This is a genomic window from Gordonia sp. NB41Y (assembly GCF_030718915.1).
GTDB classification, from domain to species: domain Bacteria; phylum Actinomycetota; class Actinomycetes; order Mycobacteriales; family Mycobacteriaceae; genus Gordonia; species Gordonia desulfuricans.
In genome coordinates this window covers 230,686-461,371 of record NZ_CP132196.1, presented here as the reverse complement: position 1 = coordinate 461,371, position 230,686 = coordinate 230,686, and the positions used below count along the sequence as shown (strand labels likewise).

Sequence of the window (230,686 nt, the reverse complement as noted above, 5' to 3'; positions counted from 1 at the left end):
AGGCCGACGTCGCGGGGCTACCGCGGCTCGATCCGGCGCAGGTCGGGGCGGTCGCCCACGCGGTGGAGCGGATCCTCGCCGAGCTGCCTGCGGAGACCGCGCTGATCGGCTTCGCCGGGGCGCCGTTCACCCTCGCGTCATATCTGATCGAGGGCGGTCCGAGCCGCAACTACGTCAACACCAAGGCCCTCATGCGCGGTGCGCCGGAGGTATGGAATGCGCTGATGGGCCGGCTCGCCGACATCACCATCACCTTCCTGCAGGTGCAGCTCGAGGCCGGGGTGGACGCGATCCAGGTCTTCGACTCGTGGGCCGGGGCCCTCTCCGAGGCCGACTACCGCACCTACGTCGCCCCGCACACCGACCGGGTGTTCGCCGAGGTCGCCGGCTATGGCGTACCCCGCATCCACTTCGGTGTCGGCACCGGTGAACTGCTCGCCGCGATGGCCGCCCCCGCCGACGTGATCGGCGTCGACTGGCGGGTGCCGCTGACCGAGGCGGTGCGCCGCGTGGGTCCGGGCAAGGCCGTGCAGGGCAACCTCGACCCGACGGTGCTGTTCGCCGGGCCGCAGGTGATCGAACGTGAGATCCGCCGCGTCCTCGACGACGGGGCGACCGCGATCGCCACCGGCGCCACCGGCCACATCGTCAACCTCGGGCACGGCGTGCTCCCCGACACCGACGCGAAGGTGCTCACCCGCGCCGTCGAACTGATCCACACACTCTGATGTCCGCCCGGATCGCTGTCGTCGGTGCCGGTGTGTCCGGCCTCGTCGCCGCACTCCGGCTGCGGCAGGCACTCGGCGACGACGCGGTGATCGACATCCTCGAGGCGGGGGAGTCGACCGGTGGCATCCTGCAGACCGTCGAGGTGGGCGGCCGGCCGGTCGACGTGGGCGCCGAGGCGTTCATCGTGCGCCGCCCCGAGGCGGTGGACCTGGTCGCCGAGCTGGGCCTGACCGACCGGGTGGTGGCGCCGACCGGCGCACGACCGGCGATCTGGGCGAACGGCGGCCTGCACCCGCTGCCGTCCCCGGCTCTCATGGGCATCCCGGCATCCGCCGACATCGTCGCCGGTATCGCCGACCCGGCCGACGTGGACCGCATCCGCGGCGAGGCCGACCGGCCGCTGTCGTGGCGCCCGGGTACCGACGTGAGCGTCGGGGAACTGGTGGCCGACCGGTTCGGGCCGTCGGTGGTGGCCCGCTGCGTCGACCCGATGCTCGGCGGCGTCTACTCGAGCCTGGCCGGCGACATCGGGCTGCGCGAGGCACTGCCGGCGCTGGCCCTGCGTCTGGATCAGGGCGCGACCAGTCTCACCGGGGCGGTCACCGACATCCTCGCCGCATCCACCGGCACCGGGCCGGTGTTCGGCACCCTCGTCGGCGGGTACCGGGTGCTGCTCGACGCGCTCGTCGACGCCGCCCGCCCCACCGTGCATCTGGGCGCCCGGGTCACCGGACTCTCCCGTACCGGCGACCGCTGGGCGGTACACGGGCCGGTCGAGGCCACCTACGACGGTGTGATCCTGGCGGTCCCCGCCTGGATCGCCGGCGAGTTGCTCGCCACGCAGGCACCCGACCTGGCGCCCACGCTGCGCGCAGTGGAACCGGCGTCGTCGGTGGTGCTGTCCCTGGCCCTGGCTCCGGGCACCGACCTGCCCGCCCATTCGGGCGTGCTGGTGGCGACCGGAGAAGACCTGCACGCCAAGGCGTTCACGCTCAGCTCCCGCAAGTGGGCGCATCTGGGCCGACCCGACCGGCCGGTGTCGGTGCGGGCGTCGTTCGGCCGTTACGGCGCCCCGATCGCCGACGACGCCCTCGACTCGCTGCGCGGCCAGGCCCTGGCCGACCTCGACCGGATCTGCGCGGCCGCCGGCGTCGCGCCGGCATCCGGGCACGTGATCGACGTGTGGCAGCAACGCTGGACCGGGGGACTGCCGCGGTACGCGCCCGGGCATCTGGCCCGCATGGCCGAGGTGCTCGGCCACCGGCCCACAGGGCTGGCGCTGGCCGGGTCGTCCTACGCCGGTGTCGGGGTGCCCGCATGTATCGGGCAGGCCGGTCGTGCGGCCCGGGACCTGCTCACCGACCTGCACTGAGACGGTGGCACGATGGGGTCATGAGCCGCTTGGACTATGCCGAACTGAACTCGACCATCCGCTACCTGATGTTCTCGGTGTTCGCCGTCCGACCCGATGGGATCGGCGACGATCGTGACGCGGTGAAATCCGACGCCACGGATTTCTTCAAATCCCTCGCCGACACCGACGTCGTGGTCCGCGGTGTCTACGACGTGTCCGGCCTGCGCGCCGACGCCGACTTCATGATCTGGTGGCATGCGGAGAAGATCGAGGACCTGCAGGCCGCCTACAACCGGTTCCGCCGCGAGACCCAGCTGGGCCGCGTCTGCGAGCCGGTGTGGAGCAACGTCGCACTGCACCGCCCCGCGGAGTTCAACAAGAGCCACATCCCGGCGTTCCTCGCCGGGGAGGAGCCGGGCAACTACATCTGCGTGTACCCGTTCGTGCGGTCGTACGAGTGGTACCTGCTGCCCGACGAGGAGCGTCGCAAGATGCTCTCCGACCACGGCAAGCAGGCCCGCGGCTACAAGGACGTCCGCGCCAACACCGTCGCCTCGTTCGCCCTCGGCGACTACGAATGGCTGCTGGCCTTCGAGGCGCCGGAACTGCACCGCATCGTCGACCTGATGCGTGACCTGCGCGCCACCGAGGCCCGCATGCACGTGCGCGAGGAGACCCCGTTCTTCACCGGCCCGCGGGTCGAGGTGGACGCCCTCGTCGAGGCCCTGCCGTGACGCACTGACCGACCCGATTGACAGAAGGGGCCGGTCCGGACATGACGTCCGGACCGGCCCCTTCTCGCGTTCGAGGTGGTCACCGACACCGTCGGGTCACCGGGTCTCGACACGGGTCCTCGCCCTTCGGGCTCGGTCCCGGCTCGACCACCAAATGGTCGACCACCGAATACGGCTGCGGTTCGACCACCAAATACTCGACCACCGAATACGGCTGCGGCTCGACCACCGAATGGTGGTCGAGCCGCAGCCGGGCGATGCCTCGCCGGTTCAGTCCTCGGTGGGTTCCAGCGACAGGCTGATCGAGTTGATGCAGTACCGCAGGTCGGTGGGAGTGGGGTAGCCCTCACCCTGGAAGACGTGACCGAGGTGGCTCTCGCAGTTGGCACACAGCACCTCGGTGCGGCGCATACCCAGCGACGTGTCGGAGCGTTCGATCACCGCCTCGCCGGCCAGCGGGGAGAAGAACGACGGCCATCCGCAGTGCGATTCGAACTTCTGCTCGCTGCGGAACAGCTCGGAGTTGCAGGCCCGGCAGCGGTAGACGCCGACGGTCTTGGAGTCGGTGTACTCGCCGGTGAACGGGGCCTCGGTACCGGCCTGCCGCAGGACGCGGTATTCGGCCGGGGTCAGGCGTTCGCGCCACTGCTCATCGGTGAGATCGGCCAGCTCGGCCGGGGTGTCAGCGGGGGTCTCGGCGGGTGTATCGGTCATGGTTCCCACCGTACGAGTCCCCACCCGCACACGCCACAGGACCTCGCCCCCACAGCGGCCCTTCTGTGGCGTGTGAGACTTCTGTGATGTCCGATTCCGTGGCTCTCTCACCGGGCGTTCGACGTCCGGGCTCGCAGAAGTCAGGGCGCCCAGACCGCCCGGCGGTCAGACGGCGGGGGTCTCGGCCTTGCGGGTGTCCAGTTCGTCCGGGGACGGCGTCGTCGCCGGGATGGTTGCGGCGGCCGGCGCCGACCATTCGTTCCAGCGGCCGGCCACCCCGGCCTTGCGCAGGTCCAGGTAGCGGAACAGCAGCGAGCAGAACACCGCGATCATCAGCAGCGACCAGCCCCAGGTCACCTTGTTGTACTCGAGGGCGCGGCCGAAGTGCTCCCAGCGATCGGAGTAGAACGCGTCGAAGGTGAAGCAGCCGTACACACCCAGCCACGCCGGCCAGTTGCGCATCGTCGAACCGGGCAGCAGCACCGTCATCAGCAGCGGGAACAGCAGCATCGAGTAGTAGCCCTGGCCGAGTGAGCCCACCAGGAACGTGGTGCACAGCAGCACCCCCGACGAGGTGGTCATCCACAGCAGTTCGTCGGTGTGCCGGTAGTAGCGGTACAGGAACCACAGCGAGAACACCGCCATCAGGGTGAACGCGATACGCAGCAGCACGATCAGCCAGTCGGCGACACCGAAGTACATGCCGTTGCCGACGATCGAGCTGTTGTAGTAGTCGCGGGCCTCCATCAGGTACGGCAGCGTGTTGGAGACGAACGACTTCGGGTCGTCGGAGATCGGCCACGCCAGGATGTTCAACAGCAGCGGAACACCGATGGCGCCGACGAAGATCCGCCATTGACGGGTCAGCAGCGGCAACAGCAGGAGCGGGGCGAGGACCGGTTTGACCGCCAAGGTCAGTCCGATCGCGATCCCCGCCCACCAGTCGTGGCGGCCGCGCATCAGGATCATGAACGCCAGCATCCCGAGCAGCACGAACGAGTTGAAGTTGGTGAAGATCAGGGTGTGCGCGACGGTCTCGGTGCTGAAGAAGAAGAACAGCACGGTCGGCAGGACCCAGGTGTTGGCGGCGTAGCCGAACAGCCGGGTGATCAGGTAGGCGCAGACGACGAGCGCCACGACGCTCGCGGCGATGAACAGCCAGCGGGACCGTTCCGGGTCGATCGCCGCCAGCGGGGACATCAGCAGGGTGCCCGACGGCGGGTACAGGTAGTGCGGATCGACGGTGTTCAGGTTCTCGCCGTAGACCGGCTGGCGGTTCAGGAATGCCAGCGCGGCCTGGTAGACGGGCCGGAAGTCGTCGGTGCGGTCACCGTTGACGCCGAGGATGACCGACCGGTGGAACATCATCAGGATGGTGATGGGCCAGAGCACCAGCGGGACGATCCGCTGCACGCTCATCTGCGGGTAGAGGTACCTGTCGAGAAGGGGCACCCGCGCACCGTACTACGTGGCCCCGACCACGTTCGACAAACCCCTGTTCACGCCGGGCAGCCGCGGTCGGCGGGACCTTCCAGCGGGGAGTGCGCCACATACTGGGCGACGACGTCGGCGGCGCAGGTGCTGCGGGCCAGCACCGAGTAGCCCAGGCCGTTCCAGTCGACGGTCACCGGGGTGGTGCCGGCGCGCGCGAACAGCGGCGACAGGCCTTTGACGCCCTCTCCGCCGTTGATCGGGTCACCGCTGTTGAGCAGCACCAGCGGTGCCACCGGGAACGACTCCGGCGGGTTCACCGGCTCGCTCGACGCCCAGCCGTTGCAGCGGACCAGCGAGAGCGCGGTGTCGGTTCCGGTGAGCGGGTTCTGCTTGGTCCAGGCGGTCACCAGGCCGGCGACCTCGTTCTGGCCGACCGGGCCGGTCACGTCGTTGCACACCGACACCACCTGGCCGTCGGTCAGGCGCAGTTCCTCGGCCTGGTTCGCGAGGTCGGTGAGGGCCTTGACGTCGCCGTTGTCGGCGGCGGCGATCGCCGAGGCGACGGAGGTCAGTCCCGCGGTGTCGTTGGGTGCCAGGGCCAGTCCGGTGGTGATCGCGGCGAGCGCCTGGGTGTCGGAGAGCCCGCCGAGTGCGCCGGTGCGGCCCTTGGTCAGGACGTCACCCATGGTGGCGACGCCGGCGGTGCCGAGCGGGCAGCCGGCGCCGAGGGCGCCGCAGCGCTGGGCGAAGGTCACCAGGGCCGCCTGGACGCCCGAGGCGCGCACGGCCCCGGCGTCGCGGGCGTTGGCCCCGAACGGGGTGGGTGTGTCCAGGACGAGCCGGCCGGTGCGCCCGCCGTAGAGCGCGGTGTAGGCGATCGCGACGTCGGAGCCCTCCCCGAGACCGATCAGCCCGAGGGTGGGGACGTTCCAGCGCTGACGCAGGGTCTCGATGTCGGAGGCCGCCGCGGTGATGCCGAACTGCAGCTGATCCGGGGTGAGGGTCTCGGTGCAGCCGTCGGATGCCGACGACGCGGCGTCGGCGAGGTCGGTGATGCGCTTGGCGGTGTCGGCGCCGGCGGTCAGGCCGTTGTCGGCGAGGGTGACGCGTTCTGATCGCGTCAGGCAGTCCAGTGGCGTGCTGTCGGGGATACCGCGGCGGTCGACGGCGACGATCGGGTGTTTGTCCAGCAGGCTGCGGCCCGGGCCGTCGGCGAGCAGTCGCAGCGCCCGAGAGGACGGCATGTCGGTGCCCGCGGTGAGGACCAGCGGCGCGGCGTCGGCGGGGGTGTCGGCGACCGATGCCCGGGTGAAGTGCACCGTCAGCGTCGACCGCGGGTTGTCGGGGTTGACCGGTGAGTCGAGCTCGGCGCATTGCAGGGTGACCCCGGCCGGTGCCGCGGGTGCCCCGGCGCAGCCACCCCAGGCCAGGTCGGTGCCGGGCTTCTGCAGGGTGGGTGCCTGGGCGGGGGTGCTCGACGTGGTCGACGCGGCCGGGCCACCGCCGTTGCCGCCACCGGGGACCAGGGCGGGGCCGGGGTCGGGTCCGACAGCGCAGCCGGCCAGACCGAGCGTGACGACGAGGCCCGCGGTGGCGACGAGCCGTGCGGGCACGACGGACCGTGCAGGTGCCGTACCGCGCGAGGAGGGGACGCGCGAGGAGAGGGGGTTCCGTGCCGACCGCATGATGGCGAGGGTAGTCAACCGGGCGCGGTTGGCCGGTCGTGCGGTCACCGGGCCGCCCGTGTCCATCGGGTGAAGACGTAGCCGTCGTCGTCGGACAGGATCTGCGTGGGCGTGAACCGTGGCAGATGCGGCAGGTCGGGGCCGAGCGCGATGCGGGGTGCATCACCGGCGGCGAGCATCGGCGAGGTGCTGATGCACAGTTCGTCGAGCAGATCGGCGGCGATCATCGATCCGAGCAGGCGGGGACCGCCCTCGCACAGCACACGCGTCAGACCGCGCTCGCCCAGATGACGCAGGGCCACCACGAGGTCGACGGTGCCCTCACCGCAGTCGACGAGGGTGGCCCCCGACGCGGTCAGGGCGTGCCGTCGTTGTGGGTCGGCGGCCGCGCAGGTGAGCACCAGCGTGTCGGGGTGGGCGAGCGGGGGGTAGGCGGGGTCGATCGCCAGCGACCGGCTGACCAGCGCCAACACCGGTGCGGCGGGCCGGCCGGCGCCACGGTGGGCGCTGAACTGCGGGTCCGGCTGCGGTTGGTGGTAGGTCTCGGCGAGCGCGGTGGCCGCACCCACGAGCACCACGTCGGCGAGCCCGCGCAGGGTGCGGAACACGGCGCGATCGGTGGGTCCGCCGAGCTGACCGGAGCGTCCCGACACCGAGATCGCGCCGTCGATCGTGGCGATCATGTTGGCGCGGACGTACCGCTCGGGGTGGGGGTAACGGTCGGCGAGGACGCGGTAGAGGTCCGTCTCGTCGGCGTCGTCGGGTGTGACGTGGATCGCTTTATGCTGGTAGAGCATCATTCCCCGGGGTAGGCACTGGTTAGGCTGCCCACCATGGTGGCACGTCTTTCCGACCGGAACCCGGTCGTCTCTCCCGAACAGCTCATCCAGGAGATGGTTCCGCCGTCCACCTTCGATGAGGTCAGCTTCGACAGCTACATCCCCGACCCCAACGAGCCGTCACAGGCGCAGGCCGTGGCCAAGGCACGTGACTTTGTCGTGCGAGCGCGCAAGGCGCGGGGTGGCAAGAAGGGGCTGTTCTCGCGCAAGCAGGCCACGCAGGGGATCGGCCTCTACCTCGACGGCGGATTCGGTGTGGGTAAGACCCACCTCCTCGCCTCGATCTACCACTCGATGCCCGAACCCAAGTCGTTCGCGACCTTCGTCGAGGTCACGCACGTGGTGGGCGCGCTGGGCTTCGTCAACGCCGTCGAGCGGCTGTCGCGGCACACCGTGCTGTGTATCGACGAGTTCGAGCTCGACGACCCGGGCGACACCATGCTGGTGTCGCGGCTGCTGACCGAGCTGACCGCCAAGGGCGTCTCGATCGTCGCCACCTCCAACACCCTGCCCGGGCAGCTCGGTGAGGGTCGCTTCGCCGCCCAGGACTTCCTGCGCGAGATCCGCAAGCTGTCGGCGGTGTTCGAGACCATCCGCGTCGACGGCCCCGACTACCGTCACCGCGATCTGCCGCCGGCCCCCGCACCGCGTTCGGACACCGAGCTCGAGGAGCTGGCCGAGTCCACCCCGGGTGCCACCCTGGACGACTTCGACGAGCTGTGCACGCATCTGGCCAAGCTGCACCCGTCCAAGTACAAGGCCCTCGTCGACGGGATCTCGCTGGTCTGCATCGAGGGTGTGCATCCGGCGCAGGACCAGTCGGTGGCGCTGCGTCTGGTGGTGCTGGCCGACCGTCTCTACGATGCCGACATCCCGGTGACCGTGTCGGGCAGCAAGCTCGACGAGATCTTCACCGACGAGATGCTGCACGGCGGCTACCGCAAGAAGTATCTGCGTGCCACCTCGCGTCTGCTGGCGCTGTCACGGTTCGCCGAGACGGCGGTCTGAGCCGCACACGCACCCACACCTGACACGGGCGCCCCACCACCTGGTGGGGCGCCCGCTGTGGTTCTGTGCCCGCTGTGGCTGTGTGGTCGGTCTGTCGTCCCGGGCCCGGCCGGTGTGTGGTCCGCCGGTGTGTGACTCGCCGCTGTGCGGTCGCGTGGGTGCGGGTGCGGGTGCAGGTTCGATCAGGTCAGGGACTGGCGCAGGACGTAGTCGTGTTCGACCCTGCCGTTGAGGTCGAAGGTCTTGACCCCGGCGCGGTGGAAGCCCATCTTCGCGTAGAAGCGCTGGGCGCGTTCGTTCTCCTGGTTGACCCCGAGCCACACCACGGCGCTGCCACGTTGCCGTGCGCGGTCGATCGCCGCGCGCATCAGCAGGTGCGACGGTGGGGCTGTACGCGTCTCTGACGGCCGGATGTGGGCGTGGTGGCCGGGCAGGACGTACATCTTGGAGATCTCCGACGACGGGCGTTCGGTGATCACCGCGGCGACGTCGGCGTCGGCGGGGGCACGATGATGCACCAGGGCGTACCCGGCGAGGGTGCCGTCGTCGGCCCGGGCGACGAGCACCTCGGATTCCGACGACGCGATGTAGGCGGCGAAGTTGGCCGGCCCGAGGTTCTCGCGGATGAACGCCGCGATGTCCTCGGGTCGTGAATGTGGCGGGCACGCAAGGGGAAAGGTGGCAGCGGCGACGTCGGCGACGGCCGGCGCGAGCGCCGGATCCGTGGCGGTCTCGATGGCGAAGCCCGGTGCGGAGAACTCGTCGACCGATGCCGCCATACTGCTCAACTCCTCGTGTGGACTACTTCTTGCCGCAGGTGCAATTCTCTCCGCACTTGCAGTCGGGACCACAGGTGCAGTCGGGATTGTCACAGCCGGGGGCGCTCATATAACTCGTCATGCATCTGACGCTAGCCCGCAAGCTTGGGGCCTGATAGGGACTTCCGACTTGCCGCATGCATCGAGTGAAGAGGAGGGCGTCTCGGGAACCGAGGGGGGATCGACCGAACCGGGGTCGGGGGAGTTGTGGAGCGGATGACGGGATTCGAACCCGCGACCCTCACCTTGGCAAGGTGATGCGCTACCAGCTGCGCTACATCCGCATCGGTCCCGGGCGGTCTTGTGGACCTTGTCTGTGCTCGGGACGCGAGGAGAAACATTATTCGGTGGACCGTCGTTTCGCCAAATCGGCTGGTCAGGGCTGTGTGGATGCCGAGTTGTCGGGTGCTGTGTTCTTGGACACCGCCACGGTGCCCGATGCGGTGTTCTTGGATGCGGCGACGTCGCGGGAGACGGCCTCGGCGATCATCTGGCCGCCGGAGGTCAGCATGGCCCGCCGCCACGGCAGGACTCCCTCGAGTTCGATCTGGATGGACATCGACAGCACCGTCCGGATCACCACGATCAGGCCCAGGATCAGTGCGTCCTCCACCGACGGCTTGGAGGTGATGGTCCGCAGCAGGTCGGCGGCCACGAGGATCTCCAGGCCCAGCAGGATGGCCGAGGCAAGGGTGGAGCGCAGTACCGAGAAGGCCTGGGCGCCACCTTCTTTACGGTTCAGTGAGCGGGCGCTGAGCACCACTGCGATCACGAAGCCCACCACCATCGCGAACGCGCCGATGGCCTCGAAGGCCACGGCCACGTTGGCGAACACTTCCTCGATGTCCATATCGAGAAGATTACGGGTCATCGTCCCCGGATTCCCGCCGACGGACACCGACTCATGGAAACCCCGGTCGATGGCATTCGCCGAGACATCCGCAGACGACGATGGGCCCGGCAAGAATGCCGGGCCCATCATCAGGTGCGCGATACAAGGATTGAACTTGTGACCTCTTCCGTGTCAGGGAAGCGCTCTCCCACTGAGCTAATCGCGCGTGGTCATCTTCGATTGTCGAATTCTGACTCCGAGCGGATGACGGGATTCGAACCCGCGACCCTCACCTTGGCAAGGTGATGCGCTACCAGCTGCGCTACATCCGCATTGTTCCCCGAACCCGATCTTGTGGATCGTTGTCGTTCGTGGTGCGGGACAGAACATTACGTGACAACGGTGTAATTTCCAAAACGCCTGCGCGGACTCTGTTTCAGGGCCTCCGAAAGGGGTGGCATCGCCGCGGGGGAGATGGCCGGCGGCATTTCCGGACCGGGGGAGACGAAAAAAGCAGGGCCCGGCTGATCTGCCGGGCCCTGCTTTCAGGGTGCGCGATACAAGGATTGAACTTGTGACCTCTTCCGTGTCAGGGAAGCGCTCTCCCACTGAGCTAATCGCGCGTGTTCTATTCAGTTGTCTAGAGGTGGCGACGGGAATCGAACCCGTGTACACGGCTTTGCAGGCCGTTGCCTCACCACTCGGCCACACCACCCGACGCGAGTTCACTCGCTTCGAGCGGATGACGGGATTCGAACCCGCGACCCTCACCTTGGCAAGGTGATGCGCTACCAGCTGCGCTACATCCGCACGCTCCACGAGCGATCTTGTGGATCGTTGTGCTCGCGGTGCGGGACAGAACATTACGTGACTGTGTCGCGGGATGCCAAATCGGCTGGTCACAGGCCTGCCGGACGCTGATGGCCAGGTGATGGCCGGCCGGTGGGCGGAGGATGAAACCTCGTCGGTGATGCATGAGCGGGCGGTGAACCAGGCGTGTGCAGGCGATTTTGGTTCTGGCGGTCAGTGTGTGTAATGTTCTGGCTCGTGCAAGGGAGCCAAGCGCTCCTGCGACACGGTCCCGTGGCTCAGTGGAAGAGCGTCCCGTTCACACCGGGAAGGTCGCTGGTTCGATCCCAGCCGGGACCACAACGAAACCCGCAGGTAACTGCGGGTTTTCTTCGTTTCAGGCCCTATCCGGATCGATGGGCAACCAGATCGTGATGGGTACACGCCGATACGGGCATCACCGGCTGGCCCAGCCGCTCGCGACGACTGGGTGGAAATCCGGCTCGCCGGGTGTCGGCAACGGTGGCGCGACCTCGGTCGAATCGGGTTCACACTGTCGAACCTGTTGTAGCGCAGTGGTTCTCCTTTGGCGACGATTGCGGTGCGATCGTGCGCCGAGGGCTGTGATTCGACCAGACGACATCGAGGGACCGGATGTCCCGTCTGTGATTCACTGTGGCGAATCGCTCGTGTGAAGCGGTGTCCAGATGTCGAGCTTCGGGGGAAGACGATGAATTCAACGTCGGGTAACACGACGGTGTTGGCACTCCTGGCCACCGCCGTGGTCCTGGTGTCCGCGCTGGTCGTGGCGGTGATCCTGGTGGTCGATGCCGAGGGCGACGATCGGGCCGCAGCGCCGAGTGCCGTAAACGGCGACCCGACCACCGTCGAGACGTCGACGTCGTCTGTCGTGGCGGACTCGAGCCCAGCGGGCAGTCCCGCGAGTCCTGGTCAGGCGACGCCGCCGGTCCCGGGTGCCGATGTGGGTGCGGGCGGGCCGCGGCCGGCAACCGCGCAGCCACTGCCGACGTATGTGAGTAGGTACGGCAAGCTCCGTTCGGCACACCTCGTGACGCCGACCGGCCGGATCGGCTGCGACTTCAACCAGCCCGACGCCGAGGGTGCGCAAGGCCTGTGCGGCATCACGAGCTTCAACAAGTCGAGCAGTCCGCTCGGCTGCGTGACCCGGTCGGGGACGTGTAAGGGCAGGTGGATCTTTCCGCTCGCCGCCAACCGTGTCGACGCTCCGACCGACGGCTCGGGCACCACAGGCTGGATGAACCAACCCGCCACTGACGGCTACCAGGTTCCCGTCGCTGCATACGGCAATCAGTACTACTTCGACGACTGGGTCTGTGCTTCCGAGAGCAATGGCCTCACCTGTTGGAACACCACGACGGGCTCCGGGGTGTTCCTCGCGGTGGAGCAGGCCGTGCGCTTCGACGGACCCTGACGGCGCGATCGAATCCGTTCACGTCACGTGAACCATCGTCGGCGAACGGGATCGACCGTCGGCGGCTCACCGATAGCAGCCCTGCCACCCCTGACTGCGCAGCACGTCGACCTGGCAGTAGGTGCCGCGTGGGTAGTACGCGCCCATCGACGTGGCGGGATCGGAGTGGTCGGCCTGCGACGCCTGGACCGACCGCGGATAGAACCCGGCCGACGGGAGCATGTTCCGCATGATCAGCACCTTGTCGGCGACGGCGGTGCTGCCCCAACCGATCAGGGTCTGGCTCGCATCGATCGGCGCGGCCAGGTCCTGGGGCGCGGCGATCACATAGGTGTAGTAGCCGTCGGCGTCGAGCGCGGTCTGGTGGTCGGCCGCACAGGTGACGACGGGGTAGGGGCTCACCCTGTCGTTCTGACACATCGACCAGTACCGCAGATCCCGGGCGGCCGCCGGCGACGTCCCGGCGGTGGTGTCGGGGAACGAGGGCGCCTTTCCGCGGACCACGACCACCCGGCCGGGCCGATAGGTCACCGGAGCGGCGAGATACTTGTTGTCCCCGTTCGGGAACAGGCCGCCGGTCGTCGTCGGATTGGTGAAGACGGCCTCCGTCGCCGAGCCGCCACCGGTGGTGACGAGGCGGTCGAACAGTGCCTTCATCGGCGCCGAGTCCCCGGAGAGGGAAAGTGGGGATGCGCACGGGCGCAACGGGATCGTCGCGCCGCCCAGGTGCATCGTCATCGTGGGCAGGGCGACTCCACCGTTGGGTGAGTTCGGGTCGTCGGGGACGTACACCCGCACGATGAGGAAACCCACCGGGACGCGTTGAGTCCCCGAGGTGGGCAGTCCGCTGATCTGGTTGCGCGAGGCATCGGCCGGCCCGGGAACCACCGCCGCGTGCCAGCTGCGGCCGGCCTGCGCCGGCGACACCTCGGCGAACGGATTGGAACTGCCGCGATCGGGCGTGATCTGGTTGTCGCGCAGGGTGTCGATGGTGTCGAAGTCGGTGCCGTAGGTGTTCAGCGAGAAGTATCGGGCCTGGGGGAACTGTCCCGACAGGCTGATCGAGTCGCCGGGGCCGAGTGCATACGGCATCACCCAGTAGGTGGCGTTGCTGTCCGGGAACGCGACGTTCAGATCGTTGGCATTGGACATGAACTGCCAGGCGCACACCGGCTCGGGTGCACTGCCCTGCGGTGTCGGCGCGGCCAGGGCGCTCGACGCGCCCAACACGGTGAGCAGGACCGCCGCCGACAGCACGCGGAGAAGCCGGAATGTGCGAATCACCTGCACAGTCTCACAGAGCCGACCCGGATACACCGGGCACTTGGGCGACTCGGATCCCGGCGTCCGCGGTGGTGCGGCCACGATTTCGACGGGGCCGGGCCCACGTATCCTGGACAGAACGGGTGTCACCGGCCCGGATCAGTGCCAGGGGAGTGGTCGAGGATGTCGGCGTGGAAGCGAATCCGGATCTGGGCGCGCAAGCGGCGCTACGTGATCCGGCGTCGACCGGAGTTGAATCTCACCTACCGCATCACGGTCGGCGTGGTGGGTGCGCTCGTGCTCGCCGGCGGTGTCGTCGCCATCCCGTATCCGGGGCCGGGCTGGCTGATCGTCTTTCTCGGACTGGGTATCCTGGCGTCGGAGTTCTCCTGGGCGCACCGGTTGCTGCGGTTCGCGCGCACCCGATACGACGCGTGGGTGGAATGGTTCCGGCATCAGCACTGGTCGGTGCAGGGCGTGTTCGGGCTCGGCACCTGTCTGGTGGTGCTGGCCTCGATGTGGATGCTGGGTGTGTTCGGCACCGTGGCCGGCTGGGTCGACGTCGACGCGGAGTGGGTACGCAGCCCGATCCTGTGACGTGGGCGCACCCGAAACGTGTCGGGTGTAGCTGATCGTGGGGGTCTAGAGCCGGGGGCCGTCGCGCAGGAACCCGTGCAACGCGGCGCGATACCCGCGGGAGTAGCTCGACGCGGCCAGGTCCGACTCGGCGTCGTGTACGTCTGTGGTCGACGCCTCGCCGGGGCCACGCTCGGCGGCATGCTGGGGCGGGCCGACGTCCCGGGGTGGTTCGGCCAGGGTGCTCACCGCATGATGGCGCGCCCACGGGATCGGCAACGCCCCGAGGTAGGCGTACGCGGCCTCGATACCGCGCCGGAACTCCAGGGCGTCGAGATGGGCGGTGTCACACACCGCCGTGATACTGATCACCGTGCCTCCTTGGTGGCGAGGGTGCGGTACAACGTCGCGCGGCTCACCCCGAGTGCCGCGGCGATCCGGGGCACGGGTTCGCCGTTCGCGCGCATGCGTTCGGCCTGTGCGATCTGGTCGGGGGTGAGCGCGCGGGGCCGGCCCACCGTGCCGCCGGCACGGCGTGCGCCGCCGGTCGACACCCGCCGACCGGGGGACTGCTCGTCGTCGAGCTCCGACAGTGACGCGAGCACCCCGACGATCATGTGGCCGGCCGGTTCGGTGGTGTCGATCCGTTCCCGCAGCGAGCGCAGCCGAAGGCCACGTTCATCCAGGTGGCGGACGGTGGACATCACCTCGGGCGTCGAACGGCCGAGCCGGTCGATGCCCACCACGACGACGGTGTCGCCGCGACGGGCGTAGTCGAGCAGGGCGGTCATCCCGGGTCGCTCGGCCTCGGGCAACACGGTGGTGTCGGTGTAGATGCGGTTGGCGGCGACGCCTGTCTCGGTGAGCAGGTCGATCTGCTCGTCGAGGGAACCGGCACGGGGCCGGGCGCGCGCGTACCCGAGCAGGGTCGCGGTCGATGCGTCGGAAGGCATTGACCGAATCTATCTCGAAACTGCCTTCGGTGTCGGTATTGAGATCAGGTGTGTTGTGAGACGGATTGTGGAACGCGCTCATCGATCGCGTTGGATCGGCAAACAGCCAGGGCGTGCGGTCTCGAAACGATTCGCGAAACGGTCTCGATAGTCTCGAAATCGAGGAGGACGCGCCGAGAGGGGGAACCGGCGACCCGGAATGTCGGGTCAACTCGATACGATCGACGTCGGAAAACCCGTTTTGCCGACGGGCGCCGTCTGGTGTCCAGAGGCCGATCCCCCGGAGGAGCGTTCGCCGTGCCCGACGAAGTCAAGGTGAGTTACCCAGCCACGATCCGTGTGCCTGCTGGGACCACCGCGGGCACCGCGCTGCGGGAGCACGATCTGCCGAACAAGGGCCCCGAGGCCATCGTCGTCGTCCGCGACGCGTCGGGCATGCTGCGCGACCTGTCGTGGGCACCCGACCTCGAGACCGAGGTGGAGCCGGTTGCGGCCAACACCGAGGCCGGCCGCAGCGTGATCCGCCACTCCACCGCACACGTCCTCGCACAGGCCGTGCAGGACCTGTTCCCAGATGCCAAGCTCGGCATCGGGCCCCCGATCAAGGACGGCTTCTACTACGACTTCGACGTCGCCGATCCCTTCACGCCCGAGGACATCGCCGCCCTCGAGAAGAAGATGAAGCAGATCATCAAGTCGGGGCAGAAGTTCTCCCGCCGTGTCTACGCCTCCAAGGCCGAGGCCAAGGTCGAGCTGTCGAACGAACCGTTCAAACTCGAGCTGATCGACGACAAGGGCAGCTTCGACGAGAAAGAGGTCATGGAGGTCGGCGGCAAGGAGCTGACCGTCTACGACAACCTCAATCCCCGTACCGGAGAACGCATCTGGTGCGACCTGTGCCGTGGCCCGCACGTGCCCACCACCAAGTACATCGCCGCGTTCAAGCTCACCCGCAGCTCGGCCGCCTACTGGCGCGGCGACCAGGACAACGCCGCCCTGCAGCGCATCTACGGCACCGCATGGGAGTCGGCCGACGCCCAGCAGGAGTACCTGGACCTGCTCGCCGAGGCCGAGCGCCGCGACCATCGCAAGCTCGGCGCCGAGCTCGACCTGTTCAGCTTCCCCGACGAGCTCGGCTCGGGTCTGCCGGTGTTCCACCCCAAGGGCGGCATCATCCGTCAGGAGATGGAGAACTACTCGCGCAAGCGGCACGTCGAGGAGGGCTACGACTTCGTCTACTCGCCGCACATCACCAAGGGGCATCTGTACGAGGTCTCCGGTCACCTCGACTGGTACCGCGACGGCATGTTCCCGGCGATGCACATCGACGAGGAGCTCAACGAGGACGGCACGGTCCGCAAGCCGGGCCAGGACTACTACCTCAAGCCGATGAACTGCCCGATGCACAACCTGGTGTTCGGGTCGCGTGGACGCTCCTACCGGGAGCTGCCGCTGCGCCTGTTCGAGTTCGGTTCGGTGTACCGCTACGAGAAGTCCGGCGTGATCCACGGACTCACCCGCGTCCGCGGCATGACGCAGGACGATGCGCACATCTACTGCACCAAAGATCAGATGCGCGACGAGCTCACCACCACCCTGAACTTCGTGCTGGCGCTGCTCAAGGACTACGGCCTCGACGACTTCTACCTCGAGCTGTCGACCAAGAACCCCAACAAGTTCGTCGGCGACGACGCACTGTGGACCGAGGCCACCGACACGCTGCGCGAGGTCGGCGAGGCGTCGGGCCTGAACCTCGTGCCCGATCCGGGTGGTGCCGCGTTCTACGGCCCCAAGATCTCGGTGCAGGTGCAGGACGCGCTCGGCCGCAGCTGGCAGATGTCGACCATCCAGCTTGACTTCAACCTGCCCGAGCGTTTCCAGCTCGAGTACACCGCACCCGACGGCACCAAGCAGCGCCCGGTGATGATCCACCGCGCGCTGTTCGGATCGATCGAGCGGTTCTTCGGTGTGCTCACCGAGCACTACGCCGGCGCGTTCCCGGCCTGGCTCGCACCCGTGCAGGTGGTGGGTATCCCGGTGGCGGAGGCCTTCGCCGATCACCTGCAGGGTGTCGTCGACGCTCTCCGCAAGCAGGGCATCCGCGCCGAGGTCGACTACTCTGACGACCGCATGCAGAAGAAGATCCGCACCCACACGACCGGGAAGGTGCCGTTCATGCTGCTGGCGGGCGAACGCGACGTCGAGGCGGGTGCGGTGAGCTTCCGATTCCGTGACGGCACCCAGGTCAACGGGGTGCCGGTGGCGGAGGCGATCGAGACCATCGTCGAGTGGGTCGGCTCGCGTCGCAACGAGTCGCCGAGCAAGGAACTGGTGAGCCCCGAGTCCGTGAGTGCGGCCGCGGGGAGCAGCGATGGCTGACGGCCCGGACGCGCTGGAGACCGAGATCCGCGACTTCGGGACCGGCGATGCCGATCGGCTCCAGCGTCTGTGGACCCCGCATCGGATGACCTACATCACCGCGGAGGCACCCCAGAACCGGGATGCCCCGAGTGGGGATCCGGGGTCGGGGACCGCCGACACCGGTGAGTCCGAGGCCACCGACCCCAAGACGTCGGGCCATCCCTTCCTCGACATCCCGCGGATGTCGGACGAGGACGGGCTGGTCGTCGCCCGCGGCGAACATGTCTACGCGGTGCTCAACCTGTATCCGTACAACCCGGGCCACACCATGGTGGTGCCCTACCGGCAGGTCGCCGACCTCGAGGAACTCACCCCGGGCGAGTCGGCCGAGCTGATGGCGTTCACCCAGCAGATGATCCGCACCATCAAGGCGGTGTCCAACCCGAACGCGTTCAACGTCGGACTCAACCTGGGTTATGCGGCCGGCGGATCGCTCGCCGAGCACCTGCACCAGCACATCGTGCCGCGGTGGGTGGGAGACGCGAACTTCATCACCGTGGTCAGCGGCACCAAGGTGATGCCGCAACTGTTGCGCGACACCCGCGCACTGCTCGCCGACGCCTGGCACCGATTCGACGACGTCACGGCCGGTGGGCCGGAAGGAGCAGATCGGTGCTGAGCATTCGGGGCCGCGCCTCGGTGTCCAAGGTGACCCTCCCGATCGGCCGGGCCCTGCTGCGCACCGGGCTGACCCCCGACATGATGACGCTGATCGGCACGGTCGCCACCGTGGCCGCGGCGCTCACGCTGTTCCCCATGGGCCACCTGTTCTGGGGAACGATGGTCATCTGGCTGTTCGTCATGTTCGACATGCTCGACGGTGCGATGGCCCGCGCCCGCGGCGGCGGCACCCGGTTCGGGTCGGTCCTCGACGCCACCTGCGACCGGATCGCCGACGGCGCGATCTTCGCCGGTCTCGCCTGGTGGTGTGCCTGGAACGATCCGCACCAGCTGCTGTTCGTCGCGACCCTGATCTGCCTGGTCACCTCGCAGGTCATCTCGTATGCCAAGGCGCGCGCCGAGGCCGCCGGACTCTACGGCGACGGCGGACTCATCGAGCGCCCGGACCGGCTGATCATCGTGCTCGTCGGCGCCGGCCTGACCGGTCTCGGCCTGTGGTGGGCCATCCACGTGGCGATGTGGTTGCTCGCCGTCGGCAGTGTGATCACCGTCGGCCAGCGCATGTGGTCGATCGCGTCGTCCCCGGGTGCCCGCGACCTGATCCCGCTGGCCACATCCACCGACTCCGATCCGGGCACCGAATCCGACCCCGACGAGGCGGCCCGGTGAGCATCGGTGAGCAGTTCGGACGGCTGAAGGAGTCGGCCACCGACCTCGGGTACCGGGCGGGCTGGGCGGGTGTCCGCCATGCACCGGACGGTCTCGCCCGCGCGGCGTTCGACCGGATCGGCGGCTACGCCGGCCGTCGTCACGGCGGCCCGGAACAGTTGCGCCGCAACCTCGCCCGGGTCGTCGGCACCACGCCCGAGCAGGTGCCCGACGACCTCGTCGCCGACGCCATGCGCTCCTATGCCCGCTACTGGTACGAGGCCTTCCGGCTACCCGCCCAGGACCTCGCCGAGACCGCGGCCACCGTCGACGTCCCCGCGCCGGACCGTGCCCGCCTCGATGCGGCGCTGTCGCGCGGCAAAGGCGTGATCCTGTCGCTGCCGCACACCGGCAACTGGGACATGGCCGGGGTGTGGCTGGTGCAGAACCGCGCCAGTTTCGCGACCGTGGCCGAGCGTCTGCGCCCGGAATCGCTGTTCAACCGGTTCGTCGAGTACCGCGAGAGCCTCGGCTTCGAGATCTTCCCGCTCAGCGGGGGAGAGCAGCCGCCGTTCGGTCAGCTCGCCGCGCGACTCCGTGAGGGCAAGATCGTCTGCCTGCTCGGCGAGCGCGACCTGGCCCGCCACGGTGTGCCGGTGACGTTCTTCGGGGAGAAGACGCGGATGCCCGCCGGTTCGGCGCGGCTGGCGATCGAGACCGGCGCGGCCCTGCTGCCGGTCCACCACTGGTTCACCGACGCACCCGGTTCGATGATCAGCTGCGGCGAGGAGATCGACGTGTCGGTGGGGGTGGAGGCCGCCACCCAGGCCCTCGCCGACGCATTCGCGGCGAACATCGCCGCACATCCGGCCGACTGGCACATGCTCCAACCGCTGTGGGAGTCGGACTGGACCGACCGGCAACGTGCCCGGATCGTGGGTGACGCATGAGGATCGGGATGGTCTGCCCGTACTCGTTCGACGTGCCCGGCGGCGTGCAGGCCCACGTCGTCGAGCTCGCACAGGTCTACCTCGAGCGGGGCCATCACGTCAGCGTGATCGCACCCGCCGACGCCGACACCCCGCTGCCCGAGTACGTCGTCTCGGCGGGACCGGCGCTGGCACTGCCGTACAACGGGTCGGTCTCGCGGGTGAACTTCAGTCCGCGCGGATACCGCAGGCTCCGCCGCTGGATCGACGAGAACGACTTCGACGTGCTGCACGTGCACGAGCCCAACTCGCCGAGTCTGTCGATGATGGCGTTGATGGTGGCACTCGGACCGATCGTCACCACATTCCACACGTCGACGTCACGATCGTTGTGGCTCACCGTCTTCCAGGGAATCCTGCGGCCGTACCACGAGCGGATCTCCGGCAAGATCGCCGTCTCCGAACTCGCCCGGCGCTGGCAGATGGAGGCCCTCGGCTCCGACGCGGTGGAGATCCCCAACGGCATCAACTATCCGTTCTTCGCCTCCGCCGAACCGCTCGAGGGATACCCGTGGCCGGGACGGTCGATCCTGTTCCTCGGCCGCTTCGACGAGCCGCGCAAGGGCATCGACATCCTGATGCGTGCCCTGCCCCGCGTGGTCGCCGAGTTCCCCGACGTCCGGGTACTCGTCGTCGGCGGCGGCAACGAGAAGGCACTGCGCCGCCGGGCCGGGGAACTCGCCGACCACCTGGTGTTCCTGGGTCGCGTCGACGACGTCACCAAGGCCCGGGCCTTCGCATCCACCGACGTCTACGTGGCACCCAACCTCGGCGGTGAGAGTTTCGGCATCGTGCTGGTGGAGGCGATGGCCGCCGGCGCCGCGGTGATCGCGTCCAAACTCGACGCCTTCCGCCGGGTCCTCGACGACGGCCGCGCCGGGATGCTGGTGGGGGTGGGGGCCGCCGACGAGCTCGCCGACGCCATCATCACCCTGCTCGGCGACGACGCCGCACGCACCGAACTGGTCACCGCCGGACAGGCCCGCGCCGAACGCTACGACTGGTCGCGGGTGGCCGATCAGATCATGCGGGTCTACGAGACCGTGACCGTCGGCGCCGGCCCCGTCGTCGTGTCCGACTGACCGAACCGCCATCGGGCCGGTGCCGCCCCGATGCCGTGTGCCGACCGAACCCGAGCCGACCGAACCCGAGCCGACCGAACCCGTGTGGCAGATGAACCGATGGATGAGCAGGAGATGACGACGTGACCGATTCAACAGTGATCGTGATCGTCGTGGCCGTCGTGGTGGTGGCGCTGATCGTCGGCGGCTGGCTCTACGGCCGCGCCAACCGGCTCGACCGGCTCAACGTCCGGGTCGACCTGGCCCGGCAATCCCTCGAGTCGGCCCTCGACCGCCGCACCGTGGTGGTCCGGGCGATCGCCGCATGGATGGCGACCAACGGCGACCCGCAGGCACGGGCGGCCGCACGGGAACTCCTCACCTGCGCCGATGCCGCCGAACACGCGCCGTGGGAGGCCCGTGAGGACGTCGAGAACGCGCTGTCGGCGGCGTTGGCCCGGGTCGAGGCCGACAGTCGGCCGGCTGCGCTCGTCGGCGAGCTCGCCGATGCCGAGACCCGGGTGATGATGGCGCGCCGGTTCTACAACGACGCGGTCCGCGACACGCTCGCCCTGGCCGACCGGTTCCTGGTGCGGGCCCTGCGACTCGGTGGCCGTTCGACCCGCCCGCACTACTTCGAGATCGTCGAACGCATGACCCCGGGGCAGGGCGACGCACCCGAATGACGGGGCCGAGCGGGGTACCGACGCGAGGGTGCCGGGCAACGCACCTGTGACCGGGCGCGACCTGCCGGAACGCGGTGGATCTGCTCACCTATCCTGATACCAGGACGGTCCGCACCCCATGCGGATCGGAAGCAATGCGAGAACCAGGAGACTTTCAGTGAGCCAATCCCAGTCAGGCAACGTTCCCGGGTCGGACATCGGTCAGGGCACAGCGCGAGTAAAGCGCGGGATGGCCGAGATGCTCAAGGGCGGCGTGATCATGGACGTGGTCACCCCCGAGCAGGCGAAGATCGCCGAGGACGCCGGTGCGGTCGCGGTGATGGCGCTCGAGCGTGTGCCGGCCGACATCCGGGCCCAGGGGGGCGTGTCGCGGATGTCGGATCCGGACATGATCGACGGCATCATCAACACCGTGTCCATCCCGGTGATGGCCAAGGCCCGGATCGGTCACTTCGTGGAGGCACAGATCCTGCAGAGCCTCGGCGTCGACTACGTCGACGAGTCCGAGGTGCTGACCCCGGCCGACTACTCCAACCACATCGACAAGTGGGCGTTCACCGTTCCGTTCGTGTGTGGTGCCACCAACCTCGGTGAGGCCCTGCGCCGGATCACCGAGGGTGCGGCGATGATCCGGTCCAAGGGTGAGGCCGGTACCGGTGACGTGTCCAACGCCACCACCCACATGCGTAAGATCCGCGACGAGATCCGTCGGCTGACCTCGCTGCCCGAGGACGAGCTGTACGTGGCGGCCAAGGAGCTGCAGGCGCCGTACGACCTGGTCGTCGAGGTCGCCAAGGCCGGGAAGCTGCCGGTGACGCTGTTCACCGCCGGTGGCATCGCCACCCCCGCGGATGCGGCGATGATGATGCAGCTCGGCGCCGAGGGCGTGTTCGTCGGCTCGGGCATCTTCAAGTCGGGCAACCCGGCGCAGCGTGCGGCGGCGATCGTGCAGGCCACCACCTTCCACGACGATCCCGACGTGCTGGCCAAGGTGTCGCGCGGTCTCGGTGAGGCGATGGTCGGCATCAACGTCGACGACATCCCGCAGCCGCATCGTCTGGCCGAACGCGGCTGGTGACCCCACCGACGGCAGACCACACGTGAACCGCTCGAATGAACCTGGGCGCACCGGTGTGGTCTGCCGTTGTCCGGCGGGTGCTCGCCGGTAGTATCTGCTGATCATGGATTCGGTGAGTATCGTCCGCGACGAATCGACCTCGGGGACGCACTTCGTCGGCAACCTGCGACTGGAGTGGGCGGTGCGGTGCAGCGTCGGCATGGTCCGGGAGACCAACGAGGACGCAGCACTGGCGCTGCCCGGCACCTATCTGCTCGCCGACGGCATGGGCGGACACGACAGCGGTGAGGTGGCCAGCGAGGCGGCACTGCTCACCCTGGCCGGGGTGGAGAGCTCCGGCGAACTGATCGAGACCCAGAAGTCGCTGATCGACCTGCTCGACCAGGCGCAGACCCGGATCTCGGAGATCGAGACCGCCACCGAACGGCGTGCGGGCACCACCGCGACCGGCGCGGTCCTGGTGACCGTGGAGGAAGAGCCGCACTGGCTGATCCTCAACATCGGCGACTCCCGCACCTACCGCTTCCAGCACGGCACGCTGCAACAGCTGACCCGCGACCACTCGCAGGTCCAGGACTTCATCGACGCCGGTTTCCTCACCCCCGAGGATGCGCGCACCGACCCGCGCCGCAATGTGATCACGCGGGCGCTCGGCGCCGGGATGATCGACCCGGTCGCCGACTACTTCTCCACCGTTGCCCTGCCCGGTGACGTCCTCCTGATGTGTTCGGACGGCCTGACCGGCGAACTGCCCGACGACGAGATCGCCCGCATCCTCGGTGAGGGGGAGGGCGCGGTGCAGACCGCCGACGACCTCGTCGAGGCGGCCCTCGCACTCGGAGCCCACGACAATGTGACCGTGATCGTCGTCGACGTCCACGAATCGGTGTCGACCATCCGCATGCCCGCCGTCGACGACGTCGAGACCGTCACCGTCGACGACGTCGAGACCGTCACCGCCGACGACGTCGTCTCCGCCGAGGCGCCGGTGCCGACCGGCGAGTCCGCCGAACCTGCCGAGCCCGCCGCGGCGGCCGCCGCACCCGAACTCGGCGCAGAGGAAGCGGGCGACCCAGCCGGGGATCGATGATGGCCGCATCCGTTCCGGCCGGGATGACCTACGTCGAGTTCTGCGGCGAACGGTTCCCGCTGAGCGGCGAGCGCCGGTTCACCATCGGCCGTGAGGCCGATCTGTCGGTCGATGACAACCCCTACCTGCACCGCCAGTTCCTGGTGCTGCACAACGAGAACGGCCTGTGGTGGCTGAGCAATCTCGGCAGCCACCTGTCGGCGACGGTGTCGGCCGGCGACGTCGGTTTCTCGGCGACCCTCGGTCCCGGTGCCCGGATGCCGCTGGTCTTCGGCGAGACCACCATCGTGTTCACCGCCGGACCCACCACCTACGAGCTGAGCGTCTACGCGACCGCCCCGCAGGTCCGGCCGGTCACTCAGCAGTCGTTCGCCGGGGGCCGCACCACCCAGGGCGTGCCGACGCTCACCGAGAGCCAGAAGCTGCTCATCATCGTGCTCGCCGAGGAGGCATTGCGGCGCGAGGGGAGCGGATCGAGTTCCATCCCGTCGTCGGCGCAGGCGGCCGCCCGCCTGGGGTGGCCGATCACCAAGTTCAACCGCAAACTCGACAATGTCTGCGACAAGCTCGATCAGCTCGGCGTCAGCGGCATGCGGGCCGGCGGCGGCAAACTCGCCAGCAACCGTCGCGCCAAGCTCGTCGAGTACGCCGTGGCGTCCCGGATAGTCACCCGGGCAGATCTCCCCCTGATCGATGCGGAGGCTGCGCGCAACGCCGCGAGCTGACCCCTCTGACCTGCGACGATGGCATGGGTAGTTCTCCCCGTGGGGAGGGGAGTTCTCCCCATCGACCCACCGTGGAATCCCTCATAACGTTGCGTGCAACACCGGAGATCGCACACCGGGTCGCACCGAACGGAACACGAGGAGAACACGATGACCGCCGTCGCCACCCCCATCTCGCAGAGCCGCATCGCCCACGCCCCCGGCGCCTTCACCTCCCGCCCCGGCGGGCCCGGCTCCCTCACCCCCGGCGCCGTCACCCCCGATGCGCGCCGTCGCGCCGAGGCCGACCGTCGCCGGACCGAGGCCCTCGCCCGTCTGGCCGCCCGCCGCATGCCGCTGCCCGGACAGCAGATCGCCGCCCCCGCACCGGCCCGCCCGCTGTGCGCGGTGCCCGCCCCCGAGCCCGAGGCCCCGGCCGTCCCCGAACTGCCGCGGCCGAGCCTCACCACCCGCGAGATCGAGGTGCTGCGCACCTGGCTGATGGTCGACTCCAAGCCGGCCGTGGCCCAGGAGCTGTTCATCTCGCTCGGCACCGTCAACACCCACCTCACCCGGATTCGCGCCAAGTACGCCGAGATCGGTCGCGCCGCCCCCACCAAGGCCGGCCTCGTCGCCCGCGCCGTGCAGGACGGGCTGGTCTCCCTCGACGAGCTCTGAGCGATGGGTGGGGGATACTGTTCCGGTGGCAGACATCGAGGACATCCTCCGCGTCGAGCGGATCGAGACCGACATCTACCGTGGCGGCGCCTTCGAGAGCTATCTGCGCCGCACCTTCGGCGGACAGGTCGCCGGGCAGGCCCTGGTGTCGGCGACGCAGACGGTGGGAGAGGAGTTCGCCGTCCACTCGCTGCACGGCTACTTCCTGCGGCCCGGTAACCCCGACATCCCGGCGGTCTTCCTGGTCGACCGCATCCGCGACGGCCGGTCCTTCGTCACCCGCCGCGTGACCGGTATCCAGGACGGCGAGGCCATCTTCATGATGTCGGCGTCGTTCCACGTCACCCAGGACGAGGGCATCGAACACCAGGACCGGATGCCGCCCGCCCCGGATCCCGAGACCCTCCCGGACCGCATCGAGGAGTACGGCGACGACGCCAACGCCGTGCTCAAGGAATGGGCCAACTTCGATCTGCGGGTGGTCCCGCCCGATCAGATGGTCACCTCCGACTACTTCGCCGCCCAGCAGCGCGTGTGGTTCCGCTACCGCAAACCGCTGCCCGACGACCAGTCGATCCACGTCTGCACCCTGGCCTACATGAGCGACATGACCCTGCTCGGGTCGTCGAAGGTGCCGCATCCGGGCGTCGAACCGCAGGCCGCCTCCCTCGACCACGCCATGTGGTTCATGCGTCCCTTCCGCGCCGACGACTGGCTGCTCTACGACCAGACCTCGCCGTCGGCCGGTGCCGGACGCGCGCTGACCCAGGGCCGGATCTTCGACCGCAACGGCCGGATGGTCGCCGCGGTCACCCAGGAAGGGCTGAGCCGCACGGGCCGTCTGATGCCCGCCGACCAACACGCCCGGACGGATCGGTGAACGCGCGCATGACCCCCACCCCCCGGATCGGTGTCCTCGCCCTGCAGGGCGACGTCCGCGAGCATCTCGCCGCGCTCGACTCCGCAGGCGCCGAGGCGATCACGGTTCGCCGCGCAGCCGAACTGGAATCGGTCGACGGCATCGTCATCCCCGGCGGCGAGTCGACGACGATGAGTCACCTGCTCGGCGTCTTCGGACTCTACGAACCGCTGCGGGCCCGGCTCGCCGACGGCCTGCCGGCCTACGGATCGTGCGCGGGCATGATCATGCTCGCGTCGAACATCCTCGACACCCGCCCCGATGCACGCGACCTCGACGCCCTCGACATCACCGTGCGCCGCAATGCGTTCGGCCGTCAGGTGGAATCCTTCGAGACCGACCTGGAGATCGCCGGCGTCACCGACGAGGTGCCGATGCGCGCGGTGTTCATCCGCGCACCGTGGGTGGAGAAGGTCGGCGACGGGGTGGAGGTGCTGGCCAAGGTGCCCGACGGCCCGGCCGCCGGACGCGTCGTCGCGGTCCGTCAGGGGCAGGTCCTGGCCACGTCGTTCCACCCCGAGGTGACCGGAGATCGGCGGGTCCACGCATATTTCGTCGACATGGTGCGTCACCGACGGCACCCGGCGCCGTAGACTGGACTGTCGACGTCAGGAATTTGGTTTGCCCGTGACCGGTCGTACATCGGTGGTCGCGGTGCACGGGAAGGATCGGAACACGTATGAGCGGCCATTCCAAATGGGCCACCACCAAGCACAAGAAAGCGGTCATCGACGCCAAGCGCGGCAAGATGTTCGCGAAACTGATCAAGAACATCGAGGTGGCGGCCCGTACGGGCGGTGGTGACCCGGCCGGAAACCCGACGCTCTACGACGCGATCCAGAAGGCCAAGAAGACCTCGGTTCCCAACGACAACATCGAGCGTGCGCGCAAGCGCGGCGCCGGTGAAGAGGGCGGTGGCGCCGACTGGCAGACCATCATGTACGAGGGCTACGGCCCCAACGGTGTGGCGATCCTGATCGAGTGCCTCACCGACAACCGCAACCGTGCCGCCGGTGAGGTGCGCACCGCGATGACCCGCAACGGCGGCAACATGGCCGACCCGGGCTCGGTGGCGTATCTGTTCACCCGCAAGGGTGTGGTGACCCTCGACAAGAACGACCAGAGCGACGACGACGTCCTCATGGCCGTGCTCGATGCCGGTGCCGAAGAGGTCACCGACCTCGGCGAGCAGTTCGAGATCGTCAGCGAGCCCACCGACCTCGTCGCCGTGCGTACCGCACTGCAGGAGGCCGGGATCGACTACGACTCGGCCGAGGCCAGCTTCCGTGCCTCGGTGGAGGTCGCGGTGGACGCCGAGGGCGCCCGCAAGGTGTTCAAGCTGATCGACGCCCTCGAGGACTCCGACGACGTGCAGAACGTCTACAGCAATGTCGACATCAGCGACGAGGTCCTCGCCGAACTCGACGACTGACATCGTCTCGCACGCCGCGCGATCACCGCACGGCGCGGGATCACCGCACGGCGATCGCCGGCCGCGCCGGATGGTCGTAGCGGACCTCGATGTCGGCGGGCCCGGCGGCCGCGGCATGGTCGAGCAGGGGATCGATGGTCCAGTGCTCGTCGTCGGGCAGCCGGCGCCGTAGCGCCGCCGCCGACATCCGCAGCGCGAGGGTCACCTCCGCGTCGTGACCACGACCGAGCAGCATCGGACCGCCGACCAGCACGATCTGGTCGGCGGTCGCTGTCTGTGGGGAGTCGCGAAACGAGCGGTCCCGCTGTGCATCCCACAGTCGCGGCAGCCAGCGGCCGTGTCGGCGCAGGGCGTCGATCACCTCGCGGTCGATGCCCGCGTGGTCGACGAATCCGTCCCGGAAGGTCAGCGGATCGGTACGGCCGTACTCGAAACGCAACGACGCCGGCCTCAGGTAGTCGTCGGCGCGGACCACCCCCGCGGCCCGTCCCTCGGCGCGCAGCCGCCGGGCGATGGCGTCGGCGAACTCGCCCGGACGGGTCGGGGAGGGACCGTCGACGATCACCACACCGACCCCGGCGATCGCCCGGATCCGGGTCAGGCACGCGTCGACGAGTCCATCCGGGGTGCTCGGCTGGAAGGTGGTCATATCCGATCCAGTCTGCCCGTCGCGCCGTGTCGGTGCGCGCAACCGTCGGACCCACTCGGTAAGATCTCGAACAACTGTTCGTTGGAAGAGGGGTATGGTCTTGCGGGTGATGGGTGTCGACCCCGGCCTGACCCGGTGCGGTATCGCACTGGTCGAGTCGGGCAACGGTCGGCAGGTGACGGCGCTCGACGTCGACGTGGTGCGTACGCCCAGCGACATGGATCTCGCCGAACGCCTGCTCGCGGTCTACACCGCTGCATGTCACTGGCTCGACGTCCACCAGCCCGACGTCGTGGCGATCGAGCGGGTGTTCGCCCAGAACCAGGTGTCCACCGCGATGGGCACCGCCCAGGCCGGTGGCGTGATCGCCCTGGCGGCCGGGCAGCGCAACATCCCCGTGCGGTTCCACACCCCGTCGGAGGTCAAGGCCGCGGTCACCGGCAGCGGCCGCGCCGACAAGGCGCAGGTCACCACCATGGTCACCCGTATCCTCGGGATGCAGACCAAGCCGCGTCCGGCCGACGCCGCCGACGCACTGGCCCTGGCCATCTGTCACTGCTGGCGCGGGCCGATGATCGAACGGATGGCGGCCGCCCAGCGCAAGGCCGACGAGATGGCCAGGATCCACAAGCAACGGGTCGCCGCGGCCCGGGCCGGTCGCACCACCGGCGACGAGGGGAGAAGTGCATGATCGCGTCGGTACGCGGACCGGTCGTCGAGGTGGCCCTCGATCACGTCGTGATCGACTGTGCCGGTGTGGGTTACCGCGTCCTGGCCACCCCCGACACCCTCTCCCGGCTGCGTCGTGGTGAGGAGACCACGCTGCTCACCACGATGATCGTGCGTGAGGACTCGATGACCCTCTACGGGTTCACCGAACCCGATGCCCGCGCACTGTTCGCCCTGCTGCAGACGGTGACCGGGGTCGGACCACGTCTGGCCATGGCCACCCTCGCCGTCCTCGTCCCCGATGCGCTGCGGCGTGCCCTGGCCGACTCCGACGTCAAGGCGCTGACCACCGTGCCGGGCATCGGCAAACGGGTGGCCGAGCGCCTGGTCGTGGAACTGCGCGACAAGGTCGACCGGCCGGTGTCCGAGGCCGCGAGCGGGTCCGGACCGGCCGGACTGGGCGGGATCGGCCCGCAGGTCACCGAGGCGCTGGTCGGCCTCGGCTTCACCGCGGCCCCGGCGGAGAAGGCGGTGGCCGCGGTCCTCGCCGAGCATCCCGACGCCAACGCCTCCGAGGCGTTGCGACATGCACTCAAGCGGCTGGGCAGGACGGCATGAACGAACCGGGCGACCTCCCCGGCGCCGTCGAACACGATGATCTCGAGCACGACGACCGAGAGGTCAGCGCCACCCCGGTACGGGCCGACGGCGACTTCGACGCGGGCCTGCGGCCGCGCTCGCTGGCCGACTTCATCGGTCAGCCGCGCGTCTGTGAGCAGCTCGAACTGGTCCTGCACGGCGCCAAGAAGCGTGGCGGGACCCCCGACCACATCTTGTTGTCGGGGCCCCCGGGTCTGGGCAAGACGTCGCTGGCGATGATCATCGCCACCGAGATGGGGTCGGCGATCCGCGTCACCTCGGGTCCGGCACTCGAACGTGCCGGAGACCTCGCGGCGATGCTGTCGAACCTGATCGAGGGTGACGTCCTGTTCATCGACGAGATCCACCGGATCGCCCGTCCCGCCGAGGAGATGCTCTACCTCGCGATGGAGGATTTCCGGGTGGACGTGGTGGTGGGCAAGGGGCCCGGCGCCACCTCGATCCCGCTCGACGTCGCACCGTTCACCCTGGTCGGGGCCACCACCCGGTCCGGATCGCTGACCGGACCGCTGCGTGACCGGTTCGGCTTCACCGCGCACATGGAGTTCTACGACACCGATGAGCTGGTGCTGGTGCTCCGGCGTTCGGCCGGCATCCTCGGCATCGATCTGCGCCCCGACGCCGCCTCCGAGGTCGCGAGCCGGTCGCGGGGCACCCCGCGTATCGCCAACCGGCTGCTGCGCCGGGTCCGTGACTACGCCGAGGTACGCGGCGACGGGGTGATCACCGTCGACATCGCCCGTGCCGCGCTGGCGGTCTACGACGTCGACGAACTCGGCTTCGACCGGCTCGACCGCGCCGTCCTCGACGCTCTGATCAGGGCATTCGGTGGTGGCCCGGTCGGTGTGTCGACGCTGGCCGTGGCGGTCGGGGAGGAGCCGGCGACGGTCGAGGAGGTGTGTGAACCGTTCCTGGTGCGAGCCGGGATGATCGCGCGCACGCCCCGCGGCCGCGTCGCCACCGCCGCAGCCTGGCATCACCTCGGGCTGACGCCGCCGGCCGGTGCGATGAACGCCACCTTCGGGGTCCGGCCCCGCGAAGTGGACACCAGAACGGTGTTCGGCGACATCTGATCGGGCAATTCGGACGCGGTTCGAACGGTGGGCTTGCCCTCGCATGGCACACTGGAAGAAGTGTGTGTGCGGCCCGACGTGGCCGCACCGAAGTGATGAAGGAAGACGTCTCCCCATGGAATCCCTGTTTTTCCCCGTGCTGCTAGTCCTGCTGGTCGCATTCATGTTCTTCTCGGTGCGCAAGCAGAAGAAGCGCGCGACCGAGATGCAGGACATGCAGAACTCGGTGCAGACCGGTACCCGGGTGCAGCTGACCTCGGGTCTGTTCGGCACCGTGATCGACTCCTCGTCGTCGGATTACGTCGACGTCGAGATCGCCACCGGTGTGGTGACCCGCTGGAACCGCCTCGCGATCATGCGTGTGGTCCTCACCGAGGATGCCGCCGCGACCTACCCGGGCTTCACCCCGATCGAGACCGACGACGACGATCTCGACACCCCGCCGCTCGACGGCCCGAACCTGAACAAGTCGGGTGGCGACAGCTCGGCCGATTCGGACAAGTGATCGGCCCGTCGGCCAGACGAATCGGACAGCTCACCTGAGCTGTCCCGCATCTCCGCCCCCGGTGCCGCCGGGGGCGGAGGCATGTCGGTTGCCGACACGCATCTGACGGAGCAGTAGAGTGGCGGCGCCGGTGTTGACCGTCAGAGCCGGTGTAGACCGTCAGTGTCGGAGTCGACCGTCAGTACAGAGGAGATCGAGAACACCGTGACAACCCCCCGCCGGGCCGCCCAGAAGGGTGCTGCGCAGAAGCGGTCCACCTCACGTGAGGTCCCACCGTGGCAGCCACTCTCGGCGTTCATCGCGCTTCTGGCCTTGGTCTATCTCCTGATCTTCTTCACCGGCGGCGGCTCCCTGGAGCCCAAACTCGGCATCGACCTGCAGGGCGGCACGCGCGTCACGCTGACCGCGCGCACCGAGAACGGCCAGCAGCCCAGCCGTGACCAGCTCAACCAGGCCAAGCAGATCATCGAACAGCGCGTCAACGGCCTGGGTGTGAGTGGCTCGGAGGTGGTGGTCTCCGGCAGCAACCTGATCATCACGGTGCCCGGCCAGGACGGTTCGCAGGCCAAGTCGCTGGGTCAGACCGCGCGCCTGTACGTGCGTCCGGTGCTCACCTCGGTGCCGGCGACACCGCAACAGCAGACCGAGCAGAACGCCGGCGACGAGACCGAGAACCTGCCTGCCGACCAGGTCGCCGCGGCGATCGCCGAGCAGAAGAAGCTGCGGCAGGCCCCGGCCGGTGCCAACACCGAGGCGTTGCAGCAGTACATGGCCAAGATGGACTGCGCCCCCGGTTCCAACGACCCGTTGCTGGGCAACGACGACCCGAACCAGTACCTGGTGGCGTGTTCCACCGACGGTAAGACCGTCTACCTGCTCGAACCGAAGATCATCGACGGCCGCGACATCAAGTCGGCCAGCTCGGGCACCCAGCCGGACACCGGCGAGTGGGTCGTCAGCCTCGAGTACAAGGGCGACGCCGCCAAGACGTGGCCGCAGTACACCGCCAACAACGTCGGCAAGCAGACCGCCTTCACCCTCGACACCCGCGTCGTGTCGGCCCCGGTGATCAACCAGGCGATCACCGGCGCCACCCAGATCACCGGCAACCCGTTCACCGAGGCCGAGGCCACCGATCTGGCCAACGTGCTGAAGTACGGTTCGCTGCCGCTGTCGTTCTCCACCTCCGACGCCGAGACCGTGTCGGCCACCCTGGGCCTGTCGTCGCTGCGCGCCGGTCTGATCGCCGGTGCGGTCGGCCTGATCGCGGTGCTGATCTACGCGCTCGCGTACTACCGGATGCTCGGCTTCCTGACCGTCCTGTCGCTGTTGCTGTCGCTGGTGATGGTCTACGGCATCATCGTGCTGCTCGGACGCTGGATCGGGTTCACCCTCGACCTCGCCGGGATCGCCGGTCTGATCATCGGTATCGGCATGACCGCCGACTCCTTCGTCGTCTACTTCGAACGCATCAAGGACGAGATGCGTGAGGGACGAAGTTTCCGGTCCGCCGTACCACGCGGCTGGGCATCGGCCCGCCGCACCATCTGGTCGGGTAACGCGGTCAGCTTCATCGCCGCCGCGGTCATCTACATCCTGGCCGTCGGTGAGGTGCGCGGCTTCGCGTTCACCCTGGGTCTGACCACCATCCTCGACATCGTCGTGGTGTTCCTGGTCACCCATCCGATGGTCGTCCTGGCCAGCCGCTCGGAGTTCCTGTCCCGTCCCAAGATCAACGGTCTCGGTGCGGTCAGCGAGGTCGCCCGGCAGCGTCGGATCGAACGCGCCGATCGCGTCGCGAAGATGCAGAAGTCCACCGAGGCCACCACCGAGCCCGCGCCCGCGGAAGGATCGTCGAAATGACCAGCGGTAACGGCGCGAACACGCGCACCTCGGCCGGCCCGGCGGATTCCGTGGCCGATGCTGCGGCCGATCCGACCACCGGTTCGGACGCGGATTTCCGCGCCGACACCTCACGCTCGTTCCTGTCGCGGCTCTACACCGGTACCGGCGCCTTCGAGATCGTCGGCAAACGCCGCATGTGGTACCTCGTCACCGGCGTGATCCTGGCGATCTGCATCCTGTCGATGGCGATCCGCGGCTTCACCTTCGGCATCGACTTCGAGGGCGGCACCCAGATCTCCATCCCGGTGTCGCAGGGTGTCACCAGCCAGTCGGTCGAGGACGTCGTCGGCAAGGCCATCGACAAGGCGCCGGACTCGGTGCAGACCGCCGGCTCCGGTTCCAGCCAGACCGTGCAGGTGCGCACCGACGCGCTGAGCGTCGAGCAGGCCCGCGCCGTCACCGTCGCGCTGACCGACGCGTTCCCGTCGGTGCAGACCGCCGATGTCAGTATCTCCGAGGTCAGCTCCACGTGGGGCAAGGAGATCACCCAGAAGATGCTGATCGCCCTCGTGGTGTTCCTGGTGATCGTCTTCGTCTACATCGCGGTGCGCTTCGACCGGGAGATGTCCCTGGCGGCGCTGGCATCGTTGCTGTTCGACATCGTGTGCACCGCAGGCGTGTACTCGCTGGTCGGCTTCGAGGTGACCCCGGCGACCGTCATCGGTCTGCTCACCATCCTCGGCTTCTCCCTGTACGACACCGTCGTCGTGTTCGACAAGGTGTCGGAGAACACCCGCTCGGTGTTGCAGACCACCCGCCGCACCTACGGTGAGCAGGCCAACCTGGCGATCAACCAGACACTCATGCGGTCGATCAACACCACCGTCATCTCGGTGCTGCCGATCATCGCGCTGATGGTGATCGCGGTGTGGCTGCTCGGCGTGGGCACGCTCAAGGACCTGGCGCTGATCCAGCTCGTGGGCGTCGTGGTGGGCACCTACTCGTCGATCTTCCTGGCCGCGCCGCTGCTGGTGACGCTCAAGGAACGTCGCGCCGACATCTCCAAGCACACCGCACGCGTGCTGGCCCGTCGTGCCGCCATCGACGCGGGGGAGAACCCCGACGCGGTGCGGGCGGCCGCGGGTCCGGCCCGCTCGCGCCGGGCACGCGCCACCGACGACGACACGACCGCGGTGCCCACCGGGAAACGGCGTCGCAAGCGCTAGGGTCGGCAGACGTGACTTGGATCGGTCGGCAGCGCATCCGCATCGCCGCCGCGGTGACGGCGTGCGCCGCCGTCACCGGGCTGGCCTCGGCCTGTGGTGAGGACATGCCGCCGACCGTCAACTACGTGGTCGACGCCGACATCAGCAGCTACAACGCGAACAGCGTCGACGGCAACGCCGACGGTGTGCTGATGGCCACCACCCGTGTGCTGCCCGGATTCAGCCTGCTCGGCAACGCCGGACAGGTCACCCCCGACCGCGACATCGGTACGGTCACCCCCGAACCCGGTAACCGGCTGACCTTGCGGTACGAGTTCACCCCGCAGGCCGCGTTCTCCGACGGGCAACCGCTCGACTGTGACGACCTGGTCCTGGCCTGGGCGGCGATGAGCGGCCGGTACCCGGGTTTCACCCCGGCCACCACCGCCGGCTACCGCGACATCGACGACGTCGCGTGCAACCCGGGTGACAAGGCCGCGACCGTGACGTTCGCCGCCGGCCGGGACTACCGCGACTGGTTGTCGCTGTTCGGTGCGGGCACCCTGCTGCCCGCGCACGTGGTGGCCCGGACCGCGGGCATCGGTGACGTGATCGCGCCGATCCGCTCCCGCAACGCGCCGACCGTCAAGAAGATCGCAGCGGCCTGGAACACCGGCTTCGACCTGAAGCCCGGCCCGATCGACACCGCGACGTTCCCGGCGTCGGGTCCGTACCGGATCGACCGGTACTCGATCTCCGAGGGACTGGTCCTGGTCCGCAACGACGCGTGGTGGGGAGATCGGGCCGCCACCGACCGCGTCGTCGTCTGGGGGCGCGGCTCGGATCCGGCGCGCCGGCTGTCCGAGGGCGGCCACGACGTCGTCGACGTCACCGCGGGCATGATTCCCCAGGACGACGACACCGACACCGGGACCGCCGCGGTCAACGCCTCGGCCACCGGGGCACCCGGTGATGCGCTCGGCGTCGAGGGACTGGTGTTGTCGGGCAAGGGTGTCTTCGGTGACGTCCGGGTGCGCCGGGCCTTCGCCTCCTGCGTACCCCGCGACGCCCTGGCCAGGCAGTTCGGGCAGGGCGCCCAGATGTGGAATCTGCGTACCCTGGCGCCCGCCGACGACCTCGCCGGCAGCCTCAACGGCGAGTTCGGCCGGCAGTACCTGCGGCCCGACCTCGAGCGCACCCGCACGCTGCTCGCCGACGCGGCCGGCACCGCCGACGACGGCACCGCCCGACCGGCGGCCCGGACCGTGCGCATCGCATATCTGGCACCCACCCCGAGATGGCAGCAGATGGTCACCGCGATCGGGGAGTCGTGCAAACGGGCCGGCATCACGGTGACCGACGTGTCCTCCGACACGATTGCGCCGGGTGCGCTGGGCACCGCGGCCGACGCGCTGATCGTGGCGAACGGGGCATCGTTTGCCGCCGCGGGCGCCGCCGACCCCATCCGCGATGCCTACCAGTTGCGTGGCGGAGACCCTCTCGACCTGGGCAGTTACCGCAATGCCGATGCCACCCGCGCGATCGACGAGCTGGCGGTGGCCAGCCTGGAATCCGAGCGGCTCGGCCTGGTGCGCACGATCGAACGTGCGGCATGGGATCAGGTCCCGTCCATCCCCCTGTTCGCATCCCCTCGGGTGCACCGGTGGAATGATCGGGTCGGCAATGTCGTCGCCGGCCTCGGCCGGAACGGAACAGGATGGAACATGGATCGGTGGGTACTCAGGTGACGCGTGAACCGCGGACATCGGAATCGTCGGACCCGGGCTCGATGGTGGCGCACGACGTCACCGCCGACGCCCTGGCACGGGCGCGGGCGGCGATCGCCGATCGGGCACGACGCGTCGCCGACTTCCCGAAGCCCGGCATCGCCTTCAAGGACCTCACCCCGGTCCTGGCCGACCCGGAGGGACTGTCGGCGATCGTCACCGCCCTGACCCACGGGTGCAGCCGCGTGGACCTGGTCGCCGGCATCGACGCCCGCGGCTTCCTGCTGGGCGGCGCCGTCGCCCGCGAACTGCAGGTCGGTGTGCTCGCCGTGCGCAAGGGCGGCAAACTGCCCCCGCCGGTGATCGCGATCGACTACCAGCTCGAGTACGGCACCGCCCGCCTGGAGATCCCGGCCGACGGCATCGAACTCGTCGGACGCCGGGTGCTCGTCGTCGACGACGTGCTGGCCACCGGCGGCACATCGGTGGCCGCCGCCCGGCTGCTCGAACAGGCGGGTGCCGAGGTGATCGGCTTCGCGGTGATCATGGAGCTCGCCGGCCTCGGCGGCCGCGAGACCATCGCCGCCGGACTCGGCGACGTCCCGGTGCACAGCGTCACCCTGGACTGAGCGTCCCGGCCGGATCACGCTCACCTGGATCGATGCCGGCGCGTGATGTGGACGGCGTCGGGGCCGGCCGGTCGCCTGCCCCATCCGAGCGGGGACGGATGAGGCAGCGGACTAGAATCGGATGGGTCCGGTGTCATGCAGATGACTGCATCCGTGACCGACGTTGGGAGGTCCCATGGCCGACGAGCCGAACTCCGCAGGCCGTCTCGCCGCGCCCGGCGCGCCCGAGAACGGGGTCACACCGGCAACACCTGCCACTGCGCCCCCGGTCACGACCGCACCGGGTACAGCATCCACGGGTAGGTCCGCAGGCGCCGACACCGACGCTGTGAGCGGCAACGGTGTGGGTACCGGCGGTGCGGTCCCGCAGCATTCGTCGGCGTCACGGCGCGTGCGGGCGCGGCTGGCCCGCCGGATGACGGCCACCCGGGGACCGGTCCGGCCGGTGCTCGAACCGCTGGTCGCCCTGCATCGCGAGATCTACCCGAAGGCCGACGTCGCCACCCTGCAACGGGCCTACGACGTCGCCGAGGAACGCCATCGCGGGCAGAACCGCAAGTCCGGTGATCCCTACATCACCCATCCGCTCGCGGTGGCCACGATCCTCGCCGACCTCGGGATGGACACCACGACGCTGGTCGCGGCCCTGCTCCACGACACCGTCGAGGACACCGGCTACGGACTCGACGAGCTCGAGAAGGACTTCGGTGCCGAGGTGGCACACCTGGTCGACGGGGTGACCAAACTCGACAAGGTGGCGCTCGGCAGTGCCGCCGAGGCCGAGACCATCCGCAAGATGATCATCGCGATGGCCCGTGATCCGCGGGTGCTGGTGATCAAGGTCGCCGACCGGTTGCACAACATGCGCACCATGCGGTTCCTGCCGCCGGAGAAGCAGGCGCGCAAGGCCCGCGAGACCCTCGAGGTGATCGCACCGCTGGCGCATCGCCTCGGGATGGCGACCGTCAAGTGGGAGCTCGAGGACCTGTCGTTCGCGATACTGCATCCCAAGCGGTACGAGGAGATCGTGCGGCTGGTCGCCGACCGTGCGCCCTCACGCGACACCTATCTGGCGCGGGTGCGGGCCGACATCAACAACGCGTTGGGCGCGGCGAAGATCTCGGCCACCGTCGAGGGCCGGCCCAAGCACTACTGGTCGATCTATCAGAAGATGATCGTCAAGGGCCGCGACTTCGACGACATCCACGATCTGGTCGGCATGCGCATCCTGTGCGACGAGGTCCGCGACTGCTATGCCGCGGTGGGCGTCGTGCACTCGCTGTGGCAGCCGATGGCCGGCCGGTTCAAGGACTACATCGCCCAGCCGCGGTTCGGTGTCTACCAGTCGCTGCACACCACCGTGATCGGCCCCGAGGGCAAACCCCTCGAGGTGCAGATCCGGACCCACGACATGCACCGCACCGCCGAGTTCGGCATCGCGGCGCACTGGCGGTACAAGGAGAGCGGCTACAAGGACCGCAAGGGCCGTCGTTCCGACTCCGCCGAGATCGACGACATGGCGTGGATGCGGCAGCTGCTCGACTGGCAGCGTGAGGCCGCCGACCCGGGGGAGTTCCTCGAGTCGCTGCGCTTCGACCTCGCGGTCAAGGAGATCTTCGTGTTCACCCCCAAGGGGGATGTGGTCACGCTGCCCGCCGGGTCCACCCCGGTCGACTTCGCCTACGCGGTGCACACCGAGGTGGGGCATCGATGTATCGGTGCCCGCGTCAACGGCCGGCTCGTCGCACTCGAACGACAGCTCGAGAACGGTGAGGTGGTCGAGGTGTTCACCTCGAAGGCCGCCAACGCCGGACCGAGCAAGGACTGGCAGAACTTCGTCGTCTCGCCGCGGGCCAAGGCCAAGATCCGGCAGTGGTTCGCCAAGGAACGCCGCGAGGAGGCGCTCGAGACCGGCAAGGAGGCCATCACCAAGGAGGTGCGGCGCGGCGGACTGCCTCTGCAGCGTCTGATGAGTGCCGATTCGATGGCGGCGGTCGCCAAGGAACTGCGCTACGCCGACGTCACCGCGCTCTACACCGCCATCGGCGAGAACCATGTGTCGGCACGGCACGTGGTCAACCGCCTCGTCGCCGCACTCGGCGGGATCGACGAGGCCACCGAGGCGATCGCCGAACGGTCCACCCCGTCGACGATGACCGCACGACCCCGCCAGGGCGGTGACGCCGGTGTGGTGGTCGAGGGCGTCGACAACGTGATGATCAAACTCGCCAAGTGCTGCACCCCGGTGCCCGGCGACGAGATCCTCGGATTCGTCACCCGCGGCGGTGGGATCAGCGTGCACCGCACCGACTGCACCAACGCGGCGTCGTTGCAGGACCAGGCCGAACGGATCATCCCGGTGTCGTGGGCGCCGTCGCCGGAGTCGGTGTTCCTCGTCGCCATCCAGGTGGAGGCGCTCGACCGGCATCGTCTGCTGTCGGATGTCACCAAGGTGCTCGCCGACGAGCGGGTCAACATCCTGTCGGCGTCGGTGACCACCAGCCGTGACCGGGTTGCGGTGTCCAAGTTCACCTTCGAGATGGGCGACCCCAAGCACCTCGGCCATGTCCTCAACGTGGTGCGCAACGTCGAGGGTGTCTACGACGTGTACCGGGTGACGTCGGCGGCGTGAGGCCGGCGGGGAGGTAGGCGGGCGTGACGCCCTGATCGGACCCGAACAGACGAGAGCGCCGGTGACCGTGGAGGTCACCGGCGCTCTCGCTTGTCCGGGGGTGTGTCCGATCAGGGCACGGTGGCGCTGTTGATCGTCACCGGCAGCTTCGGGGTGCCGTCGGAGGTGGCCGGCTCGATCGCACCGGTGGTCTGGTTGGTGGTCAGACCCGGATTGATACCGCCCTTGAACACCTTGTCGACGATCTCCATACCGGCCGGCTCCACATGGCCGACCACCGCATAGCTCGCGGGGAGCGTGGAGTCCTGGATCATGACGAAGAACTGGGCCGCGCCGCCGGAGTTGCTCTCACCCTGCTGTGCCTGACCGCTGTTGGCGATGGCGACGGTGCCGCGCGGGTAGATGACCGGCTGCTGCCCGGTCATCGGGTTGGCGTCACCGGCCGACTTCAGGTTGGTCGGCGGCTCGTCGGGGCTGGTCCAGCCCGGGCCACCGGCACCGGTGCCGGTGGGGTCGCCGCACTGCAGCACCTTGAGCTCGGCGGTCGTCATCCGATGGCAGGTGGTGCCGTCGTAGTACTTGTTGTCGGCCAGCGAGATCACCGCGCCGGTGTTACACGGTGCGCCGCTGCGGTTGAGCTCGATCGGGATGACGCCCTGGGTGGTGTCCAGGGTCAGCGTCGACGTGCCGTCCTTGGCCTGCGTCGCGTCGGGCTCGGGCGAGGTCTTCTGCTTGCCCTTGCCGGCGAGCAGCTTGTCGATCTGCTGCTGGTAGAGCTTGCGCTGCGCGGGATCGGTGATCTGCTCGGGGACCTCGGTGTTGATCTGGTCGAACCGGCTGGGCACCTTGGTGTAATCACACGTCACGTGCGCCGCGTTGAAGCGGTCGGTCTGGATCTTGTCGACGATGAAATAGGTGGCCACGGCGACGATCGCGACGACGACCACCCCCGACACCGATCCGATGACGATCTTGCGCTTACGTGCCGCCTGGTGCTCCCGTTCGAGACGCTCCTCCAGCTTTCGCTTGGCGGCCTCGCGGCGTTCCTCGTTGGTGGACACGCTGGTGGATCCCTCCTGAACCTCGACGGTATCGACTCGCAAGTGTGCCAGTTCTTTCTGAGAGTTCGCTCACCAGGGTGTCGGCGCGTCGGCTGTTCGGATGCCGCCGGGCGGCACCCAACCCCGACCACCACGCAAGCCGAACCGGACGTTGCGCCACAATGGAGGGATGGTGATCACGGGGTTCCCGGCGGGAATGTTCCAGACGAACTGCTACATCGTGGCCGCCGACCGGGGCAGTGACGCCCTGATCATCGATCCCGGCCAGGACGCGGCCCCCAAGGTGCGTGAACTGCTGGCCGAGTACGAGCTGACGCCGGTGGCGGTCCTGCTGACCCACGGACACCTCGATCACACGTGGAATGCCACCGAGCTGTGCGACGAGTACTCCATCCCCGCCTACATCCACCCCGACGACCGCCCGATGCTGGCCGATCCCGGGGTGGGGCTGGGGCATGCGCTGGGCAATCTGATCGGGTCGATGGTGTTCCGGGAACCGGAGAAGGTCGTCGAGTTCGTCGACGGTGAGGACGTGGAGATCGCCGGCCTGCGAGTGGCCGTCGACCATGCTCCCGGCCACACCCAGGGGTCGGTGCTGCTGACCCTCGACGTCGAGGTGCCCGCCGAGGCCCCGGATGCCGGTGACGTCGCCGACTCGGCGGAGACCACCACGGTCCCGGTGTGTTTCAGCGGTGACGTACTGTTCTCCGGGTCGATCGGACGCACCGACCTGCCCGGCGGCAACCATCAGCAGCTGCTCGACTCGATCGCGCAGCGCCTGCTGCCCAGGCCCGACCACACGCAGGTGTTGCCCGGGCACGGCCCGCAGACCTCGATCGGTCAGGAACGTGCGACCAATCCGTTCCTGACCGGATTGACCCCGGGCCCCGCCCAGACCGGCCAGACCACAGACACGTCGAAGAAGGGACGATTCGGACTGTGAGCGCAGAATTCGCGGCACCCCGCGGTATCCCGGACTACTACCCGCCGAACTCCGCGGACTTCCGCAAGGTGCGCGACATGCTCACCGACGCCGCCCGCCGCGCCGGCTACGGGCACATCGAGCTGCCGGTGTTCGAGGACACCGCGCTGTTCGCTCGCGGTGTCGGCGAGTCCACCGACGTCGTCAGCAAGGAGATGTACACCTTCGCCGACCGCGGTGACCGTTCGGTGACGCTGCGTCCCGAGGGCACCGCCGGGGTGATGCGTTCGGTCATCCAGCACGGCCTCGATCGGGGACAGCTGCCGGTGAAGCTCTGCTATGCCGGACCGTTCTTCCGCTACGAGAAGCCGCAGACCGGCCGGTACCGGCAGTTGCAGCAGGTCGGTGTCGAGGCGATCGGCGTCGACGATCCGGCCCTCGACGCCGAGGTCATCGCGATCGCCGACGAGGGTTACCGCCGTCTCGGGTTGTCGGGGTTCCGGCTGGAGATCACCTCACTGGGCGACGACGAGAGCCGTCCCCGCTATCGGGAGGCCTTGCAGCAGTTCCTGTTCGGACTCGACCTCGACGCGCCGACCCGCAAGCGCGCCGAGATCAACCCGCTGCGCGTGCTCGACGACAAGCGCCCGGAGATCAAGGAGGCGACCGCCGACGCCCCGTTGCTGCTGGACTACCTCGGCGACGACGCCCGCGCACACTTCGACACCGTGCTCACCCACCTCAAGCGGCTCGGTGTGCCCTATGAGCTCAACCCGCGTCTGGTGCGCGGCCTGGACTACTACACCAAGACCACCTTCGAGTTCGTGCACGACGGTCTCGGCGCACAGTCGGGGATCGGTGGCGGTGGTCGCTACGACGGTCTGATGCGTCAGATCGGCGGCAAGCAGGACCTGTCGGGCATCGGCTTCGGCATCGGCGTGGACCGCACCATGCTGGCGATGGAGGCCGAGGGTGTGGCCGGCGCGGATGCCGCACGATGCCAGGTGTTCGGCGTCCCGCTCGGATCCGACGCGAAGGCCGAGTTGGTCGGCGTGGCAGGTCAATTGCGCAGCGCCGGGATCAGCGTCGACCTCGCCTACGGCGACCGCGGCCTCAAGGGCGCGATGAAGGCCGCCGACCGTTCCGGCGCGCGCATCGCGCTGGTCCTCGGTGACCGCGAGCTCGAGGAGCGCACCATCGAGGTGAAGAACCTCACCAACGGCGAGCAGCACAGGGCGTCGTTGGACGGCATCGTCGACGAGGTCCGCGGCCTGCTCGGGTGAACCGAAACCCTGCCGAATAGGCAAGTCGGAGACGGCGGTTGAGCCGATGGGCGCGGAGGGTCGACGTCGTCGACGCCGGCACCTCCGAGGTGGTTGCCACCCGACGCCGGCTGCGGAGATTTCGACACGGGTCCTCGCCCTTCGGGCTCGGTCCCGGCTCAATCAGCAACGGGTAGTGGGTGATTGAGCCGATGGGAGCGGAGGGTCGACGTCGTCGACGCCGGCACCTCCGAGGTGGTTGCGTCGCTTTTACGGTGGTTGAGCCGATGAGGAGCGTAGCGACGAGGCGTGTCGAAACCTTGGTGGGGTGTGCTCGGGTGGTGGCCACCTCGTGGGGTTGGTTGCCGACATTGTTGTCTTGCGGGGTCTCGACTCGGGTCCTCGCCCTGGGGCTCGGTCCCGGCTCGACCATCGAAGAAAGCCCGGCTCGACCATTGGAAGAAGGCCGCTCGACCATCGAAAACCCGGCTCGACCATCGGAAGTGGTTGCGTCGGTTTTACGGTGGTTGAGCCGATGAGGAGCGTAGCGACGAGGCGTGTCGAAACCTTGGTGAGGTGTGCTCGGGTGGTGGCCACCTTGTGGGGGTGGTTGCCGGCATTGTTGTCTTGCGGGGGTCTCGACACGGGTCCTCGCCCTTCGGGCTCGGTCCCGGCTCGACCATCGAAAAAGCCCGGCTCGACCATCGAAAACCCGGCTCGACCATCGGAAGTGGTTGCGTCGGTTTTACGGTGGTTGAGCCGATGAGGAGCGCAGCGACGAGGCGTGTCGAAACCTCGGTGAGGTGCGCTCGGGTGGCGACCACCTCAGAGGCCGGTCACCCACACACTCGACCGAGACGCTACGACATCTCCGCGGCGAGGACGTCCAGACCGACCCCGCCGAGTGCGAGTGCGTGCGTGTGGAAGTCCTTGAGCGACCAGTCCGGATGTGCCGCGAGCGAGGCCGAACGGATCTGCTGCCACACCCGCTGACCCAGCGCATACGACGGCGCCTGGCCCGGCCAGCCCAGGTACCGGTCGAGCTCGAACCGCAACACCGTACGGTCCATCGCGACCGACTCGGTGAGGAACTGCCACGCCTTGTCGGCGTCCCAGATCCCGCCGCCGACGGCGGCCGGGGCGGGCAGACCACAGTGCACACCGATGTCGACGACGACGCGTGCGGCCCGAAGCCGTTGGGAATCCAGCATTCCCATCCGATCGCCCGGGTCGTCGAGCCAACCGAGCTCGGCCATCAGGCGTTCGGCGTAGAGCGCCCAGCCCTCACCGTGTCCGGACGTGAACGACGCCAGTTTGCGCCACGAGTTCAAGGTGTCGTCGGTGATCGCCGACCCCAGCTGCAGGTGATGGCCGGGCACGCCCTCGTGGTAGACGGTGGTCTTCTCCTGCCAGGTATGGAAGACGGTCTGGCCGGGCGGAACCGCCCACCACATCCGGCCCGGACGGGACAGATCGGCGCTCGGCTGCGTGTAGTAGATGATCCCCGTCGACGACGGCGCGAGCCGGCATTCCAGGCGGGTCAACCGGGCCGGGATGTCGAAATGGGTTCCGGCCAGCCCGGCGACCGCGGCGTCGGACGTCTCCTGCATCCAGTCGACGAAGAGGTGTTTGTCGGTGATCTGGTAGCGGGGGTCCGCGTCGAGATGGGCCAATGCGTCGGGGATGGTGCCACCGGGCACCAGTTCGGCGGCGATCGCACGCTGCTCGGCGGTGATCTCCTCGAGCCGCCCCAGCGCCCAGGCGTACGCCTCGTCGGGATCGATGTCGGTGCCCAGATAGTGCGCCAGCTGGGGGAGATACCTCTCGCGGCCCACCGCGTCGGTCTCGGTGGCCTCCGGCAGCACCCGGACGCGCAGATGCTCGGCCAGGGCCGAGAACGCCGCACCGGCACGCGCGGTGGCGGCGGCCAGATCGGCCGACACCGCCGGATCGTCGGCGAACGGGGCGGTGTTCACCGACACCGCACCGATCGCGTCGTCGGCCTGTCCCGCAACGAGTTCCACCTGACGGCGGGCGAACACCGGGCCGTGCGCCAGGCGGTGGTCGAGACCGGCGATCACCGTCTCCACGCAGGCGGGCACCGCATCGAGGCGGGCGACCATGTCCCGGCGGCCCTGCTCGGTGTCGGCCGACATCAGATCGAACACGTCGCGGATCGCCTGCAGGGGAGAGGCGATCACATTGCATGCGCCGGTCACCTCACCGGCGTCGACGAGGGCCAGCTCGCGGCGCACCGACGCCGACATGGTCGCGACGGTCACGCGGTCGACATCGTCGACCACCGTGACCGAACCCAACGCCGACAACACCGCCCGGGCATGCCCGGCACGTTCGGCGACGGCGTCGGGGGAGAAGTCGGGGAGTTCCGCATCGTGGCCGGCGAAGCCGAGTTCGGTCGAGAGCACCGGATCGTGGGCGGCCGTCGTCTGCAGGTACTCGTCGGCGATCGCGTCGACCGCGCTGGGATGTCGGGACACGGTCACAGGTCGTTGGTGGCGAAGGTGTCGCAGCGCTTGGGATCGCCGCTCTGGTATCCGACCATGAACCAGCGTGCGCGCTGCTCGGCCGACCCGTGGGTCCAGCCCTCCGGGTTGGAGTTGGAACCCTGGATGGTGTCGTCGCCGATCGCCTTCGCGGTCTGGATCACGCCCTGGATCTCCTGCTGCGAGATCGTCTGCAGGCCGAACTGTCCGTCGCTCACGTCGTCGGCGTGGTTGGCCCACACCCCGGCCAGGCAGTCGGCCTGCAACTCCACCCGCACCGACCCCGACCGCGGGCCCTGCGAGCCGAGCTGCTGTCCCTTGCGCAGGGCGCCGGTGAGATTCTGCACGTGATGCCCGTACTCGTGGGCCACCACGTACTCCTGGGCGAGGGCGCCGTTGCTGCCGCCCATCTGCTCCAGCGTGGCGAAGAAGCTCGGGTCGAAGTAGGCGGTCTGGTCGGCCGGGCAGTAGAACGGGCCGGTCGACGACGACGCCGCACCGCATGCGGTGTTCACCGAACCGTCGAAGATGATCGTCTGGGGCGGGGTGTAGTTCGACATCAGCGTCGGCCACACGTCGTCGAGGCTGTTGGTGGTGGCCACGATCCGGCAGATCTCGTCACCCTGATTGGCCTTCTCGACGGTGCACGCCGCGATGTGCTGATCGATCTGCGACGTCGAGGCGCTGTTCGTCGACGACCCGGTCCCGCCACCCATGATGTCGCCGGGATTGATCCCGAACAGCAATGCCACGATCGTGATGATCAGACCCGCACCGCCGCCGAGTGCGATCCGTCCGCCCCCGCCACCGCCCCCGCCGCCACCGGAGACGTTCCCGGTGTCGAGTGGACCGCTGCCCTGAAAAGTCATGGCGCAAGAGTACCGAGATGCACCCACGCGACCGGGACATTGCAACCGATCGAAACGGACGCGTCGCGCACCACCGCCGAAGCGTGTCGGCAGGCCCGGACGACCGGGTGACCGGACGACTTGAGGGGCTACGTACGATTGATCGCGGGTGCGTGCGCCCACCACCCGGTGTCAACCGGGGTGTCGGTGTCGCCCCACGTCGATTGTCCCGCCCCGAAAGGACTCCAGTGCTCCGCACGCATCTCGCCGGTTCCCTGCGTCGCGCCGACGCCGCGCAGACCGTCACCGTCGCCGGCTGGGTTGCCCGCCGCCGCGACCATGGTGGTGTGGTGTTCATCGACCTTCGGGACAGCTCCGGGCTGGTCCAGGTGGTGTTCCGCGACGAGTCGGTCGCCGCCGTCGCCCACCGGCTCCGCGCCGAGTACTGCATCGCCGTCACCGGTGTCGTCGAGGTCCGTCCCGAGGGCAGCGAGAACGCCAACCTGCCGTCCGGCGAGATCGAGATCAACGCCGTGTCCCTCGAGGTGCTCAACGAGTCCGCGCCGCTGCCGTTCCAGCTGGACGAGCAGCCCGGCGAGGAGGCACGCCTGCGCTACCGCTACCTGGATCTGCGCCGTGAGCGCCCGGGCGCCGCGCTGCGTCTGCGTTCCAAGGTCTCCGCCGCCGCCCGCGGGGTGCTGCTGGCCCGCGACTTCGTCGAGATCGAGACCCCCACCCTCACCCGGTCCACCCCCGAGGGTGCCCGCGACTTCCTGGTCCCGGCGCGTCTGCAGCCCGGCAACTTCTACGCCCTGCCGCAGAGCCCGCAGCTGTTCAAGCAGCTGCTGATGGTGGCGGGGATGGAGCGCTACTTCCAGATCGCCCGTTGCTACCGCGACGAGGACTTCCGCGCCGACCGCCAGCCGGAGTTCACCCAGCTCGACCTCGAGATGAGCTTTGTCGACCAGGACGACGTGATCGGCGTCGCCGAGGAGATCCTGGTGGCCCTGTGGCGCCTGATCGGCGTCGAGCTGACCACCCCGATCCCGCGGATGACCTACGCCGACGCCATGCGCCGCTACGGCAGCGACAAGCCCGACCTGCGTTTCGACATCGAGCTGGTCGAGTGCACCGAGTACTTCGCCGACACCCCGTTCCGCGTGTTCCAGGCCCCCTACGTGGGTGCCGTGGTGATGGCCGGCGGCGCCTCGCAGCCGCGCCGCACCCTCGACGCCTGGCAGGAATGGGCCAAGCAGCGCGGCGCCAAGGGCCTGGCCTATGTGCTCATCGGTGAGGACGGCACGCTCGGCGGCCCGGTCGCCAAGAACCTGTCCGACGCCGAGCGTGCGGGTCTGGCCGCCCACGTCGGCGCCAAGCCCGGTGACTGCGTCTTCTTCGCGGCCGGACCGGCCAAGGCGCAGCGCGCACTGCTCGGTGCCGCCCGCGGTGAGATCGCCACCCGTCTGGGCCTGATCCCGCCGGCCGGTGAGCCGGTCGACCCGGCCACCGCCGACTGGGCGTTCGTGTGGGTCGTCGACGCCCCGCTGTTCGAGCCCGCCGACGACGCGACCGCCTCCGGTGACGTCGCCGTCGGCTCCGGCGCCTGGACCGCGGTGCACCATGCGTTCACCGCACCCACCCCGGATTCGCTCGAGCACCTCGAGTCCGACCCCGGCGCCGCCTTGGCCTATGCCTACGACATCGTCTGCAACGGCAACGAGATCGGTGGCGGATCGATCCGTATCCACCGTCGTGACGTGCAGGAACGGGTCTTCGAGATCATGGGTATCGGCCACGAGGAAGCACAGGAGAAGTTCGGCTTCCTGCTCGACGCCTTCGCCTACGGTGCCCCGCCGCACGGCGGCCTCGCCTTCGGCTGGGACCGCATCACCGCGCTGCTGGCCGGGGAGTCGTCGATCCGTGAGGTCATCGCCTTCCCGAAGTCCGGCGGCGGTATCGACCCGCTGACCGACGCCCCGGCGGCGATCACCCCGCAGCAGCGCAAGGAGTCGGGTATCGACGCCAAGCCGGTGATCCGCGGGGCACAGGCCGCCGACGGTGCACCCGGGGCCGACGGTGCCGCCGACGCCGAGCCCGCGGCCACCAAGGCCTGATCGGCACCCGGCCTGACATCATCGCGGGTCTGATCCCCGCATCGTTTCACCGCCTCACCGGTGTCGGACACCTCGTCCGGCACCGGTGACGCATCTCTCCCGGCAGGCGCCCGGACGGTATCTGTGATGAGATCTTTCGTCATGGGGATTCGTATGTCCGAGACCACATCCGGGAGGCCCTCATGACCATCAAGGTGGCTCTCGAGCACCGGACCAGCTATGCCTTCGACCGTCCGGTCAAGATCTTCCCGCACGTCGTGCGGCTGCGACCGGCGCCGCACTCGCGTACGCCGATCGAGGCCTACTCGCTGAAAGTCGAACCGGCAGAACACTTCCTGAACTGGCAGCAGGACGCGTTCAGCAACTACCTCGGTCGTCTGGTGTTCCCGAAACCGTCGACGTCACTGTCGATCACGGTCAACCTGATCGCCGATCTGACCGCGATCAACCCGTTCGACTTCTTCATCGAGGAGTGGGCCGAGCACTACGGGTTCGCCTACCCCGACGACCTGCTCACCGATCTGGAGGCCTACCTGCGGCCGATCGGTGTCACCACCGGCGAGTTCGCCGGGGCACCGATCCATCCGGAGGTCGCCGCCTTCGCCGCCGAGCACAAGCCCACCCGCAGGATCCGGACCATCGACTTCCTGGTCGCGATCAACCAGGCCGTGCAGCAGGCGGTCGGATACACCGTACGGCTCGAGCAGGGGGTGCAGACCCCCGAGCACACGCTGACCTCGGCGATCGGGTCGTGCCGCGACTCGGCCTGGCTGCTGGTCGCGCTGCTGCGGGAACTCGGCCTGGCCGCCCGGTTCGTCTCCGGCTACCTGGTGCAGCTGACCTCCGACATCCGTTCGATCGACGGGCCGTCGGGCCCCGACGCCGACTTCACCGACCTGCACGCCTGGACCGAGGTGTACCTGCCGGGCGCGGGCTGGGTGGGTATGGATCCCACCTCCGGGCTGTTCGCGGGGGAGGGCCACATCCCGCTCGCCGCGACGCCGAGTCCGGGTGCGGCGGCACCGATCTCGGGGGCCACCGGCAAATGCCATGCCACCCTGGACTTCTCCAACACCGTCACCCGGTTCCACGAGGATCCGCGGGTCACCTTGCCCTACACCGATTCCCAGTGGGCCGGCGTGGTGTCGCTGGGGGCGCAGGTGGATGCGACGATGGCCGCGAACGACGTACGCCTGACGATGGGCGGCGAACCGACGTTCGTCTCCATCGACAACCAGACCGACGCCGAATGGACCACCGCCGCCGACGGCCCGCACAAGCGCGAACGTGCATCGGCATTGACCGCCCGCCTGTACGAGGACTATGCCCCGCAGGGGCTGGTGCAGCGCAGCCAGGGCAAGTGGTATCCGGGAGAACCGTTGCCGCGCTGGCAGATCGCCATCATGTGGCGCGCCGACGGCCGGCCGGTCTGGACCCGCCCCGAACTGCTCGCCGACCCGTGGGCGAGCCGCGCCGACGCCGTCGAGTCGATCGCCACCGAGACCGCCGGTCCGGCCCCCACCGCGGCTGCGGCGGTCGCCGCGGAGAAGCTACTCGGTGTGATCGCCGCCCGGCTGGGGCTGCCCGACACCCAGGTGATGCCCGCCTACGAGGATCCGCTCGTCCGGATGCGTGAGCTGTCGGCGATGCCGCCGGGCGATCCCGGCATGGACCCCACCACGCCCACCGCCCGGGCCTTCGCCCGGGCCTTCGCCCGCGCCGAGGCCGCCGTCGAGATCGACGACCCCGACGCCGACATCCCGCCGATCGCCGACGACACGCAGGCCCGCCGCGCGCTACTGGCCCGCCTGGACGCCTCGGTCGCCGACCCGACCGCCTACGTGTTGCCGCTGAGCCGCTCCGAGGACGGCACCGCATGGAACAGTGCGCGCTGGACCACCCGCCGCGAGCGGCTGGTACTCACCGCGGGCACCTCACCGGCCGGTCTGCGGCTGCCGCTGAACTCGCTGTCGTGGGGTCCGGCGCCGGTGATGTTCGAGGCCGATCCCTCGGCCCGTCACGACGCGCTGCCCGACGACCCGACCGCGGCACTGGGCCACACCGTCATCGCCATGGACCCGGCGGCGTTCATCCCGCGCACCGCGGTGGTCGCCGAACAGCGCGGCGACACCATGTTCGTGTTCCTGCCGCCGACGTCGACACTCGAGGAGTACCTCGCGATCATCGGGATGATCGAGGACGCCGCCGCGCAGACGTCGACCCCGGTGGTGATCGAGGGTTACGGTCCGCCCGCCGACCCGCGTCTGACCACCCTCACCGTCACCCCGGACCCGGGCGTGATCGAGGTCAACATCCAGCCGACGTCGAGCTTCGCCGAACAGTCGGAGCTGCTGGCCTCGCTCTACGAGCACGCCCGGCATGCGCGGCTGGGCACCGAGACCTTCGATCTCGACGGCAGCCACGGCGGCACCGGCGGTGGCAACCACATCACCCTCGGCGGCACCACCCCGGCCGACTCGCCGATGCTGCGGCGCCCGGATCTGCTGGTGTCGATGCTGACCTACTGGCAGCGGCATCCGGCGCTGTCCTATCTGTTCAGCGGCAAGTTCATCGGCACCACCTCGCAGGCGCCGCGGGCCGACGAGGGCCGCGAGTCGGCGCTCTACGAGATGGAGATCGCCTTCGCCGAGATCGACCGGCTGGCGGCCACCGCAGCCGACGGCGGGGTCGCCGACGCGCCGCCGAACCCGTGGGTCACCGACCGCGCGCTGCGGCATCTGCTCACCGACATCACCGGCAACACCCACCGCGCCGAGTTCTGTATCGACAAGCTCTACAGCCCCGACTCGCCGCGCGGGCGGCTCGGGCTGCTGGAGCTGCGCGGCTTCGAGATGCCGCCGCATCACCAGATGGCGATGGTGCAGTCGCTGCTGGTGCGGGCCCTGGTGTCGTGGTTCTGGGAACGTCCGTACCGGGCACGGCTGATCCGGCACGGCGCGGATCTGCACGGCAAATACCTGCTGCCGCACCACATCATCTCCGACATCGCGCAGGTCGCCGAGGAACTGCGGATCGCCGGCTACGGCTTCGACACCTCGTGGCTCGACCCGTTCACCGAGTTCCGCTTCCCGCGCCTGGGCACCGTGCAGATCCGCGACCACGAGGTGGAGCTGCGCGGGGCGATCGAACCCTGGAACACCCTCGGCGAGGAATCCACCGGAACCGGCACCGCCCGCTACGTCGACTCGTCGATCGAACGGGTCCAGGTGCGGGTCACCGGCAGCACCGACGAGCGGTTCCTGCTCACCTGCAACGGATACCCGGTACCGCTGGCCGGAACCGGCCGCGCCGGTGAACGGGTGGCCGGGATCCGGTTCCGGGCATGGCAGCCGCCCAGTGCACTGCACCCGACCATCAGCATCGACACCCCGCTCACCTTCGACCTGGTGGATCTGGCCACCGGGCGGTCCGTCGGCGGCGCCACCTATCACGTGGTGCACCCCGGCGGCCGCGCCTACGACCGGCCGCCGGTCAACGCCGTGGAGGCCGAGTCACGCCGCAACGGACGCTTCGAGGCCACCGGATTCACCGGCGGCAGCATCGACGTCGGAGTGCTGCGGGAGCGTGCCGCACGCGCCGCCGTCGACGCCGGGGTCCCGGCGATCCTCGATCTACGTCGGGCACGTACAGTTCTCCGGTGACCGTTTCTGCGGGTGGCCGGCTACCCGCGGTGTTCGACAGATACCGCTCCGACGGCTACGCGTTGTTCGACCTCGAGCAGCTCGACGGGGCCGGTCTGCCGGCCGCCGCAGGTGGGACGCACTACGACGAGATGCTCGACGCGTCCGGGGCGATCCGTCCCGCGTGGGACGAGCTGGTGGCCGGGTACGGCCTGCGCGGTGACGCGCGACTGCGGGCCGCGGCCGCCTCGCTGGCGACCGCCGCCAGCGACGAGGGTGTCATCTACAACGCCGTCGTCGACGAGCAGACCGTGCCGCGGCCGTGGCAGATCGACGCCGTGCCGCTGATCGTCGACGGCGTCGAGTGGGCGGGCCTGGAGAAGGCCATCATCCAGCGGTCGATGCTGCTCGACCGCATCCTGCGCGACATCTACGGCGATCAGCGTCTGATCAGCACCGGACTGATCCCGCCCGAGATGGTGTTCGCCCACCCCGGCTACATCCGCAAGGCCGCCCGGCTCGAGGTCGCCGGGCCGCACGCCCTGTTCCAGCACGCGGTGGACGTGGGCCGGCTGCCCGACGGCCGATTCGTCGCCTACGCCGACCGCGCCCAGGCGCCGTCCGGGATGGGCTTCGCGATCATCGACCGGCGGCTGGTGTCGCGGAGTTTTCCGCAGCTGTTCCAGGCGTGCGCACCGCGGCCGATGGCGACCTTCGCCGGCACCCTGCGGCTGGCGCTGTTCGACTACGCCCCGCCCGGCGTCGACGACCCGACGGTCGCCGTACTGAGCCCCGGGAGCATGTCCGAGACCGCCTTCGACCAGGCGTATCTGGCTGCGGTGCTCGGTTTCCCACTGGTCGAGGGCGCCGATCTGATCGTCCGCGACGGCACCCTCTACATGCGGTCGCTGGGCAAGTTCAAACGTGTCGACGTGCTGCTGCGCCGTGTCGACGCCGCCTACACCGACCCGCTCGACCTGCGCACCGACTCCCGGCTGGGCGTCGCCGGTCTGGTCGAGGCCATCTCACGGGGCACCGTCACCGTGCTCAACACCCTCGGCAGCGGGGTCCTGCAGAACCCCGCCCTGCACACCGTGCTCGACCGGGTCGCCCCGGTGCTGCTCGACGAGGAGCTGGCGCTGCCGTCGGTGCCGACCCTGTGGGGCGGCGAGGAGTTGCAGCTGTCGAAGATCGTCGCCGACCTCGACACGCTGGTGCTGACCAACATCCGCACGGGCGAGGAGATCATCGGACCGGCGCTCGACGCCGCGCGCGCCGAGACCACCCGCGCCCGGGTGCGCGCACACGGCGGGGAGTGGGCCGCCCGGCGCGTCGAATGCTATTCGGTGGCCCCCACCCTCACGCCCGGCCGGACCGGGGGACGCGCACCCGGCACGCTGCGGGCCGCACCGGTGTCGATCCGCGCGTTCAGCGTCGCGCAGGGTCCCACCTATGCGGTGATGCCCGGCGGGCTCGGCGCGGTCCTCGCCGACGGGATCGACGGCGCGGCCATGCACACCGTCGCCGCCAAGGACGTGTGGGTCACCAATTCCGATGTCGGCGGCCATGTCTCGCGCCGTTCGGAGTCGCGTGTCGAACCGGCCGACGAGGTCATCGCGATCGGCGGCGACCCGCAGGCGGTGTCGCAGTACTTCGACGCGGTCGCCGCGACCAGCCCGCGTGTGCTGGCCGACATGTTCTGGTTCGGTCGCTACGGCGAACGCACCGAGATGGTGACCCGGCTGACCAAGGTCGCCCGGGAGCGATACCAGGACTTCCAGTACCGCCCGTGGATGAACGGCACCGCCGCCGTCCCGCTGCTGCTGCACGGTGTGGCCACCGTCACCGGCACCGCCGAGCACCTGCACACCGCCGACCTCCTCGTCGACGACCTCACCCGCCAGCCCGCACCCGAACAGGTCGACGACGCGATCGAGAAGATCACCGCGCTGACCATCGACGCCGAGGTGCCCGGGACGGTGGCGCATGCCGTGGACCATGTGATCGCCGCCGCCCGCGCGGTCCGCGACCAGATGTCGACGTCCACCTGGATGGTGCTCACCCCGATGGAGCGCAGCCTGCAGACCCTGTCGCGGCAGGTGTCGCGGGCCGGCGGGCCGGGCACCCAGGGCGGCGGGCCCGGCGATGCCGCACTCGACCTCACCCCGGATCTGGCGCGCACCCACGAGGAGATCCTGCACGGGGCGCTCGGGCTGTCGGGGTTGCAGGCGGAGTCGATGGTGCACGACGCGGCCTGGCTGCTGATGGACCTCGGCCGCCGGATCGAACGGACGATCACGCTCGCCGACCTGGCCGCCGCGCTGTTCGCCGCCGAACAGTCGGCCGCCGTCGAGCAGGGGCTGATGGAGTCGTTCCTGATCGCCAACGAGTCGGCGGTGATCTACCGGCGACGCAGCCGCGGCCTCTACCAGTTGATGTCGGTGGTGCAGCTGGTGTTCTTCGACGAGTCCAACCCGCGTGCCATGATCTATCAGCTCGACCGCATGCGGCAGGATCTGGTCGCGCTGCCCGAACCGTTGCGGTCGGCGTCGGCCGAGCGCACCCTCGAGGACATGACCGCGGCGCTGCGTCGGTCGGACCCGGCCGACCTCGTCGCCCTCGACGACGGGCAGCGGTCGGACCTGTTCGAGCTGATGACCGGACTGCGTGAAGGAGCCCGTGAGCTGTCCGAGACGATGAACCGCACGCGCTTCGCCCCGCCGCCGCCCGCGCAGCCGATCTGGGGTTTCGGTGGTGGTGATTCGTGAGCGTGCCCAGTACCGGTGCGGCGCCGACCCGGCGATACCGGGTGATCCACACCACCCGCTACACCTACGACGGCGTGGTCTCGTCGTCCTACGGCCGCTGTTATCTGACGCCGCGTGAACTGCCCGGTCAACGGGTGGTCCGCTCGGAGGTCCGGATCGACCCCGAACCCGACGACCGCTCCACCGGCCTGGACGTCTACGGCAACATCGACACCTACTTCCACGTGCGCACCCCGCACAGCGTGCTGGAGGTCTCCGGGGTCTCGGTGGTCGACGTCGACCCGATCGATCAGGGACTGCTGGTGTCGGCGGCCGCCCGCACCCCGTGGGAACAGGCCCGCCCGGCGGTGCTCGGCGCCGGGGTGGCCGCCGAGTTCACCTACGACCTCGACCCGCCCGAGATCACCCCGGCCGTCGCCGACTACGCCCGTGCGGTGTTCACCCCGGGGCGGCCCCTGGTGGAGGCCGTCACCGACCTGACCTCGCGGATCTTCCACGACTTCACCTACCGGTCGGGGTCGACGGCCATCTCCACCCGCGTCGACACCGTGATGGCCCGCCGCGAGGGGGTGTGCCAGGACTTCGCCCGCGTCGCGCTCGCCTGCCTGCGGTCGGTGGGGCTGGCCGGCCGCTACGAGTCCGGATATCTGGCCACCGACCCGCCGCCCGGCCGGGAACGGATCTTCGGGGCCGACGCCAGCCATGCCTGGGCGGCGGTCTGGCTGCCCGACGACCGGTGGCTGCCGTTCGACCCGACCAACGACAAACTCGTCGACGAGCGGCATGTCACGGTGGCGTGGGGGCGTGACTACGACGACGTGCCGCCGCTGCGCGGGGTGATCTACACCGATGCGACGAGCAGCGAGATCGAGGTGTCGGTGGACGTGTGCCCGCTCGCCGAGGGCGACCCCGGAACACCGGCCGTCGGTGCCGGTGGGGTGCCGGACGCGCCGGTCGCCGATCCCGTTCCCGACGGCGATCCCGGCCTGGTCGACGACGCCGCCGCGGGCCCGGTCACGGGCTGATCGCGAGCCGATCGCAGGACGCTCACACGTCATCCGATCGAGCGTGAAAGTCCGTGCGCCGTGTCGTTTGTCGGCGCGATTGGGTACCGTGGGGGATGCCATGACGGTCATCACAGAGAGCCGCACCACGAGCGTGGTGCGAGCCGCAGAGGCCCTGCTGTCCCATCGAGCCGGATCCCCGGTCGTCCTCGCGGACCCGGAGGACCTCGGTGGAAGTGGTCGTACCACCGTGATCCGGGCCCGGGTGGCCCAGAACCCGCTGTCGCTCGACCGCACCCTGGTGATCAAGGCCCTGCCCGAGCACGAGGATCCGCGCGCCTTCCACCGCGAGATCGCGTCCTACAAGTACGCCACCGCACTGCCCACCGAGTCCCGGCCGGGACCGCAGCTGATCGCCTCCGATCCGGATGCGCTGCTGATGGTGCTGTCGGATCTGGGTCGCGGGAACGCGATGACCGCCCTGCTGTCGGGCACCGACGTCGTCGAGATCTCCCGGGCGCTGAGCGCGTGGGGACAGGCGCTCGGCCGGATGCATGCGGCGACCGTCGGTGGTGAAGGTGACTTCCAGGCGCTCGTACGGCGCGGCCCCAAGGGTGCCCAGGGACGCGACATCCTCCGCGACGAGGCGCATCGCGCGGTGCGGGTGGCCCACAGCCGGGCCGCCGACCTCGGGGTCGACCTCGGTGCGGCGGTCGGTGCGGCCTTCGACGAGGCCTGCGAACTGTTCGACGGTGGCGAGTACCGGGCGTTCAGTCCGTCGGACGTCGGCCCGGAGAACATCCTGCTCAACGACGCGGGCGTGCAGTTCATGGACTACGAGTGGGGCGGCTTCCGCGATGCCGGCCTCGACATCGCCTATGCGCTGGTCACCTTCCCGGCCGGACTCGGCCCGCAGGCCCTCGACCGTCGCCGCGATCTCGAGACCGCCGTGGTGGAGGCCTGGCGGTCGGAGGTCATCGCGATCTGGCCCGCCCTGCAGCGTGACCGCGAGGTGGAGCGCCGCATCCTGATCGCACGCCTGCTGTGGGTGTGGCTGTCGACGGTGTGGATGCTGCCCGACGACGTCGACGACGATGTGGCCGACACCGAGGACGCCGTCGAGCCGGCGATGGCCCATCTCGACGCCGCCGACGATGCGATGCCGTCGCGCTATGCCCACGACTGGGCTCTGCACACCAACGACCCGCGTGTGCTGGTGGCCCGCTGGACCGACCTGGCGGCATTCGCCCGCGGACACGACGACGCGATCGCCGAGTTCGCGGCGGCGGTCGGGGTGGCCCTGCACCGGACCTGGCTGTCCTGACGCAGGTGATGGACGGACTCTTCGACTCTCCCGACCCGACCGGACCGGCCGCCGCGGGTACCCCCGCGCCGGCAGCATCGTCGGCCACCGCACTCACCACGCCACCACCGCCGACGGCGCCGCTGGCGGTGCGGATGCGGCCACGGTCGCTCGACGAGATCGTCGGGCAGAAGCATCTGCTCGGCACCGGGTCGCCGCTGCGACGACTGATCAGCGGTGCGGGTGCCGCGTCGGTGCTGCTGTACGGACCGCCGGGCACCGGCAAGACCACCATGGCATCGCTCATCTCGATCGCCGCCGGCGGACGGTTCGAGGCGCTGTCGGCGCTGTCGGCCGGGGTCAAGGAGGTCCGCGCGGTCATCGAGGTGGCGCGCCGGCGTCTCGTCGACGGCGAACAGACCGTCCTGTTCATCGACGAGGTCCACCGTTTCTCTAAGACCCAGCAGGACGCCCTGCTCGACGCCGTCGAGAACCGGATCGTGCTGCTGGTCGCCGCGACCACCGAGAACCCGTCGTTCTCGGTGGTGTCGCCGCTGCTCTCGCGCTCGCTGGTGCTGCGGTTGCGGTCGCTGACCGACGACGACATCCGTGAGGTGCTGGTCCGGGCGGTGGCCGACGAGCGTGGACTGGGTGGTTCGGTGCAGGTCACCGACGCCGCCTACGACCATCTCGTCGCCGTCGCCGGGGGCGATGCCCGACGTGCGCTCACCGCCCTCGAGGCCGCCGCCGACGTCGTCTCGCGGGATGCCGACTCCACCGCCGGGAACCCGGACGCCGCCGAGCACCCCGATGACACCGAGGCGTCCGACGGCACCGAGAACCCCGGCACCGAGCCGGATGTCCCGGTGGTCGACCTCGCCGACGTGGAGGCCGCGATCGACCGGGCCGCGGTGCGCTACGACCGTGCCGGTGACCAGCACTACGACGTCACCTCGGCGTTCATCAAGTCCATCCGCGGCTCCGACGTCGATGCCGCACTGCACTACCTGGCCCGGATGATCGCCGCGGGGGAGGACCCGCGGTTCATCGCACGCCGGCTGATGATCCACGCCAGCGAGGATGTCGGCATGGCCGACCCCACCGCCCTGCAGACCGCGGTGGCCGCCGCCCAGGTGGTGGCGCTGGTCGGGATGCCCGAGGCACGACTGGCCCTCGCCCAGGCCACCATCCACCTCGCCACCGCACCGAAGTCGGCGGGGGTGGTCTCGGCCATCGGGGCGGCGATCGCCGACGTCGAATCGGGCAAGGCGGGCGCGGTACCCCCGCATCTGCGTGACGCGCACTACGCCGGTGCCAAGAAGATGGGCAGCGGCGTCGGCTACCGGTACCCGCACGACCATCCCGACGGGGTCGTGCCGCAGCAATATCCGCCTGACGACCTCGTCGGGACCGACTACTATCAGCCCACCGACCACGGCTTCGAACGCGAGATCGGGGCGCGCCTGGGCAAGCTCCGATCGATCGTGCGCGGGGTTCGGCGACGCCGGTGACCGGTCGCCGGGTGCCCCGGCGGTAGTCTGGAGTGTCGCAGTGGCAGACCACCGATACCGATACCGAATTCTCACCGAGGACGACAACGTAGTGCAGACGCATGACATCCGGAAGCGGTTTCTGGATCACTTCATCAAGGCCGGACACCTCGAGGTCCCCAGCGCATCACTGATCCTCGATGACCCCAACCTGCTGTTCGTCAACGCCGGCATGGTGCCGTTCAAGCCGTTCTTCCTGGGCGAGCAGACCCCGCCGTCGCCGCGCGCCACGAGCGTCCAGAAATGTGTGCGCACCCTCGACATCGACGAGGTCGGCATCACCACCCGCCACAACACCTTCTTCCAGATGGCGGGCAACTTCTCCTTCGGTGACTACTTCAAGCGGGAGGCCATCGGCTTCGCGTGGTCGTTGCTGACCAACAGCGTCGCCGACGGCGGCTACGGCATCGATCCGCAGAAGCTGTGGCCGACGGTCTATCTCGACGACGACGAGGCCGAGAGCATCTGGCGTGACGAGATCGGTGTACCCGCCGAGCGCATCCAGCGTCGCGGCCTCAAGGACAACTACTGGTCGATGGGCGTGCCCGGGCCGTGCGGTCCGTGTTCGGAGATCTTCTACGACCGTGGCCCCGAGTACGGCGTCGAGGGTGGCCCGGAGGCCGACGAGGACCGCTACATCGAGATCTGGAATCTCGTGTTCATGCAGAACGTCCGCGGGCCCGGCGGCGGCAAGGAGGGCTACGAGATCCTCGGCCCGCTGCCCAAGAAGAACATCGACACCGGCATGGGTATCGAGCGTGTCGCCTGCCTGCTGCAGGGCGTCGACAACGTGTACGAGACCGACCTGCTCAAGCCGATCATCGACCTCGCCGCCGAGGTCACCGGCCGCAGCTACGGTGCGGGTGTCCACGACGACGACGTGAAGTTCCGCGTCATCGCCGACCACACCCGGACCGCGGCGATGCTGATCGGCGACGGCGTGCTGCCGGGTAACGACGGCCGCGGCTACGTCCTGCGTCGACTGCTGCGTCGTGTGGTGCGCTCGGCACGTCTGCTGGCCGGCACCGGCAGCGGACCGACCGGCGCAGACTCGGCGATGGGCCAGTTCATCGGCAAGGCGATCGACCTGATGGCCCCCTCGTATCCGGAACTCGCCGAGCAGCGCGAGCACATCCTGACCGTCGCCGAGGGCGAGGAGAACTCGTTCGGCAAGACCCTCGAGGCCGGGTCCAAGCTGTTCGCCGACGCCGCCGCGGCGACCAAGGCGGCCAGCCGGTCCACGCTGTCGGGCACCGACGCGTTCACCCTGCACGACACCTACGGCTTCCCGATCGACCTGACCCTGGAGATGGCGTCGGAGGCCGGACTGAAGGTCGACGAGGCCGGGTTCACCGAGCTCATGAACGAGCAGAAGGCCCGCGCCAAGGCCGACGCCACCGCGCGCAAGACCGGCCACGCCGACGCCGGGGTGTACCGGGAGTTCCTCGACCGCGGACCCACCCTGTTCACCGGCTACGACGAGCTGGTCTCCGAGGCCAAGGTGCTCGGCCTGGTCTCCGACGGGCAGCGCATCACCAGCGCCGCCCCCGGCCAGGAACTCACCGTGATCCTCGACCGCACCCCGCTGTATGCGGAGTCGGGCGGTCAGATGGCCGACACCGGCACCATCACCACCGGTGACGGCGTCAAGCTGTCGGTGACCGACGTCCAGCGTGTCGGCAAGTCGGTCTGGCTGCACAAGGTGGTCGTCGACGAGGGCGAGATCGCCGAGGGCGACGAGGTGCTCGCCGCGGTCGACCGGTCCTGGCGGCACGGTGCCACCCAGGGCCACTCGGGCACCCACATGGTGCATGCCGCGCTGCGGCAGGTACTCGGCCCCGGCGCCACCCAGGCCGGTTCGCTGAACCGGCCTGGTTACCTGCGTTTCGACTTCCATTCCGGCAAGGCGTTGTCGGAGGCCCAGCGTCGCGAGATCGAGGAGATCTCCAACACCGCGGTCGAGGCGAACTACACGGTCAACACCTTCGAGACCGGTCTCACCGAGGCCAAGGCGATGGGTGCGCTGGCGCTGTTCGGCGAGAACTACGGCGACCAGGTGCGCGTCGTCGAGATCGGTGGTCCGTTCTCGATGGAGCTGTGCGGTGGCACCCACGTCGCGTCGTCGGCGCAGATCGGTCCGGTGACCCTGATCGGTGAGTCGTCGGTCGGTTCCGGTGTCCGTCGTGTCGAGGCCTACGTCGGGATGGACTCGTTCCGCTACCTGTCCAAGGAACGCGCCCTGCTCGCCGGGCTGGCGTCGTCGCTGAAGGTGCCCTCCGAAGAGGTCCCCGGACGTGTCGAACAGCTCGTGACGCGTCTGCGTGACGCCGAGAAGCAGCTCGAGAAGATCCGTGCCGAGGCCGCCCGCGCCGCCGCATCCGGTCTACTCGACACCGCCATCACGGTCGGCGACACCCTGCTCGTGCAGGGCACACTGGCCGGTCTCGACGCCAACGGCCTGCGTTCGGTGGCCGGTGACCTGCGCGGCAAGGTCGCCGACCGGGCCGCGGTGGTCGCCCTGTTCTCGCAGACCGGCGAGGGCGAGGAGACCAAGGTGCCGTTCGTGATCGCCACCACCGATGCCGCCCGTGCAGGCGGACTCAAGGCCGGCGACATCGTCAAGGAGATCGCCCCGCTGGTGGGCGGTCGCGGCGGCGGCAAGCCCGACCTCGCACAGGGATCGGGGACCGAGCCGGCCGGCCTGGACGCCGCGGTGCGCCGGATTCGCGAGCTGCTCGCCTGATGGCATCGGAGCGAGGGCGACGCCTCGGGATCGACGTCGGCAGTGTCCGCGTCGGGGTCGCGGTGTGCGATCCCGACGGCATCCTGGCCACGCCGGTGGAGACGGTCCGTCGGGACATCGGCGGCGGCACCGACATCGCCCGGATCGCCGAGCTGGTGGCCGAGTACGAGGCCATCGGTGTGGTGATCGGTCTGCCCAAGACGCTGCGCAACACCGACGGTCCGGCCGTCGAGGCGGCCCGCGGGTTCGGCGACGCGCTGGCCCCGGTGATCGATCCGGTCGCCATCGAGTACGCCGACGAGCGTCTGACCACGGTGACCGCAGCGCAGGCGTTGCGGGCCAGTGGCCGTTCGGCGAAGTCGTCGCGTGGTGTGATCGATCAGGCCGCCGCGGTCGCTATTCTGCAGGGATGGCTGGACGCGCGTCGATGATCTCGCGCGCCGTGAAGAGGGGCCGTCCGGTCGGGATCTCCGACCGGGTCGGCCACACAGTGGTGCACAGGTCGTGCACGTACCGAGCGGCGGCCGGGAGCAGTCCTGCGCCGACGCCTCCGGGGGACCAGGGAAGGGATCATCCGCGGTGACCGACGATCGTCATCGGAACCGGCATCGGGAGCATCCCGGGAACGCCGATGGGGGAATGGACCCGGAGCGGCTGCGGTATTTCACGCAGCCGCAGGGGGAGCGTCCCAGCACCCGGCACCGCCGGCGTCGTGCCGACGGTGGGACGGGCGGATTCCCGGCGTCGCCACCGGCGGACACACGGCCCGCCGATCCCGGCACCCGTGCCGAGTCCACGCCGCCGGCCGCGCCCGTCGCCCGGGTCGCACCCGTCGCCGACAGCCCACCGCAATCGATGCGCAGGCGTGGCGTCCGGGCCCCGGCTCCCGTCGAGACCACCGCACCGGTCGAGACCACCGCATCGGTGGAGACGACAGCACCGGTGGAGACCGTTCCGGCGGTACCCACCGAGTCGTTCCAACACGACCACAACCCCACCGTGGCCACGATCGAGACGGGCGCCCTCGATCCGAGTGCCCTCGAGACCACTGCCGTCGACATCACCGCTGTCGACATCACCACTGCCGTCGACACCACCGCTGTCGACATCACGGCCGTCGAGACCACCGACACCGTCGAGACGGTCGAGCCGGAATGGCCCACCGAGCCCGTCATCGGGACTCCGGCGGTGGAATCGGAATGGAGCGAGGCGGCCTGGCGCGCCGACGCCGACCGTCGTTCCGGCGTCGCCCCGGGAGCACTGGTCGCCGCCGCCGACCCCACCCGGACGGCCGACCGTCGCGACCTCGGGGCATCGGGCTATGGGTACTCGGGATACGGGGACTCGGGATACGGGGACTCGGGATACGGGGAACCGGGGTACGGGACCACCGGATTCGACACCCCTGATCCCGACATCGATTCCCCCGACCACGACGCCGGCGGCTTCGACACGATCGACGACGAGGATCGCGCGCTCGCCACCCTCGACGACGACATCATCGACCATCCCGAGCGGACCCCGGCAGCCGAACGTCGTCGCCGACGCCGCCGGATCGGCATGATCATCGCCGCCTCCGTGCTGGTCGTGATCGTGGTGACGGTCGGTCTGATCGGCGCCAACATGGCCGGTCTGTTCGATTCCCGCAAGGACTTCACCAACGCCGCGGGCACCTCCGACGTGCTCGTGCACATCCCCGACAACTCGTCGATCAAGCAGATCGGGACCATCCTCACCGACGACGACGTGGTCGGCAGCACCCGTGCGTTCATCGACGCCGCCGGCGGCGCCGCACTTCCCGGCGGCTACTACAAGCTGCGCACCGAGATCCCGGCCAAGACCGCGGTACAGATGATCAGCGACCCGGACTCCACCCATCGGGTGGGCCGGATCGTGGTACCGGCCGGTCTGCAGCTGGACTCCAAGAAGCTGCCCGACGGCACCACCACATCAGGGATCTTCCAGATGATCTCCAATCAGACCGCCGTCCAGATCAACGGTGACCGGATCGGCGTCAGTGTCGAGCAGCTGCAGCAGGCGGCCGCCGATGCGAGCGTCACCGAACTCGGGATCCCGGAGTGGGCGCAGAGCGCGGTCACCGGTCTGGCCGGCGATCATCGTCGGATCGAGGGTCTGATCGCACCGGGCACCTGGGAGTCGATCGATCCGCATCAGTCCGCCACCGCGATCCTCAAGTACCTGATCACCGAGAGCGCCCACCGTTACGAGCAGTGGGGGCTGTTGACCAACAACCAGTCGAGTCTGACGCCGTATCAGACGATGGTCGCCGCGTCACTGGTGCAGGGCGAGGTCAACCAGCCCGCCGACTACGCCAAGGTGGCCCGGGTGATTCTCAACCGGCTGGCGAAAGGCCAAGAGCTGCAGTTCGATTCGACAGCCAACTACACCGCCGCGGTGACCGACATCGACGTGCACTCCGACGACCTCAAGGCCGACACCCCGTGGAACACCTACGTCCACAAGGGACTGCCGCCGACCCCGATCGGGGCGGTCGACGAGCAGGCGCTCGAGGCGATGGAGCATCCGGCGGACGGGGACTGGCTGTATTTCGTGACCGTCGACGCGAAGGGGACCACCCTGTTCACCGCCGATTTCGACCAGCACCGCCGCAACATCTCCAAGGCGTGCGCCAACAAGTTCATCACGTGCCGGTGACCATGGGCATCGATCGACGTCTGCCGCTGGGCCCGCCGCCGCTCGTCGAACCGTTCGGCGGGCGCGATGCGCGCCGCGCCGCCGTCCTGGGTCTGCCGGTGTCGCATTCGCGGTCGCCGGACCTGCACCTGGCCGCCTACCGGGCGCTGGGTCTGCAGGACTGGACCTACGTGCGCCGGGAGTGCAGCGCCGAGGCACTGCCCGGCCTGGTCGACGATGCCGGAGCCGACTACGTCGGGTTCTCGGTGACCATGCCCGGCAAGCTCGCCGCACTTGCCCACGCCGACATCCGGACCGAACGCGCCGTCCTGGTGGGTTCGGCCAACACCTTGGTGCGTACCGCCGACGGATGGCGCGCCGACTGCACCGACATCGACGGCATGATCGGCGCACTCGCCGAACTCGGCGTCGACACCGGCACCGTCGGATCACCGCTGCCGTCCTCGGCGGTCGTGGTCGGTGCCGGTGGCACCGCACTGCCGACGGTCGCCGCACTGGCCGCCGCCGGGATCACCGCGCTGACCGTCGTCGCCCGCGACGCCGGTCGCGCCACCTCGGTACTGGAGCTGGCCGACCGGCTCGGCATGCGCGCCGAGGTGGTGCCGTTCACCGACACCCCGGTGTTGCGGAACCGGTGTGCGGAGTCCGCGGCCACCGTGTCGACGGTCCCCGGCGACGGCACCGCGGTGCTGATCGATGCGCTGGCGAGAGCGCCGCGCGTCGTGGACGTCATCTACAACCCGTGGCCGACACCGCTGGCCGCCGCGGTCACCGCCGCAGGCGGCCGAGTGGTCGGCGGATTGGTGATGCTCCTGCACCAGGCCTTCAGCCAGGTGGAACAGTTCACCGGCTTCCCCGCACCCCGAGAGGCCATGGCCGCCGCCGTTGCGTAACGGGCACCGTGTGGCCGGGCGCGCCGGGGGTGTGCGCGCCGCTGTGGGTGGTTGAGCAGGTCGTCGTCGCGATAGCGACGCCGGCCGGCCGTCGAAACCTCTGTTGGGTCGCGATGGGTGGTGGCCGCTTGTGTGTTCGGGTTGCGGGGATTTCGACTCGCCTTGTCGCTGCGCTCCTCGGCGGCTCAATCATCGTGTGGGGTGCGCTGCTGTGGGTGAGTTGCGTTGTTGTGGGTGGTTGAGCAGGTCGTCGTCGCGATAGCGACGCCGGCCGGCTGTCGAAACCTCTGTTGGGTCGCGATGGGTGGTGGCCGCTTGGGGGTGGTTGCGTGGTGTGCTCGGGTTGCGGGGATTTCGACTCGCCTTGTCGCTGCGCTCCTCGGCGGCTCAATCATCGTGTGGGGTGCGACGCTGTGGGTGAGTTGCGCTGTTGTGGGTGGTTGAGCAGGTCGCCGTCGCGATAGCGACGCCGGCCGGCTGTCGAAACCTCTGTTGGGTCGCGATGGGTGGTGGCCGCTTGGGGGTGGTTGCGTGGTGTGCTCGGGTTGCGGGGATTTCGACTCGCCTTGTCGCTGCGCTCCTCGGCGGCTCAATCATCGTGTGGGGTGCGACGCTGTGGGTGAGTTGCGCTGTTGTGGGTGGTTGAGCAGGTCGCCGTCGCGATAGCGACGCCGGCCGGCTGTCGAAACCTCTGTCACGATCCGCTGGAACGCACGCACATCGCCCGACCACCGATCCACAGAACCGCCGACGTCCACATCGGTCGCGGCGGCGGAACCACGGCGGGCAGCAACTCGTCGACACTGACCGGGTGACCGTCATCGCGCTCGCCGTCATCGCAGGGTGGCTGGCCCTGATCGCCGACACCGACCGCCGGAAGGCGACCATCCCCAACCGGCTCGTCGTCCCCGGTGTGCTCGCGGTGATGGTGGGTGCCCTCGTCCACCCGATGGCCGCGGCCGGCGCGCTGATCGCGGCCCTGCCGTACGCCGTCGCCTTCACCGCGCGACTGTCCGGCGGCGGCGACGTGAAACTGGCCGTGGTGCTCGGCGGCCTGCTCGCCGACACCGCGTCGACGTTGCTGATGGTGTTCCTCGCACAGGTCCTGCACCTGCTGGCGCATCTGGCTGCGCGGTCCCCAGGTGTGCGCCGACCGCACGCCCCGGCACTGGTCGCGGCGTGGGCGACGGTGGTGATCCCGGCGGCCGTGTTCGGCTAGGGCGGGAGCTGTTCGCGGCCGGGATCGCGTGCATGGAAGAATCGACCATTGTGTTGCGCTGGATAACCGCCGGAGAGTCTCATGGCCCGGCACTCGTGGCGATCGTCGAGGGAATGGTCGCCGGAGTCGAGATCACGTCGTCGGACATCGCCGAGCAGCTGGCCCGCCGCCGGCTCGGCTACGGCCGAGGTGCGCGAATGAAGTTCGAGGCCGACAAGGTCACCGTCATCGGCGGGCTGCGTCATGGCCTGACGCTGGGCGGGCCGGTCGCCATCGAGATCGGGAACACCGAGTGGCCCAAGTGGGAGACGGTCATGGCCGCCGACCCGGTGGATCCCGAGGTCCTCGCCGGGAGTGCCCGCAATGCGCCGCTGACCCGGCCACGCCCGGGACACGCCGACTACTCGGGCATGCTCAAGTACGGCTTCGACGACGCCCGTCCGATCCTCGAGCGCGCCAGCGCCCGGGAGACCGCGGCCCGGGTGGCCGCCGGTACCGTCGCCAAGGCGCTGCTGCGTCAGGTGTTCGGCATCGACGTGTTCTCCCATGTGATCTCGATCGGGGCGAGCACCCCGTACGACGGGCCGACCCCGCAGTTCACCGACCTCGAGGCGATCGACGCCAGCCCGGTGCGCGCCTACGGCAAGGACGCCGAGGCCGAGATGATCGGTGAGATCGAGGCCGCCAAGAAGGACGGGGACACCCTCGGCGGTGTGGTCGAGGTGGTCGCCACCGGTGTGCCGGTCGGTCTCGGGTCGCACGTCAGCGGTGAGACCCGCCTCGATGCCCGGCTGGCCGCCGCGCTGATGGGAATCCAGGCGATCAAGGGTGTCGAGGTGGGCGACGGCTTCCAGACCGCCCGCCGCCGCGGCAGCGCCGCCCACGACGAGATGGTCCCCGGACCCGACGGTGTGCTGCGCTCGACCAACCGGGCAGGTGGCCTCGAGGGCGGCATGACCAACGGCGAGAGCCTGCGGGTGCGTGCGGCGATGAAGCCGATCTCGACGGTGCCGCGCGCGCTGTCCACGGTCGACATGAGCACCGGCGAGCAGGCCAGCGCGATCCACCAGCGGTCGGATGTGTGCGCGGTCCCGGCGGCGGGTGTGGTCGCCGAGGCGATGGTGGCGCTCGTGGTGGCCCAGGCCGCGCTGGAGAAGTTCGGTGGCGACTCGGTCACCGAGACCGCCGACAACCTGCAGGCCTACCTCAAGCGCATCGAGTCGCGCCCGCCGCAGCCGTGATCATCGTCGGACGCCCCGCGGTGGTCCTGATCGGGTTCATGGGTGCGGGCAAGTCGACGGTCGGGCGGGTCCTCGCCGGTCTGATCGGGGTGGACTTCATCGACACCGACACCGAGATCGAACGCCGTGAGGGCCGCACCATCCCGGAGATCTTCACCGCCGAGGGTGCTGCGCGGTTCCGCGAGATCGAGCGGGACGTGGTGACCGACGTGCTGGCCACCCACCGTGGTGTGGTGGCACTCGGCGGGGGAGCGGTCACCACCCCGGCGGTCGCCGAGGCCCTCGACGGGCACCGTGTGGTGCACCTGCGGATCGGTCCCGAGGCCGGGTTCGCGCGGGTCGCCGGAACCGATCGCCCGATGCTGGCCACCGACGACCCGGCCGCCCGCTACCGCGAGCTGCTCGCCGAGCGTGCCGAGACCTACCGCGATGTCGCGACCATCGAGGTGGATGCCGGTGCAGGGGACGCGGAGACCGTCGCCGACCTGATCCTCGCCGAGATCGCCCAGAACAACACCGTCTCCGGGGACGGCACCCGCCGCCCCGCCGACAGCCGTGTGAACGAGAGGACCGCATGAGCGAGCAGACCGCAGCAACCGAGCCGGTACGCATCCGGGTCGCCACCGCTTCCCCGTACGACGTGATCATCGGCCGGGGGCTGCTCGGCGAGCTCGCCGAGGCTGCCGCCGGTGCCGACCACATCGCGATCCTTTATCAGCCGACCCTCACCGCGACTGCCGAACAGATTCGGGAGTTCTTGTCGGAGAGGGGTTTCGACGCGCACCGTATCGAGATCCCGGACGCCGAGGCGGGTAAGGACCTCTCGGTCGCGGCGTTCTGCTGGGAGGTGTGCGGCCGGATCGGCCTCAAGCGCAACGACAAGATCATCTCGCTGGGTGGCGGCGCGGCCACCGACCTCGCCGGCTTCGTCGCGGCCACCTGGATGCGCGGCATCGGCGTCATCCATGTCCCGACCACCCTGCTCGCGATGGTCGACGCCGCGGTCGGCGGCAAGACCGGCATCAACACCGACGCCGGCAAGAACCTGGTGGGGTCGTTCCACGAGCCCGACGCGGTGCTGATCGACATCGCCACCCTCGAGACCGTTCCCCGCAACGAGGTGATCGCCGGACTCGCCGAGGTGATCAAGACCGGTTTCATCGCCGACCCGGTGATCCTCGACATGATCGAGGCCGACCCGGTCGCCGCGACCGATCCCACCGGTCCGGTGCTGCCGGAGCTGATCCGCCGCTCGGTGCAGGTCAAGGCCGATGTGGTGGCCGCCGACCTCAAGGAGTCGTCGCTGCGGGAGATCCTCAACTACGGTCACACCCTCGGCCACGCGATCGAGCGTCGCGAGCGGTACCGCTGGCGTCACGGCGCCGCCGTCTCGGTGGGCCTGGTGTTCGCCGCCGAGCTGGCCCGTCTGGCGGGCCGTCTCGACGACGCCACCGCCGACCGTCACGCCGCGATCCTGAAGCTGGTCGGCCTGCCCACCACCTACGACGCCGACGCGCTCGGCGATCTGATGAAGGGTATGGCCGGCGACAAGAAGAACCGCTCCGGCGTGCTGCGCTTCGTCGTCCTCGACGGTCTGGCCAACCCGGGCCGTCTCGAGGGCCCCGACCCGTCGCTGATCGCCGCCGCATACTCGGCGGTCGCCGCCGACACCGCGCCGAACGGCACCACCCTGCTCTGACCGGATCGCCCCCGGGCGTCCCGACAACGAAGAACCGCCGCGTCCCGATGATCGGGATGCGGCGGTTCTCGGTTGGGCCGAAGTGGGCGGAGCGGACGGGCTCAGGAGGCGCTGATCTCCTCGGTCCGGGCCTCGTGCACCGACCAGTCGGAGGTGTCGGGCTCGTTCTTGCGCTGGTCGCGACGGACCAGGAAGCGGCCCACCGCGGCACCGACGAAGGCGGGCACGAAGATCAGCAGGGCGGTGAACGAACCGCCGGCGAACAGTTCCACCGCGAAGTTCGCCTGGCCGATGCCGGCGAACCAGAACGTCCCGATCGCCCACGAGACCACGCCGGCCACCACACCTGCGAACACGCCGGCCTTGAGCCAGCGCACGGTGAGGTCCTGGTAGTCGTCGGGGTCGGGGTTGGCCCGCGCATCGGCGATACCGTCCACGCCGCCCCACAGCAGGGCGATCAGCACGACGACGGCGACCACCACGGTCTTCCATGTCGTCGAGTGCAGCGGGGAATGGATCACGGCGACGCCGAGCAGGACGCGGGCGAGCACGTGTACGACGGTCATCACGCCGCCACGAAGCAACCACGAAGAAGCCATGGCGGACAGCGTACTAGACAGTAAGTCCCGTCAAGTGCTCTCGACCACACTTTCTGTCCCCGGGTGGCCGAGCACCACCTCGGCGGGGGTGGAGTCGTAGCCTGGATCCGATGAGCACCACTGCACCGCCGGCCACCGCCGCCCGTCGTGAACGGTTGCGCGAACTGCTGCGTTCGGCCGAGACCCCCGTCGACGCGCTGATCGTCTCCGATCTGGTCAACCTGCGCTATCTGACCGGGTTCACCGGGTCCAACGGGGCGCTGCTGGTCTCGGCCGGCGGTCCCGACGCCGACCGCATCTGCACCGACGGCCGCTACACCACCCAGGTCGGCGCGCAGGCCGGTGACCTGGTCGCGGTGATCGCCCGCGACACCCCGGCCGCCCTGCTCGAGGTGGCCGTGCGCGCCGGGGCGCGTCGGATCGGCTTCGAGGCCGACACGCTGACCGTCGCCGCACATCGGGGCCTGAGTGCCGGCCTCGACGCCACCACCGAACTCGTCGCCACATCGGGGCTGGTCCTGGGCCTGCGTGCGGTCAAGGACGCGGGGGAGATCGCCCTGCTGCGCCGGGCATGTGCGATCGGTGACGAGGCGCTCGCCGCGATCATCGCCGGCGGGGTGATCCGCGCCGGCGCCACCGAACGTGCCGTCGCCCGCGCCCTGGAATGGGAGATGTACGCCCGCGGCGCCGACGCCATCGCCTTCGAGACGATCGTCGCCGCCGGGGCCCACTCGGCCATCCCGCACCATCGGCCCACCGACGCCGTCCTCGCCGACGGCGACCTGGTCAAGATCGATTTCGGGGCGGTGTTCGGCGGCTACCACTCCGACATGACCCGCACCTATGTGTTGCATCACGCCCAGGACTGGCAGCGTGAGATCTACGACCTCGTGGCGACCGCGCAGGCCGCCGGGCGCGCCGCCCTGACTCCGGGCGTCGACCTGCGGGCGGTCGACGCCGCGGCCCGCGACGTGATCGATGCGGCCGGTCACGGCGAGCACTACGTGCACGGTCTCGGGCACGGTGTGGGACTCGAGATCCACGAAGCGCCGGGAATCGGCAAACTCGCTGCGGGTACACTGCCATGCGGCGCAGCGGTGACCGTGGAACCCGGCGTCTACCTCCCGGGACGAGGTGGCGTCAGGATCGAGGACACGCTCGTCGTCACCGACGGCGAACCGGACCTGCTGACCGCCACCGACAAGGCATTCACCGTCATCTGACGGTCACTCTTCGACGTAGAGGGAAAAGGGAAACACCATATGGCGACCACCGCCGACTTCAAGAACGGCCTCGTGCTGCGCATGGACGACCAGCTCTGGCAGATCCAGGAGTTCCAGCACGTCAAGCCCGGCAAGGGCCCGGCCTTCGTGCGGACCAAGATCAAGAACATCCTGAGCGGCAAGATCGTCGACAAGACCTTCAACGCCGGCATCAAGGTGGAGACCGCGACCGTCGACCGTCGCGACATGACCTTCCTGTACAACGACGGCACCGACTACGTGTTCATGGACGCGCAGGACTACGAGCAGTTCTCGATCCCGCCGGCCACCGTCGGTGACGGCGCCCGCTTCCTGCTGGAGAACATGACCGTGCAGGTGTCGCTGAACGAGGGCAACCCGCTGTTCGTCGAGCTCCCGGTGACGGTCGAGCTGATCGTCGAGCACACCGATCCCGGCCTGCAGGGCGACCGCTCCACCGGTGGCACCAAGCCCGCCAAGATGGAGACCGGTGCCGAGATCCAGGTGCCCCTGTTCATCAACACCGGCGACAAGCTCAAGGTCGACTCGCGCGACGGCAGCTACCTCGGCCGCGTCAACAGCTGATCACCGCTCGTATCGTGAAGAAACCCGGAACCCGGCACAAGGCGCGGCGTCGCGCCGTGGACCTGCTGTTCGAGGCCGAGGCCAAGCAGGTCAGCCCCGCCGACCTCGTCGCCGAGCGCCGTGTACTGGTCCACACCGATGAGAGTGTCGGCCAGATCCATCCCTACACCGCCCGCGTGATCGACGGCCTCGTGGCCGATCAGGCGCAGATCGACGCCGTCGTGTCGTCGCACCTGCGCGGGTGGACCCTCGAACGGCTTCCCGCGGTGGACCGGGCGATCCTGCGCCTGGCCACCTGGGAACTGTTCAACGCCACGGACGTCGATCCGGTCGTGATCGTCGACGAGGCGGTCGAATTGGCCAAGGAGTTGTCCACCGACGAGTCACCGTCGTTCGTCAACGGCGTACTCGGCCGGATCGCCGATCTCGCACCGCAGGTGCGGTCGGCGGCCGCGGTCGAGCTGCCCGGCGACGCCGAGGACTGACACTCTGCGCCGCCGGCCGGCGGTGTAAAGTGTCGCGGAGACAGACGTCCTTTAACGATCCGTCCGGTGAGGCGGAGAAGGAGGTCGGCGTGGTCACGCCCACCACAGGGTCACAACCCAACAGGCGCGTCCTGCTCGATGCCGGCGATGTAGCCCGGACCATCGCGCGGGTCGCGCATCAGGTGATCGAGAAGAACGCTCTCGACGCCCCCGACGCACCGCGCGTCATCATCATCGGAATCCCCACTCGCGGAACCACTCTGGCGGACCGTCTGGCCGCAAAGGTCAGCGAGTTCGCAGGCCGCGACATCCCGGTCGGCTACCTCGACATCACGCTCTACCGTGACGATCTGCGAGCCAAGCCGCACCGCCCGCTCGAACGCACCGTGGTCCCGGCCGGCGGTGTCGACCACGCGATCGTGGTGCTCGCCGACGACGTCCTGTACTCGGGGCGCACGGTGCGCGCGGCACTCGACGCGCTGCGTGACCTGGGGCGCCCGGCGGCGGTGCAGCTGGCCGTGCTGATCGACCGCGGCCATCGCGAATTGCCTTTGCGCGCAGACTATGTCGGCAAGAACATCCCCACCTCTCGCGACGAGAGCGTCTCGGTGCACCTCGTCGAGCACGACGGGGTGGACGAGGTGGTCCTGTCCGGCCCGGTGACCGAGGCGGCGGGGGAGGAGAACTGATGCGGCACCTGCTGTCCACCCAGGATCTCTCCGCCGACGCCGCCACCGAATTGCTCGACGAGGCAGAACGTTTCGAGCAGGCCCTGGCCGGTCGCGAGGTGCGCAAGCTGCCCACCCTGCGCGGCCGCACGGTGATGACGGTCTTCTACGAGAACTCCACCCGCACCCGGGTGTCGTTCGAGGTCGCCGGCAAGTGGATGAGCGCCGACGTGATCAACGTGTCGGCGTCGAGTTCGTCGGTCGGCAAGGGGGAGTCGCTGCGCGACACCGCCAAGACGCTGCGCGCGGCCGGTGCCGATGCGCTGATCGTGCGGCACCCGGCGTCGGGTGCGGCCCACCAGATCGCCGCCTGGACCACCGAGGCCGACGGCAGCGGCCCGGCGGTGATCAACGCCGGCGACGGCACCCACGAGCACCCCACCCAGGCGCTGCTGGACGCGCTGACGCTGCGTCAGCGGCTCGGTGGCCTCGCCGGTCGCCGGATCGCGCTGGTCGGCGACGTCCTGCACTCGCGGGTCGCCCGCTCCAACGCCCACCTGCTGGCCACCCTCGGTGCCGAGGTGGTGCTCGTCGCACCGCCCACGCTGCTGCCGGTCGGGGTGGAGCAGTGGCCGGTCACCGTCTCCGGCGACCTCGACGCCGAACTCGCCGCCGTCGACGCGGTGATGATGCTGCGGGTGCAGGCCGAACGCATGAACGGCGGTTTCTTCCCGAGCTCACGTGAGTACTCGGTGCGCTTCGGGCTCAACGAGCGTCGCCTCGCCCTGCTCGACGACAAGGCGGTGGTGCTGCACCCCGGACCGATGCTGCGCGGCATGGAGATCGGGTTCTCGGTCGCCGACGCCCCGCAGGCCACCGTCCTCGACCAGGTCCGCAACGGTGTGCACGTCCGCATGGCGGTGCTCTTCCGCCTGCTCGTCGGCACCGAACAGACAGGAGACTCACTGTGAGCGCCCACGCCGGAACCGCCGATGCCACCGGAAGTGCCCGGTCCGGATCGGTTGTCCTGCATCAGGTCAGGCCCTACGGCGAGGGTGACCCCGTCGACGTCGTGGTCACCGACGGGCAGATCACCGAGATCGGCGCCACGGTCACCGTCCCGGCCGGCGCCGAGGAGATCGACGGCAACGGCGGCATCCTGCTGCCCGGCTTCGTCGACATGCACACCCACCTGCGTGAACCCGGCCGCGAGGACACCGAGACCATCCGGTCCGGCTCACGTGCCGCCGCGCTCGGCGGCTACACCGCGGTGTTCGCGATGGCCAACACCAACCCGGTCGCCGACAACTCGACCATCACCGACAACGTCTGGCGCACCGGCCGCGAGGTCGGCCTGGTCGACGTCCACCCGGTGGGTGCGGTCACCGTCGGCCTCAAGGGCGAGCAGCTCGCCGAGATGGGCATGATGGCCGCCGGGGTCGGCAACGTGCGGATGTTCAGCGACGACGGCAAATGCGTGCACGATCCGCTGATCATGCGGCGCGCCCTGGAATATGCGAAGGGCCTCGGCGTCCTGATCGCCCAGCACGCCGAGGAGCCGCGGCTGACCGTCGGTGCGATCGCCCACGAGGGACCCACGGCGGCGCGCCTGGGCCTGGCCGGCTGGCCGCGTGCCGCCGAGGAGTCGATCGTGGTGCGCGATGCGCTGCTGGCCCGCGATGCCGGTGCCCGCGTGCACATCTGCCATGCCTCCACCGAGGGCACCGTCGAACTGCTCCGCTGGGCCAAGGACCAGGGCATCTCGGTGACCGCCGAGGTCACCCCGCATCACCTGCTGCTCACCGACGCCCGCCTGGAGGGCTACGACCCGATCAACAAGGTCAACCCGCCGCTGCGTGAGGAACGCGACACCCTCGCGCTGCGTCAGGCGCTGGCCGACGGCATCGTCGACTGCGTCGCCACCGACCACGCCCCGCACGCCTCGCAGGAGAAGTGCTGCGAGTTCTCGGCCGCCAAACCCGGCATGCTGGGCCTGCAGACGGCCCTGCCGATCGTGGTGCAGACCCTGGTGGAGCCGGGACTGCTGGACTGGCGCGGCGTGGCCCGGGTGATGAGCGAGCGGCCCGCCCAGATCGTCGGGCTCACCGACCAGGGCCGGCCCATCGCGGTCGGCGAGCCGGGCAACCTGACCGTCGTCGACCCGGACACCCCCTGGGTGGTCCACGGTGACGAGCTGGCCAGCCTGTCGTCGAACACGCCGTACGAGGCGATGTCGATGCCCGCCACGATCACCGCCACGGTGCTGCGCGGGGTGGTCACCGCCGCCGGCGGGCAGGCACGGGCATGAACGACATGTGGTTCGACCTGATCATCGTGATCGCGGTGCTCGCCTTGTGGCTGGTGCTGATCTCCCTGGTCCTGCGCGGTTGGCGCAATCGTGGCCGACGACAGGTCGACGCGGTCGGCGAGCTCCCCGTGGTGCCCGATGATCCGGGACCGGTCACGCTGGGCCCCGACACCGGGATGTACCTCGGTGCGACCTTCGCGCCGAGCTGGCAGAACCGGGTCGCCGTGGGCGACTACGGCGACCGTGCGGCGTCGTCGATCGGTCTGCACGCGAGCGGCATCCTCGTCGAACGCGACGGGGCGAGCGCGGTCTGGATTCCGCGGGAGTCGATCACCGCGGTGCGCACCGAACGCGGCCACGCCGGCAAGGTGATGACCGCCGACGGTGTGCTCGTGATCCGCTGGGCACTGCCCAACGGGACCGAGCTCGACACCGGGTTCCGCGCCGACGACAAGTCCATCTACCCCGGCTGGGTCGCCGAGTTCGATCCCGACGGCGGGCGTGACAGCTCCGCGCCCGAGTCCACCCAGCCCGATATCGAACAGAGGAAAGATCAATGACCCCAGCGGTTCTGGTGCTCGAGAACGGGCAGGTGTTCACCGGCCGGGCATTCGGTGCCGTCGGTGAGACCCTCGGCGAGGCGGTCTTCTGCACCGCCATGACCGGCTATCAGGAGACCCTCACCGATCCCAGCTATCACCGGCAGATCGTGGTGGCGACCGCCCCGCAGATCGGCAACACCGGCTGGAACGACGAGGACGGCGAGTCCACCGGCAGCGCGGGCAGCCAGGGCGTCGACGGCGACTCCGGCAAGATCTGGGTCGCCGGATACGCCGTGCGCAACCCCACCCGCCGAGTCTCCAACTGGCGTGCGACCACCTCCCTCGAGGACGAGCTGGTGCGTCAGGGCATCGTCGGGATCTCCGGCATCGACACCCGCACCGTGGTGCGGGTGCTGCGCGACCACGGCTCGATGCGCGCCGGGGTGTTCTCCGGCGCCGCCCTCGCCGACACCGACGAGCTGCTCGCCCGGGTCCGCAACCAGCCGTCGATGAAGGGCGCCGACCTCGCCGGCGAGGTCACCACCGACACCGGCTACCTGGTGGAACCGGCGGCCGAGACCCGCTTCCGGGTGGCCGCCATCGACCTGGGTATCAAGACCAACACCCCGCGCATGTTCGCCGAGCGCGGCGTCGCGGTGCAGGTGCTGCCGTCCACGGCGACCTTCGAGCAGATCCGCGACCTCGGCGTCGACGGTGTGTTCCTGTCGAACGGCCCCGGCGACCCGGCCACCGCCGACACCGCGGTGGCACTGACCCGCGAGGTGCTGGGTGCGGACCTGCCGTTGTTCGGCATCTGCTTCGGCAACCAGATCCTGGGCCGGGCGCTCGGTCGCGGCACCTACAAGATGACCTTCGGGCACCGCGGCATCAACATCCCGGTGATCGACCACGCCACCGGCAAGGTGTCGATCACCGCACAGAACCACGGCTTCGCGCTCGAGGGCGAGGCCGGCGAGGAATTCGACACCGACTTCGGGCGGGCCCGGGTCAGCCATGTCTGCGCCAACGACGGCACCGTCGAGGGTGTGGAGCTGGCCTCCGGCCGCGCGTTCTCGGTGCAGTATCACCCCGAGGCGGCCGCCGGACCCCACGACGCCGCGTACCTGTTCGACACATTCGTCACCCTGCTCGAGGGTGACCGCGCACGAGGAGCGAGGGCCTGATGCCGCGCCGCACAGATCTGTCCCACGTCCTGGTCATCGGTTCCGGTCCGATCGTGATCGGCCAGGCCTGCGAGTTCGACTACTCCGGCACCCAGGCATGCCGCGTCCTCAAGGCCGAGGGCCTGCGGGTGAGCCTGGTCAACTCCAACCCGGCCACGATCATGACCGACCCGGAGTTCGCCGACGCCACTTACATCGAGCCGATCACCGCCGAATACATCGAGAAGGTGATCGAGGCCGAGCGCGACGCCGGCCACCCGATCGACGCCGTGCTGGCCACCCTCGGTGGGCAGACCGCACTCAATGCCGCTGTGGCACTGCATGATCGCGGTTCGCTGGAGAAGTACGGGATCGAGCTGATCGGCGCCGACTTCGACGCCATCCAGCGCGGTGAGGACCGCCAGAAGTTCAAGGACATCGTCGCCGAGGTCGGTGGCGAGAGTGCCCGGTCGGCCGTCTGCCACACCATGGAAGAGGTCCGCGCGACCGTCGCCGAACTCGGCTACCCCGTCGTGGTGCGGCCGTCGTTCACCATGGGCGGGCTCGGCTCGGGTATGGCCTACGACGAGACCGACCTGGAGCGGATCGCCGGTGGCGGCCTGGCCGCGTCGCCGACCGCCAACGTCCTGATCGAGGAGTCCATCCTCGGCTGGAAGGAATACGAGCTCGAGCTGATGCGCGACCACCGCGACAACGTCGTGGTGATCTGCTCCATCGAGAACGTCGACCCGGTCGGTGTGCACACCGGCGACTCGGTGACCGTCGCCCCGGCGATGACCCTCACCGACCGCGAGTACCAGAAGATGCGTGATCTCTCGATCGCCATCCTGCGTCAGGTCGGTGTCGACACCGGCGGCTGCAACATCCAGTTCGCGCAGGACCCGAGCGACGGACGCCTGGTGGTCATCGAGATGAATCCGCGTGTGTCGCGGTCGTCGGCGCTCGCCTCGAAGGCCACCGGCTTCCCGATCGCCAAGATCGCCGCGAAGCTGGCCATCGGCTACAGCCTCGACGAGATCACCAACGACATCACCGAGGAGACGCCGGCCTGCTTCGAGCCGACGCTCGACTACGTCGTGGTGAAGGCGCCGCGGTTCGCGTTCGAGAAGTTCCCCGGCGCCGACGACACCCTGACCACCACGATGAAGTCGGTCGGCGAGGCGATGAGCCTGGGCCGCAGCTTCGCCGAGGCCCTCGGCAAGGTGATGCGGTCGCTGGAGACCAAGGCCGCCGGGTTCTGGACCGAACCGCACCGCCCCGATCCGGCGACGCTGGATCTCGACGAGCTGCTCGAGTCGCTCAAGACCCCCAAGGACGGCCGGCTGTACGGGCTGATGCTGGCCTTCGACGCCGGTGCCACCATCGAGCAGGTCTACGAGGCCACCGCCATCGACCCGTGGTTCCTGGCCGAGATCGCCGGGATCGGCGCGCTGGGCAACGAGATCCGCGACGCCGACGAGCTGACCGTGGATCTGCTGCGGGAGGCCAAGTCGAGCGGTTTCTCCGACCGCCAGATCGCGGCGTTGCGCAGTGAGTTCGCCGACCAGGACGAGGTCCGCGCGCGCCGTCACGAGCTCGGTGTGCGGCCGGTGTACAAGACCGTCGACACCTGTGCGGCCGAGTTCGAGGCCAAGACGCCGTACCACTACTCGACCTACGAGCTCGATCCCGCCGCCACCAGCGAGATCGCCCCGCAGACCGAGCGGCCGAAGGTGCTCATCCTCGGTTCGGGTCCCAACCGCATCGGGCAGGGCATCGAGTTCGACTACTCGTGTGTGCACGCGGCGCTGACCTTGAGCGAGGCCGGGTACGAGACCGTGATGGTCAACTGCAACCCGGAAACCGTGTCGACCGACTACGACACCGCCGACCGCCTCTACTTCGAGCCGCTGACCTTCGAGGACGTCCTCGAGGTCTACCATGCGGAATCGCAGTCGGGCACCGTGGCCGGCGTGATCGTGCAACTCGGCGGGCAGACCCCGCTGAGTCTGGCGCATCGACTCGAGGCGGCAGGCGTGCCGATCGTCGGCACCAACCCCAAGGCCATCGACCTCGCCGAGGACCGTGGCGAGTTCGGCAAGGTGCTCACCGCCGCCGGACTGCCCGCCCCCGCGTTCGGTACCGCGACCAGTTTCGAGGAGGCCCGCGACACCGCCGCCCGCATCGGTTACCCGGTGCTGGTGCGTCCGTCGTATGTCCTCGGTGGTCGCGGCATGGAGATCGTTTACGACGAGAAGTCGTTGGCCGACTACATCTCTCGCGCCACAGAGCTCACCCCCGATCACCCGGTGCTGGTGGACCGCTTCCTGGAGGATGCGGTCGAGATCGACGTCGATGCGTTGTGTGACGGCGACGAGGTGTACATCGGCGGGATCATGGAGCACATCGAGGAGGCCGGCATCCACTCCGGCGACTCCGCGTGCGCGCTCCCGCCGGTGACCCTGGGCCGTGCGGATCTGGCGATGGTGCGCGCCTCCACCGAAGCCCTGGCCAAGGGCATCGGGGTGCGGGGTCTGCTCAACGTGCAGTACGCGCTCAAGGACGACGTCCTCTATGTGCTCGAGGCCAATCCGCGGGCGAGCCGCACCGTACCGTTCGTGTCCAAGACCACCGCGGTGCAGCTCGCCAAGGCCTGTGCCCGCGTGATGCTCGGCACCTCCATCGCAGAGCTGCGCGAGCAGGCGATCCTGCCCGCCACCGGTGACGGCGGGACGATGCCGACCTCGTCGGCGGTCGCGGTCAAGGAGGCGGTGTTGCCGTTCAACCGGTTCCGCCGCCATGACGGCACCGGCATCGACTCGCTGCTGAGCCCGGAGATGAAGTCCACCGGCGAGGTGATGGGCATCGACTCCGATTTCGGTCGCGCCTTCGCCAAGTCGCAGACCGCGGCCTACGGGTCGCTGCCCACCGAGGGTGCGGTGTTCGTGTCGGTGGCCAACAAGGACAAACGGGCACTGCTGTTCCCGGTCAAGCATCTCGCCGATCTCGGGTTCACCATCCTGGCCACGGAGGGCACTGCGGATGTGTTGCGCCGCAACGGCGTCGAGTGCACCACGGTGCGTAAGCACTTCGAGGCCGCGCCGGGGGAGAAGACCGTCATCGACGCGATTCGTGCGCACGAGATCGCGATGGTGATCAACACTCCGTTCGGCCAGTCCGGACCGCGTGTCGACGGTTACGAGATCCGTAGTGCCGCAGTGTCGGTCGGTATCCCGTGCATCACCACGGTGCAAGGTGCCAGTGCTGCGGTGCAGGGTATCGAGGCCGCACGCAACGAGCAGATGGGTGTCGAGTCCATCCAGCGTCGCCACGCCGCACTGGTGAACGAACGATGACCGGGTTCGGGGACCGCTACCGCGCGTCGGTCGACGCGCGGGGCCGGCTGTGTGCCGGCATCGACCCGCACACCGAACTCCTCGAGGCCTGGGGGCTGTCGGTGGATGCCGACGGCCTCGGCCGGTTCGCCGACATCTGCATCGAAGCGCTCGGTCTCGCCGCCGCGGTGATCAAGCCGCAGGTCGCGTTCTTCGAGGCGTTCGGGTCGGCCGGGTTCGCGGTCCTCGAACGGGTCATCACCGGCTGCCGGGGGGCCGGTGCGCTGGTCCTGGCCGACGCCAAGCGCGGTGACATCGGCTCCACCATGGCCGCCTATGCGCAGTCATGGCTGGGTGACGCATCCCCGCTGGTATCCGACGCGGTGACGGTGTCGCCGTACCTCGGATTCGGTTCCCTCGCACCGGCTGTCGACGCCGCCCGGGCCGGCGGTCGGGGAGTGTTCGTGCTCGCCCGAACCTCCAACCCGGAGGGCGCGCAGGTGCAGCTCGCCGATGCCGACGGGCGCACCGTCGGCCAGCGCATCGTCGACGACGCCGCCGCGGTGAACGCCGACGGTTCGGCAACCGTCGGCGTGGTGGTCGGCGCGACCCGCGCCCACGGGCTGGATCTGAGCGCATTGCGCGGCCCGATTCTCTCGCCGGGGCTGGGCGCTCAGGGCGCCACCGCAGCGGACCTTCCCGAGGTCTTCGCCGACGCCGACTCGTCGTGGCTGCTGCCCGCGAGTTCGCGCGGCGTGCTGCGTGCCGGTCCCGACGTCGCCGCCATTCGCGCCGCCTTCGAACGAACCCGCGACGAGGTCGAGTCGGCGTTGTAGGCGGCAGCGGCCGCGACACGGACGGAACTGCCGTTCTCTCGACTCCGCGCAACCTGTCGTGTCCCGGTGTCCCCCGCCAATCCCGGCGGCGGCTGCCGGCGGAGCGGGGTGCGGGCAGGAACCCGCGTCGAGACCACGTCCATCGAGTGTTCGGGCGGGCTGAGGCGAGCGCGGTGACCGGATGAGCTCGGGCCTGCTCGACCCGGGATCCTCACCGGGGGTCACACCGTCGTCGCGCCCAGCGATCGCATATCGGCCACCATCGGCTGGTGTGACAGGAGACCGGCGTCGACCTTGATCTCCTGTCCGTTGATGCCGGCGGAGTCGTCGGAGGCCAGGAACGCGAATACCTTGGCCTGCTGCTCCGGCGAGGGCATCTCGGGGTTGAGGTTCTGCCGGCGGAAGATGTCCTTGATCTCCTCGGGGAGCTGCTGAGCAGGTGGCGACGTCGTGGTTCCTGGGCTGACGGCGTTACACCGGACCCCTTCCAGCCCGTACTGGGTGGCGAGGAACTTGGTGAGTGCGATCACGCCGGCCTTGGATGCGCCGTACCCACTCAGGCTCGTGTCGCCTGCCGATCCGTGTGTGGATGCCGTGCTGACGATTGTCCCGCCTGCCTTACGCAGGTAAGGCAGTGTGTGCTTGCTCAGCAGCATGACGCTTCGGAGATTCACCGCCATGACGTTGTCCCAGGCCTCGACCGTCATCGTGGCGACCTCGGTGTCATCAGGCGGGAACACGCCTGCGATGTTGATCACGATCGTCGGTTCGCCGAGCTGCTCGACAGTGGTCGCCACGAGCTGCTCGATCTGCTGCTCGGATCGGACATCGGTGTGGACCGCGATCGCCACGCTGTGACCGGCACGCTCGTTGAGCTGTTTGGCCAGTGCCTGCGCGCCTTCGATGTTGATATCGGCGAGCGCGACCTTCGCCCCACCTGCAACGAGTTCGGTTGCGGTGGCGCCTCCGATGTTGAGCCCGCCCGGGTCGACGGTGGTCGCCCCGGTGACTATCGCTGTCTTGCCGTCGAAACTCGGCATGCTGCTACCTTCTCCCATTGGTTGAGGACTGGTTCCCTGCGGCATGTGCCGAGGTCGAGGTCTTCGTCGAATCTGCTGCCAGCCAGGATGGAAAGCACAGAACCAGTTGCTCAACGACCTGTTCCTGTGACCCTTTCGATTCCTCGTCGTCCAGCCAGCGTCCGACGACTCCGAGCACTCCGTGCGCCAGGAAGGGCGCGAGCACCGCCGTGTCCACTTCTGGTGGACGGGTGGTCATCTGGTCGAGCGCGGTGGCGGTCAGTTCTGTGAAGGCCTCCGTGATCCGGCGCACGGCGCCCGCCGGCGCGTGTGATCCGAGCAGCGGCGCATAAACTGCCCGACGCGCATCGATGAATCCGACGAAGGCCGACATTGCACTCCGACTCGCCGCGAGTCCGTCCACCGCGAACAGGCCACGCATCCGGACATCGGCGTCACTGAGCGCGGTGAACAGGTCGCGCAGCATGTAGACGGCCAGGTCATCCGGTGACGCGAAGTGCTTGTAGAAGACGGAGCGATGCACACCTGCGGCGCCTGTCAGGGCCGCAACCGTGACCGGTCCCGAGTCGGCGAGCCGGGTGAATGCTTCGACCAGCTTCGTACGAGTACGCATCGCACGTGGATCTTCGCTGGTCACTGTGATGCGCCCCTTGCGCGGAATCGACTGTTGTGAAGAACTCATTTCCCGCGATGCTAGCACTAAACGACAGGTGTCGACGAAGTCCTCTCGTGCCTGCATCGGATCGTTGATCGACCAGGACGAGTCGACGTCGCAACGATCCGCGGTATCCCTGGACCCGTCGGCGTCGTCGGCGACCAAACGGTCGCCGCCGCTGCCAGAACCGGTACCGTGGGCGCCGCAGTGCTTGTCGATCGAACCGTCGCCCGAGAGGGTGCGGTGGCCCGGTCCGGGCGTTCCCGGCCGCGCGTCGGGGTGCGGACAGCGCGCAACGCCGCACGGTGTCGGCTGCGGTCGGTGGTGGGCGTGGTTGCGGCGGGGGGAGACGGCGTACGCCGGACCAGCCGGGCCGTCGAACAGTGCCTGGGCGCGCTGCTCGACCCGCATCCGATCAGTGGTATCGCCAGGACGTATCGCGCCCATGCGGTCGACGAGGTCACCGCGATCAGTCGGATCGACGAGACCCGGATCCGATCCGGGTGCAGCAGCCATTGTGAGCCCGGTTGGGAATGTCCGATTAGCATGTCACCGGTGAGTGAACGGTCCGGGGCCCTGTTGGCCGAGCGGTCACGTCCCGACGTCGTCGCCGGACTCCGCGAGAGCCTTCTCACGGCCCTCGAGACCCGACGCGGCACCTCGATCGTCATCGAGGGCCCACCGGGTATCGGCAAGAGTCACCTCATCTCGACCCTGCTCGCCGACGTGTATCTCGGCGTCCCTGAACCCGCCACCTCCGATCGGGGTGCTCCCATCGTCCTGCGTTCCCGTGGCGACGAACGCCGCCGCACCGAGGCGTTCTCGGTGGTCACGGCGCTGATGGGCGGGGTCGCACCCGACATTCATCCCGGTGAGTACGTTCTCGAGCGCATCGACGATCTCGCCGCGACCGGACCGGTCCTCGTGTGGGTTGACGACGCGCACAACGCCGACGAGGCCAGCCTGACGGTGCTGCGACGGCTGGTATGGACCTCGCAGGTGTTGCCGCTGATCGTGATCGTCTCCGCCCGGCCGATCCCCGGCCGTACCCGCCTGGATTCGCTCGTGGAGCAGGCCGATATCGCGATCAGGTTGCCTCCGTTGACCCCTGAGATGGTGCGCCAGATCGTCACCGACATGGTCGGCGGGGCACCGGGACCCGCGTTGACCCGCGCCGTCTCCATCGCCCAGGGCAATCCGCTCTTCGTCTGTGAGCTCGTACGTGCGTGGCAGCAGGCGGGTGCGCTTCGGTCCACCACCGGGCTCGAGGGGGCCGGCGTCGAACTCGACGACGAAGCTCGCGTGGTTCGTCCGGGGCATCTCGACCGTGTGGTGCGAGATCACCTCGGCGGGCTCGACGACGCGACACGCGATGTCCTCGCGACCCTCGCGGTTTGTGGCACCCGCGTTTCCCTGGAATTGCTCGCCGAGCTGATGTTCTACGACCCGGCCGATCTCGACATCCCGCTCGCACACGCGGACCGGGCCGGAATGGTCACCCTGCGCACCGAGGGAGAACTCACCGTCGACTTCGCTCACGACGTCTTCCGCGAGGTCGCTTACGACGGCTTGTCGCAGGGATTCCGGCGTGCGACCCACCACCGACTGGCGCGCCTGGCCGAGCAGCGCGGCATGTCCGCCGCTGTGGTCGCCGGACACCGGATACGTGCGGGTGGCGGCCGAGACCGCACCGATCGGCATCCCGGCACCGATGACACCGCGCTGATCCTCGATGTACTGCGTACCGCGGTTGCCGAAGCCGAGGAGCTCGCCCCGGAGGTGGCCGCGGATCTGCTCGAGATGGCCGAGACCCAGGCAGGCACCGCCGACGCCGACCGCATGCTGGTGCATCGTGTCCACAATCTGATCCGAGCGGGCCGGGGGCCGGTCGCCGAACGCCTCATCCGTACGCGCATCGACACCGTCGCCGACCCGAGGATCGCCGCCCGGTTGCAGGCGGAGCTGGTCCGGGCCCTCGTGAGTCGCGCCGACGCCGACGGTGCGGTGGCGATGATCGATCGTGCCCTGTCGATCGGCGGACTGCCGCGGGGAGTGCGCGACACGATGACCATTCGCCGGGCATGGATTCGTCAGCTCGCCGGTCACGTGGTGGGCGACGACGAGATCCCTTCCGGCGTCGCCGACTTCGCCGGGACCGATCCGCAGGCCGCCGAGGCCCGGGCGACGCAACTCGTGCTCCGGTCGAGCCAGGCGCTCTTCGGTGGCGCACCCGGCCGTGCCGTCGCACTGCTCGCGGAACTCGACACCGCAGGGGCCCGCGCGGCCAGCGGCTCGTCGGGGTCGTCGATCGCCGACGACCTCGCGCCGGTGTACCGGCTGTGGGCGACCCTCGCGCACAGCGGACCCATCGCCGTGGTCGAACGCGTGGACCGGATCCGCCACCGTTCCGGCGGTGAATTCCGTTGGTCTGATTCGTATCTGGGTTTCCTCTGCGGGGATGCGCGGGCCGCCGAGGCGGAATGGGACGATGCCGTCGCCGAGTTCGATACCGCGTTGGAGTCGGCGGCCGAGACCGGCACCGGGTGGATCTCGATCGCGGTGGGCAATCGTGCCTACCTCGACGCCCATCGCGGTGACGTGGCCCGTGCACGGAGCCGGTTGGATGCTTTTCGACATCGAGGCCTGCCATTGCAGTTCGGGATCGACTATCCCGGGGTGGCCGAACTCGCCGCGCTCGAGGCAGACGGCGACCTCGACCGGGCCGCGGTTCTGGTGCGGTCGCTGTGGGCGGCTGCGCGGATCCGGCCGGGTCGCGGATTCGCCGATCGGGTTCTCGACATCGCCCGCACCGCCCGGCTCACCGGGCAGGAACGCCTCGTCCGTCAGATCGCCGACGATCTCGCCGACGACCTGCGCATGGCGCGGTCGGGATCGCGCGGGCCGGAACCGACGGTGCGGCTGCAGGCGACGGCGGCCTGTGTGACGGCGATGGCTGTGGGCGACGTCACGGCGCTGGTCGCGGCCGCCGACCTGTTCGGGTCGCAGGCATGGGGATGGCCGGCCGCGCAGGTCAGGGAGGAGGCTGCGTGCGCGGCGGCGTCGGCGGGGGACCGGGCGCGTGCGCTCTCCTTGCTCGACGAGGCGCTGGCCGTCTATGAGTACTGCGGTGCGCGACTCGACCGCGACCGCGCGCTGGCCCGGGTCCGTGCGCTCGGCGTGCGGCGCGGCTCCCGGGAATCCCATCGATCGGCGACGAGCGGATGGGAGGCGTTGACCGCCACCGAGACACGCGTCGTCGGTCTGGTGTGCGAGGGGTTGACCAACAAGGAGATCGGGGCCCGCATGTTCGTCTCCCCGCGCACCGTGCAGACCCATGTCTCCCACATTCTCACCAAGACGGGTCTGCGCTCGCGGGTGGAGGTGGCCACCGCGGCACGCGAGCAGCAGACGTGATTCCACGGACGTGAATCGACGGACGCATGTGGATTCGGTGACCGACGACACAGGTCCGTCCATACACGGGTGGCGGGGTGACGGTTCACCCCGTCACCCCGCCACCCGTGTCGGCTGCCTTCAGGTCACATTCTCGCGGCGTCGTCCCCATGCAGGTCTCCTGGCCGGCGGCTGCGCCGCGTGTGTGCCTGCCCCATCTCTGGCTGCCCCGTTCAGATCACCAGAGGTCGTAGCCGGCGTTGGCATGCGGGAAGCCTGTCGAGACGTTGGCATTGATCCAGTAGTGGCCGCCGGTGACGCCGGTGGCGTTGGTGTTGGTGCCGCCGGCGACGTTCACCAGCTGGTACACCGCGTGCGGGCCGACCGCACCGATCCGGTAGTTGATCGTGACGGTCTCGTGGTTGCCGTGCGTGGATGCGGTGACGATCTCCGACGCGCCGGGGGCCAGGGTGCCGCGCGGGGCGTTGATCCAGCTACCGGCGCCCGGGTCGGCACTGGTGAGGTACTCGGTCTTGTCGGTGTGGTTGGTGATGGTCATCGCGGTGGTCGCCTGACCCACCGGCAGGGTTCCGGCACTGGCCAATCCGGCACCACCCGCCGCAAGCGCCCCCACGGCACCGACCCCGGCGAGCACGGCCAGGAGACGGCCCTTGCGGCTGCGCAGACCCTTCCGGCCGGTGTTCTCGGCGGCAGTGTTCTCGGCTGCAATTCCGGTGACGTGGGTGCCGTTGATCGTGGTGGTGTCGGTGGTGATCATGGTGGGTCTCCTTCGACCGGTGACCTCGTCCTTGTGGGGCTTGGTCGTCGTTGTTTCTGACATGTATGACTTTGCCGGTCAGGGTGGGTTTCCGGATTCGGCCGACCCGGCGATCGGGTGGGGGAACGTGTCCTCCCCCGATCGGGGGAGGAGTCGGCAGATCGGCGGATGTCTCCGACAGCGTGCGCAGATACCGTCCAGGCGGTACAAGGAGACCGACCGGCGTCGTCGAAGTGACACCGGCGAATCGGAGGAGGGTGCTCGATGGCCACTGGCAGGCAGGGATCAGGACGGATGAGGTGGATGATCGCCGTCCTCGTGGCGGTGTCGGTGGTGGTCGGTCTCACCGGGGCCCTCGACGCCCGCGCGGTCGCCGACACTCCGGCCGCGGGCGATCCGAGTCCGTCGGCCGACCCGTTCTACCGGTCGCCGCGGCCCCTCGACTCCGTCGTTCCCGGCACGGTCCTGCGGACCCGCGAGGTGAGCATCGGAATCCTCGGCACACCGACACCGTTGCGCGCCACGCAGGCGCTGTATCGCACCACCGACCACCGTGGGGCCCCGACCGCCACGGTCACCACGATCATCCGCCCACCCGGCGGGGCCCCGACGCCACGCCTGGTGAGCTTCAACATGGCCTACGACGGTCTCGGACCGGTCTGCGTTCCGTCGTACACCTTGCGCGGCAACAATCCGAGTCCGCTCACCACCGTCGAACAGGTCGCCATGTCCGGCTACCTTGCCACCGGTCACACCCTGGTCGTCACCGACTACGAGGGCCCGGACAACGAGTGGACCGTCGGCCGGCTGTCGGGATACGCCGCCCTCGACGGTGTCCGCGCCGCGCAGTCGGTGTTGTCACTCCCGCGGTCCACCCCGGTCGGCATGGTGGGGTACTCCGGGGGCTCGGTGCCCACCGACTTCGCCGCCGAACTCGCGCCGGGGTACGCACCCGAGTTGCGTATCGTCGGCGCCGCCGCGGGCGGTCTGCCGGTGGACCTGGCCCACAACCTGCCGTATGTCAGCGGGACCAAGGACTGGGCCGGCGTCATTCCCGCCATCATCGTCGCTTATCAGCGCGCGTACCCGATCAACAGTGCGTCGTTCCTGTCAGCGCGCGGCAGCCAGTTGACCGCCACGGTCGCCGACCGGTGCATCGCCGACTTCGCCTCGAAGTACCCGGGCCTCACCGACGCCGACATGGTCCGTGCGCCGTACCACTCGCTGCTGGACGTGCCGTCGGTCGTCGAAGCGCTGAACGACAACATCATGGGCACCGCGGGCACCCCGCGCATCCCGATGCTGCTGGGGATCGGGCAATCCGATGCGATCGGCGACTCGGTGATGATCGACGCCGACGTCCGGGGCCTGGCCCGCGACTACTGCGCCCGCGGCGTCCGCGTCGACTTCCGCCACTATCCCGGCAAGTCCCACGGCGGCGCATATCAACCGTTCCAGACCGACGCCTACGGCTTCCTCGCCGACCGGTTCGCCGGTCGTCCGACCGCGAACAGCTGTGGCACGATCCCGCCGGGCGCTGCGCTCGACCCGATCCCGGTGCCCGGAGGGGCCGGATGAATCGTCAGATCAGCGTCGTCGTGGTGGACGACCATCCGTTCTTCCGTGACGGGCTCTCGCGCGGGCTGGCCGCCAGCGGGCGCATCCGGGTACTCGGTGAGGCCGACGACGGACGCAGCGGCATCGCGATGATCGCCGACCTGAAACCCGACGTCGCCGTCGTCGACCAGCAGATGCCCGACCTCACCGGCACCGACGTGGTGCACGCGGTGATCCGCGACGGCCTGCCCACCAAGGTGCTGTTGCTGTCGGCGGTCACCGACTCGGTGGTGGTCTTCGACGCGCTGCGCGAGGGTGCGGCCGGCTATGTGTCGAAGAACTCCGACCGCGACGCGATCATCGGCGCGGTCGAACGCGTGTCGAAGGGGGAGACGGTGGTACCTCCCGAACTCGCCGGCGGGCTGGTCGCCCAGATCCGGGCGCACGCCCAACCCGATGCGCCCGCGTTGAGTGAGCGGGAGAGCCAGGTGCTCAACGGTTTCGCGCGGGGACTGTCGATCCCGCAGATCGCCGCCGAACTCTACATCGGGGCGTCGACGGTCAAGACGCACGCCGCCAACCTGTATCAGAAGCTCGGCGTCTCCGACCGTGCCGCCGCCGTCGCCGAGGGCATGCGACGCCGACTCATCGAATGAGGGCTCCGGTGGTGCGGACCGGGGTCGACGGGGTGCGTGCGCAGGTCGGGATGCGACTGATCCTGGCGGTGTTCCTGGTGCTGGTGATCGCCTGCGATCCACCCGAGCAGTTCCTGGCCGCAACGTGGGCGGTGGTCGGCGTGTACCTCGGATGGACCGCGTCCACCCTGCTCCTGGCCCGTCGCCCGGACCTGCGGGTGCAGGAGTGGGCGTGGGCGGCGCTGTTCGTCGATCTCGCCGCGCTCACCGCGGTGGCCGTCCTCGCCGCCCGGTCCGATGCGACCAGCTGGACCTCCGATGTGCTGCTCACCGGCTTCGCGCTGATCCCGATGGCCGCCGCCACCGGACTGCGGCCCGGGGTGTGCGTGGCCATCGCCGTCCCGACCACCGTGGTGTTCCTCGCGGCGTCGGCGGCGGCACGCCCGGCCAACGGGGAACCGTGGTCGTCGGTGCTGCTGCACACCCTGGTGATCGGCGGGCTCGGCGTCGGCAGCGTCGCATTGTCGGCGATCGCGCGGTCGCGGGTGCAGACCATCGCAGCGTTGGCCCGTGATCGCGCGCAGTTGCTCGACGACGTGACCACCGTCGACCGCCGTGCCCGCCGCGAGCTCGCCGACCACCTGCACGACGGCGCCCTGCAATACGTCCTGGCCGCCCGCGGGGAGGTGGCCGCAGCCCGGCGTGGGGACGGCGCGGCGATCGACCGGATCGAGGCCGCCCTGCGCGAGTCGGGGGATCTGTTGCGGTCGACGCTCACCGCACTCAACCCGGCTGTCCTCGACCACCATGGGCTGGGCGTCGCGGTGACCGAACTCGGCCGTTCCACCGCCGCCACCACCGGGCTCACCGTGATCGTCGACACCGCGGCCTGGCCCGGGTGTCCGACCCCGGCCGACGAACTGCTCTACGCCACCGCCCGTGAACTGCTCACCAATGCCGTCAAACATGCCCATGCGACCCGCATCGAACTGACCCTCGAACTCGAACGCGACGGCGTCGACGACGACCCTGACGCCGACGACACAGACCCCGACGACACCGCCGCCACCGGAGACACAGACGCCACCGGAGACACAGACAACACCGACATCGTGGACACCGACATCGTGGACACCGACATTCTCGGACGGGCGCGGTTGGTCGTCGTCGACGACGGGGTGGGTATCCCGCCCGGCGCGCTCGACCCGGGCCGGCTGACCGAGCGACTGGCCGCGGGCCACCTCGGTCTGGCGTCTCGGCAGGTCCGGCTCGCCGCGGCCGGAGGCACGCTGATCTTCACCGCGCGGGCCGGTGGCGGGACCGTCGCGATCGCGACGATCCCGACTGTCGTCTGATCGATGGACAGGGGTCGGGCCGGGTCGCCGGACCGGTCCGAAGGCCGTGCGACACGCGCAACGTGCGCATCGACTTCCGAATTTTCGGTTCTGGTCCCAGTTGTCACACAGGTCTCAGTCGTTCGGCACCCCTCGTCGCGTCTCACCGGCCACCACGCAGCCCGTTGATCTCGCGACACGCCTCTCACCAGGCACTTTGTTCGCAACCCGGTACCGGGATGGGGTAGCGTCGGGATCGACCGGACCCGATCCGCACCGACGTTCGACGGCGTGTGTACATCACGGCCGTCGCGGCGTTCACCAGGGGTGGGCCTCGCAAATGCCAGCTCACGTGGGTACGGTCGCTTTCGCCGCACCAATCGGCGAGTGCCGGGCAACCAACCCGCTGCACCCACGCCGAGCGGCCACACGCCACCGGGCACCACTTGGTGCCGGTGCAGTCCAGATGATCGAGAACGAAAGACGGAGGACCCCGTGGCGCTTCCCCAGTTGACCGACGAGCAGCGCGCCGCTGCGTTGGAGAAGGCCGCTGCCGCCCGCCGAGTGCGCGCCGAGCTCAAAGAGCGCCTCAAGCGTGGTGGCACCGACCTCAAGCAGGTGCTCAAGGACGCCGAAGAAGATGAGATCCTGGGCAAGATGAAGGTCTCGGCCCTGCTCGAGGCCCTGCCGAAGGTCGGCAAGGTCAAGGCACAGGAGATCATGACCGAGCTGGAGATCGCTCCGACCCGCCGCCTGCGTGGTCTCGGCGATCGTCAGCGCAAGGCGCTCCTCGAGAAGTTCAGCTCCTGATCGACGCCGAGACAGGCAGCGTGAACGGAGCAATACAGCCCGCACGGGCGAGGGGTCGACTGGTTGTTCTGGTCGGCCCCTCTGCCGTGGGCAAGTCCACCGTGGTCGCCCGGGTCAAGGACCTCGTCCCCGACCTGTGGTTCAGCGTCTCGGCGACCACCCGCGACCCGCGACCCGGTGAGGTCGACGGACGCGACTACCACTTCGTCACCCGCGCGGAGTTCGACCGGATGATCGACGCCGACGAACTCCTCGAATGGGCCGACATCCACGGCGGCCTGCAGCGGTCGGGAACCCCGCTGCGCCCGGTCTCCGATGCCCTCGACTCGGGGGTTCCGGTACTGCTCGAGGTCGACCTCGTCGGTGCCCGCAACATCCGCCGGCGCCTGCCCGAGGCGATCCTGGTGTTCCTCGCACCGCCGAGCTGGGACGTCCTGGTCGCCCGGCTGACCGGCCGCGGCACCGAGACACCCGAGGCGATCGAGCGTCGACTGGCCACCGCGCGCACCGAGATGGCCGCCCAGGACGAGTTCGACCACGTCCTCGTGAACAGCCGAGTCGACCAGGTGGCCGATGAATTGGTATCCTTGCTGGTCGGACACGATCAGCTCGATCCGGCGCCTGCCCTGGAGCACAGCAGCGGCGACCGCCCCGACTGATCCGATCCACCGACCACCGTCGGACGCGTCTGTTCTCGCCCGACCCATCCACGACCAATGCAGGAGTTCGCGTGAGCACGCCGACCAACTTCGAATCCACCGAGATCACCGACGCACCGGTCTACGACACCCCGCTGGGTATCACCAACCCGCCGATCGACGACCTCCTCGAGCGTGCGTCGTCGAAGTACGCGCTGGTGATCTACGCGGCCAAGCGTGCCCGTCAGATCAACGACTACTACAACCAGCTCGGCGACGGCATCCTCGAGTACGTCGGCCCGCTGGTGGAGCCGGGTCTGCAGGAGAAGCCGCTGTCGATCGCCATGCGTGAGATCCACTCCGACCTGCTCGAGCACACCGAGGGCGAGTAACGAGAACGCGGCGGGGCGCGCACATGACCGCACAGTCGGCAACCACGCCGGCCCCGGTGACCCGGGGTCGCAAGCGCATCCTGATCGGTGTGGGCGGCGGTATCGCCGCCTACAAGGTGTGCTCGCTGATCCGGCATTTCACCGAGGCGGGCCACGACGTCCACGTCGCCCCCACCCGGGCGGCGCTGGAGTTCATCGGCGCGGCCACCTTCGAGGCGCTCAGCGGTAACCCGGTCAGCACCGAGGTGTTCGACGCCGTCGACGAGGTGCGCCACGTCCGGCTCGGCCAGGAGGCAGACCTCGTCGTCATCGCGCCGGCCACCGCCGACCTGATGGCCCGCGCCGCCGCAGGCCGCGCCGACGACCTGCTGACCGCATCCCTGCTGGTGGTCCGATGTCCGGTGCTGTTCGTGCCGGCGATGCACACCGAGATGTGGCAGCATCCGGCCACCCAGGCCAATGTCGCGACCCTGCGTGAGCGGGGCACCACCGTGATGACCCCGGCGTCGGGCCGACTCACCGGCGCCGACAGCGGTCCCGGACGGCTGCCCGAACCGCAGGAGATCGCGCTGGTCGCCGAGCTGCTGCTCGACCGCCCCGACGCCCTCCCGTACGACCTCGCCGGCCTGCGTGTGCTGATCAGTGCGGGCGGTACCCGCGAACCGCTCGACCCGGTCCGCTTCCTCGGCAACCACAGTTCCGGCAAGCAGGGTTATGCCCTCGGCCGGGCCGCCGCACAACGCGGCGCCGAGGTCACCATCGTGGCCGGTACGGTCAGCGCCGCGGGCGATCCGGCAGGCGTCGACATCGTCGGTGTCGGCAGTGCCGAGCAGATGGCCACCGAGATGACCAAGCGGGCCGCCGACGCCGACGTGGTGATCATGGCCGCCGCGGTCGCCGACTTCCGGCCGGTCTCGATGGCCGACGCGAAGATCAAGAAGGGCGATCAGGGGCCCGCCCCGATCGAACTCACCACCAATCCCGACATCCTCCGCGGCCTCGTCGAGGCCCGCACCGAGGGGTGGATCGCGGCGTCGACGGTGATCGTCGGATTCGCCGCGGAGACCGGCGACGAGACCGGTGGGGTCCTCGATCACGGTCGCGCCAAGTTCAAGCGCAAGGGATGCGACCTGCTCGTCGTCAACGCGGTCGGCAACGGCAAGGCGTTCGGCACCGAGGACAACACCGGCTGGCTGCTGTCGTCGGGCGGTGAGGAGACGGCACTTCCGCCGGGATCCAAAACACTCATGGCGAGCCGAATCCTTGACGAGATCCGCACGCTCGTGCCTGATGAGACCGAGAACTGACACGCGTTCTCGTTCTGCCACTCCCGGCAGCGCAGGCTGCGCTGCCACTGTGTACGTTTGAAGCCACGACCGGCGACGCGGACGTCGCCGACACCACCCTGAGAGGATCCGATGACCAGCTCCGCGTCACGCCTTTTCACCAGCGAGTCCGTCACCGAAGGGCACCCGGACAAGATCTGTGACGCGATCAGCGACTCGATCCTGGACGCGATCCTCACCGAGGACCCCAAGGCCCGCGTGGCAGTGGAGACCCTGGTCACCACCGGACAGGTGCACGTCGCCGGTGAGGTCACCACCACCGCCTACGTCGACATCCCCGGCATCGTCCGCGCCAAGATCCTCGACATCGGCTACGACTCGTCCACCAAGGGCTTCGACGGTGCCTCCTGCGGCGTGAACGTCGCCATCGGCGCCCAGTCGCCGGACATCGCCGGCGGCGTGTTCAACTCGCACGAGAACCGCAGCGGCATCTCCGAGGACGAGATCGACGCACAGGGTGCGGGCGACCAGGGCCTGATGTTCGGGTACGCCACCAACGAGACCCCCGAGCTGATGCCGGTCCCGATCGCGCTGGCCCATCGCCTGTCGCGTCGCCTGACCGAGGTCCGCAAGAACGGCACCCTGCCGTACCTGCGCCCGGACGGCAAGACCCAGGTCACCATCGAGTACCAGGACGACAAGCCGGTCCGGCTCGACACCGTGGTGGTCTCCACCCAGCACGCCGCCGACATCGACCTCGAGAACATGCTCACCCCCGACATCCGCACCGAGGTGCTCGAGTCGGTGTTCGCCGAGCTGGAACTGCCCACCCTCGACACCTCCGACGTGCGGCTGCTGGTCAACCCGACCGGCAAGTTCGTCCTCGGTGGCCCGATGGGTGACGCCGGCCTGACCGGCCGCAAGATCATCGTCGACACCTACGGCGGCATGGCCCGCCACGGTGGCGGTGCGTTCTCCGGCAAGGACCCGTCGAAGGTCGACCGCAGCGCCGCGTACGCGATGCGCTGGGTGGCCAAGAACGCCGTCGCCGCCGGTCTCGCCGACCGCATCGAGGTGCAGGTCGCCTATGCCATCGGCAAGGCCGCCCCGGTGGGTCTGTTCGTCGAGACCTTCGGCACCGAGAAGACCGACCCGGTCAAGATCCAGCAGGCGATCGCCGAGATCTTCGACCTGCGTCCGCTCGCGATCATCCGCGACCTGGACCTGCTGCGTCCGATCTACGGGCCGACCGCCGCCTACGGTCACTTCGGCCGCACCGACGTCGATCTGCCGTGGGAGCGCACCGACCGCGCCGAGAAGCTGCGCGCGGCAGCCGGACTCTAAGTCCCGGGCCGTTCGTGGCCGATACCGCGAAGGGCAGTCGTACCGGCGAGGCCGAGATCGCGACGGACCCCGAGGCCGTGACGGACCTGGACGCCGTGACGGACCTGGACGCCGTGACGGATCAGGACACCGCACCCGGCAGCACGACCGACCCCGACAGCACGACCGACAGCACCGGCGGTACGCGCAAGCGTGCCGCCGGTGCTCGTGCGCGTGCCCCGCAGGCGCCGATCGCCAAGGTCCTGCCGATGCTGGGTCTCACCCACCTCGACCGGCCGTTCGACTACCTCGTCGACGCCGAGCAGGACGAGTCCGCCGTCCCCGGCGTGCGGGTGCGGGTGCGGTTCTCCGGACGTCTGGTCGACGGCTTCCTGCTCGACCGGGTCGACCACTCCGACCACAAGGGACGTCTCGGCTGGCTCGACCGGGTGGTCTCCGCAGAACCGGTGCTGTCCACCGAACTGGCCGGGGTGTGCCGTGCGGTCGCCGACCGCTACGCCGGGACCATGTCCGATGTGTTGCGCCTGGCGGTGCCGCCGCGGCATGCCCGCACCGAGGCGCAGCCCACGCCCGAACCCACCACCGACATCGTCGTCCCGGATCGCAGCGCCTGGCAGCGTTACCGCGCGGGGGCGTCGTTCCTGGAATCGCTGACGAGCGGACATCCGCGTGCGGTGTGGCAGGCGCTGCCGGGGGAGGACTGGCCGCAACGGCTCGCCGACCTGGCCGCGATCACCGCGGCCGCCGGTCGCGGGGTGGTGATCGTGGTGCCCGACCAGCGTGATCTCGACCGCCTGTCGGCTGCCTGCGAACCACTGCTCGGCGACCGGTGTGTCACGTTGTCGGCCGGGCTGGGACCCACCGCCCGCTATCGGCGGTGGCTGTCGGTGCGCCGGGGGGCCGCCGATGTCGTCCTCGGTACCCGCAGCGCGATCTTCGCGCCCGTCCACGACCTGGGGCTGATCGTCGTCTTCGACGACGGCGACGACTCGCTCAACGAACCGCGCGCCCCGTACCCGCATCCCCGCGAGGTGGCGGTGTTGCGCGCCCACCACCAGCAGGCGGCGCTGGTGATCGGCGGATTCGCCCGCACCACCGAGGCACAGTCGCTGGTGGCGTCGGGCTGGGCGCACGACCTCGTCGCCGACCGCCCGCTGGTTCGCGACCGCATGCCCGCGGTGGAGGCCATCTCCGACGAGGACGTGCGGATCGCCCGCGATCCTCTCGCCCGTACCGCCCGCATCCCCGCGACCGCCTTCGACGCCGCCCGTAAGGCCGTTGCCGCCGACGCGCCGGTGCTGTTCTCGGTACCCCGTCGCGGCTACATCCCGTCGCTGGCGTGCGCGAAATGCCGCTCCCACGCGCGTTGCCGTGCCTGTCACGGACCGCTGCAGATGGACGCCGACGGCGGCCTGACCTGCCGGTGGTGCGGCCGGCACGAAGCCCGGTTCCGGTGCCCGGAATGCGGCGCCACCACGATCCGCGCACTCACCCTCGGTGCCCGCCGCACCGCCGAGGAGCTCGGCCGTGCCTTCGCCGGGGTGCCGGTGGTGACCAGTGGCGGATCGACCATCGTCGACGTCCTCGAGCCCGGCGCCCGGGTGGTGGTGGCCACGCCCGGGGCCGAGCCGGAGGCGCCCGGCGGCTACGGTGCCGCGGTGGTCCTGGACACGTGGGCGCAGCTCGACCGCGCCGACCTGCGGGCCGACGAGGACACCGTCCGACGCTGGATGGCGATCGGTGCGCGCGTGCGGCCCCGCGGCGACGGCGGTCGGCTGATCATCGTCGCCGACGCGGGACTGACGCCCGTGCAGGCGGTGATCCGGTGGGATCCGGTCGGCTTCGCCGCCGCCGAACTCGACCACCGAGGCGAACTGGGCTTCCCGCCGGCGGTGACGATGGCGTCGGTCGACGGCCCGGCCGCGCTGGTCAGCGGCTTCATCGACCTGCTCGAACTGCCCGACGGCGCCGACACCCTGGGTCCGGTCCCGCTGCCCGACGGTGTCCGCCCCCCGGCAGGCAGCGAGGACTGGGAACGTTCGGCGGCCGCGGGCAGCGTCGGCGGAGGCGGTCGGGGTGGCCCCGGTACGGCGGCCGGTGGCGGCGGATTCGGGGGCGGTGGATTCGGTGCAGGTGGCGGCGAGATCGAACGCGTGCTGGTGCGCACCGACCGCAGACACGGACGCGCCCTCGCCCAGGCGCTCACCGCGGCACAGGTGCGGCGGAACGCGGCGCACGAGACCGGGCCGATCCGGGTGCAGATCGACCCGCCTACCATCGGATGAGCCCCCGAACCCAGGTTCCGGGGTGGACAATCGTGCACAACCAGGCCAAGTGGAGGCAGACAGCGTGAGGATCGTGTTCGCGGGCACACCCGAGGTGGCCGTACCGTCGTTACGGCGACTCGTCGAGGGACCCGAACACGAGGTGGTCGGCGTGATCTCCCGGCCCGACGCGGTGTCCGGCCGGGGGCGCAAGGTGCATCGTGCCCCGGTCGCCGAACTCGCCGACGCCCACGGCATCCCGGTGATCACCCCGCGCCGTCTCGGCGAGCCGGAGGTCCTCGAGACCCTGACCGCGTGGGCGCCCGACGCCGGGGCGGTCGTCGCCTACGGCGGGCTCGTCCCGCCGTCGCTGCTGGATCTGCCCACCCACGGCTGGATCAACCTGCACTTCTCGGTGCTACCCGCCTGGCGCGGTGCGGCGCCGGTGCAGGCGTCGATCGCCGCCGGCGAGACCACCACCGGCGCCAGCACCTTCCGGCTGGAGAAGGGCCTCGACACCGGCCCGGTGTACGGGGTGCTCACCGAGACCATCCGCGACACCGACACCTCCGGGGACCTGCTCGGCCGCCTCGCCGACGTCGGATCGGGTCTGCTGGTGGACACGTTGTCCGGGATCGAATCCGGCACGCTCGTCCCGGTTCCGCAGCCCGCCGAGGGCGTCAGCCACGCCGCCAAGGTGGAGGTCGACGACGCCCGCGTGCGCTGGGATCTGCCCGCCCACATCGTCGATCGCCGGATTCGTGCGCACACCCCGGCACCCGGCGCCTGGACCACCCTGGGCGATGCCCGGCTGAAGCTGGGTCCGGTCACCCCGTCCACGGGCGAGCCGCAGGCACCCACCGAGCTCGCCCCGGGCGCGCTCGCGATCACCAAGAAGGCCGTCTACGTCGGCACCGCGACCGTCCCGGTGCGGTTGGGATCGGTTCAGGCGCCGGGTAAGAAACCGATGCCGGCCACCGACTGGGCACGTGGGGCCCGTCCGGATGAGGGGAGTGTGCTCGGATGAGCAGGCCAGGGAGTTCACGTTCGTACGGGTCACGATCGGAGGGTGCGCGATCCGGGGGGCGTCCGGCGCGAGGTGGGCGAGATGCCAAGCGCGACCCCAAGGTCCGCGACAAGACGGTCGATCCGGTGCGCGAGGCCGCCCGCGACGTGCTGCGTGCGGTCCGCGAGCGCGATGCCTATGCCAACCTGATCCTGCCGAAGATGCTGCGAGAGCGGCACATCAGCGGCCGGGACGCGGCGTTGGCCACGGAACTGACCTATGGCACCGCCCGCGCGCAGGGCACGCTCGACGCGGTGATCGCGGCTGCGGCCAACCGGCCGGTCGACGAGATCGACGGCAAGTTGCTCGACGTGCTGCGGCTGGGTACCTATCAGTTGCTGCGAACCCGGATCGGTGCGCACGCTGCGGTCGACACCTCGGTGGATCTCGTTCGCTCGGAGGCCGGGATCGGGCCGAGTGGCTTCGTGAACGCGGTGCTGCGCAAGGTGTCCCAACGGGACGAGGAACTCTGGATCGACCAGCTGGCCCCGCCGATGGCCGACGACCTGATCGGCAATCTCGCCTTCCGCTACGCCCATCCGCGCTGGATCGCCGAGGTGTTCTTCGAGGCACTGGGCCGTTCGGCCGGACAGCTGCAGGCCGCGCTGGCCGCCGACGACGACCGTCCGCCGGTACACCTGGTGGCCCGCCCCGGCTTCATCACCGCCGAAGAACTGGCGCTGACCAGCGGGGGAGAGGTCGGCAGGTACTCGCCGTACTGCGTGTACCTGCCGGGTGGTGATCCCGGTGACGTGGAGGCGATCCGGCAGGGGTACGCCGGTGTGCAGGACGAGGGATCGCAACTGGTCGCCCGCTCGGTCACCATCGCCGACATCGGCACCGACTCCGGCCGGTGGTTGGACATGTGTGCCGGTCCCGGCGGCAAGGCGGCGCTGCTGGGCGCCATCGCCGACATCGATTCCGCACACGTCGACGCCCTGGAGATCAGCGACCACCGGGCCGACCTGATCCGTGGTGTGGTGCGGGACCTGCCGGTGTCGGTGCACGTGGCCGACGCCCGTGACGTCGTCGGGAACACCGGTCTCGAGCCGGGATTCGACCGCATCCTGCTCGATGCTCCGTGTACCGGACTCGGTTCCCTGCGCCGCCGGCCCGAGGCGCGCTGGCGCCGCAAGCCGAGCGACGTGACCGACCTCGTCGCATTGCAGCGCCAGCTGCTCACCGAGGCCATCTCGCTGGTCCGTCCGGGCGGCATCGTCGTGTACTCGACATGCTCACCGCATCCGGCCGAGACCACCGGCCTGGTCGCCGACGTCGTCGGGTCCGTCGACGGTGCCCGTCAGCTCGATGCGCGTGGCCTGGTCGGCGCCGACGACCTCGGCGACGGTCCGCACGTTCAGCTGTGGCCGCACATCCACGGCACCGACGCCATGTTCCTGGCGGCCATCACCAAGGACTGATCGACCCCGGGCGGCATATGGTGGTTGCGCTGGGATCGGATCGACCCGTAACGGCGGCACCAAGATTGGTGGTTGAGCCGGGATCGGATCGACCCGTAACGGCGGCACCAAGATTGGTGGTTGAGCCGGGACCGAGCCGGAAGGGCGAGGACCGTGTCGAAACCTGGTGGGTCGATGGTGTTGGTGACCACCTCGATCGTGGGTCGCCTTGTGAGCCCGGCCGGCGGAGGTTTCGACTCGACTTGTCGCTAGCGCTCCTCGTCGGCTCAACCATCAATGGAACCAACCGTATTGGGCTGAGATGGGCGGTGTCGAAACCTGGTGGGCCGATGGTGTTGGTGACCCGCTCGACGGTGGATTGCGTTCAGAGGTCGGCCGGCGGAGGTTGCGACTTGTAACGGCGGCAACAAGATTGGGTGGTTGAGCCGGGACCGAGCCGGAAGGGCGAGGACCGTGTCGAAACCCGGTGGGCGGACGGTGTCGGTGACCTGCTCGACTGTGGGTTGCGTCGCGAGGTCGGCCGGCGGAGGTTTCGACTTGTAACGGCGGCAACAAGATTGGGTGGTTGAGCCGGGACCGAGCCGGAAGGGCGAGGACCCGTGTCGAAACCCGGTGAGGCAACGGTGTCGGTGACCACCTCGACGGTGGGTCACCTCGTGAGCCCGGCCGGCGGAGGTTTCGACTCGACTTGTCGCCGCGCTCCTCGTCGGCTCAACCATCAACCGCCGTAGGGTGATTGGAGTTGAACTTGGTGGCTGAGCCGGGACCGAACCCGACTGCTCACATGGCGAGTGGTTCCTCGGTGGTGCCGCGCCAGACGTCGACGGCATCGGTGATCGGCAGTCCGACGGCGTCGCAGATGGCGACGACGGTCCCGAAGCTGGGCGTCGCGATCCGTCCGACCTCGATCTTGCGGAGCGTCTCGGGGGAGATCCCGGCGCTGCGGGCCACGGTCTCGGGATCGCGACCGGCGCGGGCACGGCGCAGCAGGGCGCCGAGTCGTCGACCGGAGTCGATCTGTTCAGGGGTCAGCGGCACACGCACCATGTACCGGAGCATACCGGTATTTGTGTACCGGGCGTGCTAGCGTGGTGTCGGTATTGAAATACCGTGACACCTGAGGAGAGACCACGACGTGATGGAACTGAAGACCCCGGCCGAGATCGACAAGATGGCGGTCACCGGCGCATTCGTGGCGGAGGTGCTCGAGACGCTGTCGGCGAAGGCCGAACCCGGCGTCAATGTCCTCGACCTGGAGAAGCACGCCCGCACCATGGTCGCCGATCGCGGTGCCGAGTCGTGTTACTGGGACTACGCCCCGTCCTTCGGCAGCGGGCCGTTCCGCAACGTCATCTGCCTGTCGGTCAACGACGCCGTGCTGCACGGTATGCCCCACGACCACGTGCTCGCCGACGGCGACGTACTCACCCTCGACTTCGCGGTCTCGATCGACGGCTGGGTCGCAGATGCCGCGGTGACCGTCCAGGTGGGTGATTCGCGACCGGAGATCACCACGCTCATCGATTCCACCCGCCGTGCTCTGGCCGCCGGGATCGCCGCCGCGGTCCCGGGCGGACGACTCGGTGACATCTCCGCTGCCATCGGCGCCGTCGCCGCCGAGGGCGGCTACCGGGTCAACACCGACTTCGGCGATCACGGCCTCGGCCACACCATGCACGAGGACCCGCACGTCCCCAACCGCGGTCGCGCCGGGCGCGGCCTCAAGCTCAAGGCCGGCATGACCCTCGCGCTGGAGCCGTGGTGGGGGACGGGCACCGACGAACTCGTCACCGATCCCGACGGCTGGACCCTGCGCCTGGCCGATGGCACACCCGGCGCGCACACCGAGCACACCATCGCGATCACCGACGACGGACCGCGCATCCTGACCCTGCGGGCCTGAGCTGTGGCGCGGGGCCGGCCGGCGTCCTGAGGTGCCGGTCACCTCGCGTCCGGCCCTGCGTCGGGGCAGACCTCCGACCGCGTAAGTTGTCTGCCATGAGTTCCCAGCTTGCCCCGATGATCGCGCCCTCGATCCTGTCGGCAGACTTCGCCAATCTCGCCGCCGAGGCCACCGCGGTCGCGGGCCCTGGACCCTCGCGCGCCGACTGGTTGCACGTGGACGTCATGGACGCCCACTTCGTCCCGAATCTCACCCTCGGACTACCGATCGTGCAGAGCCTGCTCAAGGCCACCGACATCCCGCTCGACTGCCACCTGATGATCGAGGACCCGGCCCGCTGGGCACCGCCGTACGCCGAGGCCGGTGCCCACAACGTGACCTTCCACGCCGAGGCCACCGACAACCCGGTCGCCGTCGCCAAGGACATCCGCGCCGCCGGCGGCAAGGCCGGCCTCGCGATCAAGCCGGGTACCGCCCTCGAGCCGTACCTGGAGATCCTGCGCGACGTCGACACCCTCCTCGTGATGAGCGTCGAACCGGGCTTCGGTGGCCAGAAGTTCATGCCGCAGGTGCTCGACAAGGTGCGCACCGTCCGCAAGCTGGTCGACTCCGGCGATCTGCGTCTGCTGATCGAGATCGACGGCGGTATCGCCGACTCGACGATCGCCGAGGCCGCCGAGGCGGGCGTGGACTGCTTCGTCGCAGGCTCCGCGGTGTACGGCCCGCAGGATGCCGGTGCCGCGGTCGCCGCCCTGCGCGCCAAGGCCGCCGCCCACCGCGCCCGGTGATCCGGATCGGAACGAGTACCTGCCGATGACCGTCGCCCCCGACCGCCTCGCCACGGCCATGCGTCTGGCGATCGACGAATCGGCCGGTGCGCTCGGTCTGTCGCGTCCCAACCCCTCGGTCGGTGCGGTGATCCTCGCCGATGACGGGACCGAGATAGCGCGTGGTCACACGCAGCGGGCCGGCGGACCTCACGCCGAGGTGATGGCATTGCGCGCCGCCGGGTCCGCGGCGCGGGGTGCCACCGCGGTGGTGACCCTGGAACCGTGCAACCACACCGGCCGCACGGGACCGTGCGCACAGGCGCTCATCGACGCCGGTGTCGCGACGGTCGTCTACGCCGTCGGCGATCCCAACCCCACCGCTTCCGGCGGGGCGGCGCGGCTGCGGGATGCGGGCATCGAGGTGATCGCCGGTCTCGGTGAGCGGGACGCGATGTCGGGGCCGTTGCGGGGTTGGCTGTTCCGGCAACGCCACGGCCGTCCACTCGTCACAGCGAAGCTCGCCGCCACCCTCGACGGGCGCATCGCCGCCCCCGACGGCACCAGTCAGTGGATCACCGGCGCGCGGGCCCGGGCCCGCGTCCACCGACAACGCGCGCAGCTCGACGCGATCATCGTGGGTACGGGCACGGTGGTCCGCGACGACCCGGCGCTCACCGCACGACTCCCCGACGGCGCCCTCGCCGATCGTCAACCCATTCGGGTTGCCATGGGGCACAGGGATATCCACGCTGACGCGCGGATCACGTCGTCGGCCGCGGGAGACTTCAGACACGTCCGAAGCCACGACCCGGCCGACGTGCTGGCGGCCCTGCCCGACACCACCTGGGTGCTCGTCGAAGGCGGCCCGAGGATCATCGGGGCCTTCTTGGACGCCGGGTTGGTCGACGAGATCGAGGCCTATGTCGCGCCGACGGTGCTCGGCGCCGGACAGTCGGCGATCGACCGGGCGGCGGTCACCACGTTGTCCGATGCCTCACGACTGCGGCTCGCCGCGGTCGAGCGGATCGGTGACGACGTCCTCCTCACCGCACGCACACAACGCCTGCCGGACTAGTCCGACAGGCGCGAACCGATCGGTCACCGACGCACGCGGTGCCGGTCACTTCTGGGCGGCGGCCTTGCGCTTGGCGCCGTTGCGTCCGATCACCCAGCCGGCGATCAGCCCGCACAACGCGATGATCGTGTAGATCAGCCACTGCCAGGAGGAGATGCTGAGGAAGAGGAAGTCGACGCTGACCTTCTCGCGGTTCTGCACGATGAAGATGATCGCGACAACAACCAGGATCAGGGGGAGCCAAAACCGTTTCAGGAGATCCACGATCACTCCACCGGCCCCTTTGCCGCCCGCCGTCGCGGGGGAGTTCGCAGTACCGTTCGCCATGGTGGCGCCGCCTTCCGACAGTGGTGGATCGAGCGAGTTGTCGACTGCGACAAATCGTATCCCAGCCCACCCACGGCGGAGGAGTGTCAGGGACTGCCGGTGGTTGCGTGTCCCCGCGACGTGCTAGGTTCGATACGTACGTTCTCGGGGCCGGGGTGAAAATCCCCACCGGCGGTGAGTCCCACGCAAGTGAGACCGAGCCCGCGAGCGCTCATCGAGAGGTGAGGACAGCAGATCCGGTGTGAATCCGGAGCCGACGGTCATAGTCCGGATGCGAGAGAACAAGGCGGCGACCCGCGCCGTCCTGTCGGCTTCGAGAGAGAGCAGGACAGGAGGACTGGGTGTTCACCGGTATCGTCGAAGAACTGGGCACCATCGTCGGGCGCGACGAACTCAGCGACGCCGCACGACTCACCATTCGGGGACCATTGGTCACCTCTGACGCCGGTTTCGGCGACTCGATCGCGGTCAACGGCGTCTGTCTGACCGTCGTCGAATACACCGCCGACGAGTTCACCGTCGACGTGATGGCCGAGACCCTGCGTCGGAGTTCGCTGGACCGTCTCGGACCGGGTAGCCCGGTCAATCTCGAACGGGCGATGCCCGCCGGTGGACGCTTCGGCGGTCACATCGTGCAGGGCCACGTCGACGGCACCGGCACCATCGTCGCGATCAGTCCGTCGGAGAACTGGACGGTCGTACGGATCGGTATCGACCGTGCCCTCAGCCGTTACCTCGTCGAGAAGGGATCGATCACCGTCGACGGTGTGTCCCTGACCGTTTCGGCCGTCAGCTCGCCGGCGGCCCCGGCCGCTTCCGACGGTCCCGGTGAATGGTTCGAGATCTCCCTGATCCCCACGACGCTGGGTGAGACCAACCTCGGATCGGCCGCGGTGGGGGCCGTGGTCAACCTCGAGGTCGATGTCATCGCCAAGTACGTCGAGCGTCTCCAGTCCACAGCCGGCACGACCGTGCCCGGCGCAGCAGAGGTGAAGTGATTACCGATGAGTGACAACAAGAACGCGGCCCCCGCTGCCGACGACACCGTCGTCGACGAACCCGCACCGCGCGTCGAACTCGACACCGTCGAGCGTGCGATCGCCGACATCGCGGCCGGCAAGGCCGTGGTGGTGGTCGACGACGAGGACCGCGAGAACGAGGGCGACCTGATCTTCGCCGCCGAGAAGGCCACCCCCGAACTGGTGGCGTTCATGGTGCGCTACACCTCCGGCTATCTGTGTGTGCCGCTCGCCGGGGACGACTGTGATCGTCTCGGGCTGCCACCGATGTACTCGATGAACCAGGACAAGCACGGCACCGCCTACACCGTCACCGTCGACGCCCGCGAGGGCATCGGCACCGGCATCAGCGCCTCCGACCGCGCCACCACCATGCGGCTGCTGGCCGAGCCGTCGTCCACCGCAAATGATTTCACCCGCCCCGGACATGTCGTGCCGCTGCGCGCCAAGGAAGGCGGGGTGCTGCGCCGCCCCGGCCACACCGAGGCCGCCGTCGACCTCGCCCGCCTGGCGGGTCTGGCCCCGGCCGGCGTCATCTGCGAGATCGTCTCGCAGAAGGACGAGGGCTCGATGGCCCAGACCCCCGAGCTGCGTGTCTTCGCCGACGAGCACGATCTGGCGCTGATCTCGATCGCCGACCTGATCGCCTGGCGCCGTCGCAACGAGAAGCATGTCGTGCGTGTCGCCGACGCCCGGATCCCCACCCGCCACGGTGATTTCCGCGCCGTCGGCTACACCAGCATCCACGACGACGTCGAGCACGTCGCCCTGGTGCTCGGTGACATCGCCGGTGCCGACGGCACCGGCAGCGACGTCCTCGTGCGCGTGCACTCCGAGTGCCTGACCGGCGACGTCTTCGGGTCGCTGCGCTGCGACTGTGGTCCGCAGCTCGACGCGGCGATGGAGATGGTCGCCGCCGAGGGCCGCGGCATCGTGCTCTACATGCGCGGCCACGAGGGTCGCGGTATCGGTCTGCTGCACAAGCTGCAGGCCTACCAGCTGCAGGACGCCGGCTCCGACACCGTCGACGCCAACCTGCAGCTCGGCCTGCCCGCGGACTCGCGCGACTACGGTCTCGGCGCCCAGATCCTGGTGGACCTCGGGGTGACCTCGATGCGTCTGCTCACCAACAACCCGGCCAAGCGGGTCGGGCTCGACGGCTACGGCCTGCAGATCGTCGAGCGTGTGCCGATGCCGGTGCGCGCCAACGAGGAGAACCTGCGGTACCTACGTACCAAGCGTGACCGCATGGGTCACGATCTGATCGGACTGGAGAAGTGGGACGGAGTCCCCGCGACCGGAGAGGCGGACCCCGCATGAGCGGTGCCGGTGAACCCACACTCGAACTCGAGGGCGCCGGCGGGCTGAAGCTCGCGATCGTCTCGTCGCAGTGGCACGAGACCATCTGCACCGCGCTGCTCGACGGCGCGCTGCGGGCCGCCAAGCAGCACGGCGTCACCGATCCGACCGTCGTCCAGGTCGCCGGCGCCATCGAACTGCCGGTGATCGTGCAGGCCCTGGCCCGCACCCACGATGCGGTGGTCGCGCTCGGCGTGGTGATCAAGGGGGAGACCCCGCACTTCGACTACGTGTGCGACGCGGTGACCGCGGGCCTGACCCGGGTGTCGCTGGACGAGTCCACCCCCGTCGGCAACGGCGTGCTGACCACCAACACCGAGGCCCAGGCCCTCGCCCGGGCGGGTCTGCCGGATTCTTCCGAGGACAAGGGCGCGCAGGCGACCACCGCGGCCCTGGCCTCGGCGCTGGTCCTGCGGTCCTTGTCGTGACGGGACGGTCCTCCGGCGTGAGCGGTGAGATCGACGACGCGCAGACGCACGGGGGCGGTTCTGCGGACGACTGGGAGTTCGAGTACCGCTCACGGCGACTGGCGGTGATCGGTGTGGTGATCGCGGTGGTGGTGCTGGTCATCCACATCACCTTCGGGGCGCTGCTGACCATCTCCAACACCGGCCCGGACAACATCGGCTTCGCCGACCAGGCCGCGGTCATCCTGATCGGTGTGGTGATCGCCGGTGCGGTGATGCTGCTGGCCCGTCCGCGGCTGCGCGTCGGACCGCAGGGTGTCGCCGTCCGCAACCTCACCACCGAGCGGGTCTTCGGCTGGGACCAGGTACTCGGCCTGGACTACCCGGAGAAGGGGTTCGGCGGGCAGCTCGAACTGCCCGGCGACGAGCACGTGCCCGTGCTGGCGATCCAGGCCGGGGACGGCGAGAAGGCCGTCGCGGCGATGGAACGCTTCCGGGCGATCGAGGCCCGTCACCGCCCCTGAACACAGCACGCCCCTGAACACGTCACGCCGCTGAGCACGTGACGCCGCCGGACGGGGTCGCCGACCCCGATCGTCGGGCCCATGCGCACCGGCGATCGGCGGCTGTGATCACCTGCGCCGGCGATCACCTGCGCGGTGATCGCCGGCGTCGGGGTGGGGTGCACGGTTCGGCCCGACCGGTGCGCCGGGCACATGTTCGTCGGTACGGGTGACTAGCCTGGAAACGTGGCCGATCCGAGTACCTACCGTCCCGCCCCCGGGACGATTCCCACCGATCCGGGGGTGTACAAGTTCCGCGATCAGCACGCCCGGGTGATCTACGTCGGCAAGGCCAAGAACCTGCGGTCTCGGCTGACGTCGTACTTCGCCGACATCGCCTCGCTGCACCCGCGTACCCGTCAGATGGTCACCACCGCGGCGTCGGTGGAGTGGACGGTGGTCGGTACCGAGGTGGAGGCACTCCAGCTCGAGTACAACTGGATCAAGGAGTTCGACCCGCGGTTCAACGTCCGCTACCGCGACGACAAGTCCTATCCGATGCTCGCGGTGACGATCAACGAGGAGTATCCGCGGCTGTTCGTCTATCGCGGTCCGCGGCGCCGCGGGGTCCGCTACTTCGGCCCGTACTCGCATGCCTGGGCGATCCGGGAGACCGTCGATCTGCTGACCCGGGTGTTCCCCGCACGCACCTGTTCGGCGGGGGTGTTCAAACGGCACGGGCAGATGGGCCGGCCGTGTCTGCTCGGCTACATCGAGAAGTGTTCGGCCCCGTGTATCGGGCGGGTGTCGGCGGCCGAGCACCGTGAGATCGTCGACGACTTCTGCGACTTCCTGGCCGGTCGCACCGACCAGATGACCCGCCGTCTCGAGCGTGAGATGACCTCTGCGGCAGAAGAACTCGACTTCGAGCGCGCCGCCCGGCTCCGGGACGACCTGTCGGCGATGCGGCGGGCGATGGAGAAGCAGGCGGTGGTGCTCGGCGACGGCACCGATGCCGACATCATCGCGATGGCCGGTGACGACCTCGAGGTGTCGGTGCAGATCTTCCACGTCCGCGACGGCCGGGTGCGCGGCGAACGCGGCTGGGTGGTGGAGAAGTCCGAGGACCACTCGCCCGGCGAGCAGGTGGGCCAGTTCCTCACCCAGTTCTACGGTGGCGAGGTCGACCTCGACGCCACCGTGAACGTCGGCGCCGACCGCGCCCGTGGGGAGTCGGTGCCCCGGGAGGTACTGGTGCCCGCGCTGCCCGACGACGCCGACGAACTCACCGAGTTCCTCAGTGATCTGCGGGGCAGCCGGGTCAGTCTGCGGGTGCCGCAGCGTGGCGACAAGAAGGCGCTGTTCGAGACGGTCGAACGCAATGCCGGCGAGGCCCTGGCACGGCACAAGCTGCGCCGCGCGGGTGATCTGACGACCCGCTCGGCGGCACTGACCGAACTGCAGGACGGGCTGGGACTCGACCAGGCGCCGCTGCGCATCGAGTGTGTGGACATCTCGCATGTGCAGGGCACCGACGTGGTGGCGTCGCTGGTGGTGTTCGAGGACGGACTGCCGCGCAAATCCGACTACCGGCACTACTCGATCCGGGAGGCGGCCGGCGACGGGCACTCCGACGACGTCGCCTCGATCGCCGAGGTCACCCGACGCCGGTTCCTGCGTCATCGTGCCGATCAGGAGGCCGGGGCACAGTCGGCCGTGGTCGATCCGGACACCAACCGGCCCAAGCGTTTCGCCTATCCGCCCAACCTCTATGTGGTGGACGGCGGTGCGCCACAGGTGCATGCGGCCGCCGCGGTCCTCGACGAACTCGGCGTCACCGATGTCGCGGTGATCGGGCTGGCCAAGCGGCTGGAGGAGATCTGGGTGCCCGGCGACGACGAGCCGGTGATCCTGCCGCGGTCGAGTGAGGCGCTGTTCCTGCTGCAGCGGGTGCGTGACGAGGCCCACCGGTTCGCGATCACCTTCCACCGGTCCAAGCGCAGCAAGCGGATGACCGAGTCGGTGCTCGACGGGGTTCCCGGCCTCGGCCGTGCCCGCCGCACCGCGCTGGTCACCCATTTCGGGTCGGTCGCGCGGCTGCGGCAGGCGAGTGTCGAGGAGATCGCCGAGGTACCCGGCATCGGCGTCGGCACCGCTCGCACGGTGCACGAGGCGCTGGTGCGAGAGGATCGTCCCTGGGGCGACGAGACGGCCCCGAGCGACGACAGAACGCAGACAGACGAGTCCGTACCGGCGGGAACAACCGTGCCGGTGGGCTCCGCACAGGAGGGCAGCGCATGACGACGAGCAGTGCCGAGACCAGTGGGGGCACACCCGCCGACCGCGACCGGGAGGTCGACGATCTCGACGACCTCGTCGTGCTGTTCGTCGCGGGTCTGTCCGGCGCCGGACGCTCCACCGTCGCCAACGTCCTGGAGGACGACGGCTGGTACGTCGCCGACAACGTGCCGTCGACGCTGATCTCGACGATGGTCGACACCATCCGGGAGAACGACCCGCCGATCCTGCGGCTGGCGATGGTGCTGCGCGCCTCCGACGGGTCGCTCGGTGGTGAGCTGGCCGCGCTGCGCGCCGGTCTCGAGGCCACCGGCACCCGCACCCGACTGATGTTCCTCGATGCCAGCGATCAGGTGCTGGTACGGCGATTCGAACAGGTCCGCCGGCGGCATCCGCTGCAGGGCAACGGCACCCTCGTGGAGGGCATCGCCCGGGAACGGGTGATCCTCGCGCCGCTGAAGGACGCCGCCGATCTCGTCGTCGAGACCTCCACCCTGACCGTCGCGAAACTGCGTGAGGTGGTGGAGGAGTCGTATCCGCATGACGCCGGCTCGCCGCTGAGCGTCGCGGTGCAGTCGTTCGGGTTCAAGTACGGTCTGCCGATCGACTCCGATCTCGTCGCCGACGTCCGGTTCCTGCCCAACCCGTACTGGGTGACCGACCTGCGGGAGCTCAACGGGCGCGACGCGCCGGTCCGCGAGTACGTCCTGGGGCAGGACGACGCCGAGGACTTCCTCTCCCTCTACACCCGGCTGGTCGCCGTGGTGGGGAAGGGGTATCTGCGAGAAGGCAAGCGCTACATGACGATCAGCATCGGCTGTACCGGTGGCAAACACCGCAGTGTGGCGATTGCCGAGGAGCTCTCGCGGCGGCTGCGCCGGGCCGCCGACGACGCCGGCGCCACCCGCTACGACGTGCGGGTCAGCCACCGCGATCTGGGGCGCGAATGACCATGCGGATCGCCGCACTCGGCGGCGGCCACGGCCTGTACGCGACCCTGACCGCGATGCGGTACCTGAGCCCGGAGGTGACCGCGGTGGTCACCGTCGCCGACGACGGCGGGTCGTCGGGCCGGTTGCGGGCCGAGCTGGGGGTGATCCCGCCGGGCGATCTGCGGATGGCGTTCGCCGCCCTGATGTGTGCACCGGCCGCACTGGCCGACGTCGAGCAGCGGTCGGGACCCGACGCCGTGCGCCGCCACCAGCTGTGGGCGGAGACCTTCCAGCACCGGTTCGGCGGCTACGGCGCGCTGGCCGGGCATCCGGTCGGCAATCTGTTGCTGTCGGGGCTCGGTGAGGTGCTCGGCGACCCGATCGCGGGCCTCGACGAGCTGATGCGGGTCTTCGACGTCGACGGCCGCGTTCTGCCGATGTCGACGGTGCCGCTGCAGATCGAGGCCGACGTGTCCGGCCTGGAGTCCGATCCGCGGATCTCCCGGGTCATCCGGGGCCAGGTGGCGGTGGCCACCACCCCCGGCAAGGTGCGCCGCGTGCGGCTGATGCCCCCCGATCCGCCGGCCGCCCCACCAGCGCTCGCGGCGATCGAACAGGCGGACCTGGTGGTGCTCGGACCGGGCTCGTGGTTCTCCAGCGTGATCCCGCACGTCCTGGTTCCCGAGCAGCTGGAGGCATTGCGCCGCAGCGACTCCCGTAAGATCTTGTTCGTCAACCTGGCACCGGAGCCCGGGGAGACCCCGGGATTCTCGGTGGAGCGGCACCTGCATGTGCTGCACGCCCATGCCGATCGACTCCGCATCGACCACGTCGTGGTGGACGAGTCGTCGGTCCCGGCCGGACGCGAACGCGAACATCTCGAACGCGCGGCAGGTCTGTTCGGTGCCACGCTCGATGTCGGTGATGTGGCGGTGCCCGGACGGCACGTCCACGATCCGGTGAAGGTGGCCGCTCTGGTGAACCAACTGTGCGACCGTGAATTGAACCGTTAGGCTGTCCCGACGTGTGTTGCGGACTGCCACACGTTGTGAAGGGGCAGACCCGGTGACGATCGGAGGTCAGGGACCGGTGGCGATGACCGCTGCGGTGAAGGATGAACTGAGTCGACTCACCGTGACGCAGGTGAGCGCCCGAAAAGCGGAGGTCTCGGCTCTGCTGCGCTTCGCCGGGGGACTGCACATCGTCGGCGGCCGGGTGGTGGTGGAGGCCGAGGTGGACCTCGGCAACGTCGCCCGCAGGCTGCGCCGGGAGATCCACGACCTGTTCGGATACAACTCGGAGGTCCACGTGCTCCGGAGTGGTGGACTGCGCAAGTCCGCCCGCTACATCGTGCGCGTCACCCGCGAGGGGGAGGGACTGGCCCGCCAGACCGGACTGCTCGACATGCGGGGCCGGCCGGTCCGCGGTCTGCCCGCACAGGTGGTCGGCGGCAGTGTCGCCGACGCCGAGGCGGCGTGGCGCGGCGCATTCCTCGCACACGGCTCGCTCACCGAGCCGGGCCGCTCGTCGGCCCTCGAGGTCAGTTGTCCCGGACCGGAATCGGCGCTCGCCCTGGTCGGCGCGGCGCGACGGCTGGGGGTGTCGGCCAAGGCCCGTGAGGTACGCGGTGCCGACCGTGTGGTGATCCGCGACGGCGAGGCCATCGGCGCCCTGCTCACCCGGATGGGCGCACACGACACCCGGCTGGTGTGGGAGGAGCGGCGGATGCGCCGTGAGGTCCGGGCCACCGCCAACCGCCTCGCCAACTTCGACGACGCCAACCTGCGCCGCTCGGCGCGTGCCGCGGTGTCGGCGGCCGCCCGTGTCGAGCGCGCACTGGAGATCCTCGGTGACGACGTCCCCGATCATCTCGCCGCCGCCGGGGCGCTGCGCATCACCCACCGGCAGGCCTCGCTCGAGGAGCTCGGCCAGCTCGCCGACCCCCCGATGACCAAGGACGCCGTCGCCGGCCGGATCCGCCGGCTGCTGTCGATGGCCGACAAGAAGGCGCGCACCGAGGGCATCCCGGACACCGAGTCGGCGGTCACCAACGACCTGCTCGACGAGGCCTAGACCCGACGGCGTGTCGTCCGGGCAGGTGATCGCCGGGCCCGCTGTCCGCAAAGTCGGACCCGTCAGGGTGCCCCCGATGTGGCGTCCTACTAGGCTGTGGGGCGAGCCGGTCTGCCACGAGTCGATCGGCGCAGGAGAAGCGGCGTGGCCAGATGGCCGGTAGCCGAGACAACCGCTAAGGAGCACACCAGTGACTGTTCGGGTAGGCGTCAACGGATTCGGCCGCATCGGCCGCAACTTCTTCCGTGCCGTCGAAGCGCAGAAGGCTTTGGGCACCACCGACATCGAGATCGTCGCGGTCAACGATCTCACCGACAACGCCTCGCTGGCGCACCTGCTGAAGTTCGACTCGATCCTGGGTCGTCTCGACAAGGACGTGAGCCTCGAGGGCGACGACACCATCGTCGTCGGCGAGCAGAAGATCAAGGCCCTCGAGGTCAAGGAGGGCCCGGCGGCGATTCCGTGGGGCGACCTGGGCGTCGACGTCGTCGTCGAGTCGACCGGTATCTTCACCGCGCGTGCCAAGGCCCAGGGTCACCTGGACGCTGGCGCCAAGAAGGTCATCATCTCCGCGCCGGCGAGCGATGAGGACATCACCATCGTCATGGGCGTCAACGACGACAAGTACGACGGCAGCCAGAACATCATCTCCAACGCCTCCTGCACCACCAACTGCCTCGGGCCGTTCGCCAAGGTCCTCAACGACGAGTTCGGCATCGTCAAGGGCCTGATGACCACCATCCACGCCTACACGCAGGACCAGAACCTGCAGGACGGCCCGCACAAGGACCTGCGTCGCGCCCGCGCCGCGGCCATCAACATCGTCCCCACCTCCACCGGTGCGGCCAAGGCCATCGGCCTGGTGCTCCCGGAGCTGAAGGGCAAGCTCGACGGCTACGCCCTGCGTGTGCCGATCCCCACCGGCTCGGTCACCGACCTGACCGCGGAGCTCTCCAAGGAGACCACCGCCGAAGAGGTCAACGCCGCGATGAAGGCTGCCGCCGAGGGGCCGCTGAAGGGCATCCTGAAGTACTACGATGCGCCGATCGTCTCCAGCGACATCGTCACCGACCCGCACAGCTCGCTGTTCGACGCCGGCCTGACCAAGGTCATCGGCAACCAGGTCAAGGCCGTCTCCTGGTACGACAACGAGTGGGGCTACTCCAACCGTCTCGTCGACCTCATCGGCCTGGTCGGCAAGTCTCTCTGACCCACCCACTGACCACGACGTACGGAGCAACGCTGCAATGGGTGTACCCACTCTGAAAGACCTTCTGGACGAAGGCGTTTCGGGTCGCGGGGTGCTGGTCCGGTCGGATTTCAACGTCCCGCTCGACGGGTCGACGATCACCGATCCGGGCCGGATTCTCGCCTCCCTCCCGACGCTCAACGCGCTGATCGACGCCGGTGCCAAGGTGATCATCACCGCCCATCTGGGCCGCCCGAAGGGCGAACCCGACCCGAAGTTCTCGCTGGCCCCGGTCGCCGAGCGCCTCGGGCAGGAACTGGGCCGCAATGTCCAGCTCGCCGGTGACGTCGTCGGCACCGACGCGCTCGCCCGCGCCGAGGGGCTGACCGACGGCGACGTGCTGCTGCTGGAGAACATCCGGTTCGACCCGCGGGAGACGTCCAAGGACGAGTCCGAGCGGGCCGCGCTGGCCGCAGCCCTCGTCGAGCTCGTCGGCGAGGACGGGGCCTTCGTCTCGGACGGTTTCGGGGTGGTGCACCGCAAGCAGGCATCGGTGTACGACGTCGCCAAGCTGCTCCCGCACTACGCGGGTGAGCTGGTCGCCGCCGAGGTCGACGTGCTCTCCACGCTGACCACCGATCCGGCTCGTCCGTACGCAGTGGTGCTGGGCGGGTCCAAGGTGTCGGACAAGCTCGGCGTGATCGAGGCGTTGGCCCCCAAGGTCGACACCCTCGTGATCGGCGGCGGCATGGCCTTCACCTTCCTGGCCGCCCAGGGAAACGGCGTCGGTTCGTCGCTGCTGCAGGAAGACCAGATCGAGGTCTGCAAGGACCTGCTGGAGCGCTTCGGCGACGTCATCCACCTGCCGCAGGACGTGGTGGTGGCCGACCGCTTCGCCGCCGATGCGGAGGCGAAAACCGTTGCCGCCGACGAGATCCCGGACGGATGGATGGGCCTGGACGTGGGCCCGGAGTCGGTCAAGCGCTTCGCCGCGCTGCTGACCGGCGCCAAGACCATCTTCTGGAACGGTCCGTCGGGCGTGTTCGAGTTCGAGAAGTTCTCGGCCGGCACCAAGGGTGTCGCCGAGGCCATCGCGCAGGCCACCTCGTCGGGTGCGTTCAGCGTGGTCGGTGGAGGCGACTCCGCGGCCGCGGTGCGCACCCTGGGGCTGCCGGACTCCGATTTCTCGCACATCTCCACCGGAGGTGGTGCCTCACTGGAGTACCTGGAGGGCAAAGAACTTCCCGGTCTCAAGGTTCTGGAGAGCTGAACGATGTCCTCATCACGTAAGCCGCTCATCGCCGGCAACTGGAAGATGAACCTCAACCATCTCGAGGCCATCGCCCTGGTGCAGAAGCTCGCCTTCGCACTGCCGGCGAAGTACTTCGAGAAGGTCGACGTGACGGTGATCCCGCCGTTCACCGACATCCGCAGCGTGCAGACCGTCGTCGACGGCGACAAGCTGCTGCTCACCTACGGTGCGCAGGATCTGTCGGCACACGACTCGGGCGCCTACACCGGCGAGATCAGCGGTGCGTTCCTGGCCAAGCTGGGCTGCACCTTCGTCGTCGTCGGACACTCCGAGCGTCGCACCCTGCACGCCGAGACCGACGAGGTGGTGCTGGGCAAGACCAAGGCCGCGCTGCGCCACGGGATCACCCCGATCGTGTGTATCGGCGAGGGCCTGGAGGTCCGCGAGTCCGGCGAGCACGTGGCGTTCAACGTCGCACAGCTCAAGGGTTCGCTGGCCGGCCTGACCGCCGAGGAGATCGGCAAGGTCGTCATCGCCTACGAGCCGGTCTGGGCGATCGGCACCGGCCGGGTGGCCAGTGCCGCCGACGCCCAGGAGGTGTGCGCCGCCGTGCGTGCGGCCCTGGCCGAGATCGCCGACGAGGCGACCGCGGCATCGGTGCGCATCCTCTACGGCGGATCGGTGAACTCCAAGAACGTCGGCGACATCGTCGGCCAGACCGACGTCGACGGTGCACTCGTCGGCGGCGCGTCGCTCAAGTCGGACGAGTTCGCCACGCTCTCGGCGATCGCCGCCGGCGGGCCCCTGCCCTGATCGGCGACCCGCTACGCGTACACTGGGCGGGTCGGTTCGTCACCTTCTGACGGACCGGCCCGCCCTGGTGCGCGCGGCGACCCAACTCTGCGCCTCCACCCACGACCGGACAGGACCTGCGACTCGTGCTCGAAACCGTGCTGGACATCGGACTCATCGTCACCAGTGTGCTGCTGGTGATCCTGATCCTGCTGCATCGCGGCAAGGGGGGCGGCCTGTCGTCGCTGTTCGGTGGCGGTGTGCAGTCGAGCCTGTCGGGCTCGAGTGTCGTGGAGCGCAACCTCGACCGGCTGACCATCTTCGTCGGCCTGGTGTGGTTCATCTTCATCATCGGGATCGGCGTCGACATCAAGCTCTCCGCCTGATCCTGCCCGGGGGATAGTGCCCCGAGATCTTTCCCTCGCCCCGGCGTCGGCCCCGTGCCCGCCGGGGCGAGGTGTGTCGGTGATCCGATCTTCGGCGGCGCCGCGTTTCCGAGATGCCACATCACCGGGTTGGCGCAATACTGAACGCCATGACCTCATCCGTCCCATCCCACGGTGCCCCGGACTGGCGTCCATCGATCTCGATCGTCGAGCACGTCGTCGTCGACGACGAGGGACGAACCCTCACCGAACCGTTGCGCGAGGACATCCGTCTGCTCGGCGGCATCCTCGGTGACGTGGTCCGCGAGCACTCGGGCGCCGAGACCTTCGATCTGGTCGAGAATGCGCGGATCGCGGCGTTCCGGATCCGCCGGGCGGAGATCGACCGGGACGAGCTGGCCGACATGTTCACCGATCTCGACATCGGGGTCGCGCTGCCGATCATCCGCGCGTTCACCAACTTCGCGCTCCTGGCCAACCTGGCCGAGGACATCCACCGCGAACGCCGCCGCAGCCTGCACGTGCGTGCGGGTGACGCGCCGCAGGACAGCAGCCTCGCCGCCACCTACGCCAAGCTCGCCGCCGCGGACCTGTCCGACGCCGAGGTGGGGCGTGCGCTCGCCGATGCGACCGTGGTGCCGGTGATCACCGCCCACCCCACCGAGACACGTCGGCGGACCGTGTTCGAGGCGCAGAACCGGATCACCGAGCTGATGCGGTTCCGCGGGCGCACCGAACTCACGCCGGACGAGGACGCGGAGGTGGTCGAGGGTATCCGCCGGCAGATCCTCACCTTGTGGCAGACCGCGCTGATCCGCCTGGAACGCCTCACCATCCAGGACGAGGTGCGGGCCGGACTGCGCTACTACGACGCCTCCTTCTTCGACGTCGTCCCCGCCATCAACACCAAGGTGCGGGCCGCCCTGCGCGAGGCGTATCCGGAGGCCGGGCTGGCCGACGACCCGATGATCCGGATGGGATCGTGGATCGGCGGCGACCGCGACGGCAACCCGTTCGTCACCGACGAGGTGGTCACCCTGGCCACGTCGCTGGCCGCGCAGACCGCCGTCGCCCACCATCTGTCGGAGCTGCGGCTGCTCACCCAGGAACTGAGTATGTCGGCGCGCCTGATCGACACCGATGCCGGCCTGCTGGAGCTGGCCGGGGCGAGTGCCGACGACCCGACGGCCGACGAACCGTTCCGGCTCGCCTTGCGCCACATCCGTTCCCGGCTCGGGGCGACCGCGGCGGAGATGTTCGGTGCGGAGTTCCTCGCATCCCTCGACCAGGTGGTGTTCGACGGCACGCAGGCCTATGCGACCGCCGACGAACTGCTCGCCGATCTCGATGTGGTGGACGCCGCCTTGCGCGACAACCGGGACGACAGCATCGCCGACGACCGGCTCGCGCGGTTGCGAGAAGCGGTGCGCACCTTCGGGTTCAACCTGTCCGGGCTGGACATGCGGCAGAACTCCGACATGCACGAGGAGGTGATCGCCGAACTGTTCGCCTGGGCCGGGGTGCACCCGGACTACCGTTCGCTCGACGAGGACGCCCGGGTGCGGGTGCTGTCGGCGGAGCTCACCTCACGCCGCCCGCTGGTGCGGCCCGATGCCGAGTTGTCGGAGTTGGCGACCAAGGAACTCGGCATCGTCCGGGCCGCAGCCGCGGCGGTGGCGACCTTCGGCCCGCAGGCAGTGCCGAACTACATCATCTCGATGTGTACCTCGGTCAGCGACATGCTCGAACCGATGATCCTGCTCAAGGAGGCGGGACTGATCGACGTCGACGCCGAGACCGGCAAGACGGTGTCGACGGTGCGTATCGTCCCGTTGTTCGAGACCATCGAGGATCTTCAGCAGGGCGCCGAAACCCTGCTCGCCGCATTGGATCTGCCGTTCTATCGCGAGCTGGTCGCGGGGCAGGCCGACATGCAGGAAGTGATGCTCGGCTACTCCGATTCCAACAAGGACGGCGGCTACATGGCCGCGAACTGGGCCCTCTACCGCGGCGAACTCGACCTGGTCGAGGCCGCCGAGAAAGCCGGTATCCGGTTGCGCCTCTTCCATGGTCGCGGTGGCACCGTCGGCCGCGGCGGTGGTCCCAGCTATGACGCGATCCTGGCGCAGCCGCCGGGCGCGGTGCAGGGCTCGTTGCGGATCACCGAGCAGGGCGAGATCATCGCCGCGAAGTATGCCGAGCCGGTGATCGCCGAACGCAACCTGGAGACCCTGCTCGCCGCGACCATCGAGTCGTCGCTGCTCGACGTCGAGGGTCTGGGGGAGGAGTCGGAGGACGCCTACGCCAACATGGACGAGATCGCCGCGCTGGCCCGCACGGCGTATTCGGCACTCGTGCACGAGACCCCGGGCTTCGTGGAGTACTTCACCACGTCGACGCCGCTGTCGGAGATCGGTGCGCTCAACATCGGCAGTCGTCCCGCCTCACGCAAACAGACCGAGAAGATCTCCGACCTGCGGGCCATCCCGTGGGTGCTGTCGTGGACGCAGTCGCGGGTGATGTTGCCCGGCTGGTACGGCACCGGCGCCGCCTTCGAGCAGTGGGTGGGCGAGAGCCCCGAGCGTCTGGCCACCCTGCAGCGGTACTACGAGAAGTGGCCGTTCTTCCGCACCGTGATGTCCAACATGGCGCAGGTGCTGGCCAAGTCCGACATGGGACTGGCCCACCGGTATGCGCAGTTGGTCCCGGACGAGACGTTGCGCGACACCGTTTTCGGGATGATCGTCGACGAGCACGAGCGCACCATCGCGATGTACTCCAAGATCACCGGCACCGACGACCTGCTCGCCGATAATGCCGCCCTCAAGCGGTCGGTGTACAACCGCTTCCCCTACCTGGAGCCGTTGAACCTGCTACAGGTGGAGTTGCTGCGTCGGTTCCGCGCCGGCGACGACGAATCCCGTGTCCGCCGCGGTATCCAGCTGACCATGAACGGCCTCGCGACCGCGCTCCGCAACAGCGGATAACAGTTCGGGTGGTGACCGGCTCGATCTTCAACGGGCGGTTGGTGGTTGAGCCGATGAGGAGCGTAGCGACGAGGCGTGTCGAAACCTCGGGTGGCCGGGTTGCCAACCCGGCCACCTTCGAGGTGGTCACTTCTCACCGTGTGCTGCGGAGATTTCGACTCGGGTCCTCGCCTTTCCGGCTCGGTCCCGGCTCAATCAGCAATGGGGAGTCCTCGCTCAATCACCCACTGGGCGTTGGTGGTTGCGAACGTTGTCGGGTTGCGGAGGCTCGCCCTTGGGGATCAATCATCCACTGGGCGTTTGGTGGTTGAGCCGATGAGGAGCGTAGCGACGAGGCGTGTCGAAACCTCGGGTGGTCGGGTTGCCAACCCGGCCACCTCCGAGGTGGTTGCCTCTCACTGTGTGCTGCGGAGATTTCGACTCGGGTCCTCGCTACGCTCGGTCCCGGCTCAATCAACAATGGGGAGTCCTCGCTCAATCACCCACTGGGCGTTGGTGGTTGTGAACGTTGTCGGGTTGCGGAGGCTCGCCCTTGGGGATCAATCATCCACTGGGTGTTGGTGGTTGAGCCGATGAGGAGCGTAGCGACGAGGCGTGTCGAAACCTCGGGTGGCCGGGTTGTCAACCCGGCCACCTTCGAGGTGGTCACCTGTCAGCGTTCGCTGCGGAGATTTCGACTCGGGTCCTCGCCTTTGGGGCTGTTTCAAAATGGCCGACAGCCAGAATGTTGAGGTCGAACGCTCAGTTCGCCGAAGGTGATTTGGTCCCCAAATCGCTTACGCGGCGATTCAGCCCCTCTTTTCCGAGGACCAGCTGGCTATGTTCATGAAAATGAAACAGCCCCCTTTCCGGCTCGGTCCCGGCTCAATCAGCAATAGGGAGTCCTCGCTCAATCAGCAATGGGGAGTCCTCGCTCAATCACCCACTGGGCGTTGGTGGTTGCGAACGTTGTCGGGTTGCGGGGTCTCGACACGGGTCCTCGCCCTGGGGGCTCGGTCCCGGCTCGATCATCGGAGGAGAGGGACCGGCTCGACAACCGGAGTGGTGGCCCGTCTCGATCATCGACCGGGCGTAGGTGGTTGAGTGCGAAACCCGGTTCAGTCAGGCAGGTCCGATGCCGCGGAGCGATCGAGGAACCAGACGGTCTCGGTGGTGCCGTGCGCACCGGCGCACGGCCAGTCGGCGGCGGCCGCACCGGCATGTGCGGCGGCCACGGCCTGCGCCTTGTCGGCACCCGCCACGAGGAACCACACCGATGCCGACCGGTTCACCACCGGCAGGGTCAGGGTGATCCGGCGCGGCGGGGGTTTCGGTGAATCCTCCACCGCCACCACGGTCTTCGTGGTTTCTGCGGTCGCCGGGGTGTGTGGGAACAGCGAATTGATGTGTCCCTCGCCGCCCATGCCGAGCAGGTGCAGATCGAATGCCGGAGACGTGCCGTCGCCGGCCTCGGCGAGTACGGCGGCGTAGGCGTCGGCGGCGGCGCCGATGTCGTCGCCGAAGTCGCCGTCCGACGGCGCCATCGGGTGCACGCGCGCCGGATCCACCGGCACCTTCGACAGCAAGGCGTCGACCGCCTGCCCGTGATTGCGCTCGGGGTCGGCGGCGGGCACGAAACGGTCGTCACCCCAATAGATGTCGACCTTCGACCAGTCGATGTCGCCGCTGTCGGCGGCCAGCGCAGCGAGGATCGCGATGCCGTTGGAGCCGCCGGTCAGCACCACCGAGGCGCTGCCGCGCTCACGTTGTGCGGTGGTGACCAGGTCGACGAAACGACGGGCAGCGGTGTCGACGAGGGTCTTCTTGTCCTCGAACACCAGGGTCTCGACGGTCACGATGCCGCTCCTTCTGCGGCCATCTGCACCGCACCACGCAGGGCCAGCTCGTAGATCTCGTCGGTGTCCAGGCGCCGCAACTCCTCGGCCAGGCACACCGGCAGGTCACGATGCATCATGGCGACCTTGCCGTCCGGCTTGTCGGGCACCGAGATCACCGCGTTGCCGTTCTGGTCGATCGACAGCACCGTCGCTCCCTCTGGACGGTGCATCCGCACCTCGAAGCTGCCGATCTGTCGGGTCGTCGGCACCTCGAGGGTGCCCCGCAACCAGCCGGCGAGCAGATCGATACCAGGGGAGTGGGCGGGACCGGTCACGTCGACCGCGGTGATCGCGCTGTGCGGCGGACGGTCGATCGCCGATGCGAGCAGGGCACGCCAGTGCGTGATCTGTGTCCACGCGATGTCGGTGTCGCCGGGGCTGTAGCCGGCCAGGCGACGTTCCAGCACGGTGTCGGGGTGTGCGGACTTGCTGGCATCGAGGATGCGACGCTTGCCGATGCGGCCCATCGGATCCTCCGACGGGTTCTCCGGCGCGGCGCCGGGCCACCACACCACGATCGGGCAGTCCGGCAGCAGGAACGGGGTGACCACACTGTGCGGCTGGTCGGCGAGCGGGCCCTGCATCGTCAGCACCACGACCTCCGATGCGCCGGCGTCGCCGCCGACACGCACCTGGGCGTCGAGTCGGGACTCGCCTTTGCGGCTGCCCGACGCCAGCACGATCACCCGGCTCGGATGCTCGCTGCTGGCACCGATCGCCGCCTCGATCGCGGCCTCGGTGGGTTCACCACGGTCGGCGACGACGACGAGGGTCAGCACCCGGCCGAGGCTGACGGCGCCGCCGGCCTCCCGGAGCTCGACCATCTTCTTGGCGACGGCATTGGTGGAGGTCTCGGGAAGGTCGACGATCATCGCTGTCCTCTCGGGCGGGGAATGCGGTGGTCACACTCGGAACTGTGGACGGTCACGGACGCCGCCACGTACGGCCGGTTCGGGCCATCATGTCGTCGGCCGACTTGGGGCCCCATGTGCCGGACTCGTAGGTGTCGGGCTTTCCCTCCGCCGCCCAGCGCTCGAGCACCGGGTCGAGGATCTTCCACGACAACTCGACCTCGGCGTTCACCGGGAAGAGCGAGGGCTCTCCGAGCAGCACGTCGAGGATGAGGCGCTCATAGGCCTCCGGGGACGCCTCGGTGAACGCGGTGCCGTAGCTGAAGTCCATGTTGACGTCGCGGACCTCCATGCTCGACGCCGGCACCTTGGAACCGAACCGCAAGGTGATGCCCTCGTCCGGCTGAACCCGGATGACCAGCGCGTTCTGTGACAGCTCCTCGGTCATCGTCTTGTCGAAGGGCAGGTGCGGTGCGCGTTTGAACACCAGTGCGATCTCGGTGACCCGACGACCCAGCCGCTTGCCGGTACGGAGATAGAACGGCACCCCGGCCCAGCGACGAGAATCCACCTCGAGGGCGATCGCCGCATAGGTCTCGGTGGTGGAATCCTGAGCGAACCCCTCCTCGTCGAGCAACCCGGGCACCTGTTCGCTCCCCTGCCAGCCCGGGCCGTACTGGCCACGGGCGGTGTTCTCGTCGAGCGGGAGGATGTTGGTGGTCGCCGACAGCACCTTGATCTTCTCGGCCTGCAACTGCTTGGGCTCGAAGGAGATCGGCTCCTCCATCGCCACCAGGGCCATCAGCTGTAGCAGGTGGTTCTGGATGACGTCGCGGGCGGCACCGATCCCGTCGTAGTACCCGGCACGACCACCCAACCCGATGTCCTCGGCCATCGTGATCTGCACGTGGTCGACGTAGTGTGAGCTCCACAGCGGGTCGAACAGCTGGTTCGCGAACCGCAGCGCCAGGATGTTCTGGACGGTCTCCTTGCCCAGGTAGTGGTCGATGCGGAACACCGACGACTCCGGGAACACCGCGTTCACGATCGAGTTGAGTTCCTTGGCCGACTCGAGGTCGTGACCGAACGGCTTCTCGATCACCACCCGGCGCCAGTGGTCCTCGGACTCGGTGGCCAGGCCGCTGCGCTGCAACTGTTCACAGACCGTGGGGAAGGCCTTCGGCGGGATCGACAGGTAGAAGGCGTGATTGCCGTCGGTACCGCGCGCCGCGTCCAGGTCGACGAGGGTCTTCTTCAACCGGAGGAAAGCATCGTCGTCGTCGAAGGACCCCTGGACGAACCGGAATCCCTCGGACAATCGCTCCCACACCTCTTCACGAAATCCGGTGCGGGCGTGCTGACGGACCGCGTCGTGGACGATGGAGGCGAAATCCTCGTCCTCCCAGTCCCGTCGGGCGAACCCGACGAGGGCGAACGACGGCGGCAGCAGCCCCCGGTTGGCGAGATCGTAGACCGCAGGCATCAGCTTCTTGCGGGCGAGGTCGCCGGTGACCCCGAAGATGACCAGACTGCACGGACCTGCGATCCGCGGGAGCCGCTTGTCACGGCGATCGCGGAGCGGATTCTTCCAGGTCTCGGAGGTGCTGCCGCCCACGCGATCAGCCCTGCTTCGCCGCGTCGAGCTGTGCGGTGGTGGCGTCGAGGAGCTCGTTCCAGGCGTCGGCGAACTTGCTGACGCCCTCGTCCTCGAGGACGGTGAACACGTCGTCGAAGTCGACACCGGCGGCGGCGACCGCGAGGAAGACCTCCTGCGACTCCTGTGCCTGGCCGACGATCGAGTCGGTGTTGACCCAGCCATGGTCGGCGAAGGCGTCCATGGTCTTGCCGGGCATGGTGTTGACGGTGTTCGGCGCCACCAGCTCACTGACGTACAGCGTGTCCGCGTAGTCGGGGTTCTTGGTGCCGGTCGACGCCCACAGCGCACGCTGCGGATTGCCGTTCAGCTTCGCGAAGCGCTCGCCGGTCTCGAAGATCTCCTGGTAGGCGGCGTAGGCGAGGCGGGCATTCGCCAGGGCGGCCTTGCCGCGTAGGGCCAGGGCGGCGTCGGAGCCGATGGCCTCGAGGCGCTTGTCGATCTCGGTGTCCACGCGAGAGACGAAGAACGAGGCCACCGAGTGGATCGTGGACACGTCGTGACCGGCCGCGGCGGCGGCCTCGATGCCGGCGAGGTAGGCGTCCATCACTCCGCGGTAGCGCTCCACCGAGAAGATCAGGGTGACGTTGACGCTGATGCCCTCGGCGAGCACGCGGGTGATCGCGGGCAGACCGGCCTTGGTGGCCGGGATCTTGATCAGCAGGTTGGGGCGATCCACGATCTTCCACAGTTCGATCGCCTGCTCGACGGTGTCGTCGGTCTCGTGTGCCAGCCGCGGATCGACCTCGATCGACACGCGGCCGTCGACGCCGTTGCTGGCGGCGTACACGGGTGCGAGGACGTCGCATGCCGAGCGCACGTCGTCGGTGGTGATGGTCCGGATGGTGCTGTCGACGTCGGCGTCGCGGGCGGCGAGCTCGTTGATCTGCGCATCGTAGGTGCGGGTCTTGGAGATCGACGCCTGGAAGATCGACGGGTTGGTGGTCACACCGACCACCGACTTGGTGTCGATCACTTCCTGGAGACCACCGGAGGTGATCAGGTCACGCGACAGGTCGTCCAACCACACCGAGACTCCGGCGGCGGACAATTCGGCGAGTTTCTCGTTCTGGGTCACGGTTCTCTCCTGATGTTCTCGCCACCGCATCGGGTTGGGCGGCGACGACGATATGGGGACGGACGTGTGTGAAGTTGTGGTGCGGTCCCGGGCCGGCGGACGGATCTCGTCGCCGGCCCGGGACCTGCGGGGCCGGCTAGGCTCCGGTGACTCGCTCGGCGGCGGCGACGACGGCCTCGGCGGTCAGGCCGAACTTCTCGAACAGCACCTTGTAGTCGGCGGATGCGCCGAAGTGCTCGAGCGAGATGATCGCGCCGGTGTCGCCGACGATCCGGTACCACGGCATCGCGACGCCGGCCTCGACGGAGACCTTCGGCAACGACGGCGGCAGCACCGAGTCGCGGTAGGACTGCGGCTGCTCGAAGAACCACTCGAAGCACGGCATCGACACGACCCGGGCGGCGATTCCCTTGTCGGCGAGTGCGGCCTGCGCCTCGACGGCGATCTGCACTTCCGAGCCGGTGCCGATCAGCACGACCTGGGCGTCACCCTCGGGCTCGCTCAGGACGTAGGCGCCGGCGGCGACACCCTCGTAGGAGGTGCCCTCGAGCACCGGCACACCCTGACGGGTCAGGCACAGGCCCACCGGATGGTCGCGACGGGTCAGCAGGTGCTGCCAGGCGTGGGCGGTCTCGTTGGCGTCGGCCGGCCGCACCACGTCGAGGTTCGGGATGGTGCGCAGCGCGGCGAGATGCTCCACCGGCTGGTGGGTCGGGCCGTCCTCGCCCAGGCCGATCGAGTCGTGGGTCCAGACGTAGATCGGGTCGATCTCCATCAGTGCGGCCAGACGGACCGCCGGACGCATGTAGTCGGCGAACTGCAGGAAGGTGCCGCCGTAGGCGCGGGTCGGACCGTGCAGGGCGATACCGGACAGGATCGAACCCATCGCATGCTCGCGGATACCGAAGTGCAGGGTGCGGCCGTAGGGGTTCGCGGTCCAGGTGTCGGTGGAGATCGACGCCGGACCGAACGACTCGGCACCGTCCATGGTGGTGTTGTTGGAGCCGGCGAGGTCGGCCGAACCGCCCCACAGCTCGGGCAGGACCGGGGCCAGCGCCGAGAGCACCTTGCCCGATGCGGCGCGGGTGGCGGTCGCCTTGCTGCCGGGCTCCCAGGTCGGCAGCGCGTCGGTCCAGCCGGCGGGCAGCTCGTGGGCGGTCAGCCGGTCGAAGAGGGCCTTGCGCTCGGGGTTGGCCGCGGCCCAGGCGTCGAAGCCGGTCTGCCACTGCTGATGGGCCTCGGCGCCGCGCTCGACGAGCTTGCGGGTGTGGCCGATCACCGCGTCGGAGACCTCGAACTCCTTCTCCGGGTCGAAGCCGAGCACCTTCTTGGTGGCGGCGACCTCGTCGGCGCCGAGCGCCGAGCCGTGGATGCCGCCGGTGTTCATCTTCTTGGGCGCCGGGTAACCGATGATGGTGCGCAGCACGATCAGCGACGGGCGGTCGGTGACCGCACGGGCCTCGGCGACCGCGGCCTCGATGGCGGTGACGTTCTCGCCGCCGTCGACGTGCACGACGTGCCAGCCGTAGGCCTCGTAACGCTTGGCGGTGTCCTCGCTGAGGGCGATCTTGGTGTCGTCCTCGATCGAGATGTGGTTCTTGTCGTAGAAGACGATCAGGTTGCCCAGTTCCTGGGTGCCGGCCAGCGACGACGCCTCGGAGGTGACGCCCTCCTCGATGTCACCGTCGGAGGCGATGACATAGATGGTGTGGTCGAACGGGCTGGTGCCGGGGGCGGCGTCCGGATCGAACAGGCCGCGCTCGTAGCGGGCGGCATAGGCCATGCCGACCGCCGAGGCGAGACCCTGGCCGAGCGGGCCGGTGGTGATCTCGACACCCTTGGTGTGGCGGTACTCGGGGTGACCGGGGGTCAGCGAGCCCCAGGTGCGCAGTGCCTCGAGGTCACCGAGCTCCAGGCCGAACCCGCCGAGGTAGAGCTGGATGTACTGGGTGAGGCTCGAATGGCCGCACGACAGGACGAAGCGGTCGCGTCCGACCCACTCGGGATCGGACGGATCGTGGCGCATCACCCGCTGGTACAGGGTGTAGGCCAGGGGAGCGAGGCTCATCGCCGTGCCCGGGTGGCCGCTGCCGCATCGCTGCACGGCGTCGGCGGCGAGGATGCGTGCGGTGTCCACCGCACGGGTGTCGACCTCGCTCCAGTCGTCGGGGTGAACCGCCGTGGTGAGTTCGCGGATCTGATCTGTGTCGGCCACTGTCCTGCAGTCTCCTGTGCCTATTCGGATGCGGGTTGCTGGTGATGTGATCGCACGTCGGGGCGGAGCGGTTCGGTCGATGCCGACCGCCGGTGTCCGTGCGGATGGTGGATCGACGTCGACGAAGTTCCGGGTGCATCGACCCGGAGCTCCGGTGGACGTCGGAGAGACCTCACGGGTCCCAGAGTAATGGCCCGGGTCCCCGCCGGTCACGCGGGCGGTTCCAGTGCTGCCGCAATCGTCGTCTCGGCGGCCGGGGTGCCCCGCGATTCTCGGATCGCGAGGGCCACGGTCTACCATGCTCTGTAGTAGCCGCGGCACGCTGTTCTATCGGTTCTGTCAACTGCCTGGACGTGTCGCCGGCCCCGGGTCTACGGCCGTCGGTTGTCCGCCGATCGGCACAGCCAAGACACGCGGGTCGCAACGGCCGGGCAGGCGAGGAGTCGACGTGAGGATTGGGGAACGTGTGAGTGGAGAGGGCGCCGCAGCGTCCCAGCACACCCCCAGCCCCGAGAGCGTGGCGACCGATCCGGGTCCGCAGTCACTGGGTGCGCGCATCCGGGGGACCGTGCTGGCCTACATCGCGTTGACCAAGCCGCGGGTGATCGAGCTGCTGCTGGTGGCGACGATCCCGGTGATGTTGCAGGCCGATCGCGGCCACGTCGACATCGGGGTCATCCTGTTCACCCTGCTCGGCGGCTGGCTCGGTGCCGGTAGCGCCAACACGCTGAACATGGTCGTCGACGCCGACATCGACAAGAAGATGCGGCGGACCGCTCGCCGGCCACTTGCACGTCAGGCCGTGACGACCGGTCACGCACTGGTCTTCGGCCTGGTGCTGTGGGTCGCGTCGTTCCTGGTGTTGTTCTTTGCCGCGAACCTGCTCAGCGCCCTGTTGGTGACCGTCACGATCGGTTTCTACGTCGGCGTCTACACCATGATCCTCAAGCGCCGGACCTGGCAGAACGTGGTCTGGGGTGGCGCAGCCGGCTGTATGCCGACCCTGGTCGGCTGGGCCGCGGTGACCGGTTCGCTGAGCTGGCAGCCGATCGTGCTGTTCCTCGTCATCTTCTTCTGGACGCCGCCGCACACGTGGGCACTGGCCATGCGCTACCGCGAGGACTACCGGGCGGCCGGCGTGCCGATGCTGCCGGTGATCGCCTCCGACGAGCGCGTCACCCGTCAGATGCTCTTCTACACCTGGGCGACGGTGATCGCGTCGCTGGTGCTGGTACCGGCCGCGAGCTGGATCTACGCCGCGGTCGCGGTGCTGGCCGGCGGATGGTTCGTCGAGCGGGTCACCAAGCTCTACCGCGACACCCGCAACGGTGCCGAGGTGGCCCCGCTGAAGATCTTCCTGCAGTCCAACGAGTACCTCGCGCTGCTGTTCTGCGGCCTCGCGATCGATGCGGTCGTCAACCTCCCGACCATCGCGTCCCTGTTCTGATCCGAGACGCGTCCGATCCGACGCGCGTTCTCCGGAACGACTTCGACGACGAGCGGCCGCCGGCAGAAGCCGGCGGCCGCTCGTCGTCGTGAGGGTTCTAGTTGGGTACGAGCACCGTCGACCCGGTGGTGGCGCGTGATTCCAGATCGGCGTGCGCCTGGCCGGCGTCGGCGAGGCGGTAGCGCTGGCCCACCCGCACGTCGAGGCCGTCGGCCACCGCGCCGAGGTACTCCGATGCCCGCCACGCGAGCTCGTCGGGGTCGGCGATGAAGTGCGCGAGGGTCGGCCGGGTCACCGACAACGACCCCTCGGTGTTGAGGCGCTGCAGGTCGAAGGGCGGGACCGGGCCGCTGGCCGCACCGAAGAGCACCACCGTTCCGCGCAGGCGGGTGGCCGCCAGGGACTGGTCGAAGGTGGTGGCCCCGACCCCGTCGTAGGTGACCCGTACGCCCTTTCCGTCGGTGAGTTCGCGTACCTGGGCCACCAGGTCGTCGCCGTAGCGCAGCACGTGGTCGGCGCCGGCCGCCGCCGACAACTCGGCCTTGGCGTCGGTGGACACCGTGGTGATCACCCGGATGCCCTTGCGCTTGGCCAGCTGGGTCAGGATCAGGCCCACCCCGCCGGCGCCCGCGTGCATCAGGACGGTGTCGCCGGCGACGGGATGGGCACTGCCGTCCAGGAGATAGTGGGCGGTCAGGCCGCGCAGCAACGAGCTGCCCGCGACCTCGTCGGGGACGCCGTCGGGGATGGCCACCGCCCGGTCGGCGGACACCGCGACGAGTTCGGCATAGGACCCGTTGGTGTCGCACCAGCAGACCCGGTCGCCGGGCGCGAACGCGGTGACCTCGGCGCCCACCGAGATCACCTCACCGGCGCCCTCGGTACCGGGGACATACGGGGGCTGTGACGGGTAGAGACCCCGCCGCAGATAGGTGTCGATGAAGTTGACGCCGACCGCGCCCGTCCGGACCAGCAGTTCACCGGGACCGGGGATGGGGTCGTCGATGGTGCCGTAGCCGAGGACGTCGGGTCCGCCGTGTCGGGTTACCTGGACAGCGTGCATGTCCCTGTTCTACACGGCCGACCCTGCCCGGCGGGACCGCGGTGGTGGGTGATCACACGGCGGGACCGGGGGTGGGCGGATACGGCGTGGTGGGTGGGCACCTCGTGAGTCGGGGTGCCCACCCCGCCGGGACTAGGCGGTCGGGATCGCGGGTGTGACCGGCGGTTCGACCGACCAGGGGAAGTTGATCCACTTGTCGGTGCTGCGCCAGCAGTAGTCGGGCACGGTGATGGTGTGCGGCTTGCGGTAGATCACCGCATTGCGGACCTCGGCGACGCGGCCCTGCTGCTCGCAGAACTCGTCGACCAGCGCGAGGGTCTTGCCGGAGTCGGCGACGTCGTCGACGACGAGTACCTTCTGGTCGTGCAGGCCGCTGCTCTCCAGCAGGGACGGCAGCATCACCGGCTCGGCGAGGGTCTCTCCGACGCCGGTGTAGAAGGCGACGTTGAGCGAGATCATCAGCTTGCAATCGAGGGCATAGGCGATGGCGCCGGCCGGGATCAGGCCGCCGCGGGCGATGCCGAGGATGATGTCGGGGACGAAGCCGTCGTCGGCGACCTGCTGGGCCAGTTCGCGGCACGCCTGGCCGTTCATCTCCCAGGTGAGGATCTCGCGTTCGGAAAGAGGGGGTGCTTCCATGCGACCACTGTGCCAAGTCCGGTGCCCACACACCGAATCGAGTGACGTATCCGTCCCTGCGGGCACGGTGTCGCTGTGGCCTGGGTCCCGATGACGTCGGTGATCGGCGCTCTGCCTGCGGTGTCGAGGATCGCCGCCGGTATGCTCTGGGACCATGAGCAGCCAGCCCGACACCCAGACCACCGAGGCCGCGCCCGCACCGGTTGCCGTGCCGCGTGAAGTGGTCGCCTCGATCGAGAAGTTCGTGAGCCGCGAGGGCGGATCGGCCACCGCGGTGCTGCAGGCGATCGGTGCCGCCGGTGTCCGGATCACCCTGGTGGGTGAGAAGGGCGGAATCCTGGGCGACCGCGTGGTGGCCGACGAGGCGACCGCCAAGGCCGTCGTCGACGCCGTCGCCGGGGTCGAGGTGGGCGAGTGGGACCGTGACCTCGTGTCGTCGGTGGACGTCAAGCCGGGCCACTACAAGCAGATGGCGGGATGGGTTGCCGGCCAGAAGCGTTTCCCGAAGCCGCGCAACCGCGCGATCCTCTGACGTTCCGACGTGATGGTCCGGCGCCGCCGGGCCCGAGCGACCCCGGATCTGAACCGCGCCGGTCCTCGATCGCGCCCGGTCCGCATCAACGAGTCCACAGCAACGAGAAGGGCGCCTACTCGATCCGAGTGGGCGCCCTTCTCGTCGCTGTGGGGTCTGGAGCTCAGGCTCCGGCGGGGGCCAGGGTGCCCGCATCGTGTGGCGCGCGTTCGCTGAGCCCGAACCACAACACCAGCCAGGTCGCGCCGATGAGCAGCAGTCCGCTGCCGAGCATGTGCAGCAGGACCAGCAGGATCGGCAGGTCGGTGAAGTACTGGACCATGCCGATGATGCCCTGCAGCACCAGCAGCCCGAAGAAGGTCAGTGCGGCCCGCGACTGCGGCATCTGCAACACCCGCGTGAGCACCAGGATGGCGATCGCCACACCGATCAGCACGAACACCGCGTCGGCATGCAGCTGGGTGGTCTGCGACGGGGTGAGCCCGTTGCGCGGCGCCTCGGTGTCGCCGGCGTGCGGCCCGGAACCGGTCACCACGGTGCCCAGGTAGATCGACACCCAGGTGAGCAGGTAGGCGATCCACGACAACGCCCGGCCCAGGCGCGGAAGCGCGCCGGTCGGGCCGAGTTCACGCGGATACGGGCTGGTCCGGAAGACCAGCACGGTGGCCCCGGAGACCAGCACCATCGACAGCACGAAGTGCAGCGAGACGACCCACGGGTTGAGGTCGGTGAGCACCGTGATGCCGCCGATCACGCCCTGGAACGGGATGCCGAGCGCGATCAGGGTGATCAGGGTGCGGTCGCGGCGGGTCGACTCGGTGCGCCGCCACACGGCGGCCCAGGTCGCGATCGCGACGACGATCAGCACCCATGTGAGCATGCGATTGCCGAACTCGATCGCGCCGTGATAGCCGAGTGCCTGATGCGGCACGAACGAGGAGTCGGTGCACTGCGGCCAGGTGGGGCAGCCCAGACCGGAGCCGGTCAGGCGGACCGCACCACCGGTGACGACGATGCCGACGTTGGCGACCAGGTTGGCGATCGTCCAGCGGTGCACGAACCGTGCGGTGGGCCGGCCGAACCCGGGGATCCGGTCGAACCGGCCGGGTGCGGGCGGCGGGGAGTCGGACACCGGGTGCTCGGCACCGGTCTTCTCGGAAGTCGTCATTGGAATCGGAACCACCTCACTGCGAGCGAACCACCGATGGCTGCCCAGATCAGCAACACGACCACGCCGACGACGTCGAAGCCGCCGTGGGTCGCCTGTTCGAGAGTTTCGGTCAGCGCCCCCGACGGGATGCACCGGGCGACCCACCACACCGCGGCGGGCACCCGGTCCTGCATGACCGTGATGCTGCCGACGCCGACCATGGCGAACCAGAGCAGATTCGCCAGGGCCAGGACCACCTCGGCCTTGAGGGTGCCGCCGAGCAGCAGTCCGAGCGTGGCGAAGGTCACGGTGCCGATCGCGATGGCGACCGCACCGAGGACCAGTCCGAGCAATCCGGGCCGCCAGCCGAAGCATGCGCCGATCCCGCCGATGATCAGGGACTGCAGGATCACCACGATCACCACGGCGAGGGATTTGCCCGCGATGATGCCCCAGCGGGGGATGGGGGTGGCACCGAGTCGTTTGAGGGCGCCGTAGCGGCGGTCGAAGCCCACCGCGATGGCCTGACCGGTGAACGCGGTGGACATCACCGCGACGGTCATGATCGCCGGGACGAAGGTCGCGGCACGCTCGGCGGCGGTGGAGCCGAGGCTGGTGTCCAGCGGGAGCAGACACAGACCGATCAGCAGGGTGATCGGGATGAACATGGTGAGCAGCAGCTGTTCGCCGTTGCGCAGCAGCAACCGCAGTTCGAGGCGGGTCTGTGCGGCCAGCATGGCCGGCAGCGGGGCCGGGGCCGGGCGTGGGGTGAACGTGCCGGGCGGGAACCGGGGGGCGGTCGGTTCGGGTGCGCCGCGGTCGGTGACGGCGGTCATCGCAACGCCCTTCCGGTCAGGTCGAGGAACACGTCCTCGAGGCTGCGGGTCTCGACCCGCAGGTCGGTGGCCAGCACATTGATCCGGGCGCACCATGCGGTGACGGTCGCCGGGATCTGCGGCACGATCGCCCCCGCCACCAGATAGTTGCCGGGGGTGGGTTCGGAGCACAGATAGCCCTCGGGAAGGGCCAGCCGCAGCAGGGACAGGTCGAGGCCGCGGGGGGCGGTGAAGCGCAGTTCGTTCTCCGCGCCACGGCTGGTCAGGTCGGCGGGTGTGCCGTCGGCCACCACCCGGCCGCGGTCGATGATCACGACGTGGTCGGCGAGTTCCTCGGCCTCGTCCATCAGGTGGGTGGTCAGCAGTACCGACACCCCGTCGCCGCGCAGGCGGTCGATGATCTCCCACACCACCAGGCGTGCATGGGCGTCGAGGCCGGCGGTCGGTTCGTCGAGGAACACCATCTCGGGGCGTCCGACGATCGCACACGCCAGCGACAGGCGTTGCTGCTGGCCGCCGGAGAGGCGTCGGAAGGGAGTGCGCGCGGCGTCGACCAGGCCGAGCGCGTCGAGCAGCCAGTCCGGGTCGAGCGGGTCGGCGGAGTAGGCGGCGCACAGCCGCAACATCTCCTCGGCGCGGGCACCGGGGTAGGCGCCGCCGCCCTGCAGCATCACACCGATCCGGCGGCGTAGCTCGTCGTTCTCGCGGCGCGGGTCGAGTCCGAGGACGCGGACGGTGCCGGCGTCGGCGGACTGGAATCCCTCACAGATCTCGACGGTGGTGGTCTTGCCCGCACCGTTGGGGCCCAGCAGGGCCAGCAGTGATCCGGGGGCGAGCTCGAGGTCCAGGCCGTCGACCGCGGTGCGGTCACCGAAGCTCTTGAGCAGGCCTTCCACCCGTAGCGCAGGCTCTGCGGCCCGCCGCGACGCACCGGAGGTGACTCCGGCGGAGGTGCGTGCGGCCGGGGAGCCGTCTGGGTGACGATCGGTCATCGGACCGTCGCTGGACGGCGGGGAGGTCGCGCTACGCACACCCGTCAGAGTATTCCCTGCGCTCGCACAAGCGAAAACGCCGCCCGCCGGTGGGCGATGTCACCCCTCAGGTCCCGGAGACGGTTCGGTCGCCGTCGGCGTCGGCCGACCTGCGGCGTCGTAGGCGACGCCACGGCCAGTCCTCGAAGAACAGCGCGGTCATCACCGCGACCATGATCACACCGGCGAGCAGTCCCTGCGCGAGGACCACGCCGCTCGTGTTGGAGCTGGTCGGCATCACCACGATGGCGATGATGGCGGTGACGGCGATAGTGGAGATGCGGAACCACGGCCGGGTGGCCCACGCGGCGAGCGGGATGACCGCCCACAGCAGGTACCAGGCCTGGACGAACGGGAAGAAGACCACCACGGTCGCCATGGACACGCCGAGCGCGCCGAGCGGGTGCAGGCGTCCGGCCAGTGCCGCGAGCATCCACCGGATCACGAAGATCGCGGCGACCAGCTCGCCGAGCGGGCGGACGACGTCGAGCAGGGCCTGGGTCTGGTCACCGAGCCCCAGATAGATCCCGAGCCGGCCCGTCGTCACCGAGGCCAGGGTGGGCAACGACATCCACGACCGCACGATCGCACCGGTCGACGTGGTCGACAGCCAGCCGAAGCCCAGACCGGAGACGAGGGCCACGAGCAGCATCACCACCAGCAGCACCACCGCCATCAGGGCCGCCGACGCGGTCAGGGTGTACACCGTGGTCCGCGAGCGCGACCACCACTGCCGCACCGGTGCCCCGCGCAGCGAGGGCAGGGTGGCGCCCCAGCGTCTGGCCAGGGCGATGCCGAGGAAGCCGAGCGCGAGGATCGAGGTGACCTTGACCAGTGCACTGAGTGCGACGACGGCGGTGCCCGCGAGCAGCAGCCAACCCGCCCGCGACGGCAGCGGCCGGCCCTCGAGGCGTAGCGATTCGGTGCCGTACACCGCCCGGAACGCCAGCTCCAGGCCGACGAGCATCATGCCGAGCATCAGGGACTCGTTGTGGATCCCGCCGACGAGATGCAAGATCACCAGCGGATTCATCGCACCCAGCCAGAGTGCGGCGACGGGCGAGACACCGCACCTGCGGGCCAGGCGGGGTAGTGCCCACACGATCAGTGCCAGACCGATCAGGGCCACGACGCGGTGCAGGAAGATCGCCGCGGTGATGCTGTCGCCGGTGACCGCGGTGATGCCCTTGCCGATCCAGAGGAAGAACGGACCGTAGGGCGCGGGGGTGTCGCGCCACAGATTCGGCACCGACCGGGTCAGGACGTTCTCCACGCCGAGCCCCCGCAGCGGACTCACCTTGTACGGATCCATGCCGTGGTAGGCGATGGCGCTCTGCGCGAGATAGGAGTAGACGTCCTTGCTGAGCAGGGGTGGGGCGACGATGATCGGCGCGATCCACACCAGCAGCGTGCGATCGGCCTGCGCACGCGTCATGCGGCGTTCCGGGCTCCGGCCGTGCAGCACCTCGACACCGAAGCGGCCGACCGCGAACCGCCCGAGCAGCAGCCACGCGACCACGAGCATGATCGTGCCGCCGATGGACAGCGTGAGGGCGGTGCTCCACATCCGGGACGGCAGGGAGAGCACCCGCATCCCGGCGACCGGGTTCTGCAGGACCGGGATCTGTCCGGTGGCCAGCGACCCGATCAGCAGCAGCACCGATCCGGTGGCGCCGAACAGTTTGATCCGCAGCAGCCGGCGGTTCTCGTCGGCGGTCAGCGGCCCGGCGTCGCGTTCTCGATCGTGCAGTTTGGCGACGCTGACGCCGTAGTCGCCGCGTCGGTCGACGCCCGGGGCATCGGACTTGGCCGGCTTCGTCAGTCCCACGTGGTCGAGCACGCGGCGCAGCCTCGGGGCACGACGCATCACTGTGGTTTCTGGCACACGACGACTGTAGTGGGTGGCCCGATGACGTGGATCGATGGTCGGTTCGAGCACGCTCCCGCCGAGGGTCCGCGCCGATCCGGCAGGTGGGCTAAGGGCACCCTTCCTGGAACCGGGGAATCAATTACGTCACACTTGCGTTGTGAAAACCATGCCGAGCGATGTCGAGCCCACAGTCGACGCTGCCCATCATGGTGTCAACCACCCCGATGGGCAGACCCGCGCCGCGGTCGTGGCCCTCCTCGTCGAGGACGGACCGCTCACCGCGGGCGAGATCGGCGAGCGTCTCGGGATCTCTGCCGCGGGGGTGCGCCGGCACCTCGACGCGCTGACCGCGGCCGGCGACGTACAGACCGCCCAGGGCAGTTTCGGACAGCGCGGTGGCCGGGGACGTCCGGCCAAGTGGTTCCAGCTGACGCCGTCCGGGCGGGGCAAGTTGCGCCACGCCTACGACGACCTCGCCGGTGCCGCGATGCGCAAACTCCGTGATGTCGCCGGATCGGATGCCGTCGAGTCGTTCGCCCGCGAACGGATCGAGGGGATCGTCGCCGAGGTCACCCCGGCCGACGGTCCCGACGCGGTACCGACCACGGTGCAGGGCATCGCCGACGCGCTGACCGGTGCCGGGTACTCGGCCAACACGCGGGTCGTCGGATCGGGTATCCAGATCTGCCAGCACCACTGCCCGGTCGCGCACGTGGCCGCGGAGTTCCCCGAACTCTGCGAGGCCGAGACCGCGGTGTTCACCGAACTGCTCGGCACGCACGTCCAGCGCCTGGCGACCATCGCCAACGGCGACTGCGCCTGTACCACCCACGTACCGCTGCCGCATCCGGTACCGCTGTCGGCTCCGGATCCACCGCCCGACGGTGCCACGTCCACCACCCGCACCAACCCCACGAACACCCCAGAAGAACCGAGCGATGCACAGCCCGCATCCGCCCGGACCGCCACGAGTCGAAAGGCCTCGCGATGACAGTCACCGATCCCACCGTGACACCCGGCAAGGCGGCACCGCTGTCGCAGGAGGAGACCATTGCCTCCCTCGGCCACTACGGCTACGGCTGGGCCGACTCCGACGCCGCGGGTGCCAGCGCGCAGCGCGGACTGTCGGACGCCGTGGTCACGGACATCTCCGGCAAGAAGAACGAGCCGGAGTGGATGCTCGAGCAGCGGCTCAAGGCGCTGAAGATCTTCGATCGCAAGCCCATGCCGCACTGGGGCGCCGAGCTCGACGGCATCGACTTCGACAACATCAAGTACTTCGTGCGGTCCACCGAGAAGCAGGCCACGTCCTGGGAGGAACTGCCCGAGGACATCAAGAACACCTACGACCGGCTGGGTATCCCGGAAGCGGAGAAGCAGCGTCTGGTCGCCGGTGTCGCCGCGCAGTACGAGTCCGAGGTGGTCTACCACCAGATCCGTGAGGACCTCGAGGCCAAGGGCGTCATCTTCCTCGACACCGACAGCGGTCTGCGCGAGCACCCGGAGCTGTTCCGCGAGTACTTCGGTTCGGTCATCCCGGCCGGCGACAACAAGTTCTCCGCGCTGAACACCGCCGTCTGGTCGGGCGGATCGTTCATCTACGTCCCGCCGGGTGTGCACGTCGACATCCCGCTGCAGGCCTACTTCCGGATCAACACCGAGAACATGGGCCAGTTCGAGCGCACCCTGATCATCGTCGACGAGGGTGCCTACGTGCACTACGTCGAGGGCTGTACCGCGCCGATCTACAAGACCGACTCGCTGCACTCGGCGGTCGTCGAGATCATCGTGAAGAAGGGTGGCCGCTGCCGGTACACCACCATCCAGAACTGGTCGAACAACGTCTACAACCTGGTCACCAAGCGTGCCAAGGCCGAGGCCGGCGCCACCATGGAGTGGATCGACGGCAACATCGGTTCCAAGGTCACGATGAAGTACCCGGCCGTGTGGCTGACCGGTGAGCACGCCAAGGGCGAGGTGCTCTCGGTGGCGTTCGCCGGCGAGGGACAGCACCAGGACACCGGTTCCAAGATGGTTCACCTCGCGCCGAACACCTCGAGCAACATCGTCTCCAAGTCGGTGGCCCGGGGCGGCGGCCGCGCCTCGTACCGCGGTCTGATCAAGATCAACCACGGTGCGCACGGCAGCCGCTCGACGGTGAAGTGTGATGCGCTGCTGGTCGACACCATCTCGCGCAGCGACACCTACCCGTATGTCGACATCCGTGAGGACGACGTCACGATGGGTCACGAGGCGACCGTCTCGAAGGTCAGTGATGACCAGTTGTTCTACCTGATGAGCCGCGGCCTCACCGAGGACGAGGCGATGGCGATGGTCGTGCGCGGCTTCGTGGAGCCGATCGCCAAGGAACTGCCGATGGAGTACGCACTCGAACTCAACCGGCTGATCGAACTGCAGATGGAAGGAGCGGTCGGCTGATGGCGGACCCCGTGAACACCCAGGCCGAGACCGTCTCCGGTGGGGCACCTGTCACCGACAACGCGGCCGTCGCACTGAACAAGGGTGAGCTGTTCACCTCGTTCGACGTCGACGCCTTCGAGATCCCCAGCCCGCGTGAGGAGGCGTGGCGGTTCACCCCGTTCCGCCGGTTGCGCGGCCTGCACGACGGCACCGCCAAGGCCACCGCACAGGCCGGCGTCACCGTCGAGGGCGTCTCCGACGGCGTGACCGTGGAGACCGTCGAGCGCACCGACGCGCGCCTGGGCCAGGCCGGCGTCCCGTTCGACCGCGTCGCCGCCCAGGCGTACTCGTCGTTCGACGAGGCCACCATCGTGACCGTCGCCAAGGAGACCGAACTCAGCGAGCCGGTGACCGTCACGATCACCGGGGCCGGGGTCGACGAGGTGTCCTACGGGCACCTGCAGATCCGCCTCGAACCGTTCGCCCGCGCCGTCGTCGTGATCGACCAGAAGGGCAGCGGCACCTACGCGGAGAACATCGAGTTCGTCGTCGCCGACCAGGCGTCGCTGACCGTGGTCAACGTGCACGACTGGGAAGACGATGCGGTGCATGTGGCCGCCCACCACATCAAGGTCGGTCGTGACGCGGTGGTCCGCCACTTCGCGATCAGCCTCGGTGGCAACCTGGTCCGGCTCTCGCCGATCATCCACTACGACGCCCCCGGCGGCGACGTGGAGATGTGGGGCCTGTACTTCGCCGACGCCGGACAGCATCTCGAGCAGCGTCTGCTCGTCGACCACAGCCAGCCGCACTGCCGCTCCAACGTGATCTACAAGGGAGCGCTGCAGGGCGACGGCACCGACCGGTCGCGCGAGGCCCACACGGTGTGGATCGGTGACGTCCTGATCCGGCCCGAGGCCGAGGGCACCGACACCTTCGAACTCAACCGCAACCTGGTGCTCACCGACGGCGCCCGCGCCGACTCGGTGCCCAACCTGGAGATCGAGACCGGTGAGATCGTCGGTGCCGGACATGCCAGTGCCACCGGCCGGTTCGACGACGAGCAGTTGTTCTACCTGCAGGCCCGCGGTATCCCCGAGGAGCAGGCCCGCCGCCTGGTGATCCGCGGCTTCTTCGGCGAGATCATCGCCAAGATCGCGGTGCCGGCCCTGCGTGAGCGTCTCGAGGCCGCCGTCGAGGCAGAGCTCGAGAACGCCGGCGCCTGACGCCACCCACACCACCACACACAGCCCAGAGATCAGCAAGGAAACATCCGTGAGCACACTCGAGATCCGTGACCTCCACGTCAACGTCGCCCAGACCGACGCCGACGCCGAACCCATCAACATCCTCAAGGGTGTCGACCTGACCGTGAAGTCCGGCGAGACCCACGCGATCATGGGCCCCAACGGCTCCGGCAAGTCCACCCTGTCGTATGCGATCGCCGGTCATCCCAAGTACGAGGTCACCTCCGGGTCGATCACCCTCGACGGTGAGGACGTGCTGGAGATGAGCGTCGACGAGCGTGCCCGCGCCGGACTGTTCCTCGCGATGCAGTACCCGGTGGAGGTCCCCGGCGTCTCGATGTCGAACTTCCTGCGGACCGCCGCCACCGCCGTGCGCGGCGAGGCGCCCAAGCTGCGCCACTGGGTCAAGGAGACCAAGGAGGCGATGACCGCGCTGGAGATCGACCCGTCGTTCGCCGAGCGCAGCGTCAACGAGGGATTCTCCGGTGGAGAGAAGAAGCGCCACGAGATCCTGCAGCTGGACCTGCTCAAGCCGAAGATCGCGATCCTCGACGAGACCGACTCCGGCCTCGACGTCGACGCGCTGCGCGTGGTCAGCGAGGGCGTCAACCGGTACAAGGAGCGCGAGAACGGCGGCCTCCTGCTGATCACGCACTACACCCGCATCCTGCGCTACATCAAGCCCGACTACGTGCACGTCTTCGTCAACGGCCGCGTCGTGGAGTCGGCCGGCCCCGAGCTGGCCGACGAGCTGGAGGAGAACGGCTACGTGCGGTTCACCTCGGCTGCCGCTGCCGGCTGACCTCACCGCCCTGCAGCACCCAGCCCACTCTCAAGCAGGAGGAACCGTGACCCTTTCGGCCGACACGGTTGGTACGCACCCGGCCACCACGTTCGACGTCGACGCGGTGCGCGCGGATTTCCCGATCCTCGCGCGCACCGTCCGCGACGACAAACCGCTGGTGTACCTCGACTCCGGGGCCACCTCGCAGCGTCCGTTGCAGGTACTCGACGCCGAACGGGATTTCCTGGTCACCCGCAATGCGGCGGTGCACCGTGGTGCGCATCAGCTGGCCGAGGAGGCCACCGACGCCTATGAGCAGGCGCGCGAGAAGATCGCCCGCTTCGTCGGTGCCACCGCCGATCAGCTGGTGTTCACCAAGAACGCCACCGAATCGCTGAACCTGGTCACCTACACCCTCGGCGACGACCGGTCGGGGTCGGTGCTGGGCGGCAAGCCGCTCGGTGCCGGCGACACCGTGGTCATCACCGAACTCGAGCATCATGCGAATCTCGTTCCGTGGCAGGAACTCTGCCGCCGGACGGGTGCCACTCTGCGGTGGTACGGGGTCACCGACGACGGCCGGATCGACCTGGACTCGCTGGAACTCGACGACACCGTCAAGGTGGTCGCGTTCACCCACCAGTCCAATGTGACCGGTGCCGTCGCCGATGTTGCGGAGCTGGTGCGGCGAGCACGTGCGGTCGGCGCGCTGGTGGTGCTCGACGCCTGCCAGTCGGTGCCGCACATGGCGGTCGACTTCACCGCACTCGACGTCGACTTCGCGGCGTTCTCCGGACACAAGATGTTCGGTCCGTCCGGGGTCGGCGTGCTGTACGGGAAGAGTGAGCTGCTCGAGGCACTGCCGCCGTTCCTGACCGGCGGATCGATGATCGAGACGGTCTCGATGGAGGTCTCCACCTACGCCCCGCCGCCGCAGCGGTTCGAGGCGGGCGTGCCGATGACCTCGCAGGTCGTCGGGCTCGGTGCCGCCGTCGACTATCTGTCGGTGCTCGGGATGAATGCGGTCGCCGAGCACGAGCACACCCTGGTCACCCACGCTCTCGACACCCTCGGGGGGATCGGTGGACTGCGGATCATCGGCCCGACGACCACCGAGAACCGTGGCGGTGCCGTGTCGTTCGTGGTCGACGGGATCCACGCCCACGATCTCGGGCAGATCCTCGACGACGAGGGCGTCGCCATCCGCGTCGGGCATCACTGCGCGTGGCCGCTGCATCGCCGGTTCGGTGTCGCCGCGACCGCGAGGGCCTCCTTCGCGGCGTACAACACCGTCGCCGAGGTGGATGCGCTGGCCGCCGCGATCGTGCGGGCCCAGGAGTTCTTCGGGGTGTCGCGCTGATGCGGATGGAACAGATGTACCAGGACGTCATCCTGGATCACTACAAGCATCCGCACGGTCGTGGACTGCGTGCGCCGTTCGGTGCCGAGGTCCATCACGTCAACCCGACGTGCGGTGACGAGGTCACCCTGCGGGTGGCGCTGTCCGACGACGGACGCACGGTCACCGACATCTCCTACGACGGCCAGGGCTGCTCCATCTCACAGGCCTCCACCTCGGTGCTCTACGACCAGGTGGTCGGTGAGCCCCTCGAGACGGCGATGGCCACCCTCGACTCGTTCACCGCGATGATGACCTCGCGCGGCAAGGACGAGGGCGACGAGGAGATCATCGGTGACGGCATCGCCTTCGCCGGGGTCAGCAAGTATCCGGCACGGGTCAAATGCGCCCTGCTGGGATGGATGGCGTTCAAGGACGCGTTGGCACAGACGGTCGATGCGGCCGGAGCGGAACGAGCGGAGACGGCATGAGCGAGAACACCACCACCTCTGAGACCCCGACCACCGAGGCCGGGGTCGCCACCGACACACCGACAACAGACACAGCAACCACGGATCAGGCAACCACGGATCCGGCGACCACCCCTGCCGCCACCCCGGCGCCGGTCAGCACCTCGTTGCCGCTGCTCGAGGACGTGGAGGAGGCGATGCGCGACGTCGTCGACCCCGAACTCGGCATCAACGTGGTGGACCTGGGTCTGGTGTACGGCATCGAGATCACCGACGACGCCGTCGCCAAGATCGACATGACGCTCACCTCGGCGGCCTGCCCGCTGACCGATGTGATCGAGGACCAGTCGCGCGGCGCCCTGGTCAGCAGCGGACTGTGCACGGACATGGAGATCAACTGGGTGTGGCTGCCGCCGTGGGGTCCGGACAAGATCACCGACGACGGCCGCGAGCAGTTGCGTGCCCTCGGGTTCACCGTCTGAACCCCCGGTCGGCGAGTCCCGGGTCGAACGGATGATCCGGGAGGCCACCGAACGCGGCGACTTCGACGATCTGCCGGGACTCGGGAAACCGTTGAACCTGGCCGGTCTCGACGACCCGGACTGGTGGGCCAAGCAGAAGATCCGCGAGGAAGAACTCGACTCGTCGGCCCTGCTGCCGCCCACCCTGCAACTGCGCAAGGAGCGTGACGCGTTCCCGGAGTCGTTGCGGGGTATCGCCGACGAGCAGGCGGTGCGCACGATCCTCGAGGACTTCAACCGCCGGGTCCGTCAGGACCGGCTGCGGCCGTCGATGGGGCCGCAATCGCATGTCATCGCGCGGACGATCGACGTCGGCGAGATGCTCGCCCGATGGCGTGATCTGCGCGGCTGACCGAACGCAACACCGTCCAGCGACCGCTGGCGTCGAGGGCGCCGAACACCCGCGCCATCGTGGTGAGGGTGCCGGCCAGGTCGGCACGGTCGCTGAGGTAGGCGCGCTGCGCGGCCGGTGGTAGTGACAGGAATGCGTCGAAGAAGTCGACGGTCTGGGCCGGATCGAGGTCGAGCAGCACCCCGAGTCCGGCGACCCGCAGCCGCCACACCGCCCGCGCCCGCGCCGGCCACATCACCGACACCGCATCGGAACCGGCGACGATCGCAGCGGCGACGTCGTCGGCGGCGGTGAGCATCGCGGCCACCCCGTATCCGGTGGTCGGGTTCAGCAGTCCACCGGCGGCGCCGTGCCGCAGCGGCCGGCATCGCCACGGACGCAGGGCCGCCCCGAGCATGGGGAACGACACCCGTTCGGTGTGCCCGGCGTGTCGCGAATCGATGCCGGTGCCCGCCAGACGACGCGAGAGCCGTTGGGCCAGTTCGGCGATCGTCACGGCCGGATCGCCGACCAGACATGTCTCCTCGAGCAGTGTCAGATCATCGGCCACCGGGACCGCGTAGAGGAACGACGGTGCCGGACCGCCGGCATCCCATGAATTCTCCGATTGCGGTGCGCGCCAATCCATCAGCACCGCCTCGGCGTCTCCGATCGCCGTTCGTGCCGCCGCCGTGGGCACCACGATGCCGAAGGCCGTCTGGCGTGGGCGAGGGTGCCCGGTCGGCCCGCGGCAGTCGATCACATGTGTCGCACCCAGGACTCGTCCGTCGTCGAGCACCACATGGTGTTCGGCGACCTCCCGTGCCCGGGCGGTGATCACGGTCGCGTCGTCGACGGCCAGGGATCGTTGCAGGCCGTCGGTGTGGAACACGGTGTAGGAGCGATCGATCCGGATCGGGCGGTGCGCGTGGGCGGCGATCGACGCGGTGGTCGCGGCGATCGCCTCGGGGTGCACCCAGCCGGGCAGTTCGTCGGTCCACGCGGCGTAGGTCGGTGTCCACGACCGCGTGGGATGCGGGTCGACGAGGGTGGTCGCGACGCCGTGGCGGATCAGCCGGTGCGTCAGGCTGCGACCGGCGGGTCCGGCACCCACCACGACGACCGTCGGATCGTCGGTGAACCGTGGGTGGCCGGGCACCGTCAGAGTGCGCCGGTGGCGAGCAGGCCGCCGTCCACGCGCAGGGTCTCCCCGGTGATCCACGATGCCTGCTCGCTGACGAGGAAGGCTGCGGCGGCGGCGATGTCCGCGGGGACGCCGAGCCGGCCGAGCGGATAGCGGGCGATGGCCTCGGCCTCTTTGTCGCCGCTGATCAGCACATCGGCGAACTTCGTCCGCACGATGGCGGGTGCGATCGCGTTGACTCGGATGCGCCGCGGTCCCAGTTCCCAGGAGAGTTCTTCGGTGAGTCGGATCAGCGCCGCCTTGGATGCGCCGTAGGCGGCGATCGAGCCGGTCGAGCGCAGCCCGGCCACCGATGCGACGTTGACCACCGCACCGCCGGTCTCGGCCATACCGGCCCGGTAGGCTTCCTGGATATAGCCGAGGGCTGCGACGACGTTGGTGTCGAAGGTCTTGCGGACCGCACCGAGGTCGGCGTCGATCAGGGGGCCGGCGGTCGGGGCGATCCCGGTGTTGTTGATCAGGATGTCGATGCCGCCGTGGGATACGGCCGCGGCCACCGCCTCCGCCCGGTGCTCGGCGTCGCCGGTGTTGCCCGCGACGGCGAGCGCCCGGGCTCCGGGTACGGCGTCGCGGATCTCCTGTACGGCGGCCTCCAGCGGTTCGGGTTTACGTCCGGTGATCACCACGGCGGCGCCGCGGCGGGCGAGTTCGGTGGCGATGGCCAGGCCGATGCCCCGGCTGGCGCCGGTGACGACAGCCGATCGGCCGGTCAGGTCAGGGGTCGGGAGTCCGGTGGTCTCGGTCACGTCGTCACCCTATCCGGCCGCCTCGGGGTGGGTCGCGGATCCATGCGCTGAACCTGTCAATATACTTAGCCTAACCTTATGGCCGAGTCTTGGCCGGTGCGTTCGTGGTAATGGATTTCGCGGTGGCGGAACCGGGGAGGAGTGGCCGAGTGCGGCCGACAGTGGGGGTGGTGATCCCGGTGTACCACAGCGCTCCGTACATTCGGGGATCTGTGGAATCTGTTCTGACGCAGACTTGTCCGGTCGATCAGATCGTCCTCGTCGACGATCGTGGCGACGACGACTCGATCGAGATCGCGCAGCGGGTGCTGGCCGAGTACGGCCGCGAGCACATCTTGATCACCCAGCCGAGCAATGGGGGGCTCGGGCGGGCGAGGAACACCGGACTGGCGGCGCTGACCACCGACCTGGTGTGGTTCCTCGACAGCGACGACGAGGCGGAGCCGGACTTCGTCGACCGGTTGGTGTCGGTACTCGTCGAGGCCGACGCCCAGATCGCGGTGGCACGCACCCGGCGGGTCGACATCGACGGGTACACGCTGGGTATCGACGAGGCCGAGCCGCGGCATGCCGTGCTGAGCGGGGAACGCTACGCCCGCGAGATCCTGTGCGGCCGCGCCAAGGCGTATGCCTGCACCAAACTGTTCCGCCGCGAGATCCTCGGCGAGCGTCCGTGGGCGCAGGACCAGGCCTATGAGGACTTCGCGAGCACGCTGGCACTGGCCCTTTCGGTCCCACGGGTGGCCACCGTCGCCGACCCGCTCTACCGGTACCTGTACCGCGAGGGGTCGCTGTCGACCGCGCTGAGCGAGTCCACCTTCGATCTGTTCACCGTCGAGGACCAGGTACACGACCTCCTGCGGTCGAGGCTGGGGGACCGCCGCTGGAACCGCGAGTACGTCGGCTTCCGGTACCGCGAGGTGCTCACCTCGGTGGCCCATGTCGCCATGCGGGCCGCACACGCGGGTGGGCAGACACCGTTGTCGCGTCGTGCCGTGGACCGGGTGCGCGGTGACATCGCGCTGCGGGATCTGACCGCGCTGTGGGCGGGGCGGCGTTACCGGCAGATGGTGTTCGCGGTGATGGTGAAGTTCACCCCCAAGCTGTATTCGACGGTGCTGCAATGGCGTTGACCGATTCACCGTTGCTGACCGTGCTGATCCCGGTCTACAACGCCGCCCCCTACATCGTGGCCGCGGTGCGCTCGGTGCTCTCGCAGGGCGTCGACGATCTCGAGGTGCTGATCGTCGACGACGGCTCGACCGACGGGTCCGTGGACGCCCTCGCCGAGATCGACGACCCTCGGGTGCGTGTGGTGTCGCAGCCCAACGGGGGACTGGTGTCGGCGCTCAACCGGGGACTCGACGAGGTCCGCGGGGTGTTCCTGGCCCGGATGGACGCCGACGACCTGTGTGCACCCGGTCGGCTGCAGGCCCAACTGGACTGGTTCGCACAGAATCCCGATGCGGTCGTGTGTGGCACCGACTACGAACTGTTCGGCGCGATGTCCGGCCGCGTCCGGATGCCGAGGTCCGACGCCGCCTGCCGGCATCGGCTACTGCTCGCCGGCTGCCTGTGCGGGGCGTCGGCGATGATGCGCACCGAGGTCCTCCGGCGCACCGGAATCCGCTTCGACCCCGAGTTCACCCACGCCGAGGACTACGAGTTCTATGCCCGGCTCTCGGAGTACGGGGAGATCGGCAACATCCCGATGGTCGGCTATCTGTACCGGATTCACCCCGGTCAGGTCAGTGACCGCCACGCCGACGCACAGCGCGCCGCGCACCTGCGGATCGCGGCCGCGCACGCGGTTCGGGTGGGGGCGCGCCCGCTGCCCGATGCGGTGCTGTCGGATCTGCTGTGGCCCGATCGGGGCGGTGTCCTCCCCACCGCCGGTGTCTCGACGCTCGCCGCCGCCCGGGCACTGCTCCGCGACCCGGGCGTCGAGACCGCACGGTTCGGTGCCCGCCGGGTCCTGGAGGCGACCCTCGCCGCGCGCCGAGGCGAATGACGAGGCGTGTCGAAACCTCTGCCGGCCGAACTGGTTGACGTGACCACCTCTGGCGTCGTCCCGGCTCGATCATCGAGTGGTGCACGGTGGTTGAGCCGGTGAGGAGCGGAGCGACGAGGCGTGTCGAAACCTCTGTCGGCCGAGCTCGTCGACGTGACCACGTCGGAGGTGGTTGCCTCCCGGCGCGCGCTGCGGAGATTTCGACTCGGGTCCTCGCTTCGCTCGGTCCCGGCTCAATCAGCAATATCTGGCGACGAGGCGTGTCGAAACCTCTGTCGGCCGAGCTGGTCGACGTGACCACTTCTGACGTAGTCCCGGCTCAATCATCGAGTGGTGCACGGTGGTTGAGCCGGTGAGGAGCGGAGCGACGAGGCGTGTCGAAACCTCAGACGGCCGAGCTCGTCGACGTGACCACTTCTGACGTAGTCCCGGCTCAATCATCGGGTGGTGCACGGTGGTTGAGCCGATGAGGAGCGGAGCGACGAGGCGTGTCGAAACCTCAGACGGCCGAGCTCGTCGACGCAACCACCACGGACGAGTCCCGGCTCGATCAGCAAACACCACCGAGGCGTCAGCCGACCGGCTCGACCGGCCGTTCCACGGTCGCCATCTCACGGATGCCGCGGACGAGCGGCCGGGCGACGATCAGCAGTGCCACCACCGACGCGCTCAGCGAGCCGACGGCGACACCGACGAGTCCCAGCGGTCCCAGCAGCACTGCACTGCCACCCACGGTGAGCACCATGACGACGATCTGTGCCGCCACCATCAGGCGCAGACGCCGTTGCAGCTGGGCGACGAGATAGTAGGTGGTCACGCAGGTCTGCACGATCGAGTCGACGGCCATCACCATCATCAGCGGGGCAGCGGCATGCAGATAGTCGGGGCCGGTGAACCACAGGACCAAGGGTCCGCCGATGGCGAGTCCGCCGGCACCGAGTGCGGTGACGGCGGCGAGCATCCGGCCGAAGCGACGAAGCAGTGCCGGGCGGTCGGCGTCGGGCAGGGCCGCCTCGACCACGAACGCCGACCCGACTGCCGCGCGCAGCAACCCGACCGCCGAGCACATCGTCCAGGCCAGGTTGAAGTAGGCGTTCTGGGTGGTACCGGCCTGGTGGACCACCAGCAGCGGCAGCACCAGTGGGGTGACCGACGAGACCAGCATCATCGCGAAGAACGCGCTCTGGAACGACAACAGTTCCCGTCCCCCGGGCAGCAGCGCGTGGGACTCGTCGCGACGGCGCAGCGCCACCCGGAAGCCGTGGAAGATGGCGATCGCGGTGATCACCGCCGCCGCCACCGCCCAGGAACCGGTGATGACGAAGGCGGTCGGGGTCGCGGTGATGACGACGAGCGGAACGATCTTGATCGCCGACAACCCGATGTTCTTGGCCGCCACCGCCGGCGCCTGCCGTAGGCCGGTGAGGATGGGGTCGCAGATCGCGTACTGCGCGAAGACGATCACCATCGCGACGAAACCCCACCGTTCGCCGGTCGAGAACAGCAGCCGGTCACCGAATCCGAGCAGCACGAATCCCGTGCCGAGCAGGGTTGCGGTCGCGGTGATCAGCAGGTGCCCGCCGAGTAGCAGCCGCACCGTGCGATCGCCCGACACCGGCAGGAAGCGTTGGTAGGCGCCACCGAGCGACAGGCAGGCCAGCGACGAGAGCACCGTGGCCGAACTGATGATCGCCGACGCACGACCCACCTCCGAGGTGGGGAAGTGATGCTCGGCGATGATCCAGTAGACCAGTCCGAGGGCACCGGTGCCGACCGACGACAGCATCAGCGCCGACGCATTGCGCACCAGAAGATCTCGTCCGGAGGGCCTGCGGCTCATGACGGCACCCGCCAGGTCCACCCGGGTCCGACCTTGCGGGCGAACAGTGCGGGGCCGGCGAGTGCCTCGGCCAGCAGTGTGTCGTCGAGTTCCGGCGGAGAGCTGGCGTCGTCGTCGCGCCAGTCGATGAAGTGCTGGGCGTGCAGGATGTGGTCGGCGGCGGGACTCTCGGAGTAGTCCTGACCGATGCGGTCGGCGAGCGGGGATGCCTTGAGGATCGACGGGACGAGGATCTCGTCCGGGCACAATGCGAACCGCAGGTCCGCGCACCAACTCGGGTCGTCGGCGATCGCGGAGCGAACGATCTGCATCGCGTCGTCGGTCAACGACCACCACATCGATCCCTGGTAGAGGGGATGGGTGGGCGGGCGCCGCCGGATGCGCCCCGACATCCGGCGCAGGACCGGACGATCCGGGAAGTGGACGTGCGTCACCTTGTGTGCGTGCGGCGCACCGGGACGCAGGGCGTGGTCGATCCGGACGTACTCGGTGTCGGTGGCCCAGCTCGCGAGCAGGTCCGGAACCGATCGCAGCAGCACGTCACGCCCGGACACCAGGGTGTGCCGCCGATACGGGACATCGGTCGCCGCAGCCGTCTCGATCAGGGAGAGCACCGCCGAGACGACGCTGAAGCCGCCCCAGCGCACGGGAACCCGGTCGGCATCGGCGACGAAGTGCACCCGATCGTCGGTGGCGAGTGCCGCGGCGAACGGTTCGGGTGCGACCCGGGCGTCGATGTGCGCGTACACGTCGATCTGCCGATGTCGCAGCGATGCGACCAGATCGGCGAACAGTCGGGGTTCGTCGTGCGCGATGACGTACACCGCGTGGCGGTCGGTCACGTGCGCACGCCGGTGAGCGCGTCGGTGACCACGGCCGCCGTGTGGTCGACATGCGGTGCACGCAGCATGCCGTTGTGGTCGCCGGGGACCGTGTGGATGCCGTGGTGGGCCGGGGCGACGGTGTCCCACCACTCGTGCGGGTCGGGATTGTCCTGTGCGAGAACGACGGTGGCCGGACCCGCCCAGGGGCGTAGGCGGTGCAGCATCGCGGTGCGCCGCCCCAGTTCGTGGAACAGCGACCACTGCTGCTGTGCCGGTCGCGGCCACCAGCCCGCGGTGAGCAGGTGCAGACGCGTGCGCCACAGATCACCGGCGTCCGCCCCGGCTGCGTCCGGGTCCGCCACCGAATCCGGTTGTGCCGGTGCTTGTTCGGCGGGGTCGACAGATGTGAAGAGGTGTCCGGAACGACGCTGCAGCGGCCCGGAGAGCACCGTGTCGAGGTAGACGACATGCTCGACGGTCTCCCCGTCGGCGGTGAGTATCCGGGCGGCCTCGGTGGCGATCACCCCACCCAGGGAATGTCCGATGAGGCGGTAGGGGCCGTGTGGTGCGATCGCCCGGATGTGGCGCACACCGCGCCGGGCGGCGGCGGTGACCGTCCAGTCGGGGATGCCGCGTGTCTCGAGTCCGTGCGCGTGCAGGCCGATCACCCGGAACCCCGACAACCGGCGGGCCAGCGGTGCGAATGCCAGCGCCGATTCGCCTGCGCCGCCGAAGGCGAACACGATCGGCCGGGTGTCGGTGTGGCCCTCGCCGAGTTCGACGATGTCACCGCCGGTGCGTTCTGGTCCGGCCGCGTCGATCGCGGTGGCCATCGCGGCGAGGGTCGGGTGGGTGACCGGCGCGGAGGCCGGGAGGGTGACACCGAAGGCGTCCTCGACCCGGCGCAGCAGGGTGACCATGGTCAGCGAGTCGGCGCCGAGTGCGACGAGATCGTCGTCGGTGCCCACCTCGTCGACACCGAGCAGATCCGCCCACATCGGTGCCAGCAGTCGTTCGGTGGTGGTGCGCGGCGGCACGTGGTGGGGGCGTCGCGGGGGCAGCGGCAGTGCGGCGCGGTCGATCTTGCCGCGGGCGTTGCGCGGCAACGCCGACAGCAACACGGTGTGCGTGGGCACCATGAACGCCGGGAGCGCGGCGGCCATCGTGGTGCGCACGGTGGCCAGTGACGGCGGCGAGTCGCCGGCCGGGGGAGCGAGGTAGGCGACGAGTGCGGTGCCGCCGGGGGTGCCGTCCTGGGCGGTGCGGTCCAGATCGGTGCGCGCGACCACCACGGCCTCGCCGATCCCGGGGACGGCGCGTGCGGCGGCGGTGACCTCACCGATGTCGACGCGGTAGCCGCGGATCTTCACGGTGTCGTCCACCCGGCCCGCGAGGTGCAGCTCGCCGTCGACGATGCGACCGCGATCGCCGAGCCGGTGGCGTCGCACGCCCGGGGAGACCTCAGGGAAGTCGGTGCACCGACCGTCGACGACGTAGCCGAGCGACAGATACGGGGAGGTGAGTTCGATGATGCCGGTCGCGCCGGGCCCCAGCTCCGATCCGTCGTCGTCGAGGATGCGGAACTGCTTGCCCGCGGCGAGTTTCCCGGCGGGAACCGTTCCCTCGGGCAGCGGTCGCTGCGGCGGGTAGACGCCGAAGGCGAGGTTGCCGGTCTCCGACGAGCCGGACCGGTTGACGAAGGTGACGTGCGGTGCCACGGCGCGCAGTCGTGCGAGGTCGGCGGCGTCGAGCGCCTCTCCGCAGGTCGCGACCAGACGCACCGCGGCGAGGGCCGCCTCGGCACCGGACTCGGCCAGCAGGGGACGCAGCAGCGCCGGTGACAGATGCACCGAATCGGCATGCCACCGGGTGAGGGTCGCGACGGTGTCGGCGACGCCGTCGAGACGTGCGTCGATCAGGTGGAGCTCGCCACCGGCCAGCAGGGTGGTCACGGTGATGTCGAGGCCGCCACCGAAGGCGATCGGCAGTGCCTGTGCCACAGCGGTTCCGGGGACGATCCCGAGCTCCGCGGCCAGTTCGTCGGCCTGGTTGAGCCACAGGGCATGGCCCTGGCGGACGGCCTTGGGGGCACCGGTGGAACCCGACGTGAACGCCAGCAGCGCACATCCGGGCAGCGTGAGCGCCTCGGCCTGCTCCCGGATCACCGCGACCCGGGACCGCGGCGACGACGCATCGATCGCCACCAACGGGTGCGTGGAGAACAGGATCGTCAGCAGATCGAGCACCGCGTCCGGGGAGCCGTCGGCGACCACCGGTACCGGACGATCTGCCGGCAGGTCCCGGGTGAGCACCGGCGTGCGGTCGGCGATCTCCCGGGCGAGCTGTGCGTAGGTCAGGACCCGCTCACCGACGCGCAGCGCCGTCCGGACGGCGTGGGCGCCGACCGTCGCGGCGAAACGGCCGGTGAGTGTCTCAGCGTTCGTCACAGAACTCGGTGATGGGCAAACCCACGTGCCGCGCCTCGGTGGGGACGTATCCGAGCAGCACGTCGCCGGCCTTGAGCTCGGTGACGTTGTTGACGCTGCCGCCGGGGCCCAGCAGCCGCACATGCCAGTCGTCCTGGGCGATCACGTTGATCGTCTTGCCGTCCGGGCTGGTGGCGGTGATGGAGATCAGGGGGCGTCGCTCGATCTTGACGCGCCCGATACGCACCTCACGGGCGGTGCCGTCGGAACGCACGGCCAGGATCGGCTGACCGGCGCGCAGCTCGCTCACGTAACGGGTGCGGTTGTCGGGGGTCATCACGTAGGAGTGCACGGCGCCGGCATTCCAGCGGAAGGGCCGGGTCGGCATGTACGGCAACGGGTGGGTTTCGCTGCACGACAAGAACATTCCGGATGCGAACGAGCCGATCAGGCAGCCCTCGTCGAGTTCGAGCAGCGAGCAGGTGTCGATGCAGGCGCGCTCGCCCATCCCGATGTGCTCGACGGTGGTGACGGTCAGGTGCGACAGCTCGACGCGGTCGGCCGACGGGGTGAGGATCTGGGCGAGTGCGACCACGTCGTCGGCGTGACGCGGGGCCAGCAGCAGGCCGTCGGAGCCGTGCTCGAGGACCAGCTTCACGATCTCGGCGTCCTCGATGTCGTTGACGACGGTGATGGTCTTGCCGCCGGAGTTCTCGGCTGCGGCGATCACGATCTCGAGCGGGATCTTGGTGGGATCGGTGAAGGTCAGCACCGTCCACGGGGTCACCCGCACCAGATCGCAGGCGCGGGTAAGGGTCGGGGCATCGGAGACGATGACGTGCACGGCGGCCGGGTTCGGCGCGGTCGTCTCGGGATCGGTGGCCTCCGACAGCAGGAGCGCATCGTCGAGATCGCCGTGGTCGGCGGCCAGGATGCGACGGATGGTCGGGGGAAGGTCGGACAGGACCGCCGGGTCGTCGGCGACGATGCCGTCGAGGCCCTGGTTGAGCGCGGCGGCGATGACCGCGTCACGCACCGGTCCGGTCAGCCCGCGGACATCGACCCAACCGAAGTGCCCGGCGGTGCGGACGCGGTTGCCGGCGTCGGCTTCCGGGACGATGTGGTCGGTGACGATGGTGGTGGGGGTGCTCGGTGCCATGGTGGTCTCCTGTGAAAGTGAATGGATCGGCCGCTGCGGATCGGGCGGGACGGGCTGGTCAGGCCGATTCGAGGGCGGGCAGGATGTCGGTCGGTACGACGCGCCGGTGGACGAGGTCGGCCAGGGTGTTGACCACTCGGGCCGGGTCGTCGGCGTCGAAGATGTTGCGGCCGAAGCTGAGTCCGGCGACGCCGCCTTGCAGGACCTCGGCACCGAAGGCGATCGCGTCGTCGTCGCTGCGGGTCGCACCGCCGGCGACGTAGATCGGCAGGGGAGTGGTGTCGACGACCCGTTCCATCGACTCGGGGGAACCGGTGTAGTCGAGCTTGACCATGTCGGCACCGAGGTCGGTGGCGATCGCCGCGAGGTGGGCGACGGTCGCGGCGTCGGGACGGGGAGCCTGCCGGGGACCCCGCGCGTACATCATGGCCAGCAGCGGGACTCCGAGGACCTGGCACTCCCGCGACACCGCGGCGAGGTCGGTGAGCTGCTGGGTCTCGGTCTCCGACCCGACATTGACGTGGATGCTCACCGCGTCGGCGCCCGATCGCAGAGCTGCGTCGACGCCGCCGACGATCACCTTGGCATCGGAGTCCAGTGCGAGGGACGTGCTCGCGGACAGGTGGACGATCAGCCCCATGCCGGTGAAGGCCTCCGGAGCGATCTGCGCCACGCGTCCTCGGTGGAGCACCACCGCGTCGCAGGCGGTGCGGGACAGCATCCGCACGATGTTCTCGGTATGGTTGCGTGGTCCGAGCGGCCCGATCGTCACCGAGTGGTCGAGCGGCACGATCTGCGCTCGCCGGGTTGCCGGGTCGGTGATCCGGGACAGTCGGATTGCCTTGCCCCCGTACGCAGGTGGGCGGCGATGACCGTCCGGGATGTTGCTCATCTGATGCTCCTGGCTCCATGGGACTCAGCAGGGAATGTCGGATATGTCGGCAAACGACTCTGGCGACAAAGCATTAGGGTAGGCTACCCTGCAGGATGGACGCAATTCGGGGTACCGTGTGAGTTGGACCACGGTGTCCGATATTGAGGTTTGCTCTTTCTTTTGGTTAGGCTTACCTTCGGTTCAGGTTTGGCGCAAGCTGCCGAGACCCAACTCCCACTGTCCGACCGCAACGAGCGGAGCATTTCATGTACGACCATGCCAGATCCACGGTGACCGGGCTGCACGGGATCTCGGCGGTACCGTCGGCCGACTCGGGTAAGCCCCGGCCGAGTGTGTCGGTCATCATCCCGGCCATGAACGAGGCGAAGAACCTCCCCTACGTTGCGTACCGCATGCCCCTCGGGATCGATCAGATCGTCTTCGTCGACGGGCATTCCGCCGATGACACGGTCGCCGTCGCCCGCAAGCTCTGGCCCGACGCCACGTTTGTCACGCAGACCCGTTCCGGCAAGGGCAACGCCCTGGCCTGCGGTATCGAGGCCTGCACCGGCGACATCATCGTGATGATCGATGCCGACGGGTCCACCGACCCCGCCGAGATCCCGCTGTTCGTCCAGGCTCTGCTCGACGGTGCCGACCTCGCCAAGGGAAGCCGGTTCGTCGGCGCCGGCGGCAGTACCGACATCACCACGCTGCGCCGCTGGGGCAACAAGGCCCTGAACCAGATCGTGAACACCTACTTCCATACGAAGTTCACCGACCTGTGCTACGGCTACAACGCTTTCTGGGCGCGTCATGCCGAGCAGATCGAGCTGCCCCCGACCCACTACACCCGCGCCCAGTGGGGCGACGGATTCGAGATCGAGACCGTGATCAACGTCCGTCTGGCCACTGCGGGGCTGAAGATCAGCGAGGTCGGGAGTTTCGAGGGTCCGCGACTGCACGGGCGCAGCAATCTCAACGCCTACAGCGACGGAATGCGTGTGCTGCGCACCATCAACCAGGAGTTCGCGCACTGGAAGGATCATCGGTCCAAGGTGCGTAGCGGTGTGCGCGCCGGTGCCGCGGTGGAGAAGGCCGCCGACGAGCTCGCGGGTTGAGTGTTCGCGAGCGTTCGTCACTCGCACGTAGTTCCCTGGCGCTGGCGGTCTCCGGGCTGCTGACCGCCGCGATGGGGCTGGTGTACTGGGTGCTGGCCGGCCGGCTGTACCCGGCGCGTGAGGTGGGTGCCGCTGCGGCGGTGATCACCACCGCGACGATGCTCTCCGCATTCGGGAACCTCGGTATCGGTGCCTATCTCGAACGGTTCCTGCCGCTCGCGGGTGACCGTGCGCGATGGCTGCCGGGTATCGGGCTCGCTGTCGGCGCCGGGTGCGGCGCACTGCTCGGCGTCGGTTTCCTCCTGGTGGGTCCCACCGGCGAGATGTTCGACGGCATGGGCGAGATGGCGCTGTTCCCACTGATCGTCGTCGTGCTGTCGATGTTCGCCCTGCTCGACCACCTGAGCATCGCCATGGAGCGCGCCCACTGGGCGGCGGGCAAGAACGTGGTGCATGCGGTGGCGAAGCTCGCCGCGGTCGTCGTCTTCGCCGTGGGCGCCGACCGGATGGGACTGGTCGGTTCCTGGATTCTGCTCGCCGCCATCACCGGCGGGGTGGTGTGGTGGTGGGCCGCACGTGAACTCGCAGAGCGCGCCCGTTCTGTACCCGCCGGACATCTGTTGCCGTCGAAGGGTGTTCAGGGGCGGTTCCTGCTCGGCAACTACGGCGTCTACGTGGCCGGTGCCATCACGCCGTTGATCCTCCCGCCGATCGTGATCGGCAGGGTGGGCGCGGCGCAGAACGCCTATTTCTCCATCGTGTGGTCGCTGGTGAGCGCCGTACTCGTGTTGTTGACCATGCTGATCGGACCGTATGTGGCGGCGACGAGTACGGACTCGGCGACCGCCGACACCTCGGATGGCTCGTCGCTGAGACACACCCGCACCTTCGTCGCGACGCTGATCGGTGGAGCGAGCGCCGCAGCGCTGTGCCTGGCGTTCCTCGGTCCGATCATCCTGCGGATCGCAGGACCCGACTACGCCGAGTTCGGCACACCGCTGCTGCGGGTGGGTGCCCTGGCGCTGCCGCCCGCTGCGGTCGCCCTGTGCTTCGTGGGCGTGTGCCGGGTGCGGTGCAATCTGGCTCCGGCGCTGGCCGTCCAGATCGTCAGCGCGACCATCATGCTGACCCTCACCACCCTCTGGATCGGTGAGTACGGCCTCGTGTCGGCCGGTTGGGCGATGGTCATCGCCGAATCCACCGCCGCCGTCCTGGTGGCCGTGCCGTTGGCCCGGGCCGTGCTGGGCCTGGCTCCGCTGGCGCCTGCAGCATGATTCGGTAGTTGAGTCGGGATCCGCACGACCGTAACGGCGGCACCATGATTTGGTGGTTGAGCCGGGATCATATCGACTTTCAATGGCGGCACCATGATTTGGTGGTTGAGCCGGGACCGAGCCGGAAGGGCGAGGACCCGTGTCGAAACCTGGTGAGTCGACGGTGTTGGTGACCCGGTTGGACGTAGGTTACGTCGCGAGGTCGGCCGGCGGAGGTTTCGACTTGCAAGGGCGGCAACAAGATTTGGTGGTTGAGCCGGGACCGAGCCGGAAGGGCGAGGACCCGTGTCGAAACCTGGTGAGCTGACGGTGTTGGTGACCCGCTTGGACGTGGGTTACCTCGCGAGGTCGGCCGGCGGAGGTTTCGACTCGACTTGTCGCTAGTGGTTCGTTTCTGAAATTGTTTGACGGTTGGCCTTTTTCAGGATTTCATCGGCGGTCTTCGTCCAGACGAATGGATGTTTCCGATTGTTCCAGCCGGTGATGAATTGCCGGATCTTGGCGTTGAGGTCGGTGACGCTGGTGAAGATGCCGCGGCGGATCGCTTGCCGGTCGATGATCGCGAACCACACCTCGACCAGGTTGAGCCAGGAACCCGAAGTCGGGGTGAAATGGGTGTGGAACCTCGGATGCGCCTGTAGCCAGGCCCGTACTTCGGGGGTCTTGTGGGTGGCGTAGTTGTCCATGACCACGTGCAGCTCCTGGTCAGGGTAGGCGCGGTCGATCTGCCGGAGGAACGACAGGAACTCCTGGCGCCGGTGTTTCGGCTTGACCGCTGCGGTGACTTGCCCGGTCGCGATCTCCAACGCGGCGAACAACGTCGTCGTCCCGTGACGCTTGTAGTCATGGGTACGTCGTTCCACATCACCGGGCCGGACCGGCAGCATGGGGGCGGTCCGGTCCAACGCTTGGATCTGGCTTTTCTCGTCCACACACAGCACGATCGCATTGTCTGGTGGGGCCAGATACTCCCCCGACCACGTCGGTGACCTTGGCTACCAACTCCGGGTCGGTGGAGAACGTGAATGTCTCGGCTCGCCAGGGTTGTACCCCGTAGGCCCGCCATGCCCGGGCCACCGTGGCGTTACCGATACCGAGGTGCTCGGCCAGCAACCGTGAGGACCAGTGGGTGACCCCGTACTTCTTCGGTGGTGGCTTCAGAGTTGTGGTGATGATCCGTTCGGGATCGACATGTCGGGGTCGCCCGGACCGAGGGGCATCGTCGAGACCGCATATGCCTTGCTGGATATAGCGTTTACGCCACTTCCATACCGTTGTCGTGGTCGTTGCGGTTGCGTCCGCGATCGGTGCGTTCGCGAGCCCGTCAGCGGCCAGCAACACGATCCGGGCACGCAACGCCAGGCCCGAAGAGATCGTCGTGGCACGCGTCCACGACAACAACACATCCCGATCACCATCCCGAAGGATCAATGCTGGGGCCGGAGAATTAGCCATGCGGTAATTCTCACAAATCCACAAGAATTTAGGAACTAACGACACTAACCACTAGCGCTCCTCGTCGGCTCAACCAGCAATGGCAGCAACCGTATTGGGTTGAGACGGGCGTTGCCGAAACCCGGTGAGCCGACGGTGTTGGTGGCCCGGTTGGACGTAGGTTACGTCGCGAGTTCGGGCGGCGGAGGTTTCGACACGACTTGTCGCTAGCGCTCCGCGTCGGCTCAACCAGCAATGGTTGAACGGTGATCGATAGAAACCAGCACGCAGTGACACGGTGATTTGAGGCTTATGGCCCCAACCATCAACGGCGGCACCATGATTTGGTGGTTGAGCCGGGACCGAGCCGGAAGGGCGAGGACCCGTGTCGAAACCTGGTGAGTCGACGGTGTTGGTGACCCGCTTGGACGTGGGTTACCTCGCGAGGTCGGCCGGCGGAGGTTTCGACTCGACTTGTCGCTAGCGCTCTTCGTCGGCTCAACCAGCAAGGGCTGCAACAAGATTTGGTGGTTGAGTCGGGATCGACTCGCACCGGCGCAGCGTCTTTCGGCGAGTCTCTACTTGATCTGCACTGCGCCCGGTGTGGGTTTGCCGTATCCGGCGGTCAGGAAAGCCTTTTCGTCGTCGACGGGCTCGTAGACGGCGACCCAGTCGATCTCGACCTCGGCGCGCTCGGGGCGCGGTTCGTGGTCGTTGCACGGGTTGAGGCCCCAATCGGCGCGGCGCTCGCACGCACCGGCCTCCACCTGCAGACCCAGCCACATGGGGGTGCTCGGGACCATGTCCGCGGTGCGGACCTCGGCCCACACCTTGCCGTTGTGCAGATATCGGATGAGTCCGGGTAGCCACTCCACGCCGACGGTGTGCCACTCGGCGAAGTCCCCGGTGAGGTCGGCGTGCGCCTTCTCGTTGCTGCCGTCGGCCTTCCAGTGCACGAACGCCGACATCGCGTCGCGTTCGGAGGCGACGCTCTCGGCGAAGTCGATCTCCGGCGGCCACTGCTCGTTCTGCGGCCACAGCAGCATGTGATACGAGAGGTCCGCGGAGTGTTCGGCCCGCATCCGGATCTCCCAGCGCCCGTACTGCTGGGTGACGGGGTAGTTCGACACGCCGCCGGTCACCCAACCCGCCGAGGTGCGCTTGCCCGAGAGGGTGAGCACGCCGTCGCCGACCGACACCATCGTCTTGTCCCAGTGGCCCACCGGGTTTCCGCCGGGCCGGCCGGAGTAGGTGCTCCAGCTCGAGCCCAGGTCGCACCGATCGAAGGTGTCGACGAACGTCGATTTCCACAGCGTCGGGTCGACATCGGTCGGGGCCTGACCCGAGCCCTCCACCGTTCCGGTGCGGACGCAGCGATTGGTGGGCTCGGGGTCGTCGGCGAAGATCGCGCAACCACCGAGGAGCAGTGCGACAACCGCTCCGAGCGCCACTCCCAGCAGGCGTCGGCGAAGGGTCATGAGAGGGCCATGTCGATCAGACGGTGCAGGGTGAGACCTGCGGACAGGATGACCAGGATCGCCAGCACGATGCTGATCCGATGGGCCAGCGGGCCACGGCCTTCGGTGCCGCCGTCGCCGACCTGCACCTCCCGCAACACCATGCCGGCGGCGATCAGCAGTCCGCTGGCGATGAAGAACACGACGGTGAAACTCATCGGGTACCCGCCTCCTCGCGGCCGGTGGCCCGCAGGATCTCGATGCTGTCGGTCCGGGTGATCACCTCGTAGGCGCCCGATGCGACGAGCCCGTCGATCTGCGCCTGCGCCCGATCGGTATCGGCACCGTATTGCAGCGCAGACATTTTCATTCCCTGGTTCGTGATGTAGACGTAGTCGGGTGACCGCTCGGCGACACACTCGCCGAGGTTCTCGAGGCATTCGTTGGAATCGATGTAGGAGAACCGCGGGCCGGTGGGATCGAGGACCCGTCGGGGCGCGATCGTGTGGGGTGCGTGACCGATGCTCATCACCCGCGTCTCGGGTTCGACCGACTGGATGAAGTCCATGCTGAGGACCACTTCGTCACGGGTGGAGGCCTCGAAGGCCGTGTTCAGGCCGCGGTTGGTGGTCTCCAGGCAGCCCAGTGCGACGACGCCGAGCCAGATCAGCACCAGCCCGGCGATACGCGACCAGCGTGCCGGGTGGGGGATGGCGCGACGCACCATCGCGCCGACGGAGGCCAGTGCGAGCGCCGCATACGGGGCGAGCATCGGGGACGCCAGCAGGAACGAACGGATCACCATCTCGCCGCCGTAGCTCTGCAGGACAACGAGGAGAAATGGTGCGGCACTGAGCAATCCGCCGACCAGCCAGGCACGCGAGGAACGGTTCAGGCACCACCCGACAAAGGCGACCGCGGCGAACCCGCCGGAGGCCAGCATGCGGAGATACTGCATTCGCGTGTAGGTGGGGTCACCGTTGAGGCGATCGCTGACACCCGAACCCACCGACTGTCCCACCTGGCCGATGTCGTCGACGATCGACTGCATGTGACCGAACCAGAAGTCGGTGGCGCCGTAGGAGAACCATGCGGCGAAGATCAGGCCGGCCGCGATCCAGAGGGTGCGATAGCGGGTGGTGCCGGTGACGGCGAACGCCACCAGCGCCATCACGGTGAGGATCGGCGTCATCTGGTGAGCGACGACCAGCGCCGTCACGATCAGCAGCAGGACGATCTCCATCGCCAGGGTGCGGCCGGGCCCGTAACCGGGGACTCGCCCCGGGGTACGGCGCAGCAGACCGACGATCCGTCGGACACCGCGGGTGCCGGGGTCGGGCAGCGGGGCCGCGCGGAGTTGCCAGAGCAGCACGCCGATGATCGCGACGTAGCCGATCGTGGCCAGCGCCTGGGGGGCGAAGTAGTCCTGCTGATACCAGTTGAACCCGTGGTAGAGCAGCACCGCTACCCATGCCAGCCGCGCACGGCCGGTGATCGCGACCGCGATCGCGTAGAGCCCGAACGACAACGCGACCCCGGCCACCAGCGGAGCCCACACCAGCAGGTCGACGGTGTCGTCGAGGCCCGCCGCGGTCTGTACGTGCGCGAACAGCGAGAAGAAGCCGGCCCAGCTGAACCGGGCATCGATGTGGTCGGGAAGCCGATGTCCCTCGGCGAGCACGTTGATGAATCCGCGGTGGACGAACGATGTGGGGATCGAGGTCTCGCCGGTGGCGGCGCCGACCAGCATCGTGTTGTACACGACGGCCATCACCACACTCGCCGACAACACGATCGGATCGAGCCGGCGTGCGGTCACGCCGACGACGATCACGGCCGCGAGCAGACCGAGACCGACGAAGTACCAGATCGTGAGGTGGGCGATCACACCGAAGTGTCCGACGGTGAGGATGTCGAGCAGGTCGGCGGCGACGATGAAGCAGACCAGCGACGCGGCCAGACCGGCGAGTGAGAGCCAACGCCGAAGGGTCCAGTCGGCGCGACCGAGCCGCGACGACGGCGACCGGGTGGTCCCGGGCACCGATCGGAACGCCCACAGGCAGCCGAGCAACGATGCGACCGCGATGACCGCCTGGGTGACGAGCGGGTTCCACAGCTCTTGGATGATGGTGCCCTGGGTCACCAGGATCTGCGTGGACGTCGACACCGCGACGATGAGCACCGTCGACAACGCCCGACCCGGGACCCGCAGCGCCACCACGATCGGGATTCCCGGCAGCAGGAGCACTCCGGCGCACACGATCAGGGTCCGCGCCCAGGCCGGGGGTGCGTCGACCCCGGCCGCAACCAGGATGTCGACGACCACCAGGAGCGCGGCGAGGACCGCGCCGATCCACAAGGTGGTGCGAGGGTTCCACCCGTAGGCGACGACGCGGGTGTCGGCCTCGGGGGAGCCGGGACGTTCTGCGGTCTCCAGGGTCGCCGTCACCGCTGTGCCTCGGCGCGTCGGGCCGCGCGGTAGCGCAGGTGTCCGCGGACGAACAGGAACGGGCCGGCGAGATAACCGCGGAGTTCCCGGTGCCGGAGTTCGGCGGGCCACCCGTCACGGGCGAATGCCGACGCGGTCTCCTGGTCGGGGACCAGCAGCAGTTGCACCCCCTTCGGGAGGCGGGCCAGCACCGCGAACACGTGGCGGCTGAACAGCAGTTTGGTCAGGGCCGCCGACATCCCGGTGCCGTAGCCGTAGCTCTGCACGCGCAGGTCGTCCATGTTGTCGCGGTGGTAGTGCACCACGACGGCATTCGGGCGGTAGGCGATGGCGTCGCCGTCGAGGATCACCGCCCGCAGCACGTCGAGGTCCTCCCCGCCGCGGGTCGGGGTGCCGGTGCCCAGCCGTAGGTCGAAGCCGCCGATCCCGTCGAGAACGCCGGCGGCGAAGGCCATGTTGTTGCCGCTGCCGAACTGGCCCGCGGTGTAGGGGAAGAACGCATTGTGCGGTCCGGAGACGCCGGCGGCGAGGTGGGCGGGGTGCGGGTTCAGTGCCCAGATGACGTCGGCGGCGCCCTTGTCGAAGACCTTGGCGTTCTCGAACATCTCCTGCAACTGTGTCGGATCCTCGACGCCGATCACGCGACCGGTGACCACGGCGACGGTCCCGGTGGGGTCGTCGGTGAACGCGGAGACGATCTGGCTGACCCAGTCGCGGCGGGGTCGGGCGTCGTCGTCGGTGAAGGCGACGACCCGGCCGTGGGCGGCGTGGTTGCCGGCGTTGCGGGCGGCGGAGATACCCGGGACGGGTTCGTCGACGATCCGCAGCCGCGGGTCGGTGTGATCGGCGAGCAGGGCACGGGTGTGTCCGCTGGTGGGCCGGTTGTCGACGACGATCACCTCGATGGCCGGGTGATCCTGGGCGAGGGCGGCCTCGACGGTCTCGACCAGCAGGTCACGCCCGACGGTGGGGATGACGATGGACACGAGGTCGTCGCTGCGGATCGCCCCGACCGCGCGGCGGGGTGCGGAGCCGGTGTCCGATGCGGTGGTGCGGCCCCGCGGGGTCAGCATCTGTCGCACGGTGCCCGCGGCGGTACCGGCGACGGTGGCCAGCACGCCGATCAGCATCATGGCCAGCCGGGCGAGTGCGGTGACATCACCACGAACCAGCTGACCGAGGTAGCGGCCGACGCCGGAGCCGATGGTCCGCACCAGATAGGTGGCCTCCGCGGAGAAGGCATCGCCGGAGCCGGCGATCTGGCGCAGGGTGGCCTTGGACTTGCCTTCGTGGCGACAGCGGGAGATGAAGTAGCGCAGCGTCTCCCGTGACGGCGACACGGTGTGGTCGACGGCGAGGCCGGTGGTACGCAGGATGCGCCCGCCGGGGAAGGTGCGGTGCAACTCGATCCCCATCAGGGTCTCCTCGCAGCCGACGGGCAGGTCGTCGACGCGCCCGAGCCGGTCGGTGAACCCGCCGATCTTCTCCAGTTCGACGCGGCGCACCGCCATGGCGGCCCCGATCGGATTGCGGATGTCGGCGCCGTCGGCCGCGATACCGCGATAGTCGCAGCCCACCACCCAGCCGAACTCGTCGGGGAACCACCGCGGTGCGGCACCGGAGGCCCATGCCGGGTCCACCTGACCGCCGATCGCCAGGACGGCGGTGTCGGTGAAGGCGGCGCGGGCGGCGGCCAGTCCGCCGGGGCGCAGCACCGCGTCGTCGTCGAGGAAGACGACGACGTCCTGTGTGGCGTTGGCGACACCGGTGTTGCGGGCCCCCGACAACCCGCGGGTGCCGGTGTTGGCCACCACCGTGGCGCGGTCGTCGCCGGCCAGGCGGGCATCGAGTTCGGTGCGCAGTGCATCGTTGTGGTCGACCACCACCACGAGGCGGTCGCCGTCCTCGGTCTGGGCGAGGGCGGCGTCGATCGCACGGGTCAGCAGGTCGCGGCGGTCAGCCGTATAGCAACAGATGACCACGCAGACGCTGATGGCACGCGGGTGGGCAGAGGGCACCGGGAGGGCTCCAAACATCTCTTCGGAAACAATTCACCTGAACTGGCACTAAGGTGAGGCTAAGCTAGTGTAGTCGAGGCTATCGAATCGGTCATCCGGGGTGTCCGTTCGGGCCTGATCGTGCGCCCGGAGTGTGGCGCCGACCTCACGATTCCGGGGATCGCGACCCCGCCCCGTAGACTCGAACGTCGTGATCACCGCGACCGACCTGGAAGTCCGAGCGGGCGCCCGGACCCTGCTGTCGGCGCCCGGCCCTGCACTGCGCATCCAACCGGGCGACCGGATCGGGCTGGTCGGGCGTAACGGCGCCGGCAAGACCACCACTCTGCGCATCCTCGCCGGCGAGACCGAACCCTATGCGGGCACCGTCGTCCGCAGCGGGGAACTCGGCTACCTGCCGCAGGATCCCAAGGAGGGCGACCTCGACGTTCTCGCCAAGGACCGGGTCCTCTCGGCGCGGGGACTCGATTCGATCCTGCACGAGATGGAGAAGCAGCAGGCCCTGATGGCCGAGGCCGCCGACGACAAGGTGCGCGACCGCGCCGTCGCCAAGTACGGCCGGCTCGAGGAGCGGTTCTCCGCCCTCGGCGGCTACGTCGCCGAGTCCGAGGCCGCCCGTATCTGCAACAGCCTGGGGCTGCCCGACCGCGTCCTGGGCCAGCCGCTGCGCACCCTGTCCGGTGGTCAGCGTCGTCGAATCGAGTTGGCGCGCATCCTGTTCGCGGCCTCCGACGGTTCCGGCAAGTCCACCACGACGCTGCTGCTCGACGAGCCGACCAACCACCTCGACGCCGACTCGATCACCTGGCTGCGCGGATTCCTGCAGAACCACGACGGCGGCCTGATCGTGATCAGCCACGACGTCGATCTGCTCGCCGACGTGGTCAACAAGGTGTGGTTCCTCGACGCCGTGCGCGGTGAGGCCGACGTCTACAACATGGGCTGGAAGCGCTACCTCGACGCGCGTGCCACCGACGAACAGCGGCGTAAGCGCGAACGTGCCAACGCCGAGAAGAAGGCGTCGGCACTGCGGTCGCAGGCCGCCAAGCTCGGCGCCAAGGCCACCAAGGCCACCGCCGCACAGAACATGCTCAAGCGTGCCGAGCGGATGCTCGACTCCCTCGACGACGAGCGGGTGGCCGACCGCACCGCCAAGATCCGTTTCCCGGATCCGGCCCCGTGCGGCAAGACCCCGCTGATGGCGTCGTCGCTGACCAAGGCCTACGGTTCGCTGGAGATCTTCGCCGGCGTCGACCTCGCCATCGACAAGGGGTCACGGGTGGTGGTGCTCGGCCTCAACGGTGCCGGCAAGACCACCCTGCTGAAGGTGCTCGCGGGCGTCGAGACGCACGACACCGGGACCATCGAGCCCGGGTTCGGCCTCAAGATCGGTTACTTCGCGCAGGAGCACGACACCCTCGACGACGATGCGACCGTGTGGGAGAACATCCGCCACGCCGCACCGGATGCGGGGGAGCAGGACCTTCGCGGACTGCTCGGTGCGTTCATGTTCACCGGGCCACAGCTCGAACAGCCCGCCGGCACCCTGTCCGGCGGCGAGAAGACGCGTCTGACACTGGCCGGTCTGGTGTCGTCGGCGGCCAACGTGCTGTTGCTCGACGAGCCCACCAACAACCTCGACCCCATCTCGCGTGAGCAGGTGCTCGACGCGCTGCGCAGCTACTCCGGGGCCGTGGTGCTGGTGACCCACGACCCCGGTGCGGCGGCGGCGCTCGATCCGCAGCGCGTGATCCTGCTGCCCGACGGCACCGAGGACCACTGGAGCGACGAGTATCAGGAACTCATCGAGTTGGCCTGAGGACAGTACGCCTTCTTCAGGATGCCCTTGACGAGCTTGCCGGTGGGGGTGCGCGGCAGGTCGTCGACGAAGTCCACGCTGCGCGGGGCCTTGTACTTGGCGATCTTCGAGACGGTGAAGGCGAGCAGTTCGTCGGCCAGCTCGTCGGTCGGCGAGTATCCGGGGGCGAGCTGCACGCAGGCCATCGCCACCTCGCCGAGTTCGGCGTCGGGCACCCCGATCACGCCGACGTCGAACACCGCCGGATGGGTGACGAGGACGTTCTCGGCCTCCTGCGGGTAGATGTTCACCCCGCCGGAGATGATCATGAACGCCTTGCGGTCGGTCAGATACAGGTAGCCCTCGTCGTCGACGTAGCCCACGTCTCCGGTGGTCGACCAGTTGTCGTGCTGCGGGTGACGGGCCTGGGCGGTCTTGGCCGGGTCGTTGTGGTACTCGAAGGCGGCCTCTTCACGTTCGAAGTAGACCAGGCCGACCTCGCCGGTGGGCAGGTCGTTGCCCGCCTCGTCGCAGATGTGCACCACTCCCAGGAGTGCCTTGCCCACCGAACCGGGTCGTTCGAGCGCCTCCTGCGGGCCGATGAAGGTGGCGCCGGCGGCCTCGGTGGAGGCGTAGTACTCGTGGATCACCGGACCCCACCACTCGATCATCGCCCGCTTGACCTCGGCCGGACACGGTGCCGCCGCGTGCACGGCGATCTTCATGCTGCCGGTGTCGTACTTGGCGCGGATCTCGTCGGACAGCTTCAGCATCCGGATGAACATCGTCGGCACCCACTGGCTGTGGGTCGCGTGGTACTTCTCGATCGCCGCCAGGGCGTCCTCCGGATCGAATCGGTCCAGGAACACCACGGTGCCGCCGACAGAGTTGGTGACTCCGCAATACCGAAGCGGCGCAGCGTGATACAGAGGTGCGGGGGAGAGGTAGACGCTGTTCTCGTCGAAGCCGTACATCGGTGCGAAGATCGCGGTATAGGCGTCGGGGATCTGGTCGACCTGGCCTTGCGGCAGCGGGGTCTGGATTCCCTTGGGGCGCCCGGTGGTACCCGACGAGTAGAGCATGTCGGTGCCGCGCGGCTGATCGGTGCGCGGGGTGCGGTCGGCGGCGGCGAGCACGTCCTCATAGGACGTGAACCCGTCGATCTGTCCACCCCAGGCGATCCGGTGGCCGGGCTGGGCGAGCGTCGCGATCTCACCGGTGCGCGCGACGGCCGCCGCCACCGACGCGCCGGCGAGCACCACCTTCGCCGCGGAGTCGGTGAGGATGTAGTTGGTCTCCTCGTCGGTCAGGTGATGGTTGATCGCCGTGATGTAGAGGCCGCTGCGCAGGGCCGCCCAGTACGCCTCGAAGATGTGCAGATCGTTCTCCGAGACGACGGCGATGGTGTCCCCGGGGCGGAGGCCGAGACCCTCGAGGTGGTTGGCGAGCGCGGTGGAATTCTCGTCGAGTTCGCGATAGGTGAGCTGATCTCCCGTGGCGGCGCGGATCACGGCGGGCTTGTCGGGGGTGCGGGCGGCGAAGACTCCAGGGAACACACTCTCTCCTCACTGGGCGGGGCGACGGTACGGCTGATTCGTGACGTGGATCACCCGTAGTGGAACCCAGGTTATAGCGAGCGCTCAGTCAGTGGCGGGGAATCGCCGATGATGTTGTCCGGCCCGGTGTTCGGCCACGGGTTCTTCCGAATGACCGCGCGTGTCGTCCACTGTCGGACACGCTCGGTTTGGCCCTATTGTTCTCGGCATGCCGATCGATGTTCACGTGTTGGGCGCACTGCGCGTGCAGGTGGACGGTGTCGACGCCGCACTCGGCGGGCCGATGCCCCGGGCACTGCTGTCACGACTGCTGATCGCCGGCGGCGACACCGTCCCGGCCTCGGCCCTGATCGACGAACTGTGGCGTGGTGCACCGCCGCGTTCGGCCTCGGGCACCCTGCAGGGTTATGTCTCCACCCTGCGACGCGGCATCGAACCCGCGCACGGTCGCGAGACCCCGACGGTTCTCGTCCGCACCGGCGCCGGCTATGCCCTGCATCTGCCCGACGACGCCCTCGATGCCGACCGCTTCGTGGCGCAGGCCCGGCGTGGGCACACCGAACTGGCGGCCCGCCGCCCGGAGCAGGCCCGCGACCTGTTCGCCGGGGCCCTCGCCATGTGGACGGGCCGGGCCTACGCCGACGCGGAGGGGTGGGAGTTCGCCGAGGTCGAGGCCGACCGGCTGGAATCGTTGCGCGCCGACGCCGTCGACGGGCACCTCGCGGCGATGTCGGCATGCGGCGACCAGGAACTCGTCATCGCCGAGCTCACCAAACTGCTGCGGACCAACCCGCTGCGGGAGAAGTGGTGGGAGTTGCTGGCGCTCGCGCAGTACCGGGCGGGACACCAGGCCGAGGCCCTGGAGAGTCTCCGGCGTGCCCGTCGCGTCGTCGCCGACGAGCTCGGTACCGATCCCGGGCCGTCGCTGGTGGCCCTGCACACCGCGATCCTGCGACAGGATCCGTCGCTGTTGCCGACCCGACCGATCTCGGCCGGAACCGATTCCGCCGCGGCGGGTGCCGGCGCCGCTCACCCCGGCGCCGATGGCCCGGCCGCAGATCACGTCAGAATCGACCGCGGGACACCCCGACGTCACATCCCGACCGCACTGACCTCGTTCGTGGGCCGCGACGCCGAGGTCGCCGAGGTGACCGCGATGCTGCGCACCGAACGTCTGGTCACCGTCACCGGACCCGGCGGGATCGGCAAGACACGCGTCGCCCTCGCCGTGGCCCAGGGCCGGGCGGCAGACGGCGGGGAGACCGACGGGCCGTGGTTCCTGGAGTTCTCCGGTGCCCACGATCACGATGCCGTCGTCGACACCCTGGTGCGGGTGCTGCGGCTGACCGCCCCCGGCGGCCTCGACACCGTCGCATCCCTGCTCGCCGAACGCGAGACCCTGCTGGTCTTCGACAACTGCGAACACATCGCCGACGAGATCGCCAAGGCCGCCCTGGGTCTGCTCACCGCGTGCCCGCGGCTGTCCATCCTGGCGACGAGCCGGGTGCGGCTGGGCGTACCGGGTGAGTCGGTCTACGTGCTCGCCCCCCTGGCCGACGGTGCATCGCTGTTCGCCGAGCGGGCACCGGCGGCCGCCGGCTTCGAGAACCGCGGCGACATCATCGCCCTGTGCGATGCGCTCGACAACCTGCCGCTGGCCATCGAGCTGGCCGCGGCCCGCAACTCCGTGCTCTCCGTGCGGCAACTGCGTGAACGCCTCGACGACCGGTTCGCGATGCTCCGCCACGATCGGCGCGGGGCACCGGGCGCCGGCGGTGACCGGCACATCAGCATGGAGGCCGCGATCGATGCCTCGTACCGGGCGCTCGACGACTCGCAACGGACCCTGTTCGACGCGTTGTCGGTGTTCGAGGGCAGCTTCGACTTCACCGCCGCGGAGGCGGTGACCGGCCACGGGGTGCGGCTGCTGCCGGACCTCGAGGCGCTGATCGACTCGTCGATGGTGACCGTGATCGGTGGGGACCCGCGTCGCTACCGGATTCTGGAGACCCTGCGCCAGTACGCCCGCGAGCATCTCGCCGCCGACGTCGCCGCCGCGATCGACACGGCACATCTGGAGTGGGTGCGCGAGTTCAGCCGACCGGTGTTCGCCGGACTGCAGGGCCCCGACAGCCTCGGCTGGACCCGTCGGATCGACGTCGAGATGCCCAACATCCATGCGGCCCTTGTCCGCAGCCGCACCGACGACCCGGTGGCCTACCTCGAGATCGTCGGCAACATCGTGTGGTACTGGTACCGCCGCGGGCTGATCGACGAGGGGGTCCGGATGCTCGACCCGGTGGTCGCGGCCGCCGGCGACCCGGCGGTACCCATCGCTGTTCGGCTGCGCGCGCTGACCGGCGCGATGATGATCGCCTACCTGTGTGGCGACCTCGCCTCGCTGCTGTCGACGATGGGAGTCGTCGACGGGCTGATCGCCGACGGCGACCTGGGCCTGGAGACCCGGGAGGACCGGTTCGTCTTCGCCGATGCCACTCTGACGCTGGGCAACTTCCAGGCGGGGGCCGGACTGGTCGAGGAGGGGTCGGCACGGGCACGGGTGGCACTCGAGATCGCCGCCAGCGACGATCAGGGCTGGCTGGAGACGGCCGCCCGGATGGTGCTGGGCGCCGCGGCCTTCCGCGCCGGTGATCACGAGACCGCCGGCGTCGAGTTCACCCGGTCGGTGGAGATCGGTCGCGAGCGCGGACACGACTGGGTGGTCGGGTCGTCGCTGTGGATCCACGCCAAATGCGACATCGCCGGGGGGCGGATCGACGGACCCGCACAACGCAAACTCGCCGGACTCGTCGACATCACCCGCAGTACCGACGACCTCACCTCCTGGATGACCGCGATCGACACCCTGGCCTGTGTGGCGTTCCGCCGCGGTGATCATGCGACGGCCGCCCGGCTGCTCGGTGTGGTCGCCCGGCACACCGAGCGGACCGGGTACCGGCCCGATGCCATGGACATCGTCGACCTCGGTCCGTGGGTGGCGCAGATCCGCGACGAGGTCGACGACGACGTGTTCGCCGAACACCACGCGATCGGACGTGCACTCACCGATGCCGAGGCCGACGACTTCGTCGCCGCCTGCCTGTCCTGACGCCCGACGCGACCCGGACCGGAGCCGGCCGGGCCCACACCGGATCTGGGAGGGCCCGGACCTGACGCACACCCGACCCGACATGGCGGCGAGTATCGCGCCGTCCACTTGGAATCGGCTGGGAACGCCGGGGCCCGCAACCTCAGGCGACTCACAACCGGTGGCGGTGAGACTTCTCGCACCGAGCCGCCGCACCCGGCGGCCACAGTGGGAGAGGAGCCCACGATGGACCGTACCGATGTACACGTGAGCCGACCGGATGTGCCCCGACCGGATGTGCCCCGACCGGATGTGCCCCGACCGGATGTCGACGCGGACCCACGCGACCCCGGCCCGACCGGACCCGGCCGGCGCGGCACCGGGATTGTCCTGGCGGTCGGATCGGTGACCGTGGCCGTCGGGCTGTCGGCGGTCGCCGACACCGAGGGCTTCGGCATCGTGTCGATGCTCGGCGGGCTTGGCGCCCTGCTGTTCCAGATCGCGCTGCTCGCCCTGCTCCGGCTGCAGTACGCCGAGCGGGCGATGACGCGGCCGGGCGCCACGGGTTCGGTGGCGCGGATCGGCTACCTGATCCAGGCGGTACTGCTGTGTGGGGCGATCTGTTCGACCGTCCTCGACGCGTTCTGGCTGATCCACGGTTCGGTGCTGTGGGCGGTCTTCGACACGTGCTGGCCGCTGTCGATGCTGGGCATGGTGGTGATCGGGGTCCGCGTGGCGATCGCCGGCCGCTGGCAGGGATGGCTCCGATGGCAGACGCTGTTCGCACAGAGCTGGCTGCTGTGGGGCGTACCCCTCGCCGCGCTCGGCACCGCAGGGCTCTATGTGGGTGCTGCGCAGTTCGTACTCGGCTACGGGGTGCTCGGTGTCCTGCTGGCCACCCGGGGGCGGGATGTGGTCGCGCCGCTCGGGAACAACCCGGCCCCGGCGGACCGGTCATGACGACGGAGCGGGTCCCCCGGACCCGCGGCGAGGGCGTCGAGCACCCGATCGGTGACCGCGGCATCGGCGACGGTCAGCCGGAAGCCGTGGTCGCCCACCGTCCGCCCGTGCAGACCTGCCGCCGCCAGCAGCCGGCCCGCCGCCCGTCCCTGGGCGCCGGGCAGGTAGACGAAGTTGGCCTGGCTGACCGGCACATGCCAGCCGAGGGCGGTCGAGGTGTGCACCAGCCGGTCGCGCTGCGCACGCGTTGCGGCCACGCGCTGCGCGAGTTCGGTCCGGGCGGCCAACGCCACCGGAAGTGCCGCGGCCGCAGCAGAACTCACCGCGAAGGGCATCTCGAAGCGCCGGGTCTCGGTGATCACCGACGGATGTCCGACGGCATATCCGATGCGGACCGCGGCCAGGCCGTAGGCCTTCGACAGCGTCCGGAGGACGACGAGTTCCGACGACGCCTCGAGTAGTGCGCACAGGTCCGGCGGGTCCGTGCAGTACTCGACGTAGGCCTGATCGAGCAGGATCCGCACACCGTCGGGGCAGTCGGTCGCGTAGCGCCGCAATGCATCGCCGTCGACGCACGCCCCGGTCGGATTGTGCGGGGAGCAGATGATCACGGCGGCCGTCGCCGGTCCGATCGCGGCGCGCAGGGCGTGCAGGTCGGGACGACCCGCCGGGTCGGTACCGACCCCGACCAGCCGGGCGCCGAGCGCATCGGCGATCAACGCGAACCCGTCGAATGTGGGTGTGGCCGTGACGATCTCCGGGAACAGGACCCCACGCCGGGCCGCCCGGTCCACGGCGGCGGCGAGCAGCGTGTGCGCCACGGCGGTGCCGCCCGGTCCGACGGTGACGTGCTCGGGGGTCAGCGGGAATCCACAGGTCCCCGCGCCGTCGGTGTTCGCCCCGTGGGTATTCGGTCGGTGGGTGTTCGCCCCGTGGGTGGTCGGTCCGTCGGCGCGCAGGTGGTCGGCGACGACGCGTCGCGAGCGTTCGGGCCGGAACTCCGGATAGCGGTGGGCGGCATCGGCCGACTGCGCCAGTGCCCGGGTCACCGACGGCAACGGGGGGAAGAACGACTCGTTGAGGTCCAGCCGGACCGGCGGTGCGATGGTCACGACCTCCCGTTCCACCGCAGGGCGGCCGCGGCCGCATAGTCACCGGCGTGGGCGAAGGCCGCGGCCATGACCACCGAACCCGGCGCCACCCGGCCTGCGGTGATGGCCGCATCGAGGGTCATCGGGATTCCCACCGCGAACAGGTTCCCGCACGTGTCGAAGGTGTCGGGGTGTCGTTCCTCCGGGAGTTCGAGGGCCTCACGCCAGTTCCGGAGGAAGATCCGGTTGGGCTGGTTGGTGACCAGCAGGTCGAGGTCGGCGGGCCGGATCCCGATCTCGTCGGCCACCGCCATCGCCACCTCGGGCACCATCCGGTTGCCCCGGGCGAGCACCTTGGTGACCTTGGCCTCGGTGAACCCGACGTGGATCTGGCCGGGGCCGGCCTCCCAGTACTTGCGGTCGGGGTGGGCGACCGACGTCATGTCGCCGGAGTACTCGCCGAAGCTGCGCGAGGCGATGCCGAGTACCGGATTGGCGTCCTCGTCGAGGGTGACGACGGCGACCGCGGCGCCGTCACCGGGAATGGCGGCCTGCGCCTTTCCGCGCACCTGTTCCTGGGTGAAGATCTGGCCGGCGCTGTTCTGCGCCAGGCCGATCAGCGCCTTGCGACCGCGGCCGCCGCGCAACAGCGATCCGGCCACGTCGATCATGTGCACGAACGCCGCACAGCCACCGTTGTGAACGTCGAGGACCAGCGACGGGGTCAGGCCCAGCCGGTGTACCACCTCACCCACACATCCGCGGACCGGCACCTCGGGGAGCTGACTGTGGGTCAGCACGATGTCGACGTCGTCGAGATGGCCGGGCCCGTGCCGATCGAGCAGAACCCGTGCGGCGGCGACGATCATGTCGGCCGACGACTCGCCGTCGGCGGCGTGATGACGGAAGGCCGGCGCCCGGAACATGACGCTGTCGGCGAGGGTGTCGTCCTCGGCGAAGCCGGCGAAATACTCTGCCGGGACCCGATTCTCGGGCAGATAGGTCGCGAGGTCGGCCAACGCCACCGCCGTCGGATCAGGGGAGTGCAAGGCGGTCATGAACGCATCCAATCGGGGGTCAGGGGCAGTCCGGCGCGGTGCCGGTGCTCGGCGATGGCGGTGAGGTTGTCCAACTCGATCTGATGACCGGCCGCGAACATGTCCCACAGGTCCCCGACCCATTCCTCGCGTCCCTCGGGCGCGATCTTCGGGTAGGGGTTGGCGTCGTAGAAGGGATGGCGGCAGTTGTTCCACAACACCACCGATCCGGGCTTGTTCAGCACCAACTGGGCGTCGACCACGCGCATCAGATAGATCATCCACAGGTGCTCGCCCTGGTCCCAGGCGCAGTGGTAGTCGACGGTCATGGCGTCGGGGTTGGCGACGGTGCGGACGTAGAACTCGGTGTCGGTGGACAGCCGGTCACGACCCATCCACAGGTCGGGGGTTCCGGTCGGCCGGAGGTAGCGGGTGCTGTAGGTCCACTCCTCCAGCGAGCGGGTGTCGGCGAGCCACTCGTAGAGCTCGCGCGGGGGAGCGTCGACGTAGCCCTGTACCGGGCAGTAGCTGCCGTAGACCCGTTCGTGCGGATAGACCGACCGCATCATGTCGATCACCGTCGGCGTCATCTCGGCGCGGGTGTGGGTCTCGGCCCGGATCACGCCGTCGAGGGTGACGCCGTCGAGGTCGGCGAGCGGGGTCGACGATCCGGTAGGTGGTGGTGTCGCGGTCATGGGGTCCTCACAGGAAGGGGGCGAAGGGTGGGATCTCGTGTGCCGGGTTGTCGACGACGAGGCAGTTGGGTCCGGGTTCGGCGAACAGCTCGGCTGCGGCCGCGCGGACGGCGGCGGCATCGCCGGCGCGGCGGACCGACATCGTGGCGAACATCGCGTCGAGTCCGGCGGCGATGTCGGCCTCGCCGAATCGGTTGACGGTGGGAGTGCCGGGGAAGTACAGGTTCTCGCGCACCAGACACATGCCGTGGGCGTTGTTGTTCAGCACCACCAGGGTCACCGGTGCGCCGTACTCGACGGCCGTGTGGATCTCGAAGCCGTGCATCAGGAAGGCGCCGTCACCGGCGATGATCACCGTGCGCGGTACCCGCCGATCCCTTTCTCGGGCAGCGGGATCGGGGAGAGGCTCGCGGGCATCGGTGCCGATCGCGGCACCGATCCCGGCGGCGATCGCATACCCCATCCCGCCCATGCCGAGGGCGACGACGAAACGTCCGTCACCGAACGGCAGATGGTGGACGGCACTCGCGCCGGTGTTACCCGCATCGGCAAAAACCGTTGTCCCCGAGGGGAGTACGGCGCCGATGTGTTCGACCACCGTGCGCATGCTCGGGCCGGGCCCGGTGGCCGGGGTGGGGAGGTACTCGAGCGGATACCGGGTGACATGAGACGGGGTGGTGTCAGACGAGGTGCCGTCAGATGTGGTGGTGTGCAATGTGGTGGTGTGCGAGCTGATGGCGCCGGACCGTACCGGGTCCGACGGGATGCGTTCGCGCACGGCCCGGACGAGGGTGTCGAGCGCGGCGCGGAGGTCGTCGACCCCGATGGTCCGGTCGACGCCGGGGAGCCGCGGCGCGTATCGGCCCACATGGGTGATCACCGTGTCGTGCAGCGCCGCGTCCAGACCCGCGCGGTCGGTGGCCGACAGACGGCAGCCGATGGCCAGGCAGACCTCGGCCTCCTCGACGGCCCGGTGCGCCGACGGATGTCCCATCACGCCGGTGACCCGGCGGTGCGGTCGGTGGCGAGATCGCGCCCGCCCGGCGACACCACATGGGCGGCGTCGAGCACCGTGAGCAGCCCGGCGAGCTCGGCGAGCGGTCGGGCGCGCGAGGCCTCCTCACCGGTCCACACGCAGATCCGGGCGCCGTCGGTCACGGCCCGGGCCAGGTCGTCGGCGAGGGAGTCGATCTCGGAATGCGGAAGTCGGGCGTGCGGCGTCGCCGGCGGGGGCGTGCCACCGGACGGCGGCACCGACGGCAGCATCGCCGCCTGCACGTCTTTGGGCAGCACCAGCGCGGCGGGTAGACCCGACCGCAGGACCGCCGACACCTCGTCGTAGGCGTCGTCGATCCGGGTGGGATCGTCGACGACGCGAACCGCCCCCACCACCCCGGACAGCACCCGCGCGATGTCGGGGGTGTCGGGGAACGATGCCATGTCCTGGAACGCCCCACGGCCGACGCCGGGACGTGGCGCCGTACCGACGAGGGCGAGGACCGGAACCCGGCTGTCGTAGGACCCGGCCAGTGCGGCGACCACATTCATCGCGCCACCGCCCGAGGTGGTGACGACGACGGCAGGTGTGCCGGTGATGCGCACCAGGCCGTCGGCCATCGCACCCGCGCCGAACTCGTGTTTGGCGACCACGACGCGGAGGCGGTGCTCGAGTGCCGCTGCGTCGAAGAGGTCTTCGGAGTTGGCGCCGTGCGCACCGAAGATCGTCGTCACCCCACTCGCGGCGAGCCGGGCCATGAGGTGATCGGCGAGCCGCGTCATACCGGGTTCGTCAGGCCCGGAGATGTCGCGGCCGGCAGGCCGGGAGGTGGTGGCGTCCGCCGGCGTCGAGCCGGACCCGGAGGCCGCTCCGATGATCGTCATCGGACCGCTCAGCGTCGGCCCAGGAACCGGTCCATCGTGCGTTCGGCGAGCGCGGTGATGGTCAGCGACGGATTGACCAGGCCGACGGCGCCCGGCGCGAACGATCCGTCCACGACGTAGAGGTTGTCGTATCCCTTCACCGCACCGTCGAGGGTCGCCGCCTGACCGGCCACCACACCGCCCAGGCCGTGGAAGGTGGCACCGGAGCCGAAGCCGGAGGTCCGGTCATGGATCGGAATGCCGTTGTGCGGGCGGCCGAATCGGGACTCGGTGCGCTCGTGGAACTGCTTGGCGAAGGCGATCGCCCGACGGTCCAGGACGCTGGTCTCGGCCGGATGCGGGTAGTTGAGCGTGGTGCCACCGGTCGAGCGGTCGTAGTCGATGGTGCCGCGCTCGTCGGTGTGGACCTGGATGAGGTGGGTGGTGGCCAGCGATCCGGCGGGGGCCGGGAACGGGCTGGCCTGGTAGATCATGGTGGCCGGACCGCCGGGCATCCGCTCCTCACGGATCCGGGCATAGCCGGGACCGCCCTGGATCGGGCCGTGCTGGTCGCGCAGTGCGGTGCGCACGATCAGGAAGTCGCCGTTGCCGCCGAAGCCGTTGCCGATCTTCGGGGAGAGCCGGGGGAGTGTGCCCTGCGCCCGGGCACGGACGAGCAGTGAGGTGGTGTGGAACGAACCGGCCGCCAGGAACAGGTGATCGGCCTCGGCGGTGACGATGCGCACCGTGCGGCGGGCGTCGTCGATGAGCCGTGCCTTCACCACATATCCGGGGCGACGTGAGCGCTCGCGGATCTCGAAGACCTCGTGCATCGGTTTGATGGTCACGAAGCCGGTCCGCTCGGCCGCGGGCAGATAGTTGCGGTCGACGGAGTTCTTGGCGCCGCTGTTGACGCCGTAGGAGATGTCGCCGGTCGACATGCCGGCCGGGGCACGGCCGGCGAGTTCGGCGCGCACACGATCCCAGTCGACGGCGTACTCGACGAACTCCGGTCGAATCCCGTAGCGCGACACGACCTTCAGCCAGGAGCGGGCGCCGACGTAGTTGGGGTGGGCCAGGATGTCGTCGGGGACGCCGCTGGTGCCGAGCACCCCGCGGGCCCGCGGATAGTAGGTCCGGGCGAGCTCGTCGTAGTCGGAGCCGCCGGGGAAGACCTCGGTGAAGTCGTCCTTGTCGGGCTGGAGGGTGAACGCGCCGAACACCAGCGAACCGCCGCCGACGCCCGCACCGTGGACCGATTCGAGACCGTTGCCGCGGATGGTCTCCAGCACGCCGGGATAGGGCTGTACCGGCACGCGGCCGACGCTGGAGATGCCTGCGGAGGTGTCGAACCACGCGGCCCGGCGATCCGGGTTGGTGAAGGTGGCAAAGGTGTTGCCGTCGGGGCGGATCGGCCAGCGCCGGCCCCGCTCGAACACCGTGGTGCGGATGCCGGCCTCGCCCAGACGCAGCGCGGCGACCGCGCCGCCGAAGCCGCTGCCGATCACGATCGCGGTGGGGCCTTCGGCCGCATGCGCGGCGCCGGACATGGCGAGTGGGCCGGAGAGGGCACCTGCTCCGACGCCGGTGGCGCCGAGCACGCCCAGCCCGGCCGCGCCGCGCAGGAGTGCGCGGCGGGCCAGGGAGGGATTCATCGAGAAGTCTGAATGCACCCTGTGAAGTTAGCCAGAAAAACGACTTAGGGGAACCTAAAGTTAGGACCGGCTATGTGATACATGTCACTGGCGTTCAGGGAATGCCGTTCCGGGCGTTCCGACGGGTCAACGCGACACCCGCACCGACTCCTCCACGAGGTCGAGGACGGCGTGGAGATCGTCGGTGGGCTGGCCGGTCGCCAGCCGGGTGATGAGTCCGTCGAGCACCAGGTCGAGGTACTTCACCAGGACCTCGGTGGGTACGTCCTCACGCAGCCGCCCCGACGCCCGGCCGCGTTCCAGCCGGTCCAGGGTGGCCTTCTCCAGATCGGCCGAATGGCCGAGCCAGGCATCGCGAAAGCTCTTGTCCGTCCGTAGTTTTCGTGCGATCTCGAGTCGGGTTCCGAGCCAGTCGAAGTCCTGCGGATGTGCCAGGACGTCCCGCATGACCTGCACCAGACCGGCCTCGGCCGCCACGTCGGCCATCCGTTCGGCGTCTTCCTGCGCAAGCGCGAGGAACAGCGCCTCCTTGTCCTTGAAGTGGTGGAAGATCGCACCCCGGGACAGGCCGGTCGACTCTTCGATCCGTTTGACGGTCGCACCGTCGTATCCGTACTCCGCAAAGCAATGCCGCGCGCCGTCGAGGATTTCCCGACGACGCGCGGCAAGGCGGTCATCGCTGACCTTGGGCACCTACATGCTCCTCGGTCAGCTCTTGATCATGTTGCGCAGCACGTACTGCAGGATGCCTCCGTTACGGTAGTAATCCGCCTCTCCGGGGGTGTCGATGCGCACCTTGGCGTCGAACTCGACGGTCGAACCGTCCTGCTTTGTGGCGGTGACCTTGACGGTCTCCGGGGTCCGGCCCTCGTTGAGCGCGGTGATGCCCTCGAAGTCGAAGGTCTCGGTGCCGTCGAGTCCCAGCGACTTGGCCGACTCGCCCTCCGGGAACTGCAGCGGGATGACGCCCATACCGATCAGATTCGAGCGGTGGATGCGCTCGAACGACTCGGTGATGACCGCGCGGACGCCCAGCAGGCTGGTGCCCTTGGCGGCCCAGTCACGCGAGCTGCCCGAACCGTATTCCTTGCCACCCAGGACGACCAGCGGGATACCGGCCTTCTGGTAGTTCTGCGATGCGTCGTAGATGAACGCCTGCGGTGCACCCTCCTGGGTGAAGTCGCGGGTGTAGCCGCCGCTCACACCGTCGAGCAGCTGGTTCTGCAGACGGATGTTGGCGAAGGTGCCGCGGATCATCACCTCGTGGTTGCCACGACGCGAACCCAGCGAGTTGTAGTCCTTGCGGGCCACACCATGGGAGTCCAGGTACTGCGCGGCCGGGGTCCCGGGCTTGATCGGGCCGGCCGGGCTGATGTGGTCGGTGGTGACCGAGTCGCCGAGCAGTGCGAGCACGCGGGCGCCCTTGATCTCGGTGACCGGGGACGGCTCGAGTGCCATGCCGTCGAAGTACGGCGCCTTGCGGACGTAGGTCGAGTTCTCGTCCCACGCGAAGGTGTCGCCCTCGGGGGTGGCCAGGTTCTGCCAGCGGCTGTCACCGGCGAAGATGGTGGCATAGGACTTGCGGAACATGTCCTGGCTGATCGCCGACTTGATGGTGTCGTCGATCTCCTGTGCCGACGGCCAGATGTCCTTGAGGTAGACGTCGTTGCCGTCGGTGTCCTGGCCCAGCGGGTCGGCTTCGAAGTCGAAGTCCATGGTGCCGGCCAGGGCGTAGGCGATGACCAGCGGCGGCGACGCCAGGTAGTTCATCTTCACGTCGGGGGAGATGCGTCCCTCGAAGTTACGGTTGCCCGACAGCACCGCGGTGGCGGTCAGGTCGTTGTCGTTGATCGCCTTCGAGATCTGCTCGGGCAGCGGGCCGGTGTTACCGATGCAGGTGGTGCAGCCGTAGCCACCGAGGAAGAAGCCGAGCTTCTCCAGGTACGGCCAGAGGCCGGCCTTCTCGTAGTAGTCGGTGACGACCTGCGAACCCGGCGCCATGTTGGTCTTGACCCACGGCTTGGTGGACAGGCCCTTCTCGACCGCGTTGCGGGCGAGCAGGGCGGCACCGAGCATGACCGACGGGTTGGAGGTGTTGGTACACGAGGTGATACCCGCGACCACGACGGCGCCGTGGTCGAGGATGAACTCGCCGCGCTCCTCGTCGACGACCTTGATCGGCTTGGTCGGGCGACCCTCGGAACCGTTGGCGGCCGACTGCACGACCACCGCGTCCTCTTCGGCGAAGGTCAGCTCGGCCGGATCGGAGGCCGGGAAGCTCTCCTCGACGGCCTCGTCGAGATTGGTGTGCTGCGGGGTGTTGCCCTCTTCCACGTAGTTGTGGATGTCCTTGCGGAAGGCGATCTTCGACTCCGACAGCAGGATGCGGTCCTGCGGACGCTTCGGGCCGGCGATCGACGGCAGGACCGAGCTGAGGTCGAGTTCGATGTACTCGGAGTACACCGGCTCACGCTCGGGGTCGTGCCACATGCCCTGTTCCTTGGCATAGGCCTCGACGAGTGCGAGCTGCTCGTCGCTACGACCGGTGAGACGCAGGTAGTTGATGGTCTCGCCGTCGATCGGGAAGATCGCCGCGGTCGAACCGAACTCGGGGCTCATGTTGCCCAGGGTGGCGCGGTTGGCGAGGGGGACCTCGGCGACACCGGCGCCGTAGAACTCGACGAACTTGCCGACCACACCGTGCTTGCGCAGCATGTCGGTGGCGGTGAGCACCACGTCGGTGGCGGTGACGCCGGGCTGGATCTCGCCGGTCAGCTTGAAGCCGACGACGCGGGGGATCAGCATCGAGACGGGCTGGCCCAGCATGGCCGCCTCGGCCTCGATACCGCCGACGCCCCAGCCAAGGACGCCGAGTCCGTTGACCATGGTGGTGTGCGAGTCGGTGCCGACGCAGGTGTCGGGGTAGGCCTGGCCGTTACGGGTCATCACGGTCGGCGCCAGGTACTCGATGTTGACCTGGTGGACGATGCCCATGCCCGGGGGGACGACCTTGAAGTCGTCGAAGGCGCCCTGGCCCCACCGCAGGAACTGGTAGCGCTCGCCGTTGCGCTCGTACTCGAGGTCGACGTTGCGCTCGAGGGCGTCGGAGCGGCCGAAGACGTCGAGGATCACCGAGTGGTCGATCACCATGTCGGCCGGGGACAGGGGGTTGACCTTGCTGGGGTCGCCGCCGAGTGCGGTGACGGCCTCACGCATGGTGGCCAGGTCGACGACACAGGGCACGCCGGTGAAGTCCTGCATGATCACGCGGGCCGGGGTGAACTGGATCTCGGTGTCGGGCTGGGCGTTGGGGTCCCAGTTCGCGAGTGCGTTGACGTGATCGGTGGTGATGTTCGCGCCGTCTTCGGTGCGCAGCAGGTTCTCTGCGAGCACCTTCAGTGAGTAGGGCAGGCGCTCGGTGCCGGGTACGGCGTTGAGCCGGAAGATCTCGTAGGACTTGTCGCCCACCTCAAGGGTGCCTCGGGCGCCAAAGGAATTGATACTCACTTCTATCCACTCTCCTCTGGCCGGCGGGCTGCGCCGGCGATGCTGTTCGGTCCCGGGCGACGGAACCGGGACGGCTGTGGCCGTCACCGACGAACGCGGCCGGGTAGCCCGGTTCGTCGACTCTGACCATCACCCGACGGGCTGCGTCGGGGTCGTGCTGTACTCGGTGTCTCATCCAGCGACCACGGCGCTACCCGTGGCGACGTCCTCATTCTAACAGTACGCTCGTACTGCTAACAAGGCGGACACGCCGATGAAACGCGCCGGGGGTGGCCCCGGATGCTCACGACGATCCCATTTTGTCGTACCGTGCTGAGCGAGGTTCGACTACGGGTCACCTCACCCGGACATTTAATGATCGTGAAACGTCTTCGCCACCCCGACCCGGCGAAACGGCGCACCCGACGAGTGAGGAACCATCGCCGTGAGTCCTGAGCCCCTCGCCGAAGGACCGCTCTCTGGCCGATCACCGTCCGACGGACCGCTGGTGCTCGCCGCGCCGGTGCCCGGCTCCACCTGGGAGCCCCCGGGCGATGTCGACCTCGCCGCGATCGCCGCGACGTTGAAGACCGATCACGTGTGGGGTCCGGCCGATCAGGTGCCGGGTCTGGAGAAGATCGTCTCCGACGCCCGGGCGCAGGGCCACGACATCAACATCGTCGTACTCACCGAGAAGATGCCCCGCTTCACGCTCTATCGCGACATCGCCACCGAGCTCCAGCACGAGGTGGGGGGCACCGTCCTGGTCCTCGGTCCGAATGCGGTCGGCAGCTCGTCGTCGGAGTTCAGCCGTGTGCAGCTGGAGGAGTCCACCGACAACCTCAGCCTGAGCAACCCCACCCAGGCCGCACGCGACATGGTCGACTACATCACCGATCCGGGGGTGAACTACACGCTCGTCACGATCGTGCTGATCGTGGTCGTCGCCATCGGGGCCGTCCTCGGCCGGCTGCGCACAGTGCGTCGGCGCCGGGATGCGGGGGAGCCGGGGGGCCAGACGGCTCCGGTGTCCGTCGGCCCCGCGGGCACCGACGGTGAGACGTCCGACGGGCCGGCCGGGCCGCGCTGACCGATCCCTCCCGCATCCAACCGGTACTCAGCCGGGGTTCACCGTGTGCTTTGCGCAGGATTCGACGGTGCACTTCCGCGGGGTCCGCGCTGCGCTTCGCGCGGGGTGTTCGGCAAGAGCTCGGCGTGGGCCGTCGGTGATCTCGCCGACGACGTCGGATGTTGCGAATTCTTTATCTGAACCGATTCGAGGTTCTTTCGGCAGTTCACGCCGATTTGTGCAGGTAATCACGCCGCTGTAATTCACCACAGTGGTTTTCCCCTGTGGCAAATGTGACGTACGGTTCCAATGTCACTTGTGGTTCGGATGTAGTCCACCGCGTCACATGTGATGTGTGTTGCGCATGGGGGTGCAGCGCTGATCGGGCCGGATGGCGAGGGAGTTCACTAGTGAGGCGACGAACCACTTCAGTGGTCCGCTCGATGCACGCTCGCGTCGTCGTGGCACTCATCGCCGCGGCCACCGCCGCGGTCGGCACCGTCGGACCCGCGTCGGCCGCCCCGTCGAGCGCACCCACATCCCCGGTGTCGTCGTTGATCAATCAGATCGCCCAGGTCAATCAGAACCTCAGCGACCTCGACCAGGCCGTCGCGCTCCGCCAGGAAGAGGTCAATCGCTCGGTCGTCGATTACCAGAACGCCCTGGCCGCCCAGCGCCTGGCACGCGTGGCCGCCGACAACGCCCAGAGCTCGCTGACCAAGGCCACCCAGGCCACCGCAGCCGCCCAGAAGCGGTTCGACGACTACGTGCGATCGATCTACCTGCGGGGCGGCAACCAGGGCACCATGGCCGAGTACCTCTCCTCGGACGACCCGGATGCCGTACTCGGCCGGGTCAGCGTGATCGATCAGGTCGGCCGCGAACAGCAGCAGACCATCCGACGCCTGCAGGTCGCCCGCAACCAGCAGGCCAACGACGTCGCCGCGCTCGAGGCCACACGGCGTCAGACCTCCTTCGCCACCGAGAGCGCCGAACAGCGTCGCGACGCGGCGGTGGCCTCGGTGTCGCAGGCCCGTGAGGCGATCGCCGATCAGCAGAAGAAGCGCGTCGCGCTGATCACGCAGCGCGACGAGACCCAGAAGCGACTCGACGCACTGCGCGGGACCGTCCGGCCGACCCCGGCGGCCGACCCCGCGCCGACAGACCTTCTGACCGGCCTGTTCCGAGCCCTGCCCGGACAGCCCGACCCCGGTCCCGTCGCCCCGGCCCCCAACCAGGCGGCCGGCGACAACGACAGCATGCAGGTCGCCGCCGAGGCCGCCGCCCGACTGGCCCTCGACGTCACCCAGAAGGTGCTCTCGGCGCTCGTCGGACAGGCGCAGGTGCCGCACTCGGAGCTCCTCGACGAACTCGGCGTGGGCGGCGCGGGCCTGGGCAGCGACGGCGGGGACACCCTGAGTTCGCGCCTCGGCACCGGCAGCCTCGGCTCGATCTTCGGCAGCTCGGGTGGCGGCGGCGGCGCGGTCCGCCCCGGACTCCGTGGTCCGCAGGCCGTCGAGATCGTGGTCAACCGAGCGCTCTCGCAGCTCAACGTCCAGTACGCCTGGGGCGGCGGCGACGCCAACGGACCCACCCAGGGCATCCGCGACGGTGGTGTCGCCGACAGCTACGGCGACTACAACAAGATCGGCTTCGACTGCTCTGGGCTGATGATCTACGCCTTCGCCGGTGTCGGCATCGAGTTGCCGCACTACACCGGCTACCAGTACACCTCCGGCCCGCAGTTCCCGCTGTCGCAGATGCAACGCGGCGACATGATCTTCTACGGCCCCAACGCGAGTACCCACGTGGCCCTCTATCTCGGCGACGGCAAGATGGTGGAGGCACCCCAGTCCGGCGACGTCGTCAAGGTCTCGCCGCTGCGTACCGACGGCGCCATGCCCAACGTCGTCCGCCTGCTCTGACGGCCGGCGCGCGCCCACGCGCTTGTTTCACGGCCGACCCCATCGCACGGCCGACCCGATGGCACGGCCCGTCCGGCCCGAATGGCCGGATGACGAGCCGTGGTCGAGGTGTACCCACCGACGGCCCGGTACCCGCCGGCGGCCGTCATCCGGCGCGCCGACGCGCCATCGGGCTTCGTGGCGAGTTCTCAGGCCGCGCGGCTAGGCTGGCACACGATGCCCACGGCACCGGCGACGGTGACCCGCGGCAGTCCAGGTGACGGTGACGTGCGATGCACGGCGTCCGTCGCGCCACGGAAGGACAGGAGCAAGGGTTGACCTCACATCCCAGTGCCGAGTCGCAGGCCACTGCCGTCACGGGCAAGGGTGCCGCGGGCGAGGGGGGCCTCGCACTGAGCGAATCCGACGTGAAGCTGCTCGAGCGGGCCATCTACGAGGTCAAGCGCGTCATCGTCGGCCAGGATGAGCTCGTCGAACGGATCCTGGTGGGTCTGCTCGCCAAGGGGCACATCCTGCTCGAGGGTGTGCCGGGTGTCGCCAAGACCCTGGCCGTGGAGACCTTCGCGACGGTCGTCGGCGGCAGTTTCTCGCGCGTGCAGTTCACCCCCGACCTGGTGCCCACCGACCTCATCGGTACCCGCATCTACCGGCAGGGCCGGGAGGAGTTCGACACCGAGCTCGGTCCGGTGGTGGCCAACTTCCTGCTCGCCGACGAGATCAACCGCGCGCCCGCCAAGGTGCAGTCGGCGCTGCTGGAGGTGATGGCCGAACGGCATGTGTCGATCGGCGGCACCACCTACCCGATGCCCGAGCCGTTCCTGGTGATGGCCACCCAGAACCCGATCGAGAACGAGGGCGTGTACCCGCTGCCCGAGGCGCAGCGCGACCGCTTCCTGTTCAAGGTGCTCGTCGACTACCCGTCGGTGGAAGAGGAGCGCGAGATCGTCTACCGGATGGGCAACGTGCCGCCGAAGGCCTCGCAGGTCCTCGATCCGGCCGCGATGATCCGGTTGCAGCAGACCGCCGCGAACGTCTTCGTCCACCATGCGCTGGTCGACTACGTGGTCCGCGTGATCAACGCGACCCGCCGGCCCGCCGAACTCGGCCTCACCGAGGTCGACACCTGGCTGTCGTACGGCGCCTCACCGCGTGCGACGCTGGGCATCGTGGCCGCCGCCCGCGCCCTGGCGCTGGTGCGGGGCCGCGACTACGTGATCCCGCAGGACGTGGTCGAGGTGATCCCGGACGTGCTGCGTCACCGTCTGGTGCTCAGCTACGACGCGCTGGCCGACGAGGTGTCCGCGGACGCCGTGATCACCCGCATCCTGCAGACCGTCGGACTGCCCCAGGTGGGTGCGCAGTCGGTGCCTGCCCCGGCCGGACCGGTCGCCGGATACCCCCAGAACCCGCCTGTGCAGAACCCGGCTGTGCAGAACCCGGCTGCCCCCGCGGCGCCGAACGGCTATCCCGGCGCGGTGAACCCGACGGCCCCGGCGGACCGGACGTCCGTGCAGTATGGCGGCTAACCGCGATCTGCCGTCGTTCGGCGCAGGTCTGCTCGAGGAGCCGCAGCTGACCGCTGCGTTGCGGATGCTCGAGCTCACCGTCCGACGCAAGCTCGACGGCGTCCTGCAGGGTGAGCACATCGGTCTGATCCCGGGTCCGGGATCGGAGCCGGGGGAGGCGCGCGCCTATCAGCCCGGCGACGACATCCGGCGCATGGAGTGGTCGGTCACCGCACGCACCACCCAGCCGCATGTCCGGCAGATGATCGCCGACCGCGAGCTCGAGACGTGGATCGTCGTCGACGCCTCGGCCAGCCTCGACTTCGGGACCGTCAACTGCACCAAACGCGATCTCGCGGTGGCCGCCTCGGCCGCGCTGGTGCACCTGACCGCCGGTGGCGGCAACCGCCACGGCGCGATCGTCGTGACCGGTGACCAGGTGGTGCGCATCCCGGCACGTGCCGGTCGTGTGCACGACCAGCACCTGCTCAAGGCGATCGCCACGACGCGTCGGGCGGCGCCCGGTGTGCGGGGCGATCTCAAGGCGGGGATCGAGGCCCTGCGCCGGCCCGAGCGGCGCCGCGGCCTGGCGGTCGTGGTCAGCGACTTCCTCGGCCCGATCGACTGGGAACGGTCGCTGCGTGCGATCGGCGCCCACCACGAACTGCTCGCCGTCGAGGTCCTCGACCAGCGTGACCTCGAACTGCCACCGGTCGGTCAGGTGCGTCTGGCCGACCCGGAATCCGGTGAGGTCCGCGAGGTCACCGTCACCGAGACCTTGCGCCGCGACTTCGCCGGCGCCGCCCGCGAACACCAGCAGAAGGTACGTCGCGTCGTGCGCAGCTGTGGCGGTCCGGTGCTGTCCCTGCGTACCGATCGGGAGTGGCTCACCGACATGGTGCGATTCGTCGGCGAACGCCGCCGCGGACTCGCCGCAGGGGTGGGGTAGCCGACGATGTTCTCCAACCCCTGGTGGCTGCTGCTCGCCCTGCCGGTGCTCGCGGTGGTCGCCGTCTACGTCTACATCCTGCGGGAACGCCGCCGGCGCGCCCTGCAGTTCGCCAACCTCGAGGTCCTCGACCGGGTCACCCCGCCGGAGAACCGCTGGGTCCGCCGCCTGCGACATGTGCCGCTGGCCGTGCTGCTCGTGGCGCTGCTGCTGATGGTGGTGGCCGCGGCCGGTCCGCAGGCCGAACGCAAGGTCCCCCGCAACAAGGCCACCGTCATCCTGGTGATGGACGTCTCGCGGTCGATGGAGGCCACCGACGTCGCGCCGTCGCGGATCAAGGCCGCCCAGGCGGCCGCCAAGAAGTTCGCCGACGAGCTCACCGACGGCATCAACCTCGGCCTCATCTCGTTCGCCGGGACCGCGTCGAGCCTGGTCACGCCGACCCCCGACCACGCCGCCACCAAGGCGGCGGTGGACAAGCTGCAACTCGCCGACAAGACCGCGACCGGAGAGGGCATCTTCGCCGCGATCCAGCAGATCCAGACGCTGAACTCGGTCCTGGGTGGGCAGGCCGGGGCGCCGCCGGCACGCATCGTGTTGCTCTCGGACGGCAAGCAGACCGTCCCCGACGACGAGAACGACCCGCGAGGGGCGTTCACCGCGGCCCGCAAGGCGAAGGAGGAGAACATCCCGGTCTCGACCATCTCCTTCGGCACCAAGACCGGCACCGTCGACCTCGACGGCGACCGAGTCCCGGTCCCGGTGGACGACGAGTCGCTGCGGGAGATCGCCAACCTGTCCGGCGGTACCTTCTTCACCGCGTCCAGCCTCGACGAACTGAACAAGGTGTACGAGACGCTGCAACAGGAGATCGGCTACGAGATGCGCAAGGGTGACAACTCCCGCCCGTGGATCATCGCCGGCACGATCCTGGCGATCATCGCGGTGGTCGGGTCCCTGCTCGTCAACCAGCGGGTGCCGTGATCGCCTCGGTCCATGTCCGACCTGGGCGCCGGGCACACAGGTCGGACCGATAGGTTGGTGGCCATGTCTGAGAGCAACGAAACCTCCACCGGGCAGCCGTCCCGGTCGGTGCTGGTGACCGGTGGCAACCGTGGGATCGGGCTGGCGGTGGCCCGGCGCCTGTCCGCCGACGGTCACAAGGTGGCCGTGACCCACCGCGGATCGGGTGCCCCCGAGGGCCTCTTCGGCGTGCAGTGCGATGTCACCGACACCGCCTCCGTCGAGCGTGCCTTCGACGAGGTCGCCGAGCACCAGGGACCGGTCGAGGTACTCGTCGCCAACGCCGGGATCACCGACAACATGCTGCTGATGCGCCTCACCGAGGAGCAGTTCAGCAGCGTCCTGGATGCCAACCTGACCGGCGCCTTCCGTTGTGCCAAGCGCGCCACCAAGGGCATGCAGCGGGCCAAGTGGGGTCGCATGATCTTCCTCGGCTCGGTGGTCGCCACCTCGGGCGTTCCCGGCCAGGTCAACTACGCCGCCTCCAAGGCCGGCCTGATCGGTATGGCCCGCTCGATCGCGCGTGAGCTGGGCTCCCGCAACATCACCGCCAACGTCGTCGCCCCCGGTTTCATCGACACCGACATGACCGCCGAGATGGAGGACAAGTACATCGAGATGGCCAAGCAGGCCATCCCGCTGGGCCGCGTCGGAGCGCCCGAGGACGTCGCCGCGGCGATCTCCTTCCTGGCCTCCGACCAGGGCTCCTACATCACCGGCGCGGTGATCCCGGTGGACGGCGGCATGGGCATGGGTCACTGACCGGCCCGTTCCACCCACACCATCCCATTCGACTTCTCGAACACCCCGACATCCCGAGGAGAACACGTTGAGCGGAATCCTGGACGGGAAGACCGTCCTCGTCACCGGCATCATCACCGATGCCTCTATTGCCTTCCACACCGCACGGGTGGCCCAGGAACAGGGCGCCAAGGTGATCATCACCGGCATCCCGGATCGGCTGCGGCTGATCGACCGGATCGCCAAGCGACTGCCAGAGGAGGTGCCGTCGGCGATCCCGCTCGACGTCACCGACGAGGAGTACCTCGGTGCCCTCGCCGACAAGGTGCGTGAGCTCGCACCGGAGGGTGTCGACGGCGTGGTGCACTCGATCGCCTTCGCCCCCAAGACCCTGATGGGTCCCGACGCCGTGCCCTTCCTCGAGGGTCCCGGCCCCGACGTCGCCAAGTCGTTCGAGATCTCGGCCTGGAGCTATGCCTCGCTGGCCCGGGCCGTGCTGCCGGTGATGAACGAGGGCGGATCGATCGTCGGCATGGACTTCGATCCCCGCACCGCGCTGCCCGACTACAACTGGATGGGTGTGGCCAAGGCCGCCCTCGAGTCGGTCAACCGCTACGTCGCCCGCGAGGTCGGCAACGCCAAGCGGATCCGCTCCAACCTGGTCGCCGCGGGCCCGATCAAGACCCTGGCCGCCAAGGCCATCTCGGGTACCGCCACCGACGACGCCCGCAAGCTCAACATGCTCAACGAGTACTGGGACGGCGCGTCGCCGATCGGCTGGGACGTCAACGACCCGGGCGTGGTGGGTACCAGCGTGTGCGCACTGCTCTCGGACTTCCTGCCGGCCACCACCGGTTCCATCGTGTACGTGGACGGCGGTGCCAGCCACAACACGTGGTTCCCGGAGAACTTCCTGGGTGCCTGACATGCCGGTACGAGCTGACGGGTCGGCGGGCGAGTTCGACGCGATCCTGTTCCTGTCCTTCGGTGGCCCCGAGGGGCCCGACGACGTGATGCCGTTCCTGGAGAACGTCACCCGGGGCCGCGGGGTACCCCGGGAACGTCTGGAAGAGGTGGCCCACCACTACATGCACTTCGGTGGGGTCTCGCCGATCAACCAGCTCAACCGCGACATGATCGCGTCCCTGCGGGCCGAGCTCGACGCCCGCGGCACCGATCTGCCGATCTACTTCGGCAACCGCAACTGGTATCCGCTGGTGGCCGACACGCTCGTGCAGATGTACGACGACGGGCACCGGCGGATCCTTGCGTTCGCGACGTCGGCCTGGGGCGGCTACTCGGGTTGCCGTCAGTATCACGAGGACATCGAACGTTCCCTCGTCGCGTTGCACGAGGCGCGTCCGCAGTCGGTGTCCGCAGACCCGGTGCTGGTGCGCAAACTCCCGCAGTTCTGGGATCGGTCGGCCACCCTGACCGCCGGACGTGACGCCGTCCTGCGTGCCGCATCCCGGTTGCCTGCGGCCGACGTCCCCCCGCGTCTGGTGTGCACCGCCCACTCGATCCCGATCGTCGCCGATGCGGCCTCGGGGCCCGAAGCCGATGGCGGACAACTGTATTCGCGGCAGGTCGCACAGGCGGCCCAGCGGGTGGCCGAAATGGCCGGATTCGCCGGGCATGATCAGGTGTGGCAGTCGCGGTCAGGGCCGCCCCAGGTGCCGTGGCTCGAGCCCGACATCTGTGACCACCTCGAAGCGATCGCCGCACAAGGTGTCTCGCAGGTGATCGTGTTCCCGGTGGGGTTCGTCTCCGATCATGTCGAGGTGGTGTGGGACCTCGACAACGAGGCCGCACAGCTCGCCGACGAACTCGGTCTGGACTATGTCCGTGCCGAGACCGTGGGTACCGACCCTCGGTTCATCGCGATGGTCGCCGATCTCGTCGATGAATATCGGCGTGGCACAGGCGATCTCGATGTACTCGGGGTGGGCGACAGCGGCACCCCCTGTGGTGATGGCTGCTGCGGCCGGTCGGTCCGGCGCCCGGCCACCCGACCCTGACGAACGGGTCCCGGATCACCAGCCGCCGGGCAGGAATTCGCCGATCACGCGGTTGACGGCGGCAGCCCGTGCGGCGTGGGCGAGCCGAACCAGTCGACGCAGTCCGTGATCGCCGGTCTCCCATTGACCGGCGGTCGCGCCGAATCCCGCGCCACCCAGGGTGGCCACCGACACGATCGCCTCGACCTGTGCGGCGGTGCCGAGCAGGCGCGTCGCACGGGCGTCGTCGTGTGGCGGGAGGTCGACGAGGTGACGCTGGGTCTGGGTGCTGATGGTGCCGCGCAGATCCGCCCGGTGCGCCCCGGCCCGTCCGCCGAGCGTCGCCATCAGTTGTGCTGTCTCCGAGACGGCCTCACGCAGTTCGTACTCGATCTCGCCGGCCGAGGCGGTACCGGTGACCGGTACCGGCACGCCGTATCGGTACACCGACCAGCGGCAGGATCCGTCGTGTTCGGTGGGGATCAACGCCAGGGGGGTCGGCGCGCCGTCGTCGACGAGCAGCGTCTCACCGGCGGTCAGGGCCGCGGCCGTCGCCGGGTCCGGTGGGAGGCCTTGCGGGGCACCGGCATCGGGCAGGCGGACCGACAGGTTCCGGGCGCGGCGCAGCACGGCGAGCAGGCCGAGTGTGCCGTCGGTCGGGACGGCATCGATCCCGGTGGTCGGCAGCGCGGCATGATCGTCGATGAGGTGGAGTCCGGCAAAGCCGGCCAGGGTGTCGGCGACGTCGTCGGGGGAGCAGCGTCCGGCCACCCACGCAGCGGCCCAGGCGCCCAACCCGCAGGTCGGCCAGGCCTGGGTGACGGTGTGATCGGTACTGGTCATAGGTCAACCAGAATACTGGTGCGACCGTCATCCCTCGCATCGTGCGGGTGGGCTGTGGATCGGCGTGGCATCGCCACCGTGGGACGGCTGTTAACTACCGTGACTGCTGTGATGGATGATCGATACGGCCGGGATGTGCTGGCCTCGCCGCGCCGGACCAAACCGCGAGCCCCCGAGGTCGCGGCAGAACGCGATCTCGTGGTCGAGGACGCGGCCAGCGGGTTCTGCGGTGCGGTGGTCGGTCTGGAGAAGAGCTATGCCGGGGACCTCGTCCGGCTCGAGGATCGGCACGGCCGTACCCGGGTCTTCCTGATGCATCCGGCGGCCTTCCTGATCGACGGCAAGCCCGTCACGCTGGTGCGACCGCGTGGTCGGGGACCGGTCGCCGCGGCCCGCACCGCATCCGGGTCCCGGATGGCCCCGGTGCGGCGTGCTCGCACCGCCCGTGCCAGCCGTCTGTTCGTCGAGGGCGTCCACGACGCGACGCTCGTCGAGCGGGTGTGGGGGGCCGACCTGCGGGCCGAGGGTGTGGTGGTGGTCAGCCTCGACGGGCTCGACAACCTCGACGCCGCGCTCGCGGAGTTCCAGCCCGCACCGCACCGGCGCGCAGGCGTGCTGGTCGACCACCTCCTGGCCGGCACCAAGGAGGCCCGGCTGACCGAGGAGGTCGGCGAGAACGTCCTGGTGTGCGGGCATCCCTATGTCGACGTCTGGCAGGCGGTCAAACCGGCATCGGTGCGCATCTCGGCATGGCCGACGGTGCCGATGGGCGAGGACTGGAAGACCGGTGTGTGTTCTCGACTGCGTTGGGGTACACCGCAAGACGGGTGGCGACGGGTCCTGGCAGGGGTCGGCGACTTCCGTGATCTCGAGGTGGATCTACTGCGCTCGGTGGAAGAACTCATCGACTTCGTGACCGCCGCGGAGGGCGATCACTGACGGGGTACGCACCGACGAGGCGTGGTCGTTGCGGTGACTGAGCCGACGAGAAGCGCACCGTCGGGCGTGACCCCACGCTGATCGGGCCGACGACGAGCCGAGCGCCAGGCGTGTTCCTACGGTGATTGAGCCGACGACGAGCCGAACGTCGGGCGTGGTCCCCACGCTGATTGAGCCGACGAGGAGCGTAGCGACGAGGCGTGTCGAAATCTCCGCCGGCCGAGTTCGGGACGCAACCCGCGTTCGAGGGGGTTACCGACATCGTCAGGTCACCGGGTTTCGACTCGGGTCCTCGCTGCGCTCGGTCCCGGCTCAACCACCGAATAATGGTGCTGCCGTTGATGGGTGAGCCAACGAGAAGCGCACCGTCGGGCGTGTCCTTACGCTGATTGAGCCGACGACGAGCCGAACGTCGGGCGTGGTCCCCACGCTGATTGAGCCGACGAGGAGCGTAGCGACGAGGCGTGTCGAAATCTCCGTCGGCCGAGTTCGGGACGCAACCCGCGTTCGAGGGGGTCACCGACTTCGTCCGGTCGCCGGGTTTCGACACGGGTCCTCGCTGCGCTCGGTCCCGGCTCAACTACCGAATAGTGCTGCTGCCGTTGATGGGTGAGACGACGAGAAGCACACCGACGGACGCGGTCCTTACGCTGATTGAGCCGACGAGGAGCGTAGCGACGAGGCGTGTCGAAATCTCCGCCGGCCGAGTTCGGGACGCAACCCGCGTTCGGGGCGGTCACCGACATCGTCCGGTCACCGGGTTTCGACACGGGTCCTCGCTGCGCTCGGTCCCGGCTCAACCACCGAATAATGGTGCTGCCGTTGATGGGTGAGCCGACGAGAAGCGCACCGTCGGGCGTGTCCTTACGCTGATTGAGCCGACGAGGAGCGTAGCGACGAGGCGTGTCGAAATCTCCGTCGGCCGAGTTCGGGACGCAACCCGCGTTCGAGGGGGTTACCGACATCGTCCGGTCACCGGGTTTCGACACGGGTCCTCGCTGCGCTCGGTCCCGGCTCAACCACCGAATAATGGTGCTGCCGTTGATGGGTGAGCCGACGAGAAGCGCACCGTCGGGCGTGGTCCTTACGCTGATTGAGCCGACGAGGAGCGTAGCGACGAGGCGTGTCGAAATCTCCGCCGGCCGGCCTCGCCAACGCGACCACGGTCCGCGGTGCCCGAGCACCGGCGAACGACACGCCCGTCGGAGCAGAATCCACCACCCCCGATCCGCCGATCCACCCACCCGCGCAGGCGCGACTGAAGAGATCCGCACGCTCGAAAGGCCGCTCCGGCACGATCGGATTCTCTGGCAGACTGGGTTCATGAGCGCGCTCGTGTGGATCGCGGCGGTGATCGTTCTGGTGATCGGTGAACTGGTCACCGGGGACCTCGTGCTGCTGATGCTCGGTGGTGGTGCGCTCGCCGCCGCCGGCGTCGACTATTTCTTCGGCGCCCCGATCTGGGTGGACGGGGTCGTGTTCGCGGTGGTCTCGATTCTGCTGCTCACCACCGTGCGCCCGGTCGCCAAACGGCATCTGCTCACCCGCCCCACCTATCGCACCAACATCGAGGCCCTCGAGGGCAGGCATGCGACGGTGACCACCCGGGTCGACGAGCACGCGGGACGCGTCAAGATCGGCGGCGACGAATGGTCGGCGCGGGCGATGACGCCGGGCGAGGTGTTCGAGCCCGGCGACGAGGTGACCGTCGTGGAGATCGACGGGGCCACCGCGGTCGTCTGGAAGACGTGAAGAACCACACGAGCGTGGGCGACCTGACAACAGTTCACGAGTACTGACACCAACCGAGAGTGGGGAGTACGTATGGAATACGTCGGTCTGATCATCGCGGTCCTGTTGATCGTGATGGTCGTGGTGGTCCTGGCCCGGGCGGTGGCACTGATCCCGCAGGCCGAGGCCGCGGTCATCGAACGGCTGGGCCGCTACACCCGCACCGTGTCCGGGCAGCTCACCCTCCTGATCCCGTTCATCGATCGCATCCGTGCACGTGTCGACATCCGTGAGCGCGTCGTGTCGTTCCCGCCGCAACCGGTGATCACCGAGGACAACCTGACGCTGTCGATCGACACCGTCGTCTACTTCCAGGTGACCAACCCGCGCTCGGCGGTCTACGAGATCGACGACTACATCGCCGGTGTCGAGCAGCTGACCATCACCACCCTGCGCAACGTCGTCGGCGGTATGACCCTCGAGGAGACGCTCACCTCCCGCGACTCGATCAACGGACAGTTGCGCGGGGTCCTCGACGAGGCCACCGGCCGCTGGGGTCTGCGGGTGGCCCGGGTGGAACTCAAGTCGATCATGCCGCCACCGTCGATCCAGGAGTCGATGGAGAAGCAGATGAAGGCCGACCGCGAGAAGCGGGCGACCATCCTGACCGCCGAGGGCCAGCGCGAATCGGCGATCAAGACCGCCGAGGGCAACAAGCAGAGCCAGATCCTGGCGGCCGAGGGCGCCAAGCAGGCCGCCATCCTGGGCGCCGAGGCCGAACGCCAGTCCCGCATCCTGCGCGCGCAGGGTGAACGTGCGGCGGTGTATCTGAAGGCGCAAGGTGAGGCCAAGGCCATCCAGAAGCGGTTCGCCGCGGTCAAGGCGAGCAAACCGACTCCCGAGGTGCTGGCCTACCAGTACCTGCAGCAGATCCCCGAGATGGCCAGGGGAGAGGCGAGCAAGGTGTGGGTGCTGCCGACCGACTTCGGGTCCGCACTGCAGGGATTCGCACGGTCGTTCGGTGCCCGCGGCGACGACGGGGTGTTCCGGTACGAGCCGACCGACGACGCGGTCCCCGAGATCGACGAGTCCGACACCGAGGGCTGGTTCGACATGTCGACCGACCCGAAGGTCGCCCAGGCGGTGGCCGAGGCGGAGGCGGTGGCCCGCCAGCCCGTCGAGCCCGAACTGCCGCTCCGACGCCCGGAGCCCGCACCGGCTCCCGCGATCACCCCGAGTCCGGAGATCACCCCGGACCAGCCTGCCCGGTTCGCGCCGGAACAGTATGCGGATGCGCCCCGTCCGGCCGGGCCGGCTGTCGGCGGCCAGCATGCCGCGGACCAGGGTCTGCCCCGCCAGGACCCGGGCGGCCAGGACTATACCGGTCAGGGCTATACCGACCATGGCTTCTCGAGTCAGGGTCTTGCCGGGCAGGGTTTGCCCGGCGAGGGTCTCCCGAGCGGGGACCCGGCGGGCAGGTACCAGGCGCCGGAGCAGTACCCCGGTCCGCAGTACCCGGGTGGGGCGCACCCGGGTGAGGGACAGACCCGATGGCCACCGGCGGGCGGTCTTGCGCCCGGCTAGCGCCGACCGGCGTCGTTCTCCGCGCAGCGGCTTCGGTCGCCTGGCCGGTGGTCCCGGTCCGGTGGATCTGGTCCGGTGGATCTGGTCCGGTGGATTCAGTCGGTCGCCGATGCCGGCTGGTCGACCGGCATCCGGACGTCGACGATCAGGCCGATCACGCCGATGGCGAAGAACGTGCCGCTGAGCAGCAGCAGCCACGGATTCTGTGATCCGGTCAGCGCGTCGCCGAGCAGCACCACGGCGGTGGTACCGGGGGCCATCCCGATCACGGTCGCCAGCAGGTAGGGCACGGTGCGCACCGACGACAACCCGGAGCAGTAGTTCAGCAGCCAGAACGGGCACACCGGGATCAGCCGCAGGGACCCGACGGCGAGCCAGCCGCGGTGCGCGAGGCGGTACTCCACGGCCCGGATCACCGGCCGCCGCAGATAGGGCTGGACCCGGGTGCGTCCGGCCCCGCGGGCGATCCGGAACGCCAGATAGGCGGCCAGCGTCGCCGAGATCATCGCACCGACGAGTCCGACGACCGGCCCGAAGAACACCCCCGACATGACGGTGAAGATCGTGCGCGGGATCGGGAACAGGGTCACCACGACGTAGGCGAGGAAGAACACCCACACGAATGCCGGGCCGAGATCCTCACCCCATTCGCGGACGCTGGCCACCGATGGGATCGGCAGCAGGTAGGAGATCCCCAGCAGGGCGCACACCACGATCAGGCCGAGAACCGCGTTCCGGATGCTGCGCCGCCCCTGCCGTTCCGGGGCCGAGTCGTCGACGGGTATCGTCGACGTGTCCGGCGTCACAGCCTCGTCTTCGACTGGGGTCTCGACGACGGGGCGCTGGTCACGTGGCACCCATCCACTGTACCGACGCTTCGTGGTGGCATATCTCACGCCGCGGCCCAACCGGTAGGGGCCGACCGAGCGATCGGCTAAGGTCAACTACGCTCTGATCACCGAGCGCACTATGGAGGTGTGTCCAGCCCGATGCCCGAGCAAACCGTGCATTCAGCAGCATCCGATCCGGCGGGGTCGGCGGACCTGGCCGACGCATACCGGTCGTGGTCGACCGCAGCGGCGGCGGTCCTGGCCAAGTCCCGTCGCATCGAGGTCGATCAACTCCCGGACACCCCCGAGGCGTTGCTGTCGACCACCACTCCCGAAGGGCTGACCGTCCGCCCGCTCTACACGCGGCGTGACGAGACCACCGAACCTGGCGTCCCGGGGCGGTTCCCGTTCGTCCGCGGCGCCGATCCGGCACGCGACGTGCTGGCCGGCTGGCGGGTCACCGAGCGGTTCGGCGACGATCCCGCCGACGGTGAGCAGGACCCGATCGAGCAGATCAACGGCGACATCCTCGACGCCATGATGAACGGCGCCAGCGGGCTGTGGCTCGAGATCGGCGGCACGATCGGTGTCGACGACCTCCCGGCCGTTCTCGCCAACGTCTTCCTCGACCTGGTGCCGCTCACGCTCGACGCCGGCACCCAGGGGATCGAGGCCGCCCGAGCGGTCCTCGCCGTCAAGCAGGCCGGACTGGCCGCCCCCGAGGCCGCCACGCCGACCGCCGCGACCACCCTGTCGTTCGGTTTCTCACCGCTGACCGCCGCTTTCTCCGGTCGCCCCACCGTCGACACCGACGCCGCCACCGCGCTCGCCGCCGAGGTGGCCGGTGCCACCGGTGCGGGATCGGTGCGTGCCTTCCGGGTGGACGGCACCGACTTCGCCACCGCGGGTGCGAACGACGCCCTGGAGCTCGGCCTGATCGTCTCCGCGGCACTGGCACACCTGCGTGACCTCACCGCCGCCGGACTCGACGCCGCGAGCGCCCTCGGCCAGATCTCGTTCGCCGTCTCCGTCGACGACGACCAGTTCGCCGGTATCGCGAAACTGCGTGCGCTACGCCGTGTCTGGGCGCGTGTCGCCGAGGTCGTCGGAGCCCCCGACGCCGGTGCCGCCCTCACCCATGCGGTCACCGACCTGTCCATGTACAGCCAGCGTGATCCGTGGGTCAACATGCTGCGCAGCACCATCGCCGCCTTCGGTGCCGGTGTCGGCGGTGCCGACCAGGTCACCGTCCTGGCCTTCGACGCCGCCATCCCGGCCGAGCAGCGCACCTCCGGTGCCCGCTTCTCGCGCCGGATCGCCCGCAACACCCAGTTGCTGCTGGTCGAGGAGTCCAACATCGGCCGGGTTCTGGACCCGGCCGGCGGTTCGTGGTTCGTCGAATCGCTGACCGACGACCTCGCCGCCTCCGCATGGTCGGTGTTCACCGATGTCGAGCGTCAGGGCGGCTACCGCGGCGCCCTGGCGGCCGGCTGGATCGCCGACCGCATCGGGGAGTCGCTGGCCGCCCGCGACGTCGAGGTCGCCCATCGTCGGGCCTCGGTCACCGGTGTCAACGAGTTTCCGAACCTCGACGAGAAGCCGTTGCGCGGTTCGGTCGCCGGTGCCACCGACGTGGTCGGCGCCACCCCGCGGCTCGCCCGCGTGGGCCGCGCCTTCGAGGACCTGCGCGACCGGTCCGACGCCCAGCTCGCCGCCACCGGAGCCCGGCCGCAGATCCTGCTGCTGCCGCTGGGCAGTGTCGCCGAACACAACGGACGCACCACGTTCGTCGCCAACCTGCTCGCCGCGGGTGGCATCGCCGCAGCCAACCCCGGTCCGCTGACCGCCGAGGAGATCGCCGCCGCGGTCGCCGACACCGGCAGTCCGATCGCGGTGCTGTGCGGCACCAAGGCCCGCTACGGCACCGACGGTCCGGCCGCGCTGGCCGCGGCCCGCGCCGCCGGCCTCACCCGCGTGCTGCTGGCCGGTCCGGACAAGGAGTGGCCCGACGGCGACGACCGTCCGGACGGGTCGCTGCGCGTCGGCATCGATGCGGTGGCCACCCTCACCGAGCTGTCCGACGCGCTCGCCGCGTCGGATAGCGCACAGCCGCAGACACCGGGAGCACAGGAGCGGGGAGAACAAGCATGACCAACACCGAATCCAGCACGGCCATCCCGGATTTCGCCGATGTCACCCTCGACGGCGGGGCGGTACCCGCCACCGGTCTCGACGCCGGTGCGGTGATCTCCGGTCTCGCCGGCGCACACGGTTACACCGACGAGCAGGTGACCTGGTCGACCCCGGAGCAGATCGACGTCAAGCCGGTCTACACCCGGGCCGACCGTGACGCGGTCGCCGCCGACGCCGAGCACCCGTACCCGATCGACTCGATCCCCGGTGCGGCCCCGTTCATCCGTGGCCCGTACCCGACGATGTACGTCAACCAGCCGTGGACGATCCGGCAGTACGCCGGCTTCTCCACCGCCGCCGAGTCGAATGCCTTCTACCGACGCAACCTGGCCGCCGGCCAGAAGGGTCTGTCGGTGGCGTTCGACCTCGCCACCCACCGCGGCTACGACTCCGACCACCCGCGAGTGGCCGGCGACGTCGGTATGGCCGGCGTGGCGATCGACTCCATCCTCGACATGCGGCAGCTGTTCGCCGGGATCGACCTGGGCAACGTGTCGGTGTCGATGACCATGAACGGTGCGGTGCTGCCGATCCTGGCACTCTACGTCGTCGCGGCCGAGGAGCAGGGGGTGCCGCCGGAGAAGCTGGCCGGGACCATCCAGAACGACATCCTCAAAGAGTTCATGGTCCGCAACACCTACATCTATCCGCCGAAGCCGTCGATGCGGATCATCTCGAACATCTTCGAGTACACCAGCCAGAAGATGCCGAAGTTCAACTCGATCTCCATCTCCGGCTACCACATCCAGGAGGCCGGTGCGACCGCCGACCTCGAGCTGGCCTACACCCTGGCCGACGGTGTCGAGTACATCCGGGCCGGCCTCGACGCCGGCCTCGACATCGACAAGTTCGCGCCTCGGCTGTCGTTCTTCTGGGGCATCGGCATGAACTTCTTCATGGAGGTCGCCAAACTGCGTGCGGCACGCCTGCTGTGGAGTGAGCTCGTCGCCCAGTTCGAGCCCAAGAGCGCCAAGTCGCTGTCGCTGCGGACCCACTCGCAGACCTCCGGCTGGTCGCTGACCGCGCAGGACGTGTTCAACAACGTCGCGCGCACCTGCGTGGAGGCGATGGCCGCGACCCAGGGCCATACCCAGTCGCTGCACACCAACGCCCTCGACGAGGCGATCGCGCTGCCGACCGACTTCTCGGCACGTATCGCACGTAACACCCAGCTGCTGCTGCAGCAGGAGTCGGGCACCACCCGTCCGATCGACCCGTGGGCCGGATCGAACTACGTCGAGTGGCTGACCCACCAGCTGGCACAGAAGGCCCGCGCGCACATCGCCGAGGTCGAGGCCGCCGGCGGCATGACCCAGGCGATCAACGAGGGTCTGCCCAAGCTGCGGATCGAGGAGGCCGCGGCCCGTACGCAGGCCCGCATCGACTCCGGTCAGCAGCCCCTGGTCGGGGTGAACAAGTACCAGGTGACCGAGGACGAGGAGATCGAGGTCCTCAAGGTCGAGAACTCCAAGGTGCGCACCGAACAGCTGGAGAAGCTCGACCGGCTTCGCGCAGGCCGTGATTCGGCTGCCGTCGAGAAGGCCCTGGCCGAGCTCACCCGCGCCGCGGCATCGTCCGACGGCGGCATGGAGAACAACCTGATGGCCCTGGCCATCGACGCGGCACGCCGTCAGGCCACCGTCGGTGAGATCTCCGAGGCGCTCGAGAAGGTCTATGGTCGGCATCAGGCCGAGATCAAGACCATCAGTGGGGTGTATCGACATGAGGTGGGCGAGGTGAGTGGCGTCGACTCCGCCATCGAGATCGTCAGGCAGTTCGCCGAGGCGGAAGGCCGACGCCCCCGAGTCCTGGTGGCGAAGATGGGTCAGGACGGACACGACCGAGGACAGAAGGTGATCGCCACGGCGTTCGCCGACCTCGGCTTCGACGTCGACGTGGGCCCGTTGTTCGCCACCCCGGAGGAGGTCGCCGCACAGGCGGCCGACAACGACGTGCACGTCGTCGGCGTGTCGTCGCTCGCAGCCGGTCACCTCACGCTGGTGCCCGCGTTGCGCAAGGCGCTCGAGGAGGTGGGCCGTCCCGACATCATGATCGTCGTGGGTGGTGTCATCCCGCCGGGCGATTTCGACGAGCTCTACGAGGCCGGCGCCTCGGCGATCTTCCCGCCCGGAACGGTGATCGCCGACTCCGCGGTCGAGCTGGTCTCGAAGCTGGCCGACAGCCTCGGGCTGGAACTGGCCGGAGTCGCCTCGGAGTGAGCGCGCACGACGTGAACACCACCGGTGTGCGGGCCGCACCGCGGCCCGCACGCCCGCCACTCGACCTCGATGCCCTGGAGCAGGGCATCCTCGCCGACAAGCGGGCCGACCTGGCGCGGGCGATCACTCTGGTCGAGTCGACCCGGGCCGATCACCGCGCCGCCGCCCAGGACCTGCTGCTGCGGTTGACCCCGCACGCAGGCCGGTCGTTCCGGGTCGGTATCACCGGGGTTCCCGGTGTCGGCAAGTCGACCACCATCGAGGCCCTCGGGATGCATCTGATCTCGATGGGGCACAAGGTCGCCGTGCTGGCCGTCGACCCGTCGTCCACCCGGACCGGTGGGTCGATCCTCGGGGACAAGACCCGGATGGGGCAGCTGTCGGTCAACCCGAACGCCTACATCCGGCCGTCCCCGACCTCCGGCACACTCGGCGGTGTGACCAAGGCCACCCGCGAGACCATCGTGCTGGTGGAGGCCGCGGGCTTCGACGTGGTGCTGGTGGAGACGGTCGGCGTGGGGCAGTCGGAGGTGGCCGTCGCCAACATGGTCGACACGTTCACCTTCTTGACCCTCGCCCGGACCGGGGACTCGTTGCAGGGCATCAAGAAGGGTGTCCTCGAACTCGCCGACGTCATCATGGTCAACAAGGCCGACGGCAAGCACGAGCTGGAGGCCAAGTCGGCTGCGCGTGAGCTGAAGAACGCGCTCAAGCTGATCTATCCGCACAATGCGCTGTGGATGCCCCCGGTGCAGACGATGAGTGCGCTGGAGAACACCGGCGTCGACGACTTCTGGAACGCGGTCCTCGAACATCGCGAAACCCTCACCAGGGCAGGGGAGTTCGAGGGTCGTCGGAGCCGTCAGCAGAGCGACTGGATGTGGGAGATGGCCCGCGACACCGTGCTCTCGCGGCTGTCGCACAGCGCCGGGGTCGCCGGGATCCGCGACGACGTCGAATCCCGTGTCCGCTCAGGCGATCTCACACCGGCGCTCGGCGCGAAGCAGATCATCGACGCGTTCGACGCCGAGCGCTGACACCTGCCGGTCAGTCCGGTCCGCGCAGGATGAGTCGTTCGTAGTTCTCGGGGTTGTTCGGGTCGAAGTGGAACGATCCGTTGCGGCCACCGGTGCCCACGCCGGCCTGCAGATTGTCGACGATGTACTTCCGGTTGACGTCGGGGTCGTCGGCGACGATCTCACGCAGGGCGGTCTCCATGTCCATCAGCAGGTTCTGGCGTGTGGACGTGGTCCCCGACAGCAGGTCGTCGAGCGACTTCAGGGAACCGTTGTGGTAGAGCGGGCCGGAACCGTGGATCTGGTCCTCGCGCAGGATCTGGGCCAGTGCCCCGTAGGTCAGCAGGATCTCGTTGTCGACCGGTGAGTCGCCGTCGATGAGGCCCTTCCCGAGCGACAGTGGAACATCGTCGGCGGCCTCGGGGGACAGCACCCACGGTGTGATGGCCGTGCCGGCGGCCCCGGCGGCGATCGCCACCGGATGCGGCACCGCGGTCAGTCCGGCCGACACCGAGGTCATCAGGTTCTTCACCTTCAGATTCGTTTCGTTCTGGGCGTCGACCCGGTTGTTCTCGTCGAGTTGCAGATCGTATTCCGCACCATAGAGACCCATCTGTGCCAGGTACCGGAGGTTGGTACTGAAATCGCCCAGGCCACGTGCATCGGCGGGATTGTGCGCCGCGGCAGCGCCGTTGAGCTCTATCTGTTGCAGGACGGCGCGATACAGTTCGGCTCCGGCTCGCGTCTGTGGCACCCCGTCCACGTTGTCGCTGGCGATGAGCGTGAACAGTCGTGCGGCCCGCCGTTGGACTTCGTCCGTGCCGTACGAGTGGCCGCCGTTCGACGGGTCGAGGAGTGTCGGGTCGAGGTGGGGGACGGTGTCTCCGCCCGCCGTGGAGCCGGCGAGGACGTTCAGATACGGCAGCGTGGCGTCGAGGAGGGCGTCGGCCAGCAGTGGGTTGATCTTCCCGATCGCGTCCCGGTCCGGATTGGCGTTCATGAGGGTGTCGAAGGTGTTCCCACCCGTTGTGGTGGTGGCGTGGTCGAGCAGGCCGGTGAAGGCGCGATTGGCCAGTGCGACCTGACCGGGATCACCGCTTGCGGCGGCATCGCCGATCCAGCCGACGAGTCCGCCGACGGTCCTGCCGTCGTCGTCCCACTCGTGGGCGTAGAGCCACGTGGTCATCTGATCTCGATCGAAGTGCGGTAATGCCGTGCCGTCGGCATAGTGCCCAGAGAGAAATGCCGCCGACGCCTCGTGGTTCCGGGCACCCACCTCCAGCAGCGACGAAATCGTGAACTGGTAGGTGCGGTCGGCGATCTCGGGACCGAGGTCGTCCTCGGTATAGATGGTCGCTGTGTACATGAGTCCGCTGTCGGCGCCTCGGCTCGCTCCGCCCGCAGCCTTCCGGATCAGTTCGACGCCCAGACGCTCACCGGGCGGAACTCCGTGGGTGCTGCGCAACAACCGCATCAGCGGTATGTCGACGGTCTTGACGCGAGCGCTCTCGTTCGAATTGCGGTTCTCGGCCCAGGTACGTGCCCACTGCGGCAGGTACTCGAATCCGGTGTTGGTCCCCACGTTCTCGTTCGAGAGCACCAGGAGTCCCTGACCGAGGGCGCTGGACCACGAATGGCGGGACGGATCATCGAGCCCGGTCATGGCGGTGTGGAGCGCGAACAGTTCCGCCGGGCCGAGGTTTCCGTAGAACATGTGCAGGTACTGCTGGACACCGAGGGGGACGTCGGTGAGTTGCTCGCCGTTGCGCAGCTTCTCGATCTGCATCGACGTCAGTCCGGCGGCCAGCAGGCTCCGCCCGATCGCGGCCACCTCCGCGGGCGTCCACCCGCCCTCGGCCATCAGTGCGTGACGCCGGCCGTCCTGTGCGCTGAGGGTGAGTTCGGGTGGGGCGACGGTGTGCAGGGCATGGACCGCGCCGCGGATTCGGTCGGCGTGCTCGGCCGCGGTGCCGGCCAGATCGTCGGCCTTTGCCTTGACGAAATCGGTCCATTCGCGTTCCTCGGCCGCCTTCCGGGCGGGTGTCCGTGGTTCGGTACCGCGGCGGGCATACCGCATGGTCCAGGTGGGATCGTTCGAGCCGACCGGGAGGAAGCCCTGGAATGCCGCGGTCATGAGCGCATCGTTGACCACCGCCTTGGAGGCGCTGATCGCCTCGGCCGCCTCGGTGAGCGCGGTCTGCAGGTCCTGAATCCGGCCCGCGACCGCCTTGGCCCACATGCGCTGCTCTCGGGCGCGTGTGTCGGCGGCGGTGCGGGCGGCGCCGCTCCACGACGTCGCCGGGATCTGGTCGACACACCGTTCCGCCGCGGTGGAGTTCTCGACGATGGCCTTCGCCAGCGCGGACAGTTCCGGTCTGGGCAGATCCCACGGCCGCCACTCGTCCATGATCGCCTTGGTGAGTGCGTGACCGGTCATCGCGGCGCCTGTGCGTGCGGCAGCTCGGCCAGATGTGCGAACGTCGTCGCGTTCTCCTCGTCGGCGGACGCGGCGATCGTGCGCACCGCCCGGACTGCTGCCGCGAACGTCTCCCACTGCCCGGAGACCGCGGTCTGCGCCTGGTGCAGGCCGTCGGTGGCCTTCTGCGCGGCGGCGACCATCGGTGAGTGGGGCATCGCCACGGCCATCGTCGTCGTGAGATCGCACCGCGCAACGCTTTCGATGTCGTACGCCATGCTCTCGAGCCCTGCGGCGATACCGTCGACGGCCATCGGGTCGACCACGAAGTCCCCGCTCATCGCTGCCCCTTCAACACTTGTCGCGCCTGTGTGACTTGCGAGGACTCTACGACGCCGCGCGGCGACGTGGCGGAATCCATCCACAGGCCACACCGGTGTGGTCGGCGGCGACGGATTCTGTCGGACCTCGTCTGTATGTTCGGTGCATGACCTCGGGGATGGCGTCAGCACAACCGGCCGGCACGGCCGGTGAGGGCGGGTTGTCGTGGCAGGACCTGGTGGAGTTGCAGCCGTTTACGGTACCGGTGGCCGAACGGTATTGGGGCGATGAGGAACTCGATGCCGGTGACCTGACCGAGATCCTCGCCCACTGCGCGGCGACCCGGGCGACGGCCTGGTACCGGATGTTGCAGGCCGCGTCGTTGCTCTACGAGGACTACGAAGAGTCTCATCACCGGCAGATGGCCGAACACACCTCGGGCGAGATGGACTCGATCGAGGCGTTCGAGGCGGCGGTCACCGCTGCTCGCTGTGGTGAGGATCCACGGGCCCGCTATGGCCCGGATGGTTTGGAACAGGCCATCGCGCATGTGGGTGCGGTGTTGTGTGTTCCGCCGGCGGTGGCCCGTGAGGTGATCACCCTCGGTGATGCGTTGCGGTATCGGGTGCCGTTGACCGCGGCCACCCTGGCGCAGGGTCGGATCGATGAGCAACGTTTCCGGATCGTGGTGGCAAGGACCCGGCTGGTGACTCCGGAATCGATCGAGCAGGTCGACGCCCGGATCGCCGAGCAGATCTATGCCCGTGACCAGATGTCGGTGAAACGGTTCACCACCATGGTCGACAAGACCGTGGCCGTGGTCGATCCGGACGCGGTGAAACGGCGTCGCGCTCATGCGAAGGCCGAACGTAAGGTGACCGTGACCCAGGATCGGTTCGTGCCGGGGCAGTCGCGGATCACCGCGAGTCTGCCGGATGTGGATGCCGCCCTGGTCGATGCCCGGTTGACCGCGATGGCCGAGTCGGTACATGCCGAGGATCCGCGGAGTCTGGCCCAGCGTCGTTCGGATGCGTTGATCGCGAGTTCGGTGCACCAGCAGTTGCGGTGTCTGTGCCCGCAGTGTGTTGCCGCGGCCGAGGTTGCGGTGTCGGAGCCGACCCCGCTCACCGACCCCGATACGAGCGTGGAACCCGATGCGGGCGTGGACCCTGCCGGGAGTACGGTTCCGGCGGTGGGGGTGGTGATCCATGTGATCGCCAATCAGTCGACCCTCGATGGTGATGATGACGAGCCGGGGTTCACCGATGACGGTGGGGTGATCGATGCCGATACCGTCCGGGAGTTGGCGATGCAGGAGTTCACCCGGACCACCGCGATCACCCGGGAGATGATGCAGCGGTCGGCGCGGATGCGGTATCGGCCGGGGAAACAGAAGACCGCGTACGCCTTTGCCGCCGATCTGTGTTGTACGTGGCCGGGGTGTAACAATCGGGCGTGGTCGTCGGATGTCGATCACACCGAACCTTATGATCATGGTCATCCGGAGCGGGGTCCGACGGAGTGGTGGAATCTGAAACCGTTGTGTCGTCTTCATCATCGGATGAAGACGTTCACCGGGTGGCGGGATTTCACCGATGAGTTCGGGCGGGCGGTGTTCGGGTCTCCGACGGGGCATTACTTTGTGGGGAATGCGTATCGGGGTACCGATCTGTTCCTGGGGTTGGCCGAGTTGGTGCCGAAGCCGCCGGATCATCCGGCGCGGGAGAAGATCGCCGAGTTGTATCGGGAGCATCGGCGTCGGGCTGATCTGGCTCGTCGGCGGTGGGATGAGGCTAACCCGCCACCGTTCTGATCGGTGGTGATCGAGTTACGGCTCAATCAGCCACTGGCGGTTGACATAGGAGCGATGAGCCGATGAGGAGCGGAGCGACGAGGCGTGTCGAAACCTCTGTCGGCCGACGACGTCGACGTGACCACTTCTGAGGTGGTCACCATCCGAGGTAGGTTGCGGGGATTTCGACTCGGGTCCTCGCCTTTCCGGCTCGGTCCCGGCTCAATCATCGTGGAGGGTTGCGGCTCAATCAGCCACTGGCGGTTGCTGCTTGAGCCGACGATGCGACGTGACCACCTCAGAGGTGGTCGCCATCCGAGGTAGGCTGCGGAGATTTCGACACGGGTCCTCGCCTTTCCGGCTCGGTCCCGGCTCAATCATCGTGGAGGGTTGCGGCTCAATCAGCCACTGGCGGTTGCTGCTTGAGCCGACGATGCGACGTGACCACCTCAGAGGTGGTCACCATCCCACGTAGGCTGCGGAGATTTCGACACGGGTCCTCGCCTTTCCGGCTCGGTCCCGGCTCAATCATCGGTGGACGCTCCCAGCTCAATCATCAACGGCTGATTGCTGGTTGCGCCGACGAGGTGTGCCGCCACCTCAGTGGGTCATCGACGAACACCGGCCCCTACCCGGTGACGGGTAGGGGCCGGTGAATCATCCGGATCAGAGTTGGGGTCTGATCAGGTTCAGAGTTTGGCTGCCGCGGGGCTGACCGTCTCGATCACGTACGAGACCGACGGCGCGCTCGGGACGCTGAACGCGGCGTGGTTGTCGTTGGTGATGTAGATGACGGTGCCGTTGCGGACGGCTTTCAGATCGGACCAGCCGGGAACCTGGTTCACGACGTTCTGGTCACCACCGGGCACGTAGACCACCAGGAGATCGGAGTTCAGCAGGTTGATCCGCTCGGGCGAGATCAGGGCACGGGTGGCCGTACCGGTGTGCAGTGCGGCGATCTGCGGATCCAGGGTGAAGCCCAGCTGGGCGAGCAGGCCCGCGGATGCGTCGTCGGTGGAGTTCACCACACCGACCTGGCCGGTCGGTCCGACCTGGGCGAAGGTGAAGGTCTTGCCCACGGCAGACGGGTACTTCGACTTGAACGCGGCGATCTCACCGTTGGTCGAGTCGATCAGCTGCTGCGCCTGCTCCTGCTTGCCGAAGATCTTTCCGGCGGTGGTGGTCACCAGCTCCCAGCTGTCGACCATCGAGCCCTTGGTGATCACCGGGACGGTCGGGGCGATCTCGCTGAGCTTCTTGTACCGCGCCTCGTCGCCGAGGTATCCGGCCAGGATCACGTCCGGATCGAACTTGGCGATCTCGGCGACACCGACCTGCGAGATGTCGTTGACCGGAACCAGTTCGGTCTGGTGCTCGGGTGTCCACGGGAAGGTCTCGTGACCCTTCTCGACGAACTGGGCGGTGATCGGGATGTCGAGCGCCGCCAGGGTGTCCGACCAGTCGGTGAGCAAGGTGACCACGCGCTGCGGCTGGGTGTCGATGGTGGTCGAACCGAACTCGTGGTCGATGGTCACCGGCGTGAACGCGGTGCTCGACGACGAGGAGTCCTCATCGGGGGACGAGCAGGCGCCGAGGAAGGCGACCATGCTCACGGCAGCCGCGACCACCAGGCCGCGCAGCATCAGGGTTGAGCGTTTCACTTCAATCCAATCATCGTTGTGGGCAGGGGGATTCGGTTACCCGGGGTCCGGGATTCAGCGGTGGCCGGGCCGGCCACTACATATCGAGGGTGGCGCCGCCGTCCACGCGCAGGTCGTGCAGCGTGATGTGGCGCGCGGCGTCGGAGGCGAGGAACAGCACCGACTCGGCGATGTCGGCGGGGTCGGCGATGCGCTGCAACGGGATTCCCAGGCGGTGCGCCTGCTGGTCGCCGGCGAGGACGGCATCGCGGTCGGCGTCGGAACTCCACATGTCACGCAGCATCGGGGTGTCGGTGGACCCGGGACTGACGATGTTGACGCGTACCCCGGCCGAGGCGACCGCCAGGCCGACGCTGCGCGCATACGAGGTGGCGGCGGCCTTGGATGCGGCATAGGCCGACATCGCGATCCGCGGGGTGGCACCGGCATTGCTCGAGATCACCACCACCGAACCCGACCGCCGCCCGGCGAGGGAGGCGGTGGTGATGTCGAGGACGTTGCGGACACCGGTCGCGTTGACCGCCATACAGCGGTCCCAGTCGTCACTCATCACACCGGCGGCCGAGATCACCACGTCCACGGGCGCCTCTGATTCCAGCGCCCGCCACGCCTCGGCGACGGCGTCCCGGTCGGTGACGTCGACGGCGGTGTCCACACCGGCCCCCGACGTCAGGTCCCAGCCGATCACGGTGGCCCCGACGTTGCGGAGCGCTGCGCAGACGGCCGTCCCGATCCCGCCGCCGGCACCGGTGACCAGCACTCGGCGGCCGGAGAGCCCGGATACCCGAGGGGAGTCGGTCACGCCCGGCCCCTGCCGCTGACCACCGCTGACTCTCCCGGGGCCGGAGCAGGGGTGAGGGCGTCGAGCACATCGGCCGTACTGGTCACGCGGCCCGCACGCTTGGCGATGTAGTCGGCCGCCATCTGATGCTCGTCGCGGGTGAAGTCACCGACGGCGTCGACGACGAAGAACGGCTCGACATCGCTCATGAACGCCTCGGTGGCGCTGATCATGCATCCCATGTGCGCGTAGACGCCGACGACGATCAGCTGGTCCCGCTGATGACGTGCGAGCAACTGGCGGAGGTCGGTGCGCTGGAAGCCCGAGTACCGCCACTTGGTGACCTGGATGTCGTCGCCGGCCGGGGCGAGCTCGTCGATGATCTCCTCGTCGCGACCGCAATCGAGTCCGCGACCCCAGAAGTCGGCGAGGATGCCGCGCCGGGACGGATGCTGATCGCCCGGCTGTGCGGTGTACACCACCGGCACCCCGGCACGCCGGCAGGCCTCACGGATCGAGACCATGTTCGGCAGGGCGGTGGCCATCGGTTCCTGGGTGACGTCGTAGGCGTCGATGAAATATCGCTGCATGTCGTGGACGAGGAGCGCGCACCTGTCCGGGTGCAATGTCCAGTCGACTCGAGCCGGGAACGGTCCGGCGGGGATCTGGTACGGAGCAATGGAGGGGATCGGCACGCCTTTAGGGTAGCCTCACCTCGTGCGTGTGATGTCATGGCCCTCGGAACTTGCCCAGAAATATCGCCAGAACGGGGTGTGGTCGGACGAGACGTTCGACGACATCGTCGCCCGCAAGGCGTCCGACCCGGCGTTCGCCGACAAGGTCGCCGTGGTGGATGCCGACCGCTCACTGACCTACGCCGAACTCGACGACCGGGTCGGACGTCTGGCCGCGGGGCTGGCCGAACTGGGCATCGCCCCCGACGACCGCGTCCTGCTGCAGATCCCGAACTCGGTGGCCTACATCGAGGCGGTCTTCGCCGTGTTCCGCATGCGGGCGCTGCCGGTGTTCGGTCTGCCCGCGCACCGGGCGACCGAACTGGTCGGCGTGGCCCGCTCGGCCGACGCGGTGGCGATCATCTCCCCGGCATCGACACGCGGATTCGACTACCGGGCCCTCGCCGAGACGGTGCGCGAGCAGGTCGACACGGTCCGCCACCTGATCGACTCCGACGACCTGGAGCAGTTCTGGGCCGAACCGCGCGACCACGGACGGGCCGACCCCGAGGATCTCGGGTTCCTCCAGTTGTCCGGCGGCAGTACCGGTGTGCCCAAACTGATCCCACGGACCCACGCCGACTACCTCTACAGCGTTCGACGCAGCAACGAGGTGTGCGGTGTCGACCAGGACACCGTCTACCTGGTGGTGCTGCCTGCCGCCCACAACTTCCCGATGAGCTCACCGGGCATCCTGGGTGCCCTCCATGCGGGTGGCACCGTGGTGCTCGCGGCGGCACCGCTGCCGTCGGTGGCGTGGGAACTGGTGCAACGTGACCGCGTCACGATGGTCGGTCTGGTACCGCCGCTGGCGCGGATCTGGACCGAGACCGCCGAGGGCGGCACCGACTTCGACCTGTCCAGTCTGGCGACGGTCCAGGTGGGTGGGGCCCGGTGCCCCGACGAGCTGGCCCGCCGCATCTCCCCGGCGCTCGGGGTGACCCTCCAGCAGGTGTTCGGGATGGCCGAGGGACTGGTCTGCTACACCGGCCTCGACGACCCCGAGGACGAGGTGACCGGGACCCAGGGACGCCCGATGTCGGAGTGGGACGAGCTCCGGCTGGTCGACGAGGACGGCGTGCCGGTCACCGACGGGCCGGGCTTCCTGGAAACCCAGGGGCCGTACACGATCCGTACGTACTGGAAGGACGCGAGTCCGTCGTCGTTCGCCGACGACGGGTGGTACCGCACCGGTGACGTCGTCGAGCTGACCGGGCGGGGAAACCTCATCGTCCGGGGCCGGGGCACCGACCGGATCAACCGTGGTGGCGAAAAGGTGTCGGCCGAACAGGTCGAAGAACACATCCTGGCCCACCCGGCGGTGCGGGACGTGATCGTGGTGGCGAGTTCGGATCAGTACCTGGGTGAACGAACCTGCGCCTACGTGATCCCCGCCGATCTGGCCGAACCGCCGACGCTGGGTGTGCTGCGCGCCTTCGTGCGGGCATCCGGTCTCGCCGAGTGGAAGCTGCCGGACGCGATCAAGGTGATCGAGGCGTTCCCCGAGACCGGGGTCGGCAAGGTGAGCCGTAAGAAGCTGCGGGAGTTGCTGACCCACTGAGCGGGGCACCGGGCCCGGCCGCCCGGGTCCCTCGGCCGGACCGTTCACCGCCCCACCGGGATCTCCCGGTGGGGCGGAGTGCTCAGCCCACCGGGGTGCGGGCCGGCGCCTCGGCCCGCACCGCACGCAACGACCCCAGCACCAGTGCCGCCACCACTGCGGCGGCCAGCAACATCAGGCTGTAGTAGACGACTGCGGTGGAGGCCACCCAGAGCGACCCGAAGGCGCCCGCGACCAGCGCGCCGACGGTGACACCACAGACCTCTTGCGCCATCCAGATCCCGTTGACCCGGCCGAGCAGCGGTCCCGGGGTGTGGTGCTGGATCAGCGTGTACCGCAACACTTCCTGGATGGCCTCGAGGAATCCGATCACCACCAGCAGGATGATCGCGAGCCAGGCATAGGACGCCAGACCGAACAGCGCCATCAGCGCGAACGTCGCGACGAGTGAGCCGAGCAACAGACGTCCGGGCCGCGCCACCGCAGCCAGCCATCCGCTGGTGAGCGCCGCGACCATCGCACCGGTTGCCACCGCCGCGAACAACAGGCCGGTGACCGACGGGTTGGCGTCGAAGCGCTGGGCGACCAGCGCGGGCAGCAGGGCGACGATGCCGGGTGCGAACATCGCGATCACGCCGACCACCATCACCGCACCCACCACGCGCTGGCTCCGGAGGAATGCCTGCAGCGACGGGACCGGTACGGGCGGAGCGTCGGCGGACGAACCGGGTTCGGAGAGCGACGGTTCGGGTGCGGCCGACCCGTCGGGAATCGCGTCGTCGGGGATCTCGTCGTCGAGGACCGCGGCATGCGGGGGCAACGACGGCAGACCGCTGATCACGATCACCGTGATGAAGGCGAGCACGGCGGCGACGGTATAGGCCCACTCGACACCCGCCGCGCCGATGACGAAGCCGGCGATACCCGGCGACACCGCCGACCCGATGCGCACGGTGAGCGCCCCGATCGCCCCGACCGCGGCAAGATGCCGCCGCGGGATGAGTGTGGGTACCGCCGCCATCAGCGCCGACGTCGACAATGCGCCGATCAGACCGTCGACCAGTGCCAGTACGTAGAGCACCGGCACCGCGGCCGACGACCCGAAGGCGCCGAACGCATTGGCCGCCAGCCCCGCGAACGAGAGCGCCGCCGCGGACCGTCCCACCAGGATCAGCAGCTTGCGATCGAACCGATCGGCGAGCACGCCGCCGAGCAACATCCCGACGAAGGTGGCGACACCGGTCACCGCGGTGGCCGCACCGACCTGCACCGACGATCCGGTGAGGTCGTACATCTGCACCGGGACCGACACCAGCAGCATGCCGATCGCGATGAGTGAGATCAAGCGTGCGACGAAGATCCGCCGGAACGGTGCCGACACCCGCAAGGGCGTGATGTCGATCAGCAGCCCTCGGGCCTTACCCGCCATGTCAGATTCCTCCTGCGGCATCGGGCTCCGACCCGGCGTCCGGGTTCGAAGCGGTGTCGCTCGCCGTGGCGGCGAGTTCGGTGAGTTCGGTGGCCCACCGGTCGGCGAGGGCCGCGACGGCATCGGCGTCGACGACGCCGGGCTGATACACCCATGTCGCCAGCAGGCGCGGACCATCGGGACCGTCGACGGTGGTGACGTTGACGATCAGGCCGTAGGCCGCGGGCATCTGCTCGCCCGGGCCCACCTCGGCCGACTCCGGTGCCATACCCCAGCCCTCGAAGTCGAAGGAGCGGTAGCGGCCCAGATAGTTGAACTCGATGGCCGCGCCGGGCAGTTCCTCGCCCGCGAGGTAGCGCAGCAGACCGTATCCGAGTCCGCCGTCGGGCATCGACGCGCGTTGGCGGGTGAGCGAGCGCGCCTGCTCGGTGGTCGATCCGGTACCGCCGACCACCACCGGGTGGACCGCGGTGAACCAGCCGACGCTGCCGGTCAGATCGGCACCCGGCACCGCCTGTTCCTCGCGGCCGTGGCCCTCGAGGTCGACCAGCGTCGGCGCGGGCAATGCGGCACCGAGCGCACCGAGCAGCAGGTCGTCGACGGCCACGCCGCTCCGGGCGGGCACCGGACCGAGAAGCGCACGGGCGGCGTCCGATTCGATGGCGACCCGATACTGGACGGCATGTGCGTCGCGGTCGACCGCGGGATCGACCTGCCGCCGGAAGGGCTGCCCGGCAACCGAACCGGCGACCTCCCGCCACCGGTCGAGTTCGGCGCTGCGGTCGAGGGTGACCAGCTCGCGGGCCCACGCACCGAAGCCGGGCGGCACCGGGCCGAGCGACACCGGCCCGCCGGTACTGCACTGGGTGTAGGCGGCGACGAGTTCGGGCACCAGGACTCGCCACGACACACCGTCGACGACGAGGTGGTGCACGGCGACCAGCAGCCGGCCCGCAGCATCACCGTGATCGATCCAGGTCACCGCGACCATCACGCCGCCGGCCGGGTCGAGGCGATCCCGGGTGCGCCGGGCCACCGCCTCGACATCGGGGTCGGTCTCGCGCAGCACCGGTATGACCGGCGCGGTCGCGGCGATGTCGAATCGCCACGGCATCTCGTCGGCGACCAGACGGGCCCGCAGCATCGGATGGCGCTCGACGAGCGCGGCCACGGCCTGCTCCATCGCGGTGACATCGATCCCGGCCGGCACCGTCAGCAGCGCCGACTGGTGGAATCCGCGGATGACGTCGGCATCCGAGCCGGCCACCTCCTGCAGCCACCGGACGATGGGGGTCGCGGGCACCGCGCCCGAGGTCACCTCGACGAGCGGTTCGATCGGGCCGTCGGCGGTCGAGATGTGGGCGGCGAGCTCGGCCGGGGTGGCGTGGGTCATCACGTCGCGCGGACCGACCACGAAGCCGTCCGCCCGCAGCCGGGCGACCAGTTGCATCGCCACGATGCTGTCACCACCGAGCTCGGCGAACGCATCGTCGACACCGATCTCCTCGACGTCGATGTCGAGCACATCGCCGAAGGCACGGCAGATCTGATGCTCTGCCGGGGTCTGCGGCCGGCGCCCCGAGTGGGCGATCGACGGAAGCGGCAGCGCACGGCGGTCGATCTTGCCGTTCGGCAGGGTGGGGAACCGGTCGCAGACGACGATCGCCGCGGGAACCATGTAGTCGGGCAGCACCGCACGTACCGCGGCCCGCAGGCCGGCCGGATCGAGATCCACCCGGCCGTCGTCGCCGACGACGTAGCCGATCAGGCGACCCGAGCGTTCCACGGCGATCGCCGAGGCCACCCCGTCGACCGCACCGAGTGCGGTCTCGACGTCGCCGAGTTCCACGCGATGTCCGCGGATCTTGACCTGGTCGTCGCCGCGGCCGCGGTACTCGATGTGTCCGGTCGGACTCCAGCGCACCGCATCGCCGGTGCGATACATCCGGGAGCCGTCGGCGGCGAACGGGTCGGCGACGAACCGTTCGCCGGTGAGATCCCCGCGACCGAGATATCCGCGGGCCAATCCGGCCCCGGCCAGGTACAGCTCGCCGTCCACCCCGTCGGCGACGGGGGTCAGGTACTCGTCGAGCACGTAGGCGCGCATACCGTCCACCGGGCGCCCGATCACCGGCCGTTCGGTGTCGGAGACCCTCGCCACGAGTGCGTCGACGGTGCCCTCGGTGGGTCCGTACAGGTTGTAGCCGTCGGAATCGGCGAGCTCACGCCACCGGCCCCACTGCGCCTGCGACACCGCCTCGCCGCCGAATCCGAATGCCGCCATGGACGATTCGACACCGCCGAGTGCGGCGAGGTGCGACGGGGTGAGTTCCAGGAAGTCCCAGCCCTCACCGGTCAGGGTCGCGGCGAGTGCCTCGGCGTCGCGCTGGGTGTCGGCGTCGACGATGCTCACCTCGTGACCGTCGAGCAGCCACAGCTGCGGCTGCCATGACGCATCGAAGGCCAGCGACCAGGCGTGACCGACCCGCAGCCGGTCGCGGCCGGTGCGCAGCCGGGCCGGTTCGTGCAGCATCCGCCGGTGGCTGGCGAACAGGTTGGCCAGCGCGCGGTTCGGGATCACCACACCCTTCGGGACACCGGTCGAGCCGGAGGTGAAGATCACATAGGCGGGGTGCTCCGGCCGTAGCGGTGCGACGCGGCGCACCGGCAGGGCCGACTCCGATTCGGTTGCCGGGGCGAGCATTTCGTCGTCCAGGCGATCGATCGTGTACCGGGGGCGGGCCACCGCCGTCATCGCCTGCACGCGCTCGTCCGGGGTGTCGGGCTCGATCGGCAGATATGCCGCACCGGCATAGAGCACACCGAAGATCGCCTCGAGTGCGGCGACCCCGCGCGGCAGCCGGACCACCACCACGTCCTCAGGGCCGACACCGGCCAGGGCCAGACGTCCGGCGATGACCCGCACACGCTCGTCGAGTTCACCGAAGGAGCGTCGTCCGTCCGGTCCGCGCAGTGCCGCGGCCCCGCGATCGCGGGCGACGACGGCGTCGAACAGGTCGGCAAAGGTCGTCGGTGTCGGGGCCGGCCGCGACAGGTCCCGGTGTTCGGCCGGGATCCGGATGTCGAGCTCACGCAGCGGGGTGTCGGCCCGGCCCGCCATGAACTCGAGGACCGACGTCAGCCGGCGGGCCATCGCCTCGACGGTGGCGCGCTCGAACAGGTCGGTGCTGTACTCGATCACGCCGCCGATCCGCACATCGCCGCGGGAGGTGTCCTCGGTGAAGTCGAACGACAGATCGAACTTGGCGGTGACCGGCGCCGGCAGCGCGGCCGGCGAATCGGCGTCGGGCAGGATGCCGTCGACGTAGACCACCATCGTCTGGAACAGCGAGTTCATCGCCGTGGATCGCTGCGGTGCAACGGCTTCCACGACCCGTTCGAACGGCACGTCCCGGTTGTCGTAGGCGTCGAGGTCCACCGACCGCACCCGTGCGAGCAGCTCGCGCGGGGTGGGATCGCCGGACAGGTCGGTACGCAGCACCAGGGTGTTCAGGAAGAACCCGACGAGGTCGTCGAGGCGGGTGTCCGAGCGCACCGTGACCGGGGTGCCGACCGGGATGTCGGTGCCGCCGCCGAGACGGGACAACAGCACGGCCACCGCGGTGCGGATCACCATGAACATCGATGTGCCCGTGGCCGATGCGAGCGTGCGCAAGGCGTCGGCCAGATCCGGTTCGAGGAACAGGAACACCCCGTCACCCCGGCCGGTGGGCCGCGGCGGACGCGTGTGGTCGTAGGGCAGTGCCAGCTCGTCGGGCAGCCCGGCGAGCGCGGTGCGCCAGAAGTCGAGCTGACGATCGCCACGGCCGCCGTCGATCACCGCACGCTGCCAGGCGGCGAAGTCGCCGTACTGCAGCGGCAGCGCATCCCACTCGGGTGCCGCACCGCGTTGCCGTGCCCGGTAGGCGGTAGACAGGTCGGCGCGCAGCGGAGGTGCCGACCACTCGTCGGTGGCGATGTGGTGGATCGTCACCACGGCGACGTGGTCGGTGGTGGCGACCCGGATCGGGACCTCGGTGGCCAGATCGAAGGCATGTGCGCTCGAGCGGGTGAGTTCGGCGGGATCGTCGACGTGCTCGACGACGATCTCGGGGTCGGCGAGGACCTCCGGCCGCTGGTCGGGGTAGCGGGTGCGGAGCACCTCGTGACGGCCGACGAGATCGCGCACCGCGGCCCGCAGGACGTCGATGTCGATGATCTCGTCCGCGCCGGCCGGGCCGCCCGGACGCCACATCAGCGGCACGTTGTAGGTGGTCGTCGGACCCGACAGCGTGTGCAGGGTCAGCATCCGTTCCTGCCCGTAGGACAGCACCGGCACGCCGGTGTGGCGCACGAGTTCGGGCATCGGCTCGGCCGCATCGGCCGCCCCCGAACCCAGATGTGCGGCGAGTGCGGCGACGGTCGGGGCGTCGAACAGGGTGCGCAGTTCGACGTCGAAGCCGAGGGTGCCGCGCACCAGGTTGATCACCTTGATCGCGAGCAGCGAGTGCCCGCCGAGCGCGAAGAAGTCGGCGAAGACGTCGGTGACCGGGGTGCCGAGGACCTCGGCGAAGATCTCGGCGAGATCGGACTCGAGGTCGGTGCGCGGTGCGGTGCCACCGGTGGCGGTCACGTCCGGGGCCGGCAGCGCCGCCCGGTCGATCTTGCCGGTGTGGTTGAGCGGCAGCGCGTCGACCACCATGATCGGCGACGGCACCATATACGACGGAAGCTGCGCCGACAGCGCGGCGGTGATCGTCGAGATCAGTTCTGCCGCAGGGATCGCCGAATCCTCGGCGACCACCCACGCGACCACGCGGTCACCGTCGGTGTCGACGGCTCCCGAACCCACGCCGTCGACCCCGCGCATCCGGGCCTCGATCTCGCCGAGTTCGACGCGGTTGCCGCGGACCTTGACCTGACTGTCGGCGCGCCCGACGTACTCGAGGACACCGTCACGGCGACGGACGAGGTCACCGGTCCGGTAGAGGCGGGCACCGGGGACCTCGCCGGTCACATCGGCGACGAACGAGGCCGCGGTGAGATCGGGACGCCGCAGGTAACCGCGGGCGACCGGCAGGCCGCGCACGTACAGCTCGCCGAGCGCCCCCTCGGGCACGCGGTGCAGCGCGGCGTCGAGGACCAGCAGATCGGTGCCGGTGATCGGCGTTCCGATCGGGATGGTCGGGGTGGGCGTCGATGCGACGTCGGCGACCTGATCGGTGACCACGACGGTGGTCTCGGTGGGACCGTAGGCGTTGATCAGCGCGACCTGGGGTGCGGCCTGGGCCACACGTGCCGCCAGGTCCGTGGTGAGGGCCTCGCCGCCGGCGATGATGTGCCGCAGGGTGGGCACGCCGGGCAGGTACTCGACGAACAGGTCGAGCAGCGAGGGCACGAACACCGTGGTGGTGACCGCGTTCTCGGCGATGATCTGGGCCAGACGCCGCGGGTCGCGCTGGGCGCCCGGATCGGCGACCACCGTGGTGGCCCCGGACATGAACGGCAGCAACAACTCCCAGACGGCACCGTCGAAGCCCACCGGGGTCTTCGCGAGCACCCGATCACCGGCGCCGAGGCCACCGGGGATCGACGACAGACGCCACCGGAGCACGTTGACCACACTGCGGTGATCGACCACCACACCCTTGGGCCGCCCGGTGGATCCGGACGTGAAGATCACATACGCCGGGTTCTCCGGGCGCACGGCCACCGGCCGATGCGCTGTACCCGTATCGGTGTCGCGGTCACCGGTGCCGGTGCCGGTGCCGGTGACCGGGGCGCCGAGGTGATCCAGGGTGAGGGTGGCGAAGGTGTTCTCCGACACCCCGATCCGCTCCAGATCGGCCGTGGTCTCGTCGACGATCACCACCGCGGGGCGGGCGCCGGCGAGGATGTCGCCGATGCGGGCCACGGGGAGATCGGCGTCGATCGGCAGATAGGCCGCACCGGCATACAGTGCGCCCTGCATCGCCACCAGCTGCCCGATGTGGCGCGACATCAGCACCGCCACCACCGATTCGGGGCCCACGCCGAGCGCGGTCAGCCGGGCCGCCACGTCCTGTGCGGTCCGTGCGCACTCGGCATAGGTGACCGAGCGGCCGGCGGTGTCGGTCAGTGCCACCGTGTCGGGGTGGGCCGCGGCGGTCGCCGTCAGCAGGTCGACCAGGGTGGACCCGCCGTCGGCGAACTCCGTTGCCGGGGCACCGCTCTCGGCCAGGCGCAGGGCGTCGAGATCGGCTGCGTCGAGCAGTGCGATGCGCTCGACACCGATCGCCGGATCGGCGACCACCTGATCGATCACCCGGACCAGATGGTCGAGGAGGGTGCGTGCGGTGTCCTGGTCGAACTGCGCCGTCGCATATTCCAGGCCGACGGTCAGTTCACCACCCTCCGGGGTGTCCGCACCGGTGATGTCGACAAAGGTGAACGCCAGATCGAACTTGGCGGCGACCGACGACAGCGGGGCGAATCCGGCGGGCACACCGAGGAAACTGTCGGGGGCACCACCGAAGGGCAGATACGACACGCTCACCTGGAACAGGGGATTGCGCCCGGAGACACGTGCCGGTGCGAGACGCTCCACCACCTGCTGGAACGGGATGTCCTGGTTGTCGAAGGCGGCGAGGTCGACGGCGCGGACACGCTCGACCAGCTCGCCGAAACCGGGTCGGCCACCCACGTCGACACGCAGCACCTGGGTGTCGACGAAGAAACCGATCAGATCCTCGAGCGCGGGATCGCTACGCCCGGAGATCGGGCTGCCGAGGGGGATGTCGTCGCCGGCGCCGGCCCGATGGAGCAGGGTGGCCACCAGGGCCTGGGCGACCATGAACATGCTGGCGCCGTGCGCGGAGGCGATGGCGGCCAGCCGGGCGCGGGTCGGCGCACCGATGGTCACCGTCTCGGTGGCGGCCGGACCCGGCGCACCCGCGCGGCGGGCACGATCGCGCGGGAGGGGGAGTTCATCGGGCAGGCCGGCCAGGGCCTGCTCCCAGTAGGCGAGCTGCGCCGGACCGCGTTCGGAGACGCGGTCACGTTGCCACAGCGCGTAATCGGCGTACTGCACGGGCAGGGGTGCGAACTCCGGCGCGGTGCCGGCCAGGCGTGCGGCATAGGCGATCGAGAGATCGGTCAGCAACGGCCGGTCCGACCACTCGTCGGTGGCGATGTGGTGCAGCGCGATGGTCAGCAGCCCCGCGGTGCGACGATCGGCGTCGGTGTCCCGGCCGCCGGTCGCTCCACCGGCCAGTGGCCCCGCCTCGACCAGGTCGAGGCGCACCCGGATGGGTGGAGCCGCGGTGAGGTCGAACGGCCGGGTCAGGACCTCGCGCGCCCGCTCACCGAGCGCGACGTCGAGGGCGTGCGCGTCGTCGGCGGTCACGGTCGTGACCTCGACGATGTCGGGCACCTCGGCCACGTCGAGAATCCGCTGCGACACCTCACCGGCCGCCGATTCGGCGAAGACCGTCCGCAGGCTCTCGTGCCGGGCGAGGACGTCGGCGAGTGCCGCCCGGAGGGCGTCGGGATCGATCGCCCCGTACAGCCGCACCACATGCCCGTAGTGATAGGAGGTGTCGGTCGGGTCGAGCCGGTGCAGCACCCAGAGCCGTTCCTGGGCGGGGGAGAGCGGGATGTCCTGCGGGCGATCGCCCACCACGATGTCGGTGGTCGAGCCGGTGACCTGCACACGCGCCGCGATCTCGGCGACGGTGCGGGCCTCGAACAGATCGCGGATGGCCAGCTGCGCACCGAGCTCGGTCCGCACCGACGACACCAGCTTCATCGCCGACATCGAGTGCCCGCCGAGCTCGAAGAAGTCGTCGTCGACACCCACCTCGGGAAGCCCGAGGACCTCGGCGAACACGTCGGCCAGACGCCGTTCGACGTCGGTCCGCGGGGCGCGGTGGGTGGTGGCCGGGCGAGGCTCGGGCAGGGCCTTCACGTCGAGTTTGCCGTTGACGGTCATCGGGAACTCCGCGACCGCCGCGAACAGCGTCGGCACCATGTAGTCCGGCAGACCGCCGGCCAGGCGCCGGCGGATGTCGGCGAAGTCCACCCCGGCCTCCCGTTCGGCCGGGATCACATAGGCCACAAGGCGTTTGATGGACGGGTCGCCCGGATCGGCGGCCGCCACGACCGCGGCCGAGGCGATGTCGTCCAGCGCGGTGAGCGCGGCGTCGATCTCGCCGAGCTCGACGCGGTAGCCGCGCACCTTGACCTGGTCGTCGGTGCGGCCGAGGAAATCGAGATTGCCGTCGGGTCGGATCCGCATCAGATCGCCGGTGCGGTAGAGGCGCCCGCCCGCCGCGAACGGGTCGGCGACGAAGCGTTCGGCGGTCAGGTCCGGGCGGCCGAGGTAGCCGCGGGCGAGACCGGCGCCGCTGATGTAGAGCTCACCGGCCACACCCGACGGCACCGGCCGCAGCCAGGGGTCGAGGAGGTGGGCGTGGGTGTTCCAGATCGGGGTGCCCACCGACGAGGTCGGCGACTCGTCGGTGCCGATGCCCAACGTGTTGATGGTGTACTCGGTGGGGCCGTACAGGTTGTAGCCGAAGGTCTTCGGGTTCTCCCGCAGTCGCGTCCACACCGGGTCGCCGACGGCCTCGCCGCCGAGCAGGACCAGCGGCGGGACGTGGCCGTCGCCGGTTCCGGAGCCGGAGCCGGAACGTTCGTCGAGCAGTCCGTCGGCGAACAGCTGGGCCGCATACGTCGGGGTCACGTTCACCACGTCGATCCGGTGTTCGGCGCAGTAGTCGACGAGGGCCGCCGAGTCACGGCGCAGATCCTCGTCACAGACGTGCACCTCGTGGCCCTCGACCAGCCACAGCAACTCCTCCCACGACATGTCGAAGGCGAAGGACACGGTGTGGGCGATCCGCAGCCGGCCGGTGATCCCGGCCGCCCGGGCGACCTCGATCGCCGGCTCGAACACCTTCTCGCGGTGGTTGAGCTGCATGTTGGTCAGACCGCGGTACGGCGTCACCACACCCTTGGGCTTGCCGGTTGAACCGGAGGTGTAGATCACATATGCGGTCCAGTCCGGGTCGACGTGCGGTGGCGTCCACTCGGCCGCACGCGGTGCGGGCAGATCGTCGATGGCCAGGATCGGGACTCCGGCATCGGCGAAACGGGCACCGGTCCGGCTGTGCGACAGGATGATCCGGGGACGTGCGTCGTCGATGATGGTCAGGAGACGGTCATCGGGGTGGTCGAGTTCGAGCGGCAGATAGGCCGCGCCGGCCCGCAGGATCGCGAACAGCGCCACCACGGTCTCGGTGCTGCGCGGAATCGCCAGCGCCACCACGGTTTCGGGGCCCACACCGTGATCGGACAGCACATGCGCCACCCGATCGACCTCGGATTCGAGCTCGGCATAGGTCATCCGCTGATCACCCGACACCAGGGCGTCGGCGTCGGGGATCAGGGCGGCCCGGTGTCCGAGCAGGGTCGAGACGGTCTCGTCTGGCAGATCGTGCACGGGGCCCACCAGGCCGGTGTCGCCGGGCAGGCTCAGATCCAGTGCGGCGACCGGGGTGTGCAGATGCGCGCCGATCGCCTCGAGGGCGAGGCGGAACCGCGCGAGGAAGGCCGTGGCGGCGGCCGCGTCGACGAGGTCCTCGCGATATTCGACGCGGAACCGGATGTCGTGCGACGGCGTCACCACGAGCGCGATCGGGTAGTGGGTGTGGTCGAGGCTGCCCTCGCCGATCACGTCGTGCAGTGCCGACTGGGTGCGCTCCTCCTCCTCGGTCCGGAAGTTCTGGAGCACGTAGAGCACGTCGAACAGCACCGGGTGACCGGTCTCCTGCTGGAGCCGGCCGAGCCCGAGATGGTCGTAGGCCATCATCTCGACCCGATCGGACTGCATGCGGCGCAACAGATCCAGGACCGTCTCGTCCGGACGCAGCACGGTGCGCACCGGCACGGTGTTGAGGAACAACCCGATCACGGTGTCGATCCCGGGGACCTCGGTGGGCCGGCCGGCCACCGTCGAGCCGAAGGCCACGTCGGTGCGTCCCAGCTGACGCGACAGCGTGAGGTTGAGCGCGGCGGTCAGGACGGTGTTGAGGGTCACTCCGGCGGCGCGGGCGTCTGCGCGCAGGCGGTCGGAGAACTCGACGCCGAGATCGACGTCGGTGCGGTGCGGGGCACGCGGTGTGGTGGCCGCGGCCCGCGGGGCGATCAGGGCGGGCTCGTCGTAGCCGTCGAGATGGGAGATCCAGGCGGCCAGGGCATCGGCGTCGTCGACGCCCCGCGCCAGCCATGCCAGGTAGTCCCGCATCGAGGCCTCGCGCGCGGGCACCGGCGTCCCGTTGAGGTGGGCCAGCAACCGCGACACGAACAGGCCACCGGACCAGCCGTCCCACAACAGGAATCGGCGATTGACCACCAGTCGGTCCTGCCCGCCGGGCAGGTGCACCAGTCGCATCCGCCACAGCGGTGCCCGCTCGAGTGCGAATCCGGTCCGGCGGTCGTCGGCGAGCAGGGCCTCGAGCTGCGCGGCAGCCTCTTCCGGTGCCGACGCGGACAGGTCCACGTCCACGACGTCGGGCTGCACCTCGGCGGCGATCACCTGCAGGGGCCTGCCGTCGACCTCGACGAATGCCGCTCGCAGCTCCGGGTTGGCGTCGAGCAGCGACCGGGCGGCGCGTCGCAGCTCGGCGACATCGATGCGATGGCCGAAGTCCAGCCAGAACTGGGCGGTGTAGATGTCGGCGTCGGCATCCATCCGGGCCTGGTAGTACAGACCCTCCTGCAACGGCGTGAGCGGCCAGACGTGCTCGATCTCGCCGTGGGCCGCGGCCAGGGCGTCGAGCGTCCCGGCGCCCAGGGTCACCAGCCGATCGTCGGCCAGTGCGGTCACCGCGGCGGTGATGGCCTCGGCGAGTTCGCCTGCCGCCTCGACCCGTTCGGCGTCGACGTGCACCTCGACCGTCCACGACGCGGCCGGGTCGTCCGGGGTGTCGGTGCCCGGGGTGTCGGTGGCCGGGGCCGTGGGGTCGGCCGGGACGACGGCGACGGTCACCGGATGGGCGGTGGGCAGACCGAAGTCGCCGACGAGCACGTCGGCATCGGCGATCTCGCCGGCGGTGCGGGCGGCCCCGAGTGCGGCGGCCACCTGCGGGGACAGGTGGGCCAGGACGTCGAAGGGCGGTCCCGGTACGGCGTCGGCGGTCCCGGTGCGCAGGTCGATCCGGGTGGGGGTCAGACCCAGCAGCGGGCCGCCGGTGCGGGCGGCGCCGGCGGGCCGCAGATCGGTCACCACGTCGACGAGCAGATGGGTACCCACGCGTCCGTCCAGCACACCGGCGATCGCCTCGGCGACGGCGAGGGCGACCGCTCCGGAATCGGGGGCCGTCGGTGCGTCGATCGGCCGGCGGCGGGTCACCGGTGCGGCCGGGACCTCCTGGTCTGCCGACAGGGCGGCCGCCCCCTCGGGCCGGGGGAGCCCGGCACCGGGTGCGAGGACCTCGAGCCACCGGTTCAGCGACGACGGATCGGCGGCCCGGCCGGTCAGATCCACGCCGACCCGGCCGAGCGAGACCGGCACGGGATCGACGTCCACCTCGCGACCCCGGGCGAGATCGTCGAAGGCGGCCACCAGATCCGAGCGCAGGATCCCCACGGTCACCGGGTCGGTGAGTGCGGCACCGACCCACAGGGTCAGCTGTCCCGATGCCGGGTCGTAGACGGCCCGCGGGAGCTCCGGTGCCGCGATGTCGGCGGGCTCACCCGTGCCGGGGGCGTCGGCGGGCCCGGTGACCGGGATCGACGCGGCGTCGGCGGGGGCGGTGGACAGCGTCCACAGGATGGGGACGGGGCGCAGCAGCGAGGTCCGCAGCACGTCGTGGCGGGCGGCGACCGCACCGACGATCTCCGCGACCGTCTCCATCGGGGTGCCGGCAGGTGCGGCGACACGAACAGCCCTGGGCGCCAGGGTGTCCGGCTCGGTGCCGGCCACCCGCAGCCGATGCAGCGACGGGGTGAGCGCGGGTGCGGGCATCGGCTCGTCCTGCACGACGACGGGGTCGCCCAGACCGGCGAGCCGCGAGGTCGGCGCGGTGGACAGCCGGGTGAGGAAGGCGTCGAACTCCTCGGTGATCCGGCGGGCCCCCGCAGCGGCCTCGGGTACCGCGCGCACGATGACCTCGGCGGGAAGTCCCTTGCGGCGCAGCTGGATCTGTATCTCGACATCGGAGACCGGGCCCGAGGCGAGCGCATGCGCCGCCGTCTCGTGTCCGCCGATCGTGTGCTGCGTGGTGTGCGCCATGACATTCACGCCGAGCCCGAACATCCGGTACCGGCCGGCGTCCGCGGGGGCGGAGGCGGCCAGTGCACGTCCGAGATCCTCGGCGCGGAAACGGCTTCGGGGCAGAAGCCCGTACAGTGCGCGGTCGACGTGCAGTGCGAGGTCGCCGAGACGGTCGCGGCCGGACGCGGCGACACGCAGCGGCAGCACGCTGGTGACCATCGACGGTGCGGTCCGGGTCTGCCGATCGAGCCGGCCGGTCACCGGGAGCGCGAACACGAGGTCCTCACGACCGGTGCGGGCGTGGGCGAACGCCGCGACGGCGGCGATCAGCATGACCGCCGGGCGCACCCCCTTGTCGGAGGCGAGGGACCGTAGCACGGCCAGCCGGTCGGCATCGATGTCGAAGCGGGCCTGGGTGACGCCGAACCCCGGTGCGAGATCGTCGTCGAGCAACCGAACCGGTTCGGGGCGGTCACCCATCAGCTCGGTCCAGTACCGGCGGTCGACCTCGAACTCCGGACCACTGCGGTAGGCGGACTCGGCGGCCACCACGTCGGACAGGGCCCAGCTGCCCCGATACCGCGGGGTGTCGGTCTCGTCGTCGGCGGCGGCGTCATAGGCGGTGCGCACGGTGTCGGTGAACGAGATCAGACCCATGCCGTCACAGACCAGGTGGTGCACCTTGTAGTAGGTGAACACCGCGGTCGCCGGTTCGGCGGAGTCGTCACCGACCAGCAACAGCCGGAACTCGCTGAGTGGTCCGGTGTGGATGTCCATCGGCTCGGCCATGTCCCGGCGCATCCACTCGTGTGCGTCGCTGCCGCGCAGGTCGACCACCGGGATCTCGAAATCGGTGATCGGCAACAGCCGCTGGGTGATCTCACCGTCGACCTCGGCGAAGACGGCGCGCAGTGCCTCGGCCCGGTCGATGACCCGCAGCATCGTGGAACGCAGCAGGTCGAGGTCGATCGACGCCGACATCTCGATGTAGAGACCGGTGTTGTAGAGCGACGGATCGGCCGCCATCTGCATGGCGAGATAGATGTCGCGCTGTCCGGCCAGGACCGGGTAGGGATGGTCGGTGGCGTCGGTCGACGAGGACAGGCGGGGGATCGAGGTCACGAACACTCTCCGGTAGTGCGATTCAGGATGGGACTGTCGGGGGTCATACGGCCGGGTTCGATTGTCCTGGGCTCGAACCGTGCGCGGCATCCCCGCCGGGGGCCAGCTCCGCCAGGGCGGCACACCAGCCTGCGGCCAGGGCCGCGACCAGATCGGCATCGAGCTGATCGGGCAGGTGGATGAACGTGGCGGTGATGACGGGCCCGGCACTCTCGTCACGGCAGACGATCTCGATCTCGAGAGGATGTGCGACGCCGAGGTCGGGATCTGCCGCGGTGCGCAGCGCCGTCGACTCGGCCGACGGCTGCCAGGCGCCGCCGGTGCCCACGGTGAACCGTCCGAGATAGTTCAGCAGCACACCGGCGCCCGGCATGGTTGCCATCGCCATCGCCGTCTGCGGATTCAGATACCGCAGCATTCCGAAACCTGCTCCGGCCGAGGGCATCTCCCGCCACTGCTGTTCGGCGGTCGCGATGGCCGCGGTGACATCACCGTCGGCGAGAGCGGGCAGACGTAGCGGTGCCATCGTGGTGAACCACCCGACCGTACGGCTCAGGTCGAGCTCACCGAGACCGGCGGCCTCGGTGTCGCGACCGTGACGTTCGGTGTCGACGACGAGATCGCCGGTGGCGGTCACCGCGCTCGCGGCCACGCGCAGCGCACCCAGGAACACCGAGGTGATCCCGACGTCGAGGCGTGCGGGCACCTCGGTGAGGATCGCCTGGGACAGGGCGACCGGCAGGGACACCTGATACCGCTGCTGCGCCCCGACCGTGCCGCGGATCGCGGGCCGCCCGGGCACCAGATCGCCGCCGGGGGCGAGGACCTGCGCCCAGTGCGTCACCTCGCCCAGCAGCTCCGGTGCCACCGCGCGGGTGGCGATGTCGGCGGCGACCTGTGCGAACGGGACCCCGTCCGCGGCGTCGGTGGTACGGCCGGTCTCATGGGCGGCCGCCAGGTCGTCGATCAGGATGCGGCGGGACACGCCGTCGATCGCCAGATGATGGATCACCAGGACCAGCCGGCCCGCGGCACCGGCGGTCACCGGGGTGAGGTGGACGGCCGCGACCATCCGGCCGGTGGTGGGCGACAGGCGTCCGGCCGCGGCATCGGAGACGACGGCCACGGTGTCGGCGACACTGCCGTGTGCGTCGGCGGCGACCACTTCCAGGACGTCGGCCGCGCGCACCGACCCCGGCTCTCCGGCGGTGAGCGTCCACACCCCGCCGGCCACGACGTCGAGGGTGGTGCGCAGGGCCGGGTGCCGGTCGAGGACCACCTGCAGGGCGGTGGTCACCGATTGCGGGGTGGCGTCGGCCGGGACGTCGACCACCAGCGACTGATTGTGACGATCGATCGTACCGCCCAGCTCACGCAGCCGATGCATGATCGGCAGCAGGGCGATGACCCCGGACGCGGCCCCGGTCGCACGGTCGGTGCCGTCGGACCGGGCGTCGCCCTCGTCGATCGGCTCGGCCACTCCGGCAAGGCCTTCGATGGTCCGCTGGGTGAACACGTCCCGGGTTCGCAGCCGCAACCCGTGCCGGCGTGCCCGGTTGACCAGCGTGGTCGAGACGATCGAGTCGCCACCGAGGGCGAAGAAGTCGTCGTCGAGCGCGATCTCGTCCGGTTCCAGCCGCAGGGTCTCGGCGAAGATCTCCAGGAGCGCCGCCTCCACGGCATCCGCCGGGCGTCGCCGGTCGGCCGCAGCCGTCCCCGAACGGGGCTCGGGAAGTGCTGCGGCATCGGTCTTGCCGTTGGTGGTCAACGGGATCCGGTCGATCCCGACCACCGCCGACGGCACCATGTGCTCGGGCAGGCTCTGCTGCAGGGCGGCGTGTACGTCGTCGGGGGTCACACCGTCGGTGACGACATAGGCGAGCAGCCGGTGGGTGTCGCCCGGGCCGGGACGGGTGATGACCGCCGCATCCCGCACACCGTCGACCGCCGCGATCGCCGACCGCACCTCGCCGAGCTCGATCCGGAATCCACGGATCTTGACCTGGGTGTCGGCCCGGCCGACATAGTGGAATCCGCCGTCCTCGGTGAGCCGGAACAGGTCTCCGGTGCGGTACGACACCGTGCCGTGACCGCCGGGATCGGCGACGAACCGGACCGCCGACAGTTCCGGACGACCCAGATAGGCGCGGGCCACCTGCGGTCCCGACAGATACAGCTCACCGACCACACCGACCGGTACCGGCCGCATGAGGGTGTCGAGGAGCCGGCCGGTGAAACCGGGGAGCAGGGCGCCCACGTCGCTGCCGGTCGACGTCTCCGACGAGCGGGCGTCGATCGGCAGATAGGTTGCGTGCACGGTGATCTCGGTGATCCCGTACATGTTGACCGCCTGCACGAGCGGGCGCTGCCGGAGGAACCCGGTCAGGCGCTGCGCATCCAGCGCCTCGCCGCCGAAGACGAGGTGGCGCACCGAGGCCAGGTCGGCGGTGGTGTCGGCGAGCGTCGCATCGAGGGCATAGAACGCCGACGGCGTCTGATTGAGGACGGTCACGCCCTCCGCGTCGAGGAGTGCGGCGAAATCGGCCGGCGAACGGGTGGTGGCGCGATCGGGCACCACCAGCCGGGCCCCGGTCGACAGTGCCCCCCAGATCTCCCACACGGAGAAGTCGAACGCATACGAGTGGAACAGCGTCCACACGTCGTCGGCATCGGTGCGGACCAGATCACGGGTCGCCGACAGCAGGGCCAGCACATTGGCGTGCGAGATCGTGACGCCCTTGGGACGCCCGGTGGACCCGGACGTGTAGATCACATAGGCCGGGTGGCCGGGGGACACCGCGACTTGCGGCACCGGGGTGCCGGTGGGTGCGACGCGGGCACAGTAGTCGGCATCGACGGTGACCGTCGGGCGGGCATCGGCGAGGGTGGCCGTGATGCGCTCGTCCGGGTAGTCGGGGTCGATGGGCACATATGCGCCGCCGGCGCGCAGCACCGCGAGCAGGGCGATCACCTGGTCGGCACCCCGGGGCAGCAGCAGCGCCACCAGGTCACCCGGGCGCACACCGTCGGCGATCAGTTGCGCGGCGAGCCGTTCGGAGCGCGACCCGAGCTCGGCGTAGGTCAGTGAGCCGGCGGTGTCGGTCACCGCCGTCCGGGTGGCGTGCTCGTCCGCGGCGCGGGCGAAGACCTCCCACAGGGTGGTCGCACCCCCGGCGCGCGCCGGCTCGTCGGACACCGCGGGCAACGCCGGGACGGTGTCGGCGGCGTCGGGCATCCGCAGGGCCGCCAGATGCCGTTCGGGATGTTCGACGAGCGCGTGCAGCACATACAGCGTCCGCTCGGCCAGACGCTGCGCGGTGGCATGGTCGAACAGATCGGTGGCGTACTCGAGACGCAGGCGCAGACCCGGGGTCAGCCCGACGAACTCGAAGGTCAGGTCGAACTTCGACGTCCGGGTGGGCGGGAACAGCGGGGTCGCGTCCAGACCGGCGAAGTCCGGCGCGACGATCGGGTCACGGTACTGGACCATCGTCTGGAACACCGGGTGACGGGACAGTGACCGTTCCGGGGCGAGTGCACCGACCACCTCGTCGAACGGCAGATCGGCGTGGGCATAGGCGTCCACGTCGGTCCGGCGGATGCGTCCGATCACCTCGTCGAGCGTCGGATCACCGGCGAGATCGGTCCGCAACGCCAAGGTGTTGACGAACATGCCGATGAGTTCTTCGGCGGCTGCGGTGGTCCGTCCGGCGAAGGGGGTGCCGACGACGATGTCGTCACCGGCGCCCGAGGCCGAGAGTGCCACCGCCACAGCGGCATGCACCAGCATGAACCGGGTGGTTCCGGTGGCCGCGGCCCGCCGGTCGAGGGCGGTGACCAGCTCGGCGGGCAGGTCGCGGTCGATCTGGTCGCCACGGTGACTCGGCTCGGCCGGGCGGGGCCGGTCGACCGGTGGGCCGACCTCGTCGGCGATACCGGCCAGCTGGCCGGTCCAGAACCGGATCTGCTGGGCGGCAAGTGAATTCGGATCAGATGCGACGCCGAGCTGGTCGAGCTGCCACACCGTGTGGTCGGTGAACTGCACGGCCGGCGCCGCCACGGGCGTGCCGTGGTAGCCGGCGGCGAGCTCGTCGAACAGCCGGCCCGCCGACCACTCGTCGGCGGCGATGTGATGGACCGTGATCAGCAGGATCGCCGAGTCGGCGCCCGTGCCGCCGTCCGGACCGGTCGTATCCACGCGGACGAGGTCGGCGCGCAGGACGTGGTCGGTGGCCAGATCGTAGGGGCGCGCACCCAATTCGGTGATCAGGTCGTCGACATCGGTTGCGGCCGGACGGTGTTCGGGCAGCGCCACGGTGATCCCGGACGCCTCGTCGATCACCGGCACGCGGTCGACGATCCGGGTGCGCAACACCTCGTGACGCGCCACGATCCCGGTCAGTGACGCGGCGAGCGCATCGACGTCGATGGCAGATCCCGGCCGGGCGTCGAGCCGGACGGTGAAGGCGACGGTGTACGCCGAGTCGTCGACACCGGACTGGAACAGCAACCGGCGCTGGGCCGGCGAGAGCGGGAGGGGATCGGGACGCTCGCCCGCCACCGGACCGGCCGGTGTGGCCGCGGCGATCGCGGGCGACGTGCCGCCGGGTCCGGCGGTGTCGGGGTCGGCGGGGGACAGCAGCCGGGCCAGATCGGCCAGGACGGGATGGTCGAAGACGTCGGCGATGGTGAGTCGCCGCCCGGTGGCCACGCGCAGCCGGGTGAGCATCCGGGTCGCCGAGAGGGAGTGCCCGCCGAGGTCGAAGAAGTCGTCCTCCGGTCCGGCATCACGGCCCAGCACGGCTCGCGCGGCGTCGACCACCGCACGTTCGGCGTCGGTCGCCGGGCCGCGCGACGGTGCGGCCGACGCTCGCGCCGGCTCCGGGAGGGCGCGCCGATCGACCTTGCCGCCCGGGGTCAGGGGCAGTGCCGCCAGGACGGTGACGGTGGCCGGAACCATCGCCGCGGGCACCGAATCGGCCAGGGCCGCGGTCACCTCCGGTGCGGCGAGGTCGGCCCGGCCGCTGACATAGGCGTCGACGCGGGTGGAACCCGAGGCGTCGGTGACCGCGCGCACGGCGGCATCGCGCACACCGTCGACGGCCGCGAGCGCGGCCTCGATCTCACCGAGTTCCACTCGGACACCACGGATCTTGACCTGGCTGTCGGCACGTCCGTGCAGGATGATGCGGCCCGCGACGTCGATCTCGCCGCGGTCGCCGGTCCGGTACAGGCGCCGGCCGGCGCCCGCGGGGTCGGCGACGAAACGCGCGGCGGTCCACTCCGGGCGGCCGCGGTAGCCGCGGGCGAGCTGGGGGCCACCGACATAGATCTCGCCCGCCACACCCGTGGGCACCGGCCGCAGCAGACGGTCGAGGACGACGACGGTGGTGCCGGCGACCGGCAGGCCCACCGTGACCGGTCCGTCGACGGTCGTTCCCATGGTCACGTCACCGGCCACCTCGGACGAGCCGTAGGAGTTGACCACCTCGGCGCCGGAGGCGGTGAGGATCTCCCGGGTGGCGGGGACGAGGGGTTCACCGGAGACGATCCAGCGCCGCGGAGCGTACCCGGGCGCGGCCTCGGCGACGGCCTGCGCCAGCGGCGGCACCGCGGTGATCTGGTCCACCTCGTGCGCGTCGGCCAGCTCGGCCAGGGCCAGGGCGTCGCGGGTGACGGCATCGTCGGCGAGGACCACCGTCGCCCCGGCGGCCAGCGCGCCCAGCAGTTCGGTGGTGCCGTCGATGAACGCCACCGACGACTTGGCCAGGACCACCCGGCCGTCCCAGTTCGCGGCCGCCCAGGCCACCCGGTTCGCCAGTGCGCCCGCCGTGCCGAGCACGGCCTTGGGGGTGCCGGTGGAGCCGGAGGTGTAGACCAGATACGCCGAGGAGTCCGGGTGTGTGCCCGACGATGCGACGGGGCCGTCGGGTCCTCGATCGGCCGGCCGGTCCGCGACGTCCGGTGCGGCCGAGAGGAGTTCGGCGGTGGCGTCGTCGAGGACGAGGTCGGGCCGGGAGTCGTCGAGCATGAACGTGATCCGGGCCGACGGGTAGCCGGGATCGATCGGCAGGTAGGTGGCACCCACCCGCAGCACCGCGAGGATCGACGCGACGAGTGCGGCGCCGCGGTGCTGGTGGACGGCCACCACCGATTCCGGCCCGATCCCACGGGTGCGCAGGCCGTCGGCGATCCGGCCGGTCAGCGCGTCGAGATCGGCATATCGCAGGGTGTGCTCGCCGACGATCACCGCGGCCCGATCCGGATCGGCGTCGGTCGCCCGTGCGATCTGCTCGGCCACGGGCTCGAACGGCAGGGTGGGCACGGCGTCGAGCGCGGCGGCACCCAACGGCGGGGCGTCGCTGCGTGGCAGTGTCGCGGCGGTGGCGTCCGGCCGCTCGGGCAGGGCGGTCAGGGTTCGCACCAGCTGCGG

General features: G+C 69.3%; 174 protein-coding genes, 7 tRNA genes, 2 pseudogenes and 1 riboswitch (2 of these 184 running past the window's edge). Of the genes and pseudogenes, 116 read left to right on the top strand and 67 right to left on the bottom strand.

Features of this window, described 5'->3' with window-relative positions; all coding sequences use genetic code 11:
- The 3 genes in view from hemE to hemQ are tightly spaced (at most 20 nt apart) and all read left to right on the top strand, a layout consistent with a single transcriptional unit that may run on beyond the window.
- Nucleotides 1–728, top strand: partial view of a uroporphyrinogen decarboxylase gene (gene hemE / locus Q9K23_RS01910; RefSeq protein WP_053776537.1) — the 3' portion only. It extends 334 nt beyond the left edge of the window; only the last 728 of its 1,062 coding nucleotides appear in the window; its start codon lies beyond the left edge, outside the window; it ends in the stop codon at nucleotides 726–728.
- A complete protein-coding gene (locus Q9K23_RS01905) occupies nucleotides 728–2,101 on the top strand; it encodes an FAD-dependent oxidoreductase (protein WP_305950370.1) in 1,374 nt (457 codons plus the stop codon). The genes hemE and Q9K23_RS01905 overlap by 1 nt, the downstream gene beginning before the upstream one ends.
- A 20-nt stretch (nucleotides 2,102–2,121) precedes the next feature.
- A complete protein-coding gene (hemQ, locus tag Q9K23_RS01900) occupies nucleotides 2,122–2,817 on the top strand; it encodes a hydrogen peroxide-dependent heme synthase (protein WP_053776447.1) in 696 nt (231 codons plus the stop codon).
- Nucleotides 2,818–3,087: 270 nt separating this feature from the next.
- On the opposite strand, the gene msrB is transcribed toward hemQ, so the two are convergent.
- From msrB to Q9K23_RS01880, 4 genes are all read right to left on the bottom strand, one after another.
- On the bottom strand, nucleotides 3,088–3,531 hold the full coding sequence (gene msrB / locus Q9K23_RS01895; RefSeq protein ID WP_053776448.1) for a peptide-methionine (R)-S-oxide reductase MsrB: 444 nt from the start codon (nucleotides 3,529–3,531) through the stop codon (nucleotides 3,088–3,090).
- A 165-nt stretch (nucleotides 3,532–3,696) separates the two neighbouring features.
- On the bottom strand, nucleotides 3,697–4,983 hold the full coding sequence (locus Q9K23_RS01890) for a glycosyltransferase family 87 protein (protein ID WP_020790487.1): 1,287 nt from the start codon (nucleotides 4,981–4,983) through the stop codon (nucleotides 3,697–3,699).
- Between the two features lie 47 nt (nucleotides 4,984–5,030).
- Nucleotides 5,031–6,578, bottom strand: coding sequence for an alpha/beta hydrolase (locus tag Q9K23_RS01885; RefSeq protein WP_305950369.1), 1,548 nt, complete (start codon nucleotides 6,576–6,578; stop codon nucleotides 5,031–5,033).
- Nucleotides 6,579–6,694: 116 nt separating this feature from the next.
- A complete protein-coding gene (locus Q9K23_RS01880) occupies nucleotides 6,695–7,447 on the bottom strand; it encodes a pyrimidine reductase family protein (protein ID WP_305950368.1) in 753 nt (250 codons plus the stop codon).
- Between the two features lie 36 nt (nucleotides 7,448–7,483).
- On the opposite strand from Q9K23_RS01880, the gene zapE reads away from it, so the two are divergent.
- Entirely contained in the window at nucleotides 7,484–8,497 is a 1,014-nt protein-coding gene (gene zapE, locus Q9K23_RS01875) for a cell division protein ZapE (RefSeq protein ID WP_020792646.1), read from the top strand.
- A gap of 182 nt (nucleotides 8,498–8,679) precedes the next feature.
- Here the strand turns inward: zapE and Q9K23_RS01870 are convergent, their stop codons facing one another.
- From Q9K23_RS01870 to Q9K23_RS01835, 8 genes are all read right to left on the bottom strand, one after another.
- Complete coding sequence (locus Q9K23_RS01870; protein ID WP_053776450.1) at nucleotides 8,680–9,276, bottom strand: GNAT family N-acetyltransferase; 597 nt, start codon at nucleotides 9,274–9,276, stop codon at nucleotides 8,680–8,682.
- A gap of 247 nt (nucleotides 9,277–9,523) precedes the next feature.
- Nucleotides 9,524–9,599, bottom strand: a tRNA-Gly gene (locus Q9K23_RS01865).
- Nucleotides 9,600–9,691: 92 nt separating this feature from the next.
- Complete coding sequence (locus tag Q9K23_RS01860; RefSeq protein ID WP_053776538.1) at nucleotides 9,692–10,165, bottom strand: DUF1622 domain-containing protein; 474 nt, start codon at nucleotides 10,163–10,165, stop codon at nucleotides 9,692–9,694.
- A 136-nt stretch (nucleotides 10,166–10,301) separates the two neighbouring features.
- Nucleotides 10,302–10,373: transfer RNA gene (locus tag Q9K23_RS01855), tRNA-Val, on the bottom strand.
- A 33-nt stretch (nucleotides 10,374–10,406) separates the two neighbouring features.
- Nucleotides 10,407–10,479, bottom strand: a tRNA-Gly gene (locus Q9K23_RS01850).
- A gap of 219 nt (nucleotides 10,480–10,698) precedes the next feature.
- Nucleotides 10,699–10,770: transfer RNA gene (locus tag Q9K23_RS01845), tRNA-Val, on the bottom strand.
- A gap of 21 nt (nucleotides 10,771–10,791) precedes the next feature.
- Nucleotides 10,792–10,862 (bottom strand) — tRNA-Cys (locus Q9K23_RS01840).
- A gap of 22 nt (nucleotides 10,863–10,884) precedes the next feature.
- A tRNA-Gly gene (locus Q9K23_RS01835) sits at nucleotides 10,885–10,957 on the bottom strand.
- Nucleotides 10,958–11,224: 267 nt separating this feature from the next.
- Between Q9K23_RS01835 and Q9K23_RS01830 the strand changes: the two genes are divergently transcribed.
- Nucleotides 11,225–11,296, top strand: a tRNA-Val gene (locus Q9K23_RS01830).
- Between the two features lie 370 nt (nucleotides 11,297–11,666).
- A complete protein-coding gene (locus tag Q9K23_RS01825) occupies nucleotides 11,667–12,389 on the top strand; it encodes a hypothetical protein (RefSeq protein WP_152972616.1) in 723 nt (240 codons plus the stop codon).
- 66 nt (nucleotides 12,390–12,455) lie between these two features.
- Here Q9K23_RS01825 and Q9K23_RS01820 read toward each other — a convergent pair whose 3' ends face one another.
- Nucleotides 12,456–13,673 carry a hypothetical protein gene (locus Q9K23_RS01820; protein ID WP_187343511.1) on the bottom strand — a complete coding sequence of 406 codons (1,218 nt, stop codon included), beginning with the start codon at nucleotides 13,671–13,673 and terminating at the stop codon, nucleotides 12,456–12,458.
- A gap of 162 nt (nucleotides 13,674–13,835) precedes the next feature.
- Between Q9K23_RS01820 and Q9K23_RS01815 the strand changes: the two genes are divergently transcribed.
- On the top strand, nucleotides 13,836–14,249 hold the full coding sequence (locus tag Q9K23_RS01815) for a TIGR02611 family protein (RefSeq protein ID WP_053776452.1): 414 nt from the start codon (nucleotides 13,836–13,838) through the stop codon (nucleotides 14,247–14,249).
- A gap of 45 nt (nucleotides 14,250–14,294) precedes the next feature.
- On the opposite strand, the gene Q9K23_RS01810 is transcribed toward Q9K23_RS01815, so the two are convergent.
- Nucleotides 14,295–14,600: a hypothetical protein gene (locus Q9K23_RS01810; RefSeq protein WP_053776453.1), complete on the bottom strand. Its 306-nt coding sequence runs from the start codon at nucleotides 14,598–14,600 to the stop codon at nucleotides 14,295–14,297.
- Nucleotides 14,597–15,181: a recombinase family protein gene (locus Q9K23_RS01805; RefSeq protein ID WP_053776454.1), complete on the bottom strand. Its 585-nt coding sequence runs from the start codon at nucleotides 15,179–15,181 to the stop codon at nucleotides 14,597–14,599. The genes Q9K23_RS01810 and Q9K23_RS01805 overlap by 4 nt, the downstream gene beginning before the upstream one ends.
- A gap of 297 nt (nucleotides 15,182–15,478) precedes the next feature.
- Between Q9K23_RS01805 and thrS the strand changes: the two genes are divergently transcribed.
- The 13 genes from thrS to Q9K23_RS01740 all read left to right on the top strand — a co-directional run bounded on the left by thrS (nucleotide 15,479) and on the right by Q9K23_RS01740 (nucleotide 27,508).
- Nucleotides 15,479–17,560, top strand: coding sequence for a threonine--tRNA ligase (gene thrS, locus Q9K23_RS01800; protein ID WP_059036406.1), 2,082 nt, complete (start codon nucleotides 15,479–15,481; stop codon nucleotides 17,558–17,560).
- On the top strand, nucleotides 17,553–18,221 hold the full coding sequence (locus Q9K23_RS01795; RefSeq protein WP_020789872.1) for an HIT domain-containing protein: 669 nt from the start codon (nucleotides 17,553–17,555) through the stop codon (nucleotides 18,219–18,221). The genes thrS and Q9K23_RS01795 overlap by 8 nt, the downstream gene beginning before the upstream one ends.
- Nucleotides 18,215–18,892 (top strand): phosphatidylinositol phosphate synthase, encoded by a 678-nt coding sequence (pgsA, locus tag Q9K23_RS01790; RefSeq protein ID WP_053776455.1) that lies wholly within the window; start codon nucleotides 18,215–18,217, stop codon nucleotides 18,890–18,892. The genes Q9K23_RS01795 and pgsA overlap by 7 nt, the downstream gene beginning before the upstream one ends.
- Before the next feature lie 2 nt (nucleotides 18,893–18,894).
- On the top strand, nucleotides 18,895–19,821 hold the full coding sequence (locus Q9K23_RS01785) for a phosphatidylinositol mannoside acyltransferase (protein WP_053776540.1): 927 nt from the start codon (nucleotides 18,895–18,897) through the stop codon (nucleotides 19,819–19,821).
- Complete coding sequence (locus tag Q9K23_RS01780; protein WP_053776456.1) at nucleotides 19,818–20,942, top strand: glycosyltransferase family 4 protein; 1,125 nt, start codon at nucleotides 19,818–19,820, stop codon at nucleotides 20,940–20,942. The genes Q9K23_RS01785 and Q9K23_RS01780 overlap by 4 nt, the downstream gene beginning before the upstream one ends.
- Nucleotides 20,943–21,079: 137 nt before the next feature.
- The gene (locus Q9K23_RS01775) at nucleotides 21,080–21,607 is read left to right on the top strand and encodes an NUDIX hydrolase (protein ID WP_152972630.1); all 528 of its coding nucleotides are present in this window, start codon (nucleotides 21,080–21,082) and stop codon (nucleotides 21,605–21,607) included.
- Between the two features lie 118 nt (nucleotides 21,608–21,725).
- The gene (gene pdxS, locus Q9K23_RS01770; RefSeq protein WP_082365735.1) at nucleotides 21,726–22,685 is read left to right on the top strand and encodes a pyridoxal 5'-phosphate synthase lyase subunit PdxS; all 960 of its coding nucleotides are present in this window, start codon (nucleotides 21,726–21,728) and stop codon (nucleotides 22,683–22,685) included.
- A gap of 103 nt (nucleotides 22,686–22,788) precedes the next feature.
- Nucleotides 22,789–23,775 carry a protein phosphatase 2C domain-containing protein gene (locus tag Q9K23_RS01765; RefSeq protein ID WP_053776458.1) on the top strand — a complete coding sequence of 329 codons (987 nt, stop codon included), beginning with the start codon at nucleotides 22,789–22,791 and terminating at the stop codon, nucleotides 23,773–23,775.
- Nucleotides 23,775–24,500, top strand: coding sequence for an FHA domain-containing protein (locus Q9K23_RS01760; protein ID WP_152972618.1), 726 nt, complete (start codon nucleotides 23,775–23,777; stop codon nucleotides 24,498–24,500). Before Q9K23_RS01765 ends, Q9K23_RS01760 begins: the two co-directional genes overlap by 1 nt.
- Before the next feature lie 150 nt (nucleotides 24,501–24,650).
- Nucleotides 24,651–25,157: a LuxR C-terminal-related transcriptional regulator gene (locus Q9K23_RS01755; RefSeq protein WP_305950367.1), complete on the top strand. Its 507-nt coding sequence runs from the start codon at nucleotides 24,651–24,653 to the stop codon at nucleotides 25,155–25,157.
- 25 nt (nucleotides 25,158–25,182) lie between these two features.
- Nucleotides 25,183–26,037, top strand: a complete 855-nt coding sequence (locus Q9K23_RS01750; protein WP_020791928.1) for an acyl-CoA thioesterase II — start codon at nucleotides 25,183–25,185, stop codon at nucleotides 26,035–26,037.
- An 8-nt stretch (nucleotides 26,038–26,045) separates the two neighbouring features.
- Nucleotides 26,046–26,669, top strand: a complete 624-nt coding sequence (gene pdxT, locus Q9K23_RS01745) for a pyridoxal 5'-phosphate synthase glutaminase subunit PdxT (RefSeq protein WP_020791926.1) — start codon at nucleotides 26,046–26,048, stop codon at nucleotides 26,667–26,669.
- An 86-nt stretch (nucleotides 26,670–26,755) separates the two neighbouring features.
- The gene (locus tag Q9K23_RS01740) at nucleotides 26,756–27,508 is read left to right on the top strand and encodes a YebC/PmpR family DNA-binding transcriptional regulator (RefSeq protein ID WP_020791929.1); all 753 of its coding nucleotides are present in this window, start codon (nucleotides 26,756–26,758) and stop codon (nucleotides 27,506–27,508) included.
- A gap of 40 nt (nucleotides 27,509–27,548) precedes the next feature.
- Here the strand turns inward: Q9K23_RS01740 and Q9K23_RS01735 are convergent, their stop codons facing one another.
- Nucleotides 27,549–28,157, bottom strand: a complete 609-nt coding sequence (locus tag Q9K23_RS01735; protein ID WP_305950366.1) for a hypothetical protein — start codon at nucleotides 28,155–28,157, stop codon at nucleotides 27,549–27,551.
- A 100-nt stretch (nucleotides 28,158–28,257) separates the two neighbouring features.
- Here Q9K23_RS01735 and ruvC point away from each other — a divergent pair, with 100 nt between their 5' ends.
- From ruvC to Q9K23_RS01690, 9 genes are all read left to right on the top strand, one after another.
- The gene (ruvC, locus tag Q9K23_RS01730; protein WP_053776541.1) at nucleotides 28,258–28,848 is read left to right on the top strand and encodes a crossover junction endodeoxyribonuclease RuvC; all 591 of its coding nucleotides are present in this window, start codon (nucleotides 28,258–28,260) and stop codon (nucleotides 28,846–28,848) included.
- Nucleotides 28,845–29,444 (top strand): Holliday junction branch migration protein RuvA, encoded by a 600-nt coding sequence (gene ruvA / locus Q9K23_RS01725; RefSeq protein ID WP_053776461.1) that lies wholly within the window; start codon nucleotides 28,845–28,847, stop codon nucleotides 29,442–29,444. Before ruvC ends, ruvA begins: the two co-directional genes overlap by 4 nt.
- The gene (ruvB, locus tag Q9K23_RS01720; RefSeq protein ID WP_053776462.1) at nucleotides 29,441–30,559 is read left to right on the top strand and encodes a Holliday junction branch migration DNA helicase RuvB; all 1,119 of its coding nucleotides are present in this window, start codon (nucleotides 29,441–29,443) and stop codon (nucleotides 30,557–30,559) included. The genes ruvA and ruvB overlap by 4 nt, the downstream gene beginning before the upstream one ends.
- Before the next feature lie 115 nt (nucleotides 30,560–30,674).
- Nucleotides 30,675–31,064 carry a preprotein translocase subunit YajC gene (gene yajC / locus Q9K23_RS01715; protein WP_053776463.1) on the top strand — a complete coding sequence of 130 codons (390 nt, stop codon included), beginning with the start codon at nucleotides 30,675–30,677 and terminating at the stop codon, nucleotides 31,062–31,064.
- Between the two features lie 204 nt (nucleotides 31,065–31,268).
- Entirely contained in the window at nucleotides 31,269–32,927 is a 1,659-nt protein-coding gene (secD, locus tag Q9K23_RS01710) for a protein translocase subunit SecD (protein WP_082365743.1), read from the top strand.
- Entirely contained in the window at nucleotides 32,924–34,135 is a 1,212-nt protein-coding gene (gene secF, locus Q9K23_RS01705) for a protein translocase subunit SecF (protein WP_053776464.1), read from the top strand. Before secD ends, secF begins: the two co-directional genes overlap by 4 nt.
- A gap of 20 nt (nucleotides 34,136–34,155) precedes the next feature.
- Entirely contained in the window at nucleotides 34,156–35,862 is a 1,707-nt protein-coding gene (locus Q9K23_RS01700) for an ABC transporter substrate-binding protein (RefSeq protein ID WP_053776542.1), read from the top strand.
- Nucleotides 35,863–35,903: 41 nt separating this feature from the next.
- On the top strand, nucleotides 35,904–36,470 hold the full coding sequence (locus Q9K23_RS01695) for an adenine phosphoribosyltransferase (RefSeq protein ID WP_053776543.1): 567 nt from the start codon (nucleotides 35,904–35,906) through the stop codon (nucleotides 36,468–36,470).
- Between the two features lie 175 nt (nucleotides 36,471–36,645).
- Nucleotides 36,646–39,102, top strand: a complete 2,457-nt coding sequence (locus Q9K23_RS01690) for a RelA/SpoT family protein (RefSeq protein WP_053776465.1) — start codon at nucleotides 36,646–36,648, stop codon at nucleotides 39,100–39,102.
- Between the two features lie 110 nt (nucleotides 39,103–39,212).
- On the opposite strand, the gene Q9K23_RS01685 is transcribed toward Q9K23_RS01690, so the two are convergent.
- On the bottom strand, nucleotides 39,213–40,163 hold the full coding sequence (locus Q9K23_RS01685) for a peptidylprolyl isomerase (RefSeq protein ID WP_020789428.1): 951 nt from the start codon (nucleotides 40,161–40,163) through the stop codon (nucleotides 39,213–39,215).
- Nucleotides 40,164–40,332: 169 nt separating this feature from the next.
- On the opposite strand from Q9K23_RS01685, the gene Q9K23_RS01680 reads away from it, so the two are divergent.
- Nucleotides 40,333–41,106, top strand: a complete 774-nt coding sequence (locus Q9K23_RS01680; protein ID WP_053776466.1) for an MBL fold metallo-hydrolase — start codon at nucleotides 40,333–40,335, stop codon at nucleotides 41,104–41,106.
- Entirely contained in the window at nucleotides 41,103–42,368 is a 1,266-nt protein-coding gene (gene hisS, locus Q9K23_RS01675; protein ID WP_020794628.1) for a histidine--tRNA ligase, read from the top strand. Before Q9K23_RS01680 ends, hisS begins: the two co-directional genes overlap by 4 nt.
- Before the next feature lie 839 nt (nucleotides 42,369–43,207).
- Here hisS and Q9K23_RS01670 read toward each other — a convergent pair.
- The gene (locus tag Q9K23_RS01670; protein WP_053776467.1) at nucleotides 43,208–44,851 is read right to left on the bottom strand and encodes a DUF885 domain-containing protein; all 1,644 of its coding nucleotides are present in this window, start codon (nucleotides 44,849–44,851) and stop codon (nucleotides 43,208–43,210) included.
- Nucleotides 44,848–45,720, bottom strand: coding sequence for a neutral zinc metallopeptidase (locus Q9K23_RS01665; RefSeq protein WP_305950365.1), 873 nt, complete (start codon nucleotides 45,718–45,720; stop codon nucleotides 44,848–44,850). Before Q9K23_RS01665 ends, Q9K23_RS01670 begins: the two co-directional genes overlap by 4 nt.
- Nucleotides 45,721–45,947: 227 nt before the next feature.
- Here Q9K23_RS01665 and aspS point away from each other — a divergent pair, with 227 nt between their 5' ends.
- From aspS to aroB, 14 genes are all read left to right on the top strand, one after another.
- Complete coding sequence (gene aspS / locus Q9K23_RS01660; RefSeq protein ID WP_053776468.1) at nucleotides 45,948–47,813, top strand: aspartate--tRNA ligase; 1,866 nt, start codon at nucleotides 45,948–45,950, stop codon at nucleotides 47,811–47,813.
- Between the two features lie 182 nt (nucleotides 47,814–47,995).
- Nucleotides 47,996–51,475, top strand: a complete 3,480-nt coding sequence (locus Q9K23_RS01655) for a transglutaminase family protein (RefSeq protein ID WP_305950364.1) — start codon at nucleotides 47,996–47,998, stop codon at nucleotides 51,473–51,475.
- The gene (locus Q9K23_RS01650) at nucleotides 51,472–54,222 is read left to right on the top strand and encodes a circularly permuted type 2 ATP-grasp protein (RefSeq protein WP_305950363.1); all 2,751 of its coding nucleotides are present in this window, start codon (nucleotides 51,472–51,474) and stop codon (nucleotides 54,220–54,222) included. The genes Q9K23_RS01655 and Q9K23_RS01650 overlap by 4 nt, the downstream gene beginning before the upstream one ends.
- Nucleotides 54,219–55,247 carry a transglutaminase family protein gene (locus Q9K23_RS01645; protein WP_305950362.1) on the top strand — a complete coding sequence of 343 codons (1,029 nt, stop codon included), beginning with the start codon at nucleotides 54,219–54,221 and terminating at the stop codon, nucleotides 55,245–55,247. Before Q9K23_RS01650 ends, Q9K23_RS01645 begins: the two co-directional genes overlap by 4 nt.
- A gap of 100 nt (nucleotides 55,248–55,347) precedes the next feature.
- Entirely contained in the window at nucleotides 55,348–56,550 is a 1,203-nt protein-coding gene (locus tag Q9K23_RS01640; RefSeq protein WP_053776470.1) for a hypothetical protein, read from the top strand.
- A gap of 8 nt (nucleotides 56,551–56,558) precedes the next feature.
- Complete coding sequence (locus Q9K23_RS01635) at nucleotides 56,559–58,040, top strand: replication-associated recombination protein A (protein WP_305950361.1); 1,482 nt, start codon at nucleotides 56,559–56,561, stop codon at nucleotides 58,038–58,040.
- Nucleotides 58,041–58,131: 91 nt separating this feature from the next.
- The gene (alaS, locus tag Q9K23_RS01630; RefSeq protein ID WP_305950360.1) at nucleotides 58,132–60,822 is read left to right on the top strand and encodes an alanine--tRNA ligase; all 2,691 of its coding nucleotides are present in this window, start codon (nucleotides 58,132–58,134) and stop codon (nucleotides 60,820–60,822) included.
- Complete coding sequence (gene ruvX, locus Q9K23_RS01625) at nucleotides 60,822–61,253, top strand: Holliday junction resolvase RuvX (protein WP_261977727.1); 432 nt, start codon at nucleotides 60,822–60,824, stop codon at nucleotides 61,251–61,253. Before alaS ends, ruvX begins: the two co-directional genes overlap by 1 nt.
- Before the next feature lie 148 nt (nucleotides 61,254–61,401).
- Nucleotides 61,402–63,498 (top strand): endolytic transglycosylase MltG, encoded by a 2,097-nt coding sequence (mltG, locus tag Q9K23_RS01620; protein ID WP_261977712.1) that lies wholly within the window; start codon nucleotides 61,402–61,404, stop codon nucleotides 63,496–63,498.
- Between the two features lie 2 nt (nucleotides 63,499–63,500).
- Nucleotides 63,501–64,391, top strand: coding sequence for a shikimate dehydrogenase (locus Q9K23_RS01615; RefSeq protein WP_152972632.1), 891 nt, complete (start codon nucleotides 63,501–63,503; stop codon nucleotides 64,389–64,391).
- 811 nt (nucleotides 64,392–65,202) lie between these two features.
- Entirely contained in the window at nucleotides 65,203–65,610 is a 408-nt protein-coding gene (locus Q9K23_RS01610; RefSeq protein WP_261977713.1) for a prepilin peptidase, read from the top strand.
- A gap of 32 nt (nucleotides 65,611–65,642) precedes the next feature.
- Nucleotides 65,643–66,851 (top strand): chorismate synthase, encoded by a 1,209-nt coding sequence (aroC, locus tag Q9K23_RS01605; RefSeq protein ID WP_053776545.1) that lies wholly within the window; start codon nucleotides 65,643–65,645, stop codon nucleotides 66,849–66,851.
- A gap of 38 nt (nucleotides 66,852–66,889) precedes the next feature.
- Nucleotides 66,890–67,429, top strand: a complete 540-nt coding sequence (locus tag Q9K23_RS01600) for a shikimate kinase (RefSeq protein ID WP_082365746.1) — start codon at nucleotides 66,890–66,892, stop codon at nucleotides 67,427–67,429.
- The gene (gene aroB / locus Q9K23_RS01595) at nucleotides 67,426–68,550 is read left to right on the top strand and encodes a 3-dehydroquinate synthase (protein ID WP_053776475.1); all 1,125 of its coding nucleotides are present in this window, start codon (nucleotides 67,426–67,428) and stop codon (nucleotides 68,548–68,550) included. Before Q9K23_RS01600 ends, aroB begins: the two co-directional genes overlap by 4 nt.
- 101 nt (nucleotides 68,551–68,651) lie before the next feature.
- Here aroB and Q9K23_RS01590 read toward each other — a convergent pair whose 3' ends face one another.
- A complete protein-coding gene (locus tag Q9K23_RS01590; protein WP_053776476.1) occupies nucleotides 68,652–69,149 on the bottom strand; it encodes a B-4DMT family transporter in 498 nt (165 codons plus the stop codon).
- A gap of 110 nt (nucleotides 69,150–69,259) precedes the next feature.
- Between Q9K23_RS01590 and Q9K23_RS01585 the strand changes: the two genes are divergently transcribed.
- From Q9K23_RS01585 to pyrF, 10 genes are all read left to right on the top strand, one after another.
- Nucleotides 69,260–70,372 carry a Xaa-Pro peptidase family protein gene (locus Q9K23_RS01585; protein WP_305950359.1) on the top strand — a complete coding sequence of 371 codons (1,113 nt, stop codon included), beginning with the start codon at nucleotides 69,260–69,262 and terminating at the stop codon, nucleotides 70,370–70,372.
- A gap of 39 nt (nucleotides 70,373–70,411) precedes the next feature.
- Entirely contained in the window at nucleotides 70,412–70,975 is a 564-nt protein-coding gene (gene efp / locus Q9K23_RS01580) for an elongation factor P (protein ID WP_020791585.1), read from the top strand.
- Nucleotides 70,976–70,989: 14 nt separating this feature from the next.
- Nucleotides 70,990–71,460, top strand: a complete 471-nt coding sequence (nusB, locus tag Q9K23_RS01575; protein ID WP_053776478.1) for a transcription antitermination factor NusB — start codon at nucleotides 70,990–70,992, stop codon at nucleotides 71,458–71,460.
- A gap of 89 nt (nucleotides 71,461–71,549) precedes the next feature.
- Nucleotides 71,550–72,149: a bifunctional pyr operon transcriptional regulator/uracil phosphoribosyltransferase PyrR gene (gene pyrR, locus Q9K23_RS01570; protein WP_053776479.1), complete on the top strand. Its 600-nt coding sequence runs from the start codon at nucleotides 71,550–71,552 to the stop codon at nucleotides 72,147–72,149.
- Complete coding sequence (locus Q9K23_RS01565) at nucleotides 72,149–73,099, top strand: aspartate carbamoyltransferase catalytic subunit (RefSeq protein WP_305950358.1); 951 nt, start codon at nucleotides 72,149–72,151, stop codon at nucleotides 73,097–73,099. The genes pyrR and Q9K23_RS01565 overlap by 1 nt, the downstream gene beginning before the upstream one ends.
- Nucleotides 73,096–74,436 (top strand): dihydroorotase, encoded by a 1,341-nt coding sequence (locus Q9K23_RS01560; protein WP_053776480.1) that lies wholly within the window; start codon nucleotides 73,096–73,098, stop codon nucleotides 74,434–74,436. The genes Q9K23_RS01565 and Q9K23_RS01560 overlap by 4 nt, the downstream gene beginning before the upstream one ends.
- Nucleotides 74,433–74,996 carry a hypothetical protein gene (locus tag Q9K23_RS01555; protein ID WP_020793549.1) on the top strand — a complete coding sequence of 188 codons (564 nt, stop codon included), beginning with the start codon at nucleotides 74,433–74,435 and terminating at the stop codon, nucleotides 74,994–74,996. The genes Q9K23_RS01560 and Q9K23_RS01555 overlap by 4 nt, the downstream gene beginning before the upstream one ends.
- On the top strand, nucleotides 74,993–76,162 hold the full coding sequence (gene carA, locus Q9K23_RS01550; protein ID WP_053776481.1) for a glutamine-hydrolyzing carbamoyl-phosphate synthase small subunit: 1,170 nt from the start codon (nucleotides 74,993–74,995) through the stop codon (nucleotides 76,160–76,162). The genes Q9K23_RS01555 and carA overlap by 4 nt, the downstream gene beginning before the upstream one ends.
- A complete protein-coding gene (gene carB / locus Q9K23_RS01545; RefSeq protein WP_020791350.1) occupies nucleotides 76,162–79,497 on the top strand; it encodes a carbamoyl-phosphate synthase large subunit in 3,336 nt (1,111 codons plus the stop codon). The genes carA and carB overlap by 1 nt, the downstream gene beginning before the upstream one ends.
- Nucleotides 79,494–80,312, top strand: a complete 819-nt coding sequence (gene pyrF / locus Q9K23_RS01540; protein ID WP_305950357.1) for an orotidine-5'-phosphate decarboxylase — start codon at nucleotides 79,494–79,496, stop codon at nucleotides 80,310–80,312. Before carB ends, pyrF begins: the two co-directional genes overlap by 4 nt.
- A gap of 221 nt (nucleotides 80,313–80,533) precedes the next feature.
- Here the strand turns inward: pyrF and Q9K23_RS01535 are convergent, their stop codons facing one another.
- On the bottom strand, nucleotides 80,534–81,352 hold the full coding sequence (locus tag Q9K23_RS01535; protein ID WP_020791382.1) for an SDR family oxidoreductase: 819 nt from the start codon (nucleotides 81,350–81,352) through the stop codon (nucleotides 80,534–80,536).
- A 4-nt stretch (nucleotides 81,353–81,356) separates the two neighbouring features.
- Entirely contained in the window at nucleotides 81,357–82,523 is a 1,167-nt protein-coding gene (locus Q9K23_RS01530; RefSeq protein ID WP_261977715.1) for a TetR/AcrR family transcriptional regulator, read from the bottom strand.
- 39 nt (nucleotides 82,524–82,562) lie between these two features.
- On the opposite strand from Q9K23_RS01530, the gene Q9K23_RS01525 reads away from it, so the two are divergent.
- A complete protein-coding gene (locus Q9K23_RS01525; RefSeq protein WP_160319576.1) occupies nucleotides 82,563–85,421 on the top strand; it encodes a LuxR family transcriptional regulator in 2,859 nt (952 codons plus the stop codon).
- A gap of 217 nt (nucleotides 85,422–85,638) precedes the next feature.
- Here the strand turns inward: Q9K23_RS01525 and Q9K23_RS01520 are convergent, their stop codons facing one another.
- A complete protein-coding gene (locus Q9K23_RS01520) occupies nucleotides 85,639–86,178 on the bottom strand; it encodes a hypothetical protein (RefSeq protein WP_261977716.1) in 540 nt (179 codons plus the stop codon).
- 303 nt (nucleotides 86,179–86,481) lie between these two features.
- Between Q9K23_RS01520 and Q9K23_RS01515 the strand changes: the two genes are divergently transcribed.
- The 11 genes from Q9K23_RS01515 (at nucleotide 86,482) to Q9K23_RS01465 (ending at nucleotide 98,925) form a co-directional block, all read left to right on the top strand.
- On the top strand, nucleotides 86,482–87,756 hold the full coding sequence (locus Q9K23_RS01515; RefSeq protein ID WP_152972621.1) for a lipase family protein: 1,275 nt from the start codon (nucleotides 86,482–86,484) through the stop codon (nucleotides 87,754–87,756).
- Nucleotides 87,753–88,391: a response regulator transcription factor gene (locus tag Q9K23_RS01510; protein WP_020793985.1), complete on the top strand. Its 639-nt coding sequence runs from the start codon at nucleotides 87,753–87,755 to the stop codon at nucleotides 88,389–88,391. The genes Q9K23_RS01515 and Q9K23_RS01510 overlap by 4 nt, the downstream gene beginning before the upstream one ends.
- Nucleotides 88,388–89,725, top strand: coding sequence for an ATP-binding protein (locus Q9K23_RS01505; protein ID WP_305950356.1), 1,338 nt, complete (start codon nucleotides 88,388–88,390; stop codon nucleotides 89,723–89,725). The genes Q9K23_RS01510 and Q9K23_RS01505 overlap by 4 nt, the downstream gene beginning before the upstream one ends.
- Nucleotides 89,726–90,199: 474 nt before the next feature.
- Nucleotides 90,200–90,514: an integration host factor, actinobacterial type gene (gene mihF / locus Q9K23_RS01500; protein WP_020791706.1), complete on the top strand. Its 315-nt coding sequence runs from the start codon at nucleotides 90,200–90,202 to the stop codon at nucleotides 90,512–90,514.
- A gap of 20 nt (nucleotides 90,515–90,534) precedes the next feature.
- Nucleotides 90,535–91,173: a guanylate kinase gene (gene gmk / locus Q9K23_RS01495; RefSeq protein WP_169798212.1), complete on the top strand. Its 639-nt coding sequence runs from the start codon at nucleotides 90,535–90,537 to the stop codon at nucleotides 91,171–91,173.
- 71 nt (nucleotides 91,174–91,244) lie between these two features.
- Nucleotides 91,245–91,544 (top strand): DNA-directed RNA polymerase subunit omega, encoded by a 300-nt coding sequence (gene rpoZ, locus Q9K23_RS01490; protein WP_020794709.1) that lies wholly within the window; start codon nucleotides 91,245–91,247, stop codon nucleotides 91,542–91,544.
- Nucleotides 91,545–91,567: 23 nt separating this feature from the next.
- Nucleotides 91,568–92,851: a bifunctional phosphopantothenoylcysteine decarboxylase/phosphopantothenate--cysteine ligase CoaBC gene (gene coaBC / locus Q9K23_RS01485; protein WP_305950355.1), complete on the top strand. Its 1,284-nt coding sequence runs from the start codon at nucleotides 91,568–91,570 to the stop codon at nucleotides 92,849–92,851.
- Nucleotides 92,852–92,962: 111 nt separating this feature from the next.
- The gene (metK, locus tag Q9K23_RS01480; RefSeq protein WP_020792797.1) at nucleotides 92,963–94,174 is read left to right on the top strand and encodes a methionine adenosyltransferase; all 1,212 of its coding nucleotides are present in this window, start codon (nucleotides 92,963–92,965) and stop codon (nucleotides 94,172–94,174) included.
- Nucleotides 94,175–94,422: 248 nt separating this feature from the next.
- Nucleotides 94,423–96,459, top strand: a complete 2,037-nt coding sequence (locus Q9K23_RS01475; protein WP_305950526.1) for a primosomal protein N' — start codon at nucleotides 94,423–94,425, stop codon at nucleotides 96,457–96,459.
- 64 nt (nucleotides 96,460–96,523) lie between these two features.
- Complete coding sequence (gene fmt / locus Q9K23_RS01470; protein WP_053776549.1) at nucleotides 96,524–97,465, top strand: methionyl-tRNA formyltransferase; 942 nt, start codon at nucleotides 96,524–96,526, stop codon at nucleotides 97,463–97,465.
- A complete protein-coding gene (locus tag Q9K23_RS01465) occupies nucleotides 97,462–98,925 on the top strand; it encodes a transcription antitermination factor NusB (protein ID WP_053776486.1) in 1,464 nt (487 codons plus the stop codon). Before fmt ends, Q9K23_RS01465 begins: the two co-directional genes overlap by 4 nt.
- Before the next feature lie 780 nt (nucleotides 98,926–99,705).
- Here the strand turns inward: Q9K23_RS01465 and Q9K23_RS01460 are convergent.
- Nucleotides 99,706–99,972 (bottom strand): helix-turn-helix transcriptional regulator, encoded by a 267-nt coding sequence (locus tag Q9K23_RS01460; RefSeq protein WP_020793303.1) that lies wholly within the window; start codon nucleotides 99,970–99,972, stop codon nucleotides 99,706–99,708.
- 88 nt (nucleotides 99,973–100,060) lie between these two features.
- Here Q9K23_RS01460 and map point away from each other — a divergent pair, with 88 nt between their 5' ends.
- From map to ribD, 3 genes are all read left to right on the top strand, one after another.
- Nucleotides 100,061–100,828 carry a type I methionyl aminopeptidase gene (gene map, locus Q9K23_RS01455; protein ID WP_053776487.1) on the top strand — a complete coding sequence of 256 codons (768 nt, stop codon included), beginning with the start codon at nucleotides 100,061–100,063 and terminating at the stop codon, nucleotides 100,826–100,828.
- Nucleotides 100,829–100,923: 95 nt separating this feature from the next.
- Nucleotides 100,924–101,616, top strand: coding sequence for a ribulose-phosphate 3-epimerase (gene rpe, locus Q9K23_RS01450; protein ID WP_053776488.1), 693 nt, complete (start codon nucleotides 100,924–100,926; stop codon nucleotides 101,614–101,616).
- Between the two features lie 25 nt (nucleotides 101,617–101,641).
- Complete coding sequence (gene ribD / locus Q9K23_RS01445) at nucleotides 101,642–102,673, top strand: bifunctional diaminohydroxyphosphoribosylaminopyrimidine deaminase/5-amino-6-(5-phosphoribosylamino)uracil reductase RibD (RefSeq protein WP_305950354.1); 1,032 nt, start codon at nucleotides 101,642–101,644, stop codon at nucleotides 102,671–102,673.
- Nucleotides 102,674–102,718: 45 nt separating this feature from the next.
- On the opposite strand, the gene Q9K23_RS01440 is transcribed toward ribD, so the two are convergent.
- On the bottom strand, nucleotides 102,719–103,000 hold the full coding sequence (locus Q9K23_RS01440) for a hypothetical protein (RefSeq protein ID WP_053776489.1): 282 nt from the start codon (nucleotides 102,998–103,000) through the stop codon (nucleotides 102,719–102,721).
- A gap of 136 nt (nucleotides 103,001–103,136) precedes the next feature.
- Nucleotides 103,137–103,287, top strand: a riboswitch (FMN riboswitch).
- A 54-nt stretch (nucleotides 103,288–103,341) separates the two neighbouring features.
- On the opposite strand from Q9K23_RS01440, the gene Q9K23_RS01435 reads away from it, so the two are divergent.
- From Q9K23_RS01435 to ppc, 13 genes are all read left to right on the top strand, one after another.
- Nucleotides 103,342–103,998 (top strand): riboflavin synthase, encoded by a 657-nt coding sequence (locus Q9K23_RS01435; protein ID WP_020793687.1) that lies wholly within the window; start codon nucleotides 103,342–103,344, stop codon nucleotides 103,996–103,998.
- 6 nt (nucleotides 103,999–104,004) lie between these two features.
- Nucleotides 104,005–105,339: a bifunctional 3,4-dihydroxy-2-butanone-4-phosphate synthase/GTP cyclohydrolase II gene (locus Q9K23_RS01430; RefSeq protein ID WP_053776490.1), complete on the top strand. Its 1,335-nt coding sequence runs from the start codon at nucleotides 104,005–104,007 to the stop codon at nucleotides 105,337–105,339.
- Nucleotides 105,336–105,806, top strand: coding sequence for a 6,7-dimethyl-8-ribityllumazine synthase (gene ribH / locus Q9K23_RS01425; protein WP_053776491.1), 471 nt, complete (start codon nucleotides 105,336–105,338; stop codon nucleotides 105,804–105,806). The genes Q9K23_RS01430 and ribH overlap by 4 nt, the downstream gene beginning before the upstream one ends.
- 17 nt (nucleotides 105,807–105,823) lie before the next feature.
- Nucleotides 105,824–106,309 (top strand): PH domain-containing protein, encoded by a 486-nt coding sequence (locus Q9K23_RS01420; protein ID WP_261977717.1) that lies wholly within the window; start codon nucleotides 105,824–105,826, stop codon nucleotides 106,307–106,309.
- Nucleotides 106,310–106,534: 225 nt separating this feature from the next.
- A complete protein-coding gene (uvrC, locus tag Q9K23_RS01415) occupies nucleotides 106,535–108,589 on the top strand; it encodes an excinuclease ABC subunit UvrC (RefSeq protein ID WP_020793962.1) in 2,055 nt (684 codons plus the stop codon).
- Nucleotides 108,586–109,536: an RNase adapter RapZ gene (gene rapZ, locus Q9K23_RS01410; RefSeq protein WP_053776492.1), complete on the top strand. Its 951-nt coding sequence runs from the start codon at nucleotides 108,586–108,588 to the stop codon at nucleotides 109,534–109,536. The genes uvrC and rapZ overlap by 4 nt, the downstream gene beginning before the upstream one ends.
- Nucleotides 109,533–110,531 (top strand): uridine diphosphate-N-acetylglucosamine-binding protein YvcK, encoded by a 999-nt coding sequence (gene yvcK, locus Q9K23_RS01405; protein WP_059039409.1) that lies wholly within the window; start codon nucleotides 109,533–109,535, stop codon nucleotides 110,529–110,531. The genes rapZ and yvcK overlap by 4 nt, the downstream gene beginning before the upstream one ends.
- An 82-nt stretch (nucleotides 110,532–110,613) precedes the next feature.
- A complete protein-coding gene (gene whiA, locus Q9K23_RS01400; protein WP_053776552.1) occupies nucleotides 110,614–111,591 on the top strand; it encodes a DNA-binding protein WhiA in 978 nt (325 codons plus the stop codon).
- 190 nt (nucleotides 111,592–111,781) lie between these two features.
- Nucleotides 111,782–112,801 carry a type I glyceraldehyde-3-phosphate dehydrogenase gene (gap, locus tag Q9K23_RS01395; protein WP_020790391.1) on the top strand — a complete coding sequence of 340 codons (1,020 nt, stop codon included), beginning with the start codon at nucleotides 111,782–111,784 and terminating at the stop codon, nucleotides 112,799–112,801.
- 37 nt (nucleotides 112,802–112,838) lie between these two features.
- Nucleotides 112,839–114,050 carry a phosphoglycerate kinase gene (locus Q9K23_RS01390; RefSeq protein ID WP_053776493.1) on the top strand — a complete coding sequence of 404 codons (1,212 nt, stop codon included), beginning with the start codon at nucleotides 112,839–112,841 and terminating at the stop codon, nucleotides 114,048–114,050.
- 3 nt (nucleotides 114,051–114,053) lie between these two features.
- Complete coding sequence (tpiA, locus tag Q9K23_RS01385) at nucleotides 114,054–114,845, top strand: triose-phosphate isomerase (protein WP_053776494.1); 792 nt, start codon at nucleotides 114,054–114,056, stop codon at nucleotides 114,843–114,845.
- 125 nt (nucleotides 114,846–114,970) lie between these two features.
- The gene (gene secG / locus Q9K23_RS01380; protein WP_020793290.1) at nucleotides 114,971–115,210 is read left to right on the top strand and encodes a preprotein translocase subunit SecG; all 240 of its coding nucleotides are present in this window, start codon (nucleotides 114,971–114,973) and stop codon (nucleotides 115,208–115,210) included.
- 149 nt (nucleotides 115,211–115,359) lie between these two features.
- The gene (gene ppc / locus Q9K23_RS01375; RefSeq protein ID WP_053776495.1) at nucleotides 115,360–118,197 is read left to right on the top strand and encodes a phosphoenolpyruvate carboxylase; all 2,838 of its coding nucleotides are present in this window, start codon (nucleotides 115,360–115,362) and stop codon (nucleotides 118,195–118,197) included.
- A gap of 1,097 nt (nucleotides 118,198–119,294) precedes the next feature.
- On the opposite strand, the gene pgl is transcribed toward ppc, so the two are convergent.
- The 5 genes from pgl to tkt form a co-directional block, all read right to left on the bottom strand.
- On the bottom strand, nucleotides 119,295–120,032 hold the full coding sequence (gene pgl / locus Q9K23_RS01370; RefSeq protein WP_053776496.1) for a 6-phosphogluconolactonase: 738 nt from the start codon (nucleotides 120,030–120,032) through the stop codon (nucleotides 119,295–119,297).
- Nucleotides 120,029–120,946, bottom strand: coding sequence for a glucose-6-phosphate dehydrogenase assembly protein OpcA (locus Q9K23_RS01365; protein WP_053776497.1), 918 nt, complete (start codon nucleotides 120,944–120,946; stop codon nucleotides 120,029–120,031). The genes pgl and Q9K23_RS01365 overlap by 4 nt, the downstream gene beginning before the upstream one ends.
- Nucleotides 120,947–120,998: 52 nt before the next feature.
- The gene (zwf, locus tag Q9K23_RS01360) at nucleotides 120,999–122,540 is read right to left on the bottom strand and encodes a glucose-6-phosphate dehydrogenase (protein ID WP_020792246.1); all 1,542 of its coding nucleotides are present in this window, start codon (nucleotides 122,538–122,540) and stop codon (nucleotides 120,999–121,001) included.
- 4 nt (nucleotides 122,541–122,544) lie between these two features.
- Entirely contained in the window at nucleotides 122,545–123,657 is a 1,113-nt protein-coding gene (gene tal, locus Q9K23_RS01355; protein WP_020792245.1) for a transaldolase, read from the bottom strand.
- A gap of 136 nt (nucleotides 123,658–123,793) precedes the next feature.
- Nucleotides 123,794–125,872 carry a transketolase gene (tkt, locus tag Q9K23_RS01350; RefSeq protein ID WP_053776498.1) on the bottom strand — a complete coding sequence of 693 codons (2,079 nt, stop codon included), beginning with the start codon at nucleotides 125,870–125,872 and terminating at the stop codon, nucleotides 123,794–123,796.
- A gap of 466 nt (nucleotides 125,873–126,338) precedes the next feature.
- Here tkt and Q9K23_RS01345 point away from each other — a divergent pair, with 466 nt between their 5' ends.
- Nucleotides 126,339–127,319, top strand: coding sequence for a heme o synthase (locus tag Q9K23_RS01345; protein ID WP_053776499.1), 981 nt, complete (start codon nucleotides 126,339–126,341; stop codon nucleotides 127,317–127,319).
- A 97-nt stretch (nucleotides 127,320–127,416) separates the two neighbouring features.
- Here Q9K23_RS01345 and Q9K23_RS01340 read toward each other — a convergent pair whose 3' ends face one another.
- Complete coding sequence (locus tag Q9K23_RS01340) at nucleotides 127,417–128,382, bottom strand: quinone oxidoreductase (protein WP_053776500.1); 966 nt, start codon at nucleotides 128,380–128,382, stop codon at nucleotides 127,417–127,419.
- Nucleotides 128,383–128,514: 132 nt separating this feature from the next.
- Complete coding sequence (locus Q9K23_RS01335) at nucleotides 128,515–129,021, bottom strand: phosphoribosyltransferase (RefSeq protein ID WP_020793481.1); 507 nt, start codon at nucleotides 129,019–129,021, stop codon at nucleotides 128,515–128,517.
- Nucleotides 129,022–129,175: 154 nt separating this feature from the next.
- Between Q9K23_RS01335 and Q9K23_RS01330 the strand changes: the two genes are divergently transcribed.
- Nucleotides 129,176–129,553, top strand: coding sequence for a hypothetical protein (locus tag Q9K23_RS01330; protein WP_020793482.1), 378 nt, complete (start codon nucleotides 129,176–129,178; stop codon nucleotides 129,551–129,553).
- A 163-nt stretch (nucleotides 129,554–129,716) separates the two neighbouring features.
- Here Q9K23_RS01330 and Q9K23_RS01325 read toward each other — a convergent pair whose 3' ends face one another.
- The 4 genes from Q9K23_RS01325 to mptB form a co-directional block, all read right to left on the bottom strand.
- Nucleotides 129,717–130,721: a COX15/CtaA family protein gene (locus Q9K23_RS01325; protein ID WP_053776501.1), complete on the bottom strand. Its 1,005-nt coding sequence runs from the start codon at nucleotides 130,719–130,721 to the stop codon at nucleotides 129,717–129,719.
- The gene (locus Q9K23_RS01320) at nucleotides 130,718–131,539 is read right to left on the bottom strand and encodes an ABC transporter permease (protein WP_053776502.1); all 822 of its coding nucleotides are present in this window, start codon (nucleotides 131,537–131,539) and stop codon (nucleotides 130,718–130,720) included. Before Q9K23_RS01320 ends, Q9K23_RS01325 begins: the two co-directional genes overlap by 4 nt.
- Nucleotides 131,536–132,531, bottom strand: a complete 996-nt coding sequence (locus tag Q9K23_RS01315; RefSeq protein WP_053776503.1) for an ABC transporter ATP-binding protein — start codon at nucleotides 132,529–132,531, stop codon at nucleotides 131,536–131,538. The genes Q9K23_RS01320 and Q9K23_RS01315 overlap by 4 nt, the downstream gene beginning before the upstream one ends.
- Before the next feature lie 106 nt (nucleotides 132,532–132,637).
- Nucleotides 132,638–134,437: a polyprenol phosphomannose-dependent alpha 1,6 mannosyltransferase MptB gene (gene mptB, locus Q9K23_RS01310; RefSeq protein ID WP_053776553.1), complete on the bottom strand. Its 1,800-nt coding sequence runs from the start codon at nucleotides 134,435–134,437 to the stop codon at nucleotides 132,638–132,640.
- A gap of 169 nt (nucleotides 134,438–134,606) precedes the next feature.
- Here mptB and Q9K23_RS01305 point away from each other — a divergent pair, with 169 nt between their 5' ends.
- Genes Q9K23_RS01305 through Q9K23_RS01270 form a run of 8 tightly spaced genes read left to right on the top strand, consistent with a single transcriptional unit; the run spans nucleotide 134,607 to nucleotide 141,574 of the window.
- Entirely contained in the window at nucleotides 134,607–135,431 is an 825-nt protein-coding gene (locus Q9K23_RS01305; RefSeq protein WP_053776504.1) for a metalloregulator ArsR/SmtB family transcription factor, read from the top strand.
- Entirely contained in the window at nucleotides 135,428–136,879 is a 1,452-nt protein-coding gene (gene sufB, locus Q9K23_RS01300; RefSeq protein WP_020792492.1) for a Fe-S cluster assembly protein SufB, read from the top strand. Before Q9K23_RS01305 ends, sufB begins: the two co-directional genes overlap by 4 nt.
- A complete protein-coding gene (gene sufD / locus Q9K23_RS01295) occupies nucleotides 136,879–138,087 on the top strand; it encodes a Fe-S cluster assembly protein SufD (protein WP_053776505.1) in 1,209 nt (402 codons plus the stop codon). Before sufB ends, sufD begins: the two co-directional genes overlap by 1 nt.
- Nucleotides 138,088–138,136: 49 nt before the next feature.
- Nucleotides 138,137–138,910 carry a Fe-S cluster assembly ATPase SufC gene (sufC, locus tag Q9K23_RS01290; RefSeq protein ID WP_020790818.1) on the top strand — a complete coding sequence of 258 codons (774 nt, stop codon included), beginning with the start codon at nucleotides 138,137–138,139 and terminating at the stop codon, nucleotides 138,908–138,910.
- Between the two features lie 46 nt (nucleotides 138,911–138,956).
- Nucleotides 138,957–140,252, top strand: a complete 1,296-nt coding sequence (locus Q9K23_RS01285; RefSeq protein ID WP_020790814.1) for a SufS family cysteine desulfurase — start codon at nucleotides 138,957–138,959, stop codon at nucleotides 140,250–140,252.
- The gene (gene sufU, locus Q9K23_RS01280; protein ID WP_020790816.1) at nucleotides 140,252–140,722 is read left to right on the top strand and encodes a Fe-S cluster assembly sulfur transfer protein SufU; all 471 of its coding nucleotides are present in this window, start codon (nucleotides 140,252–140,254) and stop codon (nucleotides 140,720–140,722) included. Before Q9K23_RS01285 ends, sufU begins: the two co-directional genes overlap by 1 nt.
- The gene (locus tag Q9K23_RS01275) at nucleotides 140,719–141,183 is read left to right on the top strand and encodes a metal-sulfur cluster assembly factor (RefSeq protein ID WP_020790817.1); all 465 of its coding nucleotides are present in this window, start codon (nucleotides 140,719–140,721) and stop codon (nucleotides 141,181–141,183) included. Before sufU ends, Q9K23_RS01275 begins: the two co-directional genes overlap by 4 nt.
- 31 nt (nucleotides 141,184–141,214) lie before the next feature.
- The gene (locus tag Q9K23_RS01270) at nucleotides 141,215–141,574 is read left to right on the top strand and encodes a DUF1992 domain-containing protein (protein WP_020790819.1); all 360 of its coding nucleotides are present in this window, start codon (nucleotides 141,215–141,217) and stop codon (nucleotides 141,572–141,574) included.
- On the opposite strand, the gene Q9K23_RS01265 is transcribed toward Q9K23_RS01270, so the two are convergent.
- Together Q9K23_RS01265 and Q9K23_RS01260 are read right to left on the bottom strand one after the other, a co-directional pair.
- A complete protein-coding gene (locus Q9K23_RS01265) occupies nucleotides 141,513–142,712 on the bottom strand; it encodes a lycopene cyclase family protein (protein WP_305950353.1) in 1,200 nt (399 codons plus the stop codon). The two genes, Q9K23_RS01270 and Q9K23_RS01265, sit on opposite strands and share 62 nt — an antisense overlap.
- A gap of 2 nt (nucleotides 142,713–142,714) precedes the next feature.
- Complete coding sequence (locus Q9K23_RS01260) at nucleotides 142,715–143,503, bottom strand: SDR family oxidoreductase (protein WP_053776507.1); 789 nt, start codon at nucleotides 143,501–143,503, stop codon at nucleotides 142,715–142,717.
- 110 nt (nucleotides 143,504–143,613) lie between these two features.
- On the opposite strand from Q9K23_RS01260, the gene Q9K23_RS01255 reads away from it, so the two are divergent.
- Together Q9K23_RS01255 and Q9K23_RS01250 are read left to right on the top strand one after the other, a co-directional pair.
- Nucleotides 143,614–144,636, top strand: a complete 1,023-nt coding sequence (locus Q9K23_RS01255; protein ID WP_261977722.1) for a glycosyltransferase family 2 protein — start codon at nucleotides 143,614–143,616, stop codon at nucleotides 144,634–144,636.
- Nucleotides 144,627–145,514, top strand: coding sequence for a glycosyltransferase (locus Q9K23_RS01250; RefSeq protein WP_053776509.1), 888 nt, complete (start codon nucleotides 144,627–144,629; stop codon nucleotides 145,512–145,514). Before Q9K23_RS01255 ends, Q9K23_RS01250 begins: the two co-directional genes overlap by 10 nt.
- A gap of 571 nt (nucleotides 145,515–146,085) precedes the next feature.
- Here the strand turns inward: Q9K23_RS01250 and Q9K23_RS01245 are convergent.
- Genes Q9K23_RS01245 through Q9K23_RS01225 form a run of 5 tightly spaced genes read right to left on the bottom strand, consistent with a single transcriptional unit; the run spans nucleotide 146,086 to nucleotide 152,655 of the window.
- Entirely contained in the window at nucleotides 146,086–147,354 is a 1,269-nt protein-coding gene (locus Q9K23_RS01245) for a polysaccharide biosynthesis protein (protein WP_152972625.1), read from the bottom strand.
- Nucleotides 147,351–148,196, bottom strand: coding sequence for a beta-1,6-N-acetylglucosaminyltransferase (locus Q9K23_RS01240; RefSeq protein WP_053776511.1), 846 nt, complete (start codon nucleotides 148,194–148,196; stop codon nucleotides 147,351–147,353). Before Q9K23_RS01240 ends, Q9K23_RS01245 begins: the two co-directional genes overlap by 4 nt.
- On the bottom strand, nucleotides 148,193–150,625 hold the full coding sequence (locus tag Q9K23_RS01235; RefSeq protein WP_305950352.1) for an AMP-binding protein: 2,433 nt from the start codon (nucleotides 150,623–150,625) through the stop codon (nucleotides 148,193–148,195). Before Q9K23_RS01235 ends, Q9K23_RS01240 begins: the two co-directional genes overlap by 4 nt.
- Nucleotides 150,612–151,763, bottom strand: a complete 1,152-nt coding sequence (locus tag Q9K23_RS01230; protein WP_020792370.1) for a 3-dehydroquinate synthase II — start codon at nucleotides 151,761–151,763, stop codon at nucleotides 150,612–150,614. The genes Q9K23_RS01235 and Q9K23_RS01230 overlap by 14 nt, the downstream gene beginning before the upstream one ends.
- Nucleotides 151,764–151,821: 58 nt before the next feature.
- On the bottom strand, nucleotides 151,822–152,655 hold the full coding sequence (locus Q9K23_RS01225; RefSeq protein ID WP_020792368.1) for a 2-amino-3,7-dideoxy-D-threo-hept-6-ulosonate synthase: 834 nt from the start codon (nucleotides 152,653–152,655) through the stop codon (nucleotides 151,822–151,824).
- A gap of 248 nt (nucleotides 152,656–152,903) precedes the next feature.
- Here Q9K23_RS01225 and Q9K23_RS01220 point away from each other — a divergent pair, with 248 nt between their 5' ends.
- Together Q9K23_RS01220 and Q9K23_RS01215 are read left to right on the top strand one after the other, a co-directional pair.
- Complete coding sequence (locus Q9K23_RS01220) at nucleotides 152,904–153,758, top strand: glycosyltransferase family 2 protein (RefSeq protein WP_020792371.1); 855 nt, start codon at nucleotides 152,904–152,906, stop codon at nucleotides 153,756–153,758.
- On the top strand, nucleotides 153,755–155,032 hold the full coding sequence (locus Q9K23_RS01215; protein WP_053776513.1) for an oligosaccharide flippase family protein: 1,278 nt from the start codon (nucleotides 153,755–153,757) through the stop codon (nucleotides 155,030–155,032). The genes Q9K23_RS01220 and Q9K23_RS01215 overlap by 4 nt, the downstream gene beginning before the upstream one ends.
- A gap of 380 nt (nucleotides 155,033–155,412) precedes the next feature.
- On the opposite strand, the pseudogene Q9K23_RS01210 reads toward Q9K23_RS01215, so the two are convergent.
- From Q9K23_RS01210 to Q9K23_RS01190, 5 genes and pseudogenes are all read right to left on the bottom strand, one after another.
- A pseudogene (locus tag Q9K23_RS01210) lies at nucleotides 155,413–156,487 on the bottom strand (IS630 family transposase).
- A gap of 557 nt (nucleotides 156,488–157,044) precedes the next feature.
- Nucleotides 157,045–157,944, bottom strand: coding sequence for a glycoside hydrolase family 16 protein (locus tag Q9K23_RS01205; protein ID WP_020790812.1), 900 nt, complete (start codon nucleotides 157,942–157,944; stop codon nucleotides 157,045–157,047).
- Complete coding sequence (locus Q9K23_RS01200) at nucleotides 157,941–158,141, bottom strand: hypothetical protein (protein ID WP_053777203.1); 201 nt, start codon at nucleotides 158,139–158,141, stop codon at nucleotides 157,941–157,943. Before Q9K23_RS01200 ends, Q9K23_RS01205 begins: the two co-directional genes overlap by 4 nt.
- Nucleotides 158,138–160,372, bottom strand: coding sequence for a hypothetical protein (locus Q9K23_RS01195; protein WP_261977894.1), 2,235 nt, complete (start codon nucleotides 160,370–160,372; stop codon nucleotides 158,138–158,140). Before Q9K23_RS01195 ends, Q9K23_RS01200 begins: the two co-directional genes overlap by 4 nt.
- Nucleotides 160,369–162,390, bottom strand: coding sequence for a glycosyltransferase (locus tag Q9K23_RS01190; RefSeq protein ID WP_305950351.1), 2,022 nt, complete (start codon nucleotides 162,388–162,390; stop codon nucleotides 160,369–160,371). The genes Q9K23_RS01195 and Q9K23_RS01190 overlap by 4 nt, the downstream gene beginning before the upstream one ends.
- A 190-nt stretch (nucleotides 162,391–162,580) precedes the next feature.
- Between Q9K23_RS01190 and Q9K23_RS01185 the strand changes: the two genes are divergently transcribed.
- The gene (locus tag Q9K23_RS01185) at nucleotides 162,581–164,209 is read left to right on the top strand and encodes an ABC-F family ATP-binding cassette domain-containing protein (protein ID WP_053777202.1); all 1,629 of its coding nucleotides are present in this window, start codon (nucleotides 162,581–162,583) and stop codon (nucleotides 164,207–164,209) included.
- On the opposite strand, the gene Q9K23_RS01180 is transcribed toward Q9K23_RS01185, so the two are convergent.
- Nucleotides 164,185–165,744, bottom strand: a complete 1,560-nt coding sequence (locus Q9K23_RS01180) for an AMP-binding protein (protein WP_053777201.1) — start codon at nucleotides 165,742–165,744, stop codon at nucleotides 164,185–164,187. The two genes, Q9K23_RS01185 and Q9K23_RS01180, sit on opposite strands and share 25 nt — an antisense overlap.
- Nucleotides 165,745–165,952: 208 nt before the next feature.
- On the opposite strand from Q9K23_RS01180, the gene Q9K23_RS01175 reads away from it, so the two are divergent.
- Nucleotides 165,953–168,853: a BTAD domain-containing putative transcriptional regulator gene (locus Q9K23_RS01175; protein ID WP_305950350.1), complete on the top strand. Its 2,901-nt coding sequence runs from the start codon at nucleotides 165,953–165,955 to the stop codon at nucleotides 168,851–168,853.
- A 225-nt stretch (nucleotides 168,854–169,078) separates the two neighbouring features.
- On the top strand, nucleotides 169,079–169,792 hold the full coding sequence (locus Q9K23_RS01170; RefSeq protein ID WP_152972721.1) for a hypothetical protein: 714 nt from the start codon (nucleotides 169,079–169,081) through the stop codon (nucleotides 169,790–169,792).
- On the opposite strand, the gene Q9K23_RS01165 is transcribed toward Q9K23_RS01170, so the two are convergent.
- From Q9K23_RS01165 to acnA, 8 genes are all read right to left on the bottom strand, one after another.
- Nucleotides 169,702–170,904: an aminotransferase class I/II-fold pyridoxal phosphate-dependent enzyme gene (locus tag Q9K23_RS01165; protein ID WP_082365864.1), complete on the bottom strand. Its 1,203-nt coding sequence runs from the start codon at nucleotides 170,902–170,904 to the stop codon at nucleotides 169,702–169,704. The genes Q9K23_RS01170 and Q9K23_RS01165 overlap by 91 nt on opposite strands.
- Nucleotides 170,901–171,941: a 3-oxoacyl-[acyl-carrier-protein] synthase III C-terminal domain-containing protein gene (locus Q9K23_RS01160; RefSeq protein WP_053777198.1), complete on the bottom strand. Its 1,041-nt coding sequence runs from the start codon at nucleotides 171,939–171,941 to the stop codon at nucleotides 170,901–170,903. Before Q9K23_RS01160 ends, Q9K23_RS01165 begins: the two co-directional genes overlap by 4 nt.
- Nucleotides 171,938–172,615: a hypothetical protein gene (locus Q9K23_RS01155; RefSeq protein WP_020794346.1), complete on the bottom strand. Its 678-nt coding sequence runs from the start codon at nucleotides 172,613–172,615 to the stop codon at nucleotides 171,938–171,940. The genes Q9K23_RS01160 and Q9K23_RS01155 overlap by 4 nt, the downstream gene beginning before the upstream one ends.
- Nucleotides 172,616–172,622: 7 nt before the next feature.
- Nucleotides 172,623–173,609: a thiamine pyrophosphate-dependent enzyme gene (locus Q9K23_RS25165; RefSeq protein WP_348533968.1), complete on the bottom strand. Its 987-nt coding sequence runs from the start codon at nucleotides 173,607–173,609 to the stop codon at nucleotides 172,623–172,625.
- Nucleotides 173,609–174,496 (bottom strand): thiamine pyrophosphate-binding protein, encoded by an 888-nt coding sequence (locus Q9K23_RS25160; RefSeq protein ID WP_348533956.1) that lies wholly within the window; start codon nucleotides 174,494–174,496, stop codon nucleotides 173,609–173,611. The genes Q9K23_RS25165 and Q9K23_RS25160 overlap by 1 nt, the downstream gene beginning before the upstream one ends.
- 8 nt (nucleotides 174,497–174,504) lie before the next feature.
- Nucleotides 174,505–176,130 carry a GMC oxidoreductase gene (locus Q9K23_RS01145; RefSeq protein ID WP_053777205.1) on the bottom strand — a complete coding sequence of 542 codons (1,626 nt, stop codon included), beginning with the start codon at nucleotides 176,128–176,130 and terminating at the stop codon, nucleotides 174,505–174,507.
- A gap of 126 nt (nucleotides 176,131–176,256) precedes the next feature.
- Complete coding sequence (locus tag Q9K23_RS01140) at nucleotides 176,257–176,823, bottom strand: TetR/AcrR family transcriptional regulator (RefSeq protein WP_020790319.1); 567 nt, start codon at nucleotides 176,821–176,823, stop codon at nucleotides 176,257–176,259.
- A gap of 15 nt (nucleotides 176,824–176,838) precedes the next feature.
- The gene (gene acnA / locus Q9K23_RS01135; RefSeq protein WP_152972725.1) at nucleotides 176,839–179,643 is read right to left on the bottom strand and encodes an aconitate hydratase AcnA; all 2,805 of its coding nucleotides are present in this window, start codon (nucleotides 179,641–179,643) and stop codon (nucleotides 176,839–176,841) included.
- 418 nt (nucleotides 179,644–180,061) lie between these two features.
- Between acnA and Q9K23_RS01130 the strand changes: the two genes are divergently transcribed.
- The 8 genes from Q9K23_RS01130 (at nucleotide 180,062) to Q9K23_RS01095 (ending at nucleotide 188,846) form a co-directional block, all read left to right on the top strand.
- The gene (locus Q9K23_RS01130; protein WP_053777196.1) at nucleotides 180,062–180,706 is read left to right on the top strand and encodes a DUF6676 family protein; all 645 of its coding nucleotides are present in this window, start codon (nucleotides 180,062–180,064) and stop codon (nucleotides 180,704–180,706) included.
- Nucleotides 180,707–181,128: 422 nt separating this feature from the next.
- Complete coding sequence (locus Q9K23_RS01125; RefSeq protein ID WP_152972720.1) at nucleotides 181,129–182,610, top strand: NlpC/P60 family protein; 1,482 nt, start codon at nucleotides 181,129–181,131, stop codon at nucleotides 182,608–182,610.
- Nucleotides 182,611–182,882: 272 nt separating this feature from the next.
- Nucleotides 182,883–184,136, top strand: a complete 1,254-nt coding sequence (locus tag Q9K23_RS01120; RefSeq protein WP_261977892.1) for a MoxR family ATPase — start codon at nucleotides 182,883–182,885, stop codon at nucleotides 184,134–184,136.
- Nucleotides 184,126–185,064, top strand: a complete 939-nt coding sequence (locus Q9K23_RS01115; protein WP_053777193.1) for a DUF58 domain-containing protein — start codon at nucleotides 184,126–184,128, stop codon at nucleotides 185,062–185,064. The genes Q9K23_RS01120 and Q9K23_RS01115 overlap by 11 nt, the downstream gene beginning before the upstream one ends.
- Nucleotides 185,065–185,070: 6 nt before the next feature.
- Nucleotides 185,071–186,048 (top strand): VWA domain-containing protein, encoded by a 978-nt coding sequence (locus Q9K23_RS01110; protein WP_020790187.1) that lies wholly within the window; start codon nucleotides 185,071–185,073, stop codon nucleotides 186,046–186,048.
- A gap of 63 nt (nucleotides 186,049–186,111) precedes the next feature.
- Complete coding sequence (gene fabG1 / locus Q9K23_RS01105; RefSeq protein ID WP_053777192.1) at nucleotides 186,112–186,849, top strand: 3-oxoacyl-ACP reductase FabG1; 738 nt, start codon at nucleotides 186,112–186,114, stop codon at nucleotides 186,847–186,849.
- Nucleotides 186,850–186,916: 67 nt separating this feature from the next.
- Nucleotides 186,917–187,753: an NADH-dependent enoyl-ACP reductase InhA gene (gene inhA / locus Q9K23_RS01100; RefSeq protein ID WP_020790189.1), complete on the top strand. Its 837-nt coding sequence runs from the start codon at nucleotides 186,917–186,919 to the stop codon at nucleotides 187,751–187,753.
- A gap of 1 nt (nucleotide 187,754) precedes the next feature.
- Nucleotides 187,755–188,846, top strand: a complete 1,092-nt coding sequence (locus tag Q9K23_RS01095) for a ferrochelatase (protein ID WP_020790188.1) — start codon at nucleotides 187,755–187,757, stop codon at nucleotides 188,844–188,846.
- A gap of 15 nt (nucleotides 188,847–188,861) precedes the next feature.
- On the opposite strand, the gene Q9K23_RS01090 is transcribed toward Q9K23_RS01095, so the two are convergent.
- Nucleotides 188,862–189,668: a hypothetical protein gene (locus Q9K23_RS01090; protein ID WP_059038238.1), complete on the bottom strand. Its 807-nt coding sequence runs from the start codon at nucleotides 189,666–189,668 to the stop codon at nucleotides 188,862–188,864.
- A 111-nt stretch (nucleotides 189,669–189,779) separates the two neighbouring features.
- On the opposite strand from Q9K23_RS01090, the gene Q9K23_RS01085 reads away from it, so the two are divergent.
- The 3 genes and pseudogenes from Q9K23_RS01085 to Q9K23_RS01075 all read left to right on the top strand — a co-directional run.
- Nucleotides 189,780–190,607: a DUF3097 domain-containing protein gene (locus tag Q9K23_RS01085; protein ID WP_053777191.1), complete on the top strand. Its 828-nt coding sequence runs from the start codon at nucleotides 189,780–189,782 to the stop codon at nucleotides 190,605–190,607.
- 1,323 nt (nucleotides 190,608–191,930) lie between these two features.
- Nucleotides 191,931–192,359 carry an NfeD family protein gene (locus Q9K23_RS01080; protein WP_053777190.1) on the top strand — a complete coding sequence of 143 codons (429 nt, stop codon included), beginning with the start codon at nucleotides 191,931–191,933 and terminating at the stop codon, nucleotides 192,357–192,359.
- Nucleotides 192,360–192,431: 72 nt separating this feature from the next.
- Nucleotides 192,432–193,529: pseudogene (locus tag Q9K23_RS01075) on the top strand (SPFH domain-containing protein); the annotation flags it as partial.
- 488 nt (nucleotides 193,530–194,017) lie between these two features.
- Here Q9K23_RS01075 and Q9K23_RS01070 read toward each other — a convergent pair.
- Nucleotides 194,018–194,707, bottom strand: a complete 690-nt coding sequence (locus Q9K23_RS01070) for a TVP38/TMEM64 family protein (RefSeq protein ID WP_261977895.1) — start codon at nucleotides 194,705–194,707, stop codon at nucleotides 194,018–194,020.
- A 204-nt stretch (nucleotides 194,708–194,911) separates the two neighbouring features.
- On the opposite strand from Q9K23_RS01070, the gene Q9K23_RS01065 reads away from it, so the two are divergent.
- Genes Q9K23_RS01065 through meaB form a run of 3 tightly spaced genes read left to right on the top strand, consistent with a single transcriptional unit; the run spans nucleotide 194,912 to nucleotide 200,201 of the window.
- Entirely contained in the window at nucleotides 194,912–196,903 is a 1,992-nt protein-coding gene (locus Q9K23_RS01065; RefSeq protein WP_305950349.1) for a methylmalonyl-CoA mutase family protein, read from the top strand.
- Nucleotides 196,900–199,164 carry a methylmalonyl-CoA mutase gene (scpA, locus tag Q9K23_RS01060; protein ID WP_020790809.1) on the top strand — a complete coding sequence of 755 codons (2,265 nt, stop codon included), beginning with the start codon at nucleotides 196,900–196,902 and terminating at the stop codon, nucleotides 199,162–199,164. Before Q9K23_RS01065 ends, scpA begins: the two co-directional genes overlap by 4 nt.
- 26 nt (nucleotides 199,165–199,190) lie before the next feature.
- Nucleotides 199,191–200,201 carry a methylmalonyl Co-A mutase-associated GTPase MeaB gene (gene meaB / locus Q9K23_RS01055; protein ID WP_152972722.1) on the top strand — a complete coding sequence of 337 codons (1,011 nt, stop codon included), beginning with the start codon at nucleotides 199,191–199,193 and terminating at the stop codon, nucleotides 200,199–200,201.
- Between the two features lie 10 nt (nucleotides 200,202–200,211).
- On the opposite strand, the gene Q9K23_RS01050 is transcribed toward meaB, so the two are convergent.
- Together Q9K23_RS01050 and Q9K23_RS01045 are read right to left on the bottom strand one after the other, a co-directional pair.
- Entirely contained in the window at nucleotides 200,212–202,617 is a 2,406-nt protein-coding gene (locus tag Q9K23_RS01050; protein ID WP_053777188.1) for a hypothetical protein, read from the bottom strand.
- Nucleotides 202,614–202,937 (bottom strand): hypothetical protein, encoded by a 324-nt coding sequence (locus Q9K23_RS01045; protein WP_053777187.1) that lies wholly within the window; start codon nucleotides 202,935–202,937, stop codon nucleotides 202,614–202,616. The genes Q9K23_RS01050 and Q9K23_RS01045 overlap by 4 nt, the downstream gene beginning before the upstream one ends.
- Nucleotides 202,938–203,083: 146 nt before the next feature.
- Between Q9K23_RS01045 and Q9K23_RS01040 the strand changes: the two genes are divergently transcribed.
- Nucleotides 203,084–204,730 carry an HNH endonuclease signature motif containing protein gene (locus Q9K23_RS01040; RefSeq protein WP_305950348.1) on the top strand — a complete coding sequence of 549 codons (1,647 nt, stop codon included), beginning with the start codon at nucleotides 203,084–203,086 and terminating at the stop codon, nucleotides 204,728–204,730.
- A 668-nt stretch (nucleotides 204,731–205,398) separates the two neighbouring features.
- Here the strand turns inward: Q9K23_RS01040 and Q9K23_RS01035 are convergent.
- The 3 genes from Q9K23_RS01035 to Q9K23_RS01025 form a co-directional block, all read right to left on the bottom strand.
- Nucleotides 205,399–206,370, bottom strand: a complete 972-nt coding sequence (locus tag Q9K23_RS01035) for an ABC transporter substrate-binding protein (RefSeq protein ID WP_053776748.1) — start codon at nucleotides 206,368–206,370, stop codon at nucleotides 205,399–205,401.
- Nucleotides 206,371–206,446: 76 nt separating this feature from the next.
- A complete protein-coding gene (locus tag Q9K23_RS01030) occupies nucleotides 206,447–207,172 on the bottom strand; it encodes an SDR family NAD(P)-dependent oxidoreductase (RefSeq protein WP_053776749.1) in 726 nt (241 codons plus the stop codon).
- Complete coding sequence (locus Q9K23_RS01025) at nucleotides 207,169–207,846, bottom strand: isochorismatase family protein (RefSeq protein ID WP_020793707.1); 678 nt, start codon at nucleotides 207,844–207,846, stop codon at nucleotides 207,169–207,171. Before Q9K23_RS01025 ends, Q9K23_RS01030 begins: the two co-directional genes overlap by 4 nt.
- Nucleotides 207,847–207,877: 31 nt before the next feature.
- Between Q9K23_RS01025 and Q9K23_RS01020 the strand changes: the two genes are divergently transcribed.
- Complete coding sequence (locus Q9K23_RS01020) at nucleotides 207,878–209,446, top strand: AMP-binding protein (RefSeq protein ID WP_053776822.1); 1,569 nt, start codon at nucleotides 207,878–207,880, stop codon at nucleotides 209,444–209,446.
- A gap of 82 nt (nucleotides 209,447–209,528) precedes the next feature.
- On the opposite strand, the gene Q9K23_RS01015 is transcribed toward Q9K23_RS01020, so the two are convergent.
- The 3 genes in view from Q9K23_RS01015 to Q9K23_RS01005 are tightly spaced (at most 43 nt apart) and all read right to left on the bottom strand, a layout consistent with a single transcriptional unit that may run on beyond the window.
- On the bottom strand, nucleotides 209,529–210,875 hold the full coding sequence (locus tag Q9K23_RS01015) for an MFS transporter (RefSeq protein WP_053776750.1): 1,347 nt from the start codon (nucleotides 210,873–210,875) through the stop codon (nucleotides 209,529–209,531).
- Between the two features lies 1 nt (nucleotide 210,876).
- Nucleotides 210,877–224,253, bottom strand: a complete 13,377-nt coding sequence (locus tag Q9K23_RS01010) for a non-ribosomal peptide synthetase (RefSeq protein ID WP_305950347.1) — start codon at nucleotides 224,251–224,253, stop codon at nucleotides 210,877–210,879.
- Nucleotides 224,254–224,296: 43 nt separating this feature from the next.
- A protein-coding gene (locus tag Q9K23_RS01005; protein WP_305950346.1) for a non-ribosomal peptide synthetase crosses the window boundary here: on the bottom strand, nucleotides 224,297–230,686 show its 3' portion. It continues 1,227 nt past the right edge of the window; only the last 6,390 of its 7,617 coding nucleotides appear in the window; its start codon lies off the right edge, out of view — the gene reads right to left on this strand; its stop codon occupies nucleotides 224,297–224,299.

What these genes read in the sequence shown, in the direction of transcription:
- pyrF (WP_305950357.1), top strand. Translation starts at nt 79,494, where the DNA reads ATGACCGGGTTCGGGGACCGCTACCGCGCGTCGGTCGACGCGCGGGGC.
- aroB (WP_053776475.1), top strand. Translation starts at nt 67,426, where the DNA reads ATGAGCGAGCAGACCGCAGCAACCGAGCCGGTACGCATCCGGGTCGCC.
- Q9K23_RS01065 (WP_305950349.1), top strand. Translation starts at nt 194,912, where the DNA reads ATGCCCGAGCAAACCGTGCATTCAGCAGCATCCGATCCGGCGGGGTCG.
- Q9K23_RS01270 (WP_020790819.1), top strand. Translation starts at nt 141,215, where the DNA reads ATGATCCGGGAGGCCACCGAACGCGGCGACTTCGACGATCTGCCGGGA.
- Q9K23_RS01805 (WP_053776454.1), bottom strand. Translation starts at nt 15,181, where the DNA reads ATGCCTTCCGACGCATCGACCGCGACCCTGCTCGGGTACGCGCGCGCC.
- Q9K23_RS01040 (WP_305950348.1), top strand. Translation starts at nt 203,084, where the DNA reads ATGACCTCGGGGATGGCGTCAGCACAACCGGCCGGCACGGCCGGTGAG.
- sufB (WP_020792492.1), top strand. Translation starts at nt 135,428, where the DNA reads ATGACAGTCACCGATCCCACCGTGACACCCGGCAAGGCGGCACCGCTG.
- Q9K23_RS01735 (WP_305950366.1), bottom strand. Translation starts at nt 28,157, where the DNA reads ATGACCACCTTCCAGCCGAGCACCCCGGATGGACTCGTCGACGCGTGC.
- Q9K23_RS01430 (WP_053776490.1), top strand. Translation starts at nt 104,005, where the DNA reads ATGAGTGACAACAAGAACGCGGCCCCCGCTGCCGACGACACCGTCGTC.
- carB (WP_020791350.1), top strand. Translation starts at nt 76,162, where the DNA reads ATGCCGCGCCGCACAGATCTGTCCCACGTCCTGGTCATCGGTTCCGGT.
- Q9K23_RS01275 (WP_020790817.1), top strand. Translation starts at nt 140,719, where the DNA reads ATGAGCGAGAACACCACCACCTCTGAGACCCCGACCACCGAGGCCGGG.
- Q9K23_RS01175 (WP_305950350.1), top strand. Translation starts at nt 165,953, where the DNA reads ATGCCGATCGATGTTCACGTGTTGGGCGCACTGCGCGTGCAGGTGGAC.
- carA (WP_053776481.1), top strand. Translation starts at nt 74,993, where the DNA reads ATGACCCCAGCGGTTCTGGTGCTCGAGAACGGGCAGGTGTTCACCGGC.
- Q9K23_RS01870 (WP_053776450.1), bottom strand. Translation starts at nt 9,276, where the DNA reads ATGGCGGCATCGGTCGACGAGTTCTCCGCACCGGGCTTCGCCATCGAG.
- zapE (WP_020792646.1), top strand. Translation starts at nt 7,484, where the DNA reads ATGGTGGCACGTCTTTCCGACCGGAACCCGGTCGTCTCTCCCGAACAG.
- Q9K23_RS01305 (WP_053776504.1), top strand. Translation starts at nt 134,607, where the DNA reads ATGCCGAGCGATGTCGAGCCCACAGTCGACGCTGCCCATCATGGTGTC.
- whiA (WP_053776552.1), top strand. Translation starts at nt 110,614, where the DNA reads ATGACCGCTGCGGTGAAGGATGAACTGAGTCGACTCACCGTGACGCAG.
- Q9K23_RS01315 (WP_053776503.1), bottom strand. Translation starts at nt 132,531, where the DNA reads ATGACCGATCGTCACCCAGACGGCTCCCCGGCCGCACGCACCTCCGCC.
- Q9K23_RS01760 (WP_152972618.1), top strand. Translation starts at nt 23,775, where the DNA reads ATGGCCGCATCCGTTCCGGCCGGGATGACCTACGTCGAGTTCTGCGGC.
- Q9K23_RS01125 (WP_152972720.1), top strand. Translation starts at nt 181,129, where the DNA reads ATGCACGCTCGCGTCGTCGTGGCACTCATCGCCGCGGCCACCGCCGCG.
- rapZ (WP_053776492.1), top strand. Translation starts at nt 108,586, where the DNA reads ATGACGACGAGCAGTGCCGAGACCAGTGGGGGCACACCCGCCGACCGC.
- Q9K23_RS01860 (WP_053776538.1), bottom strand. Translation starts at nt 10,165, where the DNA reads ATGGACATCGAGGAAGTGTTCGCCAACGTGGCCGTGGCCTTCGAGGCC.
- ruvB (WP_053776462.1), top strand. Translation starts at nt 29,441, where the DNA reads ATGAACGAACCGGGCGACCTCCCCGGCGCCGTCGAACACGATGATCTC.
- Q9K23_RS01530 (WP_261977715.1), bottom strand. Translation starts at nt 82,523, where the DNA reads ATGGCTGCTGCACCCGGATCGGATCCGGGTCTCGTCGATCCGACTGAT.
- Q9K23_RS01015 (WP_053776750.1), bottom strand. Translation starts at nt 210,875, where the DNA reads ATGGCGGGTAAGGCCCGAGGGCTGCTGATCGACATCACGCCCTTGCGG.
- yajC (WP_053776463.1), top strand. Translation starts at nt 30,675, where the DNA reads ATGGAATCCCTGTTTTTCCCCGTGCTGCTAGTCCTGCTGGTCGCATTC.
- sufU (WP_020790816.1), top strand. Translation starts at nt 140,252, where the DNA reads ATGCGGATGGAACAGATGTACCAGGACGTCATCCTGGATCACTACAAG.
- Q9K23_RS01340 (WP_053776500.1), bottom strand. Translation starts at nt 128,382, where the DNA reads ATGCACGCTGTCCAGGTAACCCGACACGGCGGACCCGACGTCCTCGGC.
- coaBC (WP_305950355.1), top strand. Translation starts at nt 91,568, where the DNA reads ATGACCGCACAGTCGGCAACCACGCCGGCCCCGGTGACCCGGGGTCGC.
- Q9K23_RS01815 (WP_053776452.1), top strand. Translation starts at nt 13,836, where the DNA reads ATGTCGGCGTGGAAGCGAATCCGGATCTGGGCGCGCAAGCGGCGCTAC.
- Q9K23_RS01755 (WP_305950367.1), top strand. Translation starts at nt 24,651, where the DNA reads ATGACCGCCGTCGCCACCCCCATCTCGCAGAGCCGCATCGCCCACGCC.
- Q9K23_RS01220 (WP_020792371.1), top strand. Translation starts at nt 152,904, where the DNA reads ATGTACGACCATGCCAGATCCACGGTGACCGGGCTGCACGGGATCTCG.
- Q9K23_RS01615 (WP_152972632.1), top strand. Translation starts at nt 63,501, where the DNA reads ATGGGCATCGATCGACGTCTGCCGCTGGGCCCGCCGCCGCTCGTCGAA.
- Q9K23_RS01170 (WP_152972721.1), top strand. Translation starts at nt 169,079, where the DNA reads ATGGACCGTACCGATGTACACGTGAGCCGACCGGATGTGCCCCGACCG.
- Q9K23_RS25160 (WP_348533956.1), bottom strand. Translation starts at nt 174,496, where the DNA reads ATGACGATCATCGGAGCGGCCTCCGGGTCCGGCTCGACGCCGGCGGAC.
- fabG1 (WP_053777192.1), top strand. Translation starts at nt 186,112, where the DNA reads ATGTCTGAGAGCAACGAAACCTCCACCGGGCAGCCGTCCCGGTCGGTG.
- Q9K23_RS01690 (WP_053776465.1), top strand. Translation starts at nt 36,646, where the DNA reads ATGGCCGACGAGCCGAACTCCGCAGGCCGTCTCGCCGCGCCCGGCGCG.
- Q9K23_RS01765 (WP_053776458.1), top strand. Translation starts at nt 22,789, where the DNA reads ATGGATTCGGTGAGTATCGTCCGCGACGAATCGACCTCGGGGACGCAC.
- Q9K23_RS01095 (WP_020790188.1), top strand. Translation starts at nt 187,755, where the DNA reads ATGCCGGTACGAGCTGACGGGTCGGCGGGCGAGTTCGACGCGATCCTG.
- Q9K23_RS01245 (WP_152972625.1), bottom strand. Translation starts at nt 147,354, where the DNA reads ATGAGCCGCAGGCCCTCCGGACGAGATCTTCTGGTGCGCAATGCGTCG.
- Q9K23_RS01390 (WP_053776493.1), top strand. Translation starts at nt 112,839, where the DNA reads ATGGGTGTACCCACTCTGAAAGACCTTCTGGACGAAGGCGTTTCGGGT.
- Q9K23_RS01090 (WP_059038238.1), bottom strand. Translation starts at nt 189,668, where the DNA reads ATGACCAGTACCGATCACACCGTCACCCAGGCCTGGCCGACCTGCGGG.
- Q9K23_RS01045 (WP_053777187.1), bottom strand. Translation starts at nt 202,937, where the DNA reads ATGAGCGGGGACTTCGTGGTCGACCCGATGGCCGTCGACGGTATCGCC.
- rpe (WP_053776488.1), top strand. Translation starts at nt 100,924, where the DNA reads ATGAGTTCCCAGCTTGCCCCGATGATCGCGCCCTCGATCCTGTCGGCA.
- Q9K23_RS01695 (WP_053776543.1), top strand. Translation starts at nt 35,904, where the DNA reads ATGGTGGCGCACGACGTCACCGCCGACGCCCTGGCACGGGCGCGGGCG.
- Q9K23_RS01115 (WP_053777193.1), top strand. Translation starts at nt 184,126, where the DNA reads ATGGCGGCTAACCGCGATCTGCCGTCGTTCGGCGCAGGTCTGCTCGAG.
- Q9K23_RS01200 (WP_053777203.1), bottom strand. Translation starts at nt 158,141, where the DNA reads ATGAGTTTCACCGTCGTGTTCTTCATCGCCAGCGGACTGCTGATCGCC.
- Q9K23_RS01635 (WP_305950361.1), top strand. Translation starts at nt 56,559, where the DNA reads ATGGACGGACTCTTCGACTCTCCCGACCCGACCGGACCGGCCGCCGCG.
- pdxS (WP_082365735.1), top strand. Translation starts at nt 21,726, where the DNA reads ATGCGGATCGGAAGCAATGCGAGAACCAGGAGACTTTCAGTGAGCCAA.
- Q9K23_RS01145 (WP_053777205.1), bottom strand. Translation starts at nt 176,130, where the DNA reads ATGAATCCCTCCCTGGCCCGCCGCGCACTCCTGCGCGGCGCGGCCGGG.
- Q9K23_RS01330 (WP_020793482.1), top strand. Translation starts at nt 129,176, where the DNA reads ATGAGCAGCCAGCCCGACACCCAGACCACCGAGGCCGCGCCCGCACCG.
- Q9K23_RS01655 (WP_305950364.1), top strand. Translation starts at nt 47,996, where the DNA reads ATGACCATCAAGGTGGCTCTCGAGCACCGGACCAGCTATGCCTTCGAC.
- Q9K23_RS01205 (WP_020790812.1), bottom strand. Translation starts at nt 157,944, where the DNA reads ATGACCCTTCGCCGACGCCTGCTGGGAGTGGCGCTCGGAGCGGTTGTC.
- Q9K23_RS01460 (WP_020793303.1), bottom strand. Translation starts at nt 99,972, where the DNA reads ATGGTGCGTGTGCCGCTGACCCCTGAACAGATCGACTCCGGTCGACGA.
- Q9K23_RS01520 (WP_261977716.1), bottom strand. Translation starts at nt 86,178, where the DNA reads ATGATCACCACCGACACCACCACGATCAACGGCACCCACGTCACCGGA.
- tpiA (WP_053776494.1), top strand. Translation starts at nt 114,054, where the DNA reads ATGTCCTCATCACGTAAGCCGCTCATCGCCGGCAACTGGAAGATGAAC.
- Q9K23_RS01880 (WP_305950368.1), bottom strand. Translation starts at nt 7,447, where the DNA reads ATGCTCTACCAGCATAAAGCGATCCACGTCACACCCGACGACGCCGAC.
- Q9K23_RS01505 (WP_305950356.1), top strand. Translation starts at nt 88,388, where the DNA reads ATGAGGGCTCCGGTGGTGCGGACCGGGGTCGACGGGGTGCGTGCGCAG.
- Q9K23_RS01475 (WP_305950526.1), top strand. Translation starts at nt 94,423, where the DNA reads ATGCTGGGTCTCACCCACCTCGACCGGCCGTTCGACTACCTCGTCGAC.
- Q9K23_RS01795 (WP_020789872.1), top strand. Translation starts at nt 17,553, where the DNA reads ATGGCTGACGGCCCGGACGCGCTGGAGACCGAGATCCGCGACTTCGGG.
- Q9K23_RS01230 (WP_020792370.1), bottom strand. Translation starts at nt 151,763, where the DNA reads ATGGCACCGAGCACCCCCACCACCATCGTCACCGACCACATCGTCCCG.
- Q9K23_RS01320 (WP_053776502.1), bottom strand. Translation starts at nt 131,539, where the DNA reads ATGACCGCCGTCACCGACCGCGGCGCACCCGAACCGACCGCCCCCCGG.
- ruvA (WP_053776461.1), top strand. Translation starts at nt 28,845, where the DNA reads ATGATCGCGTCGGTACGCGGACCGGTCGTCGAGGTGGCCCTCGATCAC.
- secF (WP_053776464.1), top strand. Translation starts at nt 32,924, where the DNA reads ATGACCAGCGGTAACGGCGCGAACACGCGCACCTCGGCCGGCCCGGCG.
- efp (WP_020791585.1), top strand. Translation starts at nt 70,412, where the DNA reads ATGGCGACCACCGCCGACTTCAAGAACGGCCTCGTGCTGCGCATGGAC.
- Q9K23_RS01080 (WP_053777190.1), top strand. Translation starts at nt 191,931, where the DNA reads ATGAGCGCGCTCGTGTGGATCGCGGCGGTGATCGTTCTGGTGATCGGT.
- Q9K23_RS01680 (WP_053776466.1), top strand. Translation starts at nt 40,333, where the DNA reads ATGGTGATCACGGGGTTCCCGGCGGGAATGTTCCAGACGAACTGCTAC.
- Q9K23_RS01225 (WP_020792368.1), bottom strand. Translation starts at nt 152,655, where the DNA reads ATGAGCAACATCCCGGACGGTCATCGCCGCCCACCTGCGTACGGGGGC.
- Q9K23_RS01160 (WP_053777198.1), bottom strand. Translation starts at nt 171,941, where the DNA reads ATGACCGCCTTGCACTCCCCTGATCCGACGGCGGTGGCGTTGGCCGAC.
- mptB (WP_053776553.1), bottom strand. Translation starts at nt 134,437, where the DNA reads ATGCGTCGTGCCCCGAGGCTGCGCCGCGTGCTCGACCACGTGGGACTG.
- Q9K23_RS01250 (WP_053776509.1), top strand. Translation starts at nt 144,627, where the DNA reads ATGGCGTTGACCGATTCACCGTTGCTGACCGTGCTGATCCCGGTCTAC.
- Q9K23_RS01020 (WP_053776822.1), top strand. Translation starts at nt 207,878, where the DNA reads ATGTCATGGCCCTCGGAACTTGCCCAGAAATATCGCCAGAACGGGGTG.
- Q9K23_RS01325 (WP_053776501.1), bottom strand. Translation starts at nt 130,721, where the DNA reads ATGACGACTTCCGAGAAGACCGGTGCCGAGCACCCGGTGTCCGACTCC.
- Q9K23_RS01515 (WP_152972621.1), top strand. Translation starts at nt 86,482, where the DNA reads ATGATCGCCGTCCTCGTGGCGGTGTCGGTGGTGGTCGGTCTCACCGGG.
- Q9K23_RS01110 (WP_020790187.1), top strand. Translation starts at nt 185,071, where the DNA reads ATGTTCTCCAACCCCTGGTGGCTGCTGCTCGCCCTGCCGGTGCTCGCG.
- ruvX (WP_261977727.1), top strand. Translation starts at nt 60,822, where the DNA reads ATGGCATCGGAGCGAGGGCGACGCCTCGGGATCGACGTCGGCAGTGTC.
- Q9K23_RS01825 (WP_152972616.1), top strand. Translation starts at nt 11,667, where the DNA reads ATGAATTCAACGTCGGGTAACACGACGGTGTTGGCACTCCTGGCCACC.
- Q9K23_RS01120 (WP_261977892.1), top strand. Translation starts at nt 182,883, where the DNA reads ATGCACGGCGTCCGTCGCGCCACGGAAGGACAGGAGCAAGGGTTGACC.
- Q9K23_RS01465 (WP_053776486.1), top strand. Translation starts at nt 97,462, where the DNA reads ATGAGCAGGCCAGGGAGTTCACGTTCGTACGGGTCACGATCGGAGGGT.
- ribH (WP_053776491.1), top strand. Translation starts at nt 105,336, where the DNA reads ATGAGCGGTGCCGGTGAACCCACACTCGAACTCGAGGGCGCCGGCGGG.
- Q9K23_RS01585 (WP_305950359.1), top strand. Translation starts at nt 69,260, where the DNA reads ATGAGCACCACTGCACCGCCGGCCACCGCCGCCCGTCGTGAACGGTTG.
- scpA (WP_020790809.1), top strand. Translation starts at nt 196,900, where the DNA reads ATGACCAACACCGAATCCAGCACGGCCATCCCGGATTTCGCCGATGTC.
- Q9K23_RS01335 (WP_020793481.1), bottom strand. Translation starts at nt 129,021, where the DNA reads ATGGAAGCACCCCCTCTTTCCGAACGCGAGATCCTCACCTGGGAGATG.
- Q9K23_RS01600 (WP_082365746.1), top strand. Translation starts at nt 66,890, where the DNA reads ATGGGTGCGGGCAAGTCGACGGTCGGGCGGGTCCTCGCCGGTCTGATC.
- Q9K23_RS01255 (WP_261977722.1), top strand. Translation starts at nt 143,614, where the DNA reads ATGGATTTCGCGGTGGCGGAACCGGGGAGGAGTGGCCGAGTGCGGCCG.
- Q9K23_RS01440 (WP_053776489.1), bottom strand. Translation starts at nt 103,000, where the DNA reads ATGGCGAACGGTACTGCGAACTCCCCCGCGACGGCGGGCGGCAAAGGG.
- Q9K23_RS01590 (WP_053776476.1), bottom strand. Translation starts at nt 69,149, where the DNA reads ATGGCTTCTTCGTGGTTGCTTCGTGGCGGCGTGATGACCGTCGTACAC.
- Q9K23_RS01365 (WP_053776497.1), bottom strand. Translation starts at nt 120,946, where the DNA reads ATGATCGTCGACCTTCCCGAGACCTCCACCAATGCCGTCGCCAAGAAG.
- Q9K23_RS01565 (WP_305950358.1), top strand. Translation starts at nt 72,149, where the DNA reads ATGCGGCACCTGCTGTCCACCCAGGATCTCTCCGCCGACGCCGCCACC.
- Q9K23_RS01740 (WP_020791929.1), top strand. Translation starts at nt 26,756, where the DNA reads ATGAGCGGCCATTCCAAATGGGCCACCACCAAGCACAAGAAAGCGGTC.
- Q9K23_RS01905 (WP_305950370.1), top strand. Translation starts at nt 728, where the DNA reads ATGTCCGCCCGGATCGCTGTCGTCGGTGCCGGTGTGTCCGGCCTCGTC.
- sufD (WP_053776505.1), top strand. Translation starts at nt 136,879, where the DNA reads ATGGCGGACCCCGTGAACACCCAGGCCGAGACCGTCTCCGGTGGGGCA.
- Q9K23_RS01155 (WP_020794346.1), bottom strand. Translation starts at nt 172,615, where the DNA reads ATGACCGCGACACCACCACCTACCGGATCGTCGACCCCGCTCGCCGAC.
- Q9K23_RS01085 (WP_053777191.1), top strand. Translation starts at nt 189,780, where the DNA reads ATGGATGATCGATACGGCCGGGATGTGCTGGCCTCGCCGCGCCGGACC.
- metK (WP_020792797.1), top strand. Translation starts at nt 92,963, where the DNA reads ATGACCAGCTCCGCGTCACGCCTTTTCACCAGCGAGTCCGTCACCGAA.
- Q9K23_RS01665 (WP_305950365.1), bottom strand. Translation starts at nt 45,720, where the DNA reads ATGACTTTTCAGGGCAGCGGTCCACTCGACACCGGGAACGTCTCCGGT.
- aroC (WP_053776545.1), top strand. Translation starts at nt 65,643, where the DNA reads ATGGAAGAATCGACCATTGTGTTGCGCTGGATAACCGCCGGAGAGTCT.
- Q9K23_RS01640 (WP_053776470.1), top strand. Translation starts at nt 55,348, where the DNA reads ATGACGGTCATCACAGAGAGCCGCACCACGAGCGTGGTGCGAGCCGCA.
- ribD (WP_305950354.1), top strand. Translation starts at nt 101,642, where the DNA reads ATGACCGTCGCCCCCGACCGCCTCGCCACGGCCATGCGTCTGGCGATC.
- Q9K23_RS01050 (WP_053777188.1), bottom strand. Translation starts at nt 202,617, where the DNA reads ATGACCGGTCACGCACTCACCAAGGCGATCATGGACGAGTGGCGGCCG.
- Q9K23_RS01510 (WP_020793985.1), top strand. Translation starts at nt 87,753, where the DNA reads ATGAATCGTCAGATCAGCGTCGTCGTGGTGGACGACCATCCGTTCTTC.
- hemQ (WP_053776447.1), top strand. Translation starts at nt 2,122, where the DNA reads ATGAGCCGCTTGGACTATGCCGAACTGAACTCGACCATCCGCTACCTG.
- Q9K23_RS01535 (WP_020791382.1), bottom strand. Translation starts at nt 81,352, where the DNA reads ATGCCGAGTTTCGACGGCAAGACAGCGATAGTCACCGGGGCGACCACC.
- msrB (WP_053776448.1), bottom strand. Translation starts at nt 3,531, where the DNA reads ATGACCGATACACCCGCCGAGACCCCCGCTGACACCCCGGCCGAGCTG.
- Q9K23_RS01555 (WP_020793549.1), top strand. Translation starts at nt 74,433, where the DNA reads ATGAACGACATGTGGTTCGACCTGATCATCGTGATCGCGGTGCTCGCC.
- Q9K23_RS25165 (WP_348533968.1), bottom strand. Translation starts at nt 173,609, where the DNA reads ATGGGACATCCGTCGGCGCACCGGGCCGTCGAGGAGGCCGAGGTCTGC.
- pdxT (WP_020791926.1), top strand. Translation starts at nt 26,046, where the DNA reads ATGACCCCCACCCCCCGGATCGGTGTCCTCGCCCTGCAGGGCGACGTC.
- ppc (WP_053776495.1), top strand. Translation starts at nt 115,360, where the DNA reads ATGACCTCATCCGTCCCATCCCACGGTGCCCCGGACTGGCGTCCATCG.
- yvcK (WP_059039409.1), top strand. Translation starts at nt 109,533, where the DNA reads ATGACCATGCGGATCGCCGCACTCGGCGGCGGCCACGGCCTGTACGCG.
- Q9K23_RS01780 (WP_053776456.1), top strand. Translation starts at nt 19,818, where the DNA reads ATGAGGATCGGGATGGTCTGCCCGTACTCGTTCGACGTGCCCGGCGGC.